The 230,686-nt window shown below is 48.7% G+C and carries 177 protein-coding genes, 1 pseudogene and 2 riboswitches (2 of these 180 running past the window's edge); of the genes and pseudogenes, 86 read left to right on the top strand and 92 right to left on the bottom strand.

Annotated features, from left to right (window positions below; all coding sequences use genetic code 11):
- On the top strand, window positions 1-1,621 hold the 3' portion of the coding sequence (locus K0H60_RS17325; protein ID WP_258405761.1) for a hybrid sensor histidine kinase/response regulator. The gene continues 1,898 nt to the left of window position 1, outside the view; 1,621 of the gene's 3,519 nt are visible here — the last part of the coding sequence; the start codon falls outside the window, past its left edge; the stop codon is at window positions 1,619-1,621.
- A gap of 98 nt (window positions 1,622-1,719) precedes the next feature.
- On the opposite strand, the gene K0H60_RS17320 is transcribed toward K0H60_RS17325, so the two are convergent.
- From K0H60_RS17320 to K0H60_RS17310, 3 genes are all read right to left on the bottom strand, one after another.
- Entirely contained in the window at window positions 1,720-2,391 is a 672-nt protein-coding gene (locus tag K0H60_RS17320) for a response regulator transcription factor (protein WP_088210185.1), read from the bottom strand.
- A 132-nt stretch (window positions 2,392-2,523) separates the two neighbouring features.
- Window positions 2,524-4,800, bottom strand: coding sequence for a TonB-dependent receptor (locus tag K0H60_RS17315; RefSeq protein WP_220056498.1), 2,277 nt, complete (start codon window positions 4,798-4,800; stop codon window positions 2,524-2,526).
- A gap of 193 nt (window positions 4,801-4,993) precedes the next feature.
- Window positions 4,994-5,920, bottom strand: coding sequence for an extracellular catalytic domain type 1 short-chain-length polyhydroxyalkanoate depolymerase (locus K0H60_RS17310; protein WP_220056497.1), 927 nt, complete (start codon window positions 5,918-5,920; stop codon window positions 4,994-4,996).
- Between the two features lie 351 nt (window positions 5,921-6,271).
- Between K0H60_RS17310 and K0H60_RS17305 the strand changes: the two genes are divergently transcribed.
- From K0H60_RS17305 to K0H60_RS17295, 3 genes are read left to right on the top strand one after another with little or no spacing between them, the layout of a single operon-like run.
- The gene (locus K0H60_RS17305; protein ID WP_220056496.1) at window positions 6,272-7,483 is read left to right on the top strand and encodes an efflux RND transporter periplasmic adaptor subunit; all 1,212 of its coding nucleotides are present in this window, start codon (window positions 6,272-6,274) and stop codon (window positions 7,481-7,483) included.
- Between the two features lie 2 nt (window positions 7,484-7,485).
- On the top strand, window positions 7,486-9,456 hold the full coding sequence (locus tag K0H60_RS17300; RefSeq protein ID WP_220056495.1) for a MacB family efflux pump subunit: 1,971 nt from the start codon (window positions 7,486-7,488) through the stop codon (window positions 9,454-9,456).
- Between the two features lie 4 nt (window positions 9,457-9,460).
- Window positions 9,461-10,894: an efflux transporter outer membrane subunit gene (locus tag K0H60_RS17295; protein WP_258405760.1), complete on the top strand. Its 1,434-nt coding sequence runs from the start codon at window positions 9,461-9,463 to the stop codon at window positions 10,892-10,894.
- An 85-nt stretch (window positions 10,895-10,979) separates the two neighbouring features.
- On the opposite strand, the gene K0H60_RS17290 is transcribed toward K0H60_RS17295, so the two are convergent.
- The 14 genes from K0H60_RS17290 to K0H60_RS17225 form a co-directional block, all read right to left on the bottom strand.
- The gene (locus K0H60_RS17290; RefSeq protein ID WP_088210194.1) at window positions 10,980-12,104 is read right to left on the bottom strand and encodes a site-2 protease family protein; all 1,125 of its coding nucleotides are present in this window, start codon (window positions 12,102-12,104) and stop codon (window positions 10,980-10,982) included.
- Between the two features lie 189 nt (window positions 12,105-12,293).
- Window positions 12,294-12,671 (bottom strand): DUF4144 domain-containing protein, encoded by a 378-nt coding sequence (locus tag K0H60_RS17285; protein ID WP_011624010.1) that lies wholly within the window; start codon window positions 12,669-12,671, stop codon window positions 12,294-12,296.
- A 227-nt stretch (window positions 12,672-12,898) separates the two neighbouring features.
- Window positions 12,899-14,590 carry a flagellar assembly protein A gene (locus K0H60_RS17280; protein ID WP_220056494.1) on the bottom strand — a complete coding sequence of 564 codons (1,692 nt, stop codon included), beginning with the start codon at window positions 14,588-14,590 and terminating at the stop codon, window positions 12,899-12,901.
- A gap of 581 nt (window positions 14,591-15,171) precedes the next feature.
- On the bottom strand, window positions 15,172-15,570 hold the full coding sequence (locus K0H60_RS17275; RefSeq protein ID WP_220056493.1) for a hypothetical protein: 399 nt from the start codon (window positions 15,568-15,570) through the stop codon (window positions 15,172-15,174).
- A 135-nt stretch (window positions 15,571-15,705) separates the two neighbouring features.
- The gene (locus K0H60_RS17270; protein ID WP_220056492.1) at window positions 15,706-16,380 is read right to left on the bottom strand and encodes a hypothetical protein; all 675 of its coding nucleotides are present in this window, start codon (window positions 16,378-16,380) and stop codon (window positions 15,706-15,708) included.
- 444 nt (window positions 16,381-16,824) lie between these two features.
- The gene (locus tag K0H60_RS17265; RefSeq protein ID WP_220056491.1) at window positions 16,825-17,280 is read right to left on the bottom strand and encodes a hypothetical protein; all 456 of its coding nucleotides are present in this window, start codon (window positions 17,278-17,280) and stop codon (window positions 16,825-16,827) included.
- Between the two features lie 290 nt (window positions 17,281-17,570).
- The gene (locus tag K0H60_RS17260) at window positions 17,571-19,238 is read right to left on the bottom strand and encodes a sensor domain-containing diguanylate cyclase (RefSeq protein ID WP_220056490.1); all 1,668 of its coding nucleotides are present in this window, start codon (window positions 19,236-19,238) and stop codon (window positions 17,571-17,573) included.
- 186 nt (window positions 19,239-19,424) lie between these two features.
- Window positions 19,425-20,453 (bottom strand): methyltransferase, encoded by a 1,029-nt coding sequence (locus K0H60_RS17255; protein WP_041408961.1) that lies wholly within the window; start codon window positions 20,451-20,453, stop codon window positions 19,425-19,427.
- A gap of 230 nt (window positions 20,454-20,683) precedes the next feature.
- Window positions 20,684-22,072, bottom strand: coding sequence for an alkaline phosphatase (locus K0H60_RS17250; protein WP_220056489.1), 1,389 nt, complete (start codon window positions 22,070-22,072; stop codon window positions 20,684-20,686).
- Window positions 22,073-22,145: 73 nt separating this feature from the next.
- Complete coding sequence (gene gshB, locus K0H60_RS17245; protein WP_023266854.1) at window positions 22,146-23,093, bottom strand: glutathione synthase; 948 nt, start codon at window positions 23,091-23,093, stop codon at window positions 22,146-22,148.
- Window positions 23,094-23,178: 85 nt separating this feature from the next.
- Window positions 23,179-23,910: a 16S rRNA (uracil(1498)-N(3))-methyltransferase gene (rsmE, locus tag K0H60_RS17240; protein ID WP_220053835.1), complete on the bottom strand. Its 732-nt coding sequence runs from the start codon at window positions 23,908-23,910 to the stop codon at window positions 23,179-23,181.
- An 8-nt stretch (window positions 23,911-23,918) separates the two neighbouring features.
- Complete coding sequence (gene endA / locus K0H60_RS17235) at window positions 23,919-24,695, bottom strand: endonuclease EndA (protein ID WP_220058195.1); 777 nt, start codon at window positions 24,693-24,695, stop codon at window positions 23,919-23,921.
- Window positions 24,696-24,821: 126 nt separating this feature from the next.
- A complete protein-coding gene (locus tag K0H60_RS17230) occupies window positions 24,822-25,436 on the bottom strand; it encodes a SprT family zinc-dependent metalloprotease (protein WP_220056488.1) in 615 nt (204 codons plus the stop codon).
- Between the two features lie 178 nt (window positions 25,437-25,614).
- Window positions 25,615-26,772, bottom strand: a complete 1,158-nt coding sequence (locus K0H60_RS17225) for a PA0049 C-terminal domain-containing protein (RefSeq protein WP_220056487.1) — start codon at window positions 26,770-26,772, stop codon at window positions 25,615-25,617.
- A 370-nt stretch (window positions 26,773-27,142) separates the two neighbouring features.
- Here K0H60_RS17225 and blaOXA point away from each other — a divergent pair, with 370 nt between their 5' ends.
- On the top strand, window positions 27,143-27,940 hold the full coding sequence (blaOXA, locus tag K0H60_RS17220) for an OXA-48 family class D beta-lactamase (RefSeq protein ID WP_220056486.1): 798 nt from the start codon (window positions 27,143-27,145) through the stop codon (window positions 27,938-27,940).
- A 301-nt stretch (window positions 27,941-28,241) separates the two neighbouring features.
- Here the strand turns inward: blaOXA and K0H60_RS17215 are convergent, their stop codons facing one another.
- Window positions 28,242-29,153, bottom strand: a complete 912-nt coding sequence (locus K0H60_RS17215) for a LysR family transcriptional regulator (protein WP_011621492.1) — start codon at window positions 29,151-29,153, stop codon at window positions 28,242-28,244.
- Window positions 29,154-29,275: 122 nt separating this feature from the next.
- Between K0H60_RS17215 and K0H60_RS17210 the strand changes: the two genes are divergently transcribed.
- The 3 genes from K0H60_RS17210 to fusA all read left to right on the top strand — a co-directional run bounded on the left by K0H60_RS17210 (window position 29,276) and on the right by fusA (window position 38,014).
- Window positions 29,276-33,829, top strand: coding sequence for an ATP-binding protein (locus K0H60_RS17210; protein WP_126511888.1), 4,554 nt, complete (start codon window positions 29,276-29,278; stop codon window positions 33,827-33,829).
- 190 nt (window positions 33,830-34,019) lie between these two features.
- Window positions 34,020-35,471, top strand: coding sequence for a diguanylate cyclase (locus K0H60_RS17205; RefSeq protein ID WP_220056485.1), 1,452 nt, complete (start codon window positions 34,020-34,022; stop codon window positions 35,469-35,471).
- Window positions 35,472-35,920: 449 nt separating this feature from the next.
- Entirely contained in the window at window positions 35,921-38,014 is a 2,094-nt protein-coding gene (gene fusA / locus K0H60_RS17200; RefSeq protein WP_088210209.1) for an elongation factor G, read from the top strand.
- Between the two features lie 136 nt (window positions 38,015-38,150).
- On the opposite strand, the gene K0H60_RS17195 is transcribed toward fusA, so the two are convergent.
- Window positions 38,151-39,038, bottom strand: coding sequence for a LysR family transcriptional regulator (locus K0H60_RS17195; protein ID WP_088210210.1), 888 nt, complete (start codon window positions 39,036-39,038; stop codon window positions 38,151-38,153).
- 94 nt (window positions 39,039-39,132) lie between these two features.
- Between K0H60_RS17195 and K0H60_RS17190 the strand changes: the two genes are divergently transcribed.
- Window positions 39,133-39,285 (top strand): hypothetical protein, encoded by a 153-nt coding sequence (locus K0H60_RS17190; RefSeq protein WP_086902826.1) that lies wholly within the window; start codon window positions 39,133-39,135, stop codon window positions 39,283-39,285.
- A 246-nt stretch (window positions 39,286-39,531) separates the two neighbouring features.
- On the opposite strand, the gene napB is transcribed toward K0H60_RS17190, so the two are convergent.
- The 13 genes and pseudogenes from napB to K0H60_RS17125 all read right to left on the bottom strand — a co-directional run.
- The gene (gene napB, locus K0H60_RS17185) at window positions 39,532-39,963 is read right to left on the bottom strand and encodes a nitrate reductase cytochrome c-type subunit NapB (protein WP_011627177.1); all 432 of its coding nucleotides are present in this window, start codon (window positions 39,961-39,963) and stop codon (window positions 39,532-39,534) included.
- Complete coding sequence (napH, locus tag K0H60_RS17180) at window positions 39,960-40,949, bottom strand: quinol dehydrogenase ferredoxin subunit NapH (protein WP_220056484.1); 990 nt, start codon at window positions 40,947-40,949, stop codon at window positions 39,960-39,962. Before napH ends, napB begins: the two co-directional genes overlap by 4 nt.
- Window positions 40,946-41,680 carry a ferredoxin-type protein NapG gene (napG, locus tag K0H60_RS17175; RefSeq protein WP_011718225.1) on the bottom strand — a complete coding sequence of 245 codons (735 nt, stop codon included), beginning with the start codon at window positions 41,678-41,680 and terminating at the stop codon, window positions 40,946-40,948. Before napG ends, napH begins: the two co-directional genes overlap by 4 nt.
- Before the next feature lie 52 nt (window positions 41,681-41,732).
- Complete coding sequence (napA, locus tag K0H60_RS17170) at window positions 41,733-44,213, bottom strand: nitrate reductase catalytic subunit NapA (protein WP_220056483.1); 2,481 nt, start codon at window positions 44,211-44,213, stop codon at window positions 41,733-41,735.
- Window positions 44,210-44,479, bottom strand: a complete 270-nt coding sequence (locus tag K0H60_RS17165; protein WP_086902831.1) for a chaperone NapD — start codon at window positions 44,477-44,479, stop codon at window positions 44,210-44,212. Before K0H60_RS17165 ends, napA begins: the two co-directional genes overlap by 4 nt.
- A 240-nt stretch (window positions 44,480-44,719) precedes the next feature.
- On the bottom strand, window positions 44,720-46,345 hold the full coding sequence (locus K0H60_RS17160; RefSeq protein WP_220056482.1) for a DUF7305 domain-containing protein: 1,626 nt from the start codon (window positions 46,343-46,345) through the stop codon (window positions 44,720-44,722).
- Between the two features lie 15 nt (window positions 46,346-46,360).
- Window positions 46,361-46,903: a PilW family protein gene (locus K0H60_RS17155; protein ID WP_220056481.1), complete on the bottom strand. Its 543-nt coding sequence runs from the start codon at window positions 46,901-46,903 to the stop codon at window positions 46,361-46,363.
- Between the two features lie 2 nt (window positions 46,904-46,905).
- On the bottom strand, window positions 46,906-47,313 hold the full coding sequence (locus tag K0H60_RS17150; RefSeq protein WP_220056480.1) for a type IV pilus modification PilV family protein: 408 nt from the start codon (window positions 47,311-47,313) through the stop codon (window positions 46,906-46,908).
- Window positions 47,304-47,738, bottom strand: a complete 435-nt coding sequence (locus tag K0H60_RS17145) for a GspH/FimT family pseudopilin (RefSeq protein ID WP_220056479.1) — start codon at window positions 47,736-47,738, stop codon at window positions 47,304-47,306. Before K0H60_RS17145 ends, K0H60_RS17150 begins: the two co-directional genes overlap by 10 nt.
- 1 nt (window position 47,739) lies before the next feature.
- Window positions 47,740-48,111, bottom strand: a complete 372-nt coding sequence (locus tag K0H60_RS17140) for a type IV pilin protein (RefSeq protein ID WP_220056478.1) — start codon at window positions 48,109-48,111, stop codon at window positions 47,740-47,742.
- A 221-nt stretch (window positions 48,112-48,332) separates the two neighbouring features.
- Window positions 48,333-49,583: a lipocalin-like domain-containing protein gene (locus K0H60_RS17135; protein ID WP_220056477.1), complete on the bottom strand. Its 1,251-nt coding sequence runs from the start codon at window positions 49,581-49,583 to the stop codon at window positions 48,333-48,335.
- On the bottom strand, window positions 49,580-52,249 hold the full coding sequence (locus tag K0H60_RS17130; RefSeq protein ID WP_220056476.1) for an ABC transporter permease: 2,670 nt from the start codon (window positions 52,247-52,249) through the stop codon (window positions 49,580-49,582). Before K0H60_RS17130 ends, K0H60_RS17135 begins: the two co-directional genes overlap by 4 nt.
- Before the next feature lie 154 nt (window positions 52,250-52,403).
- Window positions 52,404-52,925: pseudogene (locus tag K0H60_RS17125) on the bottom strand (ABC transporter ATP-binding protein); the annotation flags it as partial.
- Window positions 52,926-53,293: 368 nt separating this feature from the next.
- Window positions 53,294-53,419: riboswitch (glycine riboswitch) on the top strand.
- Between the two features lie 151 nt (window positions 53,420-53,570).
- Between K0H60_RS17125 and K0H60_RS17120 the strand changes: the two are divergent.
- From K0H60_RS17120 to K0H60_RS17110, 3 genes are all read left to right on the top strand, one after another.
- The gene (locus K0H60_RS17120; protein ID WP_220056474.1) at window positions 53,571-54,929 is read left to right on the top strand and encodes an alanine/glycine:cation symporter family protein; all 1,359 of its coding nucleotides are present in this window, start codon (window positions 53,571-53,573) and stop codon (window positions 54,927-54,929) included.
- A 128-nt stretch (window positions 54,930-55,057) separates the two neighbouring features.
- The gene (locus tag K0H60_RS17115) at window positions 55,058-60,361 is read left to right on the top strand and encodes a PAS domain S-box protein (protein WP_220056473.1); all 5,304 of its coding nucleotides are present in this window, start codon (window positions 55,058-55,060) and stop codon (window positions 60,359-60,361) included.
- Between the two features lie 62 nt (window positions 60,362-60,423).
- Entirely contained in the window at window positions 60,424-61,440 is a 1,017-nt protein-coding gene (locus K0H60_RS17110) for a response regulator (RefSeq protein ID WP_220058194.1), read from the top strand.
- A 47-nt stretch (window positions 61,441-61,487) separates the two neighbouring features.
- On the opposite strand, the gene ygfZ is transcribed toward K0H60_RS17110, so the two are convergent.
- Both ygfZ and serA read right to left on the bottom strand, forming a co-directional pair.
- Window positions 61,488-62,444, bottom strand: a complete 957-nt coding sequence (gene ygfZ / locus K0H60_RS17105; RefSeq protein ID WP_220056472.1) for a tRNA-modifying protein YgfZ — start codon at window positions 62,442-62,444, stop codon at window positions 61,488-61,490.
- Between the two features lie 137 nt (window positions 62,445-62,581).
- On the bottom strand, window positions 62,582-63,811 hold the full coding sequence (serA, locus tag K0H60_RS17100) for a phosphoglycerate dehydrogenase (protein ID WP_011718210.1): 1,230 nt from the start codon (window positions 63,809-63,811) through the stop codon (window positions 62,582-62,584).
- Between the two features lie 155 nt (window positions 63,812-63,966).
- Between serA and K0H60_RS17095 the strand changes: the two genes are divergently transcribed.
- Together K0H60_RS17095 and K0H60_RS17090 are read left to right on the top strand one after the other, a co-directional pair.
- On the top strand, window positions 63,967-64,575 hold the full coding sequence (locus K0H60_RS17095; RefSeq protein WP_011718209.1) for a DUF2238 domain-containing protein: 609 nt from the start codon (window positions 63,967-63,969) through the stop codon (window positions 64,573-64,575).
- Window positions 64,576-64,942: 367 nt separating this feature from the next.
- The gene (locus tag K0H60_RS17090) at window positions 64,943-65,608 is read left to right on the top strand and encodes a helix-turn-helix transcriptional regulator (protein ID WP_011718208.1); all 666 of its coding nucleotides are present in this window, start codon (window positions 64,943-64,945) and stop codon (window positions 65,606-65,608) included.
- 170 nt (window positions 65,609-65,778) lie between these two features.
- Here the strand turns inward: K0H60_RS17090 and K0H60_RS17085 are convergent, their stop codons facing one another.
- Window positions 65,779-67,287 carry a curlin gene (locus tag K0H60_RS17085; protein WP_220056471.1) on the bottom strand — a complete coding sequence of 503 codons (1,509 nt, stop codon included), beginning with the start codon at window positions 67,285-67,287 and terminating at the stop codon, window positions 65,779-65,781.
- A gap of 15 nt (window positions 67,288-67,302) precedes the next feature.
- The gene (locus K0H60_RS17080; protein WP_086903783.1) at window positions 67,303-67,722 is read right to left on the bottom strand and encodes a curlin; all 420 of its coding nucleotides are present in this window, start codon (window positions 67,720-67,722) and stop codon (window positions 67,303-67,305) included.
- A 400-nt stretch (window positions 67,723-68,122) separates the two neighbouring features.
- On the opposite strand from K0H60_RS17080, the gene K0H60_RS17075 reads away from it, so the two are divergent.
- Window positions 68,123-70,630: a S8 family serine peptidase gene (locus K0H60_RS17075; RefSeq protein ID WP_220056470.1), complete on the top strand. Its 2,508-nt coding sequence runs from the start codon at window positions 68,123-68,125 to the stop codon at window positions 70,628-70,630.
- A 70-nt stretch (window positions 70,631-70,700) separates the two neighbouring features.
- On the opposite strand, the gene K0H60_RS17070 is transcribed toward K0H60_RS17075, so the two are convergent.
- The 8 genes from K0H60_RS17070 to sfsA all read right to left on the bottom strand — a co-directional run bounded on the left by K0H60_RS17070 (window position 70,701) and on the right by sfsA (window position 77,701).
- The gene (locus K0H60_RS17070; RefSeq protein WP_086903781.1) at window positions 70,701-71,213 is read right to left on the bottom strand and encodes a DUF4124 domain-containing protein; all 513 of its coding nucleotides are present in this window, start codon (window positions 71,211-71,213) and stop codon (window positions 70,701-70,703) included.
- A 291-nt stretch (window positions 71,214-71,504) separates the two neighbouring features.
- A complete protein-coding gene (gene panC / locus K0H60_RS17065) occupies window positions 71,505-72,350 on the bottom strand; it encodes a pantoate--beta-alanine ligase (protein ID WP_220056469.1) in 846 nt (281 codons plus the stop codon).
- Between the two features lie 76 nt (window positions 72,351-72,426).
- The gene (gene panB / locus K0H60_RS17060; RefSeq protein WP_086903779.1) at window positions 72,427-73,221 is read right to left on the bottom strand and encodes a 3-methyl-2-oxobutanoate hydroxymethyltransferase; all 795 of its coding nucleotides are present in this window, start codon (window positions 73,219-73,221) and stop codon (window positions 72,427-72,429) included.
- A gap of 56 nt (window positions 73,222-73,277) precedes the next feature.
- Window positions 73,278-73,766 carry a 2-amino-4-hydroxy-6-hydroxymethyldihydropteridine diphosphokinase gene (gene folK / locus K0H60_RS17055; protein ID WP_011718201.1) on the bottom strand — a complete coding sequence of 163 codons (489 nt, stop codon included), beginning with the start codon at window positions 73,764-73,766 and terminating at the stop codon, window positions 73,278-73,280.
- Window positions 73,766-75,073, bottom strand: a complete 1,308-nt coding sequence (locus tag K0H60_RS17050; protein ID WP_258405830.1) for a polynucleotide adenylyltransferase PcnB — start codon at window positions 75,071-75,073, stop codon at window positions 73,766-73,768. Before K0H60_RS17050 ends, folK begins: the two co-directional genes overlap by 1 nt.
- 282 nt (window positions 75,074-75,355) lie before the next feature.
- Entirely contained in the window at window positions 75,356-76,252 is an 897-nt protein-coding gene (gene gluQRS, locus K0H60_RS17045; RefSeq protein WP_220058192.1) for a tRNA glutamyl-Q(34) synthetase GluQRS, read from the bottom strand.
- Between the two features lie 138 nt (window positions 76,253-76,390).
- The gene (gene dksA / locus K0H60_RS17040; RefSeq protein ID WP_011718198.1) at window positions 76,391-76,834 is read right to left on the bottom strand and encodes an RNA polymerase-binding protein DksA; all 444 of its coding nucleotides are present in this window, start codon (window positions 76,832-76,834) and stop codon (window positions 76,391-76,393) included.
- A 162-nt stretch (window positions 76,835-76,996) separates the two neighbouring features.
- The gene (gene sfsA / locus K0H60_RS17035; RefSeq protein WP_220056468.1) at window positions 76,997-77,701 is read right to left on the bottom strand and encodes a DNA/RNA nuclease SfsA; all 705 of its coding nucleotides are present in this window, start codon (window positions 77,699-77,701) and stop codon (window positions 76,997-76,999) included.
- 231 nt (window positions 77,702-77,932) lie between these two features.
- Between sfsA and pepB the strand changes: the two genes are divergently transcribed.
- The 3 genes from pepB (at window position 77,933) to K0H60_RS17020 (ending at window position 80,276) form a co-directional block, all read left to right on the top strand.
- Entirely contained in the window at window positions 77,933-79,225 is a 1,293-nt protein-coding gene (pepB, locus tag K0H60_RS17030; protein WP_220056467.1) for an aminopeptidase PepB, read from the top strand.
- 217 nt (window positions 79,226-79,442) lie between these two features.
- On the top strand, window positions 79,443-79,955 hold the full coding sequence (locus K0H60_RS17025; protein WP_220056466.1) for a GNAT family N-acetyltransferase: 513 nt from the start codon (window positions 79,443-79,445) through the stop codon (window positions 79,953-79,955).
- A 72-nt stretch (window positions 79,956-80,027) separates the two neighbouring features.
- Window positions 80,028-80,276 carry a hypothetical protein gene (locus tag K0H60_RS17020; RefSeq protein ID WP_220056465.1) on the top strand — a complete coding sequence of 83 codons (249 nt, stop codon included), beginning with the start codon at window positions 80,028-80,030 and terminating at the stop codon, window positions 80,274-80,276.
- Window positions 80,277-80,380: 104 nt separating this feature from the next.
- Here the strand turns inward: K0H60_RS17020 and K0H60_RS17015 are convergent, their stop codons facing one another.
- The 3 genes from K0H60_RS17015 to K0H60_RS17005 all read right to left on the bottom strand — a co-directional run bounded on the left by K0H60_RS17015 (window position 80,381) and on the right by K0H60_RS17005 (window position 82,595).
- Window positions 80,381-81,268, bottom strand: a complete 888-nt coding sequence (locus tag K0H60_RS17015) for a phosphoribulokinase (RefSeq protein ID WP_011621530.1) — start codon at window positions 81,266-81,268, stop codon at window positions 80,381-80,383.
- Between the two features lie 88 nt (window positions 81,269-81,356).
- A complete protein-coding gene (locus K0H60_RS17010; RefSeq protein WP_220056464.1) occupies window positions 81,357-81,602 on the bottom strand; it encodes a YheU family protein in 246 nt (81 codons plus the stop codon).
- A gap of 9 nt (window positions 81,603-81,611) precedes the next feature.
- Window positions 81,612-82,595, bottom strand: coding sequence for a hydrolase (locus tag K0H60_RS17005; RefSeq protein WP_220056463.1), 984 nt, complete (start codon window positions 82,593-82,595; stop codon window positions 81,612-81,614).
- A gap of 111 nt (window positions 82,596-82,706) precedes the next feature.
- On the opposite strand from K0H60_RS17005, the gene K0H60_RS17000 reads away from it, so the two are divergent.
- Genes K0H60_RS17000 through K0H60_RS16990 form a run of 3 tightly spaced genes read left to right on the top strand, consistent with a single transcriptional unit; the run spans window position 82,707 to window position 85,284 of the window.
- Window positions 82,707-83,213, top strand: a complete 507-nt coding sequence (locus tag K0H60_RS17000) for a TAT leader-containing periplasmic protein (protein WP_220056462.1) — start codon at window positions 82,707-82,709, stop codon at window positions 83,211-83,213.
- Window positions 83,214-83,259: 46 nt separating this feature from the next.
- On the top strand, window positions 83,260-84,861 hold the full coding sequence (locus tag K0H60_RS16995; RefSeq protein ID WP_220056461.1) for a GMC family oxidoreductase: 1,602 nt from the start codon (window positions 83,260-83,262) through the stop codon (window positions 84,859-84,861).
- Window positions 84,862-84,873: 12 nt separating this feature from the next.
- Window positions 84,874-85,284 (top strand): GFA family protein, encoded by a 411-nt coding sequence (locus K0H60_RS16990; protein WP_220056460.1) that lies wholly within the window; start codon window positions 84,874-84,876, stop codon window positions 85,282-85,284.
- Between the two features lie 11 nt (window positions 85,285-85,295).
- Here the strand turns inward: K0H60_RS16990 and K0H60_RS16985 are convergent, their stop codons facing one another.
- Entirely contained in the window at window positions 85,296-85,757 is a 462-nt protein-coding gene (locus tag K0H60_RS16985; RefSeq protein ID WP_220053808.1) for a TIGR02444 family protein, read from the bottom strand.
- A 35-nt stretch (window positions 85,758-85,792) separates the two neighbouring features.
- Window positions 85,793-87,706 carry an ABC transporter ATP-binding protein gene (locus tag K0H60_RS16980; RefSeq protein WP_220056459.1) on the bottom strand — a complete coding sequence of 638 codons (1,914 nt, stop codon included), beginning with the start codon at window positions 87,704-87,706 and terminating at the stop codon, window positions 85,793-85,795.
- A 390-nt stretch (window positions 87,707-88,096) separates the two neighbouring features.
- On the opposite strand from K0H60_RS16980, the gene K0H60_RS16975 reads away from it, so the two are divergent.
- From K0H60_RS16975 to dbpA, 5 genes are all read left to right on the top strand, one after another.
- Complete coding sequence (locus tag K0H60_RS16975) at window positions 88,097-88,297, top strand: YheV family putative zinc ribbon protein (protein WP_011621538.1); 201 nt, start codon at window positions 88,097-88,099, stop codon at window positions 88,295-88,297.
- A gap of 622 nt (window positions 88,298-88,919) precedes the next feature.
- A complete protein-coding gene (locus K0H60_RS16970) occupies window positions 88,920-89,564 on the top strand; it encodes a hypothetical protein (protein ID WP_220056458.1) in 645 nt (214 codons plus the stop codon).
- A 146-nt stretch (window positions 89,565-89,710) separates the two neighbouring features.
- On the top strand, window positions 89,711-90,664 hold the full coding sequence (locus tag K0H60_RS16960; protein WP_220056457.1) for a DUF2971 domain-containing protein: 954 nt from the start codon (window positions 89,711-89,713) through the stop codon (window positions 90,662-90,664).
- Window positions 90,665-91,053: 389 nt separating this feature from the next.
- Complete coding sequence (locus tag K0H60_RS16955) at window positions 91,054-91,911, top strand: pirin family protein (RefSeq protein ID WP_220056456.1); 858 nt, start codon at window positions 91,054-91,056, stop codon at window positions 91,909-91,911.
- A gap of 491 nt (window positions 91,912-92,402) precedes the next feature.
- Window positions 92,403-93,779 (top strand): ATP-dependent RNA helicase DbpA, encoded by a 1,377-nt coding sequence (gene dbpA, locus K0H60_RS16950; protein WP_023266948.1) that lies wholly within the window; start codon window positions 92,403-92,405, stop codon window positions 93,777-93,779.
- Window positions 93,780-93,842: 63 nt separating this feature from the next.
- On the opposite strand, the gene K0H60_RS16945 is transcribed toward dbpA, so the two are convergent.
- The 5 genes from K0H60_RS16945 to K0H60_RS16925 form a co-directional block, all read right to left on the bottom strand.
- Complete coding sequence (locus tag K0H60_RS16945) at window positions 93,843-96,119, bottom strand: TonB-dependent receptor (RefSeq protein ID WP_220056455.1); 2,277 nt, start codon at window positions 96,117-96,119, stop codon at window positions 93,843-93,845.
- Between the two features lie 57 nt (window positions 96,120-96,176).
- The gene (locus K0H60_RS16940; RefSeq protein WP_258405759.1) at window positions 96,177-96,425 is read right to left on the bottom strand and encodes a hypothetical protein; all 249 of its coding nucleotides are present in this window, start codon (window positions 96,423-96,425) and stop codon (window positions 96,177-96,179) included.
- Window positions 96,426-96,667: 242 nt separating this feature from the next.
- The gene (locus tag K0H60_RS16935) at window positions 96,668-97,195 is read right to left on the bottom strand and encodes a CbrC family protein (RefSeq protein WP_220056453.1); all 528 of its coding nucleotides are present in this window, start codon (window positions 97,193-97,195) and stop codon (window positions 96,668-96,670) included.
- 174 nt (window positions 97,196-97,369) lie between these two features.
- Complete coding sequence (locus K0H60_RS16930; RefSeq protein WP_220056452.1) at window positions 97,370-97,792, bottom strand: VOC family protein; 423 nt, start codon at window positions 97,790-97,792, stop codon at window positions 97,370-97,372.
- A 180-nt stretch (window positions 97,793-97,972) separates the two neighbouring features.
- Entirely contained in the window at window positions 97,973-99,013 is a 1,041-nt protein-coding gene (locus K0H60_RS16925; RefSeq protein WP_220056451.1) for an NADP(H)-dependent aldo-keto reductase, read from the bottom strand.
- A 465-nt stretch (window positions 99,014-99,478) separates the two neighbouring features.
- Between K0H60_RS16925 and K0H60_RS16920 the strand changes: the two genes are divergently transcribed.
- From K0H60_RS16920 to nqrF, 6 genes are read left to right on the top strand one after another with little or no spacing between them, the layout of a single operon-like run.
- Complete coding sequence (locus K0H60_RS16920) at window positions 99,479-100,849, top strand: Na(+)-translocating NADH-quinone reductase subunit A (protein WP_220056450.1); 1,371 nt, start codon at window positions 99,479-99,481, stop codon at window positions 100,847-100,849.
- Entirely contained in the window at window positions 100,849-102,063 is a 1,215-nt protein-coding gene (locus tag K0H60_RS16915; protein WP_220056449.1) for an NADH:ubiquinone reductase (Na(+)-transporting) subunit B, read from the top strand. The genes K0H60_RS16920 and K0H60_RS16915 overlap by 1 nt, the downstream gene beginning before the upstream one ends.
- On the top strand, window positions 102,053-102,847 hold the full coding sequence (locus K0H60_RS16910) for a Na(+)-translocating NADH-quinone reductase subunit C (RefSeq protein WP_088210250.1): 795 nt from the start codon (window positions 102,053-102,055) through the stop codon (window positions 102,845-102,847). Before K0H60_RS16915 ends, K0H60_RS16910 begins: the two co-directional genes overlap by 11 nt.
- Window positions 102,844-103,464: an NADH:ubiquinone reductase (Na(+)-transporting) subunit D gene (locus K0H60_RS16905; protein WP_011071186.1), complete on the top strand. Its 621-nt coding sequence runs from the start codon at window positions 102,844-102,846 to the stop codon at window positions 103,462-103,464. Before K0H60_RS16910 ends, K0H60_RS16905 begins: the two co-directional genes overlap by 4 nt.
- Before the next feature lie 9 nt (window positions 103,465-103,473).
- On the top strand, window positions 103,474-104,082 hold the full coding sequence (gene nqrE, locus K0H60_RS16900; RefSeq protein WP_011621548.1) for an NADH:ubiquinone reductase (Na(+)-transporting) subunit E: 609 nt from the start codon (window positions 103,474-103,476) through the stop codon (window positions 104,080-104,082).
- Window positions 104,083-104,133: 51 nt separating this feature from the next.
- A complete protein-coding gene (gene nqrF / locus K0H60_RS16895; RefSeq protein ID WP_220056448.1) occupies window positions 104,134-105,351 on the top strand; it encodes an NADH:ubiquinone reductase (Na(+)-transporting) subunit F in 1,218 nt (405 codons plus the stop codon).
- A 65-nt stretch (window positions 105,352-105,416) separates the two neighbouring features.
- On the opposite strand, the gene K0H60_RS16890 is transcribed toward nqrF, so the two are convergent.
- The gene (locus K0H60_RS16890) at window positions 105,417-105,812 is read right to left on the bottom strand and encodes a hypothetical protein (protein WP_086903758.1); all 396 of its coding nucleotides are present in this window, start codon (window positions 105,810-105,812) and stop codon (window positions 105,417-105,419) included.
- Between the two features lie 523 nt (window positions 105,813-106,335).
- On the opposite strand from K0H60_RS16890, the gene K0H60_RS16885 reads away from it, so the two are divergent.
- Window positions 106,336-107,529, top strand: a complete 1,194-nt coding sequence (locus K0H60_RS16885; protein ID WP_220056447.1) for a serine hydrolase domain-containing protein — start codon at window positions 106,336-106,338, stop codon at window positions 107,527-107,529.
- 220 nt (window positions 107,530-107,749) lie between these two features.
- Here K0H60_RS16885 and K0H60_RS16880 read toward each other — a convergent pair whose 3' ends face one another.
- A complete protein-coding gene (locus K0H60_RS16880; RefSeq protein WP_258405758.1) occupies window positions 107,750-108,730 on the bottom strand; it encodes a bifunctional helix-turn-helix transcriptional regulator/GNAT family N-acetyltransferase in 981 nt (326 codons plus the stop codon).
- A gap of 107 nt (window positions 108,731-108,837) precedes the next feature.
- The gene (yjjX, locus tag K0H60_RS16875) at window positions 108,838-109,377 is read right to left on the bottom strand and encodes an inosine/xanthosine triphosphatase (protein ID WP_220056445.1); all 540 of its coding nucleotides are present in this window, start codon (window positions 109,375-109,377) and stop codon (window positions 108,838-108,840) included.
- 256 nt (window positions 109,378-109,633) lie between these two features.
- Here yjjX and K0H60_RS16870 point away from each other — a divergent pair, with 256 nt between their 5' ends.
- Window positions 109,634-112,201 (top strand): acylase, encoded by a 2,568-nt coding sequence (locus K0H60_RS16870; protein WP_220056444.1) that lies wholly within the window; start codon window positions 109,634-109,636, stop codon window positions 112,199-112,201.
- Between the two features lie 432 nt (window positions 112,202-112,633).
- Window positions 112,634-113,926: a serine/threonine transporter gene (locus tag K0H60_RS16865; protein WP_011718165.1), complete on the top strand. Its 1,293-nt coding sequence runs from the start codon at window positions 112,634-112,636 to the stop codon at window positions 113,924-113,926.
- A gap of 58 nt (window positions 113,927-113,984) precedes the next feature.
- On the opposite strand, the gene K0H60_RS16860 is transcribed toward K0H60_RS16865, so the two are convergent.
- A complete protein-coding gene (locus K0H60_RS16860; RefSeq protein ID WP_220056443.1) occupies window positions 113,985-114,428 on the bottom strand; it encodes a GNAT family N-acetyltransferase in 444 nt (147 codons plus the stop codon).
- A gap of 220 nt (window positions 114,429-114,648) precedes the next feature.
- On the opposite strand from K0H60_RS16860, the gene K0H60_RS16855 reads away from it, so the two are divergent.
- Both K0H60_RS16855 and K0H60_RS16850 read left to right on the top strand, forming a co-directional pair.
- Entirely contained in the window at window positions 114,649-114,945 is a 297-nt protein-coding gene (locus tag K0H60_RS16855; protein WP_220056442.1) for a DUF4234 domain-containing protein, read from the top strand.
- Window positions 114,946-115,106: 161 nt separating this feature from the next.
- Window positions 115,107-116,429 carry a dicarboxylate/amino acid:cation symporter gene (locus K0H60_RS16850; RefSeq protein ID WP_220056441.1) on the top strand — a complete coding sequence of 441 codons (1,323 nt, stop codon included), beginning with the start codon at window positions 115,107-115,109 and terminating at the stop codon, window positions 116,427-116,429.
- Window positions 116,430-116,484: 55 nt separating this feature from the next.
- Here K0H60_RS16850 and K0H60_RS16845 read toward each other — a convergent pair whose 3' ends face one another.
- Complete coding sequence (locus K0H60_RS16845; RefSeq protein WP_011621560.1) at window positions 116,485-116,901, bottom strand: META domain-containing protein; 417 nt, start codon at window positions 116,899-116,901, stop codon at window positions 116,485-116,487.
- A 70-nt stretch (window positions 116,902-116,971) separates the two neighbouring features.
- Here K0H60_RS16845 and K0H60_RS16840 point away from each other — a divergent pair, with 70 nt between their 5' ends.
- Window positions 116,972-117,205: a hypothetical protein gene (locus K0H60_RS16840; protein WP_086903750.1), complete on the top strand. Its 234-nt coding sequence runs from the start codon at window positions 116,972-116,974 to the stop codon at window positions 117,203-117,205.
- 13 nt (window positions 117,206-117,218) lie between these two features.
- Here K0H60_RS16840 and K0H60_RS16835 read toward each other — a convergent pair whose 3' ends face one another.
- Window positions 117,219-118,232, bottom strand: coding sequence for a GGDEF domain-containing protein (locus K0H60_RS16835; RefSeq protein ID WP_220056440.1), 1,014 nt, complete (start codon window positions 118,230-118,232; stop codon window positions 117,219-117,221).
- A 173-nt stretch (window positions 118,233-118,405) separates the two neighbouring features.
- Here K0H60_RS16835 and K0H60_RS16830 point away from each other — a divergent pair, with 173 nt between their 5' ends.
- From K0H60_RS16830 to K0H60_RS16820, 3 genes are all read left to right on the top strand, one after another.
- Window positions 118,406-118,954 carry a GNAT family N-acetyltransferase gene (locus K0H60_RS16830; RefSeq protein WP_220056439.1) on the top strand — a complete coding sequence of 183 codons (549 nt, stop codon included), beginning with the start codon at window positions 118,406-118,408 and terminating at the stop codon, window positions 118,952-118,954.
- 117 nt (window positions 118,955-119,071) lie between these two features.
- Window positions 119,072-121,087, top strand: a complete 2,016-nt coding sequence (locus K0H60_RS16825; RefSeq protein WP_220056438.1) for an EAL domain-containing protein — start codon at window positions 119,072-119,074, stop codon at window positions 121,085-121,087.
- Complete coding sequence (locus K0H60_RS16820) at window positions 121,080-121,421, top strand: hypothetical protein (RefSeq protein WP_220056437.1); 342 nt, start codon at window positions 121,080-121,082, stop codon at window positions 121,419-121,421. The genes K0H60_RS16825 and K0H60_RS16820 overlap by 8 nt, the downstream gene beginning before the upstream one ends.
- 6 nt (window positions 121,422-121,427) lie before the next feature.
- On the opposite strand, the gene K0H60_RS16815 is transcribed toward K0H60_RS16820, so the two are convergent.
- Window positions 121,428-121,877 (bottom strand): hypothetical protein, encoded by a 450-nt coding sequence (locus K0H60_RS16815; RefSeq protein WP_220056436.1) that lies wholly within the window; start codon window positions 121,875-121,877, stop codon window positions 121,428-121,430.
- A 131-nt stretch (window positions 121,878-122,008) separates the two neighbouring features.
- Window positions 122,009-123,160, bottom strand: a complete 1,152-nt coding sequence (metK, locus tag K0H60_RS16810; RefSeq protein ID WP_011621567.1) for a methionine adenosyltransferase — start codon at window positions 123,158-123,160, stop codon at window positions 122,009-122,011.
- 479 nt (window positions 123,161-123,639) lie between these two features.
- On the opposite strand from metK, the gene tkt reads away from it, so the two are divergent.
- The 8 genes from tkt to K0H60_RS16770 all read left to right on the top strand — a co-directional run bounded on the left by tkt (window position 123,640) and on the right by K0H60_RS16770 (window position 133,397).
- Window positions 123,640-125,634, top strand: coding sequence for a transketolase (gene tkt / locus K0H60_RS16805; RefSeq protein WP_220056435.1), 1,995 nt, complete (start codon window positions 123,640-123,642; stop codon window positions 125,632-125,634).
- Window positions 125,635-125,762: 128 nt separating this feature from the next.
- Window positions 125,763-126,779, top strand: a complete 1,017-nt coding sequence (gene epd / locus K0H60_RS16800; protein ID WP_086902639.1) for an erythrose-4-phosphate dehydrogenase — start codon at window positions 125,763-125,765, stop codon at window positions 126,777-126,779.
- A 133-nt stretch (window positions 126,780-126,912) separates the two neighbouring features.
- The gene (locus K0H60_RS16795; RefSeq protein WP_011718153.1) at window positions 126,913-128,088 is read left to right on the top strand and encodes a phosphoglycerate kinase; all 1,176 of its coding nucleotides are present in this window, start codon (window positions 126,913-126,915) and stop codon (window positions 128,086-128,088) included.
- A 199-nt stretch (window positions 128,089-128,287) separates the two neighbouring features.
- On the top strand, window positions 128,288-129,355 hold the full coding sequence (fba, locus tag K0H60_RS16790) for a class II fructose-bisphosphate aldolase (RefSeq protein WP_011621571.1): 1,068 nt from the start codon (window positions 128,288-128,290) through the stop codon (window positions 129,353-129,355).
- A 137-nt stretch (window positions 129,356-129,492) separates the two neighbouring features.
- Window positions 129,493-130,230 (top strand): DUF481 domain-containing protein, encoded by a 738-nt coding sequence (locus K0H60_RS16785; protein WP_011718152.1) that lies wholly within the window; start codon window positions 129,493-129,495, stop codon window positions 130,228-130,230.
- Between the two features lie 240 nt (window positions 130,231-130,470).
- On the top strand, window positions 130,471-131,940 hold the full coding sequence (nhaD, locus tag K0H60_RS16780) for a sodium:proton antiporter NhaD (RefSeq protein ID WP_011718151.1): 1,470 nt from the start codon (window positions 130,471-130,473) through the stop codon (window positions 131,938-131,940).
- Between the two features lie 166 nt (window positions 131,941-132,106).
- Complete coding sequence (locus K0H60_RS16775) at window positions 132,107-132,856, top strand: winged helix-turn-helix domain-containing protein (protein WP_220056434.1); 750 nt, start codon at window positions 132,107-132,109, stop codon at window positions 132,854-132,856.
- Window positions 132,849-133,397, top strand: a complete 549-nt coding sequence (locus K0H60_RS16770; protein WP_088210267.1) for a hypothetical protein — start codon at window positions 132,849-132,851, stop codon at window positions 133,395-133,397. The genes K0H60_RS16775 and K0H60_RS16770 overlap by 8 nt, the downstream gene beginning before the upstream one ends.
- Before the next feature lie 67 nt (window positions 133,398-133,464).
- Here the strand turns inward: K0H60_RS16770 and K0H60_RS16765 are convergent, their stop codons facing one another.
- Window positions 133,465-133,989, bottom strand: a complete 525-nt coding sequence (locus K0H60_RS16765; RefSeq protein ID WP_220056433.1) for a hypothetical protein — start codon at window positions 133,987-133,989, stop codon at window positions 133,465-133,467.
- A 10-nt stretch (window positions 133,990-133,999) separates the two neighbouring features.
- Window positions 134,000-134,821, bottom strand: a complete 822-nt coding sequence (locus tag K0H60_RS16760; RefSeq protein WP_164717971.1) for a cytochrome c3 family protein — start codon at window positions 134,819-134,821, stop codon at window positions 134,000-134,002.
- Window positions 134,822-135,266: 445 nt separating this feature from the next.
- Between K0H60_RS16760 and K0H60_RS16755 the strand changes: the two genes are divergently transcribed.
- From K0H60_RS16755 to K0H60_RS16745, 3 genes are all read left to right on the top strand, one after another.
- Complete coding sequence (locus tag K0H60_RS16755; protein WP_220056432.1) at window positions 135,267-136,010, top strand: winged helix-turn-helix domain-containing protein; 744 nt, start codon at window positions 135,267-135,269, stop codon at window positions 136,008-136,010.
- A complete protein-coding gene (locus K0H60_RS16750) occupies window positions 136,003-136,533 on the top strand; it encodes a hypothetical protein (RefSeq protein ID WP_011718145.1) in 531 nt (176 codons plus the stop codon). Before K0H60_RS16755 ends, K0H60_RS16750 begins: the two co-directional genes overlap by 8 nt.
- Window positions 136,534-136,617: 84 nt before the next feature.
- On the top strand, window positions 136,618-138,015 hold the full coding sequence (locus K0H60_RS16745) for a hypothetical protein (protein WP_011718144.1): 1,398 nt from the start codon (window positions 136,618-136,620) through the stop codon (window positions 138,013-138,015).
- On the opposite strand, the gene K0H60_RS16740 is transcribed toward K0H60_RS16745, so the two are convergent.
- The 5 genes from K0H60_RS16740 to srmB all read right to left on the bottom strand — a co-directional run bounded on the left by K0H60_RS16740 (window position 137,999) and on the right by srmB (window position 147,208).
- On the bottom strand, window positions 137,999-140,233 hold the full coding sequence (locus tag K0H60_RS16740; RefSeq protein ID WP_220056431.1) for a PAS domain-containing protein: 2,235 nt from the start codon (window positions 140,231-140,233) through the stop codon (window positions 137,999-138,001). The two genes, K0H60_RS16745 and K0H60_RS16740, sit on opposite strands and share 17 nt — an antisense overlap.
- A 133-nt stretch (window positions 140,234-140,366) precedes the next feature.
- Entirely contained in the window at window positions 140,367-141,071 is a 705-nt protein-coding gene (locus K0H60_RS16735) for a TatD family nuclease-associated radical SAM protein (protein ID WP_220058190.1), read from the bottom strand.
- A 189-nt stretch (window positions 141,072-141,260) separates the two neighbouring features.
- Window positions 141,261-144,464 (bottom strand): efflux RND transporter permease subunit, encoded by a 3,204-nt coding sequence (locus K0H60_RS16730; RefSeq protein WP_055647411.1) that lies wholly within the window; start codon window positions 144,462-144,464, stop codon window positions 141,261-141,263.
- A complete protein-coding gene (locus K0H60_RS16725) occupies window positions 144,464-145,681 on the bottom strand; it encodes an efflux RND transporter periplasmic adaptor subunit (protein ID WP_055647412.1) in 1,218 nt (405 codons plus the stop codon). The genes K0H60_RS16730 and K0H60_RS16725 overlap by 1 nt, the downstream gene beginning before the upstream one ends.
- Before the next feature lie 267 nt (window positions 145,682-145,948).
- Window positions 145,949-147,208: an ATP-dependent RNA helicase SrmB gene (gene srmB / locus K0H60_RS16720; protein WP_011718139.1), complete on the bottom strand. Its 1,260-nt coding sequence runs from the start codon at window positions 147,206-147,208 to the stop codon at window positions 145,949-145,951.
- A 421-nt stretch (window positions 147,209-147,629) separates the two neighbouring features.
- On the opposite strand from srmB, the gene K0H60_RS16715 reads away from it, so the two are divergent.
- The gene (locus K0H60_RS16715; protein WP_220056430.1) at window positions 147,630-150,998 is read left to right on the top strand and encodes an MHYT domain-containing protein; all 3,369 of its coding nucleotides are present in this window, start codon (window positions 147,630-147,632) and stop codon (window positions 150,996-150,998) included.
- A gap of 2 nt (window positions 150,999-151,000) precedes the next feature.
- Window positions 151,001-151,996 (top strand): response regulator, encoded by a 996-nt coding sequence (locus tag K0H60_RS16710; protein ID WP_220056429.1) that lies wholly within the window; start codon window positions 151,001-151,003, stop codon window positions 151,994-151,996.
- A gap of 56 nt (window positions 151,997-152,052) precedes the next feature.
- Here the strand turns inward: K0H60_RS16710 and K0H60_RS16705 are convergent, their stop codons facing one another.
- Window positions 152,053-152,778 (bottom strand): tRNA1(Val) (adenine(37)-N6)-methyltransferase, encoded by a 726-nt coding sequence (locus tag K0H60_RS16705; RefSeq protein WP_220056428.1) that lies wholly within the window; start codon window positions 152,776-152,778, stop codon window positions 152,053-152,055.
- Between the two features lie 523 nt (window positions 152,779-153,301).
- Between K0H60_RS16705 and brnQ the strand changes: the two genes are divergently transcribed.
- From brnQ to K0H60_RS16675, 6 genes are all read left to right on the top strand, one after another.
- Window positions 153,302-154,717, top strand: a complete 1,416-nt coding sequence (gene brnQ, locus K0H60_RS16700) for a branched-chain amino acid transport system II carrier protein (RefSeq protein WP_176399838.1) — start codon at window positions 153,302-153,304, stop codon at window positions 154,715-154,717.
- Window positions 154,718-154,799: 82 nt separating this feature from the next.
- Entirely contained in the window at window positions 154,800-155,702 is a 903-nt protein-coding gene (xerD, locus tag K0H60_RS16695) for a site-specific tyrosine recombinase XerD (protein ID WP_220053777.1), read from the top strand.
- Window positions 155,703-155,852: 150 nt separating this feature from the next.
- The gene (dsbC, locus tag K0H60_RS16690; RefSeq protein ID WP_220056427.1) at window positions 155,853-156,578 is read left to right on the top strand and encodes a bifunctional protein-disulfide isomerase/oxidoreductase DsbC; all 726 of its coding nucleotides are present in this window, start codon (window positions 155,853-155,855) and stop codon (window positions 156,576-156,578) included.
- A 92-nt stretch (window positions 156,579-156,670) separates the two neighbouring features.
- Window positions 156,671-158,395, top strand: coding sequence for a single-stranded-DNA-specific exonuclease RecJ (recJ, locus tag K0H60_RS16685; RefSeq protein ID WP_220056426.1), 1,725 nt, complete (start codon window positions 156,671-156,673; stop codon window positions 158,393-158,395).
- A gap of 38 nt (window positions 158,396-158,433) precedes the next feature.
- Window positions 158,434-158,763 (top strand): hypothetical protein, encoded by a 330-nt coding sequence (locus tag K0H60_RS16680; protein WP_220056425.1) that lies wholly within the window; start codon window positions 158,434-158,436, stop codon window positions 158,761-158,763.
- Window positions 158,764-158,776: 13 nt separating this feature from the next.
- A complete protein-coding gene (locus K0H60_RS16675; RefSeq protein WP_220056424.1) occupies window positions 158,777-159,211 on the top strand; it encodes a GNAT family N-acetyltransferase in 435 nt (144 codons plus the stop codon).
- 464 nt (window positions 159,212-159,675) lie between these two features.
- Here the strand turns inward: K0H60_RS16675 and ahpF are convergent, their stop codons facing one another.
- From ahpF to K0H60_RS16655, 4 genes are all read right to left on the bottom strand, one after another.
- Entirely contained in the window at window positions 159,676-161,253 is a 1,578-nt protein-coding gene (gene ahpF / locus K0H60_RS16670) for an alkyl hydroperoxide reductase subunit F (RefSeq protein WP_220056423.1), read from the bottom strand.
- Window positions 161,254-161,486: 233 nt separating this feature from the next.
- Complete coding sequence (gene ahpC, locus K0H60_RS16665; RefSeq protein ID WP_220056422.1) at window positions 161,487-162,056, bottom strand: alkyl hydroperoxide reductase subunit C; 570 nt, start codon at window positions 162,054-162,056, stop codon at window positions 161,487-161,489.
- A 341-nt stretch (window positions 162,057-162,397) separates the two neighbouring features.
- Window positions 162,398-163,933 (bottom strand): leucyl aminopeptidase, encoded by a 1,536-nt coding sequence (locus K0H60_RS16660; protein ID WP_220056421.1) that lies wholly within the window; start codon window positions 163,931-163,933, stop codon window positions 162,398-162,400.
- Window positions 163,934-164,022: 89 nt separating this feature from the next.
- Complete coding sequence (locus K0H60_RS16655) at window positions 164,023-164,766, bottom strand: spermidine synthase (protein WP_220053770.1); 744 nt, start codon at window positions 164,764-164,766, stop codon at window positions 164,023-164,025.
- A gap of 100 nt (window positions 164,767-164,866) precedes the next feature.
- Here K0H60_RS16655 and K0H60_RS16650 point away from each other — a divergent pair, with 100 nt between their 5' ends.
- The gene (locus tag K0H60_RS16650) at window positions 164,867-165,412 is read left to right on the top strand and encodes a mechanosensitive ion channel family protein (protein WP_011718125.1); all 546 of its coding nucleotides are present in this window, start codon (window positions 164,867-164,869) and stop codon (window positions 165,410-165,412) included.
- A gap of 246 nt (window positions 165,413-165,658) precedes the next feature.
- A complete protein-coding gene (locus K0H60_RS16645) occupies window positions 165,659-166,186 on the top strand; it encodes a DUF3332 domain-containing protein (protein ID WP_220056420.1) in 528 nt (175 codons plus the stop codon).
- 109 nt (window positions 166,187-166,295) lie between these two features.
- Here the strand turns inward: K0H60_RS16645 and K0H60_RS16640 are convergent, their stop codons facing one another.
- The 3 genes from K0H60_RS16640 to fccA form a co-directional block, all read right to left on the bottom strand.
- Entirely contained in the window at window positions 166,296-167,033 is a 738-nt protein-coding gene (locus K0H60_RS16640; RefSeq protein WP_011621601.1) for a dienelactone hydrolase family protein, read from the bottom strand.
- 67 nt (window positions 167,034-167,100) lie between these two features.
- Complete coding sequence (gene ldhA, locus K0H60_RS16635) at window positions 167,101-168,090, bottom strand: lactate dehydrogenase LdhA (protein WP_011621602.1); 990 nt, start codon at window positions 168,088-168,090, stop codon at window positions 167,101-167,103.
- 245 nt (window positions 168,091-168,335) lie between these two features.
- Window positions 168,336-170,126: a fumarate reductase flavoprotein subunit FccA gene (gene fccA / locus K0H60_RS16630; protein ID WP_220056419.1), complete on the bottom strand. Its 1,791-nt coding sequence runs from the start codon at window positions 170,124-170,126 to the stop codon at window positions 168,336-168,338.
- A gap of 503 nt (window positions 170,127-170,629) precedes the next feature.
- On the opposite strand from fccA, the gene K0H60_RS16625 reads away from it, so the two are divergent.
- From K0H60_RS16625 to K0H60_RS16615, 3 genes are all read left to right on the top strand, one after another.
- Complete coding sequence (locus K0H60_RS16625) at window positions 170,630-171,040, top strand: hypothetical protein (RefSeq protein WP_011718121.1); 411 nt, start codon at window positions 170,630-170,632, stop codon at window positions 171,038-171,040.
- Window positions 171,037-171,561, top strand: coding sequence for a class I SAM-dependent methyltransferase (locus tag K0H60_RS16620; protein WP_220056418.1), 525 nt, complete (start codon window positions 171,037-171,039; stop codon window positions 171,559-171,561). Before K0H60_RS16625 ends, K0H60_RS16620 begins: the two co-directional genes overlap by 4 nt.
- 61 nt (window positions 171,562-171,622) lie before the next feature.
- Window positions 171,623-171,913: a hypothetical protein gene (locus tag K0H60_RS16615; RefSeq protein ID WP_011621606.1), complete on the top strand. Its 291-nt coding sequence runs from the start codon at window positions 171,623-171,625 to the stop codon at window positions 171,911-171,913.
- Between the two features lie 132 nt (window positions 171,914-172,045).
- On the opposite strand, the gene K0H60_RS16610 is transcribed toward K0H60_RS16615, so the two are convergent.
- From K0H60_RS16610 to ohr, 3 genes are all read right to left on the bottom strand, one after another.
- Window positions 172,046-172,231, bottom strand: a complete 186-nt coding sequence (locus K0H60_RS16610; RefSeq protein WP_011718119.1) for a hypothetical protein — start codon at window positions 172,229-172,231, stop codon at window positions 172,046-172,048.
- 98 nt (window positions 172,232-172,329) lie between these two features.
- Window positions 172,330-173,754: a cytochrome C biosynthesis protein gene (locus K0H60_RS16605; RefSeq protein WP_220056417.1), complete on the bottom strand. Its 1,425-nt coding sequence runs from the start codon at window positions 173,752-173,754 to the stop codon at window positions 172,330-172,332.
- Between the two features lie 226 nt (window positions 173,755-173,980).
- Window positions 173,981-174,406, bottom strand: a complete 426-nt coding sequence (gene ohr, locus K0H60_RS16600) for an organic hydroperoxide reductase Ohr (RefSeq protein ID WP_011627089.1) — start codon at window positions 174,404-174,406, stop codon at window positions 173,981-173,983.
- A gap of 129 nt (window positions 174,407-174,535) precedes the next feature.
- Here ohr and ohrR point away from each other — a divergent pair, with 129 nt between their 5' ends.
- From ohrR to rlmC, 3 genes are all read left to right on the top strand, one after another.
- Window positions 174,536-175,033 (top strand): transcriptional regulator OhrR, encoded by a 498-nt coding sequence (gene ohrR / locus K0H60_RS16595; RefSeq protein ID WP_220056416.1) that lies wholly within the window; start codon window positions 174,536-174,538, stop codon window positions 175,031-175,033.
- Between the two features lie 80 nt (window positions 175,034-175,113).
- Entirely contained in the window at window positions 175,114-176,289 is a 1,176-nt protein-coding gene (locus K0H60_RS16590; protein ID WP_220058189.1) for a glycerol-3-phosphate dehydrogenase/oxidase, read from the top strand.
- Window positions 176,290-176,467: 178 nt separating this feature from the next.
- A complete protein-coding gene (rlmC, locus tag K0H60_RS16585) occupies window positions 176,468-177,622 on the top strand; it encodes a 23S rRNA (uracil(747)-C(5))-methyltransferase RlmC (protein WP_220056415.1) in 1,155 nt (384 codons plus the stop codon).
- 14 nt (window positions 177,623-177,636) lie between these two features.
- Here rlmC and K0H60_RS16580 read toward each other — a convergent pair whose 3' ends face one another.
- From K0H60_RS16580 to K0H60_RS16565, 4 genes are read right to left on the bottom strand one after another with little or no spacing between them, the layout of a single operon-like run.
- Entirely contained in the window at window positions 177,637-178,866 is a 1,230-nt protein-coding gene (locus tag K0H60_RS16580) for an ATP-binding protein (RefSeq protein WP_088210289.1), read from the bottom strand.
- 5 nt (window positions 178,867-178,871) lie between these two features.
- On the bottom strand, window positions 178,872-179,594 hold the full coding sequence (locus K0H60_RS16575) for a response regulator transcription factor (protein ID WP_011718112.1): 723 nt from the start codon (window positions 179,592-179,594) through the stop codon (window positions 178,872-178,874).
- On the bottom strand, window positions 179,591-180,010 hold the full coding sequence (locus K0H60_RS16570; protein ID WP_220056414.1) for a DUF3019 domain-containing protein: 420 nt from the start codon (window positions 180,008-180,010) through the stop codon (window positions 179,591-179,593). Before K0H60_RS16570 ends, K0H60_RS16575 begins: the two co-directional genes overlap by 4 nt.
- A complete protein-coding gene (locus K0H60_RS16565; RefSeq protein WP_258405757.1) occupies window positions 180,000-180,815 on the bottom strand; it encodes a MipA/OmpV family protein in 816 nt (271 codons plus the stop codon). The genes K0H60_RS16570 and K0H60_RS16565 overlap by 11 nt, the downstream gene beginning before the upstream one ends.
- 320 nt (window positions 180,816-181,135) lie before the next feature.
- On the opposite strand from K0H60_RS16565, the gene K0H60_RS16560 reads away from it, so the two are divergent.
- The 4 genes from K0H60_RS16560 to K0H60_RS16545 all read left to right on the top strand — a co-directional run bounded on the left by K0H60_RS16560 (window position 181,136) and on the right by K0H60_RS16545 (window position 194,984).
- Window positions 181,136-186,253, top strand: a complete 5,118-nt coding sequence (locus K0H60_RS16560; RefSeq protein WP_220056413.1) for a S8 family serine peptidase — start codon at window positions 181,136-181,138, stop codon at window positions 186,251-186,253.
- A gap of 483 nt (window positions 186,254-186,736) precedes the next feature.
- Window positions 186,737-191,848 carry a S8 family serine peptidase gene (locus tag K0H60_RS16555; protein ID WP_220056412.1) on the top strand — a complete coding sequence of 1,704 codons (5,112 nt, stop codon included), beginning with the start codon at window positions 186,737-186,739 and terminating at the stop codon, window positions 191,846-191,848.
- Window positions 191,849-192,032: 184 nt separating this feature from the next.
- Window positions 192,033-193,184 carry a chromate efflux transporter gene (chrA, locus tag K0H60_RS16550; RefSeq protein ID WP_220056411.1) on the top strand — a complete coding sequence of 384 codons (1,152 nt, stop codon included), beginning with the start codon at window positions 192,033-192,035 and terminating at the stop codon, window positions 193,182-193,184.
- A 135-nt stretch (window positions 193,185-193,319) separates the two neighbouring features.
- The gene (locus K0H60_RS16545) at window positions 193,320-194,984 is read left to right on the top strand and encodes a methyl-accepting chemotaxis protein (RefSeq protein ID WP_011718105.1); all 1,665 of its coding nucleotides are present in this window, start codon (window positions 193,320-193,322) and stop codon (window positions 194,982-194,984) included.
- A 114-nt stretch (window positions 194,985-195,098) separates the two neighbouring features.
- Here the strand turns inward: K0H60_RS16545 and fdhF are convergent, their stop codons facing one another.
- Window positions 195,099-199,397 carry a formate dehydrogenase subunit alpha gene (fdhF, locus tag K0H60_RS16540; RefSeq protein WP_220056410.1) on the bottom strand — a complete coding sequence of 1,433 codons (4,299 nt, stop codon included), beginning with the start codon at window positions 199,395-199,397 and terminating at the stop codon, window positions 195,099-195,101.
- A 527-nt stretch (window positions 199,398-199,924) separates the two neighbouring features.
- Here fdhF and prfB point away from each other — a divergent pair.
- Together prfB and lysS are read left to right on the top strand one after the other, a co-directional pair.
- Window positions 199,925-201,023, top strand: a protein-coding gene (gene prfB, locus K0H60_RS16535; protein ID WP_161629216.1) for a peptide chain release factor 2 whose coding sequence is annotated in 2 segments (ribosomal slippage) — window positions 199,925-199,999 and window positions 200,001-201,023 — 1,098 coding nt in all. Because the reading frame shifts where the segments join, the coding sequence is not laid out codon by codon here.
- A gap of 29 nt (window positions 201,024-201,052) precedes the next feature.
- Complete coding sequence (lysS, locus tag K0H60_RS16530; protein WP_011621622.1) at window positions 201,053-202,555, top strand: lysine--tRNA ligase; 1,503 nt, start codon at window positions 201,053-201,055, stop codon at window positions 202,553-202,555.
- 102 nt (window positions 202,556-202,657) lie between these two features.
- On the opposite strand, the gene K0H60_RS16525 is transcribed toward lysS, so the two are convergent.
- On the bottom strand, window positions 202,658-203,098 hold the full coding sequence (locus tag K0H60_RS16525; RefSeq protein WP_041412771.1) for a DUF2846 domain-containing protein: 441 nt from the start codon (window positions 203,096-203,098) through the stop codon (window positions 202,658-202,660).
- 392 nt (window positions 203,099-203,490) lie between these two features.
- On the bottom strand, window positions 203,491-203,994 hold the full coding sequence (locus K0H60_RS16520) for a lactoylglutathione lyase family protein (RefSeq protein ID WP_099456919.1): 504 nt from the start codon (window positions 203,992-203,994) through the stop codon (window positions 203,491-203,493).
- Between the two features lie 168 nt (window positions 203,995-204,162).
- On the opposite strand from K0H60_RS16520, the gene K0H60_RS16515 reads away from it, so the two are divergent.
- The 3 genes from K0H60_RS16515 (at window position 204,163) to K0H60_RS16505 (ending at window position 208,368) form a co-directional block, all read left to right on the top strand.
- Entirely contained in the window at window positions 204,163-205,110 is a 948-nt protein-coding gene (locus tag K0H60_RS16515; RefSeq protein WP_220056409.1) for a LysR family transcriptional regulator, read from the top strand.
- Between the two features lie 269 nt (window positions 205,111-205,379).
- A complete protein-coding gene (gene pbpG, locus K0H60_RS16510; protein ID WP_220056408.1) occupies window positions 205,380-206,336 on the top strand; it encodes a D-alanyl-D-alanine endopeptidase in 957 nt (318 codons plus the stop codon).
- 454 nt (window positions 206,337-206,790) lie between these two features.
- Window positions 206,791-208,368 carry a rhomboid family intramembrane serine protease gene (locus K0H60_RS16505; protein ID WP_220056407.1) on the top strand — a complete coding sequence of 526 codons (1,578 nt, stop codon included), beginning with the start codon at window positions 206,791-206,793 and terminating at the stop codon, window positions 208,366-208,368.
- Between the two features lie 41 nt (window positions 208,369-208,409).
- On the opposite strand, the gene K0H60_RS16500 is transcribed toward K0H60_RS16505, so the two are convergent.
- The 4 genes from K0H60_RS16500 to K0H60_RS16485 all read right to left on the bottom strand — a co-directional run bounded on the left by K0H60_RS16500 (window position 208,410) and on the right by K0H60_RS16485 (window position 216,221).
- Window positions 208,410-209,507 (bottom strand): calcium:cation antiporter, encoded by a 1,098-nt coding sequence (locus K0H60_RS16500; RefSeq protein ID WP_220056406.1) that lies wholly within the window; start codon window positions 209,505-209,507, stop codon window positions 208,410-208,412.
- 210 nt (window positions 209,508-209,717) lie between these two features.
- Entirely contained in the window at window positions 209,718-212,030 is a 2,313-nt protein-coding gene (locus K0H60_RS16495; RefSeq protein ID WP_220056405.1) for a toxin-antitoxin system YwqK family antitoxin, read from the bottom strand.
- Between the two features lie 159 nt (window positions 212,031-212,189).
- The gene (locus K0H60_RS16490) at window positions 212,190-213,923 is read right to left on the bottom strand and encodes a toxin-antitoxin system YwqK family antitoxin (protein ID WP_220056404.1); all 1,734 of its coding nucleotides are present in this window, start codon (window positions 213,921-213,923) and stop codon (window positions 212,190-212,192) included.
- A gap of 9 nt (window positions 213,924-213,932) precedes the next feature.
- Complete coding sequence (locus K0H60_RS16485) at window positions 213,933-216,221, bottom strand: hypothetical protein (RefSeq protein ID WP_220056403.1); 2,289 nt, start codon at window positions 216,219-216,221, stop codon at window positions 213,933-213,935.
- 271 nt (window positions 216,222-216,492) lie between these two features.
- Between K0H60_RS16485 and K0H60_RS16480 the strand changes: the two genes are divergently transcribed.
- Window positions 216,493-217,455: a dienelactone hydrolase family protein gene (locus K0H60_RS16480; protein WP_220056402.1), complete on the top strand. Its 963-nt coding sequence runs from the start codon at window positions 216,493-216,495 to the stop codon at window positions 217,453-217,455.
- Between the two features lie 580 nt (window positions 217,456-218,035).
- Window positions 218,036-219,871: a putative Ig domain-containing protein gene (locus tag K0H60_RS16475; protein WP_220056401.1), complete on the top strand. Its 1,836-nt coding sequence runs from the start codon at window positions 218,036-218,038 to the stop codon at window positions 219,869-219,871.
- A 578-nt stretch (window positions 219,872-220,449) separates the two neighbouring features.
- Here the strand turns inward: K0H60_RS16475 and metH are convergent.
- Complete coding sequence (gene metH / locus K0H60_RS16470; protein ID WP_220056400.1) at window positions 220,450-224,184, bottom strand: methionine synthase; 3,735 nt, start codon at window positions 224,182-224,184, stop codon at window positions 220,450-220,452.
- Between the two features lie 209 nt (window positions 224,185-224,393).
- On the opposite strand from metH, the gene K0H60_RS16465 reads away from it, so the two are divergent.
- The 7 genes from K0H60_RS16465 to K0H60_RS16435 form a co-directional block, all read left to right on the top strand.
- The gene (locus K0H60_RS16465; RefSeq protein WP_220056399.1) at window positions 224,394-225,116 is read left to right on the top strand and encodes a histidine phosphatase family protein; all 723 of its coding nucleotides are present in this window, start codon (window positions 224,394-224,396) and stop codon (window positions 225,114-225,116) included.
- A 172-nt stretch (window positions 225,117-225,288) separates the two neighbouring features.
- Window positions 225,289-225,456: riboswitch (cobalamin riboswitch) on the top strand.
- A gap of 133 nt (window positions 225,457-225,589) precedes the next feature.
- Window positions 225,590-226,570: an ABC transporter ATP-binding protein gene (locus K0H60_RS16460; protein WP_220058188.1), complete on the top strand. Its 981-nt coding sequence runs from the start codon at window positions 225,590-225,592 to the stop codon at window positions 226,568-226,570.
- Window positions 226,567-227,715, top strand: coding sequence for a FecCD family ABC transporter permease (locus K0H60_RS16455; protein ID WP_220056398.1), 1,149 nt, complete (start codon window positions 226,567-226,569; stop codon window positions 227,713-227,715). The genes K0H60_RS16460 and K0H60_RS16455 overlap by 4 nt, the downstream gene beginning before the upstream one ends.
- A gap of 162 nt (window positions 227,716-227,877) precedes the next feature.
- Window positions 227,878-228,930 carry a nicotinate-nucleotide--dimethylbenzimidazole phosphoribosyltransferase gene (cobT, locus tag K0H60_RS16450; RefSeq protein WP_220056397.1) on the top strand — a complete coding sequence of 351 codons (1,053 nt, stop codon included), beginning with the start codon at window positions 227,878-227,880 and terminating at the stop codon, window positions 228,928-228,930.
- Between the two features lie 96 nt (window positions 228,931-229,026).
- A complete protein-coding gene (locus K0H60_RS16445) occupies window positions 229,027-229,815 on the top strand; it encodes an adenosylcobinamide-GDP ribazoletransferase (protein WP_011621638.1) in 789 nt (262 codons plus the stop codon).
- On the top strand, window positions 229,812-230,414 hold the full coding sequence (cobU, locus tag K0H60_RS16440) for a bifunctional adenosylcobinamide kinase/adenosylcobinamide-phosphate guanylyltransferase (RefSeq protein WP_220056396.1): 603 nt from the start codon (window positions 229,812-229,814) through the stop codon (window positions 230,412-230,414). Before K0H60_RS16445 ends, cobU begins: the two co-directional genes overlap by 4 nt.
- A gap of 87 nt (window positions 230,415-230,501) precedes the next feature.
- Window positions 230,502-230,686: the 5' portion of a cobyric acid synthase gene (locus K0H60_RS16435; RefSeq protein WP_220056395.1), read on the top strand. 1,441 nt of this gene lie beyond the right edge of the window; 185 of the gene's 1,626 nt are visible here — the first part of the coding sequence; it begins with the start codon at window positions 230,502-230,504; its stop codon lies beyond the right edge, outside the window.

The raw sequence follows: 230,686 nt of genomic DNA, 5'->3' as shown, positions 1-230,686 counted from the left end.
GCAATCTGGGGTCGAAAATATCGAACAGGGCATTAGCGTGGTCGATGCCGATATGCGCCTAGTTGCATGGAACAAACGTTATATTGAGTTGCTTGATTATCCTAAAGATTTGGTAAAAGCTGGCATACCGATAGAGAAGCTGCTGAGGTTTAATATCGAGCGCGGCATCATTGTAGGCGATGAGGCCCATGAGCTGCTGGAAAAGCGCCTCGCCCATATGCGTAGCGGTAGTCCACATCATTTTCTGCGCACTATGCTCGATGGCAAAGTGCTGGAAATCCGTGGTCAAGCCATGCCTGGTGGTGGCTTTGTCAGTACCTTTACCGATATTACCGACCATATTCAGGCCGAAAAAGCCCTGCAACTGGCTAACGAAACCCTCGAAAAGCGGGTCGAAAGCCGCACAAGGGAGCTCGCTAAAGCCAAGGCCGAAGCCGAGGCGGCCAATAGCAGTAAGACGCGTTTTTTAGCGGCGGCGAGCCACGACTTAATGCAGCCCTTTAACGCGCTCACCCTGTTTACCGAGATGCTCAAACAGCGGGTGACGTCGACCGAACTCAAGGATCTCGCCACTCATATTGAAGCCTCCTTAAATGTGGTGGAGAGCCTGTTATCCGATCTGGTGGAAATTTCCCGCCTCGATAGCAGCAGCCTTAAAACCGAGCAGAGCCAGTTTGCGCTCAATGATTTACTCTCGACCTTAGTAAATGAATTTAAAGTACTTTCTGCCGAGCAGGGCATAGATTTTTCCTATCAGTTTTCCTCCTGCCTAGTGCAGAGCGATCAACGTTTACTGCGACGGATTATTCAAAACTTCCTCTCCAATGCGTTCCATTATTCCCCGGCTGGCGCGGTGAATCGGCAAACGCCGCTGCCGCTCAATGCCAGCGCGGCTCTGCCTAAGCTATCACAAGCCGATTTTGTGCCTAAGGTGCTGCTGGGGGTGAGGCGACTCGAACATAGCCTGCTTATCCAAGTGTGGGACAATGGCCCGGGCATACCTCAAGATAAACAGCAGGCGATTTTCGGTGAGTTTGAGCGCCTCGAACAAACGCGGGAGATCCCGGGGCTTGGGCTGGGGCTGGCGATTTGCGATCGCATCGCTAAGTTACTCGGGCTTAAGATTAGCTTGCACTCCGAGGTGGGTAAGGGCACCTGTTTTAGTGTTGAAGTACCGCGCGTATTCGCTCAGGCCAAACCCAGTAATGTGGTTAAGCTACGCAGCGAAGAGGAAGGTGTAAATGATAGCTTTAATATCAGCGTGTTAGTCATAGATAACGATGAGTTAATGCTAAAGGCCATTTCCTCATTGCTGTTAGGCTGGGGCTGCAATGTACTCACTGCTCGAGATAAAGCCAGCGCCGAGCAGCAACTGACGCAGCAGGTGTTGCCGAAGCTTATTATTGCCGATTACCACTTGGATGATGACCAAAACGGTGTCGATCTGGTGCAAAGCTTGCTCACTCATCCTGTGTTTAGCGGCCAGCGTCCGACCTGCATTATCTGCTCGGCGGATCCGTCTGAATCCGTGCGGCAACATACCAGCAGTGCACAGTTCAGTTTTGTGCGTAAACCCGTTAAGGCCACCGCCTTAAAACGATTGATTAAGCAATTGTCTTAACTCTGCACTATCGTGCTTCTGGCTTAATAAATACGGATAAAAACAGTGGTTTAGTGCCACTGTTTTCCTTTAGGTTTGGATTCTGGAGCCTAGGTTGGTTAGGCGCTGATCGGCGGTTTATCGTTGCTGGTTATCATCAACTGTTGGAAGACTAAGCCCGCCTGAGTGCGGTTGTAAACTTCGAGTTTGACCAGTATTGCCGACACGTGTTTTTTAACCGTGGTCTCTTTAATATCAAGGTCATAGGCGATCTGTTTGTTTAAGCGTCCATTGGCAATGCTGGCCAGCACTGTGTATTGTTGCGGGGTTAATTGCGCCAGTTGCTTCGCTAAACGTTGATGCTCGGCAGCGGTTTGCTGATCGATATTGATATCCGTGTGTTCCGGTAGCCAGACTTCCCCTTCGAGCACTGTGGCAATCGCTGTAGAGATCTGGGTTAAGCTGGCAGATTTGGGGATAAACGCACTGGCGCCAAAGTTAATGGCCTTACGGATAATCTCGGGCTGATCATCGGAGGACACCATGATCACTGCGATATCGGGAAAATGATTCTGTAGTAGGGTTAAGCCAGTAAAGCCCTCATTGCCGGGCATATGTAAATCGAGAAAGATCAGTTCAATATCAGGATTATTCTCAACGAGCGTAATTAATTCTTGAAAGTTTTCCGCTTCCAATACTTCCGCTGTATTCACATTTTTGAGAACAGCTTGCGTTAAGGCTGTACGAAATAATGGATGATCATCAGCAATGGCGACTTTTATCTGAGACATAATCCGTTCCCTTTATTTTTTTTAACCCAGTTTAATCCTATTGGAAATTAATGCTAGATAATATTTAAAGCCGTTAAACTAATAACCGACTCATGGGAGTCGGTTATTATTATGCGTCAATAACATTATATTCTAGAAATTATAGCCAACAGTGAGAGAGATAGTCTCTGGATCGCCATAATAACCAATTAATGTATTGTCACCGCCTAAACCTGGAATATATCCGCCATTACCATCTGGGGTGACGAAGGCATAGTTACCGACCAGATATTCTTCGTTAGTGACGTTTTTCCAATGCAGACCCGCGTGCCAATGGCCGTCGTTGCTGTACCAGTTTAAGCCGAGGTTGAGCAGGCCATAACCGTCCTGGCTCAACAGGTTGTTTACTACGGCTAAGTCATAGTCGCTGCGATAGTAATAGTTTCCGTTGGCCACAAAGCTGCCGATATCCGTGTCGATATTGTAGCTAAATCCAACGTTTGCCGTGGTATCTGGGGTGTTGGTGATAGTGTAAGTATCGCTGATGTCGATGCGGTTTCCATCGCTATCGTAGGAGATGACTTCCTCGAAGCTGGCATCGATTAAGCCCAGAGTCGCAAACAGATTCAATGACTCAGTCGCAGCGTATTCCACTTCGAGTTCTAGACCCGTGGCGGTCGATTTACCAATATTGCCTAGGCGTTGATTAAGATCGGACGCGTTTTCACCGGGTAATACGGTCACGAACTGCCTGTCTTTATGGTCTAAGTAGAAGGCTGTTGCGTTAACTCGCAGTCTGTCAAACCATTCACTCTTCATACCCAGTTCATAGGAATCAACGACTTCTGGGTCTACTGCGGGTTCTGGACCCGTTGCCCTTGGGTTAAAGGTGCCCGATTTGAAGCCCTGTGAATAGCTGGTAAAGAGCATCATATCGTCGCTGAGTTGGTACTCTAAACCTAAGCGTGGATTGAGTTTCGACCAGGTTTCTTCATCATCTAATACCTTAGGAATACTGGCGTTGATGGCATCTTCATCGCGAACATATCCTGGGATCCAGCCTGTTTCGGGGTAAAGCGTCGTAAACATGATGCCGTTATAGACAGTGGCATCCTTCGTTTCGCGGGTATAACGCAAACCGGCGGTCATCGACAATTTATCTGTGATGTCGTAAGTGCCTTGAGCGTAGGCGGCATAGCTTTCACTGTTGTTGCAACCACGAACTTCACGCGTTAGACCACCGTAAGCTTTGTAATATTCATACAGGATGGAATCGAACATCCCGCAGGAATCGCCTTTAAAGTAATAAAGGCCTGATACGAGTTTCAAGTTATCGCCGTCGTAGTTAGCTTGGAATTCCTGACTAAATTGCTCGTCATCATAGATAGCGGGAACGTCCAAAATACGCAGACTCGTGTTGTCAAAGTCGATGTTGGTGGGCGAATAGCTCTCGCGGGATGAGGTGACGGATTTTAGTGTCCAGTCATCGTTCAAGCCGTATTCAATGGTCAGCCCCCAACCTTCGGTTTCCACCTTGTTCCAGGTTGGCATACTGGTGTAAGAGTCGTATTTGCTGTCTGGCACTGGGGCATCTGTCAGGACACTGGGGAGCATACGGTAGCCGCCCTTTGAATTCGACTCATCTTTGGTCTTGTCGTAGTTGAGGCGCATAAACAGGTTGTCGGTTGGCGTGTATTCTAAGCTCACACGCCCCGCCATAACATCTTTGTTATAGTTTTCAGTATCTTGACCTGGTATCGCTGAGGTAATGAAGTCACCATAACCATCGCGATTTAAGCTGGCGAAGGCGCCGCCAATATACAGCTTGTCATCAATTAAAGGTAATTGACCCGCTATCTTGTAGTCTTGCTGGTTGTAGCTGCCGACGGTGGCATTGAGGTTTAACTCAGCGTCACCGCTCATCTTCTTAGTCACGTATTTGACCGCGCCGCCGATGGTATTTTTACCATAGAGGGTGCCCTGTGGGCCGCGCAGTACTTCGATACGTTGTACATCGAGGATATCGAGCACCGCGCCCTGTGGGCGGGCGATATACACATCATCGATATAGATACCGACGCCGGGCTCATAGCCCCAGAGCGGATCTTCCTGGCCGACACCGCGAATAAAGGCCGTGAGGGTAGAGTTAGTGCCGCGACTGGATTGCAGCGTGGTGTTGGGTGAAAATTGCTGGATTTCAGTCATCACGCTGATGCCATTTTCCGCTAAATCGTCAGCACTGACCGAAGTCACTGCAACTGGTACGTTTTGCAGGCTCTCAATGGACTTACGGGCGGTGACTTCAATGCGTTCTAAGGTGGCTTGCTTCTCCCCGGTGCTATTTTCATCCTCAGCAACAGCATATTGTGCTGCCAATGCAGATGAGATAGCTAAAGCAATGCAACTCATTTTGATAGTATTCTGTTTCATACAGATTTCCCGTTGTAGTATTTATTTTTTAAAGGTTGGTACTTACTACTATTTTTTTTGATTCACATTGACTCTATAGTAATTATTTAAAATTTAAATCGGTACTATAGTAGTATGTGTTTTTAACTCATTGTTTTTATTTTTATACCGATACGTTGAATATCGATACTCAGGGTTTATTTATAATTAAACCCTATATTCCCCAAAGATTGATTATTTCTGGCATGCTGCTGATAGGTGCTTTTAGTAAGAAGTCTCCCGTGTTACCGCCATTTTTAATATCCGGATTAACGGCAATGCCATGGCCCATATTATTTATTTCGACTAACGAAATAAGGTTATTGCCACTCGTATCGGACCAAGTGCTAACACTATAGTCGGCGTATTGTTCGACTCTTGGTGTTTTATTCGCTTGGGTCAGTTCGACCCACTGGGCCGAGAGTTGTTTGGCATTTTCAGGATTCACCACCACATCGTTTTGCCCAGTCCACACGGTTAAGGCGGGCCAGTGTTGTTGGTTTGGATGCACCTTTTTGGCAAAACTAACCAGTTCTTCAACAGACTCGGCGGGGCCCTTTTTCATGCAGGAAATGGCTTTGGTGAGGTTGTCGGCACAGGGGTAAGGCAGGCCTGCGATCACTGCGCCTGCGGTGAATACATCGGGATAATTCACCAGTGCGGCGCTGGCCATGGCGCCACCGGCGGACAGGCCAATCACATAGACGCGTTTCGCACCGGATTGGGATTGGGCTTTGGCTATCATGTTTTTCAGCGATAGCATCTCGCCGCTATCTATCTGAGTATCCTGTGCTGAAAACCAGTTATAACAACGCTTTACATTGTTTTCAAAACTCTGTTGTGGCACCAGTAGGCTAAACTTTTTCTCTTGGGCTAGGGCAGTTAAACCACTATTGTTGGCCAGTTCCACGCCATCCTGCACACAGCCATGCAGCAGCACTACAAGCGCATCTTGGCCTGGGCCTTCGGGCGATAAATAGGAGGCGGTTAACTCACCGGGATTGGCGCCAAATTCGCTAAGTGCCTGATACTGACTTTGGGCAAAGGCGGGGGTGAATAACAGTGCGCTGAGGCAAGTGGCGATGAGTGTCAATTTGCGCATAGGAGTGCTTCCAAGTTCATGATAGTGAGAACTTGCTGAATTTTGCGGCGCCTGACAATGGCACTTTAGTTCCAGAGCCTGATGATGCCCTGCGCTCGTTGGTGCTTTTTGATAGATGCCAATAAAGCTGGGGGCAATAACCCATCACAAATGACTTAAGTTCGTTTGCGGGAATTGTTACGGCCGTGTTCTCTGTTTCAAACTTCTACACAGATATTTGCAAATCTTTACCTGATATCGACATTTCCTTCGTCTACTGCGCTGAGCTAACTCTATATACTGATTGCACTATTTTTCCTCCCGCAAGATGCACGCTTGCGCCCATTGGCATTGATGGACACCTAGATTCAGATGAAAAAATCCTCAAAGCGTAAACTGATATTGATCTTAAGCGGTTTAGTCCTCCTTGGGGGCGGTGCTTATTTTCTGCTGCATAAACCCGAGGCGACCCCAAGCTATGTGACTGAACCCGTTAGGCGCGGCGACATTGAAAACTCGGTGCTCGCCAATGGCATGTTGCAGGCCTCCAAGTTGGTGAGTGTGGGCGCGCAGGTCTCGGGGCAAATTCAGAGTTTGCCTGTGGATCTTGGCCAAGAGGTGAAGAAGGGCGACCTTATCGCGCAAATCGACAGCCTTGCCCAGCAAAACAACCTGCAAAATGCGCTGGCTTCCCTTAAAAGCATTAATGCCCAGTACCGCGCTAAGCAGGCACAAATACGTCAGGCAAAACTCGAATACACCCGTCAGCAGGAAATGCTCGCCGATAAGGCTAGCTCACGCGCAGACTTTGAAGCCGCCGAAGCCACTTTGACGGTTTATCAAGCCGAGCTTGAGCAGTTACAGGCGCAAAAACAACAGGCTGAGATCAATGTCGATAGCGCCAGAATCGATTTAGGTTATACCAAAATCACCGCGCCTATGGATGGCACAGTCGTTTACTCTGCAGTTGAAGTAGGCCAAACCGTTAACGCCAATCAAACTACGCCAACCATAGTCGAGATGGCGCAGCTCGATACCATGACGGTTAAGGCGCAGATCTCCGAGGCCGATATAGTCAATGTGCATCCGGGGCAGGCGGTGTACTTTACGATTCTCGGTCGTCCCAACCATCCGTACCGCGGCACCCTAAGGGCAATTGAACCCGGTCCCACCTCCATGGATGGTGACGATAGCAATATGAGTTCCAGCGATTCGGACGCTATCTATTACCACGGCTTATTTGATGTCGAAAACCCCGACCGTACCCTACGCATTGGCATGACGGCGCAGATCTCGATTGTGCTCGCCAAAGCTGATGATGCGCTGTTAGTGCCATCGCAGGTGCTGCGAGCCAAGCCGCGGGATAAAGCGGCATCGGCAAGCGATCGCAAATCCCGTGGGCCACAGTATCAAGTGCCAGTACTGGTGAATAACCAAGTGCAATATGTGGATGTGACCGTCGGGATTAATAACAAAATCAATGCCGAAATCCTGTCTGGCCTGAACGAAGGCGACCAAGTGGTGCTCGGAATGCCCGCCGACGGTTCGACCATGAAGTTCCGTGGCCCACCAATGAGGTTTTAAGCGTGAGTAAGCCATTACTGGAAGTCTCAGCTTGCTACCGCAGTTTTCAGGCTGGTGAGCAACAACTGACTGTACTCAAAGATATTAATCTTTCCATCGCCCGTGGTGAGATGGTCGCGATTGTCGGCGCCTCGGGGTCGGGTAAGTCGACCCTGATGAATATCTTGGGCTGTTTAGATAAACCCTCAAAGGGCTCGTACTTTATCGATGGCCAAGATACCTCGCAGATGGATGTGGATGAACTGGCAAAGCTGAGGCGCGAGCATTTTGGCTTTATTTTCCAGCGATATCATTTGCTTGGCGATCTTAATGCCGTGGGTAACGTCGAAGTACCCGCCGTGTATGCGGGTAAAGATCGCTTAGAGCGTCGGGAGCGTGCGGAAAGCTTGTTATCACGTTTGGGTTTAGGTGAGCGCCTAGACCACAAGCCGAATCAGCTCAGTGGCGGCCAGCAGCAAAGGGTGAGTGTGGCGCGGGCGCTGATGAATGGCGGCGATGTGATCCTCGCCGACGAACCGACTGGCGCCTTAGATAGTCACAGCGGCGAAGAAATGATGCGTCTGTTGCAGGAACTGCACCGCGAGGGCCAGACCATCATTATCGTGACCCACGATATGCATGTGGCCCAGCATGCCGACCGTATTATCGAGATTAAGGACGGGGTGATTATCAGCGATGAGCCTAATCCCGCCTCAAATATTGCGCCTGCGCCTAAGACCGAAGTGATCCCCGCCAAGACTAAGGCGCGCGCCCGTGTGGCGGCATGGGACAGATATGCCGAAGCCCTGAAAATGGCGCTGCTGGCGATGTCGACCCATAGATTGCGCACCTTTTTAACTATGCTGGGGATTATTATCGGTATCGCCTCCGTGGTCTCTGTGGTGGCGCTGGGGGAAGGCTCGCAGCGGGAGATCTTAAAGAGCATTAGTTCGATGGGCACCAATACCATAGACATTCGCCCTGGCTCAGGCTTTGGTGATAGGCGCTCGGCAAGGGTGCGAACTCTGACCGCAAGCGATGCCAACGCACTGAAAAACTTACCCTATGTCGATAGTGTCACCCCGAGCATTGGCTCGAGTGCGACTGTGCGTTATGGCAATAAAGCGGTGACGGCAACAGTGAATGGCGTGGGGCCCGAGTTCTTCCGGGTTCGAGGCTATGAGCTTGCCCAAGGACAGTTTTGGGACGATGACAGTGTTAATGCGTTAGCCCAAGATGCGGTAATCGACGATAACACCCGCAAACAGCTGTTCCCTAACAGTAGCGGCGCTATCAACTCTGCCATTGGGGAAGTGATCTTCCTCGGGGATTTACCGGTGCGGATTATTGGTGTTACCCAGCCTAAGGAAAGCGCCTTTGGTAATAGTGATGCCCTCAATGTGTGGGTGCCATACACTACGGTTTCTGGCCGTATGGTGGGCAAAAAATACTTAGATGGCATTACCGTGCGGCTCGATGAGTCAGTGCCGAGCAATGCGGCGGAGCAGGGCATTATTAGCCTGCTGAAGATGCGCCACGGCACGCAGGATTTCTTCACCATTAACACGGATACCATTCGCCAGAATATCGAGAAAACCACCGCGACCATGACGCTATTAATCTCGGCGATTGCGGTGATTTCCCTCGTGGTGGGCGGCATTGGGGTGATGAATATCATGCTGGTGTCGGTGACTGAGCGTACCCGCGAGATTGGCGTTCGCATGGCAGTCGGGGCGCGCCAGAGCGATATTCTGCGGCAGTTTTTAATTGAGGCCGTGTTAGTTTGTCTGTGCGGCGGCGCGCTTGGGGTGGCCTTGGCTTATTTGATTGGCGTGGTGTTTGCCCAAGCGGGAGGCAGTTTCCAGATGATTTATTCGACGACTTCTATTGTTGCCGCCTTCGCCTGCTCTACCTTAATCGGGGTGCTGTTTGGCTTCTTGCCCGCTCGCAACGCGGCGCGTTTAGACCCTGTTGATGCCCTAGCGAGAGAGTAACTGAATGAATAATCAAGTTTTAACGCATCAAAATGAATTAGGCCGCCGTGTCTGTTCAACGCTCAAGCTCAGCGTGATTGCCATCAGCATCGCTTTGCTCTCGGGTTGTGGTGCACTGATGCGCTCCGACTTTGAGCCGCCTGCTTTACAGGTGCCAGAGCAGTGGCAGCACACCCAAGTAAATGGTCAAGTCAGCCTAGACCCTTGGTGGCAGAAGTTTAATCAACCCGAATTGAATCAGCTGATTAGTCAAGTGCTCAGCAGCAATAATGATCTGACGCTCGCCACCTTAACCTTGCAAAAGGCGCGTTTACAGGCGGGGTTAGCGCGGGATGATCTGTATCCACAGCTCAGCTCCAATAATACGGCCTCAGTGAATAAACCGCTGGAGGGCGGCAGTTCGAGCAAGGCATTTCAGGCGAACCTGTCGGTAAGCTATGAGGTGGATCTCTGGGGCAAAGTGTCGGCCAATATCGATCAAGCCCAGTGGACTGCACTGGCAAGTCTTGAAGATCGGGAGAGCACGGCGCAGAGTCTCGTCGCGACGACGGCGTCACTCTATTGGCAGATTGGTTATCTGCATCAACGGATTGAACTAAGCAATAAGAGTATTGAACACAGTCGGCAAACGCTGGCGTTAACCCAGCGCCAATATGCCTCGGGCGCCGTGACTGAGCTGAATGTGCTCGAATCCCAACGCAGTTTAGCGGGACAAGAGGCCTCTCACAGTCAATTGTTGCAACAGTTGGTTGAAGCCGAAAATGCTCTGGCGATCTTACTCAATCACGCTCCGGGGCAAGTGGCGGTTGAGATCAAGCAATTGCCGGATAGCGCTGTGCCAGAGATTGGTGTTGGCATTCCCGCCGACTTGGTCGGCCGTCGTCCCGATGTGAAGGCGGCCCTATATCAATTGCGCTCGTCGCTGGCCAGTAAGGATGCGACCTATGCCAGTTACTTCCCAAGCTTGAGTTTGACTGGCAGCGTAGGGGAGTCGACCTCAGAGCTAAAAGAGTTATTGCGTAATCCTGTGGGGAGTTTAGGCGCGGGCTTAGTGCTGCCCTTTTTGCAATGGAATCAAATGCAAATCAACAATGATATTGCCGATATCGACTACCAGTCGGCCATAGTGAGCTACCGTAAAACCCTCTACAGCGCCTTCGAGGATGTGGATAACGCCATCTCGGCCAAGCAGCAATACGCTTACCAAGGTGAGAAGCTTGAGCAGCAATTTAGCGCCGCCGCCCAGGCCGAAGCCATTTATGAGAGCCAATATCGCCATGGTGCTATCGGCATTCAAAATTGGATCGATGCGCAGGAGAATCGCCGCAGCGCCGAAGCCGCATTGCTGGAGAATCGCTATAACCAATTAACGGCTCAAGCGACGCTCTACCAAGCCCTAGGTGGGAGTGATATTGCGCCGCCGTTAGCGGATAACTGATTGAATCATTGGTAAATAAAAAACCGCGATGCCCTAGGCTATCGCGGTTTTTTATTATCTCGCTTTTATCTTAATGCGAGTCAAATTAGCTGCGCAGAATATGCAGTGGCAGGCTTAACATATCATCGCCCGTGCCCGCTAAGTGCCAGATGATACCGACTAGGGCGGCAACGGTCACCAGATACCAAATGGTTGAGAAAATCTGCCCATATCTGTCTAGCGGCAACAGGTGGCTTTGATGGCGGGTACGCCACTCGAACACTATCTCTAAGCTACCGATAAGCAATAGGAAGCCGAGTAGGGCGAGGCCCAAGGTATAGCTGATATACACCCCAAAGGCGGCACCAATCACGCAGGCGATTAAGCCCATGATGCTGTTCATCGAGAAGCTAATGCTCTTTAAAATATGGCCGCCATCGAGGGGTAAAATCGGCAATAAATTAAACAGGTTAAGTAGCGCGTTAAAGGCCGCGAGCCCCGCAAAGAAGACATTGTCCGTCAGGTGGTAAGCAATAAGCGAGCCCACAGACATCAACAGGCCGAAGGTTGGGCCCATAATCGAGATGACCACATCCTGCCAGCGGGTATTAATCTTTTCATCACTCAGCGCGAGTCCGCCCATAAAGGGGATGAGATATATCCCTTTGGTTTTCATCCCAAAATACTTCATCGCGCGGATATGGCCGTATTCGTGGAAGACCAAACAGGCGATAAGCGCCAGGGCAAATTGGAAGGAGAACAGCCAAGAATAGGCCGCCACACTCGCGCCCGCGAGCACAACTTTAATCACTTTGGCACTCTTGAGCAGCTTAAAGCCGAGGGAGGCTAGGCCGACAAAACTGATTTTTTGAGGGTTAGTCACAGGGACTTCAGGGGTTTGGCGCTCGATATCTTTCTCGGTGCGAGTGCCTTGGGCCATCACTTCCTCATCGACCAGCAGGCGGTAATCGAATCTAAAGGGCTGCCACACCACGTCGGTCTCGAGGCGTACTTGAATTTTGTGTTCTAAAACCTGTGTTTCGCCGGTATCGCTGGCCAATTGGCTCTGATGCTGGGTGAGTTCAAACTCATGAACTTTGAGGCCGCCATTTTCGACCGATGCGGCTTTTTGTGAGACTAAGGTATTGTCCCAAAAGAGTTGTTGCCAACCTGCGAGTGAGCCTTCCAAACGCAGCGATTTGCCTAAGCAGTCAATCTTAAGTAGTTCCAATTTAGGGTCCGTTTGTATGTGTATCCGAATGATGCCCAGCGATAATTTGGCATATAAATATCAATCGCTTTGGGCAAAACGGCCTGAGCCGTGTGTGACAAATTATGCCTGTGAAATGTGACTGAGGATATTAGCTTTTAGGATCATCTGGGTTTTTATTGTTATCCCAGACGATTTATTCGAGCCGTGTTAGTCATCTAAGCTGCGAACAATTTCCATCCCTTGGGCCAATGTGGTGAAGGCTAACTTGGCGACGCAGCACTGACCTATGGCATTGGCGTGCTTTTGTACCCATTTGATAAAGTCGGTAAGCGGCAATTTTTGCTCTTGTTTGAGCAGCTTAGGCAGTTCGCCTATGGGATCTTCGTGAATCGTGCTTGGGGTGGCGCGGATCAGATATTGGTTACCGAGACTGTCGAGTAACAGATCCGTGTCGATAAATTGATGCTGATACAGGCAGGCAAGCTCTAACCAATCCCGTTGATGGGCAAGGTAAAGTAGTTCGTCATTTTGAGTGAGTTTGACTACCGCAGGCCATTCAATGTCTGCCATTTTCACTTGAGTCATGCGCAATCCCGTAGGCGTTTTTATGTGCTTAGCTTTTAGCCGACAGAGTGCGTGCTAAAGAGCCATATTGAGGTCAGTATGCCACCGACCGAGGCGAAGATGAAAGGCGTTAGGGGATTTTCTCTGGCAAGTCTACCTAATGGGTGGAGCACGGCGAGTGGTGAAGCATTAAGACTAAGAGTTCACTCAATGGAATGAACCCTTAGCGGGTGTTGATGATTGCCCTGTTAATGGCTTGGCGTTTGTGGCTTAGGTTTAGCGTTGTAGTCGAAGTTAATCTCTTGATTAAGATTGGTTATCGAGCAAGTGCCGTGTTCGCGTGTGGTTCGGTGATTGGCTTGACCAATATGGAACTCGGCATTGAGGAACACATGCTTAATCACATCGATACGGTACTTGTCATAGTAGCTTTCGACCTCCAGCTTTAGGCTGTCGAACTCTAATTCTTCGCGGGAACGTTCACCTAAGATGCGATTCTTCTCGTCGAGCATCATCTTGATCTGTTCGATCATGATAGGGTCGTTCTGCCATTCTGATTTCGGCGGCAGTTTTTTCAGGCGAGCCTCGATATCCAGAGTGGCAACCACCATGGCATGAACGCTCTCCTCTAGCTGCTTAAGGTTTTGTTTGAGTTCGCCCTGCTCCATGGCGCAGTACACTTCGGTTTTGGTGCCAGCGGTAGCACCTATCACCACGGCGGTAAGGCCCTTTTCGGCATGCGCGACACCACCGACTAAGTCACCACGGCGGCCGCTTTGATCGCTGACAGTGAGCGTGCCTGCGGTTTTGGTATTGCTGTGCAATAACTGCTTAGTGATCAGAATATTACCCTTGGCAGTCAATTGGGAATATTGCACGAACTGGGCGCTAATTTGCCCCTGAGCCGTGATATTGGTGGAGAACTCATTGACTCTGACTTGGCGACCGATCACGCCCTTGCTTACCGTAATATCACCATCTGCCTCGAGGGTCGCCGAATCGACAAAACCCATCACGGTAATATCGCCAGAGCTTTTAACCATCATGCCTTCGTGCACATCACCTGTAATTAAAATACTGCCTTTAAAGTTGATATGGCCAGTACTGATATCCACATCTTTCAGTTGAAGCACATCGTCGACATTCATGCCTGTGCGGGTTTCAACCGGTTGGCCAGCCACTGTGGCGATCAGTTTATTGGGATCTTTCGGATGGAAGTCAGTACCAGTACCGGGTTGTAATACCAGATCTTTTCCCGGTTTTTGTTTAAGGACTTCGCCCCTAATGTTGTAGCCGGGAGAGCCTTCGGTCGCAGGATGCTTAATCATCAATAGATCGTTGGGTTTGACCATAATCATGGCGCCAAGGTTGCGCATATCCACAGTGCCGTCTTCCCGCTCCTGCGGCTGTAATAGTCGTTCACGGGCGAGGGATACCTTGCGTTCCAATACTGCATTTTCGCCATTTATCGCAGGTTTACCTTGGGCGATTTCACTCTGGCAGCTTTCGCCTGGCTTTAACTTGGTCATTTTTTGCAACAAAGCTTGGATCTTAAGCTTGCTTAACCCCATGCATACATTGTCTTTTTTGAGCTGTGTAAGGATTTCGGGCAAGTCGACGGCTTTGCCACCCCAAGGGGCGGTTAAGACCATAGTGGCTTGCATCTTATCTTGGCTGAGCTCGATTTTTACGCTGCCATCACGGCGTTCTGCCAATACGGCAAATAGCTCGTATTTACCATCCTCTTGATGACACAGGGAATTGGTTTGCGCGATCACTTTGTCTATCGCTGGCTCGAGTGGGAATAGGGGGGCAAACTCAGGCACGGACAATAAACGCATCACATCATCACGGGTAATAGGACCGTGTTCGTTCGGAATCAAACGTAATTCCGCCTTGGTTTTATCGCTGCTTAGCTCAAGAAGTTCAGGGGCCAACATAGAGCACTTCCTATCCATTTGTTTTATTTTTGTTTTAGTAGCCACCTGAGTATAACAGTAGAAACTTTGCTCAAAGAAGCCTTTTCGGCGCGAAAAAACGTAAATGTTGGTGTTTTGTGGTGTGCAGTCTATTTGTTGATTTTTAAATAGATTTTTATTTGAGATATTACCGATAACTTAGTGTTATCTTTGGTTTTTTGCGGAGGATTTAGCACGGGGATAAAATTAGCCGACTTTTAGATTTAACAAAAAATCAAACTTTACAACCGTGCTCACTATGCTAGGGAAGAGTGCAAAAAGCTAAAGCACTCGGTAATTCAGCGCTTACTGCATTTGATACCGTTCACAAAACCATGAAAATCTTATCTAGCCAGCGGAATGTGATTGGCTGCGAATCACTACTCTTTGAGGCCTTCTTAAGGGGATAAGGTTTCTATCCAGACGGGGGCTCATTAAAAGCTTCGAGTCATCTAAGTTTGGGCAAAGGTAAGCTAGGTGCTTTGCTTTAATTTGTGGGGGGGGAGGATTAAATCGAGGGGTTAGGATTAAATGTCTATGGCTTAACATTTGATTCCCCTTTTTTACTCACAGATTACACCCCCATGAGTCAGCTCAAATAGAGGTTCCTTATTGCTTGGCCATGTCGGCTTTTCTATGGGAGATTCAAAAGTCGTCAGCCAAATTTCAAGCTCACCTGAGCCTGCCAAACACCCCATATAAGAGAAACACATGCCGTCATTTATCATGTGACGGGCAAATTGAATTGCCTCTTCAAGAGAGCCTTCTTCCTTGTTATGGCCGAAGGTTTCATCGTCCCACACCCAGTTAATAGGCACCCCATCTTCATCACAAGCAAGGTATCTTACGTTCTTATAACCTTCGCTAGCAGCTGTTAATGAATCCAAAAAGGATTCTCTGATTTCTGAGAATCTCTTTTTAAATTCTTCAATGCCTAAATCTTTACTAATAATGTGCTTCATACTTGCTCTAGAGGTTAACGCCCCAATCACTGGGCCGGCGGAGTGGAGCAATTTTTGTGGTATAAAAGAGCGCAGCGACACCACAAATAATTGCGCAACGTAGCTGGCTCCGAGTGCATTGGCTTGTTATGCGCCCTAAGTGCCTATGGCTGTGAACTTCTCAACTTTAGCTTTTGCTAGTTTTTTTTCAATATCCGCTTTTTCAATTTGGAGTTTTTGGTGCTCAAGTCTTTTTTTCCACCTGAAATACAATCCCCATATTGCTTTACAGTCATCCTGTTCCGCATTGGTAAAAGGAAGTATCTTCGAAATTTTTTCTGCCTCTTCAACAAAGACCTTTCCTAGCGTGTGAAATGCCATACTATCGTCAGCAACGCCTGAAACGATATATAGAGCGAAACCTTCTATACCATTCATAAGCTTTCCAATTATTTCTTCTTTCTCTGACAGTTTTTTAAGATCGTCTTTATTGATATTGCTATAGTTTACTTTGAAACCATTTTCAGATTCCTCAATATAAGCGTCATCGAAGAACGTAATTTTTTGTTCTTTAACGTACTTTGAAAGCTCAGTCGATAAGGGAAAATATTTTTCAGAAAATCTGTTGCACTCGTTTACTGCTGCCTCAAAAGAGGCTCTAACTGACTGTGTTCTGGATATTTTCTTGGCGCTCTCTATCTGGTCTTTTGCTAGTTTCAATTGATAGAGGCCTACACTCGCGACTCCTAGAAGACCCAATCCGCTAAAGAAATATAGTACCTCAGCCCAATCTCTAATGATTTGAAATGTTGTCGGCTCAGTTGGATTCATTCGATACTTCTCCCTTTCAAAAAATCAATTCTCATAGCAATAGCCTAAATGAACGTGATCAGCGCATAACATTTTATTCATGCGCATGCGCGTTTACCTCGTTGGACCAGTGAAAACGCGCACAGTTAACTATCTGTATGCAAAGAACTTATCAGCTTTCTGCCAAATACACTATCTGGAAAAACGCGCATGCGTGTTTCCAGACCTATTATCAACTTGGTGAAAGATATAAGTAACTAAATCTAATGCCATTTATTTAAACAAAAATGAGGAAATGCGCGCGATTTAAGGATAAAAATTTTCGAAATCCTTATGGTCTGAGTACGACTTTATACTTATTAGCTTTTTGATGGGGCATTTTCGTGATAGATGTAGTGGCGGAATTTAGCTGTCTCTACGTCCTGAATCCTATATCAAAAATTTATAATGTTAGGAAATTATTCACTAAAACACCTTTCTTTGGATTCGTCTGAAGTCTATGGAGGAGTCCACTGCGGTATACTCAAGCTTAGTTTTTTTTAAAATATCCTCAGCCTTGCTTATGACCAATTTAGAAAACACTTTATCCTCGATGCTTTCAGCATAAGCATAAAGTGCATTTATAAAGCTCTCACCCAGTAGTTGAACCTTTAACGTTGCCATTAAAGATACATTGGTCTCTAGATCTAGGTAAATCTCAGGCTTTTCTTGTGGGATCCTACCTTGTTTTTTTAGCTGTTCTAGAACTTCAAGGTCAGTACCTTTAAAAAATCCTTTTTTAGTACATAAATCGCTGTCGAAGCGCTCTTTATAATCGCCAACATAATGAATAAAATACTCTCCGCTTGAACAGGACATGAGTAAGCAGTCATCATCCAAAATATCAAAACATATACTAGAATATTCACAAAATAAACGCATCACATCTCCTTGTACCATATAACAAATAAGGCAAGCATAACTTTTGGACTATGCAAATAACTTTCACATTAGCTTTTCTATAGCCAAAGCTATACTTGCACTATTTACCATTTTGATATCGCTAAAATGATATTTTGGCAATATCTTTTTAGCTGAACGAACAGCTAGAGGGATAGTTAGGATTAGCATTATTGCCGCCGCGACCATTGGGAACATGGCCGCTTTTTAATATCTATATAAATGCCGTATTCGAATCTATTGGACTCCCCTTTCGGCTTTAGCTGCATCAACTAAGTACAAACCTTATTTCTGCCGGTGGTTTTGGCTAAATAGAGGGCGGTGTCGGCTCGTCTAACGACATCATAGGCAGTTTCATCCGCTTGCTCGACGGTCGATAAGCCAATGCTGGCGGTGACATTTTTTACGACAGTGAATTCGGTCGTATTAATGGATGCTCTTATTTTTTCGGCAAGGGTTAATGCATCACTACTATCAGTGCCAGTCAGTATAATTAAAAACTCTTCGCCGCCGTAACGCGCGACTAAGTCGGCTTTACGTACCGATTGCGCTAATAACTTAGCGACTTCGACTAACACAATATCGCCCGTCTCATGCCCATAGGTATCGTTAATCTTTTTGAAATGATCGATATCCACCATCAGGATTGAATAAGCCAATCCAAAGCGTTTGAGTCTCGTAAATTCGCTGTCGATATGTTCGGCGGCCGAACGACGATTGTGGAGATCCGTCAAGGGATCTCGTCTGCTTAATCGTTCAAGCTCTTGATTGGCCGATTCGAGTTCTTTGGTGCGCTCTAAGACTTTATTTTCTAAGGTCTGATTCATTTCCACTAGGCTCTTCTCATGGCTCAATAGCGAGAAGGTCATCTTTTGAATGGCATCAATCAAGAATGAAATTTCAATCAAACCATTTGATTTGGGGAATTTAACTTGCTCTTTGCCTGCTTGGATCTCTCTGGTGACGGTAATTAATCGCTCGAGCGGTAAGCTCATTGAAATCGACATGCGGTAGACAAACCACAGGCACAGCAAGACCGCAATGACGCTCACCCAGAGAAGTTGGCGTTGTAGTTCGGTGATCTCTTGCAGGGCAATATTTTTCGGGATGCGAACGACAATGCGCCAGCCCAATTGATCTATCAAGGTTGATTTTAGTGTGGTCACACCCGTTAAATATTCATGACCATCAGGCCATTGAATAAGCTGACTGCTGTTGTCTTTGGGGAGTAAATCCTGAGGAAGGTGCTGATCCGCCGAGGCTTGCGGGTACAAAATCCCATCGTCACGGCTTACGATTTGTACATCTATCCCTGTTTGTTGCTGGCTTCTTGCCAGCGCCGATTCAATCACAGTGTTAACCCATTTCCAGTTTGAATGGGTGGCAACGACGCCAAGCAAGTTGTTATTGGTATCAAACACAGGGGCCGCAAAATCGATTAGGCGCAGAGGATCATTTTTATCGATATTTAACACCTTGGCGAGCAATACTGCATCGTGTACATCACCAATGAATACGCCCGTCTTGCCATTAATAAACCATGGGCGTTTGGATACGTCATGGCCTTCAAGCGTGCCATCGGCCGCGTATTTGACGACGCCATTGATATCGGCAAACCCAAGCCATGAGTAGTATTCGTAGGAGGTTTTTATATTATCGAGGTTTTGGCGGATCTGTGGATAGTTAGCGCTAACGCCTGAAAAGAGCGCGCGTTTACTCAATAGCGATATTTCTCGGGCACGTTCGTCAATGTTGTTCGAGATAGTTGTTTCAATCGAACGGCCAATCATGGTTAATTGATTGGCATAGGCATTGAGCAGTTTGTCTGAGGTAATGGAAGATAAATAGCTGGTAAAACCAAGACAGAAAATAAGACTGATCCCACCGAAGAAAAAGGTTAATCGGTATCTGAGTGAGTTGAACCAGTTAAATTTGCTCAAAATGCTTAGCCTCATACTCATATTGGGAGTCGAGACTTATCATATCGAGGCTGCCCCAAAAATTCCAAATAATTGATTGTATTGGCAGCAATTTTCCATAGCTAAGTTGAGGCTTAACCATAAAGGATATTGGAAGGTATCGATGCGAAGGGTGTTGCCCCACTCACAATCGAGCGGGGCTTAAGATTAGGCCTGTTGGAAGGAATAGAGTTTGTACTTGTTGTTCTCCGCCGGCACGGTTAATTGGCCGAACTCGGCGGCGATGGTGTCAGAGTAGGGCAAGTGACGGTTAGCGACGATTTGCCAAATCCCTTTAGATTGCAATTGCTTGGCGCTATCGGCAACAAAACTTTGGGCAATGCTAGTGGTGCTGGCAAGGCCATCGTGGAACGGTGGGTTGGAGATAATACCGTCGAATTTTCCACTGGTTTGCGCCAGTCCATCGGAGGGATAAACCTTGGCCGTCATGCCGTTTGCCGCCAGCGTGAGTTCGCAGGAGGCCAGCGCCATGGCATTGATATCAATACATTCTAACGACAGTGTCGGTTGTGCCTTTAACAGTGCTGCGGCAATCACGCCTGCGCCGCAGCCAAAATCCAGTACTCGGCCAGAAAGCGTTGGTAGATGCGATAGCAATAGCTCTGTGCCTTGGTCTAAATGCTTTTCACTGAACACACCGACTAAGTTGCAGATGGTGATATTGCCCTGCGGGGTGGCGAGTTGATACTGGCTGGTCCAATCGCTGAGTTTAATCTCGGGCGCGGTATCGATTAGGCTGCTGCCAAAGAGTAGGCAATGGCGCGCGTTATCGAGTTTAACGCCGGTGGCAAAGTATTTCGGCAGCAGTTTGACTAAGGATTTAACCCCGCCTTTATTCTCTCCCACGACTAAGAGTTGACCATCGGCCACTAAATGCTGAGCCGCCAGATTAAACAAATAGGGCGCTAATGGCTTCGCCTTAGGGAAGTACACAATCACAGTGTCGTACTTATCCTGGTGGGGCAGTTGATGGCCAAAATAGCAGCGCAGTTTGGCATTGGCCTGTGGCGCTAAATGTAGGTAATGGTGGTAATCCAAGGCGAGGGCATCGACGGACTGGGCGACATCGAGCAGTGCTTTGGGCAATGAGTCTGCCTCATGGTTTAGCACTAAGACTTTATGTTGGCTCAGGGTTTCCTGATTGCGGATAATGACTTGCGATGGATTCGTTAACACTGCATGGCTACCGTAAAAAATAAGTGCGGGCATTATACCCCTTATTCTGCTTCGAGCCAGCCTGCAAGCCGCCGACTTAAGGGATGCTGCAACACTGTGCTCACTCGAACGGTGCGGAAAGAAAGCCAATAAAAAGGCAACTGTGTAAACACGGTTGCCTTTCTCTGTTAGCCAGCGCGATATTCGCGTGGGCTAACTCTTATCCCTTATCCCTAGCCAATAGCAGCAAATTAGCCTTGAGGCTGCGCAGGTGTAGGTGCTGGAGCTGGAGTCGATGCCTGTGCAGGGGCTTTTGGCTTTTTAGGCTTAGGTAACAGGCTAAAAATCTTATTGGCGATATCTGTGTTGTCTTGATGACCGTTAAATAACTCAGAGGCTGGGCCTGCGGCAAAGACTTGCACGTCGGTCCCCGTATGGCCGCCGGTCGTCCAACCCGTATCGGTGCGTTTATCAATCACATGGCGAATCGCAACGGCCATGGTCTCTAAACCCTGCATTCTGGCAACATTTAACTTAGCCACTTCTTCTTCGGTCAATTCAAAGCCTAACCCGCGGGATAGGTCGGCTTGCCAAGTATCACCGCCAAGGGCGGCTTGGGCTAAGGTATCTGAGCTTGCCGAGATATTACGTAGGATCTCTGGATTCCAGTTGTAGTTGCCATCGGCGCCAATCGATAACCCGCCGGTGTTATGGTCGGCGGTGATCACCATTAAGGTATCGGGATTTTGGCGTACGAATTGCTCGACGACTTCAATCGTATTAGCAAATTCATCCATTTCGCCCATGGCGGCGGCGATATCATTGTTGTGTCCCGCCCAGTCGATAAGGCTACCCTCGACCAGCAGCACAAAGCCTTGCTCATTTTGCGACAGTAAACTGAGGGCTTTTTGAGTCAAGGTGCTGAGTTTTTTAGCATCTTTTTCATCTATGGCCCAAGGCAGTTGCACTTCGGCAAACAAACCTAAGACCTTAGGCTGGGTAATGCTGGCCAGATCGTCAAAGCGGGTAATGTGTTGATAGCCCTTGGCGGTGAACTGGGCTAACAGCTCAGGGGGAAAGTATTTTTGCCCGCCACCTAAAAACACATCGGCGTTGGTTTCAAGATAACTTAATGCCAGTGCATCGTAGTTTTTACGGCTCTCGTTGTGGGATAAAAAGGCCGCTGGTGTGGCATGGTTGATTTGCGACGTAACCGCTACGCCCGTGCTCAAGCCTAAGGTTTTGGCCTTTTCGAGTATGGTGGGCAATGGTTGTTTTTGCGTATCGACCGAGATGGCGCCGTTATAGGATTTGACTCCAGTCGCGAGCGCGGTCGCGGCGGCGGCCGAGTCGGTCACATAACCGCTGACGTTAGCGGGATAAGTGCTCGCCATACCAACCAATAAACGGTCGAACACGGTTTGTTCGACTTCTTCGGTATCTGGATTGTCCTTGTAATAACGATAGGCACTGGTGTAGGAAGGCCCCATGCCGTCGCCAATCATGATCACAATATTTTTCGGGCGTGAGGGGGCTTTTACTGGGCCAGTCTCATTCGCTCCTGCTTCGACTGCCAGTGCGGAGGTGGAGAGCCATAAACTCATACCAAGCAATAACAGTGGCGCTTTGGTGAAACTCATATCAGATCCCTAGAAGTCGTAGGCGCTCTGTGGGCGCCTTCAATGAATAATATTATCTTGTAGGTGTACAAGCTTACTGGGCAAGACGGGCTTCGATGGCATCGAACAGCATGCCAGTAATGTCCACATCGAATGCCGCTTGGATTTCACGGATACAGGTTGGGCTAGTGACGTTAATCTCGGTCAGCTTGTCACCAATCACATCCAGACCCACAAAAATCAGGCCGCGTTTTTTCAGCTCTGGGCCAATGGCGCGGGCGATTTTCCAATCTGAGTCCGATAAAGGCTGGGCAACACCGCTGCCGCCTGCGGCCAAGTTACCGCGGGTTTCGCCTTTTTTCGGAATACGCGCTAAGGCGTAGGGCACTGGCTCACCGTCCACCACCAGAATGCGCTTGTCGCCCTTGGTAATTTCAGGAATAAAGGCCTGCGCCATGGCGTATTGGTTGCCATATTGGGTCAAGGTTTCGATGATCACCCCAAGGTTAGGGTCGTCCTGCTTCACGCGGAAAATCGAGGTGCCACCCATGCCGTCTAATGGCTTGAGGATAATGTCGCCCTTGGCTTGGTGGAACGCGCGGATGCGGTTGGCATCGCGGGTCACTATGGTTTCTGGCGTAAATTCGCTAAACCATGCGGTGAATAGTTTCTCGTTGGCATCGCGCAGGCTTTGCGGCTTATTCACAATCAGTACGCCTTGCTCTTCGGCGCGTTCTAGCATGTAAGTGGCGTAGATAAATTCGGTATCGAACGGCGGGTCTTTACGCATTAACACTACGTTAAGCTCGCTCAGCGGCGTATCTTGGGCGTCGCCCAATTCGAACCATTTATTGGCATCATTGATGACCTTTAATGGACGCATATTGCCCATGGCAACGCCGTTGACCATGGCGAGGTCGGCCATTTCCATATAAAACAGTTGGTAACCCCTTTCCTGCGCCGCCATTAGCATGGCAAAACTGGAGTCTTTCTTAATGTTGATCTCACTGATGGGGTCCATCACTATGCCGAGTTTTATCATTAATCTGTTCCTTATTGATTGCCGTTGCAGGCAAAAAGCATTTATGGATTAGCCAGTAATCGATTCGCTAGTTAGCGGTTAACCTTTACCCTAAGTCACCAAATCTAAGTTGCAGCGCGGTAATCGCCGTGAGTGAGGCGGTTTCGGTGCGTAGCACTCGGGGGCCGAGTAACACATCGGTAAACTGGTAGGTTTCCGTCATGGCGATTTCTTCCGCCGATAATCCCCCTTCGGGGCCGATCAGCAGGCGTACACGGGTATGGGATAAATCTAAGCCATTGATACCGTGTGCCGCCCTTGGGTGCAAGTTGAGTTTGAGCGCGCTGGTCGGTTCGCTACACCATTCCTGTAATTCCATGGCGGGGCGAACGATAGGCACTTGGCTACGGCCAGATTGCTCACAGGCGCTGATCACAATCTTTTGCCATTGCTGAATTTTCTTTTCGAGACGCTCACCATTGAGCTTGACCCCGCAGCGGTCAGAAAATAGCGGTGTAATGGTATTCACCCCTAGCTCAACGGATTTTTGAATGGTGAACTCCATCCGATCGCCGCGGGAAATTACTTGGCCTAAATGCAAGTTGAGGGGCGACTCCGAGGGATTAGCCTCACAGGACAGTACTTTTACCGTGACCGACTTTTTACCCGCATCGACAATTTCGGCAAGATAATCATTACCATCGCCATTAAACAGGCTAATGTGTTCGCCACTGCCCATACGCAATACTTTGCCAATATGGGCTGCGCCATCCTCATCTAAATTCAGCTGTTGATTTACGGCTAATGGTTGAGGTTGATAAATTCTTGGAACTCTCATTGTCGACCTTATTCGGCTAATTGTTGGCGCAGTGGCGGCGCATTGCAGGCATTCTGCACAAAGGGATTATGATTACCTTGGATCTGCGCTATGGCGTTATCGCGTTTGCATTCAATAGTATCAACTGGATAGCTTTTATCCCATGCTTTGAACAATTTTAATTGCTGCGAGGCGATTTTAAGGCCGTAGGTTTGCTGCATATACAGGTAAGTGCGGGCTATTTTGCCTCGGGCATTAGCGGGCGGCTGGGCTTGGCGATTCTTAAAGTCGATGACCATAGTGCATTGACCATATTGGTCGGCCTTACCGTTCCATTGGCTAAAACGGAAGTTGCTGCGATCGCCGTTCACTTCACCAATCGCGGGCACCAGATTGTGCATGTCCGCTTCCATTTTATTGAATTCTTTGCTGTTATCAGCGCAGTTTTTACGGCCGCCCTTTTGCCAGCATTGTAATTGATGACCAAATTCCCACGCCGGGACGATATGTTCCCACTCGATGCGGTTGGCGCGGGTTTCTTGTTTACGCACTTGATAGCCGCAGCTGTTGAGATCGGGCTTCCAGGATTTGCCCTTTATTTGGATATCACAGCCACAATAAAAACTGACCGCGGGCAGGGTGCCCTGACGGCTGCCTTGATATAAGGATTGGGACAAGACCTTGGCTTGGCTGAAACTATTGGGGTGTGAAGGAGAGGCATTGACTGAGGCCGAAACCGCCAGCCAACTGAATAGGCACAGCAAGGCTTGCCGAGACCTTAAGGCTATCTTGGAGTTGTTCAATATTTATCCCAAAAAGTAATCTGTACTACGCGAGCCTGTGGCTCGTCTCTTATGCCTGAATGGTAAGGGAAATACTGCGCCTTATGCAAATCGCTCGTACTTTTGGCCGAGGATTTAGTGTATGGCGGATTATTCGGCGGCTTGGGTAAAGGTGAGGTGGGTATGACAGCGTTTACACAGATAACGGGTTTCACCACGCAGCACTTTATTGTGGCGACGGATGCTCAGCCTAACTGGGCCGCAGGCGCAGCGGTACTCAAAGTCTTTCCCTTTAACCGACTGAGTATCGAAACTGTGGGTGGTATTGGGGCTCACTTTAAACAGTTTGAGCATGATGGATTGCCACTCGCGGCCATGGGGCTTGGTTTTGCCAAAGAGTTGAAAGCAGAGTAAATGACTGATTTCGTGGGGCACCACTTCGGCTAAGAAGGCTTCGCTATTTTCCTTGAGTAATACGGGATTAAAGCGCAGGCGATTCTGTTGCAAATGCGCCGTGCCCGCACTCCTGCCCCGCAGGGTAAATTGGGTCAGCGGCCGCGCAAATGGACGCTTAAAGTAGATTTCCGCCTGCTGATAACAGTCTTCAATGCGTACTAGGATTTGTTGCTGCAGTGGTGTCAGTGGCTTTGGCTGGCGTTGGGACGTGTTGGCTTTCGCCGTATTGGCCGCAGTCGATGTGGTGATACTCGCGGGTGAGATGGCTTTACGGCGCAGGCTATTGAGTAGGGATCTCGGGTTAAACATAGACTTAGGCGTTAACTCTTATTCTGCAAAGCATCAAGTAAACAATATCTCTCGCTATCGCAAGGCATCGATTAGGATTTTACGAGCCCAAAAACCTTATTCAAGGTGGCTCGACAAGCGTTTGGGCAAGCGTTTGCATCATAACCAACGCTTGCCGACAATACCAGTATTGTGCCTGTTACAGGCTCGCTGCGGCCTGCATCACCATAGTGCGTACTTGCTCGACAATCGCTTGTTCGGTGGCGTTGTCGTAGCCCTTCACCCTTGGGGTGTGGATATGGCCAACCTTGGCAGGGCTATTGAACTTTTGCTGTAACACAATGGCGCGATAAGAAATCTCGTTTGAGAGATAGCCACCGCCAGAACCTTCGACCGAGGTTTCATTTTGCAGCTCGCTTAGGGAGCTGGCATTAAATTCGCCGCGGGCTAGGGTCGTCACTGTATGGTTGTCGTTGACTTTCCATTGGCCGTCTTTGACCTGCATGGCGGCTACGGGCAGTGAAAACTCAACAAACTCAGGGCCGATAAAGTCTTTACCGTTGAGTTTGGGGGCGACAGGCGCAGTTTTGCTCCCGCCTGTGTACAGATTTTGGTTATCCGGCGCGGCGGCGCTACGGTTACGGCCCGGGAAGCGTTCAATATCAAAGTCATTTCGACCCATGCTGACGGTAAAAACAAACTGGGTTTTAGGATCGCGATAAATTGGGCTGAGTAGCGACTCGATAATGCCTTGGTCAAAATCCTCGAAGCGCACTGGGATCATCGCGGTTTCGATTTGGGCTTTTTTGCCGTTGATATCAAACCTAAAACCATCGAGGGCGAGGGCAACCAAACCCGAAGGATTACTCTGGCTGATGTCTTTATCGAGGAAGAAAGGGTCGAATCCCGTCAGGAAGATTTTCACCTGCACATCGTCATCGTATTGGATATCGCTGAAACCGCGAGATGCCTTTTCGACGGCGCTGGCTAAAATCTGCTGTTGCCAATCGGCCATTTTGAAATTAGCGCTATTACTCTTGATGCTATTTAACATTGAGAGCCGAGCCCAATAGAGGGATCTGTCGTCAAAGTGCCCTGACTGCACATCACGCACCGCCTGTTGCCACAGTCTGTGTCCTTGGCGCGCGGCAAGTTGGGTTGCATCGCGCTCATTCTTTTGTGCAGATAATTGATTAGCCAAGCCTTCATCCAAGGCTTGATAGCGATTGACCACCTCAGCCATGACTTTTTCAGCGGTGGGAATGCGGGAAACTTCCACATCTCCTAGGAGTTGTACTGCAGCTGCGGTTTGCACCACTGTGCTGGCGAGGATAAAAGCGAGACTGGGCTTTAACATTGGCGTTTCCTTTTTATTTTAATCACTTATTTTGCTGGAAAAGGGCGATGTTCCTAAGGCGTTCTGGTTTGCTTCATCCTAGAGCGGATGTAACTTATGCCAAAAAGTCACAATGATTGCTTTGAGTATAAGAGTTTACCTAAAGTGATTCGAGGATCTTATTCCTGTTTTGTATATAGATGTTATCTAAGTGGCGTTTTTAGGTTGTGAGTTCGTTTCGTTGACTGCGAGCATTGACACTATCCCGCTTTAGCCGTGTGCCTTTTTTCTGCCACAATTGGTCAGCAGTTTGCTAGGGAAAGCGCGCCGAGACAGTGATAACCTTAACGCCTTATTTTTATGGATTTATTGCCTTGAGCAAGGGGACGTTATGCGTGCATTAGCCTTATCGGCTGTGTTGTTAGTGGCATCGATTATCGGAATGCCTGCGGAAGCAAAAGAGTGGCAAGAAACTCAGAGTTGGAATACTCACTTTACGGAACATAAAACCCAAGGCGTGGTTGTACTCTGGAACGAGAATAAACAGCAGGGATATACCAACGATCTTAAACGGGCGAACCAAGCATTTTTACCCGCATCGACCTTTAAAATTCCCAATAGCTTGATTGCACTCGATTTAAGTGTGGTTAAGGATGAGCACCAAGTCTTTAAATGGGATGGACAGACGCGCGATATCGCCGCCTGGAACCGCGACCATGACTTAATTACTGCGATGAAATATTCGGTTGTGCCTGTGTATCAAGAATTTGCTCGCAAAATCGGCCAAGCACGTATGAATAAGATGCTGCATGCCTTCGATTATGGCAATGAGGATATTTCGGGCAATTTAGACAGCTTTTGGCTCGATGGTGGCATTCGGATTTCGGCCATCCAGCAAATCGAATTTTTACGCAAGCTGTACCACAACAAGTTGCATGTCTCGGAGCGTAGTCAGCGCATCGTTAAACAAGCCATGCTGTCCGAGGCGAATGCCGATTATATTATTCGGGCTAAAACTGGTTATTCGGTCAGAATTGAGCCGAAAATCGGTTGGTGGGTGGGTTGGGTTGAACTCGATGATAATGTGTGGTTCTTCGCGACCAATATGGATATGCCAACCTCGGATGGTTTAGGGCTGCGTCAAACCATCACTAAAGAAGTGCTGAAACAGGAAAAAATTATTCCCTAGAAGTGGTTAGCGGCGCATTTTAGTGAAATAGCCGTCATATAAGCTGTAAAGTTATATGGACAAAATACTCATACTCGATGCGCTTATACCTAATGGCTCATATTTAATTCAGTCAGGCTCCATCGACTTAAGCTTCGCGCGTTAACCGTCAGCCTGAGCATTAGCGCCTCATTCCTAAACGTAAAAAGCCTACCAATTTGCTAGGCTTTTTTGTTATCCCTGAAATATCGATGTTCACAATGGTGGTGTGAGTACAGGGGTGGCGACGTAAGGAAAGGAGAAGACAGCTGCGATAAAGCGTTTAGCCCATCAAGGATTGCAGGCTTTCTTGGCTACTAAAGCGTTTGACGAAAAAGTCCAAGAAGGCACTGATATTAGTGGCTAATTGGCGGCGGCTGGAATACACCCCGTAGACTTTAAAGGGCTCAATCGGCCATTCTTGCAGTATGGGCACCAGTTGACCATTCGCCAATTCCGTCTTACAGGCGGAGTTAGACAGCATGGCAATGCCAAAGTCATCGAGGGCTAACTGCTTGACCATTATCGGGCTATTAACCCTAACCTTACGTTGAAAATTGACCATGGTCTTACGCGCGCCTTTACCTAAGGGCCAAATGGGCGCGGAGCGTGATGTCCCGAGTAAGATACCGCTGTGCTCACTTAATTCCTTTGGCGTTGCAGGTGTGCCTCGGGCTTTTAAATAGGCAGGGCTTGCCACGAGAATCGGTTGGCGCTCGAACAGTAATCTTGCAACAAGATCAGAGGATTGCAGTGGCCCATATTTGATAGCTATGTCATATCCTTCACCCACTAAACCGATATCGTTGTCGGTAAACTGGACATCCAATTCCACATTGGGATATAAACGCATGAATCCGCTACAGAGGTTAGCGATTAATTCTTGGCTAAAAGAGACTGGAATAGCTATCCGTAATGATCCTGACACATCATCATGGGTACTCTCGATAACCGCCTTGGCCGCTTCCACCTCATTGCGAATGGAATCACAGTGTTGATAAAAGAGGGCCCCGACTTGAGTCAGGCTTAAGTTGCGGGTGTCGCGTTGTAATAATCGCACGCCAAGTTCTTCTTCGAGCTGCGCGATTTTGCGACTTATGGTGGATTTTGGGTGGCCGGTTTCACGTGCAGCTTGGGAGAATCCCTTCGCTCTAACTACGGCTGCAAATAGCATCATACCGTTTAAATCTGGCATGTTTTTCCCACTGTCTCATATTTGGAACATAGCGTCTTATGCAGTTTAATGGCATTTGGCGGGATAACAAAGTTATATTTATTGGCTAAAAATTTTCAGAGGCTAAAGCAGAGGATCTTTTGATGACCAGCAATAATCAGCCCACACACATGACTCAAGCCCAAACGCCCGATCCGCTTTTTTTACAAGCCGAGCATTTGGCAAAAGATTTTTCTCTGTTTCCTAAACACAGTAAACAGAGTTTATCAGAAGAAATTAAAGGTCTTTTAAACGATGATGCCATTCAGGCAAATTTAAAAGACTTGGCATCGTTAGATGTCGATGGTTACGTCGCAAAAGTGATCCAGCCGACCCAAGATAAAGGTCGTCCTGGTGCGAAACGTATCATTGCTGACCTGAAAGGTCGCTTGGTTACCGAAACTCACTTGGGCTCTTTCTACAGCGCTGAGGTCGAGCTGAATTTCGGTTCACGTACTCGTCGTATCGGTTTTATTGCCCAAGAGCGTACCACGGCTAACGGCGCCTGGATGCCTGAGCATCACTACGCGGCCTGTAAAGCAATTCGTCACTTTGCCGAATTGTCTATGCCTATCGTTTACCTCATCGACACCCCAGGGGCCGATGCGGGCGAAGTGGCCAACAGCCAAAACCAAGCACATTCTATTTCTAAGGCGATCGCTGAGAGTGCCAACGTTGACGTGCCAACAGTCGGTATCGTTATCGGTGCGGGTTACTCGGGCGGTGCGATTCCATTAGCGGCGGCTAACATCCTGTTATCGCTGCGCGATGGTATTTTCAACACCATTCAGCCACAAGGTCTGCAGAGTATTGCACGTAAGTACAACCTGTCATGGCAGGAATGTGCTAAGTCTGTGGGCGTGTCTCCAGAAGAGCTTTACACCGCGGGTTGTATCGATGGCATCATCGATTTCTCTCCAGGTGACCGTGACGAGCGTCAGCACAATTTACGCCGCGCTATCATCAGCAGTATCGAAGCTGTTGAACGTGCAGCCATCAACTTTGTGCGTGAATCTAAAGATTTACGTGAGCACTATGACCGCAGTTTAGCGCGTTTCCTTAACCCATCTAAAAACCTGATGGCGTTAGAGTTAAACGCAGAGTTGGCTGTGGCAACAAGCCCAACTAACCATCACAACCTGTTTGGTAGTGCTTACCGTTACCTGCGTTATTTAACGCTGCGTAGCCGCATTCATTCAATCTCTCAGGAGCAATACGGACGTTTGTCACGTGTTAGCGTGCCTGAAGGTGACTTGTTAGCACGTATCCAGCAAGAGCAAGACCGTGTATTCCAAGCTTGGTTATCAAGCCCTGATAAGCTGGTTTACGATGAAGATCTAAACAAACTGTGGGCGAACTTTATTGCTAAGCGCGATGAAGTGTCTACCGAGCGTAACATGCTGACGCGTTTGATTTTGGGTGAGCCAAAAGAGAACTACAAAAAAGCACGTAAGGCGCTGTTATTTAACATCGGTTGGTCTCTATATCACCGCTGGAAGAGCAACGCGGCAAACAACTTCAAGGGCTTAATCCAGCACCTTGAAAATCTGCCAAAGTCAGTGACTCAAGCCAAGTGGCCTGAACTGAATCAACTGACTGTGCTCGATGTGGTTGTGAACGACGAACTGCGTGAAGACTTCATTTGGCAATGTCATAACATCCTGATCTTTAACTCACTGTACGACAACGTTGTGGGCAGCTTAGCGTCCATCGCGAAAGAAGCCATGATGGCGAAGAGCTTGTCGCGCAACTCAGTGAACAACCTGCTGCACAAGTCAATTGACCATGCGCTGTCGACTCAGGATACCGCTAACGACAAGGCGAAATTCTACAAGTGGCTTAAGTATTTTATGGGCCAGTCTAACCGTGCTGACTTATTGGTGCGTGTTGAGCAGTGGAAGAGTGTGGGCTTCCCACAACTTAACGACAGTTTATTCGTTATCCTGACTTACTTCTTCGAGCGTTTACTGCCTGAATACTTCGACAGTGAAAGCGATAACAGCAAGTACACTGGCGCGATTAACCCTGTGCGTATCGGTCGTCGTAAGGACTTCTGGAACCGCTTGACCATGGGTTATCAGGACTTACTGATCCAAAAAGTATTACGTGACGAAAAACGTACCGGCAAGATGACCTGGGAAAATGTGATTAAGCAATTCTTCACTCACTTTGAAGAAATCAATGGCGACAAAATGTCGGCCAACTTGCTTAACTTCCCTGGTTTCCGCCTCTCAATCGAAGATGCGTTAGACAAAGGCATTCGTCCTTGCGGTCTGATCACAGGTATTGCTGACTTTAAAGAAAAAGGTCAAAAAGTCCGTGTGGGTGTGGCTGTGTCTAACACCGCATTCCAAGCGGGAGCCTTCGATATGGCGAGTGCTGAGAAATTCTCTGCGCTGCTGATCGAGTGTGCTAAGCGTAAGCTACCTGTTGTTTGCTTTATCAGCTCAGGCGGTATGCAGACTAAAGAAGGTGCTGCGGCACTGTTCTCAATGGCTGTTGTGAACGACCGTATCACTCGTTTCATCCGTGATAACGAATTGCCAGTACTGATGTTCGGTTTTGGTGACTGTACCGGTGGTGCGCAGGCGAGTTTCGTGACTCACCCATTAGTGCAAACCTATTACCTGTCTGGTACTAACATGCCATTCGCGGGTCAGATGGTGGTGCCAGCTTACTTGCCTTCGACTTCGACACTGTCTAACTACCTGTCGAAAGTACCAGGTGCAATGGCGGGCTTAGTCCACAACCCATTCAGCGAAACCTTAGATAATCAATTGGCGAGCATCGATCCTCTGATGCCAATGCCAACGGCGAAGATCAATGACGTGATCATCAACGCCCTGTCAACACTGGTTGTTGAAGCGCCTGTTGAGGAAGAAGTGATTGTTCAAAACGATCCTCGTAAGTTAATGAAACCAATTAACAAAGTATTGGTTCATGCCCGTGGTTGTACCGCTGTTAAGCTGATCCGTAAGGCTCACGATAACGATATCAACGTGGTATTAGTGGCGTCAGATCCTGACATGACCGCCGTACCTGCGGATATGCTGAAAGACTCAGACAAGTTAGTCTGCTTAGGGGGTAACACCTCTGACGAAAGTTACCTGAACGCTTACTCAGTACTGAAAGTTGCCGAATACGAGCAAGTTGACGCACTGCACCCAGGTATCGGCTTCCTGTCTGAAAGTCCACAATTTGCGGCATTGTGTGTGAACAACGGGGTAAACTTCGTTGGTCCTAGCGTGCATTCAATGACGACTATGGGTAACAAGTCGAACGCGATTAAGACTTCACAAAGCCAAAACGTACCAGTAGTACCAGGTTCACACGGTATTCTGACGAACGCAGAGCAAGCGGTGAACGTGGCCAATGAAATTGGTTACCCAGTACTGCTCAAAGCGGTACAAGGCGGTGGCGGTAAAGGTATCCAGGTCGTTAAACGTCCTGAGGATATGATTGGTTTATTCCAAAAAACCTCTACCGAAGCGGCTGCGGCCTTTGGTAACGGCGACCTGTACTTAGAGAAATATGTAACCTCACTGCGTCATATCGAAGTGCAGTTACTGCGTGACAAGTTCGGCAACGCTAAGGTGCTGGGTTTACGTGACTGTTCTGTACAACGTAACAACCAGAAAGTGGTCGAAGAGTCTGGCTCAACTATGCTGCCAGAAGAACTGAAGAAACAAGTGCTGGATTACACCCGTGCCTTAGGTGATGCGACCGATTACATGGGCGCAGGTACAGTTGAGTTCATCTATAACTTAGATGCGAACGAAGTGTACTTCATGGAAATGAACACCCGTCTGCAGGTAGAGCATCCAGTAACGGAAGCGACTTCTGGTATCGATATCGTGAGCGCGCAGTTTGATATCGCTGCGGGCCGTTCAATCGAGAACCTAGAGCCGAAAGAAATCGGTTATGCGATGGAAGTGCGTGTGACTGCAGAAAAAGCAGCACTGGACAGCCATGGTGTACTCCAACTGATCCCAAATCCTGGCAAAATCACCGAATGTGTATTCCCAGATCATCCAGATGTGGAAATCATCTCGATTGCCGCAGCGGGTAAAGAAGTATCGCCATACTACGACAGCTTAATCGCTCAGGTGATTATGCGCGGTGAAAACCGTGAAGACGTTATCGCGAAACTGCACGCTTACTTAGATAGCGTAGTACTCAAAGGTATCGCGACTAACATTCCATTGCTGAAACTGATCCTAAGCGATGGTACCTTCAAAGAAGGCGTATACGACACTAACTACCTGCCACGCTTTATGGCTGAGCTCGACATTCCAGCGCTGATCGCTGAAATGGAAGCCGCTGCCGAAACCGTGGGTGTAGACACAGAGTCACTGCGTGTCGGTGAAAGTAACGAGCTGAAAGTATTAGCCCAAGGCGCAGGTATCTTCTATACCTCTCCAGCGCCAGGCGAACCTGATTTCGTGAAAGAAGGTGATATTGTGACTGCAGATCAGACGCTTGCGTTAACTGAAGCGATGAAGATGTTCTCACAAGTGAACTTAGCCGGCTTCAACCGTCAAGGCGCTGTGCTGTACCCAGAAGATAAGAAGTATCGCATCGAGCGTATTCTGAACAGCAATGGTCAGCAAGTATCGCAAGGTGACTTACTCTTCGTGGTATCACCCGTAGAAGACTAATCAGTAAAGCAGACCGCTTAAACGAAATACCCGCCAATTGGCGGGTATTTTTTTATCCTAATGAATGTTGCATAGACAAACCCTTAGGCTATTTCCATACTCAAATTAGGGCTTATTGGTATTATCTTAATATCGCGTATACACTTTTTTGACTTTGTCTGATTGCTAGCGGGTCGAATCGAGAGGTGCCATGGGTTGCAGATACTGGGTTTTACTCCTCTGTTTATGTTCTCCATTATCTGGAAATGCCGAGCGTTTGGCCTCAACTTACCTCTATGCTGCTGAAGACGCTAACCATGCGACTCAGTTGGTGCGTTATTGCGTCGACCCCGATTGGTTGCCCTACGAAGCGATTCGTGATGGCCAGCACGTGGGGATTTCGTCGGATTATATTCGTTATATCGAAGCCCACTCGGCGTTAAAGTTCAGCTTGGTTCCCACGACATCTTGGACACAAACCTTGCATTTTCTGCAAACGGGGCGCTGCGATTTAACCCCGTTACTCAATAAGACGGCGACTCGAGAGCAGTTTTTACATTTCAGCCATGTGTATTTTCGTTCCCCCAATGTTTTAGTGTCGCTAAAGGAGCAACCCTTTTTACAGGGCTTTGAAAATATAGGGTCGCGCACCTTGGCTGTGCCCGATGGCTATCGTCTCGCCGAGTATATTCAGCATTACTATCCCAATGTTCACACCATTAAAGTGGCGAGCGAGCCTGCGGGGCTTGAGGCCGTGCTTGAGAAAAAAGTTGACCTCTTTGTCGGCTCGATGTTTTCGGTCAATGCCTATATCCAGCAGACAGGATTCAATCATCTTAAAATTGCCGGCTGGGGCGGCCCTGAGGATGAACTGCGGGTGGGAGTGAGCTTGGGGCATGAGGCGTTGCTGCCGTTAATCAATCAGGTATTGGATAATGTGGACGAACTGGAGCGGATCCGGATTTATCAGAAGTGGAACAATATCACCATTATCGATGAAACTAACTATCTGCTTATCTATCAGGTCATTGCTGGCACTCTGTTAGTGATATTTTTACTCGCGACTCGCACTTATGTTATCAGCCGTTACAATCGCCGTTTAACCGATAAAAACCAGCAACTTGAGGTTTTACGTTTGCAATTAGAGCAAAGTAATGCCGAGCTTGAATTTTTATCCACCCATGATCCACTCACTAAACTCTACAATCGGCATTACTTTAACCGCCAGTTTGTTCCTGAACATCGCGTCGCTATCTCCATGGAAGGCGCTATTTGTCTGGTGATGTTAGATATCGATTTTTTTAAAGAGATCAATGACACCTTTGGTCATGCGATTGGGGATAAAATTTTGATGGAGTTGTCCTCGGTGTTGCAGCACTGCGTGCGCGAAAGCGATGTGGTGGCGCGCTGGGGCGGGGAAGAGTTTGTGATCCTCTGCCATCAAACATCGCTCGATGCCGTTAAATCATTGTGTCAGCGGATAGCTCACGCCATCAAAGATTATCATTTCAGTGGTGATGTGCGGCTTACCTGTAGCTTTGGGATTGCCAAACTTGCGGTCAATGAGCCCATGCAGTCATGTTTTGAACGGGCAGATAAGGCGTTATATCAGGCAAAAGCGTTGGGACGGGACCAAATGTGTGTGGATGAGACGCACCTCTAGTGCGTGCCGAGCGTGATGAATAGACTGTATTCCTCAGTACATAGCGGATTTCATTCAGAAATCGGCTATTTATCCCAGAAAACCTGCGTCATCGAACCGATTTTAACGGGAGTATTGCCCATAGGCGCATCGTCTGAGGGCTGGATTTTTGCGTTTAATGAACCGTTAAAGCATGGAAAAACATCAATATCAGCAAAAACACGCTTATTTTTAAGGTTTTTAGTAATTGATTGATAAATGAGCTAAAAATTTTTATTTAATTGTTTTCACATATTTTTCTTATTTTTTTTTAATTTTTTCCGCGACTTTATCGTGAAAAATTGCAAGAGCCATTTGCGAAGAGCGGGGTTCCAATTTACAATATGCGCCTAAAATAATCTGATGTGCGGTGTGTCGGTGGTTTGTCGCATACTCCGTCTACTTCTTAAACTAATCATTAAAGTTGAATCATGACCGAATTATCCAAATACAGAAACATTGGTATCTTCGCTCACGTTGACGCGGGTAAAACCACGACCACCGAGCGTATTCTTAAGCTAACCGGTAAAATCCATAAGTTAGGTGAAGTTCACGACGGTGAATCAACAACAGACTTCATGGTTCAGGAAGCTGAGCGCGGTATTACTATTCAATCAGCTGCTGTTAGCTGTTTCTGGAAAGATCACCGTTTCAACGTTATTGACACCCCTGGACACGTTGACTTCACAGTTGAAGTTTACCGTTCTCTGAAGGTTCTTGACGGCGGTATCGCTGTATTCTGTGGTTCAGGTGGTGTTGAGCCGCAATCAGAAACTAACTGGCGCTATGCTAACGAATCTGAAGTTGCTCGTATCATCTTCGTAAACAAGTTAGACCGTATGGGTGCTGACTTCTTACGTGTTGTTAAGCAAACTAAAGACGTTTTAGCTGCTAACCCACTTGTTATGGTTCTGCCAATCGGTATCGAAGACGAGTTCAAAGGTGTTGTTGACCTGTTAACTCGCAAAGCTTACGTGTGGGACGATTCTGGTATTCCAGAAAACTTCACTGTAACTGACGTTCCAGCAGACATGGTTGACCTAGTTGAAGAATACCGTGAAATGCTGATCGAATCTGCTGTTGAGCAAGATGACGATCTGCTGGAAGCTTACATGGAAGGCGAAGAGCCATCTATTGAAGACCTGAAGCGTTGTATCCGTAAGGGTACTCGTACTATGGCATTCTTCCCAACATTCTGTGGTTCTGCGTTCAAGAACAAAGGTATGCAACTGGTTCTAGACGCGGTTGTTGACTACCTGCCAGCTCCAGACGAAGTTGATCCACAACCTTTAACTGACGAAGAAGGTAACGAAACTGGCGAATACGCTATCGTTTCTGCTGACGAGTCATTAAAAGCATTAGCGTTCAAGATCATGGACGACCGTTTCGGCGCCCTGACTTTCGTACGTATCTATGCTGGCCGCCTGAAGAAAGGTGACACCATTCTTAACAGTGCAACTGGTAAGACTGAGCGTATCGGCCGTATGTGCGAAATGTATGCAAACGATCGTATCGAAATTGAATCAGCTGAAGCTGGTGACATTATCGCTATCGTGGGCATGAAGAACGTACAAACTGGTCACACTCTGTGTGATGTTAAGCACCCATGTACTCTGGAAGCCATGGTGTTCCCAGAGCCAGTTATCTCTATCGCAGTAGCGCCAAAAGATAAAGGCGGCAGCGAGAAGATGGCTATCGCTATCGGTAAGATGATCGCAGAAGATCCATCATTCCGCGTAGAAACTGATGAAGATTCAGGTGAAACCATCCTTAAAGGTATGGGTGAACTGCACTTAGACATTAAAGTGGACATCCTGAAGCGTACTTACGGTGTTGAGCTGATCGTGGGTGAACCACAAGTAGCATACCGTGAAACCATTACTCAAATGGTTGAAGACCAATACACCCACAAGAAACAATCTGGTGGTTCTGGTCAATTCGGTAAGATCGAATACATCATCCGCCCAGGTGAGCCAAACTCTGGCTTCGTGTTCAAGTCTTCAGTTGTTGGTGGTAACGTTCCTAAGGAATACTGGCCAGCAGTTGAGAAAGGCTTCGCGAGCATGATGAACACTGGTACTATCGCTGGCTTCCCAGTGTTAGACGTTGAGTTCGAACTGACTGACGGTGCTTACCACGCAGTTGACTCTTCAGCAATCGCGTTCGAAATCGCAGCTAAAGCGGCATTCCGTCAGTCTATTGCTAAAGCTAAACCACAACTGCTTGAGCCAATCATGAAAGTTGACGTGTTTAGCCCAGAAGACAACGTCGGTGACGTAATCGGTGACTTAAACCGTCGTCGCGGTATGATCAAAGACCAAGTTGCTGGTGTAACTGGTGTTCGCGTTAAGGCTGACGTTCCGTTATCAGAAATGTTCGGTTACATCGGTTCTCTACGTACAATGACTTCAGGTCGTGGTCAGTTCTCTATGGAGTTCTCACACTACAGCCCATGTCCAAACAGCGTTTCGGACAAAGTTGTTGAGCAAGTTAAAGAGCGTAAAGCTGCTGAAGCTAAGAAGTAATTCTTAACTTCCTCTAAATAGAAACCGCTGCTAAGCCTAGGCTAGCAGCGGTTTTTTTATGGGTGAAATTTAAGAATAAATGCAGCGTTAGTGGGACAGACTAAGACTTAACCCTAGTTCAAACTTAGGGGCAGATTTAGCGCAGTGCTTTCTGTTTACTCAATTCCAATAACGCATTGGCCGCAGGGGTTAAAGGCAGATTTTGTCGCCAGATAAGGGCTAAATCCCAGGTCATCGCCGGTTGCATGGGTCTAAACACTAACTTGCTGGTACTGAGTTTTTGGCAAATAGGTTCGGGTAAAATGGCCAGTCCCATATCGGCCTCGACCATGGCCGCGAGGAAGTCCCATTGGCCGCTTCGAAACGCGATATTGAGTTGCACTCCCGCCTTACGACTTAGGCGATTGATTAGCTTAGCCAAGGAAAAATCTTCATTGTAGAGAATAAAGGGGTAGGGCTCAAAATCCTGCCAGCTGAGGTGTGATTTAGCGGTAAGTGGATGCCCGTCGGGCAAACAAGCGAGCAGGGGATATTTGGTCAGAGGTTGGTTAACCAACTCTGTCTCATGGGTGGTTGGCAGCGCAGTAAAGGCGATGTCTAAGCTGTTATTCAGCAGCGCCTGTTCACAACCAAACCCGCCGTATTCATACATTTGTAGTTCAACGCCGGGATAGCGTTTCCGGTAACTGGTAAGCAGCCCGATAATTAAACTGCTCATCATAGGGCAGACGCCTAATCTTAATCGCCCCGTCTTTAGCCCACTTAAGTTGCTCATGTCCTCCTGCAATCTATGCCATTGCCCGAGAATTTCCCGTGCGCTGTGCTCAAACAGTTGTCCCGCTTGGGTCAGCTCGACCTTTTGATTGTTACGTATTAGCAGCGTCTCTCCTAAGCTCTCTTCGAGCCTTTGGATGATCTTGCTGAGCGTCGGCTGGGTGATAAAGCATTTTTCCGCGGCTCGAGTGAAGTTTTCCGTTTCGACGAGGATCAGAAAACATTGCAAGGTCTTGATTGGAATATTCATGCTTAAATGGAATTCATTGTATGGCGTTAATTCATTTTACTGATGATGGCCTAAGTATTACTTTGAGCTCGTTAACAGAAAAGGGGAATAACCAATGAAATCCACATCGAGTTTATGGGTAGGTGCTTTGTGGCAGGCGGCGATGCCTGAAACAAAGAATGTGCAAACAGCTAAAGCGGCGCAAACTAGATTAACGGCTCCAGCGGGTGATTTGCATAAAGCAAAACAACAAGTAAACCCAGCCTAGGCTGGGTTTTTACTTTTCAATAGTTCGCGCTCTCTTCCCACTCATTTTCTTTCCCTCATCTCCTATCTTATTGCACTGTTGTTTAGTCCTTGCATTTCACTTTCTGCGTCTAACTCTTCAGTTTTAGCTGCGCTCTTAACACAATGCTTTAAATACTTAGCGGGCAAAGCTTAGTGCTGAGATGTTATTGCTGAAAATAAGAAGCCACTGGCTTAGCAGTGGCTTTGTGGGCAGGGAAGTGCTGTTTTATTGATTTGAGAACTTGTTTTCGACTAAAGGCGCCTTGTTTTCTGCCTGTGCCACGTGGCACTGGGTGCAGAAATAGTTATGGCCATTGAGTGTGCCCTTATCGTCGATAACGTGGGATTTCGCCACTGGCGTGGCCTTCATCCGCGGGGCTTTATCCCAGCTGTGGCAGGTTAAACAGCCATTCTTATCCAGAGTGATTTTGTAATCATCCTTATGGGGAATGAGTGGTGGCTGGTCGGTAAAGCTGCGCTCTAACGCTTTGCCACGACTTGGGTAGACTGGCATGGCATCGGCGGGGCGAATATCGGTTACCGCGCTATCGCCGGCGAGGGATTTAATGTTTACGGGTGTGGCTTGCGTGTCTGCTTGTTGGCCTGAGCAGCCGCCGATGGCTAATACAATCGCAGCTAAGGTGAGTATTTTTTTCATTGGTCATTCTCCGCCTTGGGGGCAATGTGTTGACGAATTGGTGAAGTGGTTGATGGCGACTGACAATCGGTCGAATCGCCTGTACTAAGTTGAGCCTGAGTGGCCGTAAAGCGTGTTTGATAGCGAAATACGCGTTGTGCGCAGACATCGATACAGCGGCCGCATTGGGTGCAGTCTGGGCTAGTGATCACCGGAGTTTGCCCTTTTAACGCCGGCTTTAATACCTGGCGCTCTGGGCAAACGGCAAAGCAGTCCATGCAGTTATCACAGGCACTGGCTTTGCTGGCGACGATTTTGATGGGACTCCATTTGCCGATTAAGCCAAACAGGGCGCCTGTTGGACACAGGTGACCACACCAAGCGCGCTCGGCGATAAACAGATCCAGCAGAAATATCGCCGCTAAGATCCATACTCCACTGAGACTGCCAAATAACACGGCGCGATAGACTAAGGGGACTGGGTTAACCCATTCCCATATCAAGTTGCCCGTGAGCAGTGGCAATAACAGCACGAGTGCCAGCAGGTAATAACGTAAATTACTCGGCAACTCGTTGGTGCGAGGAAGGTTCAATTTACGTCTGAGCCAGCTTGCGGCATCGGTAACCAGATTGACTGGACACACCCAACTGCAAAACACCCGGCCACCGGCGAGGGCATAAAACAGTATGATCAAAACTGCGCCTATCAGTAGGCTAAGCTCGGGAATATGCCCGCTAATGAGCATTTGTAAGCTCACCAGTGGATCGGCAAAGGGAATGGTATCTAGTAGTAAACTGGCCGATAAATTTCCCTTAAATAGCCAAATTCCCAAAAGTGGCCCGAGTGCAAATAGGCCTAATAAGCCAAATTGCACTGCGCGACGTAGCAGCAAATATTTATGTGCGCCAAACCAACCGAGTTCTGCAATGGCTGCGGCATGTTCGCCTTGCATGTGAGCCTTAGCTTTTGAGTTCACCGTCTGGTTATTCATAGACTTGTTACTCATAACGTCAGCCCCTTATTCAACATCTCTAAGGTGGTTTCCTCAGTGTTGATATAAGTGTCATGCGCCGCCGCTTTACCGAGTGCCAGAGTTGTCGGTAACACCTTAATCGCGGCCGTGTCGAGCACGCAGGCATGCTCGCATTTACCGCAACCCGTGCAGGTATCGCTGTTGACTGTGGGTAAAAACATGGCGTGGTGATCGCTATGTTGATTGCGTTGGCGTTCTAAGGTGATGGCATTGTCGATTAACGGACAAACCCGATAACAGACGTCACACCGTAATCCCTTAAAGTTTAGGCAGTTTTTCTCATCTATCAGTACCGCAACCCCCATCTTAGCATCGCTAATTTGTTCAAGTTGAGGATCAAGCGCGCCCGATGGGCAGGCTTTGATGCAGGGAATGTCCTCACACATTTCGCAGGGAATGCGTCTTGCGGTAAAGAATGGCGTGCCAGTGGCGGCGCCATCAAACCAGCGTGCCAGTGATAGGGTGTCGTAGGGGCAAGCCTCGACACACAAACCGCAACGCACACAGGCGGAGAGAAAATCACTTTCTTCAAGGGCTCCCGGCGGTCTGCAAGCTTGGGGGGCGAGTTGGCCTTGGCTTTTTGCCGTGGCCGTCAAGCCTAATCCCACGAGCCCCATCACGCAGCCAGCCTTAGCCGTCGTGGCCAAAAACTGGCGACGGTTGACTTGCTTGACTGTGAATGGACTCTTCACTTGCTGACTCACCTTAGCACTCCTTAATCGCTTTCAAATACGCTTATCGCTATCAAATGAGGGCTTAGGCCTTCATCACTTTTACGGGACACTTCTTAAAGTCAGTTTCTTTTGACAGTGGATCGGTCGCATCCAGAATCAACTTGTTAACTAACTGACGCGCATCGAAGAAGGGCATAAACACCACGCCGCGTGGCGGTTTGTTACGGCCTTTGGTTTCGACACGGGTTTTGACCTCACCACGGGGAGAAGCAACTAGCACTTCATCACCACGTTGCAGACCTCGGGCCTTAGCGTCTTCAGGATGCATAAAGATTTGTGCATCGGGGTAAGCGCGGTACAGCTCAGGTACACGGGCGGTCATCGAACCTGTATGCCAGTGTTCGAGTACACGGCCGGTAGACATCCACAGATCGTATTCTTCATTTGGCTCTTCTGCCGCAGGCTCGTAGGGCAGGGCGAAAATCACCGCTTTGCCATCGGGTTTACCGTAGAACTTGTAGCCTTCACCTGCCTTCACATAAGGATCGCTACCTTCAACGAAGCGGCGCAGGGTTTCTTTACCTTCGACCACTGGCCAGCGTAGGCCGCGGGTTTCGTGATAACGGTCAAAATCGGCTAAGTCATGGCCATGGCCGCGACCGAAGGCAGCGTATTCTTCGAAAATGCCTTTTTGCAGATAGAAGCCAAAGTGCGCGCTTTCATCGTTTAAGTCGCCCTTACAATCTGTGGTTGGGAACTTGTTGATGACGCCGTTGGCAAACAGCACTTCATAAAGCGTTTTGTCAGCGTATTCAGGCTGTTTAGCGATAAGCTCAGCAGGCCATACTTCAGACACTTTAAAGCGTTTTGAGAACTCGACTAATTGCCACAGATCCGACTTAGCCCCCTCAGGCGCTTTAACCTGTTGATGCCACATATGGGTGCGGCGCTCGGCGTTACCGTAGGCACCTTCTTTCTCAACCCACATGGCCGTGGGCAGAATAAGGTCGGCAGCCATGGCGGTGACGGTTGGGTATGGATCGGATACCACGATAAAGTTTTCTGGGTTACGGAAACCGGGGTAAATTTCATCGTTGATATTCGGGCCCGCCTGCATATTGTTGGTACACATGGTCCAATAGCAGTTGAGCTTGCCGTCTTTGAGCATACGGCTTTGCAGCACGGCATGGAAGCCAGGTTTTGGCGGAATAGTGCCTTCTGGTACCTGCCACACTTTTTCTGTAATGGCGCGGTGTTTATCGTTAGCCACTTCCATATCCGCAGGTAAGCGGTGGGCGAAGGTGCCGACTTCACGGGCGGTACCACAGGCCGAAGGTTGACCCGTTAATGAGAATGGGCTGTTGCCTGGGGTGGCGATTTTACCTGTGAGTAAGTGGATGTTGTAGAGCATGTTGTTTGCCCACACGCCACGTACGTGTTGGTTGATGCCCATGGTCCACAGACTCATGACTTTGACCTTAGGATCGGCATAGGCCTTAGCTAAGGTTTCTAATTTCTCAGGCTCTACACCACTCATTTTCGCCGCATATTCCAGCGTGTAAGTGCTGACGAACTTAGCGTATTCTTCGAAGCTGATAGGGCTGGATTTACCATTACCTGGGTTTTTGGCTTTCTTCTCTAACGGATGATCTGGGCGCAGACCATAACCGATATCATCCACACCGAGGGCAAACTTAGTATGTTTAGTCACAAAGTCGGTATTCACGGCTTTGTGTTGAATGATGTAGTTAGCGATAAAGTTGAGGATCACAAGATCTGACTGTGGGCGGAACACCATGGGGTTGTCCGCTAAGTCGAAGCTGCGGTTCTCGAAGGTCGATAGCACATGTACGCGGCAGTCTTTGTGGCTTAAACGACGGTCGGATAAGCGCGCCCACAGTATCGGGTGCATCTCGGCCATGTTAGCGCCCCAGAGCACAAATTGGTCGGCGGCTTCTAAGTCATCGTAACAGCCCATCGGCTCGTCGATACCGAAGGTACGCATAAAGCCACCCACGGCCGATGCCATACAGTGGCGGGCGTTAGGGTCGATATTGTTGGTTAAGAATCCGGCCTTATGTAATTTAGAGGCGGCATAACCTTCCCAGATGGTCCATTGACCCGAGCCGAACATACCGACAGAGGTAGGGCCCTTAGTGGCGATGCTGTGTTTCCACTTAGCGGCCATAGTATCGAAGGCGACATCCCAGCTTACTGGGGTAAACTCACCTTCTTTATGGTATTTGCCGTCTTTCATCCGCAGCAGCGGCGTGGTTAATCTGTCCTTGCCGTACATGATTTTCGACAGGAAGTAACCCTTAATACAGTTCAAACCACGGTTAACAGGGCTTTCGGGATCGCCCTTAGTGGCGACGACTTTACCGGCTTTAGTTCCGACTAATACGCTACAACCCACACCGCAAAAACGGCAGGGGGCTTTATCCCACTTAATGCTATCTGACTCGGCGGCTTCGACCATTTTCACGGGAAGCGTGACGCCAACGGCCGTTGCAGCGGCAACCGCTGCGTTAGCCTTGAGAAACTCGCGGCGGCTAATGCTCATAGTGTTTCCTCACTCTCTTGTTCTAAGGGTTCTACTTGGTGGTAAATCAAACTGGCGGATAACACGCCGGACAGGGCATTGATGGCTTCAACATTGTCGAGAATGGCTTTTTGGCTATTCCCTTCGAGGGTAATAACGAACTTGCCCTCGGGTGAAATGGCGTGGATATCGCAGCCCTTTAACGCTGCAATATCGGCCTCAACCTGTTGTAAGGCATTAGGGGCGGCATGTACCACAAGGCTGGTGACATGGTATTCCTGACTCATAGCGGTACCTTTATCTTGAGATTCACTCAGTTGCTGCGATAACAATCGCTACAACTCAATGTGGATAACTGTGAGTCTAGACCTGATAAAAAATGTGGGTATACCTCACAAGAGGTATTGGCGGGGATAGTCGATCGGGATCAAAGTTTTGCGCGTGATCTAACTCTCAGTTTGAAATTTACACAATCCCTATCCCTTTGGAGAGGGAGTCTGCAAGTGAGTTAGGAGGGGGGATTAGGCCTATAAGTATTGCCATTGTTTGAGCAGAATGATCGCGGGTTTAGCATTGCCTTCGCCTAAGTCGGCAGCGCCTAAGGCATTGTCATAGTGGATTTTTCCATTGCCTGTCGCTGTGATGGATTTGCCCCTCACCGAACCGAAAATCTCAGGGCCGCCGGGGAGATTGACCTTAGATTTGGGGGCGTAGAGCGCGGCATAAATCGGCACATTACCGCTAACGGTGACATCCTTATCCGAGCCAGAAAAAATAGACAGTGGCGGCTTGTTGCTGTCGGTCAGGGTTTGTCCCTTAATGTTGTTACCGTTGTTTGTCCCCGCCGTAAAGGCGACTTCACCGCCCACAAACAGCGTAAGGCTTGAGCCCGGGGCAATATTTAGCTGATTCGAGCCACTCATTTTAAAGTCACCATTGACTATCAGGGTGACATCGCCGCCACTGATATTAAGCACCCCATCGCTGCTCATGACTAAGCTGTCGAGGTTAAATACCGGCGTGTCACTGCCGAAGATGTTCTCCGACGTGGGGGTAAGGCTGGGGAAATAATCACCTTTCCAGCCGAGTTCGGTTTTACTCGACCCTGTGGGCGTGATAGTGACATTGGCGTTGGCATCAATAGTGCGGGCGCCGTTATTGGGCATCTTAAAGCCGCCCATCACAGCGCCAATATCCAATGGGTCACAGGATTTTGCTGGCACAGGCGGTACATTGGGGCGCGCGTTGACTAAGTTGCCAATCTGGCTGTCCCGATGAAAGTTGCCGTCGCCGCCATATTGTAGTGTGCCATTCACTTGGGCCTTGGGCGCCGTGGCGGCATTGTTATTGGCTTTGACCGAACCTTCCACCGTGCCGCTATTGGCCAAGTTAAAGTTATTACCCGCCGCGACATTGCCGCTAATGGTACCTGTGCCAAGGGTGACATCATTATTAGCTTGAATGCTGCCGTGGATATCCGACGAGCCCGTGAGGGTGACGCTGCCAGTGGCGCTGACATCGCCGTAAATTGGCGCGTTGCCCGTGAGCGTAATATTGGCATTGGGCTCAATGGTGGTGACATTGCCTTTGCCATGTTGATTAAGCTCACTGCCACCTTGGCCATTACTGATGCTATCGCCATAGGCGCCTTTGCGGGAATCGTAGCCATCGATGCTACTGCTGCCGGTAAGGTTTAAGCTTTCGCAGGACACAATCGCATCATTGAAAATCGTGTTTCCGTGACTGCCCTGCAGTGTGAACTGGGCGTTGAGTTTGGCCTCGCCTTCTAAATGATTGCCACGACTGTCAAGGCTAAGATCGGCTCCGGTGATTTGACCATTTTCGAGGGCATAACTGCTGCCTTCAAGGCTGCCATCGGCTTCGGCGGGGAGTTGCTCATAAAGTGTTTGCAGACCTTGATTAGGCGCGCGCTGCAGCTGAGCCTTAAGTTGGTTGTAGCTCTCGTGCATTCCCTGTTCGGCGAGTAGCTGCGCATTGACCTGCTTTTGAAAGTTGCCACTCAGTCGCTCTTGCACGAGATTATCCCTGAGCGATGTGACCACCAGTAAACTCGCTAACAGACTGAAGACCAAGACGATAAGTAATACCGCGCCATGTTCCTTATTGCCTAGAGCAGGTCTTAGATTGTCCATTATGGCTTCCTTGCTTTATGGGTTCTGTTGGCTGTTGAGGGCTTGCCGCCATAGGGGTTTACGCAGGGCGATATCGAGCTGGATCCCTTGGCCATATTGCGCTGGGAGTTTTTCAGGCTTGAGTACTACTGTCACCAGTTCGCCATTGAGAGCAAAACTGGTCGCTTCTAACCCCGTGAGTAATACCTGAGCGCCATCGCCGTCGTCGCAGCTCAGATTGGGAGCGTCAAAACGGTAGGTTTCGTTGTAATCGCTGGTTTTGCTGGTTCCTAGGCAAGTTAAACTCGGCTGGGCTGGGGATGCTGCAACTGCGAGCACTAATTCGTTAGCGCTGAGGGATACGATACTTGATGCACGTTTGACGCTCTTGCTGAGGCTGAGGGTGGCGTACCTCAGTGCATCGGCTGCGTTTTCGAGGCGTTTGCTTTCTTCAACCGTGGCCTTGAGCGGGGCGAAAAAGTTGACCACGGCCAGCATAATAATCAGCCCAAGCACCATAGCGATCATCAGTTCTGATAAGCTAAAGCCCGCTTGCTGTTTCTTCGCGCTTAAGGACATAGCTACACCTGACATAAGTGCGGAAAGCTGGCGTTGAGGCTCACACTGTTATTGTCCTCAATGCGACCGTCTCGCCAAGTGACTGTGATGGGCATAGTGTCTTGATAAGTGTTGGGTAGCACTAAGGTGTAACCGCTGGGCATATCTTGGCTGAGGCTGGCCCTAAAATTGACATCCTCAAAGCGTGCGGGTTGGCGCTGAATATCGCAGATCCTCGGCCAGATCCTTTCAATGGCATTCTGCGCTTGAATGGTGGCGACCGTATATTGGAAGCTATTGGTCGCATGCTGCAATGAAGATAACTGCGCTTTGCCGAGCGCCAGTAGCGAAGTGACCGACACCACTAACGAAATCAGCACTTCGGTCATGGTAAAGCCTTGTTGTTTATGACTCAGTGCCACTATGCGCATGCTGCCTCCTGTAGATAACTTTGCCCGCTTGGCAAGATGCACAGATTGAGCGTTTCACCTTGGGTGTTTTCGAGGCTCATCTGGGTTTTAGTGGTGTTGCCTGTCGCATTGATATTGAGGGTGTTAAAGCCATCGATACTGACGCCGCGGTTAGATGGACTAAAGACCTTAAGTTGTTCCTGATTGCTGATGACCAGCCAGCGCCCATCTTCTGTCGCTTCCAGTGTCACCGCCTGATTGCGCTTGATGGCTTCGCCGCGGGCGAATTTATAACTGGAGAGCAATTCATTTGCCGTGCTGGTGAGGCTTTCTCTGGCAATAAGATCCCGATAGGAGGGCAGGGCGATGCTCGCCAAGATGCCGATGATGGCGATAGCGACCAACAATTCGACTAAGGTGAACCCCGCTTTAGTGCGCTTTGTCATCTTAGTGGGTCCAGCAATGGGTTGCGGGTGCACGTACGCCTTTATGGTCGAGACTTAAGGTGCCGCAGGTATCTGACTGACGGCTTGTGGGCACGGCCTTGAGGCTAAAACCTAATTTATTTATCGTGGGGGTGTAGCTGAAACTGTAATAGGCACTGTTGGTTAAACTCTGCGAAGCGGGATACAAACCGTTGCGGGAATAATGGCGCTCTAGCGCTTGGGCACTACTGACGAGATATTGCTGAGCATCGAAGCGTCGACCTTGTTTCAGGTACTCATTAAATGAAGGAATCGCAATGGCGGCAAGAATGCCAATAATGGCGACGGCGATCATCAGTTCAATCAGGGTAAACCCTTTACGTAAAGCGCTCATCCACCCCTCCCTGTGTTATTGAACTGAATAGAATCGTCCGTGATTACGATGGCTATCTTGTTGTTTTAATTATTTTGACAACGTTGTCATGTTAATTTATTGGGATTTTCATCGAAATGCAATCACTGAGTGAAAATTCAGCAGCATTTGCAATCGATAGTATGAGAACGAAGAGTATTAAGTCGCTGTAGTTGATATGGAGATCACATTTGAGCTGGAGATTAATACCCCGTCAGCTCCATATAACCTGTGCCACTATGGCTACCTTTAAGCTCAATTGGGCCTTCCCAATACTGGGTGGATAACGCCATGGCACTATTGGGATTTAAAGGGGAAATGCGGATGTCGATTTGCTCGCTTGGGATTTGCACTTGCCAGCGAATTGGGTATTTACCCGTGCTGGTGGTTTGCCACTCGAGTGGCGTCATTTTTATCCCATCTGGGGTATCGCGGGAATTGATATTGCGGCCGGTGCCATCGGCAAACATTCGTCTGGCGCTGTAAAAGGCCGATTGTGCTTTATCTGAGGATTGTTCCCTGAGCTGGAATAACATCAGCGCCGAACCATCATCTAACCTAAGGGCAAACCAATCCCAGCCCTGCTGGCTCTTGGTTAAAAACTGCGAGCTCCATTCTCTATCTAGCCAGCCTTGGCCTGTGACTTTTTCGACGCGGTTTTCCACTTGGGCATTGATCTTGATATGGCGGGTGATTACGCCGTGAATCGTGATAAAGGGTTGGCTGTAGTAGTAAGAGGCGACTTTGCCGTCGCGACTCTTAATGCTGTAACCCTTATCCCCTTGATATTGCAGTGGCGCTTGGCTGCTAAGCTCGAGTTGATAACTAAAGTCGTCGGTTGCAACGCTTAAGGTTGCTGGGAATAAGTCCTTTGACTGACTACGCCATTGCCAATTATCGAGGTGAATTTGGTAGGGATCTGCGCTTACCCCTGCCAGTGATGGATGCGTCCGCGACCATTTCTCATGGGCGAGGTGAGAAGTGCTTGAGGTGAGTGCGCTATGGGCAAAATAAAGCTGTTCAGTCGCCCAAGTGGACTTAGGATTAAGTTCCACGTTTTGCGGTTCAGAGTGCTTAGGTTTTAGCGCCACCCTAAATTGCGTCCATTGGGCACCAAGTTGTTCACCATTCTCAGTGGTCAAATTGGCGGTGAGATACCACCATTCCTGACGAAAATCCTGATGGGCGAGGTGATCTTGAGGAAATTGAAAGCGGTTTCCCGGCGTTACCTTAGCAAAGCTTTGGCTATCTGCGCTTGCTTGCCCCAGTAAAGCCCCCATGGATTGAGGCTCGGTCGTTGAAGGCGCATTATCGCAGCCGCTTATTGTCGCAAGCAGTAAGCCACCTATGGCACTCTTCAAGATAAAGCCTGCGCTTGTGCTGATCTTAGATCGCGTTGCAGACGCTGATTGATTAACGTGCCAAGCCTTGGTTTGAGGTACGCGTGCGCTCATAGGGTTTCCTGCTGCAAACTGGCGATTAAGGGCCTGCGGGTTTGCCAGTAAAGCGGTAAGAGTACGGCTAAGGTGCAGGTCACTAAGGCAATGAGGATGGCTTTTCCATAGGCAAACCAATCCCAGATCATCTTGATTGTCCAGCCGAAGGCCTGCAGGGTGATTTTATCAATCAATAAATATCCGAGCAGTGCGCCCGTGGGCATGGCCATCAGGCAAGTGATGACCACGACCAGCAGCATTTGGCTGAACACCATAGTCCGCAGCTTACTGCGACTCACCCCGAGGGAATACAGCCTCGCCAATGGCGCTTGCCGGGATTGAGTTAACATCAAGCAGGCGCTAAATAGCCCTATGGCCGCCACCAGCAAAGTTAAGCTATTGAGCACTAAGGTGATTGAGAAGGTGCGTTTAAACATGGCAATGGCCTGAGCCTTGATCTTGGCTTGGCTGTAAATTTGCGCCTGTGCTAAGCCCAATGTAACGGCCAATTGCCCTTGCAGCTCATCTAGCTCTGCCTCGCTGAGTTTGCGCTGAGTCGCTGTGGTTTGAACTCCCGGCTCGACAGAGTGGAAACTGGCCGCAAGGCTAATGGGTAACACGGGTAGCTGCGCCTGTCGCCACAGCTTATGGCTGATGATGAGCTCATTGCGGGTATTGCCGTGGTCGTAATAAATCCCCGCAATTACCACGGGATTGTTGGCGGTTTTGTCCAGCACGTTTAACGCCACAGTATCCCCGAGTTGCAGCTGATACTTAATGGCCATGGGTTCGCTGACTAACACGTAATGTCCGTCAAAGTAGGTTTGCCAGAGATCCGGCAAGCTTTCTTTGATCGTGCTGGTGTGTTGAATCGATGCATCATCGCGGCTAATCAGGTTGACGGGTATGGTTTGCGCCGCCCCTTGGTTAGAGACTTCCGCCTCCACTTGCCATTGCTGATACAGGCCACTCAGGCGAGGATCTTGGCGCAACTTATCACGCACTTCGGCCATATGGTTAGCGCTGGGGCGCAGGTATAAATCGGCATGCAGGCGGGTTTCTAACCAGCTTCTTAAGGTTTGCTCGAAGCTGCCTACCAAGGTGTTCATCGACACATTGGCACTCAGTGCCAGCAGTATCGCCATCATAGCAAGGGACAATGGCGCGATAAGTTCGCGGGTTTCGGCGAGGAGATAGTGCTTAAGTCCGGGGCGAGTCAATGGCAAAAGTAAGCTAACGCCCCAATGCAATACTTGTGGTAATAACAATGGAATCGCGACGGCGACCATGCCCAACAATACCAAACTGGTGTTATAGCTTTGGCTGAAGGGCATGAGTATTGTGGCGAGCGTGAGCAGGCCGCAGGCTAAGATAAATTGCCTGCCATGGGTTTTGTTGTGGGCCTGCGTTTGTTGATAACGATTAGCACCTTGGGCGAGGGATTGGCGGGTTAAGTCAAAATACAAGGGTAAACAGGCGGCTAAGGCGGCAACTAAGGTGAGGGCTATCGCCTCGGCCAACCAACGCCATTGCCAAATTCCCGGCAATAAGTGGGCACCGTAGAGCTGCTCTAAGGTCATAGCGACCATAGGTTGCAACCAGTGACTGAGCTGTAATCCTAAGATAAATCCCATTAGCGAGCCTAACACTACCAACAGCAGCAACTCGCCAAGTAGGGCCAGCATGACTTCGCGCCGTGCTAGGCCCTGTTGCAGCAATTGGATTAATAGACGTTGGCGTTTCATCAGGCTGTAACGCACGCCGTTATAGGCAATAAACAGCCCGACCACAAAGGCTAACATGCTCATCGCATTGAGGTTTAAATGAAAACTGCGGGTAAGCGCCATCAAGGCTTGGCCTTGATCCTGTTGACTGTAACTGGCGCGAAGCGGCGTAATCCCTTGGGTATCGAGCTGCTGCTTTAAGGCAGGGAGCTTATCCCTGTCACTGAATAGGGCTATATAGCTGAGTTTGCCTTGCATTCCGAGTAAGCTTTGGGCGAGGGAAATATCGGTCAGAATTGCACTGCCCAGTCCCCAGCTATCGTCGATACTAATGACCTTAAGCTTGTCGGGCGCAAAAGAAGCGGGCGCGAGGGCGAGTTGGCCATTGGGTGCGATTTTATTGGCAAGGCTCTGGCTCATGACCACTATCGGCTCGCCGCTCATTAAATCGGCGAGCGGTAGCGCTCCCATCGACATCCTTGGATTGGCTTCTTGCTTTGTGCTTGTGTCGTGTTTTTGCCCCTCTTTTGTGCTTAGGCTCGCCGTCAACGCGGCGACGATATCGCTGCCTTCAATTTGCCAAAACTGACCGTTCAGGCCCGCCACTCTGCCACTGACAACCGCAAGGCTTTGGCTTATGCCCGCTTGGCGTAGGCTGAAATACACGGATTCGTCGAGGGTTTCTTGGCCAATGGGCGCGCTGAGGAGCACATCGGCCCGCTGGCTCAAGAGCTCAGTGGCCTCACTGTAGCTACGAATTGCATTATCATTGGTGGCTTTAACCCCGATAAGTAAAGTCACGGCGAGGGCAAGCCCAAGCAAAATGGCGCCCGCTTGCAGCGGCGCGTGGCGATAGTGGGCGAGAAAGACCCTTAATACCCAATAGATCCGCAGCCATGGGCGATTTCTGCTTGGGGTTTGGCTGTGATTGGCTTTAGGGGTTAATGCTGGACTCATCATCGAGTTAACCGGAGATAGACACAGCGGCGTGGGAAAGATGCCAGCGTTTGTGCATAAAGGCGGCGCATTCTTCACTGTGGGTGACCATGAGTATGCTGGTTTGGCTTTCTTTGGCCAGTTCGCACAGCAGTGACATCACCTGTTTACCCGATTCATCATCGAGATTGCCTGTGGGTTCGTCGGCCAGCAGTAAACTCGGATTGTGGGCTAAGGCTCTGGCGATAGCGACCCTTTGCTGTTGCCCGCCTGAAAGTGCCTCGACCTGCCGATTGAGTAGCGAAGCCAGCCCCAATTTGTCGACGAGATAATCGCACCAAGGATTCCAACTGGCGCCATTGAGATTGAGTGAAAAACCTATGTTGTTTCTTACATTGAGTGGCGTCAGTAGATTAAATTGTTGAAACACGACGCCTAAGTGGCTGCGTCGGAACTCGCTCCAGTGTTTGTCTTGCCATTCTTGGGTGGGTTGATGATTCAGCACTATCTGGCCGCTGTCTGGTGTTTCAAAGCCTGCGATCAAATTTAACAGTGTGCTTTTGCCGCTGCCGCTGGGGCCCGTGAGTGCGATGGTCTCGCCGCGATGTAAGGTTAAATCGACGGCTTGCAGTACGGTATGGCGCTGCTCGCCATCGCGAAAACTTTTACTCACTTGGATAAGTTTGGCTACTTCTGACATTTATCCTTCCACTCTGGCAACATTTAGCCCGACTAAAGATAAAACATTTTATCTTCTGATAGATACTGCTATTTGGTCCTTAAGGTTCACTTTGCATGGATTCAGACTTAGGTTTTATGCTGTTTAAATTTTCTGCAATTGTGGTTTTAGAACCCAATTCTGTGAGCGAATGGGCTTGAGCTATTTTTGTGTTTGTTGCATGCTGTGCGCCCTGTTAAATCGATAGCGGACTATCGATTTAACAATCCGTTCGGATGAAGGTAGCAGGAGAGTGGGGAATTAACCCCACACCGACGAGGCAACTTTGTTTTGGGATGTGTCCCGAACCAAAGCACTCTTTCAGGTGCCGCAAGGCATGGACTGTTACTGGACGAGCCTCTGGAGAGACTACCGATTGCGTTAAGTCGCGATAATAGGTGGCGCCGAAGGCGAAAGTAGGTGCGTCGATGGGTGCATTCTGCGAAACGCTCAGGCAAAAGGACAGAGGAGAGGATGACTGCACGGTCCCTGTCGTTTGTCTTTTGGACGCTTTCCCTGCCTTTATTGGCTGGGTGATAGTCTTTCTTTAGGCTGGCAGCGGTGTGTCACAGCCATTTCTTTTCCTCCTCCTTTATTAATTTAGTTGTTTAATAATTGAGGAATATCATGAGTTTTCAAGCTTTACTCAGCAGCCTGAACGGTATCGTTTGGGGACCCGTTACCCTGTGTTTACTCGTGGGGACGGGCATCTATCTCACCTTACGTTTGCGGCTTATCCAAGTGTTTCGTTTGCCAATGGCCCTCGGCTTATTATTTAAACCCGCCAAAGGACATGGGGATCTCTCTTCCTTCGCCGCCTTGTGTACGGCGCTGTCGGCCACCATAGGGACAGGCAATATTGTTGGGGTGGCAACCGCGATTAAGATGGGCGGCCCTGGAGCATTATTTTGGATGTGGCTGGCGGCCTTCTTCGGCATGGCGACCAAGTATGCCGAATGTATGTTGGCGGTAAAATATCGCACCACCGATGCGCGCGGGCAAATTGCAGGCGGCCCCATGTACTACATCGAGCGGGGGCTGGGCCTACATTGGATGGCGAAGTTGTTTGCCCTGTTTGGCGTGGGGGTGGCGTTCTTTGGGATTGGTACTTTTGCCCAAGTGAATGCAATTAGCGATGCCCTGACCATTGCCTTTGAGGTACCCACTTGGGCGACGGCACTGGTGCTCACCCTGTTAGTTGCGGCGGTGACCTTAGGTGGGGTGAAGCGTATTTCCAACGTGGCGCAAAAGTTAGTGCCAGCGATGTCGATTGGGTATGTGCTGGCTTGTGTGTGGATTCTAGTGAGTTTTGCCGAATCGATTTTACCCGCCTTGCAGTTAGTGGTGGAGTCGGCCTTTACGCCTGTTTCGGCGGCGGGCGGCTTCTTAGGGGCAACTGTGGCGCAGGCGATTCAAATGGGGATTGCCCGCGGGGTGTTTTCGAACGAGTCTGGCCTCGGTAGCGCGCCAATTGCCGCCGCGGCGGCGAAAACCAATGAGCCAGTCGAGCAGGGTTTAGTCAGCATGACGGGCACATTTTTCGATACCATCATCATCTGCACTATGACGGGACTGGTATTGATTATCACCGGAGTCTGGAGCGGTGATACCGCCGGCGCAGCCATGACCAGCGCGGCCTTCAGCCTAGGCGGCTCGGCGGCTATAGGTCAGTATTTAGTGACTATCGCCTTAGTCTGCTTTGCATTCACCACCATTTTAGGCTGGCACTACTATGGCGAACGCTGCTGGTACTATTTAGTCGGCGAACGTGGACTGCGTGCCTATCAAATGCTGTTTTTAGGTCTGATTGCGGTCGGCGCCTTTATCAAGCTGGATGTGATCTGGCTATTGGCCGATACGGTAAACGGTTTAATGGCGATACCGAACCTGATTGCGATTATTGGATTAAGGCACGTCATTATTGCCGAAACCCAAAGCTATTTTGTTCGGACACTCTCAAACCGTACATTAGACCCAATTTATTAATGTTGTGAAAACAATATATTAGTTCACATTATTTTAACTTTAAGATTGTCGCCACAAGGTTCTTCGTTTACTTTATAAGGGCTACCCAAAAATGGGTGGATTAGAAACGGGGGCTTTGAGGCGACGCCATGGATAAAAGTAAACTTCGTACCTTCCGCAGCAAAATTCTATCCCATATTGCGCTGCCTTTAATTCTTATCATGACGGCCGTTTACGGCATTAATGCTTGGTTTAATTATCTTTCTGCCGAGCGAAAGCTATACGATTCCTTAGCCCAGGAGTCGAATCATTCCGCCTATCGCCTACAGTTGCTACTCGAACATGCACAGGCGAATACGCAAGGTGTTGCCGATTTTATTGGGTTTATCTCCAATAAGGAGGGCATTAATGATAGTGAGAAAATCAAACGGGTACTCACTAATCGCATCGAACGCAATCCCGATTTTTATGGCTCAGCCGTTGCGTTTAAACCTTATACCTTCCCCGATAAAAAACTCTTTTTCCCCTATGTTTACCGCGATGGCAACAACTTCCATTATCTAGATATTGGCGCCGAGGGTTATGACTATACCGATGGCTCTTGGGATTGGTGGTCAAAGGCCATTAATCAACCCGGAGGCTATTGGTCTAAGGCTTATTTTGATGAGGGCGCAGGAAACACTTTGATGGTGACTTATTCGGTGCCTTTTGGCCCTGAAAATGATTACTTTGGGGTGGCGACCGTCGATTTGGCGCTCGATAAATTGCCTGAACAACTGGGTGTGCAGCCAAGCCAATTAGTGGTACTCGATGATCAAGGGCGGCTGATCTTCCACAGCGATAAAGAGAAAGTGCTCGCCGTGACCTCCGCCGAATGGCTCGATAGAAATACCCGTCGAAACAGTGACTTTTGGGCATTATTGGATAAGGGGCTAAATGGACAAGCGCGCTTTATCGATGATAAGAGCACTGTGTATCTCGCCAGTGTTGCTTCGGTCGCTAAGCTCAAATGGCGCGTCATTGTCATGGTGCCCGAACATCAGCTGTTTGCAACGCTGCTGGATGATGTGGCATCCGTGGTGCTCAACCTCAGTTTATTAACCCTATTGTTATTACTCACTTGCTACATCGCCGCTAAACGTTTGACTCGGCCGCTTGAGGCGCTGGAGTCGGGCATTTTGGCTTTCGGTCAGGGTAAAGCCCAGCAATTGGCGATCCCCAAAGGCGCGGTGAGTGAGATAGTTACCTTAAGCAGCACCTTTAACCAGATGGCGGAACTCCTCGCCGAGCGTGAGCAGGCGATTTTAGACTCCCGCGGTAACCGTTTCGCGCGGCTGATCGATGGCATGAGTGATAAGTCCTTCTATTGTTCGCTCGACCCTTCAGGCCAGTTGGCGCAGGTGAGTGAGGGCGTCACTAAGGTCTTGGGCATGTCACCTGAGCTACTCAAGCGTAAGTATCAAAGACTGTTTACTGCCAATCCGTTAAATGAAAAAAATTGGGAATACACGGATTTAGCCCTGAAGGGGGAGAACGTTCCTTCCCATCAGGTCGAGCTGCTCGATGCGAGTGGCCACCCACGTATGCTCGACCTCTTTATGCAGCCTTTGGTTTCGGATACGGGCGAGCTGATGTCGGTGGAGATGTTATTCACCGATGTGACCGAACAGTTCTCAGCTGCTACTTGGTCTAATGCCGTACTCGAAGCGGCGCCAGAGGCGATGCTGATCGTCGATCAGATGGGCTCAATTGTATTTACTAATACCCGCTGCCAAATTCTCTTTGGTTACGATGCCAACAGCATGTTGGGGCTACAGGTGGAGTCACTCTTGCCTGAAGCCATGCGTAGCAACCATGCCCGCGACCGCCTGCAATTTTTGCGTGAAGGCCGCGATCGCCCCATGGCCAATGCACGCCATGTGCGGGCGCTTAAAGCCGATGGTGGGGAGTTTGTCGCCGAAATCGCCTTGAGTATTTTACCTGCCGATCATGAAGGTCGCAGACAAGTGGCGGCATCGATTCGGGATATGACCCAGAAGTTAGCCGTAGAGCAAAAAATCCGTGACAGTGAACTAAGGTTCCGTGGCCTTGTGACCAATATTCCTGGCGCCGTCTATCGTACGCGCATCGGCGATGTCTGGGTGATGGAATATGTCAGCGACAACATTGCCGATATTACGGGTTTTGCGGCGAGCCAGTTTATTGAAAACCGCCAACGCACCTTTGCCTCGCTGATCGTGGAAGAAGATCGTGAGCTATGCCATCAACATATCGATAGGGCGCTGGCGCAGCAGGAAACCTTTGAGGTGGAATACCGCATCCGACATCGTGACGGCAGCATTCGCTGGGTGCATGAAAAGGGCAAGGCGAGTTATACCGAAGAAGGATTCCCACTGTGGTTTGACGGCAGTATTGACGATATCACCGAGAGCAAACTGGCCATGGTTGAGCTTGAGGCGTCGCGCTTGCAACTCACCAATATTACCGAATCTATCCCTTGTACCGTGTATCAGTTGCGCTGGGTTTCTCCTGCGGATCGCACCTTTACTTTCCTCTCCGGCGCGGCATTTCATATGCTGGGCTTACACCGCGAAGATTTACTGAAAGACTTTAATATCATTGCCGAGCGGATATTTGATGAGGAACGCCCCGAGGTTGTGCGTGCCTTAGCGGGTAAGAGTGAGGACAAGTTGCAATGGGTGCGTGAGTTCCGTTATCGCCATCCTAACGGCAGTATTCGTTGGATGGAGGCGGGAGCGAGCGGTCACTACAACGACGATGGCGCCATTATTTGGAATGGCTACGTGATGGATATTACCGAGCGTAAAGCCATTGAAGAAGAGTTGGCGGTCAGCGAGGCGCACTTTAAGGCGCTATTTGATGGCTCGACCATTGGCATTGTGAACGTCGATGCCAAAGGCGTGATCCTCGACTGTAACGACCAATATTGCGAAGACATGGGCCAGACCCGAGAGTCACTCTGCGGTGTGCCTATTTTCGATGTCTTAAGCCTGCAGGATAAAGAAACCGCTAAGGCTCAGTTTAGAGAATTGGCCGAAGGTAAAGTCGACCACTATCGCGGTGAACGTAGCTTTATTCGCCCCAATGGTGAGCCACTGTGGATGACGGTCAATGTGTCGGCACTGTTCGATAGCCAGAAGCAGTTCGAATCGGCCGTGGTCAGTATGGTAGATATGACAGAGCTGAAACTGCTATCTGACGAACTGTTAGTGGCAAAAGAAGAGGCGGATGCGGCGAGTAAGGCTAAGGGCGATTTCCTCGCGAATATGTCCCATGAAATCCGCACGCCGATGAATGCCATTATCGGTATGTCGCAACTTTGTTTGCAGACGGCGCTGGATAAGAAGCAGAAGAACTATGTGGAGAAAATTGAGCGCGCCTCAAAATCCTTACTCTCCATCATTAATGACATCCTCGACTTCTCTAAAATTGAAGCCGGCAAGTTAGACATCGAATCTGTGCCCTTCCAGCTCGATACTATGCTGGAAGATCTCAGCGATATGTTCTCCGAGAAGGCGGCCCATAAACAACTTGAACTGCTGTTTGCGGTGGCGCCCAATGTGCCTAGGCACTTGTTCGGTGATTCGCTGCGCCTAGGGCAAGTGCTGATCAACTTGATGAACAACGCGATTAAGTTTACCGAGCGTGGTGAAGTCTTGTTATCGCTCAACTTAGTTGAGCAGCAAAATGACGATGTGGTGCTGCGCTTTAGTGTGCGCGACAGCGGTATTGGTTTAACCGCAGATCAGCAGGCCAAACTGTTTAAATCCTTCAGTCAGGCCGACACCTCTACAACACGCAAGTACGGCGGTACGGGCTTAGGGCTGGCGATTTGTAAACAGCTCGTCGAACTGATGGGCGGCACCATAGGGGTTGAAAGTCAGTTCGGCCACGGCAGTACCTTCTATTTTACTGTTAAGTTGCAGATTTCCAGTGGTCAAAAGCTAACGGTTGCCCAAGAGCTCGAAGGCATGCCGATTCTGGTTGCCGATGACAATGCCACCGCCCGCGACATTATGCGCACCACCTTAGAAAGCATGGGCTTTAGGGGGGATACGGTGCGCTCCGGCGAAGAGGCTGTGACCCGTTGTATCCAGCAGGAATATGCCGTTGCCCTGATCGACTGGAAGATGCCAAACCTCGATGGCATTGAAACGGCTAAACAAATCAAGCAGCAGGCGAAGAAAGCGCCGCGGATCTTGATGGTGTCGGCCCACGCCAACCAAGACTTCTTAAGCCAAATTGAAGAACTTGGCTTGGCCGGATATATCAGTAAACCCATTAGTGCATCTAGGTTGCTCGACGGCATTATGAATTCCCTCGGCCGGGCGGGGGTTCTCCCCGTGAGACGCCAGAGCGAGAGCATCGATCCTAAACTGTTATTGCCGCTTAAGGGTAAGCGTATTCTCTTGGTGGAAGACAATGAGATGAACCTTGAGGTGGCCACCGAGTTTTTAGAGCAAGTGGGGATTATCTTATCCATCGCCACTAACGGCCAGATTGCGCTCGATAAGCTGGAGCAGCAGAGCTTCGATCTGGTGTTGATGGACTGCCAAATGCCGGTGATGGACGGTTATCAGGCCACGCAGGCACTCAGAAAGCGGCCCGAACTCACCGAGCTGCCCGTGGTCGCGATGACAGCAAATGCGATGGCTGGTGATAAGGAAATGTGTTTAAGAGCGGGAATGAACGACCATATCGCTAAGCCGATTGAGGTCAATCTACTGTATCAAACCCTGTTGAAATATTTAGGTGGCAGCGCGTCGCTGGTCGATAACACAGAGCCGAGTCAACTGGTTGATATTCCGGTTAAACCTATCAACTTAGATTCTGGATCTGTGGTGAAATGGCCCGAGCATCCTGAGTTGGATATCGATAGGGGCTTACAATTAGTTCAAAACTCTACTCGTTTGTATCAAAGGATCTTCGATCGTTTCGTTACCAGTCAGCGTAATGTGGTGGATCTCATCAATAAAGCGCTCGCCAATGACAAACGTGACGATGCTGTGCGCATGGCGCATACCTTGAAGGGGCTCGCGGGCAACTTAAGCTCTAGCAAGCTGGTGGAATTAGCCCGCCAACTAGAGTTGCACTTAAGTGAGAAGAGCGAATACCAAACTGAGTTAGACCAAATCCAAGCGCTAGTGGCGTCGATTTGTGATGCCATTGAGCGGGTCAAGCCGCAGTTTGAGGAGTCGACCACATCGACGAGCGAACAACTCTCGCCAGAGGCGCTAGTCACCGCCTTAAAACAGCTGCGACAAAGCCTAGAGGATGCTGACTCAGATGCGGTGGCGCAAATCGATGCGTTAAAACCTCAGGTGAGTAGCAAGTTATGGCTGCAGCTCAGCCCAGCCCTGACTATGATTAATCAGTATCAGTTTGATGAAGCAGTGGATTTGATTGATGAAGTGCTTGCGGAATTAACCTAAAAACCGGTCAAGAGAGTGCGGTATTGGCCATTGATAAGCCACAGGATAAGGTGAAAGTGTTGATGGATAAGGCAACAATATTGGTCGTCGATGATACACCGGAAAATATCGATATTTTAGTGGGCATACTCGGTGAGGATTATAAGGTCAAGGTGGCGATTGATGGACCAAGAGCACTCGCCCTTGTCGCCAAAACCCTGCCGGATTTGATTTTACTCGACGTAATGATGCCCGGTATGAATGGCTATGAAGTCTGTAAGCTGCTTAAGCAAGAACCCTTAACTTGCCATATTCCGGTGATTTTTGTGACCGCCTTGTCTGAGGTGGCCGACGAGACCCAAGGGTTTGAACTCGGCGCCGTCGATTACATCACTAAGCCTGTGAGTGCTCCCGTGGTAAAAGCTCGGGTACGAACTCATCTGGCGCTATACGATCAAAAACGCCTGCTAGAGCAACAAGTCAGAGAACGCACCCAAGAGCTAGAAGAAACTCGCTTCGAAATTATCCGCCGTTTAGGTCGCGCCGCCGAATACAAAGACAACGAGACAGGCCTGCACGTTGTGCGTATGAGCCACTATGCACGGATGCTGGCCGTTAAACTAGGCTTGCCTAGCACCTTCTGCGAGCTGTTGTATAACGCGGCGCCCATGCATGACATCGGGAAAATCGGCACGCCCGATGCGGTGCTGAAAAAGCCCGGTAAGCTTGATGCCGATGAATGGGAAATCATGCAACAACATGCTGCCATTGGTGCCGAGATCATTGGCGAACATGGCGATCCACTGCTGCAAATGGCGCGGCGCATCGCCTTAACCCACCATGAGAAGTGGGACGGTTCGGGTTATCCTAATGGTTTGTCTGGGGAAAATATTCCGATAGAAGGCAGGATTGTGGCAATTGCGGACGTTTTCGATGCCCTGACTTCGCGCCGTCCTTATAAGGAGCCTTGGACAATCGAAGCCACGGTCGAATTACTCGAAAGCCAAGCGGGTAAACACTTTGACCCTAAGCTGGTGGAGGAATTTAAGCAAATTCTGCCCGAGGTGGTGGCAATTCGAGATACTTATATCGAGCATTAAACAAAAAAGGCGCCTAGGGCGCCTTTTCAATACGACTCGCTTAGAAGCTAGGCTTCTTCGAGCGAGTAGGGTAATGCTTGAATGCGTAAGCTGGATTGCTCATCGTCGGCAAAGCGCAGCTTGGCACCGTTCTCGGTATCGTTTGCCAGCACAGCGGTGAGTAGTACTTGATTGCCACGCTGTACGAACTCAATAATTTGCCCGCCCTTGCGATAGCCATCTTCCAATTCGATCTCGAGAGCACTTTCCAACTTGATGTCTGAGGAAGTCGTGCCGTGGAGAATATAGAGCGCGCGCTTGTTACCACCACGGTATTTCATCCGAGCCACAGTTTCTTGGCCCATGTAGCAGCCTTTGTTAAAGCTGATGCCGTTGATAGCCTGTAGGTTGCACATCTGCGGCACATATTGGTTAGCATGGCTTGGCGCTAGATTAGGGTAACCAGCAGCAATTTCTAAGGCTTGCCAAGCGCTGGCATCAAACACTGTGTGCTCGCCCACTAAGGCTGTTGCCGCATCTGGCTGCAGTACCAGAATAAAACGATCCGCATCCTTTAAAATGGCGCCATGTTCGACCAGCGTCAGTTCTTCAGTGATTTCATCAAAGTGTTGGGTCATAAATTGTGTTGCCTGTTCGCCTGCTACGCCGAGTAATGTCCACTCCGCCGTCGCATTGGTCAGGGTTGCTTTGCTAAACACGGCATATTTTTGCAGTTGCGGCAGATCGACCTCGATAGTCTCCCTTGGCAGCAGCATCAACAGCGCCTCTTGGATAGCAAAGGTGCGGAAGCTGGCGATCATCTTACCCTTAGGATCGCAATGTGCGCCCCAGCGCCATTGGTTGGCTTCGAGTGAGCTAATGTCCGTAGTCACTTGGCCATGGATAAAACTGCGCCCCTGTTCACCGACTACTTTGATGAGGCCGAGGTGGGATAGGTTGGCGAGCATAAGTGGAGGCATGGAGGCGTCCAGATCCCAAGTGGGTGTCGAAACTGCAATAGTCATAGCGGAGATCCTGAAAATGAAGACGATGCAAGAGGCTAGATTGTAGCGGAATTAAGCGGCGCTCAAAAGCATAAGGCGCACATATCTTGAATGAAATGTGCGCCTTATAAATTCACTCAAGCTGAGTGCTTAAAGCATTAGAACAATACGCGGGTGCGCAGTGTGCCTTCAATGGCCTTAAGTTCAACCAAGGCTTCTTCGGCTTGGTGAGTATCGACTTCCATCACCACATAACCGATTTCTGCAGTGGTTTGCAGGTACTGAGCGGCAATGTTGATGCCTTTTTCAGAGAAGGCTTTGTTGATTTTGATTAGCACGCCAGGACGGTTTTGGTGAATGTGCAGTAAGCGCGAAATGCCTTTGTGCATTGGCAGCGACACTTCAGGGAAGTTAACCGCAGATACGGTCGAACCGTTGTCAGAGTATTTAGCTAACTTACCGGCAACTTCGATACCGATGTTTTCCTGGGCTTCGGCAGTACTGCCACCCACGTGCGGAGTCAGCAGCACGTTATCTAAACCACGTAATGGGCTGATAAATTCATCATCATTCGATTGTGGCTCGACGGGGAATACGTCGATGGCCGCACCCGCAAGGTGACGCTCTTTAAGGGCGACCGTTAGGGCATCGATATCGACCACAGTACCGCGTGAGGCGTTGATAAAGATGCTGCCTTTACGCATGGCCGCAAATTCGGCGGTGCTGATCATATCTTTGGTTTGCGCCGTTTCAGGAACGTGCAAACTGATCACATCGGACTGTGCCAGTAATTGTTCCATCGAATGGATTTGCTGGGCATTGCCTAATGGTAGTTTGTCTTCGATATCGAAAAACACCACGCGCATGCCTAAGGTTTCAGCCAAGATCCCGAGCTGTGTACCGATATGGCCATAACCTATCACACCTAAGGTTTTGCCACGGACTTCGTAACTGCCGGCTGCCGTCTTCATCCAGCCACCACGGTGGGCGATAGCATTACGTTCAGGAATGCCGCGCATCAGCATGATGATTTCGCCTAATACCAGTTCAGCCACGCTGCGGGTATTAGAGAATGGTGCGTTAAATACTGGGATACCGAGTAATTCGGCGGTCGCCAGATCCACTTGGTTAGTACCGATACAGAAACAACCAATCGCAATCAGTTTTTCGGCACGCTTCAATACCTCAGCCGTTAATTGGGTACGGGAACGAATACCAACAAAGTGAGCATCTTTGATGGACTCGAGCAGGGCTTCATCACCTAAGGAGGCTTTGTGATACTCGATATTGGTGTATCCAGCACGTTCAAATACATCGACCGCAGATTGGTGGACGCCTTCCAACAACAGGATCTTGATCTTATCCTTGTCCAGCGAATGTTTCGCCATGATATGGGTACCCTCTAATTAATTGAAATAGTTCTGTGTGATATGCTGACAACCTTGGCCTTCCAAAGTAGCACTTTTTTTGCTCACTGTGGAGGGCTAGATGGCTAAAGTTAATATTCTAGAATTAGAACAATATCGCATAAGAGGAAGGAACATTGAATAACAAAATCATTTGGTGCGGTATTTACCTCTCAGTTTTAATATGGTCGGCGATAAAACCCGCAGATCCATTCACTTGGTGGCTTGAAGCCTTGCCCGCATTAGTGGCCGTGCCCTTGCTCTTTTTTACCCGCAAGCGTTTTCCGCTGACGCCCTTAGTGTATTTTTTGGTGCTAGTGCATTGCTGTGTGTTGTTTGTTGGCGCGCACTATACCTATGCCGAAGTGCCACTGTTCGACACGATTGCCCAGTGGATGGGGACAGAGCGCAACAACTACGACAAGGTAGGACATTTTGCTCAAGGTTTTATTCCGGCCATGTTAGCCCGTGAGATTATGTTACGTAATCAAGCCGTTAAACCTGGAGCCTGGTGTGCCTTTCTCGTCACCTGCTTTGTGCTGGCCTTCAGCGCCTTCTACGAACTGATTGAATGGTGGGTGGCCGCCGCGACGGGCGAAGGCGCCGAGGCCTTTTTAGGTACTCAGGGTTATGTGTGGGATACCCAATCGGATATGTTTTTAGCCTTGATTGGGGCCATTGTCGCACTAATCAGTTTGTCCCGTGTGCAGGATAAGCAAATCGCAAAACTAATCGGTCAGGCTTAGGCTCAAACACTTACCGAAAAATCCCCTCTAAGTCTCACTTAGAGGGGATTTTTTATGCCTCAAACCGTCATTGTTTTCTGTTAAATTTTTGTGTCAACTTTCGATTGAGAGCTTTATAGACTAAGGTGTAACCTGATTGTTCCGTCGATAAGCTTCAGGATTAATCACTGTTTAGTGATAAAGCCTTGGTCTGTTAGTCGAACTTACTATAAAAAAAGAGTGATTATTTAGTACATTCGGGTGATGGCATTCATGCGGTAACTAGTCAAAATGGGCTATGTTAATTAATTGTATTTTTGTGCATTTGCACGCTTAAGTTCAATATTAGACTAATAAAGACGAAATACTTTTCAGGGAGAAGAGTAAATTGAGTACTATCAATGAGTTAGTTTTTCTGCATCAAGTGGCAGCGCCTTGCCATTTGGCGATACTAGCAGAATCTATCGGGTTAAAAACACGGATTGTTAAACAGGCTTCTGAGTTAAATTTAGATAAAGGACAGCGCAGTTTCTGTTTAATCGCCCAAAAGGGCGCGGCCTTAGACAATAAAGGGATCCCACTCTTAGCGTCACGTCTTGTGCCACATGTTCCCGTCGCTTTGTATCAAGTCGAGCGTAATTCTTTAGATCAAGAGTCAGCCATGCTGCTGGGGATCCGCGGTCTGTTATTTGCAGATCAGCGGATGGATTTGATGCTAACGGGGCTGCGTAAAATGGTGGCCGACGAACTTTGGTACGATAGAACCTTGCTCAGTAAGATGTTTCGCCGTGTGGTGCAAAAGTTGGATGGGCAAAATGAGATGCCCGCCGATACCGTAGCCATGTTGCAAGCGCTTACCTCCAGAGAGAGGACCATTATTCAGTTCGTCTCCAGTGGGGCGCGCAATAAGGAGATTGCCCATAGACTCTGCATCAGTGAGCATACGGTGAAGGCGCATATTTCCTCTATTTTCCGTAAGACCCAGTCTCGCAATCGCGTTGAACTATTACGTTGGGCGCAAACTTATCAAACCCATTTTGAGTTTTGCAGTTAAGCCTTAAGCTCGCTAAGGTGAGGTGTGAGTGAGCGGGGATGGTGATTTACATCGGCAAGATTCGACAAGCGCTAACTCACTTTAGCACTTTATACGCAAATAAAAACGGGAACATAATTCATGTTCCCGTTTTTATTGAGCCGTCTACTGCAGACGGCTATCGATAAAAATTAGTACTGAACAACAGTTGCAACGTTCATATCACCGCTTTGATTAACGCTGATGCTGTTGCTATTGCCAGCTTGTGAACCGACAACTAAGTTGTCATTGCCTGTTTGTGTAATCATTAGGCTGTTGTTGTCACCACGCACGCCAAATGAGCTTGAAGCGAATGAAGTGCCGCTATCGCCACCTACCCAGTTACCGTTACCCGCTTGAGTGATTTGAGCTGAGTTTTCATCACCTTCGATGATTAAATCGATAAGGTTCAGATCACCACGGTGTTGCAGTGCAGTCACATCGGCGTTGTTGTTACCTGTTACGCTAATGATGGTTTCGTTTTGTCCGCCATCTTGCTCAACATCCACTTCGTTGTCGTTACCAACGGCATCCACATAGGCGAAGTTCACATCACCTTCTTGGCTGATTTCGATGCTGTTGTCTTCACCTGTTGCGAAGGCAACCAGCTCGTTGTTATCACCCTTAGAAGATAAGTCGAAGTCGTTGTCAGTACCGTAAGCGCCAAAGGTTGCGAAGTTAGCGTCACCACGTTGTTTTAAGTCAACGTCGTTGCTATCGCCCCATACTTGGAACTCTGCACCGTTGCTGTTGCCACGTTGCTTGATAGTGATATCGTTGTCATTACCTTGAATGTCAGCCACTAAAGTATCGCCTACAGTGTTGCGGTCGCCGTCTTGAGCGATATCAATGCTGTTGTCATCACCCGTGGTCATTGAAAGGTAAGCAGTGTTGTTGCTGCCTTCTTGTTTCATGGTGATATCGTTCTCACTACCCGCTAAGGCGTAAACGAAGCCAGTGTGGCTATCACCCTTTTGATAGATATCGATGCTGTTGTCGTTACCCGCGATGCCTTTAGCCGCACCAAAGTTGTTGTTACCAATCTGTTCAACCGATACGTCGTTGTTATTACCCACGTTTGCGGTCAGGTCGAGTGCGATTAAACCCGCTTGGTTGTTGTTACCGTATTGCTTGATGTCGCCATCGTTATTATCGCCTTGTACGCGGAATACGGCGAAGTTGGCATCACCTTCTTGTTCTACGAAGGCACTGTTTTCGTTGCCAGTGATTTCAACTTGGCTTTCGTTCACTTCACCTAATTGGTTAACAGAAACCAGGTTGTCGCTACCAGTGATGTCGTTGCTGCTTTGGTTGAAGAAACCATCCTGTGCCACTTCAGCGACGTTGTTATTGCCAGTGACGTTAACTGACGCAACATGCCAATCAGTTTGTTGAGTCACTGTGACTTCGTTGGCATCACCCGTTGAGTTAACTTGCGCTTCATGCCACACACCATCTTGTAATACGGTGGCAACTTGGTCGTTACCCGTTTGGGTCACTGCTGCAGCGTTAATCAATCCTGTTTGCGCGACTAAGGTGTCTTGACCTTGGCCAGTTTGCTCGACGTTGATGTCGTTAACGAGACTGGCCGCAAACGCTTGGCCACTTAAGCCAGTTGCAATAGCTAGCGCAATGAGTGATTTTTTCGCTTGTGATTTCATGTGGACTCTCCCTGTTTAATATTGAGTTATTGAGATTGCAGCACCGTCTGCAATCTGCTGGATCGAAAAATTGCCGCTTCCTAGTTGGTTCAACTGCACCAGATTGTCATTGCCAATCTGGGTGATTGAAGCAGTGTTTTGAGTGCCGACTTGCAGTAGTTGGACTTCATTGTTGGAACCAATCTGTGTCACAAGCGAAACGTTATCGTTACCCGCTTGTGTCACATAGGCGCTGTTATCGCTGCCCGACTGGATCACTATTGCTTGGTTTGCCGTACCTTGCTGCACTAGGTCGATAAGGTTATCGCGCCCAGAGCGCTCAATGAGCGCCTGCAGGGTGATAGGCAGTTCACTGACATCCGCCGCTTGGCTGGGCGTCAGACAACTACATAACAAGATGAGCAGTACCAAAAAGCGTGTGTATAGACTTGGCACAAGTGACTCCTTGTATGTATAGGTGTTTTGGCCGAGGTGAAAACACTCCAACCAATTCAGGCATCAAGGTACGAGTCATAGGGCCGAGAGACAATTGGCCGAAAGGGTATTTATTTGTTGGGTGTAATAGCCTGCTTGGTAGGATTAACTTTTGTTAATCCTATGATAAATCAGTTTATTGTCTATTTATGCGCCGTATGCCTTCCCTTTTAACCTACCAAGTCGGTCTAGTAGTTAAGTCGTATTTCGCTGTGGGCGGCTTTTTTAAGTTGAAACATTATGGCAACAATTTACCGGCAAACATGCTGGATGTTCGTTGCTATTATCCAATCAATTTTGAGCGGAGGCTGCGTAATTGCGGTTCCAGAATTTCAACGTAAAGGACTATAGGAAGCTCAATATGTCGATAAAACTCTCACCACTGGCGTTAGCAATTGCAGGAGCGATGACATTGTCAGCCGTGCCTGCTATGGCAAAAGATGCCCCTGCTTATGAAAAAGATGCCATTCTCGTGGTGTATAAAGACAATGCGACGAAAGCGGAGCGCTCGGCGGCTCAGCGTTTAATTCGTGGCACCTTAACCGATGCCAATGCGGACGGTGTCGATGATAAGTTCCAGCATTTACTCAATGGCAAACTGGCACGTTTAGCCCTGCGCAAAGGCGCCAATATTGAGGATGCGATTAAGGTGATTAGCCGTCATCCGGCGGTGAAATATGCCGAACCTAACTACATTCTCAAGGCGATAGGCACACCAGATGATCCAAGCTTTGCTAGCCTGTGGGGCATGCATAACACGGGACAAAACGGTGGCACCGCCGATGCGGATATCGATGCGCCAGAGGCCTGGGAAATCACCACTGGCAGCTCGGATGTGGTGATTGGGGTAATTGACACTGGGGTGGATTACAATCATCCCGATCTACAGGCCAACATGTGGGTGAATGGTGGCGAGATCCCTGGTAACGGTATCGACGATGACGGCAACGGCGTGATCGACGATGTTCACGGTTACAGCGCGGTCAATAATAACGGTAACCCAATGGACGGCAACGGCCATGGTACCCATGTTTCCGGCACGATTGGCGCTAAAGGCAATAACGGTGTGGGCGTCGTCGGTGTGAACTGGGACGTTAAAATTGCCGCCTGTCAGTTCCTCGATGCCGATGGTTATGGTTCTACCGCAGGCGCGATTGCCTGTTTGGACTACTTTACCGATCTTAAGGTTAATCATGGCGTTGATATCAAAGCCACTAACAACTCTTGGGGCGGTGGCAGCTTTAGCCAAGCCTTAAAAGATGCGATTGAAGCGGGTGGTGAAGCGGGAATTCTGTTTGTGGCCGCCGCGGGTAACGATGCGGTGGACAATGATGCCAGCCCACATTATCCCTCAAGCTACGACTCGGATGTGGTGTTGTCTATTGCCAGTACCGACCGTAATGACCGTATGTCAGATTTCTCCCAGTGGGGCTTAACCAGTGTCGATATGGGCGCGCCAGGTACTGCAATTCTCTCGACAGTACCAGGTGGTGGTTATGCCAGTTATTCTGGTACCTCAATGGCGACACCCCATGTGACAGGTGCGGCGGCACTCGTGTGGTCGTTAAATCCCGATCTCTCACCAGTAGAAATGAAAACCTTACTGATGGCATCGGGTGATGCGAATGCGGACCTCACCGGTAAAACCGTAGCAGGGACTCGCCTCAATGTGGCAAATGCCTTAGAGCAGGCAAACCCATCCCCTAGCTATAAGTTTACCGTATCGCCAGCATCGCAATCGGTCGAAGCGGGTAACACGGCTAGTTATAACTTTACTGTCGGTAGTGTGGCAGGGTGGGAAGGTGATGTGGCGCTTAGCGTAGCCGTGTCTCCAGCGCTTGAAGGCGTATCCTTATCAGCCTCAACAGTTGCAGCTGGTGGTTCATTTACCTTAGATGTAGCGACAACGGCGCAAACAGCTTGGGGTGATTACAGCATTACAGTAACAGGTACCGATGGCACCATTGAAAAGTCTAAAGTCGTTGCACTGAATGTGTTCCCACAGGGATTAAATGACTTTAGCTATGGCAATGAAAACGCTGTTGCTATCCCTGATAACAACACAAATGGCGTGGTAAGCACTATCGACGTTGCCGATGATGTGCAGATTTTTGGTGTGACCGCCGATGTGAATATCAGCCACACTTGGATTGGTGATTTACGTGTTGTGTTAACCTCTCCAGCGGGCACCGAAGTGGTTCTGCATAACCGTGAGGGCGGCAGCGCCGACAACATCGTTAAGAGCTGGGATTTAAGCGCGTTTGACGGTGAAAATGCCCGTGGTACTTGGTCATTATCTGTTGACGACAATGCGGGCGCGGACACGGGCACCCTGAATAACTGGGGCTTAGTGATCAGCGGCTTAGGTGAAGCCTCTCCTGCGGCACCTGTAGCAGGTTTCGAGTATGCGGTTGAAGGCTTAAGCGTTGCCTTTACTAACACCAGTACCGATGCAAACGATGATATCGTGAGCTATAGCTGGGACTTTGGTGATGACACTAACTCTAGCGAAATGAACCCAAGCCATGTGTTTGCTGCCGCTGGCACCTACAGAGTGTCGCTTACCGTGACTGACGCCATGGAGCATAGCAACACTGTGACCATGGAAGTGCAAGTGTATGAGCATAGCATCAGTGCCGCTGTGACTCGTGCGTTAGTCTCTCGCCGTGGCAGTGCTATGGTCGATCTCACATGGAATAGCGCCTTAGGTGAAAGCGTGGCCCTGTACCGCGATGGCGAGTTAGTGGCCACGACTGAAAACGATGGTAACTACCGCGATCGCTTTACAACGACGGCATCGAGTGTGACGTACCAAGTGTGTGAAACCTCGGGCTCACTCTGTTCTGCGGCGGTTGTCGCGCAGTTCTAATGAAGTCATAAAATAATAAGGCGACCCTAGGGTCGCCTTTTTTGTTCTCTAAATTCGAAAGCTAAGGTTTTTATTTCACTTCCTCTGGCTCAGTTTCGGCGGAAATTTGTGTTTTCCGGTCGGATAACTGCTGTATCGCCTGAGTGTTATTCGAGGTTAAGCCATTAAAATGATCGTTAATTTTATTGAGTTGGCTGATGTATTCAGGATCATCTTTTTCTTTATGTTGCCAGTAACGTTGGCGTTCTAATTTTTGCAACTCGCTGGTTCTTAGGATTTCGAAATAGCTGTTTTCCTGCTTCAGGCGGTACAGCTCGGCATCGAGCAATTGCAGCAGTTTTTCCTTAGAAATTGTTTGGCTATTGAGCAAGGCTTGCAGCGGGTCGACAGGCGTCTCTCGCTTGTCTGAATCGGTTTCAGTGGTGATGCCAAGCTGATACTCAATCTTATGTTGGCTATAATCCTGTGGGCAGGCAGTTTGGCTAAAGACGACCTTATCGTCTTTGCGACATTTATAGACGGTATTTGCAAGCGCAGTCGTAGGGAGTAGCACGCAAATAAGAGTCACTATGAGTCTTGCCATTCGACGACAGATCCTTTGTGTACGCAATAATGAATAACGTTACTGTATTGGTGCAATGCCAGATTGTGATTGGCGCTTGCGTCCTTGTTAAACTCTAGCAGTTATCAGATTAAGAGGCTGGAATACTTGTTACTCATAGTTAACAACCGTGAATACTATGGCGTAACTTGAAGAATAAAACCAGTTTTTTGACGATGGAATTTTTTTGACGCTCAATAGATTGAGGCGAGTTTACACAGAGCTGCACAAACAAAAAAGGAGCCTAAGCTCCTTTTTCTTGCGCTAAAACGCTTAGCGGTCGAAGCGCAGGTTATCGATAAGACGCGCCTTACCTAAGTAAGCGGCGGCCAAAATCACCAGTGCTTGGTCCGTAGTTTCCGCATTGGCCAGGGTAGTGGCATGGCGAACTTCTAAATAATCTGGGGTAAAGCCTGCGGCGATAAGGCTCGCTTTGGCTTCCGCGGTGACTTGTTCGATGCTCACGCCTTGCTTAATGCCTTGTGCCATGGCATCGATAGCTTTTTTCAGCGCCGGCGCCGCGGCTTTTTCTTCCGCCGTCAGGTAGCCATTGCGTGAACTCATGGCTAAGCCTGAGGCTTCACGAATGGTATCCACACCGATAATTTCAATCGGCAGTGACAAGTCTTCAACCATAGTGCGGATCACTAAGAGTTGTTGATAATCCTTGTTGCCAAAGAACGCCACATCGGGCTGCACTATGTTGAACAGTTTGCAGACGACAGTCGCGACACCACGGAAATGACCGGGACGACTGGCGCCGCAGAGTACATCGGAAATTCCTGGTACTTCAACATAGGTTTGCTGCGCCAAGCCTTTTGGATAAATAACCGCAGGCGTTGGGGTAAATAGCAGCCCGGCGCCCGCGGCTGTCAGCGCTTGGCTGTCGGCCTCTAAGGTGCGCGGGTAGGCGTCGAGATCTTCGTTCTGCCCAAACTGCATGGGATTCACGAAGATTGAGACGACCACATGGTCGCATTTCTTCGCCGCTTCTTTCACTAAGGTGATGTGTCCCTGATGGAGATTGCCCATGGTAGGCACAAAGGCGACGGTCTCGCCTTTGGCACGCCATGCTCGCACTTGAGTACGAATATCATCGATATGGGCGCTAGTGATCATTAACTCTTACCTTGCTAAAACTTGAAATAGTCGTCTGTGTGCTTAGCACTATTTAGCTCAATGAGTGCTAGCACGCTTAGTTAAACGTGTGGTCAGCACTTGGGAAGGTGCCATTAGCCACTTCTTCAATATAAGCGCGTACCGCCGAGCGGATTTCACCCGTTTGCTTAAGGTAGTTCTTTGAAAAACGTGGGATATAACCACTCGAAATACCGAGTACGTCGTGCATTACTAGGATCTGGCCATCTGTCGTGGCACCAGCGCCAATGCCAATCACTGGGATAGTTAATGCTTGAGTGATGGCGGTGGCAAGTGATGCCGGAATACATTCAACCACTAACAGCTGCGCACCAGCGGCTTCTAAGGCCTTGGCTTCATCGAGAATGCGCTGGGCATTTTCAGCATCGCGGCCTTGTACTTTAAAGCCACCAAAAACGTGTACCGATTGCGGGGTGAGGCCCAAGTGGGCGCAGACAGGAATACCGCGCTCGGTCAGTTTAGTCACGGTTTCGAGTAACCAGTGACCGCCTTCCAGCTTGACCATATTGGCACCCGCCTGCATCAGTGCAGTGGCGTTTTCCATGGCTTGTTCTGGCGTGGCATAACTCATAAATGGCATGTCGGCGATCAGCAGTGAGCGCTCGATACCGCGACGCACACAACGAGTGTGATAGGCGATTTCGGCTGTCGTGACGGGCAGGGTATCATCGTGGCCTTGCAGAACCATTCCCAAAGAATCGCCGACCAGTAGCACATCGATGCCTTCGCCGTCGAACGCACTGGCAAAGCTGGCATCATAGGCTGTCAGAGCGGTGAATTTTCTACCTTCCTGTTTGTATTTCAACAGGGTTGAGCTAGTAACTTTAGACATATGGGTGATCTTCAAACCAAATAGAAGTGGTGTTATAAGCTAACTGGGGGCTGACTTCAATGATCATTGCCCAGTAGTTGTAACTCGGCCAAGAATTTTTCACTGATAAGGCTGCGTAGCGGCGTTTTACAAGGTAACACCAGATCCGGTGCTATGGCCGCCAAGGGCACTAGCACAAAACTACGCTCCTTCATGCCGTAGTGTGGCACTTTGAGTCTGGGCTCATCGATAATGGCATCGCCATATAAGAGTAAGTCGAGATCTAAGGTTCTTGGGCCCCAACGTTCTTTACGAACACGGCCCTGAGTGTTTTCAATCTCTTGCAGTGCATCTAACAGGGCGATGGGTGCCAGAGAGGTCTCAAAGCTGGCAACGGCATTGATATAGTCGGGTTGCACTACGTCCCCCATGGGGGTGGAACCGTAATAGGGCGATACCTTAAGACTCTGATGTTCAGCCAAGGCGGACAAGGCCGCAACGGCATTGTCCAGCTGAGCTTTAGGATCTTCAAGATTAGCCCCGAGGGCGACAAAAACCTGAGTCATTATTCGGCGGCTTTGGCTTTCGCGGCACTCGGGCGACGGCGACGGCGCTGTGGTGAATTGCGGTTACGGTTACCCGCCGCTTTGTTACCAGTGCGGGCGATGTTCAAACGCTCGGTTTCATCCGCTTCAACAAACTGTTGCCACCAGGCGGCACTCTTGGCGACATTGCCACCTTCGACTTCGCCGCGCAGTAACAGCAAGTCGTAGGCCGCTCTAAATTTAGGGTGCTCTAGCAGTTTAAAGGCGCGTGTGCCTTGGCTGCGATCGAAGCGTAATTGCAATTGCCAGATGTCTTTGGCGGGCGTACTAAAACGGCGCGGAATGCTGATGGTTTGGCATTGCTGCTCAATCACATCACCCATGGCGGCAAAAAACGCATCGTATAAAGTCAGACCGCTCTCGACCGCGATATCTTCGGCGCGTTGACGTAGTGGATACCAGAGGATCGCCGCATAGAAGAATGACGGAGTAACAGGCTTATCTTCGTTCACGCGCGCATCCGTGCTCTTCATAATGGCTTGCACCATCTTCATCGCAGGGCCTTTTGGCGCATCTTTTAATTGGGCGTCGACTTGCGGGAAGAGCGGCGCGAACAGCTTATATTCCTGCATCATCTCAAAGTTGGCCATGGCTTTGCCAGCGAAGAAGAGTTTGAGCACTTCTTCATACATGCGGGCGGCCGGAATGTCCTTGAGCAGTGGCGCTAACTGTTTGATAGGTTTAGCGGTCACTTCTTCAATCGCCATGCTGAGCTTAGTGGCAAAACGCACAGCCCTGAGCATACGCACTGGATCTTCACGGTAACGGGTTTCGGGATCGCCAATCAGCCTTAAGGTGCCGGCTTTAAGATCTTCCATACCGCCGCCATAGCTGCGGATAGAATAGTCGCTGATATCGTAATAAAGGGCGTTGACGGTAAAATCGCGGCGCTCTGCGTCTTCATCGATTTCGCCATACACGTTATCCCTGAGCAAACGCCCTTCGGCATTGGCTTTGGAAATCTTTTCATTGCTGTCGCCGTGGTGACCACGGAAGGTGGCAACTTCAATCACATCGCGGCCAAATACAATATGGGCGAGGCGGAAGCGGCGTCCGACTACGCGGCAATTGCGAAACAGCTTTTTAATTTCTTCCGGCGTTGCATTGGTAACCACGTCAAAGTCTTTCGGTTCGAGTCCGAGGAGTAAATCCCGTACGCCCCCACCGACTAAATAGGCCTGAAAACCTGATTTATTCAATCGGTATAATACTTTAAGTGCGTTTTCGCTGATCTGCTTACGGGAAATCGAATGCGCATCCCGAGGCACGAGCGACAAGCTTAAGCCGCCTGAAGTGAGTTCTGGCGTTTGGGGTTCAATCTGAGCTGGAGTCGGAGCGGTCGTTTTAGGCGCGTCTTCAAATAGCTGCTTGCAGAATTGGCTGATACGGCGAAAAATGGGACACCTCGGAATGTATCTGTTATGTGATTAAAAATCTGGCGGCTATGATATACCAATTGCGCACCGATGGGTATATCGCGATTTTTGAGCTATGCCACGACTTAGCACAGCTAAAACGATGCTTTTTGGCCGCAACTCGCCCTAAGGGGATTAAGGCGCTATCAAGATTTCCCGCTGCTTCGGAATGGCCGACAGTTGAAACTGCGCCACCGCTTGGGCCAGCATTTGCGGCGCCGTTGTCGGCTCCACTGGCGCTTGGCCTAAAAAGCTGAGTGCGGCATTAAGGCTCGCCTGCGGATGCTGTTTATCGATAGCCTGCGCATGGTTTTGTTTTGACAGCTTAAATCCTGGCATCAAACAGGCGAGGGGTAAGTGCAGCCACTGCGGCGCGCTTAGGCCAAAGGTTTGATACAGGCTTAATTGGCGACAACTTGCTTCGATTAAATCGTAACCGCGCACCACTTCGGTAATGCCTTGATAGGCATCATCCAGCACCACAGCCAGTTGATAGGCGTACAGGCCATCGCTGCGTTTGATAATAAAATCTTCGGCGGCAAAGGCATGGTCCACTACGACTTTTCCCATCAGGTTATCGCTAAATTCGGCTACTTGTTGTCGATTAACAATGCGAATCGCGCCCGATTGATGCGGCGTGGCTAACTGATGGCAGCGACCATCGTAAATCCCACCTATGGTTTGGATCTGTTTACGGCTACACAGGCAAAAGTAGGCGTTATCTTCGGCAAGTAAATCGTCGAGCTTGGCTTGATAGGCCTGAGTGCGGGCACTCTGGTACAGCACAGTGTCATCCCATTCGAAACCGTAGGCCTCTAAGGTACGTAAAATATCATCGGCTGCGCCTGCGACTTCCCTCGGTGGATCAATATCTTCAACCCGAATTAACCACTTTCCCCCCAATGAGCGTGCCCGCAGATAACTGCCAAGGGCGGCGATCAGTGAGCCAAAATGCAGCGCGCCGGAGGGCGAAGGGGCAAAACGGCCAACATAGGGATGTAAAGCGGAAGTGTTGGAAGAGTGAGTCGCCATCATAGAAATGTGCAGGAATAACCAGTCAAAGTGGCTGTATTTTAGGGGGATACGAACAAAAAAGCGAAGTGAAACGAAAGATGTTCATGCGAGACGCACAAACAAGTAGGCGGGGAAATCCCCGCCCGAGATGGCCGATTAACCCGCCATTTGCTTCTCTTTGATCTCTGCAAGCGTTTTACAGTCGATACATTGATCGGCCGTTGGACGCGCTTCGAGACGGCGAATACCGATTTCGATACCGCAGGTTTCACAGAAGCCAAAATCGTCTTCTTCGATTTTTTGCAGGGTTTTCTCGATCTTCTTGATCAGTTTACGTTCTCTGTCACGGGCACGCAGTTCGAGACTGAACTCTTCTTCTTGCGCTGCACGGTCTACAGGATCAGGAAAGTTTGCTGCTTCGTCCTGCATGTGACTCAGAGTACGGTCGACTTCCTCACGCAACTGATTGCGCCAAGCTTCAAGAATGATCTTGAAGTGACCCAGTTGCTTAGCGTTCATATACTCCTCACCCGGCTTTTCCTGGTAGGGACTTACACCTGCGATAGCGAGTACGCCAAGTTTTTTGGTGCCTTCAGGCATAACGCATCTCCTGTCATCATTTGCGTTGTAGGGCGTCCTTAAGAACGGCCGCTATCTATATCAGAATCTTCACATTGAGGCAAATTTTTCATTTCACCTTGGCAGAATTTTTTGATTGCCTTCGCTAATTGAAATGAAAATGCATTTTACTGAATCTTAACATCATACTCGGACTGGACAAGCGTGGGCTAGATGTATCTCACTCGCAGAAATCTCACAGCGATAAGCTAAGACTTCTACTCCTGATAAAATAGCCTTTTTCAAGAGGTTAGCATATTCAGGGTCGATATGTGCCGCGGGGGCCACGCTGTGGATGTCTGTGTGTTGCACCACAAATAGCAAGACGGCTCTGTGACCAAGGCTGGCCATGTGCATTAATTCCCGCAGATGTTTTTGGCCGCGAAGACTCACAGCATCGGGGAAATAACCTTGGCCATCCTCAAGCAAAGTACAACTTTTGACTTCAATATAACAGGCGGGTTTTTGAGCAGCCTCAAGCAAGATATCGATGCGGCTATTTTCATCGCCGTACTTCACTTCGCGATTTAAGCTGTCGTAGCCTGCGAGTTCGGTGATGACACCTTTATTAAGCGCTTCCTCGACCAGGGCGTTGGCATTGCCCGAATGAATGCCGATAAGGCCACCCGTTGGCGTGGTCATTAACTCCCAAGTATGGGCATATTTACGTTTAGGATTATTAGACGTCGAAAACCACACGGTTTCACCGGGGAACAGGCAGTTACGCATTGAACCTGTATTGGGGCAATGCAGGGTGATTTCAGTGCCGTCTTCGAGTTGAGCATCGGCGAGAAAACGTTTGTAGCGCTGGAGCAATTTTCCCGATTTCAGTGCTGGACTAAAGTGCATGCTATAACCTGTAGCGAGGTGATTTGGGCGCCCAAGACTAACAAATTTCGCAAATGTTTACAGATTTTACCTCGGTAACTTAGGTCGATGGCTTTCAGTCCTTGCCTGCTAGCAGTAAACTGCCGCCAACCCCGTTGTACTTTGTATACCCCAAAAGCCTGAGGATGCAGGATCTCTCACCTCAACTTGCATGGGTATAAGCGCAAGAACAAATTAAAATAAGGACCCCTCATGAGTGAACTTAAAGTGACTGAAGTGATGAGAGTTGAGTTAACCAAAGATACCCCAGCTGCCCATTGGGGCAAAGCCGATGTGACCTTCAATGCCGAAGGTGCATTAGTTCACTTAGGTGGCGGTGATGAGCTGCGTCAAATTCAAATGGCGGCGCGTAAATTACGTAATCAGGGAATCAGTACGGTTGCCTTAGCGGGTGCACTTTGGGATCTGAATAGCCAATGGGTCTTCGCCCAAGGTTTTGCTACCGCTAAACCCGGCTATAAGATCCAATGGTGCGGCGATGACGCAGTACAAGCCGAATTACAACATCGCTTAGAAGTGGCGACATTTGCCCGTCAACTGATCAACGACACCCCTGAAAATCTGTCGCCAGTGAAATTGGCGCAGCAAGCAGCTAAATGGTTAGCCGATATCGGTGGCGCTAAGGTGAGCTACCGTATTATTGAAGGTGAAGCATTATTAGAAGAGCAGTGGATTGGGATCCATGCCGTAGGCCGTGGCAGTGAGCGTCCTCCGGCGATGTTAGAGCTAGACTTTAACCCGCTGTCAGCCGATGCCCCAGTATCTGTTGCCTTAGTCGGTAAAGGGATTACCTTCGACTCAGGTGGTTACAGCATTAAAGCCTCTGAAGGCATGCTGGGCATGAAGTGCGATATGGGCGGCGCCGCCACAGTGACCGCCGCTTTAGGTTTAGCAATTAAATCGGGTCTGAACAAACGCGTTAAGTTATTCCTCTGCTGCGCTGAAAACCTGATCAGCGGCCGTGCCTATAAGTTGGGCGATATCCTCACCTACAAAAATGGTGTGACAGTTGAAGTGGTTAACACCGATGCTGAAGGGCGCTTAGTGCTGGCCGATGGTCTACAAGCGGCTTCTGCGACGGGGGCTCCTTTTATTATCGATGCGGCAACCTTAACTGGCGCAGCTGTGATGGCGGTAGGCTCTAACTACAACGCGATTTTCTCGCCACAGACTGAAGTGTTACAACTGGCGCAGCAAAAAGCCTCGACTGTAGCCGAGCGAGTATGGCCATTGCCACTGGATCCTTGGCACAAAGACATGTGTCCATCGGCCTATGCTGATACGGCAAACAGCCGTCCAGTGAAAGGCGGTGGTGCAGGCGGTGCTTCGAATGCGGCGGGCTTCCTGTGGCGTTTCGTTTCACCAGAAGCCAAATGGTTACACGTGGATTTAGCGGCGGCCTTCGAAGATTCGGCTTCTGCACTATGGGGCGCTGGCGCGACTACTCATGGCGTGCTGACCATCAGTGAGCTGATTAAAGGCTAAGTTTGCCTTTGCGACTGCAGCTTGCCTTTGCGGCTTAGCTTACGAGTAACGCTTCTTATTGTATTAAAACCGCCTACGGGCGGTTTTTTATTGCATAAAATTAACGCGTAGACAGTATGAGTCTTTATATGTTTATTTTATGATTCAGCCTATTAGCGGTTGGCTATGACTATGCTCATGGATATGGCTAGGGCTAGGGCAATTTATCGGGAAGACTATGCTAAGGATACGTAAAGCGACGCAATTAGATGCCAAGGCCTGCTGGGATATTCGCAATGCGGCGATTAATAAAGGCTGCGCCGGATTTTATGCTCAAGAAGACTTAGAGATTTGGACTCAGGGTGAATTGACTGAATCTTTTCGTCGTATGGTGGGCGCGCATTTTTATGTGGCTGAAATCCTCAATGAGACAACCCAAGAATCGACGGTTGTGGGCACCATCATGCTGGATGAACCCTATGCTCAGGTTGAGGCGCTGTTTGTCTCTCCCGAGGCGATGGGCTTAGGTGTTGGCAGATCCTTACTGCAATTTATTGAAACAAAAGCGTTTAATTTAGGCCTTGCCCAGTTGCGATTAGAGTCGACCTTAAATGCGGTCGAATTTTATCGCCACTGCGGTTTTGGTGGTGAAGGCTTAGAGGAAGACGCCGTCTATTGCTCACCCCGTGGCATCGCCTTGGATTGTCGGGTGATGTACAAAAACTTAGGGCGCTTAACTTCACGCCGTTAGCCGAGCACAAAGAAAATCTGGGCTGATAAAGCTTCGAAGGATTATAGATATGGAATTAACAGCTAGGACTTAATGCAAGATGGGGTTGCTGACATACTCAAGGGAATCAACAGATCAAGCATAGATGTGGAATTAACTGCTACGACTAAAAGCTTTGGTGGGGTTGCTGACATATTTAAGGGAGTCAACAGATCAAGCATTGAAGTGGAATTGACTTCTAATACTTGTTTTGAAGGGTTGTTGGCACACCCAAGGGAATCAACAGATCAAGATGGGGGAATTAACTCCCAAGAGTATGCCAACTATCGTTCTTTCGCCTGAAATCCCGATACCAATAAGATTAACTTCAATGGCTTAAATCAAGCTTAATCTATTGCTCAAAAAGGCTTTATTTCATTAGCCTTTAGTCAAACGTTAACTCTATCTCAGTTTGCCTGTGGGCTATTAAGCTGCTGACGTTTTTCCATTAAATCTTTAATCAAGGGTGTGAGGATCAGCTCCATTGCGAGGGACATTTTGCCGCCCGGCACCACTAAGGTGTTGACCCGTGACATAAAGGAGCCTTGGATCATGCTCAAATAATAGGGGAAGTCGACGTTGTTGATACCGCGAAAACGGATCACCACAAAGCTTTCATCTAGGCTTGGAATATCTTTGGCGCTAAAGGGGTTAGAGGTATCTACCGTCGGCACCCGTTGGAAGTTGATATGGGTACGGGAAAACTGCGGCGTCATATGCTTAATATAATCGTCCATGCTGCGCACGATTGAGCCCATGACTTTTTCGCGGCTATGGCCTCGCTCCGAGGTGTCTCGAATGATCTTTTGGATCCACTCTAAGTTGACGATAGGCACCATGCCGATCAGCAAATCCACATGCTGGGCCACGTTGGCATCGCCCGTGACTACGCCACCATGTAAGCCTTCGTAATACAACATATCGGTGTTTTCGGGCAGTGGACGCCATTGGGTGAAGGTGCCCGGCATTTGGTTAAAGGGCACAGCCTCATCGAAGGTATGTAAATAGCTGCGGGTTTCACCTTGGCCTGTGGCGCCGTAATCGCGAAAGCATTGTTCTAGGCGGGCAAAGTTATTGGCCTCGGGGCCAAAGTAACTCAGATTGCGATTCTCGGCCTGGGATTTGCGGATCATCACTTCCATCTCTGCACGGGTAAAGTGATGAAAACTATCGCCTTCTACAAAGGCAGCGTTGATCCCGAGTTGGCGAAAGATATGACTAAAGGCGGTAGTAGTAGTGGTGGTTCCTGCGCCGGATGAGCCTGTAACTGCAATAATCGGATGTTTTGCTGACATTTTTTCTACCTAGCTAGGAACCTAAAGAGCCGCCCATTTGGAGCGATAAACCGTATAAGCTATTTATACGGCACAGGGATACTGGTGGTCAATCTTGCCGTTTGGCCACTTGGTCGGCGTGGCGAATGGCAAAGGATTCATCGTCCTCGCTGTATTCCAAGACGAGTTTGCCTTGTTTAAGTGCTTGTTGGCATTGCACTATTGCCGATGATAGTTCTTGCTCATCTAGGCTAGTAAAACTACCATCCTCCACTTGGCCTAATAGATATTCGCGGATTAAATTAGCTAACGTCTCTTTGGGGAGCTGGAGTAAAGCATCGTAGGGGATAAGCATTCGGGGTCCTTAAGGTGCCGATAAAGCATCATTGGCGAGTAAAAAGTCTAAAATGCGCCGCTCTAGATAATAGCGTGGCTTCCAAGGCGTACCACCCTCAATAAAACCGACATGGCCGCCATGGGCATGTAATTCATATTCCACATGTTCAGAAAGCTGGCTGGAATGCGGGATAACGGCGTCCGTCATAAAGGGATCGTCCTTGGCATGCAAAATCAGCGTAGGCTTAGTGATGCACTTGATAAAAGGTAGGCCGCTGGCACGGGTGTAGTAATCTTCAACACCCAAAAATCCATGGAGCGGCGCGGTGACTTTATCGTCAAAGTCATAAAAAGTATTGAGATGAGCAACTTGCATTGGACTCAATGCCATCGCGCCCGCCAGATCGGGGTCAGCGAGTTTTTGATTGACCTTATGTTGTAACTGTTTGATTAAATGGCTTTGATATACTTTTGAAAAACCATTTTCTAAGCGTTTGGCACAGGCCGATAATTGCAGCGGCGCCGACACGACCACGGCGCGACTCAACAGGCTATGCTCTTGATATTCGCCTTGATATTTGGTTAGTACATTGCCGCCTAAGCTGTAACCCACGGCTAATAAAGGTGATTGCGGATACGTTTGTTGCAGCAGGCTTAGGCTAAACTGCAAATCGTCGGTATCGCCACTGTGGTAACTGCGGGCAAGGCGATTGGTTTCCCCTGAGCAGCTTCTGTGGTGGTGAACCACAGCGGCTAACCCTTGCTCTTTACAGGCTTGCAGAATGCGTCTGGCATAATGGGACTGGGCACTGCCCTCTAACCCATGAATGATAACCACAATGGGTTTGCCGATTTCTGGCTTTGCTTGCCAATCTAAATCGATAAAATCGCCGTCGGGAAGCTCGAGTCGCTGCCGCTCAAGCACAGGTTTGGCCACTTTAGTAAATACGGGCAGGATAGTTTGTACATGGGGACTTTTGGCCCACCAAGGCGGATTAAAAACGTTTGGCATGGGATCTTATCTTGATATCAACTATTGCTGAAAATTAAAACGTGTGTTTAATTTAGATTCGCGGTCATTGTAGCACAATAATTTAACACTAAGCGTCTTGGGGAGACATTGATGAATAGACGTACCTTTTTACTGGGCGCGTTTGCCGGTACGGCGGCGATTGCCTTGGGGGTGAATCTCTACTCTCCCGAATTCCGCCTCCCCGATGAAGGCGAAGGAAAAGACTACCGTTTGTTATTCGGCGTGTTGTTACCTGTGATGCTCGATGGGGCCTTGCCCGATGTGGCAACCCATAAGTTGGCGGCGCAAAATCGCACCTTAGATGCTATCAAGCACTCGATTGATGTCTTGCCCGATGAGCAGCAGACTGAACTATTCGAACTGCTGGATATGCTGGAAAATCGTCTCGGTTTACTGCTGCTGACCTCGAGTATGACGCCACTCTTGATGCGTTCACCCAGCGAATTAACCCAAATGTTGGAAACCTGGCGCCACAGTTACTTTGCGTTATTGCAAACGGCTTATTTAGGCCTGCGGGAATTAGTGATGGCCAGTTATTACGCCTGTCCTGAGCATTGGAGCCGACTCCACTACGCCAAGCCTGAATTGTTCAAATAGGCTGAATTTATAATAATAACAATAATGTAAGAATGGAGTATTCCAAGTGGCAATCATAGATCCCATAGTGACAGGCTTAAATTCCGGTTGGTTACATACCGACGCCAGTCAACTGCAAGAGAACCAGCAATTTGAAGCCGATGTGGTGATTGTAGGCACGGGCGCAGGCGGTGGTGTGGCGGCGGAAATCCTTACCCAAGCTGGACTCAGTGTGATCATGATTGAAGCGGGACCGCTTAAATCCTCCAGCGACTTTAATATGGAGGAGCGGGTCGCTTACCCTAATTTGTATCAACAGGCGGCCGCGATGAAAACCGCCGATAAGGCGATTGGTATTTTTCAAGGTCGCGCCGTAGGCGGCTCGACCACCATCAATTGGACCACCTCCATTCGTACCCCGAAGGAAGCCTTAGCCTTTTGGGCGCAGCATAAATCCGTTGCCGGACTCGATCCCGAAGCCCTTGCCCCTTGGTTCGAGCAGATGGAGCAGCGGCTCAATATTCATGAATGGAATTATGAACCTAACCGCAATAATGGCGCCCTCAAGCAAGGTTGTATCAATCTAGGTTGGGATTACACCGTCATTAAGCGTAACGTGGCGGGCTGTTGGAATACTGGCTATTGCGGCATGGGCTGCCCAGTTAATGCTAAGCAGTCGATGTTAGTCACGACGATCCCGACCGCATTAGAGAAGGGCGCGCAGCTTGTTAGCCGTGCCAAAGTCGTTAAGATTGAACACCATAATGGCCAAGTGTTTGCCCTCAAGGCGCAGGCGCTCGATGTTAATTTACGGCCGACGTCGGTCGAGCTGTTATTTAAAGCCAAACACTATATTTTAAGCGCTGGCGCTATCCACACGCCGACCTTAATGATGCGCTCCGAGGTGCCCGATCCCTATCAATTATTAGGTAAACGTACCTTTTTACATCCCACAGTGCTGTCGGGCGGCGTATTTGCCGATGCGATTAATGCCCACAGCGGTGCGCCGCAATCTATCTATTCCGATGAGTTTGTTTGGAAAAACGGCGCCGATGGTGAGTTAGGCTACAAGCTTGAGGTGCCGCCGGTGCATCCTATTTTGATTGCCTCTAAGACCATAGGTTACGGCGTGAGCCATGCTGAATTGATGGCGCAGTTTAATCAGCTACAGGTCACTATCGCCTTGATCCGCGATGGTTATCATCCCGATAGCCAAGGTGGGCAAGTGCATCTGACCTCGACAGGGTTTGCCTTGGATTATCCGCTTACCGAGGCCTTTTGGCGGGCAGCGCGGCGGGCATACGCCAGCATGGCCGAATTGCAATTCTCAGCGGGGGCATTAAAAGTGCTGCCCATCAGTGATGGTATGCCGTATCTGTCATCATGGAAGGAGGCGAAAGAGAGCATTTCGCAAATGGATTTAGCACCGCTGCGCACAGTCGTTGCCTCGGCGCACGTGATGGGCGGTTGCCCCTTTGGTGAGGATGAAAAGCTCTCTATGGTCAATAGCTATGGTCAGTCACATTATCTGGATAATCTGTCGGTGATGGACGGCTCAATCTTCCCGACCAGTCTCGGGGCCAATCCGCAGCTGTCGATTTATGGCATTACCGCGCGCAATGCTACGGCGCTGGCACAAAAGCTCACCGATGGCCGCGAGCCGCAATAGCGTGGAGTCTTTATGGGAACTGTAGAACCCTTGGAGGGTGGCTGTTTATGTGGGGCGATTCGTTATCGGATTGAGGGCAAGCCCTTCGACGCCGATTATTGCCATTGCCGCATGTGCCAAAAAAGCATTGGGGCCGTATTTGGCGCCTGGATGGATTTTAAGCTGCAACAGGTGACTTGGGTTAAGGGGCAAGTGACTGAGTTTGCCTCATCAGAATATGTAAGACGTGGTTTTTGTGCCCACTGCGGCTGCTCGCTGACCTACAGGCACACTGAGTATCCCGACTATCTCACCCTGACGATCGCAAGCTTAGACGATCCGAATTTAGTGCAGCCTAATTACCATATTTATACCGAGCAGCAGCCAAGTTGGCTCAAGATTGAGGATAACTGTCAGCGTTATCCTCAGGCTCGTACTAAGTAATGTTCGGTCTATTAAGGCGCGATAAAATCCAGCGAATTTACATCGGCTGCGGATAGGCCAAATAGGGCGAGGTAATTGACGAGATTGGTTTGTTGGCCGGTTGGCGATAAGCCATTGACGGCATTTAGAATCGTGCGCTGCGCCTTACGTTCCATCATCAGCTCAACATCGAGCATCTGCTGGTATTCTTCCTCATTCAGGCTTGCCTTAGCGAGACGGCGCAGACGACGATAGGGCGTGAGAAACTTTTCATCCCAATCCCAAACCGCATTGACCAGCTGCTGCCACTGCTCGGTCGAATACTCTCTCGGGCCCGCCACATCGCTGGTGAGATCTAAATACTGCGCCAGCAGTAAGAGATTCACATTTACTTGGCAGTTATCCTGTAGCTCAAGGCAAAGCTGCTTATTTTGCCCGTAACTCATATCACACCAATGCCAAATTTGACTGTCTAGCGGGGTTGCATCCGACATACTGTTTCCTTGTACGTTAGGCGATAAAGAGCCAATTACTGGCCCATCAGCTCAAGTTCCATTGCATCAATTTCTTCTTGCAGCTCAAGCCATTGCATTTCACTTTCTTCCAGCGTCTGTGTCAAGCTGGTGCGTTCACTGAGTACTGACGTGAGTTTGGCTTTATTGTCCTGATCATAGAGCTCGCTATCGGCCAGTAGATGCTCCAACTCGGCGAGCCGTTCACTGAGCTTTTGCTGATCAGTTTCAAGCTTCGCCTGCTTGCGTTTAAGTGGCGACACCTTTTGGCGCAGCTCTGCCTCTAACCGCTTTTGCTGTTTCTTATCGACGGCGGGCTTGGCATCGTCACCATTCGCGGTGGAATTTGCACTGGCGGCCTTAGCGGCATCGAGTAACCATTGATGGTAATCCTCTAAATCGCCATCGAAGGCTTGCACTTGGCCTTGATCAACCAGATAGTAGTCACTACAGGTTAAGCGCAGTAAGTGACGGTCGTGCGATACGATAACCATTGCGCCTTCAAAGGTTTGCAATGCCATAGTAAGTGCATGGCGCATTTCTAAATCTAAGTGGTTGGTTGGTTCGTCGAGCAGTAATAGGTTAGGGCGCTGCCACACTAATAAGGCCAACACTAAACGCGCTTTCTCGCCCCCCGAGAAGGGACGAACTGGCGAGAGCGCCATATCGCCATGGAAGCCAAAACCACCGAGGAAGTTACGTAATTCCTGCTCACGAGCATTTGGCGCGAGGCGCACCAGATGTTGCAGCGGCGTATCGTCTAGGCGTAAAAATTCGATTTGGTGCTGGGCAAAGTAACCGATATTCAGGCCGGGATTCGGCTCATACAATCCAGTCATCGGTGACAGTTGTCCCGATAACAGTTTGATTAATGTCGATTTACCCGCGCCGTTACGCCCTAAGAGGCCAATACGGGCGCCGGGGACTAAGTTCAAATGCACACGGCTGAGGATTTGCTTGTCGCCATAACCCACAGCCACTTGTTCCATTTTAATCAGCGGATTGGGCAGGGCTTCAGGCGGGCGAAATTCCATATAAAACGGGCTATCGGCCTGGGATGGCAACAGCTCAGTCATCCTTTCCAGCGCTTTTAAGCGGCTCTGCGCTTGCTTGGCTTTACTGGCCTTGTAGCGGAAGCGGTCGACGAAGGACTGCATATGCGCCCGTTCTTTTTGTTGGCGCTCATAGGCGACCTGTTGCTGCGCCATACGTTCGGCACGGATGCGCTCAAAGGCACTGTAGTTACCTTTGTAATAATTGAGTTTTTGATTCTCGATATGGACGATTTCATCGACAATCTCATCGATAAAATCCCTATCGTGGCTGATTAAAATCAGCGTGCCTTGATAGGACTTAATCCAACCTTCGAGCCAGTACATGGTATCTAAGTCTAAGTGGTTGGTCGGTTCGTCGAGCAACAGTAAGTCTGAGCGGCACAGCAGCGCTTGGGCAAGGTTGAGGCGCATCCGCCAACCACCCGAAAAGCTTTTCACTGGGTTGTTTTGCTCGGCTTCGCTAAAGCCTAAGCCTGCCAGCAAGGCACCTGCGCGGGCACGAATAGCGTAGCCGCCAATGGCATCGATTTTTCCGTGCAAGGTGGCAATGGCATGGCCATCATTGTGTTCCTGCGCGATATGTAAATCGGCCTCAAGTTGGCGATATTCTTTATCACCATCAAGTACATACTCAAGTGCAGAGACTTCCAGCGCGGGCGTTTCTTGAGCTACGGTGGCGATTTGCCAACCCGAAGGCATACTAAACTCGCCTTTGTCTAAGCTCAGGTGACCCATAATTAATGCCAACAGTGAGGACTTACCCGTGCCATTGGCGCCGACTAGGCCGACCTTATGGCCGGGATAGATGGTCAAAGAGGCTTCGTCGAGCAGGGTTTTGCTGCCTCGGATTAATTGCGCTTGGTTGATGCTGATCATTAACTACAACTTGGTCATATCATGAATGAGTAAGGGCTGTGATAATAGCGTACAAGCCGATGGCAAACCACAACTTAGGCCGAGTTGCTGAGGATTTCTTACACTTTTTACAGCATCTTTTGGGCGAATCTTGTGGCGGCTTTTATGGCGCTCTTTGGATGAGTGGCAAAGCGAGTATGCGGCCAATTTGGCAAATCGTTTTTGAGATAACCCAGTAAGGCGCCAACGTCTGTTTATTTTTTATGGCATCACAACTTGGTTTAAAGGCTGGCAATAGCTGGGCACTGTGGCAAAATAGCCGCCAATTTCAGGCTCACGCTTTCGGTTTTGCAAGCGAAGCGTGGTCATCTTCTGATTCAACTGAGCTGGTCTGTGCATAAAGGTATTAGCATGACAACCAAAATCAAAAAGCGCTTTGTTGCTGGCGCAAAATGCCCTAAATGTGGTGCCAAGGACAGCATTCTGCTGTTTAAAGAAAACGGTATCGAAACCGTAGAATGCACCGACTGTGATTACCGCGAACAACAAACCGATGTGAAAGTCACCGAAAAAGCCACAGGTGCCGTGATTGGGGTGTTTAAGCCTGACTAGGCTTGGTGTTGCTTTGCTTGTTCGTTTTAAAGCGAGAGTCTAAAAAATTCACCAGTGTGCAGTGTCGATTGGCAATATTACTCCAGTGACACGCCATAAACTCATCCCTGAGGGCTCGACGGTGGCCTCCATGCCACCAACGGTCACTTCCGTAAAAATTGCCAATGCTAACTAGCCTTCTCGCAGCTCGTTCTACTAAAAGCTATTTGCTCATTCCGTGTTTCGGCTCGTTAGCTCAATCGACCATTCCTACTCCTGTTGCCATATAAATTCTTATCTATTTTCTATGTTTGGCCTTACCAGAAATCGGCTAATAATGTATGGGTATACAGTCGTATTTAAACGTAGGTGTTTTAGTATGATTTTTAGACAGGATTAGTGCGTACTAATTCCATTCTCAATAAATAAAAATCTATAAAATCAAGTGAATATAGTAACTGAATTTTAGTTATTAGGTTTGGAAAACTCGCATGCGCGTTTTTCCAGATAGTGTATTTGGCAGAAAGCTGATAAGTTCTTTGCATACAGATAGTTAACCGTGCGCGTTTTCACAGGTCCAACGAGGTAAACGCGCATGCGCACTAATAAAATGTTAGCTTTCAATGTTAATTAGGTGTTTTTTGTGCAAATAATTGAATATTTAAAATCTTTTAATAGAAAAGAACGTTTTCATCTTGTCGGTCAATTACTGGGCAATACCGAATTTAATCTTGATCCAAGTATATTACAGAAAATCCTCGACTTATTAGAGTTGGACACACCTCCATCCTATTTTTCTGCGATGGATTATCACTTAGATTGGATATACGCAAGTTTAGAACTCGCGTATGTTCATGGAAATGAACCTAGAACAAGAGATTCTCTACGCATCACAGCTACCCAGGAAGATGTCGACTTTTTATTGGCTTTTGAGGATGAATCTGGCAACACCCACATTATTATGATCGAAGCCAAAGGAGATACACCTTTTACTAACAATCAGCTCCAGAGTAAAGCTAATAGGTTACGTGCTATTTTTGGTGAAAATAATGAAAATTGGAGTAATGTTATTCCACATTTTTTAATATGCAGCCCAATTGAACCAAATCGAATTGAAATAGAGAATATTCCTTCTTTTATGCTTAACAAAGATAACAGTAAACTTAATTGGTTTATACTCGATATGCCGTTAAATCAGAGAAAAGTCACTCGTTGTCATTTGGACGGAAAGGCATCGAAATATGGTAAATACTGGAAAGTGGATATACTAAGAAACTCAAAAAGCTAATAAACAGTTCAAGAGGGATTCAGCACGCGTGGCATTATTGGTATGCGGTGGTTTTAGTGTTGAAGTGCTATGCAGTGGCTTGGTCATTGCGTGCTTCACCCCTTAACTGGGCGTTATATTTTTCAGCCACCAAGAAGAGACATCGCTTGAAGCAACTCTTTAAATATATGAGCGAACCTCGGGACTTTTTCGAAGAGGGATTCATTCGCCTTTCACAACCAAGCGTATTGAATGACCCTTTTGAGGCGGCATTTTGCCGTAAAAGCTTAGATGAACTAGCTAGTCACTTTGACAATCCAACTTCTTGGGACCCTGAGTTTGGAGAGTTGAGTTTTTCTCAATATGTTGACTTGAGAATGCACCATATAGGCGTCATAAGCTTTACCGAGAACAAAGAAAATCTACTTATGTGGGCTCACTACGCAAATGAGCATAAAGGCATTGTTGCTGGAATAGTACATTTTCCTCGAAACGGATGCATTTTTGAAAATTTGTTTAGAGCGGACTCTCTCATAAACTCAGCTTGGGGCGAGGAGTGTTCGCAATTCGATGGAACTCCTAAACCTGTTTCTTACAGGAAGGGATTAAGATACCGCAACGATAAGTTCGATTATGATTACTCAAATATATCAGTAGAGGGTGCGGATAGAATTCTCTATGAGGTGTTTTTACAGAAAAGTGATGAGTGGATTTATGAGCAAGAGCATCGAGTGATTCTTAGACTAGAACAATCTGACCGAGTCATAATTCCCAACCTTGATTCTATCGGCAATCTAAGCATAAAAAACCGAGTAAAAAACGCTTCTTATTCGATCTTTAACCCTGACAATGACTCATGCGTTATTAACTTATTTAAAATTACTGACGACGCAGAGAGAGCAGCCGTGGCAATGGAACTAGCCAAGCTAAGTCAAAACCCCAAGACTATATATCTAATGAAATTGTCATCCAGCTCAATAAACAGTTGCTTGATTGGCTTAAAATCAAAGATAACTAAAGCTGAGGTTCAAGGACGTCACGCGTGCTCTACTGGATACCTCGACATCTGGAAAGCTACCAAAAACATGGATTATTACAGCATTGAGTTTGAAGAAATATAACAACTGGTTCAAATCGCTCGCTTCGCTCACTGGGACGGGCTAAAGCCCGTCCCTTAACCAAACGTTAAATTTACAGTTTCCGCTAATGTCAAAAGGTGAAGCATGGTGATTCGCGAGACGACCGTCCGCCCCATGGACGGGGCGGTCGAGCATCCACGGACGGACTCGCTGCGTGTCGGTGAGTGAACATCATGGCAAGCCTGTATGAGTGGGTATTAGCAACCTACCGTTCCATTTTTTCGAATGTTTAGACCGTGATTTCGCGTTATTCTTTTGCAAATTTCCTTGTTATTCTGCCTCCATTAGCATTGCCACTGTTTCACGCAGTCACTTCTAACCCAAGTGATCGTGAGTACACAGGTTAATGCCTTACGAGTTAGGAGCATAAAATGAAAGTCTTAAGTCAGTTTTCTGCTAAGCCTGCGATGGATGGCGACGGGGTGAATATTCGCCGTGTGGCGGACTTTGTTACTACCCATTTTGATCCGTTTTTGATGATGGATGAGATTAAATACGATGATAAACAGGATTTTATCGGTGGCTTTCCGCCGCATCCGCACCGTGGAATGGAGACCTTTACTTACATCCGTAAGGGCGGGTTTGAGCATCGCGATCAGATGGGTAACGTCAAAGCGATTCGTGCAGGCGATGTGCAGTGGATGAGCACGGGTTACGGCGTGGTGCATTCCGAAATGCCGTTGGCCGATGCGCTTAATGGTCTGCATGGCTTCCAAATTTGGGTCAATATGCCTGCCAAGGACAAACTGCGCCCCGCGACTTATCAAGATACGGCTTCAACCCCTAGCGTTGAAACATCGAACGACACAGGCGCCACCCTTAAAGCCTTGGCGGGGGATTGGGCATTTGCGGGTAAGGGTGCGATCAGTGCCACCATCCAAGGATTAGCGGGCGAAGCGGCGATTGCCGACTTGATGATTAACGCCAATGGTGAGGCGCAGCTCGATTTATCCAAGCATGAGTTTGCCGCCCTCTATCTTTACCAAGGTGGCTTGAGTAAGGGCGAAGGCTCACAGTTTTCATTCAATCAGGGCGAGTTTTTAGTGCTCGATAGCCAAACGTCATTGCAGCTTAAGGCCGATGAACGCGGTGCGGGCATGTTACTGTTTGTGGGTAAACCGATCCGCGAAAAAATCGTTCAAATGGGGCCGTTTGTGATGAACACCCAAGCGGAAATTCAGCAGGCGATTCGCGATTATCAAGAGGGCCGCTTTGGCAGCATCGTTTAAGGCTTCCTTGCTTTAAATCTTGACTCCTCGCTTGAAAAACACCGCTAGTACAAAGCTTGTTTTTCCGTAAGTCACACTCACTAAGCCCTGCCAATGCAGGGCTTTTTGTTCGCGCGCTTCTTATTAATGACTCTCTTTAAAGCAGGCAATAAAGCCTGCTTTGGTGGTTAAGCGAAAGACTTCAGGAAAAGGGCACGCTTTATTGCTACAATAGCCGAGCTTTGGGATGGTGCGGATAAGACTAAGCGCAGCTAGTTGCCGACTTAGCCTGATTGCACGACTGGCATGGCTCAGTTAGAGGTTAGTTTAAAGGCTTTAGTTAAGGTTAACCGCCAGAAATAAAGGCCTAAACAAATGGCTAAACGCCCCGAAGCGATAAGCGTATTTAATTAGTAACACTATGCAATTTCAGTGACTTGCCTGAGTTTATGCCAGCGCGGGTTACCCACCACAGGATATTCGCCTTGAGCAATTCAGACACTCAGCCTTCAATGGCTTTCTCGACTCTTAAGCTAAAACCCGAACTGCTTGAGAACCTTACCACTATGGGCTATCACGAAATGACGCCAATTCAGGCGCAGAGTCTGCCAGCCATTTTAGCGGGCGAGGATGTGATTGGTCAGGGCAAGACGGGTTCGGGTAAAACGGCGGCCTTCGGTTTAGGTCTGCTGAACAAGTTAGATGTGAAGCGTTTTCGCATTCAAACCTTAGTGCTGTGTCCAACCCGCGAACTGGCCGACCAAGTGGCGCAGGAGATCCGCACACTGGCGCGTGGTATTCACAACGTAAAAGTGCTCACCCTCTGCGGCGGCGTGCCTATGGGGCCGCAAATTGGTTCGCTCGAGCATGGCGCCCACATTATCGTCGGAACGCCAGGGCGGATTGTCGATCACTTAGAGCGTAACCGTTTAGACCTAAGCAACCTGAATATGCTCGTACTGGACGAAGCCGACCGTATGCTGGAAATGGGCTTTCAGCCACAGCTCGATGCGATTATCGAGCAGTCGCCACGCGAGCGCCAAACCCTGCTGTTTAGTGCGACCTTCCCCGAGCAAATTCAGTCGATTGCTAAGCAAATTATGTACGACCCAGTGATGGTGAAAGTGGCCGTGACCCACGAAAAGAGCACCATCGAGCAGCATTTCTACCACTTGGATGACGACAAGGCGCGCATGCAGGCGCTGCAATTATTGCTGCTGGATCGTAAGCCCGAGAGCGCCGTGGTGTTTTGTAATACCAAGCGCGAAACCCAAAAAGTGGCCGATGAACTAAGTGATGCTGGCTTTAGCGTTATCGCCCTACATGGGGATTTAGAACAGCGCGACCGGGATGAAACCCTGCTGCAATTTGCCAACAAGAGTGCCTGTGTGTTGGTGGCGACCGACGTGGCTGCCCGTGGTTTAGATATCGATGCACTGGACGCGGTATTTAACTACCACGTGGCCTATGATACCGAAGTGCATATTCACCGTATTGGCCGTACCGGCCGTGCGGGCAGTAAGGGTGCGGCTTTTACCTTCTTTGACGATCAAGATGGCTACAAGATTGCCCTGTTAGAAGAGTATTTAGAGCGAGATATTCAGAGCGAAGCCTTGCCATCATTAAGTTTGCTGGGCACAGCGCCCAATGCGCCAACCATGATCACCCTTCAAATCGATGGTGGTAAAAAAGAGAAGCTTCGCCCCGGCGATATCCTCGGGGCCCTCACTGGGGAGAATGGTATCGAAGGCTCGCAGGTCGGCAAAATCCTTGTAACCGACTACCGCGCCTATGTGGCGGTAAATCGCAAAGTCGCTAAAAAGGCGCTGAGCAAAATCACCAGCGGCCGCATTAAGGGTAAGTCTTACCGCGCGTGGTTAATGAAATAACCCGCAGTTCAGTGATTAAAAAGCGAAGCCAAATGGCTTCGCTTTTTGGTTTATGGTCTGGGGTTAAAAGTTATAGGTGACTCCTAGCATCAGGTTGCGCCCCATTAACGGCGCATAATCCTTGAGTAAGGAAGTATGGGGGCGGGCCTCCTGATTAAGCAGGTTAGTGCCTTTGAGATAAACCAAAATATCGCCGCTTGAGGTGTACCAGTGATAAGTGGCGGCCGCATTCACTAGGGCATAGCCTGCGGTTTCGGTCTCATTGTCGGCGGTGTCGGTTTGGCGGGCATAGCCTATGGCGCCTAACTCTGCGTGCCACTGCTGCAGATCGAAGTTTAATGTCGAGCCGACACGCATCGGCGATATTTGCGGTAAGTTACCGCCATCGACGAGTTTGCCGCGGGTGTAGTCGCTAAAGAGCCCGAGTGACCAGAGATCATTAAATGGAATCGTTGCCTGCGCCTCGATGGAATAAAGATCCGCATCGCCTTGAGTATATTGATAAACCGGCATATCGCCTTCTTCATCGCTGTTGACCAGATCCGAGGCAACCAGTCCAGTATTGCGCTCATAGTAGAAGTTATTAACTCGGTTATAGGCGAGGCTGAGTGAACCTGTCCATGCACCGTCCAGCTTACGCAGTGTGAGGTCGATATTGTTGGCGATTTCCCTATCGTTACTGCCGCTGTTGGCAACGATTTGGCCATTCTCTAGGCTAAATTGCGATCCAAGCTCAAAGCTTTGAGTCGCATCGTGTGGCCCGTAGCTGTAAAGCTCTTCGGCAGTGGCCGAGCGTTCGGCGCGGGTGAGTGACAGCCCTAGGTTGTATGATGGACTAAAGTCCCACACCACGCCCGCAGACAACGTCACATTATTATCTGTTAAATCATTAGGTTGATACTCTTGCTCACCATTAAGCGTGTCGAGCTGCATGCTATCGGGCGCGAGGCGGTAATGCTCGAGGCGACCGCCGAGTTCAAAGCGAAAATCACCCAGCTTACGTTCTTGCACGATAAAGGCGGCGAGAGTGTCCGTTTTACTGTCGGGGGTCAGGGCTTCGTCGCCTTCCACCGCAAAGTCACGGTGCACCGCATGTAGCCCCAGAGTGCCTTGCCATTCGCCCCAAGGATGATTGTTTAGGCTTAAACGTGCTTCGCTCTGCTTGTTGAAAAAGGTGGTGCCAGCAACGCCATCTTCTTCCTCGGCGTGTTGATAATCGCTATAGGCAGCGTCGAATTTTAACTTACTAAAACCAGCAAAGGGGTCGAGTAGCCCGCTATGTAATTGCCAAGCGGTTTTCTGTAAGTCGATGGTGATATTGGGTGCATCGGCCTCACCACGGCTGGGGATGCCGTAGTTGGATTCGGTGCGCGCGCCGGAGACGCTAACAAAACCCGAATCCCCCGTATAACCAACGCCTGCGGCGTAATCATCGAGTTTGAGTTGGCTATTGGCTAAGGTGCCGTGGGTGGTTGGCATATCGGCAATGGCATTTCCGGGAATGTCCACATCCTCGGTTTTTCTGTGGGTGCCATCCAGATGCCAGTTGAACTGGCCATTACCGCCGTTGAGTTCGCCATTGTAGGTTTGGCCATGATTGGCGCTGTCATAGCGAGCGCCAAAGTGCCCTGTCACTTCATCGATTGGGGTTTCGCTGTAGCGGGTATCGACCACATTGACGACACCGCCGATGGCGCCATTGCCATAGAGTAGGGTGCCTGGACCGCGAAGAATTTCAATCTGCTGCGCCGAGGCTGCCTCGGAGGTCACGGCATGGTCTGCCGATACGGTAGAGGCATCGCCAACCGACAGGCCATTTTCAAGCACTTGTACTCTGGGGCCGCCCATGCCGCGGATAATCGGCCGACTGGCGCCCGCACCAAAGTGAGAGGCCTGTACGCCGGGGAGTTTTTCTAAGGTGTCGCCCAAGGTGGGTTCGGTGTTGAGTTTGAGTTGATCCTCGGTCAATACGCTGATGGGCGTAGTGCTTTCGAGGGCCGAGCGGGCGAGGGGCGATGCGGTTACCACAATATTTTCCATCGGGGTTTGGCTCAGCGTCACATCTTGAATGAGCAAACCTGTCTTTGAGCTAATCTCTTGATCGCTATGTTTAAAATTCGCATGACTCACGTGTAGGTGCAGGTGACTATTATCGGCAATCTTGAGTTGATACTGGCCTTGGGCATCTGTGGTTGTGCTGTTACCGCCGTCAACACTGACGCGGGCATTGGCGAGCGCGTTACCTTGTTGATCAGTGACTTGGCCTTGAAGCTCTGCGGCCATAGCCGATGAACACACGCTCGCGACCGCAAGCGCTATTGAAGATAGTGCAAGTTTCATTGTGCCTTTCCTTGTAGATAAGCAAAAAATTAATTTTTAAGTTTTTGAATTTGCTTTCTAAAAGGGAGGGGCGCGCGCATCAACATGGCGGATGTGGGCTAAGCTGGGGGCTTGATAGGCGGCGGTGGCACGATGATCGGCATGTTGCAAATCCAGTGGTAGCACGGGCATAGATGCCGGACTTGCACTGGTATCATGGCCAAAATCGCAGACAATACAATGGGTGTGTTCATGTTCCAGACTGTGTTCGGTGTAATGGGTCAGCGCAAAGCACTGGGTAACCAGTAGCCATACACTGAGCAGCAACCAAGGCCACTTTTTATGAGTCCGAAATTGATGATAAGCCATTATTGTTATTGGTTAAGGTTTAGCCGTTAGTCTTATCGGGAAGCACATATCCCTGTTGAAATAAGCTAAAGCATGCGCCTGCGTCAGGCAACCTGGGTCGCTGATGCAGGCCAATTTGCTTTAGCCTTATCTAATCCACAAACTGACCTTAATTGATTTACATTGACCGAGTCTAGTTAACTTTTAGTTATAAAACTGGTTCAGTGGCAATCTAAGGTAAAAATCGCTTGCTGGCAGTGGCGGCACTTAAACTTGTAAATGGCCGGGTTGCCACCCTTTTGGTAGCTAGATAAGAGTTTTTGCCATAGGGCATGGTTGGGTAAGTATTCGGCTAAAAAGTCTTCCAATGCTTCGCCCTGCAAGGCTTGTAAATCGGCGAGTTCGGCATCGCCATGAAACTCGCAGGCATCATTACAGTGGGATTGCCAGACTTCCTGTTGCCAGGAGACATATCCCGGTGTTCTTTCCGCCACATCCTTCACTATGGCGATATCCAGCCCCGCTTCGAGCAGCGGGTAATCGTCGACAAAATGGCCATTAAATTTGTCTGCGGCGCTACCATCGGCAACGCACCAAGGGCAGATAGCTTCAACATTGTCCCTGCAATACATTCCTGAGCTGCAGATAAATCCCCGTGCTTGGCCGCAACATTCGCAGGTCGCATCGCTTGCGATCACGGCGCCAGTATCGAGGGGATGAGGGTGATAGGTAAACTGAGGGAAATCCATTTCAACTCCTAAGTGAAGAATAACGCGATTAAATAGCCAAGCGATTATCATCAAGCTGCGTGGTTAATTCAATTGGTTATTCAATTAGATAAGCACTTAGCTGCTACTCGCAGCGTCACTTAGTTAACGCTTCTTCTGTTTTTTACTTGGCTATCGGCTCAGTCTTTTGCACTGTTATTGGCATCTTTTGGCCATGGGATGATTAGGGCTTAATTGCAGTAAATCCCAACGGTTGCCATAGAGGTCCTCGAACACGGCAACGGTGCCGTAATCCTGCTGCTGCGGCTCACGAATAAAGCGGATCCCAATGGATTGCATATGGTGATAATCGCGCCAAAAATCATCGGTATTTAAGAACAGAAACACACGGCCGCCGGCTTGATTACCGATAAAGGGTTCTTGCTCCGGCTTAGAAGCCTTGGCTAACAATAAGGCGGTACCACTGGAATTTGGCGGAGCGACCACGACCCAGCGTTTATCTTGCTCGGGTTGATAGCTGTCTTCAATCAACTCGAATTTGAGTTTATTGACATAAAAATCAATCGCCTCATCGTAATCTCTTACGACGAGTGCAATATGGACAATGGCCTGTTTCATCTGGATTTCTCGACTTTTGCTGTCTTATAGACCGCTATTGTAATGGCTATCGCTGCGATTAGGGTACCGCTGTGATGGACAATCAATCTGTGACTCAAGTGAGTGGCACTTTGGCCACTCACTTTAGAGGCTTGTTTAAAAACGCAATTTAACAGCTCATTGTTAGCGCTCTTTTAAGAGCTAAGGGCAGGGCAATCTAAATTGATCTGAGAGTGCATTTAGACGGCTGAGTAACTCGGGGGAGAGGCTGACCTTTAAGCTGTCGATATTCTCTTTCAGCTGGTATAAGTCCGTGGCGCCAATGATGTTTGAACCAACAAATTTACGCGAGTTAACAAAGGCTAACGCCATTTGCGCGGGGGAGAGATTAAACTCGCGGGCTAAGTCTACGTAGGCAGCCGTGGCATCGAGTGCCATTTGCGTACCCGTGTAACGGGCGAAGCGTTTAAACAGGGTTAAGCGCGCGCCTTCTGGCCATTGGTTATTGCAATATTTACCGCTTAAGGCACCAAAGGCCAAGGGCGAGTAAGCCAGCAGTGGCAACTCTTCGCGATGGCTGATTTCACTCATGCCCACTTCAAAGCTGCGGTTGAGCAGGTTATAGGGGTTTTGCACGGTAACAATGCGCGGCAGGCCGTGTTTTTCCGCCAGTTGCAGATACTTCATCAGTCCCCAAGGGGTTTCGTTCGATACGCCGATATAGCGCACTTTACCTTGGCGAATGACTTCGGCGAGGGCTTCGAGGGTCTCGAGGATTGGCGTTTGCTGCTCAATCTCTTGCTCGTCGTAAAATAATTCCCCGAAGAAGTTGGTATTGCGGTCTGGCCAATGCACTTGGTAGAGATCGATAGTATCGATTTGCAGACGTTCGAGTGAGGCATCGACCGCTTGATGGATATTGTTCCAGTCCAGCGCCATGTTCTTGCGAATATAGTCACTCTTGCCGCCGGGTGCGGCAATTTTAGTGGCGATCACTAGGTCATCACGGTTGCCTCGGGCCTTAATGTATTGGCCCAAAATGCGCTCGGTTTCCCCTTGGGTTTCCGGCTTGGGCGGCACAGGGTACATTTCCGCAGTGTCAATAAAGTTGATGCCACTGCCGATGGCGTAGTCTAGCTGTGCGAAGGCTTCGGCTTGGGTATTTTGTTCACCCCAAGTCATAGTGCCTAAACAGATTTTGCTCACCTCGAGATTAGAATGCGGTATGCGTCTGTATTCCATCTATTTCTCCTACGGAAACTATCTTAGTCCGAGGCTATCAAGCTTTTGCTGTAAAGCAAAGGTTAATAGGGCGTCAAACATTTTACTGCAGTAAAAATAACCAATGCTTTAAAGCCGGGCGTTGCAGCAGGATTGCGGAGCGCGCAGATTGGATTGCACATGAATTCATCACTGACTCAAGGTTTTGAACCTTTGTGTTAATTCTGGGCTGAAAGGGGAGATTTTTGTCAGTTTTTATCTAGTTAAGTCAAAACTAAATCAGAAATGCAGAAATTATGAATTATTTGTTATAAAACTACATTTGCAACTTTAGGCTGTAATCGATGTGAATCTATGTCACAAAATGGCGCGAATTTACGTATATTACTTACGAAATTGCGGCGGAATGTGACGCCAATATCGGATTATCTGTTAACAAACATCTACCCTAAATTTATCTAAAAATTTTCATGGTTGATATTTGTGATGGCAGATTTTTCAAACCAAGTTATAACGATCAAAAAAGGTCTCGACTTGCCGATTTCGGGTGAGCCTAGGCAGATCATCGAACCCGGTAACAGGCCATCCCAAGTGGCTTTGTTGGGTGAGGAGTATGTTGGCTTAAAACCGACTATGTTGGTGGAAGTCGGCGATAAGGTCAAAAAAGGCCAACCTTTGTTTGAAGATAAAAAAACAAAGGGCTTGCTGTTTACCGCTCCCGCCAGTGGTGAGATTGTTGCAATCCACCGTGGTGAACGTCGGGTGTTGCAATCCGTGGTGATCCGCTGCAATGGCTTAGACGCCGATGAGCAGATCCGTTTCGATATCCACTCTGATATTCAGGCACTCTCAGCTGCAGTTGTTCAAGCTCAGTTGGTTCAGAGCGGTCTGTGGACGGCGCTGCGTACCCGTCCTTTCTCACGCGTTCCCGCACTCGATGCCAATCCTGCGGGTATTTTCGTGACGGCTATGGATACCAATCCACTCGCCGCCGATCCTAGGTTGATTATTGCCGAACAGAGCGATGCCTTTAAGGCGGGCTTAGCGGTACTGAGTCATTTAACCGAAGGTAAGGTTTACCTCTGCCAAGATAAGGGCGAAGCCTTAGTCGGCGCCGATTTACCTAAAGTACAAGTACGTCGTTTTGCTGGGGTACATCCTGCCGGATTAGCCGGGACTCACATTCATTTTACCTTGCCAGCGAGCTTAGAGCGCCAAGTGTGGCATATCGGCTATCAAGACGTTATCGCCTACGGCAAGCTATTCCAAACCGGTGAACTCTATACCGACCGCGTAGTAGCGCTGGGTGGCCCGAGTGTGCTTAACCCACGTTTACTGCGCACTCAGTTAGGTGCAGAGCTGAGTGCCTTAGTGGCCGATGAGATTAAACCTGGCCATAACCGTGTGGTGTCAGGCTCTGTGTTATCGGGCCATACCGCGAGGGGCGTGCATGACTTTTTAGGTCGCTTCCACAATCAGGTATCGGTTCTCGCCGAAGATGCCGAGCACCAAATTTTGCCTTGGGTGCGTGGCGGTTCGGACAAGTTCTCTATCACCCGCGCGGTGACCTCCCGTTTATTTGGCTTGACTAAGTCCTTCGAATTTACCACCCATCAGGGCGGCTCTCACCGCGCCATGATGGCCTTTGGTCAGCTCGATCGCGTTATGCCATTAGATATTTTACCCACTCTGCTGGTGCGTGATTTAGTCGTGCGAGATACCGATGAGGCGCAGGCCCTAGGCGCACTGGAATTAGATGAAGAAGATTTAGCCCTATGTACCTTTGTGTGCCCCGGCAAGTATGACTTCGGTAAAGAGTTACGTGCCTGTCTAGATGTTATCGAGAGGGAAGGTTAATGACGACACAACCTAAAAAACCTGATTTACAGGACGACTACTACGCCACGGGGAAATCGATGAAGGGCTTTGTGCGCTCATTGGTGATCGCCAGTGGTCGCAGCACTAAGGGACAAGTACACGTACGTGACGCCATTGACGTAAAACGTACCATGACCTTAGTGGGCCTTTGTTTATTACCCGCCATTTTATTTGGCTTATATAACGTAGGGTTACAGGCACAGCTCGCACTAGCAAGCGGCTTAACCACGCCAGAAACCTGGAAACTCGCGCTGTTTAATGCCTTAAGCGGTGGCTTAAGTGCCGAGACAGGTGTGATTGGCCTGTTCCTCTACGGCTTAAGTTTTTATCTGCCGATTTACTTAACGGCCTTGCTGACCAGCCTGTTCTGGGAAGTGGTGTTTGCCAAGGTGCGTCGCCAAGAATTGCACGAAGGCTTCTTCGTCACTGCCTTGTTATTTACGCTGATTTTACCCGTTTCGATTCCACTCTGGCTGGTGGTGATGGGGATTAGTTTTGGGGTAGTGATTGCCAAAGAGCTGTTTGGTGGCATGGGATACAACTTCCTTAACCCCGCATTAGCAGGTTTAGCGTTTATCTATTTTGCCTACCCTTCTGAAGTGTCAACCGTTAAGCAACTGGTTGCCGTAGATGGCTTTTCAGGCGCGACTGCCTTAGCACAAGCCGCTGCCGGTAAGTTGCAATTTGCCGATTACGCTTGGTACAGCGCCTTTAGCGATCCTAACTGGTGGAATAATTTCTTCGGCTTTACCGTAGGCGCGATTGGTGAAACCAGCACGCTTGCTGTTTTGCTCGGTGGGTTATTACTGCTTATCACCCGTTTAGCCGACTGGCGCATCGTGGTGGGTGTGATGCTGGGCATGATTGCCACTGCAACCTTGTTCAATGTTATTGGTTCAAGCACTAACCAGATGATGGCAATGCCTTGGACATGGCACTTAGTCACGGGCGGCTTTGCTATCGCGATGATGTTTATGGCGACCGATCCGGTAACGACCTCTTACACCCGCCAAGGCAAGTTTGCCTACGGCGCGCTGATTGGTTTTATGACCATCCTTATCCGTGTGGCTAACCCCAAAATGCCAGAAGGCGTGATGTTAGCCATCCTGTTCGCCAACCTGTGGGCACCACTGTTCGATTATCTGGTGGCCCGTGCCAACATCAAACGGAGAGTAAAACGTCATGGTATTTAAGAAAGATACTGTGGTGGGGACCATGATCTTCACCATCACGCTCTGCCTTTTGTGCTCCTTTATGATCACCGGCACCGCAGGCGTGTTGAAAGAGCGCAAGCTCGCGAAAAAACGCGATGAGTTACAACGTTATGTGTTGATGGCGGCCGATGTAAATATTGGCCAAGGCAATGAGTTTAGAGAGATTTTTGCTAAATCTGTTAAGCCATTATTGATTAATCTTGACACAGGCAAAGTGGACTCCGATGCCAATGTACTCGACTTTGACGAGCGCATGGCGGCGATTAACCCAGAAACCTCAAGCGCCCCTAAAAAGGATATCGCCAAAATCAAGACCCGCGCCAACGATGCCCGCGTGTTTAAGGTGTTCGATGACAGCGGCAAATTATCCAGCGTAGTAGTGCCTTTCTACGGTAAAGGGCTGTGGTCGATGATCTACGGTTACGTGGCCGTCGAGCCTGACTTTAATACTATTAAAGGCATGGTGGTTTACGAGCACGGTGAAACCCCTGGTATCGGTGACTTTGTGACTGACCCACATTGGTTATCCCTGTGGAAGGGTAAACAACTCTTTGATGAAAAAGGTAAGTTTGCGATGCGCCTCGTGAAAGGCGGTGCCAAAGAGGGCGATGTGCACGGTGTTGATGCTGTGAGTGGCGCGACTATGACTGGCCGTGGCGTGCAGCGCGCAATGGAGTTTTGGTTTGGCGTTGAGGGGTTCCAAACCTTCTTCAACCAATTAAAAGCATCGGCTGAACAAGGTGAGTTGGGAGGTGCAAAATGAGCAACAGTTTATCCATGCGGGACATGCTAGCAGGCCCTGTATTTGCCAATAACCCAGTGGCGATGCAAGTGCTGGGCGTATGTTCGGCGCTGGCGGTGAGTAACTCCATGCAGACGGCCGTGGTAATGACACTGGCGGTGACCTTCGTACTGGTGTTCTCTAACCTTATCATCTCTGCCATTCGCAACTTTATCCCTAACAGTGTGCGGATTATTGCCCAGATGACGGTGATTGCCTCCTTGGTGATTATCGTCGATATGGTGTTGCAGGATGTGGCTTACGAGCTATCTAAACAACTCTCTGTATTTGTTGGGTTAATCATCACTAACTGTATCATCATGGGCCGCGCAGAAGCCTTTGCGATGAAGTATCCACCTCACTTAGCCGTGGTCGATGCCGTGGGTAATGCGGCGGGTTATGGCCTAGTGCTGATCAGTGTGGCCTTTGTGCGTGAGCTGTTAGGTACGGGCAATCTATTTGGTCATAGCGTGTTGACTACGGTTGAAAACGGCGGCTGGTACTTACCCAATGAGATGTTTAAGTTGCCCCCAAGCGCCTTCTTCCTGATTGGCCTGCTGATCTGGAGCATTAACGTGATCCAGCGTAAACGCGGTTAAGGAGCGGATATGGAACACTATATTAATCTGTTTTTACAGGCCACATTCTTAGACAACATGGCGCTGTCGTTCTTCCTCGGTATGTGTACCTTTTTAGCCGTGTCTAAAAAGGTGTCGACCGCCTTCGGCTTAGGCGTTGCGGTTATCGTGGTGATGACCTTAGCCGTGCCCTTAAACCAACTGATCTATGTGAAGGTGTTAGCACCGGGCGCATTGGCTTGGGCGGGCATGCCTGGCATCGACTTAAGTTACCTGCAACTGATCACCTTTATCGGTGTGATTGCGGCCTTAGTGCAAATCCTTGAAATGTTTTTAGATAAATACATTCCAAGCCTGTATGACTCCCTTGGAATCTTCCTGCCACTGCTCACCGTAAACTGTGCGATTTTTGCTGGGGTGATCTTTATGGCTAACCGTGATTACAACTTTGCCGAATCTGCGGTGTTTGCCATGGGTTCGGGCACGGGTTGGGCGCTGGCGATTGTGATGCTGGCAGGGCTGCGTGAACGGATGAAGTTTCATGCGATTCCCGAAGGCTTACAGGGGATTGGTATCACCTTTATTACCACAGGGTTGATGGCACTTGGCTTTATGTCTTTCTCGGGGATCTCGCTGTAACGCGTGGCTGAGAAAGTGAAACCGCATTCTGTTTAGAAAAAGGGTTATCGAATGGAAATGGCAATAGGCATAGGCATGTTCACCTTAGTGGTGTGCCTACTGGTGATAGTAATCCTTATCGCCAAAAAGAAATTAGTGACTACTGGTGAGATCACTATTGGGATTAACGACGATGCCGAGAAAAGCATTAAAGTTGCCGCGGGCGACAAGCTGCTTGGCGCCTTAGCGAGCAAGAATATTTTTATTCCCTCGGCCTGTGGTGGCGGCGGTACCTGCGGCCAGTGTCGGGTGAAAGTCAAATCGGGCGGTGGTGATATTCTGCCAACAGAACAAGGGCATATCACTAAAAAAGAAGCCAAAGAAGGTTGTCGTCTCGCCTGCCAAGTGGCGGTGAAAACCGATATGGAACTTGAGCTAGAGGAAGAAATCTTCGGCGTGAAGAAGTGGCAATGTGAGGTGATCTCAAACGATAACAAGGCCACTTTTATCAAAGAGTTACTGCTAAAACTGCCCGAAGGTGAAGACGTACACTTTAAGGCGGGTGGCTATATTCAAATTGAAGCGCCAGCCCATGTGGTGAAGTACGCCGATTTTGATATTCCGGCTAAGTACCGCGACGATTGGGAAAAATACGGCTTGTTCGACCTAGTCTCCACCGTCAATGAAGACGTGCTGCGCGCCTATTCGATGGCGAACTATCCCGATGAAAAGGGCCGCATCATGCTTAACGTGCGGATTGCGACGCCACCTTCAGCCAATGTGCCACCGGGTAAGATGTCTTCTTACATCTTTAACCTCAAGGCGGGGGATAAGGTGACCATCTCTGGTCCATTCGGCGAGTTCTTTGTGAAAGAAACCGATGCGGAAATGGTCTTTATCGGCGGTGGTGCGGGCATGGCACCGATGCGCTCACATATTTTCGATCAGCTAAAGAGTAAAAAGACCAAGCGTAAGATGAGCTTCTGGTACGGTGCCCGCTCAACCCGTGAGGTATTTTACCAACAAGATTTCGATGCATTAGCGGCTGAAAATGACAACTTTGTCTGGCATGTGGCACTGTCGGAGCCGCTACCAGAGGATAACTGGACGGGTTACACAGGCTTTATCCATAATGTGATTTACGAAAATTACCTTAAACATCATAAGGCACCAGAGGATTGCGAGTATTACATGTGTGGCCCACCGATCATGAACTCCTCGGTGATCCGTATGCTCGAAAGCCTAGGGGTTGAGCCTGAAAATATCCTGCTCGATGACTTTGGTGATTAAGCAGTAAGTGGAATAGAAAATCGCGTTAGGCACAGCTAGTAAGCTGAGCCTAAAGCGATTTTTGTTTATTGCTTATTAGCGTTTTTATGTTCAAAGCCTCTAACAATGACATATGCGATAAGGGCAAATATAAATACGATAAGGTACATCCATGCAATACTTTGCAACGTTTCAATAATCGTCCGATAAATCTCAATAGTCCAACGTTCTAGTGTTAGCTGAAGAATCTCTACATCTTTATGTCGAGCGGTAATATAACGCTCTAAATCATAAATCCTAACGCCACCAGAGATGCCCACAACATATGTGGCAAAAATGATGTATTTTTGCCAAGCGGCACTGATTGAATCTTGAATAATTCGAGAAAATATTTCGCCCAATGGTTTTTTGAAAATTGAAACAACCAGAAATGAAACGGTTATAGATAGTGCAAAGGTAATAAACAGTAATGTAAAAAACATGCTCTCTCCTTAGAACAGATATTTAAACCGAAAACTTTGCCAGCCATTTAAAATCAACAACATAATCTGCTTTAGGTTTGCGTTCAAGCAAATAGCTAAAAAGACAGGACAAGCATGGATCTTTGGGGATTAATAGTTTGTACTGTTGCTACTGGAGTTCACCTCCCCTGCGAAGTCGCCGCGGGACGTTGGAATAAATTGCGTGAGTCCGGTCATGGATGACCGGCTAGCTTTCGGGGTACAGGATGTACCATCGGAAGCGATAGCAATTTATCCATAAGACCAAGGCTAGTAATCAATGCATGTAACTTCGCTAGGGGCGTCTTGGAGCATCCAAGGAGGATAGGACGAGCAGTCCTCCTTGGTCGGGGGGGGGGTGAAGCCCCACGACTTTGACTTTGCTTTTAAAAACTCAGCCTAGGATGTCATTGCTAATTCCAAACACAGCACTACTAAAAAAACTTGTGATAAGCTGGCCGCTTTCTAATCTGGCAGTATTTGCTAATTAAGTTAAGGATAACCCATGCGTTTGAGTGTTATCGGCTCCCTGCTATCGGGGTTGTTATTACTCCCAAGTGCCAATAGTGTTGGCGAGCCGTTTGAAACTGCGATTGTGTCGGAAAGCGCGCATGGCGGTCAGTCAGTTAAGCTTGAAAGCCAAACTGCATCTTCGGACTCTAAGCTCGGGGAGATTAAGAGTTTAATCCAAGCGGCGATAATGGATTCGCCGCAGCCATTTAGTGGCAGCGTTATTCTGCTTGAAGAGGGAAAACCACTGCTTGAATTACAAAAGGGCGAAGGAATTAATCAAGACTCGCGCTTTGTGATGGCATCACTCTCGAAACAAATTACCGCAACGCTAGTGTTGCAGGCATTCGATGCAGGGAAACTCGATTTAAATCAAACGCTAAACCATTACCTTTTTGGCGTTCTTGACGCGGAATCTAAGGCGCTAAAAGCCATTGATGCGAATGCCAATGCGGGGGCTTTGAATCCCAACCGATATGACGAACGCATTACTTTGCACCAACTGCTGAACCATACATCGGGTGTCGATAAACTGGGTAAGCCCAATCGGTTCGTTCCTAGCAGCCAGTTTGAATACTCCAATTTGGGTTATTCACTGCTTGGGCAAGTGCTGGAGAAGGTCAATCATCAATCTTTTACCAAGCAGGTGGCACAATTTGCTGCGCGATACCAACTCAATGGCTTAAGTGCCGAGCAGGGCAGCCTTGAGGCGATTCAAGCCAAAGTGCCTAGTCTGGCGGTGGGATTGCAGGAAAGCGAAGTGATTGCACCTTCTGAGCTGGTGATTGATGAAGCGTTATTGCCCGCAGGGGGATTGATTGCCTCGCCAGCCACTTATGCCGCCTTTCAGCAGCAATTACATGCTGGTAAGTTGTTAAGCCCTGAAAGTTATCAGATGATGACCACTGCCTATATCGAGCTGCCATTTTTATGGCCGAATATGCGCTACGGTTATGGGATAAGGATCAATAAGGACAATGACTTAGTCGAATATAGTCATACGGGTTATGTCTCGGGTTATATGTCGATGACGCTGCATTATCCCGAATATAATCTGGACTTAGTCATGCTGGAAAATCTCTCCTTAAACCTTAATGACCGTAACCGGGTATTTGAACTGCATAATCAGATACGTCAAATCATTCGCAGTCAGTTACTACTGACTACACCATCTCTGCATAAGGTTTAAGTTTGTCACTGTGTCGACTCAATAGACGTTACGTTTGCGGGAGTAACGCCAACGCAATGCTGGGTCTGATATAACCGCTAACACTATGACTTCGAAGGAATAAGGCTCCACGATTTGTTAATTGGAGCCTTATTCTGGTTTCTTTCGTTGGAAAGGCCGCTTTGAATTATCAAAAGGGGTTCTTAGCCGCGCCTTAACTGCTGCAAATATTGGCACAAGGCTATTCATTCAGTTCGGCGTGCAGTGGCAATAGCATTGGGATCTCGCAGGCGTCGTGGCCAGTATTGCCAAGTGGTGTGCTCAAGTAGTTAAACCCTAAGTGTTCGTAGAGTTTTAGGGCCTCTTTGAGTAATGCGGTGGTTTCGAGATAGCAGCTCTGATAACCCGATTCACGGGCGAACTCGAGGGCCTGCAGCGCTAAGCGCTTGGCTAAGCCTTTACCGCGGATCTCGGGCATAAAGTACATCTTTTGCAGTTCACAAATGCCTGCATTATTAGCCAGTGGCGCAATCCCTGCGCCGCCAACGACTTGGCCTTCATGTTCTATCACCCAGTATTTGGCGCCCGGCTGCGAATAGATTTGGCTTAAACAATCTAAGGTTGGGTCAGCCACGCTATAGCCTTTATCTGCAGTTAAACCATATTCGGCGGAAACCGCGCGGATCACTTGGGCAATGGCGGCATCATCGGTGGCGGTCGCTTCACGGATAAGGCAACCCGATTGTTGTTTGGCTTTGTGTATGGCTTGGTTGTATTGCATAAGAGCTTGCTCGATTTGTTGAATTTGCTCAGGGGTCAGCTGGGCCAAGATTTCTTGAAAGAGTTGATTTTGCTGGCTATCTAATTTTGCGAGCAGCTTTTTACCTGCGCTCGTGAGTTGTACGACGAGGCAGCGATTATCCCGCGGATGCATTTGGCTCTGGGCGAGGTTTTTATCGACTAAGTGTTTGATCGCGCGGCTAGCATTGGATTTATCTATGCTCAGTTTGCAGGCGAGTTCCTTAATGGTTTGCGGTTGATTGCCTATCTCAAACAAGGCGTGTGCCTGTACAGGAGACAGAGGTAAATCGCCAAAGGCCGCATTGAGCATGCCTAAGTGTCTGACCATATAGCGGGAAAGGTGTCTCAGTTGGCTAGATGAGCCGGGATCATTTGCCATAGTCGGATTGAATGCCATCAGGGTTAACCAAAGTTGAGCCATGCAAGCACTTGTGCGGGCAGGCTGTGGCTCAGTTCGAATCATTTAGTTGCAAGTTACAACGAAATTAGCGGGCTTTGCTCGGCTTTGCAATATTTCATTAACAAAATTTAAGGGTACAGCTCAGGATTTAAAAAGGGCACCATGGCGAGGATGATCGCTTGGGTGTAATTGCTCTCACGGGTGGCGTGGCCGTGGGTGAGCAGGCCGATTGCGCCGCCTTTTTGTTTGATGTTAACCGTATTAAACAGTCTATCCATCACATGCCCCAACTCTTCACCCGCCTCGAGTGCCTGATAGACCTGCATAGGTAGCGGCAACAAGGCGCCTCGACCAATGCTCAAACGGGTTTGGTGGGCAATCGCAATATAGGCGAAGGTCGCAGGACCAAACTCGAAACAATCGACGCCACCTTCCATCGCAAAGTAATAATCCGCTTCAGCATGTTGTTGGCAGTAGTTAACGCGATTGACTGCACCTTGGCGGGTGTCGCTATCTGTCATGGGTTGCGCGGGGACGCCCGAAGGCGCATCCATGCCTTGAGTTTGGATCTCATAGTCGGGGAAGAGCAGCGCCATGGCATTGGCCGCCGCGTTTATTTTGACGGGGTTTTTCGAACCGATGATCACTTTGATGATGTTTTGTTGCATATAAGTTATTTATTTTGGTTTTTAATGTGGACGCTCGTTTGAATCATTGCTTAAATGGTCGGAGGTGTCTTGCCTCTGGGTTTTCTATTTTGCCATATTCATCGCCTTGGCTCAGTAAAAAAGCGAATGCATGGGGAGCAAATAGCTAGAGTCGAGCATCAGGAAGCGACATACGACTATTGCTCCTTCAGTCAATTAGCTGATTTAAGCAGTAAAGCTATGTCATTGAAGGAACTAAAATTAAGAGATAATAATAATGAAATTCAACAAACTCATGATCGCGATGGGGATGGCCTGCGGCGTTATGCTCACAGGCTGTAACGACAGCGAAGATAGCACTCCACCTACCGAACCTGAAACCCTGCTGCAAACCTTTGCCCCCAACGGCTTACTCAAAGCCAATATTCGTCGAACCACCTACGGTGTGCCTCATATCCAAGCCGATAACCTAGAAAGCTTAGGTTTTGGTAGCGGTTACGCGCAGGCGCAGGACAACCTCTGCGTGCTCGCCGATGGTTTTATTAAGGCCAACTCCCAACGCTCTATGTACTTTGGCCCCCATGCGTCGATTGATTTCACCACAGGGCTGCCCACCGCCGAAGACAATGGTAACTTAATCTCCGACTTTGCCTATAAAGCCTTAAAAATTCGTGAGCAAGCCGAGGCCAAATGGCCGCAGTTTAGCGAGCGTTCACGTGCATTAATCCAAGGTTTTACCGCTGGTTATAACCAGTACCTTGCCGATGTTGAGGCGGGTAAACAAACTGCCGAGCCATTCTGTGGTGGCCAGCCGTGGGTGAAGCCCATAGTGCCAGAGGATGTGGTCACTTATCTGTTTTCCATCGCCCTATTACCCGGCGCGGCTAACTTCCTCGATTTGATTTTCTACGCTAACCCTGGGGATGGGCAGGAGTACATGCCGCGCATCGTAGGACCTGCACCAAGCCAAGAACAAACCGCGTTTGTCAGCGATATGCAGTCTAAATTGCTTGCCCGTGCGGCGCGCATTACCACCCCCGAGACTAATCCGCGGGATTTGGGCTCTAACGGTTGGGGTTTAGGTAAAGATAAGACCGAAAATGGTCGCGGCATGGTGCTGGGTAATCCGCATTTCCCACATACGGGCAACCTGCGCTTCTGGCAATCGCACATTACCATCCCTGGCCAATTGGATATGATGGGCGGCTCACTAGTGGGCATGCCAGGCCCTATCAACATAGGGTTTAACAAAGACTTAGCTTGGACTCATACCTTCTCTACCGCTGAACATTTCGTGATGTATAACCTCGAGCTGGTCTCGGGCGACAGATTGCAGTATCTGTTCGATGGTCAGCCGATGCCGATCAATAAAGAGACTGTGTCTATCCTAGTGAACGCCGGCCCTGCTGGCATGTTAGTGGCTGAAAAGGATATTTACACCACGGCAAAAGGACCTATGGTCGAGGCACCGCCTTCGCTAGCGCCTTTTGGTTGGGACGATGGCAGTGCCTTTATGATCCAAGATGCCAATATGGCGACTATGGATCCGGTCGATCATTGGCTCGCCATGAACTTAGCGACCAATAAAGACGAATTCCAACAAGCCTTTAAAGACTACGACGGGGTGATTTTCAACAACACTATGTATGCCGATAAAGAGGGTAACGCCTTCTATATCGACGACTCGACCGTGCCCGGTTTATCCGAGGCGGCGGTGGTGGTGTTAAAGACTTCGCCCGATATTAAGGCGGCAAAAGAGCAAGCTGGTTTTACCATTCTGCCGGGGAATACTTCGTTATTTAGCTTTAGTGGCCCCACGCCCTATGAGCGTGCGCCTAAGCTTGAGCGTAGCGACTTTGTGCAAAACTCCAATGACTCCTTCTGGTCTACCAACTTAAATGAGCCACTGACGTACTTCTCGCCCATGTATGGCCCTGAAGCAGGGCAGTTATCGCTGCGTACCCGTATGGGCTTAACCCTAATGCAAGATGCGGCGGGCAGCGATGGTAAGTTTAATCTGGAAGAGCTCGAAACCGCGGTATTGTCGAATCGCAGTTATTTAGCTGAGTTGGTATTGCCGGATTTGATTGCCCAATGTGAGGCGCAGGGCAGTACGCCTGTAGTGGTATCTGCGAGTTTATCTAAGGATCTCACCTCTGCCTGTGCAGCGCTCAAAGCCTGGAACGGTAAGCAAGATAACGACAGTAAAGGCGGCGCCTTACTGCGTGAGTTTGCCCATCAGTTCAGCCAAAAAACCATGTTGACCAAGGGATTTGACCCCGCGAATGCGGCGACCACGCCTAATACGCTTACTAGTGACGGTAGTGCATTAGTGGCGCTTGCCCATGCGGCCTTGAATCTTGAAGCCGCAGGTTTTGCCTTAGATGCACCGTTAGGTGATGTGCAGTTTGTCGAGAAGTCACTCCCCGATGGCACAGCCAGCGGCGCGCGTTTACCTTGGCCGGGCAGCCATAACGCGGAAGGGGGATTCAACGTATTCTCTACGAGCTTGTCGGGAGATGACACTCTGATCCCGCAGCATAAGTACGCGCCGCTAATGGATGTTGTTACGGGTAAGGCTATGGCCTCAGGCATGACGGCTAAGGGTTACCAAGTGCGTTACGGTTCAAGTTGGATGATGGCGGTCAGCTTTACCGATGAGGGCCCTGTCGCGCGCGGCATACTTACCTATTCGGAGTCGAGCAATATACTGTCGCCTTCCTTTACCGACCAGAGCAATCTGTATTCCAGCAGTAAGACTTTCCGTCCTTTACTGTTTAAGGAAGCCGATATCGCCCCTGCGGTGATTTCGACCACTGAGCTGACACTGCAAAAAGCCCAGTAATTGCTGAGTTGTAGTGAATGGATGGGCCCACTTAGGTGGGCCTTTTTTATTGCTCAGAGCTCGCTGTTTCAAAATGTAAAAATTTAACAATTTGCACAGTGATCTCGATCAAGCTTTTATAGGGCTTAATTGAAGCTGGTCGCATTTAATGCATTTTTGCGACTTGATGCGGTTTTGTGGTTTTTATCGACAAACTGGCCGTGTCAACGCTTAGGTGCAGGGGTGAATTAACTGTACGTTATTGGTGTTTTTGTGTGATCTTTTTGCTGCGATATTGAAAATTTATTACGTAAATTCATGGATCTAGATCGCAAACTCAGTTTTATTTGAAATTTCATTACTTAAAATGGTGTTAGATCAACTTTTGCTTAAGCTTTTTCGCTATCCTTACGCCGAATTTTTTATGCGGTATCACCGTAAGGTAATTTTAATATGCAAAAAGATGCGATAAGTGTTCTCGAAACACCTCAAAGCACGCAAGAAAGCACAACAAGACACTTACCATGGACGCGCCAAGACACCACTTGGATGCTAAGTTTATTCGGCACCGCTGTGGGGGCGGGCATTCTATTTCTTCCTATCAATGCGGGCATGGGCGGTTTTTGGCCCTTAGTCTTGATGGCCATCATCATCGGCCCTATGACCTATCTCGCCCACCGCGGCCTGTCACGCTTCGTATGTTCATCGAGTATTCCCGGCAGTGACATTACCCAAGTAGTTGAAGAACACTTTGGGATTGGCGCGGGCAAGGCGATTACGCTGCTGTATTTCTTAGCGATTTATCCCATTGTGCTGATCTACGGTGTGGGGATCACTAACACAGTTGACAGCTTTATCGTCAACCAGTTGGGCATGGCCTCACCACCACGTTTCCTGCTGTCAGGCGTGTTGATTTTCGGCATGATGGCCGTGATGGTTGCTGGTGAGCAATTTATGCTGAAGGTGACTCAGCTGCTGGTCTATCCGTTGGTGGGGATTTTGGCCTTTATGTCCATCTATCTGATCCCAGAGTGGAAAATGGATGCACTGCAAGTCGTGCCAGACACCGGCGCCTTTTTAGGTACTGTATGGTTAACCATTCCTGTATTGGTGTTTGCCTTTAACCATTCTCCAGCGATTTCGCAATTTTCGGTTTCTCTTAAGCGTGACCACGGCGTCAACGCGGCCCGTAAGGCCGATGTGATTCTACGTAATACCTCAATGATGTTAGTCGGCTTTGTGATGTTATTCGTGTTCTCCTGCGTGTTGTCACTATCGCCAGAACAGTTGGCCGAAGCGAAGGCGAAGAACCTGCCGATTTTATCTTACCTTGCGAACGTGCATGACAGTGGTTTTGTCAGCTATTTCGGGCCTTTTATCGCATTTGTGGCGATTGTGTCTTCTTTCTTTGGCCACTATATGGGTGCGACTGAGGGCATGAAGGGCATTATCGTTAAGCAGCTGCGCTCAAGTAACAAACAAATCAGTGAGAACAAGCTGAACAAGTTTATCTTAGTGTTTATGTTTGCCACGATTTGGGCTGTTGCGATTAAAAACCCAAGTATTTTGGGGATGATTGAGGCGCTGGGCGGGCCGATTATTGCGGCAATTTTGTACTTAATGCCAATGTATGCTGTGTACAAAGTGCCAGCTTTGAAGGCTTACCGTAACCGCATCAGCAACGTGTTTGTGATTATTGCGGGCCTGCTGGCGATGACGGCTATTCTGTTTGGCTTGTTAAGCTAAGCTTGGAATTAAAAGCGGTTTGAAACGAAAGGATCGGGTGATGCCCGATCCTTTTTTATTACTTCTCTTCGTACATCAGATAGTAACTCTGCTTCATCCCTAGTGCTTGGTAGGTTTGCTGAGCGGCGGTATTTTCCTGCTCCACATAGAGACGGAAACTCGCGGCGCCACCATTGGCTTCGGCCAGTTGTTTCACCTCAGCATAGAGCTTGCCATAAATCCCCTGACGGCGATTCTGTGGACGAATATAAACGCTTTGGATCCAGTAGTAATCTTTGGCGCGCCAGTCGCTCCACTCGAAGGTAACCATCAGCGAACCGACAATGTCGCCATCGATTTCGGCTACCAGATAAAAGCCTTTTTCAGGGTGATTCAGTAGGGTGTTGACGCCTTTAATCAGGGTCGTTTCGTCTAGGGCGAGGCTTTCGGTCTCCTGCGCCATTGCCTGATTAAATTGAACTAGGGCGGTGAGATCTTGCACTTTGGCTTTACGGATCAACATATAACAACTCCTCGGCGGTTAGTACCTCTACCGCTCTTGTGTATGGGGATGACGCTTATGCATCGGCTTTTATTCGGCGGCACACTTTAGCACGGAACCGTTTAGAAGAACGAGAGAACAGCGTTTCAAATCCTGCTTTAATCGCGGCTGATTTTTGTACGACTAAAGTCTAATCTGCTAGGCTTGAATAAGGTTTTCACCTTAAGGGAGTGGTGCGATTATGGCATTCGTAAAATCAACTCGTCGCTTTAAGCCCAAATTTTTACAAGCCTATGATGTGCAAAAAGATCTTCAGATTAATCATGGGATGCACTTTGTACTTACCTTAATCACTTTTGGGTTATGGGGGCTGGTTTGGTGGTATTTGATCCTCAAATCGCAGGGGGATAATCAGTCACTCTTCAGCGGTTTTGACGATGACTATTGGAGCTACCTTATCGAGTGCGAGCAGCCGCCCGCATCCCTTTATCGCCAACGTTTTGCCGCCTCAGTCAATTCGGTGCAATTTGAGGCCTAAGCTTTGCCTTAGCTGGATTTTGCAGCGGTTGGCATCAACGTGATATAGATCATCCTTAGAATTTTATCCCTTATGTTAGACTCGGCGGCTGGCTAAGTTAAGTTAGTCCCGCCAAGGATAAGGCTCAGCCCTATCATCATTTAAAACTCAAGGTTATAAACATGTCAAAACAAAGGTCATCAGCCCTAGGCCGGATCTGGTCTTCCTGGATGTCAGTGCCCCTGTGGCTGCAAATTTTCGTTGGTATGGTGTTGGGGATTGCGGTGGGCATCAGTTTAGGTGAGCAGGCTTCTTACCTGAAACCTATTGGCACCCTGTTTGTGAATACCATCAAGATGCTGATCGTGCCTTTAGTGTTTTGTTCCTTGATTGTCGGTGTGACCTCAATGGAAGACACCGCCAAAATGGGCCGAATTGGGTTTAAATCCTTTGCGTTTTACCTGTGCACCACCGCGATTGCGATCAGCCTAGGTTTAGCCGTGGGCTATGTGGTGCAACCCGGTGCGGGCGTGCCTTTACTGCAACACGAAGCGGTACAAACGGCAAAAGAAGTGCCTTCGGTGATGCAAACCCTGATTGATATAGTCCCTACCAACCCCGTTGCCGCCTTGGCGAGTGGTCAAATTCTGCAAGTCATTGTGTTTGCAGTGGCGCTAGGGATTGCTTTGGTCTTGATTGGCGACCATGGTAAGCCTGCGATCAAGGTATTTGAAAGCCTTGCCGAGGCCATGTACAAACTCACCGACATGGTGATGAAGCTTGCGCCTTATGGGGTGTTTGGTCTGATGGCATGGGTCGCGGGCGAGTATGGCATCGACATGCTGTGGCCGCTGATTAAAGTGATTATTGCCGTTTATATTGGCTGTATTATCCACGTGTTAGGCTTCTACAGCATAGTGCTGCGCCTATTTGCCAAGCTAAATCCACTGCATTTCTTCAAGGGGATCAGCAATGCGATGGCGGTGGCATTTACCACCTCAAGTTCGGCGGGTACTTTACCTGCAAGCATGAAATGTGCGAGCGAATACCTTGGGGTAAATAAGAAGATCTCTAGCTTTGTGCTGCCCTTAGGGACCACCATCAATATGGATGGTACGGCTTTATACCAAGGCGTGACCGCGCTGTTTGTGGCGCAGGCCTTTGGTATCGATTTAACTTGGGTCGACTATCTGACGATTATTTTAACCGCGACCTTAGCCTCAATCGGCACCGCGGGTGTGCCGGGTGCAGGCCTAGTGATGTTGACCTTAGTGCTCTCGACCGTGGGCTTGCCCTTAGAAGGCGTGGCCTTGATTGCGGGGATTGACCGTATTCTCGATATGGCGCGCACCGTGGTAAACGTTTCTGGCGACTTAGTGGCGACGACTGTGATTGCTAAGTCGGAAGATGAGCTCGATGTTGAGCATTACAATGCCGACATGGTGCAGAGCGCTATGATTGCCGAGCAAAATGCCGCGAGTGAAAACGCCGTGACGAAAAGCTAATTCATCGAATAATAAAAAACCGCCAACTAGGCGGTTTTTTATTATCGAAGCGAGCTTATTTAAGCTGGCTTAGGACGAGGACGGGCTTATCGTCGCTGCTAAGCAGAGTTAAACGACCTTGCACTAACTTGGCCTTAGCGACTAACGGCAGGGCTTGCATCACTTTATGCTCCTGCTGCATCAGCGCATCGACACAGGCCTTCATCGTGCTGCCGCCAGGAATGATTTTTAGCTCCTGTCCCTGTTGGCTATATTGGCCAAAGAAGTTGTTGCAGCTGTTATTGCCAGAGAGTTTACCTTCATCAGCGAAGGTAATTTGCGCAGGGCTGTAATCCACAGTGGGTTGCCCTTGAACGGCTTCAATATGCCAACTTCCCTGTAATGGCACTGTGTCCTGATTGGCAACGTCAGTGCTCTGACATGCGGTTAAACCAAAAAGTAATGCGCTTAATAGAAATGTTTGTTTTAACATTGTCTCAGTTCCTTTTTCCGTATTCATGGCCATAGTGTACAAGTTTAGCGGGAGATAAAAAGAGGTTTATATGACAGATACCATTAAAAGCACTATGAATTTATTGAAGTTTTTACATTGGTTAGGTGTTTTGATGTTAGTTTGTGGACTTGGGATCTATATGTTGACCCAATGGAGTCTAGAAATCAGCGGTATGTTACTGATCTCAAGCCTCATTGGTTTAGGACTCGTATTGATGTCACCCTATCCCGTGGTGCTGTTTATCCAATGGGCGAAGCGTCAGGACGAGCTTCCTAAAGACTAATCGCCCGTAAAAGCTAGAGTTCGGCCGAGTCGGCGGCGGGATTATCATACTGCTCGGCATCGAACTTGGGCGCTTGATTTGCTTGGTTTGGTTCAGGCTCTGGCTGCATAGATTTGAGTTTGCAGCGCGCATCTTCCATCATGGGCGCTAACTTGGCCGTCGATTCTGGGGTAAAGAAGCTGTAACTGGCATCGAGTTTTAGATGGGGGTTTTGTTGTTCTAATTGTTTTTCGACCCGCTTCATTATGTGCAATATATCGCGCTCGCTATCGACGAAGGCTAACACCACAAATTGAGTCGTACTGTAATGGGCGGCGACATCGGCGGTGCGAATAGTATCTTGGACCAAATTGCCCAGCAGTCTATGGTGTTTCTCTTCTAAAGTATTTTCCGACGAATTTGCTTCTGTTAATTCGAAGAAGACGATCCCCGCATGGGCGCCAAAACGTCGTCCTAGATTGAGTTGCCTGGGCGCCATCATCATAAAACCGTAATGGTTGAGCATGCCGGTCTCTTGATCGCGCATCGATAGCGATTCAATGCGATGGTTTTGGCATAACAGGGATAATTCCTGCTGCAGCAAAATTTGGAACGGTTCGAGCATGGCGCTGTTGCTCGCGGGCTCGACCATATGGGGATTTAATACGCACAGCGAACCAAATTGGCTGCCGTCGGGCCAAGCGATAGGGCGGGAGAGAATATGTTGAATACCATCAAAATCCCGTGGCAATTCATCGAGCATAAAACGACCGAGATTAAGATAGTCTCCTTCCGCTGGACTATGTTTAAGTTGTTCAAACAGGGGGAAGTCGCTCGCAAACAAAGTACCCGAGGTAAAGAGTGGCGTTTCGCTCACTGAGCTGACTATCACTTCAAAACCAGATTGAGTCATTTGCAGCACAAACACACTGGTGGCGCTGTAATAGCTTTTAATCAACTCGCATTGATGCATCCAGCGACCAAGATTCACTTGCTGGTGGTCACTATCGAGCAGGCTGACATTGGGGTTGATGGTTTCGGGCAACATGGTGGCGCCTAAAGGGCAAAAAATATGCCTTAAGTTTGGGAAACAACAGGATAATTTGCAAATCAATGGGCTAAAAAAACATCAGTTTTTATGCATCTATTATTGGGATGATTTATGACTCCTGTATACTGGCGCGCCGCCAGCCATATTGCTCGCCAAATTGAGTTTAGAGAATGACAGTAAATATACGCCCAGCTACGACACAAGATATTGATTCTTTAGTTTTATTGGAAAAAACCTTCCTCAATGATGAACTGGCGTCTTCGGCGATGGGCTTGGAGGGGCAAGCCTTTGGCCGTAGTGAGCTGACCGAATTAGTCACTCGACATTGGGTGGTGGTGGCCGAGGATAAAGAGCGGATTATTGGTTATGTGATTGCCGGGCGTTGGGCCTTTTTCGAAACTTGGCCAGTTTATCGCACGCTCCTCAATCGCTTAGTTAAGGCCGAGTGGGACGGCCCTAAGTTAACGAAGCTGAATACTTGTCAGTATGGCCCCATTTGGATAGATAAACACTATCGAGGTCAGGGGGTTTTTGAAGCATTGGTGAAGGGGATTTATCAGCAACTTGCCCCTCATTTTGCCTATGCTGTGACCTTTATTGCCGAGGAAAACGAGCGTTCCTTTGCCGCTCATACCCAAAAGGCAACAATGCAAGTGGTCGATTTCTTTACCGTTTCGGCAAGAGATTACTATTTAATGGTGGCGCGCACTCAAGCTTAGTGAACATCGAGATTGACACTTGTTCTTGCTTGGAAACTCAGTATTTAGTGCATATCGTTATGAGGAATACTCTGTATCGACTATGGTTAGAGAATACTAATCAATATAAATGCTGCTATGAAGTTTGAGCTACGCCAATTTCTTGATAGAAGTTTTCTCATTTCGATACGTGAATCCTTTATCGCGTTACTGCCTTTTATTTTGATTAATTCGTTTCTATCCCTGATTATTGCCTTACTCGATATCAGTATCCCGACTTGGCAAGGCTCTGCATTTCATCAGGGAATTAGTTTTTTTTCGGTGCAACTTTCAAAGATTTTTCCATTACTTGCACTGATTTCTTTGTCCTTTCACTTTGCTAAATATCTACAACTGTCGGCAATTGTGGTGTGTTCTTTGTCGCTCAGTATTTTACTCGCCATTAATGCTCAAGATACGGGTAATGTATTTAATCTCGATTATGTGCGCGCCATTTTGGCAGACCCACGCATTGCGGTTTTGCCAATTATCTCTGCCTATTTATTACGTTTTTTGAGTGCATGGAAGGGGCTGCAACTGATTAAAGCGAAGGCGCTGAGTCGTTACTTAAAGCAACATTTAAATTTATTCTTCCCTATAGTGATTGGTTTTATCGGTCTGTTTGCCATCGTTGCCGAAGCTTCTATCTTTTTAGAATGGTTATTTGCGCCATTTATAGAAGGGTTGCAGCAAGCGAGCCTCGGCGTGCAACTGTTTATGCGGATCCTGCTCACCCATGTGCTCTGGTGTTTTGGAGTGCATGGCGATAACGCCTATCTACTGCTGATTGGCGTCGATAATGGTTTAATGCAACTGGTGCCGCATTTAACGGCGAGCCAGTTTATGGACTTGTTTATTCTCTACGGCGGTAGCGGTGCCACTCTATCGCTGATCATTGCCATTTTTATTGGCGCTAAAGACAGTGCCACTCGGCATATTGCCAAAATTGCCACACCCTTTGCGATTTTTAACATCAATGAAATTCTGATTTACGGCCTACCGATTATCTTTAATCCGCGCTTATTAGTGCCGTTTATCCTATCCCCACTGGTTAATTTTATCTTAGCTTACAGTGCTATCCATGTTGGGATCTTAAGCTTCGAGGGGCACAGTTTTCCTTGGATCACACCGCCATTGCTCAACGCTTACATTGCCAGCGGCCATATCAGTGCGGTGTTTTTCCAAGTGTTATTGATAGGACTTGGGGTATTGATTTATCTGCCCTTTGTACGGCGTTTCTCCTTGATGTCTGAGCATTATGAGTTTGATAGCGAGTTAATCAAACGCGTGCAGTTTCAAGCAGATATCGACCGCATGACGGAGCAGCATTATTCACAGCAGCAGTCCGAATCACTTAAGGCCGAATTAAACCTCGAGAAGACCATCAAAGAAGTCTTGGCGGGTGAGTTGCAACTACACTATCAGCCTAAAATTGCCTTAAGCACTAATCATGTTGTTGGATATGAAGCGCTTATTCGCCTGAAGGATGAACATGGTAGGTTAAAGGGGCCATATTTTATTGATGCCTTTCAGCGTGCAGGCTATTCCCATATCATCGACCGCTTTGTGATTAATACGGTTGCAGAGGATCTCGCTCGCTGGGAATTAGAAGGCTTTTACCCAAAAGTGAGCATCAATATCGACCCAAACAATATTACCGATCCCCAATTGTTGGCGACCATGAATGAAAGGTTAGGCAGCGTCGCCAACCGAGTCGAAATTGAGATGTTAGAATCGGCCTTTATGTTGGATTTAAATCGTATCGATAACAGCATGAAGCAGCTTAAACAACATGGGTTTAGCTTTTTCTTAGATGACTTCGGGACAGGGTTTTCTAGCTTAAGTTTACTGAGTCGGATCAATGTGGATGGCATTAAGCTCGACCGCAGTATTCTGGCCAACACCAGTGAGCCCAAAGGGCGTACCTTGTATCTGCAAATCTGTAAGCTTTGTAATAGTTTAGGCTTCAGTTTGATTGCCGAAGGAGTTGAAACCCCTGAAGAAGCCGAGTTTGTTAACGCGGCGGGGGTGAGTTATGTGCAGGGCTGGTTATACGCTAAGGCGATGCCAGGACCCGAGGCTAAAGCCTTTTGGTTGGAGAGAAATAGTGAGTGATACCTTGGTCAGCAATCTGCTGACGACATACGCCAATGCCAATTTGTCGGCTTGGGATAATTTGCGAGTCTTATTATCCGAGTGCGCGTTGCAGCAATGTACAGCCCGTGGATTTGAAGTCGATTGCGACGATAGTCGCCCCCACTATTGGCTGCAGATTGAGGATTGTTGGCTCGATTGCGGCAGAACCAATGCCTACAGTGCGGCTATAGAACGTTTAACACTTGAGGCCGTTCAAGGTGCAAGGATTATCGGCGTGCAAGAATGTGCACTGTTATCCGCCGCGCAGATAAACCTGCTGTGTATGCAAAACGCCCATTTTGACCACTGTTAATCCGAATCAAAGGATTAACCATTCTCCCGTCGGATAATTCCCTTGATAGCCAAAAGGAAGCCGTCCTTGTAAGTACCAGGCTAAACGTTCTTGGGTAAATTCTGAGAGCGTTGCATCGGCTAGCAGTAAAGTGGCTAAGGTATCGGCATCATCTGACACCAGTGCGCAAATCTCAGCAACGGGCATTATTTTCCACGTTTCCAGATAGGCGGTTTTCGCGATTTGAGCGACGATTTCGCTAGAGACTTGGGGCTTTAATCTGTCGGCCTGCTGATGGTCGCTAACGCATAAGCTTTCATAGGGTTCGGAGTAGGGCGGTTCGAAAAAACGGTCGGGATCCTTTTCAAGATAAGTGGTGATTTCTTCAAGGCTGCCTAAGGTTTTGGTCATGGGCTCGTTATGGCCCACCTTGGTCGCCCAAGAACAGGATTGGAGTTGTGCGATTAACGACTTCATTGAGTCCCTGTCTTTTGCCCGCAAATAAAGCCATCTTGCTGATTATGATGGGGTTAGGCAATGCATCCTAAGCATAAAAAAACCGCCCTTAGGCGGTTTTTTTACAAGCGAAAGCGTGATCTTAATGCAGATTATAGACCTGCATCGGCCCGCAGTGCGTCAGCTTTATCCGTCGCTTCCCAAGGGAACTCGTTACGGCCAAAGTGACCATAAGCGGCGGTTGCTTGATAAATTGGGCGAGCCAGGTTCAACATTTCAGTCAGGCCGTATGGACGCAGGTCGAAGTGTTGACGGACTAACTTGATTAAGACTTCTTCAGACACTTTACCAGTACCGAAGGTCTCAACGCTGATAGACGTAGGTTCAGCCACACCGATAGCGTAAGACACTTGGATCTCACAACGGTCCGCTAAGCCTGCTGCAACGATGTTTTTCGCTACATAACGGGCAGCATAGGCCGCACTACGGTCAACTTTTGATGGGTCTTTACCAGAGAAAGCACCACCACCGTGACGTGCCATACCGCCGTAGGTATCTACGATGATCTTACGACCGGTTAAACCACAGTCACCCATTGGGCCACCGATAACGAAACGGCCAGTTGGGTTGATGAAGTATTTAGTGTCCTTGTTCAGCCATTGTGCTGGCAGAACTGGCTTGATGATGGTTTCCATCACGCCTTCGATCAGATCCGCTTGGGCGATGTCTGGGCTGTGTTGGGTAGACAGTACGATCGCATCGATACCAACAATTTTGTTGTCTTCGTAAGCGAAGGTGACTTGGCTTTTCGCATCTGGGCGTAACCATGGCAGAGTGCCATCTTTACGTACTTCTGATTGGCGCTTCACTAATGCGTGGGCATAGGTGATTGGCGCTGGCATCAGAATGTCAGTTTCGTTGCTGGCATAACCAAACATTAAACCTTGGTCGCCGGCACCTTGTTCTTTTGGATCGGCACGGTCGACACCTTGGTTGATGTCTGGAGACTGTTTACCAATCGCATTTAATACTGCGCAAGAATCGGCATCGAAGCCCATATCGGAATGGACATAACCAATTTCACGAACCGTTTTACGGGTCAGCTCTTCAATATCAACCCAGGCAGAGGTGGTCACTTCGCCACCTACTAATACCATGCCAGTTTTGACATATGTTTCGCACGCAACACGTGCTTTAGGATCTTGGGCCAGAATCGCGTCTAGCACAGCATCAGAAATCTGATCTGCAATCTTATCGGGATGACCTTCTGAGACCGACTCAGAAGTAAACAAGTGCTTTGCCATAGTAGGAAAATCTCGTCGTTAGCAATCAAACGTGTAGAAGCATCTACATCTAGACGGCTATTTTAGTGGAATTTCCCTTGGTTGACACCCCCTAAACTAAATATTTGTGTGTAAAGTGAGGTAAGCCCCAAATCGGGGAGAGTTTGCGGCGCTGGAGTTTCTGCTCTAACTCAATGAATTGATAGTGGTATGTGGTTTTTGTTCCAGATGAGGTGGGTAAGTTGTCGCTGAGCTAAGCTCAAACCAAGGTTGTAGCCTGATTGCTATGGGACTAAATGTGACAAAGGATATAACATATTTGAATTATTGTATTACAAATATGTTTAATGTGTTTTAAGATGAATTCGCCTAAACCTTCAAAGGTGTAATCCACCAGACTGGACAGTGGAATGCAATTTTCGTTTGCGTCGCTTCGCTATGTAGGGGAAAATATGCGTCCAAATTGCCCGCTAGACCCCACAAATTAAGCAGGAGAGAGCATGTCTTCCCGTAAAGTACTCGCCAACGCAATCCGTGCGTTAAGTATGGATGCAGTTCAAAAAGCAAACTCAGGCCACCCTGGCGCCCCAATGGGCATGGCAGATATTGCTGAAGTGCTGTGGAATGATTTCCTTAAGCACAATCCGAACAATCCGAAATGGGTAGATAGAGATCGTTTTATCCTCTCTAACGGTCACGGATCTATGCTGATCTACTCTTTATTACACCTGACTGGCTACGACCTGCCTATCGATGAACTGAAGCAATTCCGTCAGTTACATTCAAAAACCCCGGGTCACCCAGAATACGGTTACACCCCAGGTGTTGAAACCACCACTGGCCCATTAGGGGCGGGGATCAGCAACGCTGTGGGTATGGCGATTGCAGAAAAAACCTTAGCGGCACAGTTCAACCGTGAAGGTCACGATATTGTTGACCACTACACTTACTGCTTCCTCGGCGATGGCTGCTTGATGGAAGGTATTTCCCACGAAGCTTGTTCTCTGGCAGGTACCTTAGGCCTAGGCAAACTGATCGCATTTTGGGATGACAACGGCATCTCTATCGACGGTCATGTTGAAGGCTGGTTTACCGATGACACGCCAAAACGTTTCGAATCATACGGCTGGCACGTGATTGCTAACGTTGATGGTCACGATAGCGATGCGATTCGCGCAGCTATCGAAGCGGCAAAAGCGGTGACCGACAAGCCAACCATGATCTGCTGCAAAACCATTATCGGTTTTGGTTCACCAAACAAATCTGGCAGCCACGATTGCCACGGCGCACCATTAGGTGATGCTGAAATCGCAGCGGCCCGTGAATTCTTAGGCTGGCCACATGCGCCATTCGAAATCCCTGCCGACGTATACGCAGGTTGGGATGCTAAAGAAGCCGGTAACGCCCGTGAAGCGGCTTGGAACGACAAGTTTGCCGCTTACGCTGCTGCTTACCCAGAACTGGCTGCCGAATACGAGCGCCGTGTGCTGAAAGGTGAATTACCAGCCGATTTCGAAGCTAAAGCGCAAGCATTTATCCAAGAATGCCAAGCGAAAGGCGAAGGCATCGCGAGCCGTAAAGCGTCACAAAACGCGATTGCCGCTTTCGGTGCGGTTCTGCCTGAACTGTTAGGCGGCAGTGCTGACTTAGCGGGTTCTAATCTGACCTTGTGGGCAGGTTCTAAAGGTATTCAAGAAGATCCAGCAGGTAACTACGTGTACTACGGTGTACGTGAGTTCGGTATGAGTGGCATCATGAACGGTGTGTCACTCCATGGTGGTTTCATCAACTACGGCGCGACGTTCATGATGTTCATGGAATACGCACGTAACGCAGTACGTATGTCTGCACTGATGGGCATTCAAAACATCTTCGTTTACACCCATGACTCTATCGGTCAAGGTGAAGATGGTCCAACTCACCAACCAGTTGAGCAATTAGCTAACCTGCGTATGACGCCAAACATGGCGGTATGGCGCCCATGTGACGCGGCTGAAACCGCAGTGGCATGGAAAGCGGCTATCGAACGTCGTCATGCACCAACATCGCTAGTATTCAGCCGTCAAAACCTGAAGGCTCAAGCACGTACTGCTGAGCAATTAGCGAATGTGGCAAAAGGCGCTTACGTACTGCAAGACTGTGCTGGTGCACCTGAGTACATCCTGATTGCGACTGGTAGTGAAGTGCAATTAGCGGTAGAAGCGGCTGCAGCGCTGACCGAACAAGGCAAACAAGTTCGCGTGGTTTCTATGCCATCAAACACTGAGTTTGATAAGCAAGATGCCGCTTACAAAGAGTCTGTACTGCCAAAAGCTGTGACTAAGCGTATCGCTATCGAAGCGGCCCATACTGACTTCTGGTACAAGTATGTTGGTTTCGAAGGCACTGTTGTTGGCATGACCACTTTTGGTGAGTCTGCGCCAGGCAACGTGCTGCTGAAGCACTTCGGTTTCACCGTTGAAAATGTGCTGAATGCTGCAAAATCACTAGGCTAATCGCTTAGGTGATGAGATTACCGACAAAAGGTTAAACTTTTGAAAGGTTAATCTGTATAATGCGGCCTGCAATCGTTTGCAGGCCGTTTTTGTATATGCAGTATTGTTAAGAGGAAATAAAGACCTCAATGATCCGAGTCGCAATCAATGGTTATGGTCGTATTGGCCGCTCAATCCTTCGCGCTTTATATGAGTCCGGAAAACGTCAGCAAATACAAATTGTCGCAATCAACGAGTTGGCTAAGCCCGAAGCCATCATTCATCTGACCCAGTACGACACTACCCACGGTCGGTTTCAGCCCAGAGTCAAATTAGTCGATGATCAGATGCTGATCGGCGATGACGTCATCAAAATTCTCCACGAACCGGATCCAGCCAAGCTGCCTTGGCGCGAGATGGACATCGACATCGTCTATGAAGCGACTGGCGCCATCTTAGATCGCAACAGTTGCGAGGCCCATATCCACGCAGGCGCCAAACAGGTCTTAATCAGTCACCCTTCTTCTGCCGATGTTGACGGCACTATCGTTTACGGTGTGAACCAAGACTTACTGCGCGCCGAGCATACTGTGGTCTCCAACGCCTCTTGTACGACCAACTGTATCGTGCCCGTTATCGACGTGCTGGATAAACACTTTGGCGTGAAAAGCGGCGCGATTACCACTATCCATTCGGCGATGAACGATCAGCAAGTGATTGATGCCTATCATGATGACTTACGCCGCACCCGAGCTGCGGGTCAGTCAATCATCCCCGTCGACACTAAACTTGCCCGCGGTATCGAGCGGATTTTGCCGCACATGAAAGACAAGTTTGAGGCGATTTCGGTGCGCGTTCCCACGATCAACGTTACAGCTATCGATCTTTCGGTAACATTAGATAAAACAGTGGATATTGCCACCGTCAATCAAGTGTTAGAATTGGCCGCCAATGGACGATTTAACGGTATCTTAGGCTATACTGATGAGCCGCTCGTATCCTGTGATTTTAACCATGATCCGCGCTCAAGTATTGTCGATGGCACCCAGACTCGGGTGAGCGCAGGGCAGTTGGTTAAACTGTTGCTGTGGTGCGATAACGAGTGGGGCTTTGCAAATCGTATGCTGGATACCAGTTTGGCGATGATTGCAGCTAAACAAAGCTGAAGATAAGAATTTATACCAATGGGTTAAGCCTAGTGGCCAATTCGACGGGATGTCGAGTGCCGAGTAGCTATCTAAGCTAACCGATTGATGCAAAAACCAGTTTGTTTTTTTGATTATAAAAGGAAGCGTTACCATGGCAATTATCAATATGTCAGATTTAGATCTCCAAGGTAAGCGAGTGCTTATTCGTGAAGATCTCAATGTGCCAGTCAGCAACGGCGTCGTCACCAGTGATGCACGTCTGCGCGCCTCTCTTCCCACTATCGAATTAGCCCTTGCCAAAGGCGCTGCGGTAATGGTGATGTCTCACTTAGGTCGTCCAACCGAAGGTGAATACAACAGCGAATTCTCCATGCAACCTGTGGTCGATTACTTGGCCAAAGCCCTGTCTTGCCCTGTGCGCTTAGCGACCGACTATTTAGACGGCGTTGAAGTTGCGGTAGGCGAAGTGGTTGTGTTTGAAAACGTTCGCTTCAACAAAGGCGAGAAGAAAAACGACGAAGCCCTGTCAAAGAAAATGGCGGCCTTATGTGATGTGTATGTGATGGATGCCTTCGGTACCGCTCACCGGGCGGAAGCGTCAACCAATGGTGTTGGCTTACACGCTCCTATCGCCTGTGCAGGCCCATTATTAGCACAAGAGTTAGAAGCGTTAGGCAAAGCCTTAGACAACCCAGCGCGCCCATTAGTGGCCATCGTTGGCGGTTCTAAAGTGTCGACTAAGCTGACCGTATTAGAAAGCTTATCTGGCATCGTTGACCAATTAGTTGTGGGTGGCGGTATTGCCAACACCTTTATTGCTGCGGCGGGTCACAATGTTGGTAAGTCACTGTATGAAGCTGATTTAATCGATGAAGCTAAGCGCTTAGTGGCGAACGCCCAAAGCCGCGGTGGCGACATTCCTGTACCTACCGATGTGGTTGTTGCGGGTGAGTTTAGCCCAACGGCCGCCGCGACCTTAAAAGCGGTCAATGAAGTGGGCGATAGCGACATGATTTTCGACATCGGCCCCGACAGTGCCGAAGCGTTAGCGAAAATCATCGAGTCTGCTGGCACTATCGTATGGAACGGCCCTGTGGGCGTGTTCGAGTTCGACCAATTCGGTGAAGGTACTAAGCGTATCGCGCAAGCTATCGCTGATTCTAAAGCCTTCTCTATCGCTGGCGGTGGTGACACCTTAGCGGCGGTCGACAAGTATGATATCGCCGATAAAGTCTCTTACATTTCTACTGGCGGTGGCGCTTTCCTTGAGTTTTTAGAAGGCAAAGAGTTACCGGCTGTAGCTATGCTAAAACAACGCGGTGCCTAACATTGAGTTAGGTATTGCGCCATCGCGGCAGGGCGCTGCGATGGCACTAAAACTTGATAAAAAAATTATAAAAAACCGCTCATTCTCTTAAGACGGCTAAGTTGTTCTTGAGTGATTGAGCATAAAAATCCATCCAAACGATAGCGACCTCGGTGACCTAACGTTGATGTGACAGTCACCCTATTATTGGAGTTAAAAAATGGCGTTAATTTCCCTACGACAACTACTCGATCACGCGGCAGAGCATGGATACGGTGTGCCAGCGTTCAACGTAAACAACCTTGAGCAAATGCGCGCCATCATGCAGGCCGCAGAAGCCACAGACAGCCCTGTTATCGTGCAAGCCTCTGCGGGTGCACGTAAATATGCGCGTCCACAATTCTTAAAATACCTGATGACGGCTGCACTTGAGCAGTATCCAGATATCCCAGTCTGTATTCACCAGGACCACGGTACCGATCCTGACATCTGTCAGCGTTCTATCCAATTAGGTATGTCATCAGTCATGATGGACGGTTCATTAATGGCCGACGGTAAAACCCCTGCTTCTTACGAGTACAACGTTGATGTTACTCGCAGAACCGTAGCATTCGCCCACGCTTGTGGTGTGTCTGTAGAGGGTGAAATCGGTTGTTTAGGCAGCTTAGAAACCGGTACTGCTGGTGAAGAAGACGGTGTCGGCGCAGAAGGCGTATTAAGCCACGACCAACTGCTGACCAGCCCAGAAGAAGCGGCACGCTTCGTTGCTGATACCCATGTTGACGCGCTGGCGATTGCGATTGGTACTAGCCACGGTGCATACAAGTTCAGCCGTAAACCAACGGGTGATGTTCTGCGTATCGACCGCATCAAAGAAATCCATGCCCGCATTCCTAACACTCACTTAGTGATGCACGGTTCATCTTCAGTACCTCAAGAATGGTTACAGATCATCAACCAATACGGTGGTCAAATTCCTGAAACTTACGGCGTGCCATTAGAAGAAATCGTTGAAGGTATCAAACACGGTGTGCGTAAAGTGAACATCGATACCGATTTACGCTTAGCGTCTACCGGTGCGGTACGTAAATACTTGGCCGAACACCCAAGCGAGTTCGACCCACGTAAGTTCCTGAAAGCCTCTATGGAAGCGATGGCAGACATCTGTACTGTTCGCTACGAAGCCTTCGGTTGTGCGGGTCAAGCTTCTAAGATTAAGCCATTGTCTTTACAAGCAATGTACAAAGCTTATCAGTCAGGTGCTTTAGATCCTAAGATCAACCTGTAAGGCTTAAAGCACGTTTAAAAGCCCGCTGATTAGCGGGCTTTTTTATGCAAAAAACCGTTGAATTTTCATTTTTTAATCGTAAATGTTAGTATTGCGCAGATTTTTTAGGGGATAAAACGCAACAGGAACGGATAAACATGAAGAAAGTACTGACCGCAGCGCTATTAATGACTGCGCCATTTATGGCTAATGCGGGAGCCGATTTTGTAAAAGGCGACAAGACATTCGCAGGTGAAGCCGAGTTAGGTGCAACCTTAACCACAGGTAACACCGATACCTCATCCTATAAGGGCCGCTTAAGCCTAAAACACGAATTGGGTGACTGGGAAAACCAATATCTTTTAGAAGGTTTGTACAAAGAAGATACGGGTGAAGTGACAGCTAAACGTTATTTAGCGGGTGCTCAAGGCAACTATAAGATGACAGATCGCAGCTATCTGTTTGCCAACGCTAACTACGAAGTCGACCCTTTTACTGGTTATGACTACACAGTTTCAGGCGCGGCGGGTTATGGTCACAGACTCTATGACACCAGCAAGACCTTCTTGGATGTGGAAATCGGTCCCGGTTACATCTATCAACGCCTCGATTCAGAGCAAGCCCTGCTAGAAGGTACAGATTCGAATGACAGCGTGGTTGCCCACGGCGTGATCAACTTCGAAACTGAAATCACTGAAACCTCAAAATTCCAGCAACGTTTTGTGGCCGACTACGGCGATAAATTAGATGCGCGTTCAGAAACCTCGCTGACGGCCAATATTATTGGCGCCTTGGCGATGAAGTTTGCGATTATCGTGCGTTACAACAGCGAGCCGCTGGATGATAAAAAGAGCACTGATACCGAAACAAATATGACCTTGCTCTATTCGTTCTAATCAATGTGATTGATATCAATAAAAAAGCACCGAGAGGTGCTTTTTTATTGGCTGTTTTTGGACTAACTTGAAACAAAGTTAGTTAATTCTTTATTAGTTATGTCTGTAGTTATACAAAAATTAATGTTGTAGATACCCTTGGTTATCGGGAAATGCATAGAAAGTTGCGTTTTGTCAAAATTTACAGAGCCCGAGCTATGGTAATTTTCGAACTAATTTCCCTTGCAGAGATCAACTTTGATGAAATTACAGCGGTGGTTTAAAAACAGTGGAGTGGTGCTCGCTAGCCTATTCTGCGTTGCAATATTGAGCGGATTCTCACCAGCAGTTTGGGCAATGACCGAAGGAACAGAACGGCTCGATTTAACCGCTGCATCAGTGGGATATATTGCCGTATGCGTCTTCGTACTCGCCTATATTTTGGTGATGGCCGAAGAGGCGCTGCACCTGCGTAAATCCAAACCCGTATTGGTCGCAGCCGGCATTATTTGGGGCATGATAGGTTTTGTGTATGTGCAAAATGGCATGTCGGAGGTTTCCGAGGCCGCCTTTAAGCACAATCTACTGGAATACGCCGAGTTATTACTCTTCCTATTAGTGGCGATGACTTATATCAACGCCATGGAGGAACGTAACTTATTCGATGCGATCCGCGGTTGGCTAGTCGGACGGGGATTTAGCCTGCGAACTGTGTTCTGGCTGACGGGGTTTATGGCATTCTTCATTTCACCGGTGGCCGATAACTTAACTACAGCATTATTGATGTGTGCCGTGGTGATGAAGGTCGGCGCGGGGCAGCGCAAATTTATTACGCTGGCGTGTATTAACATTGTGGTTGCGGCGAATGCGGGCGGTGCCTTTAGTCCCTTTGGCGATATCACCACCCTGATGGTGTGGCAAAAGGGCTTAGTGCACTTTGCTGACTTCTTCCATCTGTTTATTCCCGCCTTGGTCAACTTTGCCTTGCCTGCGGCCATAATGAGCGTGTTTATTCCACGTTATGTGCCAGAGCCTGAAAAAGAGCAGGTGTACACTAAACCCGGTGCTAAACGTATCGTGGCTTTATTCCTGTTGACGATTGCGACGGCTGTGTGTGCTCATTCCTTCTTCGGCATGCCACCAGTGCTTGGGATGATGACGGGTCTGGGCTTCCTACAGTTCTTTGGTTATTACCTGCGTAAGACCTTCGACAAATCCGTTGCCCGTGAGCGTGCTAAGGCGGAATTACGTCAGGATAAACAACGACTACAACAACTTGGCAGCGTGGTGCCCTTCGATGTGTTTAGCCGGATCTCCCGCGCCGAATGGGATACCTTACTGTTCTTCTACGGTGTGGTGTTATGTGTGGGCGGCCTTGGCTTTATGGGGTATTTGAGCTTAGTGTCTGAGGCACTGTATTCCCATTGGGATGCAACCTATGCCAACGTGGCTATTGGTCTGTTGTCTTCCATTGTCGATAATATTCCAGTGATGTTCGCCGTGTTGACCATGAACCCAGAGATGGCCCTCGGTCAATGGTTACTGGTGACCTTAACCGCGGGCGTTGGGGGCAGTTTGTTATCCATCGGCAGTGCGGCAGGGGTTGCCTTGATGGGACAGGCGAGGGGGATTTACACCTTCGGCGCCCATTTACGTTGGACGCCTGTGATCGCGCTCGGCTATATTGCTAGCATTTTGGTACATATGTGGCTCAATGCGGCAATGTTCTAAAAACAAATGAAACACAATGTATCGTTGTTTATTTTTAGCATTAAATGTTTTATTGATGTGTTTCACAGATTATTCATCTGACCATGTTAGGTGGCATTAAGATCACTGCGTTGTTTTAGCTCGAATTGTATACTCGGCCTCAAGTAAGATGATGAAAGAGGCCGAGATGCAAATAGGCGCTTGTTGGTTTAATGCACAGGAACAAGTGCTGGTTGATTCGGCTTCAGGACGCAGCTGGTTATTGAGTGCGGATGAATTTCAAATACTTTCTCTGCTGAGTGCACAGCGCGGCAAAGTCGTTTCTCGCATGGAGTTGCAGCAGGCGATTCGGCCGCAACTCAAATTGTCTATGCGTGCCGATGACTTGCTCAATAGCACCATTCGTCGCTTAAGGTTATTTCTCGGTGACGATGCGGCGCATCTATTAGTTAATGTTGCTAATCAAGGTTTTATCCTTTACGCCACCCCTAGAAAACAATCTCGTACCGAGCTTAATTCGCCGCTTTTTAAACTAGGTATGCCGCAGTTTATGTTGCTGATGCTCTTGACCTTGGCAACCCTGTTTTGGGTTGGCTCTCGGATCTCCCACCCTACAAGCATCGCGCCCAATTATGCGACGCAATTACCTATGCATAATGGTGATTTGTCAGAGATCCAATTCTATACGGGGCAGCCGACTGACCATTCGATGAAGCCATTAGTCGAGCACTTTCTGGCGCAGGTTTCGGCTTGTGCCGTTTTCCCTTGGCAATCCATCGCCGCCACTATCTCAACGGACCAAAAGTTTGTGAGTCTAGTGCTAAAAAATGAAGATGCCGATGGGCTGAGATTCGAGACCATCAAGATGATGTCCGAGGATTTTAATGCCGATGTGATTGATGAGTTATGGCTAAAAATGGTGGGGATCTGTGCTTAAATTTTCTGATTTAACGGCGAAAACCCATAGGTTTCGTTTATGGCATGTAGTTGGAATAATTGTCGTTTTATCCAGTATAGTGCTGGGCACTTACGCCATGAGCTTTAACAGTAAGCAACTGAATTTGAGTTGCCAGGCTAAACTGTACCAATCGCCTTTTATGGCCGAATCTCTGCCTGCCTTTAGCCAAAGCTTAGCCCTCGATGTGGCAATAGAGGCTAATCACGCTAAGTTAAGTTATCGCTATGCACAGGATGGGCAAGACTTGGCAGCGCTGATTTACCGCGGCAAAGTCAGTGCCTTAGAGCCTGGCACTATGACTTATAAGCTGAATTTAGACCAAGCCAATTTAAAAATGGACCTACTGCAAACCGAAGTGCCCGACTTAATGCGTGCCGAGGTGCGAAAATCCCGCCAAGCTTTGTTCGAGCAGGGCAGAATGAGTTTCGATATGCAGATTGTGGATATGGATACCTTAAATGATTTCGTGTTGATTAAGTTTTATCCCAGCGGGCATTTGTGGGCTTGTAGGAGTCATTAATGTCGGCAATAAAAAGGCATCCCATTGGATGCCTTTTTTGGCGCGATGAAGGGGTTTTACTGTGTCGCTACTGAGGTGTCACTTGAACTAATGTCAGTTCATTATTGGCCTTAGCACCATAGATCTGAATCGCGACCTTGATTTGGGACACGGCGCCGCTGGGGTCCTGTTGTTGCCAATCGAGACCCGCGATTTCGAACTGATATTGGCCATTCTTGACTTCGGTCAGTTGACCCGTACATTCTCCTTGGCTCTGGCAGCGATAACTTTGGGTTACATGCCAGCGTTTCCAAGCCTTAGGATTGGACGAGGCTTTATCCTTATGAGGGAAACCAAAGTAATAAATGTCATAGCTCTTGGCGGCGGTAATGGCCGCTTGGTTAGCATCGGTTAATGAGAACACTAAGCTGCCGGTGTTGGAGTCAAACTGCTCTACCGCCAGATTAATCTGAGTGGCCTCATCGATACTTACCGTGGTTTCGACCGGCGGCGGTGGCGGCGGAGGCGTGACCTCCTCGGATTTATCATCGTCACTACCACAGCCGACAAGGGTGAGTGTACCTAGGGTTAATGCGAGTAATGGGTATTTCATCACTGCCTCCTTAATTGAAGTGGCCAGTGTGGCACGTGGTGCATTCCATATCGGTTTTAACACTTGCCGCCGAACCTAAGGTGCTGGTGCTGCCGTGGCAGACTTGGCAATCCTGCGCTTCCAGTGAGGGTTTGCTGCCGGGGAGGGCGCCAATATTCTCGCCCTGATAGGCACGGTTTAGCAGTTCCACCAAGTAATAGGCCATAGAGGCCGATAGGCGATAGCAGCGCTCACCCTTCTTGGCGAAGGGCAGGCCAGAAGCCCGTGACCAGTTACTGATGGAGGAGTGGCACAGCACACTCATGGCTTTCGATGAGCTACCTACAAGGGCGGTTTTTTCCGCTGTCGAGCCGATACCTGCAACGAACTCAGGGGTCGATAGTGGCAAGGTGGTGTTTTCATAGTAACGGAAGGTATTGGCGATAACCGCGCTATTCTGGCCGTTAATATCATCTAAGATGTTGACTAACATACCAATAGCGTTGAGGTTACCACAGAGTGTGCCTTGGCCTGTGACCCCAGCAAAACCATACCCCGCAAGGGCGGTGGGAATGGTTTTAAATTTGTCGGCATCGGCACTATTTGATTGCGCTAGCATAGTGATAACCGAATGAAACACTTGGTGCATACAGCCGCCACCCGTCTCGTAGGCAAGTTTTGCGGTTGCCATGGCATCGAGTGGCACATATTTGAGTTTTTCCCCGAGGGCTAATTGATATTGACCGTCGGCATTGGTCGCCGCAAATGCTGACGTACCCATTAAAGTTGCGCCCGCAGCCGCCGTGCTGATACCGATAATGCGAGTTAATGCTTGGCGTCGATTAATGCTCATCATGAATATCCTCTTTTATTAATTGCTTTTATTTATCAATCAGTAACCATTGGTTGATGGCATCATTCTAGAAACTACATCAATAAATAGTGTGATTTGCGGCCGGGGATATTTCGCTTTCTCAAATGGTTGGCGGTGGGCAAAGAACAATCGTTTTAGTCGATGCTTGCTAGGTGGTTTTGTGGTTCTGCTCGATTTCAATTTGCGGTAACGCACATTATTTGTGGCATTTATGTAAATTTACGCGGATTTATCACTAAGCTAGGGTGCTGCAAATGGTATTTATCGCTGTGAGCTGAAGCAGATTTTTGTTCTATGCTCATTTGCCTGCGGGGGAAGCTCACGAAAATTAATTATTTAGCCCCTTGGGTTAACGGGATCACAGTAATCATTAGCAGGCTTGCATAGACTTAATTCGATGATTTTATAGGTTGGAGTTTGAATTATGCAGGTGGGGGGCTGTTGGTTTGACCGTGAGCGTGGCTTACTCGTCGAACAGGCTCGTGATGAATCTTGGCACCTTCCCCGTGCCGAGTTGCAAGTGTTGAGCCTGTTGGTTGAACATCAAGGCAAACTGGTCTCCAAGCATGAGCTGAAGACTGGCGATGGGGCGCATCCTCCTCTGACTGACACTTCGTTAGCGCGGGCGGTCTTTATGATCCGCTCCTTCCTCGGGCCCCAATATGAGGGGCTGATTGAAACCGTCAAAGGTCAGGGCTATCTGCTGCACAGCACCCAAGGACAAAGGTTTAAAAGCTTACGTTATCCTAGGCTGCAATCCTTACCTTGGTGGAGTGTGTTGCTAGTTTTTGGATTTATGCTCGCGATTTCAGGATTTTACCTTAGCAGAATCGACCACAGCGTACCGACTCAACCTTTGCTCTCTACCGATTTGCCCTTAGCCTCGGGGCAACATATTCGGCTGCATTTGTATGCCAATTCGAAAACCAACAATACCTTATTGTTTGAGTTAGGCGACCGCTTGGGCCAAGGGCTGAGTCGCTGCGGCCACAGTGATTGGTCCGAAGTGTACTCCTCGCTCTCCCACGATAAACAGGTGCTCAACATCACTATGCGGGGTTATAAACTCGGGCAATCGGTGATCCGCAACTTGAAGATCAGTGACTTCAGACGACCGAAGGAATTTATCGATGTGAGCTGGCTACAGGAGGTCGGGATCTGTGGCTAAGTGGCTCAAGTGGACGATAAATCTCACCATACTCTCGGCGCTGATTGTGGCCTGCGGAGTGATTTACCTGCAATCTGTCTCCAATAAGGCTGTGATCTTAAATTGCAGTTCCGAACTCTTCGACCGCCATACGCAACAAGTGGATGAGGGTAAATTCTACTTATTGGTCGATGTCTTAATCTCGGCGGGCAATGCGCAGATTAATTACCGTTATTTTAACCTCGATGGTTCAAGCGCGGGTGCGATTCTGATGCAGGGTGAGGTCAAGAGCATGGAGCTGAACCGCATGACGTACAATGTTTCAGTTAAAACCAAGACGGAATCCGAAGACATCGATAAAAAGTCTTGGCCTGAACATATGAAATACCTTTCCTACATCAGCAGCCTGCACTTTAGTGAATCTGGTAGACACAATCTCAGCATAGAGGTGCTCGATAGCGACACGAATCAAGACTATGCCGTTGTCTTATTCCAACCGAGTAACACTGTTTGTGGCTGTCGAATCGTCAATAGCCGAATTTAATCAGTGAATTTGCCGCGCTTTCGGTTTAGATTATATTTTCCATGGTGTTAATGCCGACTCTTCCATCTCAATCATAAGGTTGTTGTGTTTAAGATACGTGTCAAACAAGAAGAATCCCTGTCGATTAAGTTCAGCCATCAGATGGAAAAGGGCGATAATCGTCAGCTCGATCTCTATTTCTTTTTACCAAAGGAAATGGGCATAGGCGCGCACACTTTAAACGAAGAAGAGTATTATCACAGCGCGATTGTCGGACGTCGCTCCTACTACTCCGAAGGGCTGCACTTGCCACTGGTGCAAGGGCGTTTCGCCAGTATGAACCGCCGCACTGTAGAAGAATTCCGGCTGTACTTAAACCTGTTTGCCTACCAGTTTGCCGTCGCAGTTGAAAACGATGTTAAAGAACTCAATCGCATCGCCGATGTGGAGCACTTCTATCTGGCGCTCGATGAGCTGTGCGAGCAGGTGACGCAGCTGCTGAAAAAGTTTCGCCGTAATGAGCCGGGCGATCCTAAATGGAAATCCTATTTCGAGAACGCCGATAACTATCTCTCCTGGTTCTGCGAGCAGCAACTGCTAAAAGTGCTCGCCCATGCTACCCGCACCAGTGATTTTGCCGACATTCAAGAACGAGTCTTGACCCTGTGCCGCACCGAATGCGCTTATCGCGACGCCAACAACTATAACTCGGCACAGACCAAGCAAGACCCCAACCGAATTTCGAATAAGATGCTGTTATTGCGGCGCTTAATTCAGCAAGGTGTGGTACTCAAAGAAGAGTTAAAACCCTTAGGTATTGGCCTTAAGAAGTTTACGACAGGACTTGCGACCGCATTGGTGATGTTGGTGGTATCGGCGCTGATCATCGAAGCGCAGGGCGTCTTTAGCGGCTTTACCATCGCGCTAGTGCTGACGTTGGCGGTGATTTACGGTTTTCGTGAGATCTTTAAGGACGATGTGCGTAATGCTCTCTGGCGCTTTATTCAACGGGGGCGGCCGCGTTGGAGCCGTATCTTAAGGGATACCACTAGTCAGTCGGTGATCGCTAAGCAATTAGTTTGGCTCGAATTTATGCGGCAGCAGGATTTGCCTGAGAAGGTTAACGAGATCCTAAAACAACGGCACAGCCAGAATAAGGTCGATGCCGAAGTCCTGCATTACAAGATTGCCACTCGGGTAAATCATGGCGAGTTTCAGGCGGGTTACTCGACCATACAAGAGCAAGTGAACTTCAGTTTTGTGCCCTTTGCCCGCTATTTAGAGCGGGGCAAGGCCAAGATTTATAAGGAACTTGAGGGCAAGATCAGCCACGAGTCGGTCGAGCGTCGCTACCAAGTGAATCTGATTTTAGTGCTGCGGGACGGCCGGGAAGAGCCTGAATACGCGCGCTACAAAATCACCATGAACCGCTCGGCTATTATCGAGATCACCCAAAGTAAGTTACCCGATTCTTTTAATCCGCCCGCTAAGGCTGACGAGTAAAGGCTTGGCCGATATTCTGATCGTTATTCTGCTTCGCCCGTTTGAGCGCCACCTCGGCATTGCTGAGGTATTGCTCTAGGCTTTGTCCTTCCTGATAGCTGGCAATCCCAATGCTAATCCCTTCACCTAAGCCATTGCTGTTGAGCTTTTCTATGGTATTGAGGGCGAAGTGATGCGCCGCAGTGGCATCGGTATCTGGCAGTAACAACAACAGTTTACCGAGTTGCCAGTGAAGGATTTGGTAATGGGTAGGGATCTCGAGCAAGAGCTGCACTTCCACTTCCTGCTGACGCGTCTCGAGTTGGTCGATATCACTCATATGGCTGAGTAAACCCTCGGGGTTGATATCCATCACTAGCAGGCTTGAGTGGTTGCGGCTTTGGGGGGAAAGCGATGCAAAATAGCGTTCTAGATCGGCGAGATGCTGCAAGATGGTGCTGCGGTGCGGCACAAAGCTGCGCGGCTCTGCGCCCCTTAGGCTATCGGCGGCTTGCTCTAAGGTACAGATGATGTAATCAATCTCACCGTCGGCGGCCACATGACCCTTTAAGGTGGCCTGTAAACAATTTGAATGGCGCAGATTGGGTGAGCAGAGGATCTGCCCTTGCCATTGACCTTGCATGCTGATCTGAGCGGTGATCCGCTGCCACTGGTTACCCAGATCGTTGGCGAGCAGTGAGGCTAAATCATGGTTCAAATCGCCATTAAGCTGCATCAGCTGATCGAATACTGGATTGATTTTTATCAGCTTACCATTGGCATCCGTCAGCGCTGTGGCCACAGTCGTATCGCAGAGTAAGTCACTTAAGAAGGCTTGATTTTGGCAATCGATCATGGCGCTAATATCTTCAAGGGAGACTAACAGATGCGGTAAGCCGCGCCCTAATCTCGGCGCTTGGCGTACACACACGCTAAGTCTTGAGCCCTTATCATTGTCTAGCGACAGCTTGCCTTGCCATTCACCCTGTCTATGCACTTGGTCGAGCATTTGTGCGTGGGTCAGGTCGTCGAGATTCAGCGCACGTTGCAGGCTGCGGTCTGTGAGTTCATCCTGCGGGACTTGAGTCGCCTCGGCCGCCTTGGGGTTGGCACTGATGATCCGTGCCTGCTCATTGGCGAGAATAAAGCCGATATCATTGTTAAATAATGCATTGGCCACATCGATACTGTATTGGCGCGAGCGGTACTGTAGGCGATACATGTGGCTGAGTAAGATCACCCAGGCGGCGAGTAAGGTTAGGATTAACGCGGCGACGATAACGATGTTTTGCCATTGGGAAAACTTGGAGGCGATATCGGCATTACGAATATAAGAGAGTAAAAAGTACTCGCGGCGCAGTTCGGGCTGATTGGTTAACTCGACTTTGAGGTACACGAAGGTGGCATCTTCACCATGGAATTGGCCAAAGTTGCTCATCGACATTTCCCGCCATAGCGCCGGATAACTCTGGCGCAAACTGGCACCTAAGGTATCGGGAATATGGGTTAAGGGCGCCAGTTCACTCACACCCGCATAGAGCAAGCCTTGGGTATCAAGCACTAGCATCGGCGATTTATTGCTTGAAAATGCAGGCTTTATCGCCTCTAGCATCTGCACAATCGAGTTGTAGGTAATCAAGTAACCTAGCGAGCTTTGATCGGGTTTCTCAAGCCAAGTCATTTGATACATATAGGGTTCGAGCATGCCATTGAGGGGCACAAACTCTAAGGGCGAGGTAAAGACTTCTTTGCCACCTAAGTTGCGGCTCGAACCTAACAGAGCGGCGGGCAGCGCGTCCTGACTAAAGTTTGAAGGTGTCGCAAACTTATAATTACCTTGGGGATCGAACAGGGCAATTCCGAGGAGTTCGGGAATATGTTGCACTAGCTCCTGCCAACTTTCCTGCAATTTCTGCTGAGACGAGGCCGTTGGATTTTTGAGGTACTGCTTGAGTAATTCGTCTTTGGCAAATAGCTGAGTGCGAAACTGCTGGAAGGCGACCTTATCCGTGATCAGCGTGCCTATGGTTTGTAATTCGCTGTATCTTTGGGTTGCCCATTCTTCCTGTAACCGGCGTTCACCTAAGGTAATGATTAAGTTGGTTAAAATAATCATACCTATCACCAGCATCGATAACTGGCTCGCGACAGCCAACAGGCGTTGGTGAGACCAATGCAGCCCTTGGGTCAATGAAAGTAATGGCGCGAGTGGATGTAGGCTAGGGTTCTTTTTCAGCATGGGCCGATTTGGGGTTGATTAACTGTTAATTAGGCTATGTTAACACGAATGAAATGTTACGACAGTGGCAAGTTGCTCGGCGACTCTGTTATCCCGAGCAATGCATCAACCCAACGGCTATTCTGCGGTTCTATTAACCGAGCGCGCCCAGCACTCTGTGCTTAAACTCGCAGCCCGAGGCGAGTATTTGTTCGCGGCAAAGATCGATGTCGACCCCTTCTAGTCCCTCAATCGCCGAGACTTGAACGCGCTCAATATAGTGGGGGGCGAGGGCGATAAAGGCATTCACTGCGGCGTAGGATCCCGCCAGTTTTGGGCGGCAATGTTGGTTATAGGCGGCCTCATTGTCGGCGTTGAGGGAAATGGATAATCCATCCACGCACTCCGCTAACTCGGGCAGAATGTTGCGCCTGTGAACTAGGTTGCCTAACCCATCGGTATTGACCCGCACACGGCCGCCAAGGCGTTTGATTTCCTTGGCAACGGCCAGCAGGGTCGGCAGATTCATCGTCGGTTCGCCGTAACCGCAGAACACATATTCCTCAAAGTCTTCCACCTTGCCTAACAGCGGGATGATTTCCTCTGGCTTAGGCTGGTGGGTCAATGCCAATTGATACTCGTGAATTTGTTTACTGCCATTATGTTTCGGGCAGAAGGCGCAGCGTAGGGTGCAACGGCCGGTGATATTCAGGTAACGACTCCTGCGAATATCATAGACTAAGGTTTCGTTGGCGCAGGTTTCATTGGTGCACACTTCCGCCGTTGTGTTGCCATTGGCTAAGGTTTCAGTGGCTTTGAGTGGTGCAGGGTGGATTGAGGCAGAATGTGAGTTTGGCATCCGATCTGTTTTCATACTATCGACTTTATTGGCATCTTGGCGGTCACTTAGGTTGAGTGTAACGAATGCGATCCTTGATAACTGCCACCTAGATCGCACAACGCGCTTTAACTCGTCAGGACAGGCTAGAGATAAAAAGAGAGCCTAGGCTCTCTTTTTTATGGGGTTAGGATGATGACTGTACGACCATTAATCCTGTTTATAGTCAGGTGCATTAAAGGCATCTAAGGATACCTTGTGACTCTCATTGGCAGGTAAATGCCTCTCCTGCGATGTTTTTGGGCGCCACCACCAGTGGTAAAAACGGCTAGAGGTACGTTTAACATCATCGAGAATGATGTACAGCAAAGGCACCAAAATTAGGGTTACCACAGTCGAGAACAGGATACCGAAGGCGAGGGAGGTCGCCATAGGGATCACAATCTGCGCCTGTAAGCTGCGTTCAAGAATAATAGGCACAAGACCGACGAAGGTGGTCAATGAGGTCAAGATAATTGCCCTGAAACGATAGCAGCCAGAATCTACCGCCGCTTGTCTGACCGATTGCCCTTGCTCCCGCGCCCGGTTAACAAAGTCCACCAGAATCAAGGAGTCGTTTACCACCACCCCAGCGAGCGCGACGATACCACACAGACTCAAGACGCTCATGGCAAGGCCTTGGATCAAATGCCCAAACAGGGCGCCGATAATCCCGAAGGGGATGACTGACATAATGATCAGCGGCTGGCTGTAAGACTTGAGCGGTACCGCCATTAAGGCATAAATGGTAAACAGCGCAAAGAAGAAGCCCTGCATTAGACCGACCATAGCATTCTGCTCATCCAAACTGCCGCCATCGAGGGTGGTTTGGATTTTCGGATACTTGGCCTGTAACTGCGGCAGGAAATCCTGTTGGATCTCATTCACAACCTTGGAAGGCTCAACCTTGTGTTTGTTGGCATTGGCAATAATGGTAATTGCCCGCTTGCCATCGACACGGGTGATTGAGGCGTAGGATTCGCCTTTTTCGACCTCAGCAACGGTTGAGAAAGGCACCGACTTGCCCTGCGGCGTGCGGATTAACATATTCTCGAGGTAGCCAACGGTACGTCGCTGCTCTAAGGGGTAGCGCACCATGACTTTGATTTCTTCTTTATTACGCAAAATACGTTGTGCTTCATAACCATAGAAACCATAACGGACTTGGCGTGCTAAATCTGACAAGGTTAAACCCAGCGCTTCGGCCTCGGGGCGGATCTTTAAACGGATCTCATGGCTACCCGAGGAGAAGTTATCGGCAATGTCGTACACACCTTCGTAGGTGGCGAGCTTTTGCTTAAGCTCACGGGCGGCTGCGGATAATTCTTCGAGATCACTCGAGGTCAATCTAAAGGAGATGTCACCACCGCCTCCGCCGTTACCGCTGGCGTTGAAATCGAGTTTCTTCACCGACAGTAACTCGGGCAATTGTTCGCGCCATGCGGCGGCAATCGTCTCGCCATCCACATCCCGGTCTTCGCCCTTGGTGAGTTCGGCAAAGATAAAGGCGGAGGTGCGCGAGCTCATGTTGATAAAGCTGTGCTTCACCACTTCGCTGCCGTTGTCCTTCTCCATTTTGGCGTTCATCTTGTACAGGGCTTCTTCAATATCCTGTACCACCTTGAGGGTGTTTTGCTCTGAGCTGCCTTCATCCATCTCTAGCTGTACTTGGATAAAGTCCGATGGAATATCGGGGAAGAACACCCAGCGTACTTTGCCGCTGGCGACTAAGGCTATGGATAAAATCAACACACCGATAAAGGCCGCGACTACGTTGTAGCGATGTTGGATACAACGCTCGAGGAAGTTGCGGTAGCTGTGGTGAATAAAGTGCTGAACGCGATTGTTAAATCTGTCCTTGAAGCGACCAAAGAAACCCGTGGGTTCCCCAGGCTTTCTAAACTTCATATGAGCTAAGTGCGCTGGCAGGATAAATTTAGATTCCACCAGTGAAAATGCCAGACACATGATGACCACCATGCCAATGGATTTCCAAATAATCCCCATGGGGCCAGAAACCATCAACATAGGGATAAAGGCGGCGATAGTCGTTAACACTCCGAAGGTGGCGGGCATGGCCACCTTTTGCGCACCACGGATGACGTTATCAATCGAGTGTCCGTGCCGTTCGACCTCGCTGTAGGCACTTTCACCTATCACAATTGCATCGTCGACCACTATCCCCAAGACGAGAATAAAGGCGAACAATGTCAGCATGTTAATGGTCATGGAGAAAGGTTCCAGCGGCATGATCAGCATAGTGCCGAGGAAACACACGGGTAACCCCATCATCACCCAGAAGGCGAGTTTGAGGTCGAGGAACAGGGCTAAGATCACAAACACTAATAGGGCGCCGTAAAACATGTTCGACATCATCATGTTTAAGCGGCCCTTGAGGTAGTGGGTTAAGTCTCCCCAAGTGTCTAATTGTGCATTGGCTGGCAGGGTGGCGCGGCGTTTCTCGACGTAGTCTTTGACCTGCTGAGCAATGTCGAGGGCGTTTTGATCGTTAACGCTGGTCACTTCGATAATGGCCGCTGGTTTGCCGTTGAAGCGGGTGTACTCTAAACGTTCTTCAAAATCGTCCTTAATGGTTGCCACTTGGGGCAACATCACTCGGCTACCATCGGTGCGCGTGGTGACGACGATATTGGCAAAATCATCGCCAGTATAGGCTTGGCCTTTAGTGCGCAGCAGAATGTCGCCATCTTCGGCGCGGATCGAACCGCCCGGCAAGTCGATAGAGGAGTTTTGCACCGCCAAGGCGACTTGCGAGAAGGTTAAGCCGTATTCCCGCAGCTTATCTTCCGAGACTTCGATACCGATTTCATAGTCGCGTACCCCTGTGACTTTCGCACGGGTCACAGAAGGGAGTTGGGTCAAATCATCACGTACCGATTTGGCCAGCTCCTTCATATCGTGCAGCGACATATCACCGTAGACCGACACCCAAATCACGTTGTTTTCGGGTTCGATCTTAAAGATTTGCGGTTTTTCGATGTTCACCGGAAAGGTGGAAATCGCGTCCAATCGCAACTTGGCTTCGTCGAGTACGGTTTGCACATCGTAGTCATCTTCGACTTCGACCGTAATGGCGCCGACGCCTTCACTGGCAACCGAAGTGACTTTTTTAATACCGTTGATATCTTGGATGGCTTCCTCAATCTTAATGTTGATGCCTTCTTCGATTTCCTGCGGCGCTGCGCCGGGATAAGCGACGGTAATGCTCAATAAGTTGAGGTTAAAAGAGGGGAATACCTCTTTATTAATTAACACTGTGCTAAATAGACCGCCAATCAGCAGCGCCCACATTAACAGATTGGCCGCCACGCTATTGCGGGCAAACCAGGCTAAGATCCCTTTTTGTGTATCCATTAGTTCACTCCAGCGGCCGCAAGACTCGACTCAGGAGCATCTTCCTTAGGTGTGGGGGTCTGCACTGGCTTGGCATCTTCACCTATGATTTTGACCAACTGGCCATTCGCCATATTGCTAAAGTGAGTGATGGCAACGCGCTCACCGGTTTTTAAACTGTCCTTGATAAACACATTTTCAAGATCGCTACGCACCACATTCACATGGCGCATCTCGACAATATTTTGCTCGTTAACCAAGGCAACATGCTCATTACGCACCACGTGGCGAGGCAATTTGACTATGCCATCGACGGTGCGCCCCTTAATTACGGCGTTGACAAAGCTGCCGTATTTCAGCGGTAAACTGCCTTGGGTTTTGTGCTCACGCAGGTAAGGGTCTTTAATCTCTGCCACGAGGTAAACCATGCGGTTATCGGCATCAATCACGCCTTCGCTACGAATAATATTACCCATCCAAGTGTTTTCCTTACCCGCCAAAGAGGCGCTTAAGGTGACTTGGGTATCGGGGTGATCGACGGATTCTAGATAGGCTAAATCATCGTTAGAGATAGGCAGACGAATTTCGGCAATGCTAGTGTCGTATAGCTCGCCTAGGTTAGTGCCTAATGTAACGTACTGACCTAAATCGACATTTCTTGCTTTGATAATGCCATCGAAGGGGGCGCGAATGACTGTGCGCTCTAAATTACGCTGCGCGCGCGCGAGGGCGGCTTGCGCATATTTCACGTTGGCTTGTTCTTTTTTCAGCTGTGGAATACGTAACCCCAGCTCTGGCGGTAAGCCTTTGTCGTAGCCTTTAAATTCGATTTTAGCGACTTCGCCACGGGCGATTTCTTCATTCAGTGCCGCGGTTGCCTGAGCCAAGGTGGCTTCGGCTTGCATTAAATCGGCTTCGTAATCCGAAGGTTCGATTTGGGCTAATTGGTCGCCTTTCTTCACTATGCCACCGGCCACAAATTGCGGGGAAATGCTCAGCATCCGCCCTTGGACTTCGGTGACCAGTTGCGTCTTATATTTAGGGGTAACCACGCCGTAGGAAGGAAGATTAAGCGATACTGTTTGCTGCTCAACCTGAGTCACATCCACGATAGGCACGGGCATTTCTTCGGGCTTTTGTTCGGGGGCTTCCTTGGTTGACATCAGTGCTATCGCGCCAACAACAAATAACAGCAGTATAAACAGAGGAGATAATCTCCTGAGTAAAGTTTTCATCATATGATTGTTACATCCGTGCTAAATCGCTTAATGCGCCTAAAATATCAGAGTCAGGCAGCGCAATAAATTTATTTTTGTAAATAAAATGTGTCTAAAGGTGATATCGAATGGCGTAGGGCTTATCGAGCTTGGTGACGTCCCGAGTTTCCACCTTAATTTGTTGTGATTAGAGAGGTTTGGCGGTTGTGAGTTCCATCGTAGTCACAAGAGCGTTGTGCCATCCGCCCATAAAAAAAGCCGCATTATGCGGCTTTTCTCGTAGCTGTGTTATTGCTTCTTACGTGCAATTTTACTGGCCTTTTTAGCTGCTTCTTTTTTGCTGGTTCGCTTCGCGGCTTCCTTGGCTTTTACTTTGGCCTTTTTCTTGGTCGGCACGCGCGCCTCTTTATGTTTAGGACGCAGTTCCTCGATGATGCGGCGTTTAAGCGGCTGCTCGATATAACGCTCAATCTTACCGACAATCCGCATATCGTGGGCTTCGGCCAATGAAATTGCCGTTCCTTTTGCCCCCGCGCGGCCAGTACGACCAATACGGTGGATGTAACTATCGGCAGAACGTGGCATGTCGAAGTTAATCACATGGCTGATATCGTCGATATCGATACCACGGGCGGCCACATCGGTCGCGAGTAACACATTCACTTCGCCTTTGGTAAAGCGGCTTAAGGCTTGGAAGCGTTTCTTCTGTTCCATGTCGCCACGCATAAAGGCACAGGGAATACCGGCTTTAAGCAGTTGGCCTTCGAGGCTAGAAACCACATCGCGAGTCTTCACGAATACGATGGCGCGTTTAACATCTTCTTGCTTGAGCAGATAGCACAGCAGAGCAATCTTATGTTCTTTATCGTCGGCAAGGTGGATCCATTGGTGGATCTTGGCCTTCTCTTTACGCGGTGCGTCGACATCTATTTCGATAGGATCGTTAAGTACTTCGCGGGCAAAACGGATAACGCCGCTGCCTTCGAGGGTGGCCGAAAATAGCATGTTTTGCTTACGACCTTGGGCTTCGAGGGCAATGGCTTTCACCACGGCGGAGAAACCCATATCGAGCATGCGGTCGGCTTCGTCGATGATCAATATGTCGACCGATTCCGCGCTGAATTTGCCTTTATCTAAATATTCCATCAGACGGCCAGGGGTCGCGACCAGAATATCGATATTGTCTTTTAGGGCTTCTTCCTGCGGACCATAGGGCACACCGCCGGTGATAATGGCGATATTCAGCCCTTGGCCTGTGGCTAAGTGACAGGCATAACGGTGAATTTGACTGGCTAACTCACGGGTTGGCGTCAGGATCAAAATTCGCGCATGGCCAGAATAGCGACGGGGAAAGTCGATTAAGTGTTGCAGTGCTGGCAATAAGAAACTGGCAGTTTTACCTGTACCCGTCGGGGCGCGCGCCAAAATATCCCGCTGCTCGAGGGCATGAGGCAGGGTTTCTTGCTGGATGGTGGTGGGCGACAGGTGCCCCATGGCTTTAAGTGACTCTAATAAGCTAGGGTCAAGCTGAAAATCTTCAAATTGCATGCGCGGCGTCTCGACGAATAATAGCCAAGCATTATAAAGGTTATAGCCGTTAACTTAAATAATTTAATCGGAAGTGGCTTTTAATTTAATCGGAAGTGGCTTTACTTTTACGTGGTTTGGCCGATGCAGTACGGGTCTGTCTACTTCAAGGCCGTTAATAGTTGCCGTTGGGAGTGGATTTACCGTACTCGATTGCATTTGAAGGCAGACATTTTGCAAAAGATGTATAAGATAAAGAGAATATTGTAAAAATATTGGCTTTTGTTGAGAGAGTTCGAAGGATTGATGGGATGTTAGCTGGAGTCTTAACAATAAATTGTGCTGATGGTTGATGAGCGTCATCCCATAGTACCCAAGTGTTAGCCCTGCTTGGATTAGCGTACAAAATGTTGGTTACGATTAGGTTTTACGTTTCTAAAACATGGGCTTGGAACATATGGCTTTTGATTGGTTATCGCAGTTTTTTATTTTTTCCCACGACAGCCTATTGCTGAATGTCTACTACAATCCCCTGTTAGTCACTATCTCCATCCTGATTGCGATTTTTGCAGCCTTTATGGCCTTTCAGGTCACGACTCAAGCGGTGCAGAGCCAATCGAGAGCACGCCAGCAGATCATGCTACTGACAGGAAGTTTAGTCCTTGGCGGCGGTGTCTGGTCGATGCATTTTATCGGTATGTTGGCCTTCGATTTATGTTCGCCCGTGAGCTATGACTTTGGCCTCACAGTGCTATCCCTATTGCCCAGCATAGGTGCCTCATGGGTGGCGCTTAACCTGCTGTCTAAACCGAGTTTTCAGTTTTCTCAAGTCTTGCTTAGCGGCTCCTTAGTGGGCGCCGGAATTGGCACTATGCACTATGTGGGCATGGCAGCCATGGAGATGGCGCCATTGCTGCGTTACGACCCATGGATTTTTGCCCTGTCGATTGTGGTCGCTGTGCTATTAGCCATTATTGCGCTGTGGGTTCGTACTGGGTTGAATAAGCTTATCTCCTCCCACATGAGCACAATTACGAGTAATTTTATCGCCAGCATAGTCATGGGATTAGCGATTTCGGGCATGCATTACACTGGCATGGCGGCGGCGCGTTTTGTTAGACCCGAAGGTTTGGAACTGAGCCAGCAGACCTCGGAAATCTCATTCTATCTCGCGCTCGGCGTCTCGGTGATCACCACTGCAATTATCTGCTTAGTGCTGATTGTGAATGTGATCTTTAAGTATAAAGACCTGTCTTTACTCGCAAAATCCAATGAAGACCGCATGCGCGCCATGATGAATACCGCCGTCGATGGCATTATCACAATCGATGGCCAAGGTATCATAGTGAATGTGAACAAGGCGGTGACCACGATTTTAGGCTGGTCGCCTGCCGAACTGCTTGGGGCGAATGTGAAAAAAATCGTCCCTGAGGCGATTCGGCCGCACCACGATGGCTATTTAGCTAGGTATGCACAGACTCGCGAAGCGCAGATTATAGGCACGGGGCGAGAGGTCGAAGCGCAACATAAGGCGGGTCATTTAGTGCCAGTGCGCCTCAGTATCGGCCATGTGATGCAGGGCAAAGCCCATTATTTTGTCGGTTTTATCTCAGATCTCAGCCAACGCAATGAGATGGAACAAGAGCTTAAAAACAATGAGGCCAAGTTTCGCTCGCTGATCACCAATATTCCGGGCATTGCCTATCGTTGTAAAAGCACCGAGGGCTGGCCCATGGTATTTATCAGCGACGCGGTGCAGAACATCACTGGCTATCCCGCCGAAGACTTCGAACTCCCCCATCCTAAGCGTTTCTTCTCGGATCTCTATCATCCGGACGATATTGAAACCGTTTACGCCCAAGCGCAGCCACCGACCTTTTCGATGGAATACCGCATTATCCGCGCAGATGGCGGGGTACGTTGGCTGTTCGAGCACGGCAATTACATCCTCGATGAAACCAGCAAAGAGGTGTGGATTGACGGCTTTCTGATGGATATCACCGAGCGTAAGGAGATGGAGCAGGACTTAGTGACGGCAAAGAATAATGCCGAGCAGGCGGCAGCGGCGCGTGCGGCCTTCTTAGCCAATATGAGCCACGAGATCCGCACGCCAATGAATGCCATCATCGGCTTTAGCGATATTCTGTTGGAGTCGGTATTAGACCTTGAGCAGCAAAAACAGCTTTCTACCATCAACCGCTCAGCTAAATCTTTGCTGCATCTACTCAACGATGTGCTCGACAGCGCCAAGCTCGACAAGGGCAAACTCGAGTTAGAAAACCGAGTATTTTGCTTAACCGATGAAATCGATACTGTGATTTCAACCCTGTGGTTGCAGGCGAAAAAGCAGCGTTTATCCCTCGAGGTCGATGTTGCGCCAACGATGGCGGCAAACTTTATCGGCTCTCCGGAGCGTATCCGCCAAGTGCTGATCAATTTGATTGGCAATGCGGTTAAATTTACCTGCGAGGGGACGGTGACGGTCAGAGTCTTTCCACAAGACACTACCCAAGATACGACCAAAGTCACCTTCGAGATTATCGATACTGGAATTGGCATGTCGCCCGAGCAGCTTAATCGGGTATTTGAAGCGTTTGCCCAAGCCGATGCCTCCATGAGCCGCAAATACGGTGGCACAGGGCTGGGGACGACCATAAGTAAGCAGTTGGTCGAACTGATGGGCGGAGAGCTCACCGCCGAAAGTACCTTAGGCCAAGGCAGTACATTCCGCTTTACTATTCCCTTACAACCTAGTTCTGAGCCGCTCTCCACCCAGCGCGCCGACAATGGGTCATTACCGCCACTGACGCTACTCGTGGTCGATGATATTCAACAGAATATCGATCTCTTGTCCGTATGGTTAACCCGCCAAGGACATAAAGTGATCGCCGCCCGCGATGGCGAACAGGCGCTGCTGCGGATGCAAAAAGCCGACATCGATATCACCTTGATGGATCTGCAGATGCCGGTAATGGATGGATTAACGGCGGCGAAGATGCGTCGTGAGCAAGAGGCTGAATCTCAATTACCCCATATGCCAATCATTGCGTTAACCGCGAGTGTGCTCGAGCAAGACAAGAGCGCCGCAGAGCAGGCTGGTATGGATGGTTTTGCCAATAAACCCATCGATTTTGCGCTGCTGACGCGGGAAATTGCCAGAGTGTTGCAGCTTAATCCGCCTCAAGCCGAGTTTGAATCTTTGCCGTTTGTGAGCACGCTATTAGTCGATGAAGCCAAGGGCGTGAAATTGTGGGGTTCTAAACCCCTCTTTATCAAAGAGTTGATGAAGTTTATTGCCCAATGGCCAGAGAAAAGCCAAGCGTTGCAACAGGCAATGAGTGAGCAAGATACGGCAACAATTAAACTCTTAAGCCATAGTTTGAAAGGGGTTAGCGGTAATCTGGGTCTGCTGCAATGGATGGCGCACTTTGGCCAGTTAGAGCAGTTGGCGCAAGCTGAGTCGCCCTCACGTGAAGCCATGGAGGCCATAGTTGCTCAGATTAGCGACTCCCTCGTCGAGATTGGGGATTATATCGAGGGCACAACAGTGCCAGCGGCAGCAGTATCCGTTGCCGTCCATGCGAAGACTGGCGATCCCGCACAATTATTAGCGCATATTGATGCCTTGCTGGCATCGATTGCGCACCATAGTTTTGAAGAGTCTGATCTTGAGGCGCTCACCGCTCGTATTGATGAGCCTCTACGTCTGAGAGTCGCCATTATTGCTGAGGCGCTAGACAACTTTGATTTTGATATTGCCCATAATGAATTGACCGAGTTACGGCGTTTTATCACCGCGATTAAGGAGTAGCAATGCAGTCTACATCTGAACATAAGAAAACCTTATTGTTGGTGGATGATGAGCCCGTTAACTTACGGGTGCTCAAGCAAGTTTTACATCAGGATTACCATCTTATCTTTGCCAAAAGTGGCGAGGAGGCCCTACGCCTCGCGCAAACTGAGCTGCCATCGCTGATCCTACTCGACATTATGATGCCCAATATGACGGGGTTAGAAGTCTGTCAGTTACTGAAAAATATCCCTGTGACTCAGTCGATCCCGGTGATTTTTGTCACCGCCTTGAATGATGAACACGATGAAGCGGCAGGCTTTGCCGTGGGCGGAGTGGATTACATTGTGAAGCCGATTTCGGCCACCATAGTCAAAGCGCGGGTGAAAACCCATTTATCCTTAGTACAGGCCGATGAATTGCGCCGCACTCGCTTGCAAGTTATCCAACGTTTAGGTCGCGCCGCCGAATATAAAGATAATGAAACCGGCACCCATGTGCTGCGTATGAGCCATTATTCTAAAATTTTGGCCTTGGCCTACGGCCTGAGTGAGGCGCAGGCGGATGATTTATTGCACGCGGCGCCCATGCACGACATAGGTAAAATCGGTATTCCCGACAGCATTATGCTCAAACCGGGTAAATTGACCGATGAAGAGTTCGCCATTATGAAAACTCACCCCCATATCGGTGCCGAAATTATCGGTGAGGCGGATTCTGAGCTGCTGCGACTAGCCAAATCCGTCGCGCTGACTCACCACGAGAAATGGAACGGTACTGGTTATCCTAATGGATTGAAAGGCGAAGCCATTCCACTAGAGGGACGCATAGTCGCCCTCGCCGATGTGTTTGACGCGCTCACCAGCAAACGTCCCTATAAAGAGGCTTGGTCAGTTGAGAAGACTATGGACTATATCCATGAGCAGAGCGGAGTGCATTTCGATCCTGAGTTAGTGCGTTTATTTACTGATAACTTAGACAAAGTGCTTGAGATCAAAAATAAATGGATAGATAGCTGATATTAGATCCGCTACAAAAGATAAGGTTCTTGATACGAGCCTTATTGCTACTCGAATTAAAGCTTTAGGTAAAAATCTTTGGTCAGGGCAATCATTTGCTCGGTATAGCGGCCATCTTCCCCACGTAGGGTGAGCTCTGTGTGCTGACAGGGTTCATCCTGACTTTGAGTTAAAAGAGTCTTAGCCAACAGCAGCAAGACGCGATTGGCCTCCTTATTCTCCACGCTTTTTACCCTCACTTCTTTTACAAGATAAAGTTGAGTCTGATGCAGGCAAGCTTTAAAGCGCGTCAGGCTTTGGATGGGGAGGATCAGGCTGGCGTGGCCCTCATGCGACAGACACTGACTTATCGCCTCGAGTAAGGGCGTAAAGCCTAAGGTATCAGTGTGGCGCGCCATCGCCCTGTGTTGCTCATTTGCCTTGGGGCCATGTTCAAAGTAGGGCGGGTTGCAGATGATATGGTCGAAATATCCTTGATACTCAGCTTGTTGGCAAACGTGCTGAATATCGCCATGGATGAGCTTACATCTATCTGCCCACGGACTTTGCGTCATATTGTATTGGCACGCGGCGGCGGCTTTTTCTTCCAATTCGACAGCGGTGATTTGCCCTTGGCTACGCTGCGCCGCCATTAAACTCAATAATCCACTTCCCGCACCAATATCGAGAATGTGCTTGGCCCGCGACAGCGGAGCCCATGCACCTAATATCACGCCGTCGGTGCTGACGGGCATGCCGCAATTAAGATCGTCAATGTGGAATTGTTTAAAGGTAAATGCCATTGGATATCAGACTATCGAGTGAATTAATGGGGGCGATTTAAGATTGCCGCTATTTTAAAGGGCCGTTCGCGCTTTAGCTAAGATTTTTATGGTTAAGTGAAATAAGTCTATTCTTCCATTTAGATCTAGTTTTTGTGTTTTTTATGCTGTTTTGAGGCGAAGTTCACTTAATTAACGGTTTAATTTATTACCTCGGTAACGCATTGTTAGCAGTTAATTAGCATTGAGGTGGTTTTTTTCTTAAAAACAACCTTGATTGTTGTATTGGTTTTTGAATTCTGTTATTAGTTTCGCCCCCATTTTTAATCAATTTTATGATTAACGGATAGGTGAACGGGTTTTAAGGTGAAGAAATCGGCAGTGAAGCCAATTTTTAGTTCATTTTTGTTTATAAACTCAGCAGATATCGCACATATTTACCACGGAATTGTGTAAACATAGATTTGCACTCCGAATGGGCTTTGTTTTAGCTATGGCTAATCGACACATAATCACTTAAGTTTATTAAAAACAATAAGACAAGATGGGGCTTTCCGTGCAAGACAATCAGATGAGTATCGGGGATACATTAGGCTTAGGTTTTATGACCTTCGCGTTTTTTTTGGGGGCGGGTAACTTAATTTTTCCACCCTTTGCGGGTATGTTGGCCGGGGAGAATATGCCCCTTGCCATGTTAGGCTTTCTCATCACTGCCGTAGGTTTACCTTTAGTCGGGCTCATTGCTGTTGCTAAGGCTCAAGGTAAGGTTATGGCAATGCTGCCAGTGTTTGCGGCAACCGCTTTGGCCATCGCGATTTATATCATTATTGGGCCAGCGTTTGCGGCGCCGCGTACCGGTCTTGTGGCCTATGAAATCGGTGCTAAGCCCTTTATCGACAACACTACTGCGACCATTATGCTTGGCAGTTTGTCGCTGAATCTGTCGCAACTTATCTACACCCTGTGCTTCTTCACTGTGACTATGCTGCTGGCATTGTTCCCCGGTAAATTACTCGACAGCGTCGGTAAAGTATTAACTCCTATCCTGTTGTTATTACTGGTCGGTTTAGCCCTGTCTGTGGTGTTTTTACCCGCAGGCGATGTAGGCGTGGCCGTGGGTGACTACCAAAACCATCCGCTGACCAAAGGTATCCTCGAAGGCTATAACACCATGGATACCCTAGCGTCTTTGATGTTCGGCATGTTGATCATCGATCTGCTGCGTAAAAAGGGGATTGACCAGCCTAGCGCGCAGACTAAATACTTGATCCGCGCAGCCTTTATCGCGGCGGCAGGGCTTGCTTTTGTGTATGTGTCACTGTTCTTTTTAGGTGCGACGGCGGGTGATATTGCCGTGGGCGCGAAAAACGGTGGCGAGATTTTAACTAACTATGTGACTCGTGAGTTTGGCAGTTTAGGTACTGTATTGCTGTCTACCGTTGTGACTCTAGCCTGTTTAACCACGGCGGTCGGTTTAGTGAGTGCCTGCTCAGAATTTTTCAATGAGCTGATGCCAAAGCTGTCTTACCGTTTCTTAGTGGTTCTACTGAGCGCCATCTGTGCCTTAATCGCAAACGTTGGTCTGTCGCAGTTAATTACTATCAGTATTCCGGTGTTGATGGCGGTTTACCCTGTAGCGATTGCCTTAGTGGCTGTGACCTTCTTGACCGAATACTTCCCGCGTCCACAGTTTGCCCATCGCGCAGCACTGTCGGTAGCCTTGCTGTTTGGTATTTTCGATGGGATGAAAGTCGCTGCGAAAAGCCTCACTGGTGAAGACGGTAAAGGCGTGACGGAAGCGGCGCAAAGCTTTATCGATCTCGTCAGCGGTATGTCTCCTACGCTGTCTATCCTGCCACTGTATGAAGAGGGCATGGCGTGGTTATTACCAACACTAGTGGTGATTGTGCTCTGTTTAATCATTCGTGGTAGCGGCGCGAAAACAGTTAGCGCGGCATAAACAAGGCGCTGCCAGAAGCTGAACAATTGAGTTAATATCAACGGCGTATCTTTAGAGTGCGCCGTTTTTTTATGGAGTTTTTGTGGCTAAAACCTATCAGTGCGATCCGCTTATCGATGCCTTTCTCGATGATCTTTGGTCCAGCAAGGGCTTAAGTGATAACACCTTGAGTGCCTATCGCACCGATTTACGCCATTTTGACCGCTATCAACAGGGCCAAGGCCTGCGGTTAATCGAGGTGGGGCAAGCCGATGTGCGTGCCTATTTAGCCTACCGCGTCGAGCAACAATTTGCCCGCACCAGTAGTGCACGTCTACTGAGCAGTTTACGGCGTTTTTACACCTATTTACTGCAAACCAAACAGATTGCTGGCGATCCTATGGCGTTAATTGAATCGCCTAAATTGAGTCGGCAGTTGCCCGATTCCTTAAGTGAGTCTCAGGTCGATAGATTGCTGGCCGAGCCCAATGTGGACGACCCCGTCGAATGCCGTGATAAAGCCATGCTTGAACTCTTATACGCCACTGGATTACGGGTGAGCGAGCTGGTGGGACTCACCATGGAGCAGATGAGTTTGCGCCAAGGTTTAGTGCGGATTGTGGGTAAGGGCGGTAAAGAGCGCTTAGTGCCTATGGGCGAGCTGGCCATTACCGAGGTCGAGCGTTACTTAAGCTTTGCGCGCCATGAACTTTTGGGCAATATCCAGTCCGATGTGGTATTTCCTTCGAAGCGGGCACAGATGATGACAAGGCAAACCTTTTGGCATCGTATCAAGCTCTATGCGAGCCGTGCTGGCATCGAAACCGAGCTTTCGCCCCATACCCTGCGACATGCCTTTGCCACCCACTTACTTAACCATGGCGCCGACCTAAGAGTAGTACAATTACTCTTAGGCCACAGTGACTTATCGACCACTCAAATTTATACCCATGTGGCTCGAGCGAGATTACAAGAGTTGCATCAACAACATCATCCTCGAGGTTAAGTTAGATCCTTCACAAAACCGAGGATGGTCGAATTTAGTTACAGTATAAATTTGCATTCTATCTGGCTTGTCTGTAACTTTTTGCCCCCATACAAGGTCTAATAAGCAGACCCATATTTCGCAGTAGCGATTTACTTAATAGGAAGTCCCATGAAGTTGACCCGAGCATTATCTTTAGTTATCGCGCTTGTTGTTGCGCCTCTGGCCAGCGCCGCTACGGCGACCACTCCCGACACCGCTGCGATTAAGCAAAAACTCAGCGAGATGTTAGACGTTGAAGTGATTTCAATGCAGGACTCGCCGATTGAAGGTTTATACCAAGCCATGACCAATCGTGGTGTGCTCTATATCAGCCGTGATGGCACAAAACTGTTCCACGGTAACTTGTACGATCTCGATAAGGGGATGAAAAACCTGACTGAAGCCGCACTTGCTGGCCCGCGTCTGGAGATGATGAAGCCGCTTGAAGACCATATGTTGGTATACAAGGCCAAGGATGAAAAACACGTAGTGACGGTATTTACCGATGTAAGCTGTGGCTATTGCCGCAAATTGCATAGCCAAATGGCCGACTACAACAAGATGGGCATTACCGTGCGTTACTTAGCTTTCCCACGTGCTGGCGTACCATCTGCCAATGCCGATGAAATGCAAGCCATCTGGTGTGCTAAGGATCCATTAAAGGCCATGACAGAAGCCAAGGCGGGCAAAAAAGTGTCTGCCGCGACCTGTGATGCCAAAATTGCCGAGCAGTATGAGTTAGGTACCAGTTTTGGTGTTAACGGCACGCCTGCAATCGTATTGGAAGATGGCAGCATGATCCCTGGATATCAACCACCTGCGGATTTACTGCGTACCTTAGAAGCGCGTAAATAATCCCGTTTCGGATAAATTTATCCCATTAAAGGTGAGCTTAAGGCTCACCTTTTTGTTATCTTAGCCCCATGATTGCTTAAGAGTTTGCTCCCTTGATCCATAAGATAGTCCGTCGTCCAACCGTTGATGATAGCCATTTACCCGCTCACCTTCCGCCGTTATTAAGACAGCTTTACGCCCGCCGTGGTGTTATGCCCAACGAGTGCGAGCTAGTGCTTAAAGGCCTGTTAAGACCCGATACTATGAAGGGCTTGGAGCAGGCCGCTAAGTTGATTGCCGATGCGATGCAGCAGGAGAAGTCGATACTGATCGTCGGTGATTTTGATGCCGACGGCGCCACTTCAACCAGTGTGTGTTTGTTAGCACTGCGAATGATGGGGGCGAGCAAGGTCGATTATTTGATCCCCAATCGTTTCGACTACGGTTATGGCCTAAGTCCTGAGATTGTCGCCGTGGCGGCATCCAAACAGGCAGAATTACTTATCACAGTAGATAACGGCATTTCCTCGATTGAGGGCGTAGCCGCCGCCAAGGCCTTTGGCATGCAGGTAGTGATCACCGACCATCACTTACCCGGCCATGAGTTACCAGATGCCGACGCCATAGTGAATCCCAACCAGCCCGGTTGCCAGTTTGCCAGCAAATCGATTGCCGGCGTCGGGGTTGCCTTTTATCTGATGACGGCGCTTCGGGCTGAGCTGCGCGCTCGTCATTGGTATCAAGCCCGCGGCATTGCCGAGCCAAACCTTGGCACTCTGCTGGATATTGTTGCCCTTGGCACTGTGGCTGACGTGGTATCGCTCGATGCCAACAATCGTATTTTGGTCGAGGCGGGATTGGCGCGGGTGCGCAGCGGCCGTTGCCGCGTGGGTATTACCGCTCTACTCGAAGTGGCGAAACGTAATCCCGCTAGGATTGTCGCCTCGGACTTTGGTTTTGCGGTAGGCCCAAGGCTTAATGCCGCCGGCAGGCTGGATGAAATGGCGCTTGGGGTTGAAACCCTGCTGTGCGAAGACATCATGTATGCAAGGCGGATGGCGGCAGAACTCGATAGCCTCAACCAAGAGCGACGTGAACTTGAGGTGGGGATGCAGCAAGAGGCGCTTAAAAGTCTTGAATATCTAAAGCTTAATGAAGAGCAACTTCCGTGGGGCATAGCCCTTTTTCAAGAGGATTGGCACCAAGGGGTTATCGGTATTCTTGCCTCGCGGATTAAAGATAAATACCACAGACCCGTTATCGCCTTTGCCGATGCGGGTAATGGCGAAATTAAAGGCTCGGCACGCTCCATCAAAGGTTTGCATATGCGGGATCTGCTGGAGTTGGTGAACTCTCGCCATCCTGGGCTTATCAGCAAATTTGGCGGCCATGCAATGGCAGCAGGCTTAACCTTAAAGTCAGGCGGCTTTGCAACCTTTGCCAAAGCCTATGATGATGCGGTGCGTGAACTATTAAAGCCTGAGCAGCTCACAGGTGAGCTTTGGTCCGATGGCGAATTAACGCCTACTGAACTTACCCTCGAAATCGCCCAGTTACTCCGTAATGCGGGGCCTTGGGGTCAGTCCTTCGAGGAGCCATTATTCGATGGCTATTTTAAGATTATCCAGCAGCGGATTGTGGGGGAGCGCCACCTTAAATTAGTGCTTGAAACCCCATGTAGCACAGTGATGTTGGACGCGATTGCCTTTAACGTGGATTTATACACCTGGCCTGATGCGACAATTCAGCATGCGCGTATCGTCTATAAGCTGGATGTGAACGAATATCGCGGTAATTTCACCCTGCAGTTGATGGTCGAGCAAATCGAGCCAATGTAGTCAGTGATTGCATGGACGTAAGGTGAAAAGGAGTTCAGTTGAAGCCGTTATCGGATAAAAAAATTCGTCAGTTACTCAAGCGCTTTGCGTGGATATACGTGGCATGTTTGAGTATTCCTTTTCTGTCAGCGCTTTTGACGACCAAGGAACAGGGCCAAATGCTGATTATTGGCATTTGGCCTGCCGCTTCACTGCTTTACTTCTTGGCTTATCGTCATCTCGCCCATTTATTTAAATATGAAATCAATCGTCACTTGGCATTTACTAACCATGGCGGTGGCACTCTGGCGGGCGCCTTGTATTCATTAGCTAAATTAGTGTTATTTGCCATGGCTTTCATGTTATTGGTAAGCGTCAATAACAGCTAAATCGAGGCAAGTGATGGAATATCGGGTCAGCACAGCGCAAACGGAAATGGATTTTGAGCTTATCCATGGTTTTATTGCCAACAGTTATTGGGCGCAGGGTATGCCGCCTGAACTCTTGCGAAAGGCGCTTAGCAACAGTTTATGTTTTGGGGTATTTGATAGGGATAATCAACAGCTTGCCTTTGCGCGCATGATTACTGATAAAGCCACCTTTGCCTACCTTGCTGATGTGTTTGTCCTAGAATCTCACCGAGGCTTAGGTCTAAGTAAGATGATGATGGCAGCAATTATGGAACATCCTGATCTGCAAGGATTAAGACGCATAATGCTCGCTACCCGCGATGCCCACGGACTCTACGCCCAGTTTGGTTTCAAAGCGGTTGATACACCAGAAACCTTAATGCAAATTCGGCTTGAGAGTCCCTACCTAGATTTATCCAGTAAATAGGCATGGTACTCAATCGATGATTTCCTAAGGGGATGTGAGGAAGTGGAATGTCCATTTGATAAGTATGGGTGAATCAAGGTGAAAGGATTAAGAGCTTTTATAAGGGTTGCTTATTTATCATTCTTGTATGTCATTTACCTGACTTTAGGGGGCATGCTGTTTGCGCTTCTTCGTACTGTGATGAGTGAGTTTGGAAATTTCATTGAGTTCATTCATATTTTTCTCACTATGAGTATCGTAATAGTGATTCCTTTTTGCTTATTCGGTTTGGTTTTAGACTTCTTTAGAATCAGAGCGTATTGTGTTTTGGTTCGGAGGTTAAAGATGAAATATAGTTATTTCTTATCTCTGGATACTAAAGAGCAAGAAGCATTAGCGCGTTCTTTGTGAAGAGTGCCATTTCTCGAAGGCAACAAAAAGCCAGCATCAGCTGGCTTTTAAGTCATAGGAATAATCGTTAACGATTAGGCCGCTTTAGTTTCTTTTGTCTCGGTACTGTCATCGCTATGGCGAATGAGGTAATCAAACGCACCCAGTGAAGCATTGGCACCGCTACCCATGGCGATGATGATTTGCTTGTAAGGTGAGTTAGTCACGTCACCTGCGGCAAATACACCTGGTACTGAGGTTTGGCCGCGCTCATCGACGATGATTTCGCCACGTGGGGTTAATTCCACAGTGCCTTTTAACCATTCGGTATTGGGCACTAAACCGATTTGTACGAAGATACCAGCCAGCGCGATATGGTGGTTTTCACCGGTCGCACGGTCGGTGTAGTTCAGGCCGTTTACACGGGTACCGTCACCAGTCACTTCAGTGGTCATCGCTTGAGTAATGATATGGATATTACCCATAGAGGCCGCTTTACGTTGCAGCACGTCATCGGCGCGCAGTTTGCTATCAAACTCGAGTACTGTGACATGCTCAACGATGTTCGCTAAATCGATAGCCGCTTCGATACCTGAGTTACCGCCACCGATCACTGCAACACGTTTGCCTTTAAATAATGGACCGTCACAGTGTGGGCAGTAAGCTACACCCTTACCACGGTATTCTTTCTCACCGGGGACATTCATTTCGCGCCAGCGGGCACCCGTTGCCAGTAGTATGGTACGGCTGCGCAGTGTAGCACCGCTTGCCAGTTCGAGTTCGAATAAACCATCGCTCGCCAGTTTAACGGCTTTCTGGTTATCCATGATGTCGACTTCGTAGTCACGAACGTGGGCTTCAAGGTTAGCCACCAGTTTTGGACCTTCAGTCGCTTTTACCGAAATAAAGTTTTCGATACCTATAGTTTCGGCGACTTGGCCACCGAATTTATCGGCAACCACACCAGTGCGAAGACCTTTACGGGCAGCGTAAATCGCAGCTGCAGCGCCAGCAGGGCCACCACCGACGACTAAGACTTCGTATGGGGCTTTTAGGCTGAGTTCTTCAGCTTTACGGCTGGCAGCGCCAGTATCGAGTTTATTTAAGATCTCACCAATGCTGATTCGACCCGCGGCAAATACTTCACCGTTTAAGTACACAGACGGTACGGCCATGATGTTGCGGCTGGCCACTTCATCCTGGAACAGGGCGCCGTCGATCATCACGTTGGTGATGTTCGGGTTGATCGCGGCCATCATATTCAGCGCCTGAATCACATCAGGGCAGTTTTGGCAGGTGAGTGACACATAGGTTTCAAACTCATATTTACCAGGCAGATTACGGATCTGCTCAATGACGTCGTCGCTGAGTTTGATTGGGTGTCCACCCGTGTGCAACAAGGCTAACACGAGTGAAGTAAATTCGTGACCCATAGGCAGACCAGCAAAGCTAATCTGAGTATTGAGATCGGTGTTAACCACTGTCATCGCTGGCGTACGAGAGCCTTGAGCTTCTTTGAGGCTCACTAAAGAGGAAAGGCTAACGATGTCATTGGCTAAGCTTTTTAATTCTTGAGACTTCTTGCTTTCATCTGCTGACACGACAAGTTCAACTGGTCTCTTGAGGTTTTGCAGATAGGTTTGCAGTTGATTTTTTAAATTCGCATCTAACATGATGACTCCAAAATCCTTGAAAATGAAATAATTGAAAACGCGAGGGGGCCAACCTAGAACCTTGCAGGGGGCGGTTCTCTCTTCCTATTTGGCACCGCAGTAGCGTTGGCTGCATTTACTCACCCCAATCACTTAGCTACTAAGCTCACGGGGATTCGTGCAATTGCCGTCTTACTGCGCTGCCAACTAGCTTGAGATACTAGGTTGGCGGGGTTGACTCTTGTTAGGCTAGATTAGATTTTGCCTACTAGGTCTAAAGATGGTGCTAAGGTTTCGTCACCTGGTTGCCATTTAGCAGGGCAAACTTCGCCATCGTGAGTTGCAACGTACTGAGCTGCTTGGATCTTACGAACCAGTTCAGACGCGCTACGGCCGATACCTAGGTCATGGATTTCAGCAACTTTCACTTGGCCTTCTGGGTTGATAACGAAAGTACCACGCAGTGCTAAACCTTCTTCTTCGATCATCACACCGAAGTTACGGCTGATCACGCCAGTAGGGTCAGCCAGCATTGGGAAGTTGATCTTCTTGATGGTGTCAGAAGTATCGTGCCATGCTTTGTGAGTGAAGTGAGTGTCAGTAGAAACTGAGTAAACTTCAACGCCCATAGATTGTAACTTAGCGTAGTGATCCGCCATGTCGCCTAATTCAGTTGGGCAAACAAAGGTGAAGTCTGCTGGATAGAAGAATACAACTGACCATTTACCTAACAGATCTTGTTCTGTTACTGGAACGAACTCACCATTGTGGTAAGCAGTGCTTTTGAATGGTTTGATAGTGCTGTTGATAATTGACTGAGTCATTTTATGCTTCCATTTAGTTGATTATGGTGAATTAAGTACGAGTCACTTAACTTGTGTCCCGTTGATGTGAAGCATATTACCCAGCCCAGAATGATAAATATAACGCATAAAAACTATCATCCTAATCGATTTTGTCGAATTAAGCGGGTTTGAGAGGCAGGATTAATCGATTTTGTAGTACTGGCGCGCGTTAGCGGCTAATTGATTGTTTACTTTAATGAAGTGGTAAAAGATCATGGCAATAAAAAAGGGATATCGACGATATCCCTTAATCTAGCTTCTCAAACCAGCCATAGGCTCGGCTTGAGTGGGTTTGGATGTAGTTAACTCACAATATAGCGTTAGTTTTGTGCCTTAGGCTGAGTTAACCAAGTGCTGAGCAGGCGCACGCCATAACCCGTGGCGCCGGCTGGCACGACGGCGGTATCGGTGGCGGTTAAGGCGTTGCCAGCGATATCGAGGTGAGCCCAAGGTTGTTCACCCGCAAAGCGTTTGAGGAACATGGCGGCAGACGATGCCCCCGCGCTGCCTTCTTTACCGGTATTCTTTAAATCGGCGATGGTGGATTTCAGCTCATCGTCGTAGGCTTGATCTAATGGCAAGCGCCAGACTTTTTCACCCACCTGTTTACCCGCAAAGGTGAGCTGCTGCACCAGCGGCTCAGAATCGGTAAACAATCCCGCATAAACGCTACCCAGCGCGCCCACTTTCGAGCCTGTGAGGGTCGCCACATCGACGATAATTGAAGGGCGGTAATTCTCACGGGCATACCAGAGACCGTCGGCTAACACTAAACGGCCTTCGGCGTCGGTGTTGAGCACTTCAACCGTGAGGCCTTGGGCGGTTTTAATCACATCGCCTGGGATCATTGCATGTCCCGATACCATGTTTTCCGCCATCGGCATAATCGCAACTAGGTTTACTGGTGCCTTTTGAATGGCCATGGCCTTGACAGTGCCGAGCACGGTCGCCGCGCCCGCCATATCGGACTTCATCCGCGCGATAGAGGTGCCTGTGGCCTTGATATTGTAGCCGCCAGAGTCGAAGGTAATGCCTTTACCCACCAGAGCAATAGGTGCTTCTTTGCTACCGGGCCAGTGGGCGACGACCAACTTAGGTGGGCGCTCGCTGCCTTTACCCACCGCGGCTAAGGCGCCGAGGTTTAAGCGTTCAATATCTTTGGCTTCGAGCACTGTGACTTTTACACCGAGGGACTTAAGCTTACGCGCCTCGTTAGCAAAGCTTTCGGGATACATGATCCCCGCTGGCGCATTGGTGAGATCCCGCGCTAAAAACACACCCGCTTCGATAGCTTGCAGATTCTTATGGTGTTTTTGGTTTTGGCTTAAGTCATCAACCCCGATTTGATAATTCTTCTCGGCGCGATTGCTGGCTTTAAATTGAGTGTAGCGGTAACTGCGTAGCTCAATGCCGTGGGCCAGTTCTGAGCCGAACAGCGGCGCGTTACTTAAGCCTTGGGTCAGCACACGCACTGTGGCTTGGGGTACGGTTTCAAGCTTGGCGGCAATATTGCCACCTAAAGTGTTGATTTCACCCGGTGTTAAGGTCTTAGCATCGCCAATTCCAACCAATAACACCCGCTTAGCATCGATTTCGCTTGGGACAAGGATTTCTAAGATTTCACCGCGTTTACCCGCAAAACTGTTGTCGGCGACCGCAAGGTTGAGTTGGTCTTGAGTCGATTGGGGTAAAAAATCGAGACTATAGGTTGTCGAATCAGCGCTTTGGAACAGCACTAATGTGTCGGAATTGAGTGAGTTACGAGTGTCAAAACTAAAGGTTTCGGCGTTAGCATTGAGAGAGTTAAGGCACGCCAGCGCCATAACGCTTAACAAAAATTTATTCTTATTTTTCATGGTGACAGCTCATATCAATAGGGAGTGAGAAGCATAGCAAAGCTGAGTCTTAGGGTTAACTAATTTAAGCCATTTGACTGAGATTAATCTTAAATCCAAGGGCCAAAGCGAGTCAGTGAACGTTCAAGGGCAAAATCCAGTTGTTGTGACAGGGATTGCGCCTGACTTTTCAGCGCCGACGCGCCCAAAGATTGTGGTGTTTGGCTGGCAAAAATCACCCAGTTGCCCCCGCTGGTGAGGCAGGCATGCACGTGGGCAAAATGGTGCTGCAAATCGGCGAGTAACTCGCGATTTTGGCTGTGTTCCTTCCAGCAATTCAGCACTAAATAACCATTAGGTTTAATCAGTTGTGTGCACTGCTGAAGAAAAGTGGGCGAGAGTTGCCCAGTGTCTACCCCTTTAGCGCTGTAGATATCGGCAAAAATCACATCGACCTTTTTATGCTCGGCAGATGCCATAAAGGCGACGGCATCTTCGTTGATGAGATTAAGCTTTTTGCCAATCGGTAATTGAAAGTAACGCTTGGCAAGTTCAATCACGGCCGGGCGAAGCTCAACTGCGGTAAGTTTAATTGCGGCATCGAAGCGGCGCAGGGCATGAATGAGGGCGCCGCCACCAAGACCGAGAACGATGGCGCTTTTCGGTTGGCAAAATAACAACACCAGTAGCATGCCTTGTACATAGGTATGTTGTGGGATGTGCGGGGCGGTTTTAAGAATTTTGCTCTGCTCATCATTGTCGCCAAAGGACAGCACGCGGGTATCACCATAGTCGAGCACGCGGATCGGCCCTAGGGCATCTTGGGTTTCGTGTAGCAAAGTGGCGTCGGCCATAGTACTTATTACTCTATTTGCGTTGGGCTGATTTGGGACTCTATAACTGCTGGTGCAAAAAAGTTAGAATTCAGCTGGTTTCGTTTTTTAAGTGGCTATTATGACAAATCAAATCCTGCTTGCCTGTATTTATCTTGCGGTGTTTCTCTTTTTGCAGCGTGCCTTAACTCAATGGGTGAAAAAACTCTCACTAATGAAGCAGGTGAGTGCCGCCCGTACCAGTCTTGTCACTCGGTTTATTTCCTATGTGATGTTTTTTATCACTCTGTCTTTGATGGCGGTGTCCCTCGGCTTGGGTTATCAGGACGTGTCGCTATTTGTCTCCTCCGCATTTGCGGTGATGGGCGTTGCCTTAGTCGCTCAGTGGTCGATACTGAGTAATTTAACTGCCGGTGTGCTGATTTTCTTTGTGTTCCCGTATCGGATTGGTGAACGTATTCGGGTGGTGGATAAGGATGAAGATATCAGTGGCGTGATTATTGAGATCGCGCTGTTTCATGTGCTTATCCTTAGGGACAATGGCGATACCATCACTTATCCCAACAATTTGATGCTACAAAAAGCCGTGTTGAAGCTGGCCGATCAGGCGCCGCTTGCCGAGCGCCAAGCATTGCTGGATGGCAAAAAGAAACTCGACCTCGAGTAACTATTCTCCTTTATGTGCGCCGCAGCAGTACATTTATTAGCAAACTGTTGTCGGCGCGTCATGAACTGATGAGATTTATTATCTTCCCGTGAGCTTTACTTGCTTGAAGTGTTTTTCATAACAAAATCAGCGTACTTGCTTACATTCACTCCCTTTTGTTTACCTAGGTTTGTGCCCCGTCGCACGGTTTAGCTCTGTCTAATCCTTAGAATTCGTGTTTTTGTTTTTACCAAGGGAACGAATCGAATGAAATCTAAACTCTTAGCCGTGACGATTGGCGCACTGTTAACCACACAATTAACCGGTTGTATGGGACAAATGGGTCTGAGCCAAATGGTGACTAAGGGCAACTTAAGCGCGGTGGATAACCGTTATGGCCGTGCTGGCTTATTTATTCTGTTAAGCCCAGTGTATGGTCTGGCGGCGACAGGCGATTTGTTTATTGTTAACACTATTGAGTTTTGGACGGGCAAGAACCCGATCACCGATAAATCCCCTGCGGTCGTTGATATGCCTGTGGATGCGATTTTTAAGGTGAATCCCCATATGAGCGATGAGCTGAAATCGGCGCCCGTTAAACTGACTCAGGCGCAAATTGCCTATCCCGATGAGCACACAGTCACTATGACCTTAGCCTACGAAGATGGCAGCTCTCAGTTATTGTCGGGCCGTAAATCGGGGGATGATGTGGACTTCTTCCTCGACGAGACTTTTATTGCCCGCGTGAGCAACCAAGAGCTGGTGGCCTATAGCCAAAGTCGTTTACAAGGGTAAGCACTGAGGTGTGAAGATTTAGAGGCTTAGGCTCAGAGTTAAGCATTTGGCTAAGCCAACCCATTAATTACGATTGATTAATGAGTTGGCTTTTTTCTTTCGTTTTATCTCATCTCAATACACGGTGAAAAAACGCCACGGATTGTTGATACATTTGCAGCGCCAGCGCGGGATCGTAGCGCTCACCCTCATCACGCATAAAGGCATGCTGAGCATTAACCTCTAACCAACTGAAATTGCGGTTTTTAGCCATCAATTGTTGGTGGATCAATACCCGACCTTCGGGTGATACATGGGGATCTTGCTTGCCAAACACTAACACTAATTCCCCTTGAATATCGCCGCTGCGACTCAGCGAGTCATTGCCATAGGCACAGGGCAGGGTATTGGAGTGAATGTCGGTCGGATAGAGGCAAAACGCCCCCAAAATCTCGGGATTAAGTGCGGCGCGGTAGGCTAAGTGGCCACCAATACACACGCCCATACTGCCGACTTTACCGGTGCAATAACTTTGCTGACGGGCAAAATCGATAAGGGCTTGGGTGTCGCTATCGTGCTGCTCTAAGGGTTTGGCAAATTTATCGGCATTGCCTTTATCTTTACCCACATCGTCGTAGGCCAGCACTGTGCCGATCGGATTTAGCTCGTGGAAGACTTCTGGCACTAACACCACAAAACCATGGCCTGCGAGAATAGTCGCGGTGCGGGCGATGGGCGCGGTTTGCTGAAAAATCTCAGAATAGAAGAGGATACAGGGGAATTGCCCTGGGGCATCTGGGCGATAGACATAAGTGCGCATCGGCCCTGTGGGCGTGTTGATATCCTGAGTTTGCTGAGTCACTAACATATTTAGTTTCCTCTGTGAGGCTTCAATGTTGAAGCCTCACTTTAGCAGTCAGGTATGGTTCTGTCAGTTAAAACAGTTCGTTACCAGAGCGCTCGCCCGCGAGTAGGGCTTTGACGTTGCTCAGGGTTGTGTGGGCAATCGCGCCTAATGCTTCTTCGGTGAGGAAGGCTTGGTGACCGGTAAAAATCACGTTATGGCAGGCGGATAGGCGACGGAACACATCGTCCTGAATGATCTGGTTCGACTTGTCCTCGAAAAACAGTTCTTTTTCATTTTCATACACATCAAGCCCTAATGAGCCTATCTGGCCGAGCTTTAAGGCTTCCATCGCATCGAAGGCATTGAGCAGGCCGCCGCGGCTGGTGTTGATCACCATGACGCCGGGTTTCATCTTGGCAAAGCTTTCTTTATTCAGCAAATGGTGGTTATCGGCGGTTAATGGGCAGTGCAGGCTGATAATATCGCTGTTAGCGTAAATGGTGTCCAGATCCTGATATTCCACATTGAGCGCTTCTACCGCAGGATTTGGGTAGGGGTCAAAGGCTATGACTTTACAGCCAAAACCGAGCAAGACCTTAATCGTGGCGACCCCGATTTTACCTGTGCCTATTACGCCAACGGTTTTGCCAAACATGTTAAAACCGACTAAGCCTTCGAGGGAGAAGTTCGCATCACGGGTGCGTTGGTAGGCCTTATGGATTTTGCGGTTTAGGGTCAGCATCAAGGCGACTGTGTGCTCGGCCACGGATTCGGGCGAATAGGCGGGCACGTTGACCACTTGCATGCCTAGGCGTTTGGCGGCGACTAAGTCGACATTGTTAAAACCCGCGCAGCGCATGGCAATGATTTTAGTGCCACCTTTGGCAAGCTCGACTAACACTTCTTCACAGAGGGAATCGTTAACAAAGGCGCACACCACCTCAAAACCTTCGGCAAGCTTAACGGTTTGCATGCAGAGGCGATAATCGAAATACTCAATTTGCGCACCAAATGCGGCATTTGTACGGTTAAAATGCTGCATGTCGTAGTGTTTTGCGCTAAAAAATCCAATTCTCATTTCAATCACCTAAAGGTTACATTGTTACTGGCACTGAGTGTATGTGACTCGGCGACATTTGTCCTCTGGTGATGAATTTACCCCGTAAAAAGAGTGAGCTTTGTCATCAATTGCGCAAAAAATCATAAAAAAAGCGAGCCCCTGACGGCTCGCTTGTACTGATAAGCTTGAAGATTCAAGCTGGGCTCCCATGGGTCGTGCTATGTGAGCCTTAGGTTAGTCCCTTAACCTAGAAACGTTTGATATTAGTGATCTTTCGAGTATTTCGCGGCAGATGCACCCGCGATGCGGCCGTAGGTCACGATATCAGAGATAGCATTACCACCTAAACGGTTAGCACCGTGAACACCACCAGTCACTTCGCCAGCAGCGTATAAACCTTCGATAGGTTTACCGGTTTTATCACTCTTCACTTCGGCTTTAGTATCAATAACGATACCACCCATAGTGTGGTGAACCGCTGGCGCGATTTCTAAGGCATAGAAAGGCGCAGTGGCGATTTCACGTGGCAGGTTTGGACGTTCGAATTGAGTGTCTTTGCCTGATTTCACAAAACCGTTGTAAGAAGTAACGGTTTTCGCCAGTTCAGCGGCAGGCACATCGAGTTGTTTGGCTAAATCTTCGATGGTTTTACCTTCTTTAACGATGTTCAAGTGAACATAGCCTTCGATGGCTTTTAAGCTCTTACGGATAGAGTCATCGAATACGAGGTAAGCGCTTTCGCCTTTTTGTTGCAGAATCGCAGCAGATGCTTTATCACGGGTAGTGATTTCGTTCATAAAGCGGTTACCGTCACGGTTAACCACGATGGCACCGTTACCACGTACCGCTTCGGTGATCATCACACCACCGGCTGGTGAGTAAGTTGGGTGAGCTTGGATGTATTCTAAGTCACGAGTTGCTGCGCCCGCTTGCAGCGCAACGTCTAAGCCGTCACCAGTTGCACCTGGGTGGTTAGTCGCTTTAAAGCCTTTTAACTTAGGATCGTACTTAGCGACGCGATCATTGTTTTTCGCAAAACCACCAGCAGCAATCACGACCGCATCGGCTTTGATCACATAGTAGCCAGTGTATTCACCTTTCACTAAAACACCGGTCACTTTACCGCTTGCATCTTCAAGGATGCGTACAACACGGCTGTTTAAACGAATGTCTGTACCACGTTTAACGGCGTTGTCCCACAGCACTTGTGCAACGTGTGCGCCCACACCCGCACCACCAGTTGGACGGTGACTACGGTTAACGCTTGCGCCACCCATACGGCCCACGTCAGTCATGTCGGCACCCATAGAGGTTAACCAATCGATAGAGTCTGAAGAGTTGTTGGCTAGAACTTTCACTAATTCAGGATCGTTGATGTTACGGCCACCTTTCATGGTGTCGTCGATCATGATTTGTTTCTTATCTTCGATACCTAACTTAGCCTGTGGCTTAGTTTCTGCAGCGTTCATACCGCCGGCAGCCAGTTTAGTGTTACCACCTGGAATAGGTTCTTTTTCTAACAAAATTACTTTTGCGCCAGCATCACGGGCTGAAACGGCGGCAGCAAGACCTGCACCACCCGAACCGATAACCACGACGTCAGTGGTTTCTTTCACGCCAGCGGCAATGGCTTTATCTTGAGCCGCTTTGTCTGCATCAACAGGTACAAACTTACGTTCCCACTTGCCGCCAAATGGCATGTCGAAGCCGAAGCTGTGGCAAGCATCACAGTAAGTGACTGATTTTTCGTGGCCTTTGTGGCAGCTAGTACAAGCGATTTCACCGATTAAGTGAGATTTGTGCGGAGAAACTTTATCTTTTGGCGCTGCTGCAGCCAGTTCTTTTAAATCACCGTGGCAGCTAACGCATTGGGCATTTTCATGGGTCAGGTTGTCGTTGGTCACGCCACCTTTGTCTGATACGTGGCAGCTATCGCAGCCGCCCATTTCACCGTGAAAATCGGCTAGTACTTCTGGCGCGGCATAGGCTGTGCCTGCCATTGCACCAGAGATCAGCATGGCTAGTGCTGTTTTTTGAATCTTTCTTGTGAACATAATCGTTCCTCCGCCGTACATTTCATCTACTTAATAAGGGTTATTCATCATGGCGTGATATTTATATTTTACGTAGCTCACGCGCTTTTAGAGTATTCTCCATGAACAAAGTTACCACTATCTAAAGAGGTATATGCGTGCTTAGGTCACATAACGATTGTTACAGTGAAAATTACATAATTGAAATGTGCAATATGGCTGAAAATATTAACGAAATTGAAGTTAATCACTCAGTGAATACGGTATAACTTGCGTGAGTTAACATATTTTGATGGGCTAAATTATCATTGCTGAATTATTGTGGGAAAATAATGCGTTGTACGGGTGATTTATTTTAACGTGCTAATTTATATGTTTATTTTCGGTTTGATTATTTAGTGTAAATATTCGAATATTTATCCTGTGAGTATTCAGTAAATAATCAAATCTCACCAGTGTTTTTTGAGAAAATATAAAATATTTTTTCCAAAATGTTACTTGAGTGGTGCTAAGGGGTTAAATCTATGGCAAGGCAGCAGATGTCTGAAAAACGTTTTTGGGTACAGCGGCTGAGTAAAACAACCCTAAGAGCTTTACATATATTGGGGATTGCTGGAGCGGGCGGCGGAATATTACTATCCGTTGAGAAATCCCTATGGCTCAATTATTGGTATCTGGCGATGATTACTGGCAGCATATTGATGTTGTGGGAAATTATTCGAGATTGGCGTTGGTTAATTCAGCTCAAGGGGGTGTTAACCCTCGGGAAATTAGGGCTGCTTTGCCTGTTTGTGCCGCTTGCCAACTACAAGCCAGAACTGTTTATCTTAGTGTTATTTTTATCTGTGATAGTATCCCATGGCCCATCGGGGCTGAGGCACTATTCGATAGTGCATCGCAAACAGATAGACACTAAAAAAGAGATAAAGGGATGACACACGCCACACTCAGCACGGCCTCGAGCTTAATTACCCAGTTTTCATGGCCTGAGCTTACAGGGCTTAAGGTATTGGATTTAGCCTGCGGTTCGGGCCGAAATGGTCTGTGGTTTCTCTCCCAAGGTTGTGAAGTGACCTTTATCGACCAGGATTTGAGTGCCTTAGCCGAGCTGACACACGACAAAGCACATCAATGGCAATGGAATTTAGAAAACGGCAGCGCGCCTCCGTTACCCCAAGAGTCATTTGATATTGTATTAGTCTTTAATTACTTACATCGACCACTGTTTCCGCAAATCGCTGCGAGCCTAAAATCCGGTGGACTGATTGTGTATGAGACCTTTACTTGGCAACAGGCGCAAATTGGTCGACCTCGTAACCCTGATTTTTTACTCACAGAGAACGAACTGCAATCCGTATTTGCTAACTGGCAACCTTTGCATTACTTTGAAGGTCGGTTAAGCGATGCTGCGGGTACTGAAAGTGCCAAGGCGCAGCTAATCGCACGAAAACCCTAGACGTCACCCCATCGCGGGGCGACTGACCGTATCAGTATTGAAGAAGTGTAAGAGGCCAAGGATGTTCCCGTATCCAGAGCAGTATCGTGTTGCCACGCCACCTTTAACCACGGCGCTGATGGTGGCTTGGGCGCTGTTGAGTCACAGCCTATTAGCCGATGCCAGCCCTTTTGCCTTGTATCCGTTATTTATGTTGTTTCCCGTGGTGATTGGCCTGCATCTGTATTTAATTTGGCTGGCAAAGGGAATGAGTCGGCTGGATCAATGTTTCTATGCCTTAGTGCATATTCCACTCGCGTTTGTGGTGTGGACATTCACCATTATGCATGTCAATGGTAATGCCTTTTCTTAGGGCTGAGTCGGGTAGAGCCTCAGGTTAGCCCGCTTAAATGGCAAAACTTCATTCAAATGCCTTAAACAAAAAAGCGCCCCGAACTTCGGGGCGCTTTTTTATCAATCTCTTGCAGGTGCTATTGCAGGTGGATTAGGCCGTCGTGTTGATATTGTGGCCGGTATTTCCCACGGGTTGAGGTGCGGCTGCGTTAATTAAATCAACGGCAATTTGACCTTCCGCCTTTTGCTGCTCTTTGGCTAACTGCGCCACTTTAACGCCAACGGCACCATTTTCTAAGTTAGGCGTGATAGCTTGGGTGTTCAGTGAAATAGACATAACTAACCTCAATTGAAAGCTGAGTCTTTGTATCGGCAAGCTCAGGTTTTACTTTAGTCCTTTATCCCGAGTTTGCCAATCCAAAACCCAGCTAATGCTTATGCCGTTTTATTGGCTTTTGCCGTGAGCAATTTGCGACTGAGTACTATGATGGCGGTTAAACCTAATGAGCCTAGAATTAATCCCAGTGCCAGCCCAACACTCTGCAGCGCCGTGGGATCTAACACTAGCGCGACACCCATACCAAACATCATCACACCGGACATCAGCTTGAGTGCTTGACCTTCTTTTTCGGTCAGCTTGCGTTTACCTAAGGTCGCACTAAACACAATCACAATAATCGCGAGAGGGATTACATAAACAATATTGTATAAAACCAAATACATATAGCGCTCAATGTCCGGCAGGTTATGCATGGATAGCACGCTGGTATAAATCATCGGGAAGCCCGCAGTACAGAGTAGCTCGTAGGCATTGGCTAAAATGGCCAGCACGGTTGAGCCGACAATCAGCGCGCCTAAGCTGCTGGAGTTCGACAACTTGCCCATACGTTTGATAAGGCTAGTGCGGTTTTCAGCCGACATTGACAGGGTGACGTCACCCTTAGTGAAGAAGTAATCCTTCACGTTTATCGTGCCAGCGATCAAGGCTAAGATCCCAGCGGCTAAAATGATCATCCCGCCATCGCTGCCAGCGCCTAACAGTTGGAAGATGTTTAGCCAAGCCGTCATAAACAGGAAGTAAATAAAGCCGGAGAAGAACACGAAGATGCCGCCGACTAACAGCATACGACTGCGGCTCTTAGCGTTAACCATAATCGACAATAAAAACAGCAGCACGAAGAAGGCGCAGGGGTTAAAGGCATCGACACCCGCCAGCACTAAGGTGAGCAAGGGAAGTGACATGGTCTCAGGCGTCACTACACCCACAAGTGGTAATTCAACGGGTTGCACTTCGGCTTGATCGTTACTTGTAAGGCTGGTGGCATCACAGGTGCCTTCGCCAGAGTCGGTTCCACAGGTGCCAAACAGGGGCTCACTATTGGTCGGCGCTGCAGCCGTTGTTCCTGTGGTTGGCATATCTGCTTCACTCAGCTGGCCGCCAAGGGATAAGTAACAATTCTTCAAGCGATTCACTAAAAACTCACCAGTCACCGCCTCGCTGGAATAACCGACAATGGCTTTCTCGCAGCTGGCCATATAAGGCACAGAGCGAGCCTCTGTCGTGGTTTTGGAGGCGATATTTTGCCAAATATCCTGCACGCCAGGGGCTGAAACCATATGGGATTCGAGTTCTATCCAAGGATATTTCTGCGGCAGTGAGTCGATAAAGGGATGGGCCTCGGCGCAGTGCGGGCAGGTTTTCGACCAAAAGAAGTAGAGCTTGATCTTCAGCTCACCTTGGGCGTTCACATAATGCCAAGTTTGGTCCGGGTTATGAGTTTCTTCGGCCCAGCTCGGTGCGCTTAGCATGGCCAGGGCAAGGGTGCATAGCAAAGCGAATTTGGTTAAGTATTTAGTCATAGCGCCTCCACAATCGTGGGGTTATAGGTATTTAAACGGTTCTCTGACTACTACTCTACTGAATTCAATCCCCTTGATTAAATTGAGCATTAAGAAATGTTAGTTAACTCGCGATTAGCTGTTTTTTGGGAAGTTAGGCAGGTTTATGTGAAGGGCGATTCGCGGCAGATAACTAAAAAGCACCCTGAGGTGCTTTTTAGGCGATAGTGACTGTTGTCTTATGGGCTTAGTTTAACGCCGCGCCATTAACACTCAGTTTTACATCGATATTATTGCGAGTGGCGTTGGAGTATGGACACACTTGATGGGCATGACGTACTAAGGCTTCGGCCTCGGCTTGGGGAAGGTCAAGATTCACCTCTAGGGCGACGGTTAAGGCAAAGCCTCCCGCATCATTGGCGCCAATGCCAACTACTGCGCTGACCGGTGCTTCAGTAATAGCTACTTTGCCGATTTTGGCTACGTGTAAAACCGCATTAGAGAAACAGGCCGCATAACCCGCTGCAAACAGTTGCTCAGGGTTGGTTGCTAATCCACTTCCGCCCATCGCCTTTGGATAGGCGAGTGCAACATCGAGTAAACCATCATCGGTACTGACTTGGCCTTGGCGACCCGCTCTGGCGGTAGCTCGAGTTTCATATAATGTTTTCATATTTCGTTCCTCATAGTGATAAATAATAATTTAAATTGCGCGCAATTCAATTGTGGTAAACTATAATTCGATTTTTACCCTGAATGCAAGTATATTGTGCGCAATATATTTAAGTTTTTTGATAAGACTATGCCTAATTCAGAGTTAACATCCTTAGATAAAACGTCGGATACGGCGGAAAATACCCAAGCAGACAATGCCTTATGTTTAGAGAATCAGGTGTGTTTCTCTCTTTACAGCGCAGCCAATGCCATGGTGCGCGCCTATCGTCCTATGCTCGATAAGTTGGATTTAACCTATCCCCAATACTTGGTCATGCTAGTGTTGTGGCAGGAGCAGGGGATCAGCGTGAAGACCTTAGGGGATAAATTGTTCCTCGATTCGGGTACGTTGACGCCTCTGTTAAAACGTTTAGAGTCGAAGGGATTGGTGAGCCGTGGACGCAGCGAGCAAGATGAAAGGGTTCGAGTGCTCTGTTTGACGCCTGCCGGGCAGGCGCTAAAGCTTGAAGCGAGTGAGATCCCGCATCTGATGCGCTGTAAAATTGGTGCTGAGATAGAAGATCTTAAGGCGCTAAAATCCATGTGTGACAAAGCCTTAAAGCAATTGCACGCCAGTATCGAATAGTGTGAAAGCCAATCTGTGATAGCAAGGGAGTGGAACATGGATAAACGCACCATCAAGGCGTCGGGATGGATAAAGCCGATATGAGTTCATACGATATTGCAATTATCGGTGGTGGGATCAGTGGTGTCGGTATCGCCCAATACGCAGCGGCGGCGGGGTATTCGACCCTGCTTATCGAAAAAGGCGAGATAGGCGGCCAAACCTCGGCCAATTCCAGCAAGTTGATCCACGGTGGGTTGCGATATCTTGAAAGCGGGCAAGTGAACCTTGTGCGCAAATCCTTGCAGGAGCGGCGCCATCTGCTCGACTTCGCGCCCAGCTTAGTCAAAGCCGTACCTTTTTATATTCCCGTCTATCAAGACAGTCAGCGTAACCCTTGGACAATTCGGGCGGGCTTGAGCCTATACGCGCTACTCAGCGAATTTGATCCACTTGGCCGCTTTGTATCTATTCCCGCCGTGCATTGGCATCGTTTTAACGGGCTTAAACTCCAAGGTTTGAAGGCAGTGTTCCAGTATTGGGACGCGCAAACCGACGATAAATTGCTGACCCAAGCGGTTGCCCGTAGTGCCGAGGCATTGGGCGCCCATGTGTATGCCGAGGCGGAGTTTTTACAGCTTAATCACCTGGGTGAGCAGATTGACCTAAGCTTTCGACATCGCGGCGAAGTGCAGCAGATTGAGGCTAAGCTGGTGATTAATGCCGCTGGTCCTTGGGTGAATGAGGTGATAGCAAAGGTGTCACCGCCACTGGCAGGAGTCGAACTTGATTGGGTGCAGGGCGCGCATTTACTGCTGGATTTACCGGCCCCCGACGGCATCTTATATTTAGAATCTTGCTTCGATAAGCGGGTGATTTTTGTGATGCCTTGGTATGGTCAAATGCTAATTGGCACCACGGAAACCGAGTTAACATCCTTAGACTCGCCGCCCCAAGTAACTGAGTCTGAAATAAATTATCTATTAGGGATTTATCGGCACTACTTTCCTCTGTCGCCATCCATTGATGAACTCAAAACCAAGATAGTGCAGACCTTTTGCGGTGTGAGGGTATTACCTAAGCAAGCGAGCTCTGCCTTTGAGCGCCCAAGGGATACCCTAATGCAAACCTCAGTTTCTCATCCGAGATTACTGAGTCTCTACGGCGGAAAGCTCACAACTTTTAGGAGCACCTCGGCCGAAGTGCTTGAGTGGGTTGAACAAAAACTCGGAAAACGCACTCCCATCGCCGATATAGATAGCCTGAGATTAAGTTAATCTGAGCCGGACTATCGGCCAATGCTGCACTTCAAGGTGATTTTTCGGCGTAAAAACGCTAAAGTGTGGCGCTTTTTGACTGGGGCCTTAATGTGTTTGTTATGCTTCAGTTGTCATCCAAATTTCACTCGCCATCTCAATAGATAAGATAGACGGGCACTGCTGTGGGTACGATGCTGTGAGTACATTAGTACAATGTGGGTATTTTGAACGAGGCCAATGCCAATCCTGTCGCCATATTAAGCTCCCTATGGCGCAGCAACTGGCGGCCAAAACCCAAGAATTGCAGCAATTGTTAGCGCCTTTTGTCGATAAGACCGAACCGCAATTTTTACCACCGGTTGTGGGTGACAGCAGCGGTTTTCGTAACAAGGCGAAAATGGTCGCCTTGGGCGCAGCCCATACGCCTGTGTTGGGGATTGTTAGTCCCAGCGGCGAAGCGGTGAGCCTGTGTGACTGCCTGTTGTATCCTACTGATATGCAAGCTTTACTCCATCGTTTAGAGCGCTTTGTGCAGCAGGCGGGCATTCCGCCTTACCGTGTCGATAAGGCCAAGGGCGAGCTTAAATTTATCCTACTGACGCGCAGCCAAGTGCGCGGCGAGTATATGTTGCGGTTTGTGCTGCGCTCGCGGGATGCCATCGCCCGTATCGAGCGAGAATTGCCTACGCTGATGGCGGAATATCCGCAGATCAAAGTCATCTCAGTCAATTTGCAACCTATTCATATGGCTATCTTGGAAGGTGAAGAGGAGATTTTCCTCACCGAAAACACTCGCCTCGAAGAGCGCTTTAACGATGTGCCTTTGTTTATTCGTCCCAAGAGCTTTTTTCAAACCAATCCGCAGGTGGCGGCAAAGCTGTATCAAACCGCCCGTGAGTGGGTGGCCGACTTCGCGCCAGCTTCCCTTTGGGACTTATTCTGTGGGGTAGGTGGCTTTGGTTTGCATTGTGCTAGCAAGGAAATCCCACTGACAGGGATTGAAATTGAAGCCGAAGCTATTGCCTGTGCTAAAATGTCGGCGCAGTTGATGGGATTGGATAAAGTAGAGTTTATGGCGCTCGATTCCACCGACTTTGCCAAGGGCGAGGCGGCGCAAACGAAGCCTGAGCTGATTATTGTCAATCCACCGCGCCGCGGGATTGGTGAGTCCCTGTGCGATTCCTTAAGTGAGTTTGCGCCTAAGGCGATTTTGTATTCCAGCTGCAATCCTAAAACCTTAGCCAAAGATCTCGGCCATATCCGTGGCTATCGGTTAACTAAGGTGCAGTTATTCGATCTTTTTCCTCACTCTGATCATTTCGAAGTGTTAGCCTTATTAGTCAAAGACTAAACCTCAGCACTCAATTACTCGGCGTCAGTTTCGGCTTTAGGCGTTAAGGCATCGTCCCAGCTAATGCTGATTTCGGCGCCGCCTAAGGCCTGTGAGCGGCTTAACTCCAGCGTGCCATAATGCCAAGTGGCAATTTTCTTAACGATATATAGCCCTAAACCATAGCCACTGGTATCACTCTGCTGGCTATCCCGCTCGAAGGCCGCCACCAGTTTTTTGCCTTTGCCTTCAAACCCCGGACCATCATCCTCAACACTGATCCGATTTATGCCACCTTGCTGATGGAAGTGGACATGGATGTCATGTTGGGCGAAACGCATGGCATTTTGGACTAGGTTTTGAATCGCAATCGTCATCGCAATCGGGTCGAAGTGGGCCTGCTGCGCCTCATAGTGAAACACAATATTAAACTTAGGTTGGTAGATAGCATATTTGTGGGCCAATTTTTCCATAAATAATTCAATGGATTGTGATTCTTGGCTGAGGGTTTCTTCCTTATGCTCTAGGCGAGCAAAAGACAGATAATTCGCTGCAAGTTGTTCAATATCATCGATATCTTCATTTAAGCGGTTAGCGTAATTAGCATCGATTTGTGGCCGAATAATTTCCAGTGCAAAGCGCATTCGCGCAAGAGGCGTGCGTACCTCGTGGGAGATGGTGCGGGACAGCTCCTTATGCATCTGGATAAAGTCGACGATTTGGTGGCTAACACTGTTAAAAGCCTTAGCAAGCGGGAAAATTGCCGAGTGTTTATGGATATCCTGAGGTCGTTTACGCGGGGCTTGGCCAAATTCGATAGCTGCCTGCTGCAAATGGTTAAGATCCCGAAATACCGGCCAGATCCACCAGAGGGCAACCAAGCAGAGTGATGAATATAATCCCAATAAAATCAAACTTGTATTGCGCTCCTTCGGCACAGGTGTTTGCACTGGGCCTAGCACTAAGATATGGCTGCTATCCTTATCGAGGCGATAATAATAGAGCTCATTACTGCTATGGCGCAGGGCGATTGTCGCCCCCTGTTGCAGTGAGGATTGCAAATTTTCTGGCAGCGAGAGAGAGGCAACGGGAATGCGTTTTATCTTAGGTAGTTGCTCATCATAATTTTGCAGTAGGTCGTCGACATCGATTTGGTAGTTGTATTCGTCGTGGGCGAAATGCTCGGCGAGCTGACCAAAGCTCCAGATCACGATTCCGCAGGACAGCAGTAAAAAGATAAACAAGCGGTAGAACTGAAATTTCATTTGGATTAGGTCCGACCTTGGGTTGGCAAGTAATTGAATAAATAACCTTTCCCATGAATAGTCGTTATGGCCAGTCCCGGTACATTCAGCTCATCTAAACGTTTACGTAGGCGGCTGATTTTTAAGTCGATAGCCCTGTCTAAACCATCATATTCGCGGCCCACGAGTTGTTCGAATAAAAACTCCCGCGACAGCACTTTGCCGGCGTGCAGGGCGAAGATCCACAGCAGTGAAAACTCCTTAGTGGTAAAAGATAAGGCTTCATCCCCCAGATTTACTTGCTGTAGGTTGGGGTCTAAAAATAGGTCGTGTAACTTAAGTTTACTGCGGCTACTGCTGGATTGCTGTTTGCGCAGATTGGCCTTAATCCGCGCCAGCAGTAAAGGCGGCACTACGGGTTTGAGCAAATAATCGCAGGCGCCAAGATTTAATCCTCGAATTTGGTCGGCATGATTATCGAGCGCCGTCAGGAAGATAATCGGGCAGGGATAACTCGCGGCTAACTGCGGGTAAATACTAAAACCATCTTGCCCTGGCAGCATGACATCGCAAATGATCAGGTCAAACTCATCGGTATCCCGGCGGATCAGCGCGTCTTCGGCATTATCTAAATGGATAAGCTTGTAACCTTCTTGGGTTAAATAAGTGCAGACCAGTTCGGCAAGGGGTTGGTCGTCTTCAATTAACAGGATTTGCGATAAGGGTTCAGGCATTGGCGCGCTTGTCATAATAAGTTCCAGTTCAGTCCACGACGTCTTCTGGGGTTGGCGGGTTCAAACTTAGCGACTTTGACTAATGCAGTGGTTACTAAGCTATTGTTTTTGGGATCCCTGAGTTCGAACAAGGTATCTTTCGCTAAGGTCAGTTGTATTTGGTATTTAAAATCGAGCCTATCTTGAAAGCAGGCGATAGCAACGGTTTCTGTCGTGAGCCATACACAGAGTGATTGCGGAATATCCGATTGATATTCAATCAGTAAGTCTAAGTGACAGTCGGGCTTTTCTAGTGTCACTGCACAGGTATTTGGCGTGATCCTCAGTTCGTCGGCAAGGCAAGATAGGCTGACGAAACAGGCGATAATTAAGCTGCAATAGGTGCAGTAGGTGAGCCACAGCGAATTGGAATGGTATGCCTTAGAAGTCATAGCTAATTCCAACAAATCCAGAAACATAGCCAGCTTTATCTATCAATACGCTGTCAGTGATTTCTTGTCCTAACCAAGTATATTCGAGTATAGCCACAAAATTAACGCTGTCGAAAATGGGCACATTGACCACGCTGCGGGCATGGTAATTGATGGCGGCTGAGGGTTGATATTTGGTTCGCAGCGGGCCTTCTTCCTCTTTAGTGAGCTGATAGTAGTAGCCGACGAGGTTTTCACTCTTGCGAATTGCCCCAATCTCAAAGCCGAGCGCCCCCCATGAAAACGCCTGACTGCGTTTGAGCCTAAGCTGGATCTCGTTACCTTGGTGAACGCCGGTAATATCGTGGAAGTAACCTAGGCTGATATCGAGATAGGGCGTCACCCAAGTGGCATTGAGTCCACCTAGGTAGGAAAGATTGCGTTCAATTTCCTCGAATTTGACGACTTTAGGATTGATGGGCTGCTTCACTGGGGTATAACCTAAAATATCACTCAGTAATAGTTTATTCAGTCCATCGAATTCGTAGAAAAATCCGTCCTCATTAAAACGCGTCTGTAGGTCGACAATAAAGCTCTCTGACTCGTACAGGCTATAACCTAAGGTGAAGTTTTCGACATAAAAGTTCTCACCGTAGTAATACCAAGTGGGCAGTATCCAAGTGTTGATATTTTCAACTTTTGCCCTTGGGTTTTCGAGTGCGCCATAACCTGCTGCAAGGGAAATCTGCCAGTCTCCGGCGGAAACTGTTTCAATTTCTTTAGCTTGCAGTGTGGTGCACCAACTCAGTAGTAGTACGAGCGGCAAACATTGTTTTCTGACGTTAACTGTCACTTCTTAGATAATCCCCAATGTTGTTTAAATGCATTGCTAAACCGCATTAAGACGAGCCTCAGCCTATCATTTTGTTCACAGAATTTAAGCATAATTATTCATAGTGCTACAAAATGCTACATCTTTGTCGGTAAGCTTTTGTGTAATCAATGTGTTCTTGGCGTGTTAATAAGTTGTACAAAATGCTACGTAAAAGTGTTGCTGTTTTCTCCAGCTTGAGTGCTTAGATGGTTGGCCGCTAGGCAGCTTGTCCGTGATAAACGGCTTGCGATAACAATAATGGAGAAAGCAAAGTGAAGCTTAAAATACTAACTTGTACTATTGCTGCCGCCCTTTATGGTGCTGGTGCTATGCAGGCTGCTGCTAGCATAGGCGATGTACATCAACTTAAAGGTTTGCAGTTAACACCAGAACAAATTGCAAAGTTAAATGCTCCCCAAGCCGAGATCGATGATTCGGCACAAGGGGTTGGACTCAACCTTCAAATTACCCCTCAAGCTAACAAATTCGAATATGAGGAAGGTTTGACCGGTGAGCAGATCTACATCGTTCGCTTAAACCAAAAACCACTGGCACAAGTGAGTACGGAACTGTTTGCTAGCAGCAACGCCAGCAAAACCGTTGCGAAATCGTCAAGCCAAAAATTATTCGTTGCCGGACAACCTGCAAGTAGTGCAGTAAAGAACTACCGTAGCCGCTTACTCGATAGCCAAAGACAAGTGATCGCTGACATTCAATCGACCGTCGGTGCGCGCCAAGTTCGCCAACAATTTACTAATGCGGTGAACGGTTTCTCGATGGCGATGACACAGGAAGAGGCGCAGCGCGTGTCTCAATTAGCCAATGTGTCATCGGTGCGTCGCTCGAAAAACTATGAGCTATTCTCGGATGCGGGCCCTGAGCTTATCCAAGCCGATAAGATTTGGTCGGGTGAAGCGACAGAGGCCGTGCCTTACAAAGGTGAGGGGATTATTGTTGGTATCGTCGATACCGGGATTAACTCAGATCACCGCTCATTTGCCGCTGTCGGTGACGATGGTTATAAGCACAGCAACCCTTGGGGCGCCGGTAACTACGTAGGTGACTGTACCAAGAGCGGTTTTGAGACCATGTGTAACGACAAGTTAATTGGCGTTCGCTCATACCCAGTTATTACCGATAACTTTACCAGCGGTGCCTATGGGGCAACTCGCCCTGCCGTAGGTGAAGACTATCAAGGCCACGGTTCACACGTTGCCTCAACCGCAGCGGGTAACGTGCTGCTGGATGTGGATTATGTTAGCCCAGAAGGTGGCAAAGCCGTTTCCGATGGCGCTGTGATTAAACCGAATCTGTTCCCGCGCATGAGTGGTGTCGCGCCCCATGCGAACATCGTCGCTTACCAAGTGTGTCATCCGGATAACCAGCTGAATGCAGGTTGTCCAGGTGAGGCGCTGATTGCCGGTATTGAAGATGCGATTAACGATGGCGTTGATGTCATCAACTTCTCCATCGGTGGCCAAGATTCAAACCCTTGGGTAGATGATGTGGAATTAGCCTTCTTATCTGCTCGCGAAGCCGGTATTTCTGTCGCAGTGGCGGCGGGTAACTCAGGCCAACCAGCGGGTTATAAAGAATATTTTGGTCTGATTGACCACGCATCACCTTGGTTAATGAACGTAGCGGCCAGCACCCACGCTCGTGAAGTTGAAATCACGACTAAGCTGATTGACCCTATGGGCGGCAGCGAAACACCAAAATGGAGCGAAATTGTCGGCGGCACGATCAACGCGGCACCAGTCACGGGTATGGTGGTTAACGCTAAAACCTTTGGTGATGAATACTGTGCTAAACCTTTCCCTGCCGGTACCTTTGACCTGAAAGATGGCGACGGTAATCCAACCGACGTGATTGTGGTTTGTAAGCGTAACAGCTTATCAGACACTGCCGGTATTGCGCGTTCCGTGAAGGCGGACAACATCAAAGCGGGCGGCGCCGATGGCATGATCATGTATAACTATGCGAACGGCGATGCGCTGGTGCCTACGGCTTCTTACTCTATCCCAAGTATCCATATTACTAAGGAAGAATGGGACGGTCGTTATGATAACGGCATGGCAGGTTATGGCTTAAGTGATTGGCTGGCAAAAGGTAACTACCACATGCTGACCATTTCTGGCACGACCATCGAACGCACTATCGACCCAGAGCGTGCAGATTGGTTAGCGGCATTCTCCTCTCGTGGCCCAAGCCCATCGACGCCAGAAGCGTTGATCCCTGCGGTTGCGGCGCCTGGTGTGAACATCTATGCGGCCTTTGCCGATGAGCATCCATTTAGTGGTTCACCTGCATCGGGTGACTTTGCCTTCTTAAGCGGGACTTCAATGGCATCGCCACACGTGGCGGGTTCGATGGCCTTGTTACGCCAAGCTCAGCCAAGTTGGAGTGCAACTGAAATCCAATCGGCATTGGCGATGACTGCTGAAAACAAAGTGCAATACTATCGCTTGGATGACAAGAATGGTGATGTGGCTTTAGCCTCAACTTACCGTGCGGGTACTGGCCGCATCAACGTGGCCAATGCGGTGAATGCGGGCTTTGTGATGGATGAAACCGTAGAGCGCTTTAAAGCGGCGGATCCACACAATGGTGGCGCTGTTCATAAGCTGAACATCCCACAATTAGTGAACTTCGAATGTAAGCCTAAGTGTCAATGGATCCGTACCATTAAGGCGACTAAAGACGGTACTTGGAGTGTCACTAACGGTGATGTGATCAACTGGAGCGTGGATTCACGTTCACAGTTAGTCCAAAACGGTGTGTCTATTAAGGTGTCACCAAGCGAGTTTACCTTAGCGGCGGGCGAGACCATGGATATCGTGGTTGAAGCATCAATCATGGATACTCAAGATTGGTTCAGTAACGCCGAAGTTGAACTGCATTCAAACCTGATCTTCACCGAAGCGAGCGGCAAAGCCTCAGAGGCGCACTGGCCTGTGGTCTTTAAATACGACAAAAACGGCATGCCAGGACGCTTAAGCGCAGTGGCTCACCGTAATGATGCCAATACTGTGATCAAAGGTATCGATTTACCTGAAGGTGACAACATCCATGGTCGTATTTTCAGCCCAGTGAAAGCGGATGTGAAAACCGTGGTGCTGCCAAAGGATGACGATGGTAACTTCCCTTGGGCAAGCAATACCGATTTAACGATCCCGATGGATCAGCGTATTGACGAAGCCACCCATGTGGAAATGATTGATGTACCAGCTAATGCGCGCCGTTTAATCGTTGAGTCCTTCGGTACGACTCAGTCAGATCTCAGCGCGACATTAGATAAAGGTAACCTAATCGTTTACGTCGGTAAGGACTATAACGGTAACGGTAAGGCCGATCCTTTCGAAGAACTGCTCTGTGTGTCTAACCACATCCAATACAACAACTTCTGTAACATTAACCAACCAGAAGAAGGTCAATATTGGGCGTTGTTCTACAACCCAAGAAAAGGCTCAGCGGCGAACAACTATCACAATGCGCTGGAAGAAACCTTCCAATATGCAACGACAGTTGTAATGGACCAAGTTGCCAGCGATATGAGTGTTGAAGTACCTGCGAGCAATGGTCGCGATCCTGTTGATATTAAAGTCAATTGGGATATGCCAGAGATGAAAGAAGGTGACGTGTATTACTCGTTACTGGACTTCGGAACCTCAGAGGTGAACGCGGGGAACATTGGTAAAGTCGCCTTTAAACTCGAGCGCGGCATCGATGATGTGCACTTAGACGCCACCCAAACGGCGGCGGTAGCGGGTGACCAGATTCCATTTACCTTCGAGGTACAACCTAACGATACCGGTGTTGACCGTGCATTTAGCATAGTTGCGAACATTCCGGCTGGATTAAGCCTGCGCCCTGAAGATGTACTGACTTCTTCGAGTGCCATCGTTAAGGATGTGAAACTGGAAAATGGCAAGCTGACTATCAGTGGTATTCAACCCGATACCCGCGATCTTGAGCCACGTTACAACGTCACCACTAACATTGATGACGCTATGTGCCGCACGCCAAACTTTGGTAACAAGAAGCCGGGCGGTTATGTGAACTTAGAAGAGTTTGCTATCTACCCAATCTTCAGTGGTTTTGCGCCTGTTGAGTATGGTTCTAATGGTAAAGCGTTGAGCGGTAAGGATAATAACATCCTATATCGCAACGGTATTACCTTACCGATTAGCACTGTGTTTGGTGGTACTTATGATCGTTTCCACCTGTATAACAACCAAGACCAAATCAACATCTATAAACAAAACTCACTGGATATTCGTGGCCACGGTATTGTGTCCCTATTCCAAGGGCAGCCATTCTTCTATCCGTACCATGACATCTTCCCGTACAACAGCTTCCCATACGCTGCTATCGGTATGTTGTGGCGTGGATTTGGCCTAGGTGCCGGTGCGACTCAAGATATTCTGAGTGCGCCATTGGTTAATACATTAGCTGAACGTGCGGGTATCTCTATCGCGAGTACTCAAACGGGGTGGGGTATCTTGGAATACGATAATGCTCGTTCTTACAAGCCATTAGGATACGATGCAAACCGTGTTTACCAATGGGAAGAGAAGGACGATAGATTCGACTTCGAGCTTATCTTCAACGTGAACACCCGCTTCGGTGACGGTGAGTACGAGATGATGATGGCCTACGACAATATCAACTTCGGTTCACAAGATGGTCGTGGCTCTATCGGTCTGCAAGGCTTCCAAGGCGGTCTATATGCCTATGGCCCACTGCAGAAATATCTCGGTGAGCAATACGCCTTCGATAACCTGAAGGACAAAATCAGCAATGGTCTTGTGATTTGTTACGACTACGTTGGCCCAGAGTCATCACAATTTGAAGTGACGGCTTGGACGACAGTTAAAAACACTGCTGCCGGCCAAGTGCTGACGGTTGATGCGGTTAGCCAAGTCGATGGTATGGCTGATATCAATATGAGCCACAGCGTGACTGTGCCCTCTAACATCAGTATTGGTGCGATTGCCGACCAAACGATTGCGGAAAACACGAGCTTAGAAGGTCTGAAGGTTGTGTTTGCCGACGAGCAAAACAGCGTGAATAAGATCACCGTAACGGGTGAGCACATCAGCGCTGTGGTAAATGGCAACACTTCAGGTTCAAGCATCACTATTACACCAGAAGCTAACTTCCACGGCGACGTAGAAGTCACAGTGACTGTGAGTGATGTGGAAAACCCAGCCGATGCAGCGAGCACCAGCTTTATGCTGACCGTCGAATCCGATGGTGTTGAACCGACAGCGCCTGTAACACCGACTACACCAGAAACACCGTCTGAAGAAAGCAGTGGTGGTGCTTTAGGTGGTTTATCTATGCTACTGGCTCTCGGGGCATTGAACAGAAGAAGAAAAACTCACTAATCATGGGTTTGACTTCCTAGTCAATTGATATTTATCCTGAATTTAGGATGCCGGCAAATGGATTTTGCCGGCTTTTTTGTTTTGTGATTCTATTCGAAACGACAGTGTGATGGTTCAATCCATACCTACTCTGGTTTATTGTATTTCGGTTTATTCTCTCTGCCAGCCTGATATATCTCATTACTTAATTGCTTTTGATACAAAAATAACAATTAAAACAATGTCTAAGATTTTGGCTTAGTGTGATTCTCTGATTCTTCGTTTGTAATCGATATGTTTTGTTTTTATTTGATGTTTTTCAAAGAAAAATACTGAGTCGCTATTGTTTGTTTGCCAAAAGTTTCCTATTTAGCTTTGTTTTTGTGTACAAAATGTTACGTCAAAGTGCTGAGTGTTTTAATTCGTTGGTGTTTAGATTAGGGCGCCACCAGGCAGTTAGGTCGTGTGATAAATGACCAACTACAACAATAATGGAGAAGCAAAGTGAAGCTGAAGTTAATAACTTACACTGTTGCTGCCGCCCTTTATGGTGCTGGTGCTATGCAGGCTGCTGCAAGCATTGGCGATGTACATAAGAACCAAGTACAAAAAATTAAAGGTTTGCAGTTAACACCTCAACAGATCAATGAATTAAACGCTGAGCAAATCAAAGCCTCTGAAAATGCTCAAGGCGTGGGTCTCAACATTCAAATCAATCCTCAAAGTCAGAAGTTTCAATACGAGGAAGGCTTGACTGGCGAGCAAGTTTATATTGTCCGCTTGAATCAAAAGCCATTGGCGCAGGTGAGTGCAGAGCTGTTAGGCACGGCTAACGCTTCCGCGAGAAGGGTACAATCTTCTAAATTGTTTGTGGCTGGTCAACCTGCAAACCGTGCAATACAAAACTACCGCACTCAACTGCTAAACAGCCAAAAGCAAGTTTTGGCTGATATTCGGTCTAATGTAGGTGCGCGTCATGTTCGCCAACAGTTTACTAACGCGGTAAACGGTTTCTCTATCGCCATGACGCAGGAAGAAGCGCTGCGTGTTGCAGAGCTGCCTAATGTTGCTTCAGTTCGTTTATCAAAGATCTACTCATTACAGTCAGATGCGGGTCCTCAGCTGATCCAAGCTGATAAAATTTGGACTGGTGAATCGACTCCTGATGGTCTGCCTTATCAAGGTGAAGGCGTTATCATGGGTATCATAGATACCGGTGTAAACACGGATCACCGTTCATTCGCCGTACAAGGCGATGATGGTTATAAACACATCAACCCTTGGGGAACAGGTACCTTCGTCGGTGACTGTACTAAGGCTGGTTTTGAAACCCTATGTAACGATAAGTTAATCGGTGTGCGTTCTTACCCAATCATTACCGATAACTTCATCAACGGTAATTATGGTGTTACTCGTCCGGCTGTAGGTGAGGATTACCAAGGTCACGGCTCACACACTGCTTCAACTGCGGCGGGTAACGTACTGTTAAACGTTGATTACCTTGCTGGTGTGAGTGACACCGAAGCTTCCGATGGTCGAGTGATTAAAGCTGGCTTATTCCCACGTATCAGCGGTGTTGCACCCCACGCCAACATCATTTCCTACCAAGTGTGTTATCCCGACAATCATATTGGTGCTGGTTGTCCTGGTGAAGCCTTAGTCGCCGGTATTGAAGACGCGATTAAAGATGGTGTTGATGTGATCAACTTCTCTATCGGTGGTCAGGAGTCAAATCCTTGGGCAAGCGATGTTGAATTAGCATTCCTTGCTGCCCGCGAAGCCGGTATCTCCGTTGCGGTAGCAGCGGGTAACTCAGGCCAATACAATGGTGCAGCAGAATATTTTGGTAAAATTGACCATTCTTCTCCATGGTTATTAAGTGCTGCGGCCACGACCCACGATCGCGTTGTTGATATTACCACTAAACTGGTGAATCCAATTGGTGGTTCAACAGTTCCAACTTGGACTGAAATCACCGGTGGTGTGATTAACAACGAATCTGTGACTGGTCATGTAGTGATGGCTTCAAGTTATGGTGATGAATACTGCGCCAATGAATTCGCTGCCGATACCTTCGTTTGGAAGGATGCCGATGGCAATCCTACCGATGAGAACGTGATTGTTGCCTGTCGTCGTAACAGTACTTCTAGCACCACAGGCATTGCCCGTAGCGTGAAAGCTGATAACGTCAAGGCTGGCGGCGCCGATGGTATGATCCTGTATAACTATGCGGCGGGTGAAGCAATTGTCCCTGCGGTATCTTATTCAGTGCCGTCTATTCATATCACCCAAGAGAATTGGGGTACTTCTAACAGCGGTGGTCTATTCACTTGGTTAAGAAAAGGTACTGGCCATGAGTTAACCATTACAGCGACTGACATCGAACGCCGTATCGATTCATCTAAAGCTGATTGGTTAGCACCATTCTCATCACGTGGTCCAAGTACTTCTACTCCAGAAGCGCTAATTCCTGCGGTTGCGGCCCCTGGCGTGGATATCTTCGCAGCTTATGCCGACGAACATCCGTTTGATACGACTTCTCCGTCAAGCGATTTTGCGATGATCAGCGGTACTTCAATGGCATCGCCACACGTTGCGGGTTCTTTGGCATTGATTCGTCAAGCACATCCAACATGGACTGCGACTGAAGTTCAGTCTGCTCTGGCGATGACGACAGAGAACAAAGTTCAATATCGTCGTTTGAACGCTGCTACAGGTGATGTTGAACTCGCGTCAACCTACCGTGCGGGTACTGGCCGTATTAACGTGAAAAACGCAGTTAACGCAGGTTTTGTGATGGATGAAACCATCGATAACTTCAAAGCGGCCGACCCAAATAACGGTGGTGTGGTACACAAGCTGAACATCCCACAGTTAGTTAACTTTGAATGTAAGCCTAAGTGCCAATGGATCCGTACTATTCGTGCGACTAAAGACGGTTCTTGGAGTGTGACTAACGGTGATGTGGTCAACTGGAACGTGGATTCTCAGAATCAGGCTGTTCAAAACGGTGTGACCATTAAAGCTTCTCCAAGCGAGTTTACCCTCAAAGCGGGTGAATCTATGGATATCGTGATTGAAGCGTCAATCATGGATACCCAAGATCCATTCAGTAACGCCGAAGTTGAGTTGCATTCGAACTTGATTTTCAGTGAAACCAGCAATAATGCCCCTGAAGCCCATTGGCCAATCGTGTTTAAGTACGACAACAACGATATGCCATCAAACCTACAAACTACGGCACACCGTAATAACGCCAGTGCTGTGATTAAAGGTATTAATTTACCTGAAGGTGATAGCATTCATGGTCGTATTTTTGAACCTGTGAAAGCAGAAGTGAAAACGGCAACTTTGCCAAAGGATGATGAAAGTATCTTCCCTTGGAGTAGTAATGCGGATGCAAGCACTGATATTACTAAACGTGTCGACGAAGCGACCAAGGTTGAGATGATTGACGTGCCGGCTGGCAGCCGTCGTCTGATTGTTGAAACATTAGGGAAAGTGTCGTCCCCATTTGATGGCGAATGGGATAAAGGCAATATTCTTATCTATGTTGGTAAGGACTACAACGGTAACGGCCAAGCCGACCCGCTAGAAGAAATCCTATGTGTGTCTAACGACGGTGTGTATAACAACTTCTGTAATATTAACGAACCGGATGAAGGCACTTATTGGGCTATTTTCTATAACCCAAGAAAAGGTTCTTCTTCAGATAATTATAATGCTGGCGTGATGGAAACATTCCAATATGCCACGACCGTTGTTAGCGACCAAGTTGCCAGCAACATGGGCATTGAAGTCCCTGTAAGCAATGGTACTGATGCTGTTGCTATCAACGTAAACTGGGATATGCCAGAAATGAGCGAGGGTGATATTTACTACTCGTTAGTCGATTTTGGAACCTCTGCAGTGAACGCGGGTAACATCGGTAAAGTATCCTTTAAGCTTATTCGTGGTGTGGATGACGTTAATCTAGACGTCACTCAAACTAAGGCATTAGTAGGTCAACAATTACCATTTACCTTCCAAGTACAGCCTAACGAATCGGGTGCAGACCGTGCATTTACTATCGAAGCGAATATCCCTGAAGGCTTAACTTTGAAAGCTGAAGATGTGTATAGCTCATCAAGCGCTATTGTTAAGGATATTAAAGTTGAAGGTAAAAAGCTGACGATTAGCGGTGTGCAACCGAATACTCTAGGTGATTATGCCCACTACAACATCACCACAAGCGATGATGACCCACTGTGTCGTACACCAAACTTTGGTAACAGTAACCCTGGTGGTTATGTTGATTTAGAAGAGTTCGGTATCTACCCAAGCTACAGCGGTTTCCAGCCAACGATCATTAATGAAGCAACCGGTAGAGCACCTACGGGGAGCAACAATATGATCAACTACCAAACTGGCGTGCAGATACCAATCAGCACACTGTTTGGCGGTGACTATACCGGTTACCACCTGTATAACAACGCGGAAGAGATGAACATTTGGAATAACAACTCTCTGCAGCTTTTGGGTACAGGTATTATCAACTTATACAATGAGAAGATCTTCTTCCCATACCATGACATCTTCCCGTACAACAATGCTCCATGGGCAAGTATTGGAGTGTTGTGGCGTGCATATGACTACAAATTTACCGTTCAAGATATGCTGAGTGTGCCGTTAGTGGTGACCAGCGATGAAATTGCCGGTATCTCTGTGGGCAGTACATCAAGTGGTTGGGGGATTATCGAGTACGATAATGCGCGTTCTTACAAGCAATTAGATAGAAATGCTCAAGGTGTTTATCAGTGGGAAGAACGTGATGACCGTTTCGATTTCGAATTGCTATTCAACGTAAACACCCGCTTTGGCGATGGTGAATACGAGCTGATCATGGCCTACGATAATATCGACTTTGGTAGTCAAGATGACCGTGGTTCTATCGGTCTACAGGGCTTCAAAGGTGCATTATCAAGATTAGGCCCTGCAGGTGGCTATAAAGGTGAGCAATACGCTTGGAACGGCCTGAAGGATAAGATCCGCAACGGTTTAGTTGTTTGTTATGACTACGTTGGCCCAGAGTCATCTCAATTTGAAGTGACAGCTTGGACTAAAGTCGCGACAAATGCATCAGGTAAAGCCTTAACTGTGGATGCGGTAAGTCAGGTGGATGGTATGGCGAACATCAGCATGTCACGCACAGTCACAGTACCAAGTAACATCACTGTGGCTCGCATTGCTAACCAAACGATTGCTGAAAACACTCGCTTAGAAGGCTTGAAAGTCATTTATGCCGACGAGCAAAACAGCGTGAATAAGATCACCGTAACGGGTGAGCACATCAGCGCTGTAGTGAATGGCAATACTTCAGGTTCAAGCATCACTATTACACCAGAAGCTAACTTCCACGGCGACGTAGAAGTCACAGTGACTGTGAGTGATGTGGAAAACCCCGCTGATGCAGCGAGCACTAGCTTTATGCTGACCGTTGAGTCCGATGGTGTTGAGCCGACTACGCCACCTGTAACACCTGACCCTGACATCAATAAAGATAGCGGTGGTGCATTAGGTGGTTTATCTATGCTACTGGCTCTCGGGGCATTGATCAGAAGAAGAAAAACTCACTAATCATGGGTTTAACTTCCTAGTCAATTGATATTTATCCTGAATTTAGGATGCCGGCAAATGGATTTTGCCGGCTTTTTTGTTTCTATGGCTTAACGCTCTTTCGCTGTAACAGTATTTCCTTTTCATCAAATTGTCTTTTTAATGGCATAATCTCGCTTACTTTATGTATCGAAAGGCAAAGCATATGCTGCAGATATTCTTACGTTTTTTAACCCTTGGGCTGATGAGTTTTGGTGGGCCTGCGGCGCATATCGGCTATTTTCGACAAACCTTTGTCAACGAACTCGGTTGGCTCGATGATAAACGTTATGCCAGCTTAGTGGCTTTAAGCCAATTTATGCCGGGACCCGGTTCGAGTCAGGTCGGTTTTGCCATTGGTTACCATAGGGGGGGACTGCTCGGCGCCATAGCCGCCTTTGCCGGATTTACTTTGCCTTCTTTTGTATTAATGTATCTGCTGGCCGTAACCACCGCCGCTTGGTTAGGTAACAATTATATGCAGGGCATAGTCCATGGCTTAAAACTGTTGGCTGTGGTCGTGGTTGCGGATGCTGTGCTGGCGATGTTCAGCCAGTTTTGTCAGCGCAAAACCGCGCGCTTATTGATGCTTGGCAGCGCCGCGAGCATACTGATTTTCCCGTTCTTGTGGATCCAAATTGCGTTGTTAATCCTTGCCGCGCTTTTAGGCTTATCATTCTTGAGTGCAACCGAGAGCGAGCCTCAAAAAACTGAACCCATTCGCTTGAATTACTTGAGCTTAGGCATATTTATCGCCTTGTTTGTGGGGAGTTTTTTTGCCTTAAGTCTTGGCGCTGAAGCTGGGATCTTCGGTGAGTTTTATCGCGCTGGCAGCTTGGTTTTCGGTGGCGGTCATGTGGTGCTGCCATTGCTTGAGACGGCGGTCGGCGATTCTCTGAGTAGCGATCGCTTCCTCACTGGCTACGCCTTTGCCCAAGCCGTACCTGGGCCTATGTTCACCTTTGCGACCTTCCTTGGCGCCGAAATGATGCTAGATAATCCCTTTGTCGGCGCGATTATCGCAACTCTAGCTATCTTCTTGCCGGGATTTTTATTGATGCTGGTGGGCTTAAAGAGTTGGCATGCAATTGCCGCCAGACCCAAGATTGCCGGTATGCTTGCCGGTGTCAACGCCTGTGTGGTGGGATTACTCGCGGCGGCGCTATACCAACCCGTGTTTACCCAAGGGGTGTTATCTGGTGTAGATATGGCCATAGTCTTGCTCGGTTTTGGTGCGTTAAAGCTCTTCAAACCGCAGATGCTGCTATTGGTTTTAGGCTTTAGCCTGTGTGGTATCGGATTGATATTACTTGGTTAAGCGAATGACTTCCTAAAGCTGGTGCCTGAAATTAATACGATATTTGTTAAGTTAAACGCAAAGATGTTGCACTGTTTTGGCTATACTTCATAAATATAAAAAGATATAAGCTCGATCACCCTGGAGTAAGCAAGCATGTCGAATTTAAGCCTGCGTAATAAACTACTGCTGTTGTCTTTGTTCCCCCTAATCTTGACCTTATTAGTGCTGATGACCGTTTCCTACTACGTCGAGCAGGAATCTCTCGCGGAAGAAGTGGTGACCTTTAGAACGAAATTGGTGGGCGAACGTAAACAACAAATCAAAGAAGCGACCGAAATTGCTGCAGGGATTGTGCAATATCAACTGTCATTGAAAGACCAAGGCAATGTGAACCAAGCCCTGCGTGATATTCGTTTTGGCAGCGCGGGTTATTTCTTTATTTATGATTCCCAAGGCAAAAACATTTTCCACGCCTTGATGCCTAATCTTGAAGGGCAAAACAAAATCGATATGACCGACCCTCGCGGTACTAAGATCATCGTTGGTTTGCTGGATGCGGCCAAACGTGGCGACGGTAACTTTTCCTATTACTATCAAAAGCCCAATACTAACGAGCAAATCGAGAAGATTAGCTATGTGATGATGGTTCCAGGTACTGACTGGATGCTAGGTACAGGGGCTTATATCGACGATATCGAAGCCGTAGTCGAGGATTACCGCCAAACCGTGACCGAACAAATGGCCGATAAGTCCTTCATGATCCTATTAATCGCCTTAGTGCTGACGGGGATCACGGCCTTTATCATCATGGTCGCCGCCCATCGTATGGTGGTGCCGATTAAGAATATGGCGGACAGTCTGAATGATATCGCTAAGGGTGAAGGTGACTTAACCAAACGCTTAAGCGTGAAGGGCGAGGATGAAATTGCTCAGTTAGGTCAAGCCTTTAACTTGTTCGTCGATAAGCTGCAAACCATTATCGGCGATGTGGCAAACGCCACGGCTAAGGTGAAATCCGCCGCCAATGCGATTCACGACCAAACCAAAGTGATGTCGAGCCAGCTGCTGAGCCACAATAACGAGACAGACCAAGTGGTGACGGCTATTACCGAGATGTCGTCCACCGCGAGTGAAGTGGCACAAAATACCACCCAAGTGGCCGAGGCGACTCAAGCCGCTACAGGGGATGTGGCCAATGCCCAGCGCTGCGTCGATGCCTCGCTCGAAGAGATTGCCGGACTCATGTCGCAAATCAACAATGCTGCGGGCAGTATTAAATCCTTAAGCGAGCAATCGCAAAAGATTAACAGTGTGTTGTCTGTGATTGGCGGCATCGCTGAGCAAACTAACCTGCTGGCCCTTAACGCGGCGATTGAAGCGGCCCGCGCTGGTGAACAGGGTCGTGGTTTTGCCGTGGTGGCCGATGAAGTGCGTAATCTTGCCAGCCGTACTCAGGCAAGTACCTTAGAAATCAACGAAATGCTCTCTGAGCTACATAAGTTAGTCTCTGTCGCAGTTAAAACCATGGACGAGAGCCAGCAGAGCTGCGTGCGTTCGGTGGATTCTTCCCGCGCTATTTCCGAGAGCTTAGGCTCTGTGACATCGGCGGTGACCGCGATTAATGATATGAGTACTCAAATTGCGACGGCGGCGACCGAGCAAAGCTCTGTGACCGAAGAAATTAACCGTAACGTTTATGCCATCCAAGAGATCGTTAACGAGCTACTGCATTCCAGTGAAGATGCGGCCAAGGTGAGTCAAACCGTGTCTCAGGAAGGGATTAACCTCGGTAAGTTGGTGGGGCAGTTTAAGATTTAACTCATCTAATTAAACAAGTTAATTAAGTTAGCTAATAAAAACGGGAGACAATGTCTCCCGTTTTTTATATCCAGCGATGGATCTATCCCTTGCACGGCGCTCTATGTGTAAGCCTTAAGCTGTTTCACTCACCTTTGCTATCACCTTTTCAGCTCTGACCGCACAGACCTTGTATTCGGGAATATAAGCCACAGGATCTAAGGCATTGATAGTGAGCTTATTCGCCGCCGCTTCCACAAAATGGAACGGCAGGAACAGCACGCCCGCCCGGGCGCGTTTAGTCACAAAGGCATCGATTTCAATCTCTCCGCGACGGGTGGTGAGGCGAAGTTTATCGCCATTGTTTATCCCCAGTTGCTCCGCATCATAAACCGAAATCATTACCTTAGGCGCGCCGAGTAAATCCAACCCTGGTGTTTTACGGGTGAGTGTGCCCGTGTGGAATTGCTCCAATAGCCGCCCCGTTGAGAGCGTTAGCGGATACTCGTTGCAGGGCATCTCGGCGGGAAGGCGATAACTGACAGGCGTAAATAAGCCTAAGCCTCGAGTGAATTGGCTCTGATGCATAATCGGCGTTCCGGGATGGGTTTCATCTGGACAAGGCCATTGAATCCCTTGAGAAATCTTACCTTCGGCATTGGCACTTAATCTGTCCCAACGAATGCCGCGATACTGCGGAGTAAGTTCGTTGATTTCGCGCCAGATGGCCTCTTCGTTGGCATAGTCCCAGCATGCGCCCATGGCGTTAGCGACGGCTTGCACTATCTGCCAATCGGGTAAGGCCTCACCCGGTGAGGCGAGTGCCTGCTCGAGCCGCTGCACCCGACGTTCGGTATTGGTAAAGTGACCGCGTTTTTCCACAAATGCGGCGGCGGGTAAGACCACATGGGCAAGCTCGGCCGTCTCGGTTAAAAAGATATCCTGCACCACCAGAAACTCGATTTGGCTCAATGCATTAAGCACATGGGCTTGGTCGGGATCGCTGAGCACTGGATTCTCACCCATCACATACAAGGCTTTAATTTTGCCCTTGGCAATATCGTGCATCATATGGGTGGCAGTGACGCCAATTTCCCCCGATAACGGGGTTTGCCAATGGTTTTCGAAGCGCATTCTGGCATGAAGATCAGTGACCTTTTGGTAACCGGTAAAATAGTTGGGTAGGGCGCCCATGTCGCAGGCACCTTGGACGTTACTCTGGCCGCGAAGTGGATTAATACCCGCGCCTGACACACCTATATTGCCGCAAAGTAGCTGCAAATTAGAGATGGCGGTGACGTTATCGTGCCCCGTCGTATGTTGAGTGATGCCCATGGCGTAGTAAACCGCGGTCTTTTCGGCCGTGCCTATGGTACGCGCGAGGCGGGCAATGTCTTCGGCCCTTACGCCCGTGATAAGCGCTGCGTTTTCGAGGGAGTAATCCTCCTTGGCTAACTCTGCATAGAGGGCCTCAATGCCTTCGGTGCGCTCGGCAATATAGGCTTTATCCTGCCAATCGTGGCGAATAATTTCCGCCATAATGGCGTTGAGCAGCATCACATCCGTCCCCGGTCTGTGAGCGACATACAGCTCGGCCTTTTCGGCAATGCCAACCCGCTTCGGATCGGCAACCAGTAAACGCGCGCCGTGCTGCATCACCGCCTGCTGGATTTTTGAGGCGATAATCGGATGGGCGCAGGTGGTATCCGAACCTAAGATAAAGATGACGTCCGAGTCCTTAATGCTCGGTATATCATTGGTCATGGCGCCGCTACCAATACTCTGCTGCAAGCCTGTTACCGTCGATGAGTGGCAGAGGCGGGCGCAGTGATCGATATTGTTGGTGCCAAGAACACTGCGAACAAACTTTTGCAGCATAAAGTTATCTTCGTTGGTGGCTTTTGCTGAGGCGAGACTGGCGAGGGCATTGCTGCCATCTTTTTGTTTTATCTCGGTTAAGCGTTTTGCCACATAGGCGATGGCTTCGGGCCAGCTAGTCGGTTGTAACTTGCCGTTTTTACGTATTAATGGTGTGGTGAGGCGTTTGTCGCTATGAATAAAATCGAAGCCAAAACGTCCCTTAACGCACAGCATGCCTTGGTTAACGACCGAGTCCTTATTGCCTTCGATATGACGAATGCGATTGGCGTTGTGGTCGATTTTAAGGTCTAGACGACAGCCCACGCCGCAGTAAGTACAAATCGTCGAGGCGGTTTTTAACTCTGTGCTATCGCCTTGGCGTTTATCTCGGGCATCGACCAGTGCCCCCGTCGGACAAACCTGTACACAGTTACCGCATTGCACGCAGTGGCTATCGGCCATGCTCGCACTAAAGCCGACTCTGGGGGCTCTTCGTTCTTCAGTAGGACTGATGCTCTGTGGCAGTGCTTGGTAGGAGTCATTCGCAAATTGGATCGCGCAGTGGCCACTCTGCTGCTGACACACATCGACGCATTTGCCGCAGCTAATACAGCGGTTGGCATCGAATTGAATAAAGGGCGCGCTCTTATCCACACTGAAATGTCGCGCATTTTCAGTGGTTAAGCTTTTGGCTTCGACACCGTAATCCGTGGCGTAGTCCCTCAGCTTACAGTCGGTATTGGCCTGACAGGCGCACTCGAGACAACGTGCCGCCTCTTGCATAGCGGCATCGGCGGGAAAACCTAGCTCAACTTCACTGTAATTCAGCAGCCGTTGCAGCGCCGTGAGTTCGGGCATTTTCAAGCGGGGTTGAAGCGGCGTATGGGGATAAAACGTTGACCCTGCTTTTGAGCTTGTTTCGGTTTGCTTAAGGGCACTTGGAACGAGGGCGCTGGGAATGGTTTTGACCGAGTTAAACTCATGGGCATGTAAATCGCAGCTAAGGCCAATTTTTAGCATCTTATCAATAGCGATTGCCGCTTTACGGCCATCGCCAATCGCGGCTACGGCGGTGGCAGGTCCTCTGCGGGCATCGCCCATCACAAACAGTTTTTCGACTCCCGATGACATGGTTTGCTCACAACCAATTAGCGTGTTCCAGCGGCTCAGCGCCAGTTCGCCCTGGCTGAGTTGCCCCATAGGATCCTGCATAAAACTCAGATCCGGCGCTTGGGAGACGGCGGCGATAACGGTATCGAAGGCCTCGGTAAAGGTTTCTCCCGTGTCCACGGGCGCGCGTCTGCCCGAGGCATCGGCTTCGCCGAGCGCCATTTTGCTGAAGGTGACAGCTTCTACCTGTCCATTGGCATCGCCATGATTTTCAATGGGATTGGTTAAAAAGTGAAATTTTACGCCTTCGACTTCGGCCTCGTGTACTTCGTAGGCTTCGGCGGGCATTTCGGCGCGGGTACGGCGGTAGATTAAGGTGACATCGCAGCCTTCGCGTACGGCGGTGCGTGCGCAGTCGATGGCGGTGTTGCCGCCACCAATCACGGCGACTTTTTTGCCTAACTTCAATTGCTTATCGAGGCAATGATCCTTAAGAAAATCCACCCCAAGGTAACAGCCCGCAAGCGCTGAGCCTTTGTAGTTCATCGGTACCGCTTTTTGGGCGCCGATGGCGAGGCACACAGCGTCGAAATCGGTGACCAGCTGGGCTAAGTGAATTTCATGGCCGAGGCGAGTATCCGTATGAATGGTTAACCCATTACGGCACAGCAGCTCGATTTCTTTATCGAGAATCGCCTTAGGTAAACGGTATTCGGGGATCCCGTAGCGCAGCCAGCCGCCCGCCTTGGGCATGGTTTCAAAAATCTCAACATTATGACCTTGGTTTGACAGGTAATAACCCGCGCTTAAGCCAGCGGGGCCCGCGCCAATAATGGCAATCTTTTTACCCGTGTCTGCGAGGCGTGCTGGTTGATAGCTATTGCCTTGCTCATCATCGGCCAAGTCTAAATCGGCGGCGTGGCGCTTAAGTTGACGAATGGCAATGGGATCATCGACGAGGCCGCGGCGACATTCGCTCTCGCAAAACGCGGGGCAGACTCGGCCAATCGACAGCGGTAGCGGCAGAGTGTCTTTAATGACTTTAATGGCTTGGGTATGGTCGCCTTGGGCAATGTGGTACAGGTAAGTTTGCACATCGACGCCCGCTGGGCAGGCCTGTTGGCAGGGCGCCTCACAATCGGCAAAGTGGTCACTTAAAATTGTGCTCAGTGCAGCTTGGCGCTGTTTGGTTAAATATGCCGATTGGGTGATGACTTTCATGCCCGCTTCGGCGGGTGTTTCACAGGCTTTAACGCAGCGCAGGCTGGCATCGGTATTTTCGATTTGCACTAGGCAGAGGTTGCAGTCCTGTTTATTGGCGTTAGGAGCTGCGCCCAATTGCCGTGTGGCGTCCGTTGGATCGCACAAACTCGGAATGGCTATGCCTGCCTTACGGGCCGCTTGCAATAGGTTATCGTTCGGCTCGGCCGTGACGCTGTGATTGTCGATGTTAAGTTCTATCATCCCAAGGCCTTTTATATTTGTAGGGTGCTTGCTGCATTGGCGTAAAGCGGCAGGCTTAAGGTGGGTTTGAGTATAACTAGAGCGCTTTAGAAGACGCTTATGGGCGGGGGAAGTTTGACGCTAAATTGCCGTTGTCATCACAAACCTGTAGCAGACTGTGCGCTGATGAAGGTTTGCTGGTGGAAAGTTGTGATTTGCTTGGTGTTTTATATTTGATTTATCTGTATCTAGCTTAATCCTTTGAGGTTTTTAGTGATTATCACTGTTTTGCTTGCTCAAATTTATGTTTGATCGAGGCGTTAAACGGGTTATTTCATGTAGGATCACAGTCTTAACTTGGCTTTGTCTGTTAATCTGCTGGCGCCAGCGGTGCTTTTTAGGCTGATAAAATCTCCCTGAAGTGTCAACACGCCCTAGGTTTACAGCCGTTGTTAGGTTAAAATGCGCGGTTGCAAATACTGTTAATCGCCGCCTCCTTTGATGGGAAATCCATTGAAACGGCAAAAATAAAGCGAAGTTGAAAATCCATGTTTGAAGTTAATCCAGTAAAATTCAAAATTAAGGAGCTTGCCGAGCGTACGCAGCTTCTTAGGGGGTATCTTTGACTACGATGCTAAGCATGAGCGTCTAGAAGAAGTCAGCCGTGAACTTGAAAGTTCTGAGGTGTGGAACGAGCCAGAACGTGCTCAAGCCCTAGGTAAAGAGCGCGCCAGCCTCGAAGCCGTTGTCAAAACTATCGATGATATGGACGCAGGTCTAGAAGACGTTGAAGGTCTGCTAGAACTTGCCATCGAAGAAGAAGACGAAGACACCTTCAATGAAACCACCAAAGAGCTGGATTATTTAGAGAGCCGTTTGGCCGAACTCGAATTCCGCCGTATGTTCTCTGGTCAACATGATGCCTCCGATTGTTACTTAGACATTCAATCGGGCAGTGGCGGTACTGAGGCACAAGACTGGGCCAACATGGTGCTGCGTATGTACCTGCGTTGGGGTGAAGCCCACGGATTCAGCCCTGAGCTGATGGAAGTCACCGACGGTGACGTCGCCGGCATTAAGGGCGCGACCATTAAATTCACCGGTGAGTATGCTTTCGGTTGGTTACGTACCGAGACGGGCGTGCACCGTTTAGTGCGTAAATCGCCATTCGACTCATCGGGCCGTCGCCATACCTCTTTCTGCTCGGTATTCGTTTACCCAGAGATTGATGACGATATCACCATCGACATCAATCCTGCTGACTTACGTATCGACGTATACCGCGCCTCGGGTGCGGGTGGTCAGCACGTTAACCGAACCGAATCTGCGGTACGTATTACCCACTTACCGACTAACACGGTAGTGCAGTGCCAGAACGACCGTTCACAGCACAAGAACAAAGATTCGGCGATGAAGCAGTTAAAAGCCAAACTCTTCGAATTAGAAATGCATAAGCAAAATGCGGAAAAGCAAGCCGCCGAAGATGCCAAATCTGACATCGGTTGGGGCAGCCAGATCCGTTCTTATGTATTGGATGATTCCCGTATTAAAGACTTACGCACTAGCGTGGAGACGCGCAATACCCAAGCGGTACTCGATGGCGATCTGGACAAGTTTATCGAAGCCAGTTTGAAATCAGGGCTGTAATTAATTCAAAGGTATAGACGAGAAATAAGATGACTGAACAAGTACAAGATGAAAACAAACTGATTGCCGAGCGTCGTGCCAAGCTAGAAAGCATTCGCCCGAACTGCAGCGCTAATGCTCACCCTAATACTTTCCGTCGCACCCACAAAGCGGCTGAGTTGCAGGAAAAATACGGTCAAAACACTAAGGAAGAACTCGAAGCCTTAGGTTTTAAAACCAGCATCGCTGGCCGTATCATGGCAAAACGTGGCCCATTCCTGGTGATCCAAGACGTGTCTGGTCGTATCCAAGCTTACGCTGAAAAGGGCGTTCAAGCGGATCTGAAAGACCGTTACCAAGGTCTGGATATCGGTGACATCATCGGCGTAACCGGTCAGTTGCACTTGTCTGGTAAAGGCGATCTATACGTGAACATGGAAGAGTACCAACTGCTGACTAAAGCACTGCGTCCTCTGCCAGAAAAATTCCACGGCTTAACCGACCAAGAAACCCGTTACCGCCAACGTTATGTGGACTTAATCGTTAACGAAGAATCTCGTCAAGCCTTCGTCATGCGTTCAAAAGTGGTTGCAGCTATCCGTAACTTCATGATCAAAAAAGAGTTCATGGAAGTTGAAACCCCAATGATGCACGTGATCCCAGGCGGCGCTTCAGCCCGTCCATTTATCACTCACCACAATGCGCTGGACATGCCAATGTACCTGCGTATCGCGCCAGAGTTATACCTCAAGCGTTTAGTGGTAGGTGGTTTTGAGCGTGTGTTCGAAATCAACCGTAACTTTCGTAACGAAGGTCTGTCGCCACGCCATAACCCAGAATTCACTATGATGGAATTCTATATGGCCTATGCTGACTACAAAGATCTGATGGACTTAACCGAAGAACTGTTAAGCTCTATCGCGATTGAACTGTTAGGCAGCGCGCAAATGCCATACGGCGAGCACACTGTTGATTTCGGTGGCCCATACGCTCGTCTGAGCATGTTAGAAGCGATTCAGAAGTACAATCCTGACAACGCGACTATCCAAGCTATGACCTACGAGCAAGTGAAAGATCTTGAATTCATGCGTGAACTGGCGATCAGCCTAGGCATCAAGATTGAGAAGTTCTGGACCTGTGGTCAGCTATTAGAAGAAATCTTCGGTGAAACTGCTGAATGGCAGTTAATGCAACCGACTTTCATCACTGGCTACCCAGCGGACATTTCGCCACTGGCACGTCGTAACGATGACAATCACTTCATCACCGACCGTTTTGAATTCTTCATCGGTGGCCGTGAAGTGGCTAACGGTTTCAGCGAGTTAAACGATGCTGAAGACCAAGACAGCCGCTTCAAAGCGCAGGTTGACGCGAAAGACGCGGGTGACGACGAAGCCATGTTCTACGATGCAGACTACATCACCGCACTGGAACACGGTTTACCACCAACAGCGGGTCAAGGTATCGGTATCGACCGTTTAGTGATGTTATTCACTAACACTCACACTATCCGTGACGTGATCCTGTTCCCAGCGATGCGCCCACAGGCCTAAGCCTGATTGGAGTTGTTGATTTAACACCAACTCCAGCATTTAGCGAACAATAAAAAACCAGCCTAATGGCTGGTTTTTTATTGGCCAAAGAATAAATAATGACTATTTCGCCAGTTTACATTCTTGAACGTTTTTCATGCCTTCGGTATCTGAAACCGCTTTTAATCCAGCTCCACCAACAAAGACACCCATCTTGATATATTGCTCGAAGAAGTAATTTTTACCTCCTTCGGTTTTTACGGTTAAATTGTTTTCGCTGAATTCAGATTCAGTCGACAACATTTGTTCACCCGGCTCAACTTCCTTAAAGAAATAAACTTTGTTAGCCGACTCTCCAATGAGATCACCGTTAATATAGATATTTTTCTTTAGTGCCTGCCCAACAAAGCTATTACGGTAAACATAAATACCACTTTTATTGTCTGCTGGTTTTTGGAATGTTTTTAATTTTGCATCTTCTTCTTTTGAGGCCATTGGTACTGTTGCGCAGCCAGAAAGGAATAGGCAAGCAGCCAATATTGGCGTAAGCAGTTTTTTTAACATCATCAATCCCTAATTTTGAAATAATAAAAACCAGTGGTGTCCACTGTAGACATCAACTCGTTATCAGGAATAGTGTTGCGAGGGGAGAAAAAAACATCATCCTGACACGAGTAAAGGTGCCGCATACGGTTAATTGCCAGCCTGAAAATGTTTTTAAGTCAGTAAGCTAAACGTACTATTCCTGATGTGGCGAAATATAACTTAAGTTGTGTCAATGAGCCATTGGTTTGTAACTTAAATTGATGGAATGTGTATTTTTGTGAGCTTGGAGAGGGGCTTTAGTTGAAGGAATCTTCTACTGGTTTCTATTCGAGCTATCGAGTCGTCCATATCAATATCACATCTTGGTCAACTTAATATGAAATGGTATGGACAACTTCTTTCGTTATGACTTATTGATAGGCGCCGCTGGCATAATGTAGCTCATAGCTATGGCTATATATTTCGAGGATATTGCCAAAGGGATCTTCCATATAAATCATGCGATAGGGTTTCTCGCCAGGATAGTAATATCTCGGTTCCTTCATACGTTTCTTACCGCCAGCGGCGACAATTTTTTCGGCAAGTTCTTCAAGGTTGGGATCTTGCACGCAGAAATGGAATACGCCGGTTTTCCAATATTCAAAGTTGTTCTCAGGGTTCACTTGATTCGCGAATTGGAATAGTTCGACGCCAATTCGGTCGCCCGTCGATAAATGAGCAATTTTAAAAGAACCCCAATTAGGACCAAATACATCGGTGCACATCTCACCGATTGCCGAGTTGTCTTCAATAATTTCTGTTGGTGGCATGATCAGATACCAGCCGAGTACCTCAGTGTAAAACTTAACCGCTGCCTCGAGATCGGGGACCGAAATACCAATATGCGAAAAGGTGCGTGGATAAGGTGTATTCATATTAACTCCTAGTGCGAATGTAATGTGCCCAAAAGCCGAATCATCACAGCTTCAGTGGCGATGGAGTCAGTTTATGGTGTTCGATTAACAATTAAAAATTATCAAATTTTCTTATTTTGATAATTTTTGTTTATTATAGATTGGCGAAATGATCGATAGAGAGTGCATATGCTGAATCAACAATGGCTGCAGACCTTCGTGACCCTGATCGAGGTCGGGCACTTTACCCTGACGGCTAAAAAGCTGTTTATGACTCAACCTGGCGTTAGCCAACATATTAAAAAGTTGGAAGAACAGGTGGGTGTGTCCCTGATACTGCGACAGGGCAAGCGCTTTGAGTTAACAGAAGCTGGCAGCATTCTCTATCAACATGCCCGTGAGTATCGACAAACCGAAACAGAGCTGTTAGCACGATTGCAAACAGACGAACCCTATATTGGTGAGTGCCGTTTTGGCTGCTCGGGGGCGATAGCAAGTTTGCTCTATCCGCATTTTCTAGAGAGACAAATTCAGTATCCCAGTTTGAATGTGATGCTAGAGGCGGCGCCGAACCAACGCATAGTGTCGGGCATTTTAAATAACCAGCTCGATGTGGGCATAGTCACTAAGCGCACAGATGACGCTGAACTCAGTTATCAAGCCATAGGCTATGCGGAGTTAGCCTTAGTGCTGCCAAGCCAGTATCAAAGTATGCCGTTAGACAAAGAACGCCTTGAACATATTGGTTTTATTGATCATCCCGATGGACAATATTATCTGCAGCAAGTCCTCAGGGCCAATTTTGGCGACGCTGAAGCGACACGCACTGCCCGCGGGAGTCAGCGACACGTGAGTGGCATCGCCCAGCAGATCCCACGCAGGGGTTATGTTAATCAGCTCAATCAAATCTTACTGCCAGTCGCTAAAGGCATTGGTTTTACTGTGCTTCCTTTAACTACGGTTAACGCCTTTATACCTAGGGAGAGTCTATGGGTGGTAGAACTTGAGCAAAAAGTGCAGGAGTCGCTGTATTTAGTGCATAAAAACACTCGGCCTTTGCCTTCTCGATTTGAGGCATTTATTGACTTAGCGATTCGTCTGATCGCTAACGAGTCACAACTAAAAAGTCTCTCCTAATCGCAGTTATTTGGATGGTCATACTGAAAATGACATTGTTTTTAGTATTGATAATTACTGATTGAATTTTTATTGGTATTAAGTACTTAATTAACGAAATTTTTAGTGAATGAAAATTCAGAAAATTTCCGCAAATTTAGGCTAAAAAGTGCTGATATTACTGATAAAAGTCGATGGGGATTCTATTCCTTTTTCCACAGACCTCTTATACTTAGCTTCAACCTTGTGCGTAGCACATTCGACTTATTTAACGACTCAGTGAAATCTACATGAAGATCCCTTCTCTGCTTGGTAGTTTTATCTTGGTATGCAGCAGTTTAACTGTTGCCGCGACAGCGCATTCTGCCGATTCGGCCTCTGTCACTACAAAAAGCACCGCCACGGCGAAAAAAGCCCCTGTAAAACAGCAGGAAGTGGCCGCCAATAGTGCGCTGGTGGTGGATCTAAAAACCAATGAAATTCTCTATTCCAGTAATCCCGATGCCATAAGGCCGATTGCCTCTGTGACTAAGCTGATGACCGCCATGGTGACCTTAGACGCTAAGTTGCCTATGGATGAAAAGCTTGCCATCAATATCAACGACACTAAGGAAATGCGTGGTGTGTACTCTCGAGTGCGTATCGGCAGTGAAATCAGCCGTAAAGATATGTTATTGCTGACATTAATGTCATCAGAAAACCGTGCTGCGGCGAGTCTTGCCCACCATTATCCCGGTGGTCATAAGGCTTTTATTAAGGCGATGAATGCTAAGGCAAAAGCTCTAGGCATGAAGAATACTCGCTATGTGGAGCCTACTGGGTTGTCCGAGAAAAACGTTTCGAGTGCCCGCGATCTAGTGGTGTTACTCAAGGCCAGCGAAGGTTATCCCATGTTAGGTCAGTTAAGCTCGACCGAAAAGAAAACCGTCACCTTTGGCAAACCTAAGTACAGCCTCGACTTTAGAAACACTAACCGTTTGGTTTACAAAGATAACTGGAATATTCACCTCACTAAAACTGGCTTTACCAATGAGGCTGGCCATTGTTTAGTGATGCGTACCGAAATGGCGAAACGCCAAGTGGCCTTTGTGGTGCTCGATGCCTATGGTAAATACACCCATATGGCGGATGCCAACCGTTTACGTAACTGGTTAGAAACCGGCAAAGTGACTCCGATCCCTGCCGAAGCTAAGCAGTATAAAAAGCAGCGCAGCCAGCAGCAGTTTGCCAAAGTCAGCGAGACCTAAGCAGACATTAATTGCTTATCCATCGAATAAAAAGGCCAGAATCGTTCTGGCCTTTTTATTGGTATTTGCCTAGGGCGTGTTGACGTTTCAGGGTTATTTTTGCAGCAATGTGGCTGGCTTTTATGCAAGGCAAAGTCCGTGCAGTGTAGTTATTCTACATAAACGGACGATAACGCGGCAGAAAAGCCTGCCAAATGCTGCCCGAAGGGTTCGCCTGGCAAGCCCTTGCTCTTTGTCACTCGTCATTTGAGTAGAATAACTACACATCATTCCTCGTTTCGCGAGCACGTGCTTGCCAGAACGAACAAAATTTAATCTCGAAACGTCAACACGCCCTAGTCCTTTGTTGTAGAGGATTGATTGGCTTAACTAAAAACCAAGCAATCATCCCGCTTAGGGTGCGTTGTGTGGTGATACGCCGTATCATGGGCGGGATTTTTCTCTCAAGGATGATATGCGTGTGGCGTTAATCTTAAAAAAACTCCAGTTGATCTATGTGCCCTTTATACTGCTCTGCCTACTTTTTGTTTCAGGCTACAGCTTGCTCCATTGGTTGTTGATTATCGAGTTCCAACTGCTGAGCATTGACGAATCGATGATTAATTTCTGGCTGCCGCTGATATTGCCTTGGCCCTTGCTGTTTTTCTATTTAAGACCTCGGCTTAAGTTATTCCGCTTTACCAAGAGTAATAGCCGTTTTATCTATTTTGTGATTGCCGTGCTGTTGCTGGCGGTGCCCACTATCGTGGCGCAGGAATACCTTAATAGCGCAACGGGCAAGTTGACTCAACTCGAGTCCATCAATGCACTATTGCACCAGCCGCAGACCAAGTATTACCAATTAAATCAGTTTTATATCGATAAAAAACACATAGGCGTGCAGCGTAATATTGAGCCCATAGGTAAGGGCAACAGTGAGCTGCGCATGAGCCTGTATATTGCGATGCCGATTTTCGCTAAACGCAATGAGAGTTGGCGGGTCGGTGCTAAGGCCTTGGCATGGTATGGCAAAGTTTATGAGAAAACGATCAGTAATCGACTCGAACAGCAGGAGAAAGAATCTCTATTTCAGGAGTTTATTCATCAGAGTGAGCAGGAGTTTAATGCCTTAAACCCGGATGACTTTGTCTATCTTGACCGTATTGGCCCTTCAAACCGTTACAGTCAGTTTTTATTGGCAGCCCAAAAAAGCCCAGTCTATTTCGAGGGTTACCAAACTGTCTTGATGCCTGTGAATCAACCCTTCGAGGCGCGTAATGGCCATAAACTGGCGTGGATTATTGCTTGGTTAAGCTTTGGGGCCATTCTGTGGTTGTTGATGAGTCTGATGCTAAAACTGGATGAGACGCAGGCGTCTAAGCCTTTGGCTGCGCAGCTGAGTATGGAAAAACCTAAGGCAGAGCTCTATGGCTTTTTGGCCGAATTTAAACCTCGGCAGGGCTTTGTTATCACGCCTATCTTGCTCTATATCAACGCCTTGATATTTGTATTGATGGCCTTTGCCAGCCAGCACTTTATCGCCTTACCAAACAGTGTGTTACTCGATTGGGGGGCAAATCTTCGTCAGTTGGTGCTTGAGCAACAAGTCTGGCGTTTAATCAGTAATGTGTTTTTGCACGGCGGCCTGATGCATTTGGTCTTTAACTTATACGGGCTGTTTTTTGCGGGGATGTTTTTGGAGCCACTGCTGGGCAAATGGCGTTTACTCGGGGTCTATCTGTGCTGTGGTTTAGTGGCGAGTATGGCCAGCATAGGCTGGTATGAGGCGACGATCAGCATAGGTGCCTCGGGCGCCATCATGGGGCTATTTGGGGTGTTGATCATCTGGATATGGTTGGGTTTATTGCCCTTGGCGGACAATATGTCGCTCGCCCTGAATCTGACCCTATTCGTTACTGCCAGTCTTGTGATGGGACTCTTTGGCGGGGTGGACAATACCGCGCACCTGGGTGGTTTAGGTTGTGGGCTGCTGCTTGGGAGTTTGCTACGGCCAAACAAGGTGCAACCGCGGGCCAATAAAAAGCCGAGGTAAATCCTCGGCTAATGGGTTTTACTATTGAATGTAAGCAGTATTTAGGCGTGCTCAAACATCAGGAAGAGGTACACGATAAACAGCACTATATGCGTCGCCCCATGGAGTGCATTGGTTCGACCGCTGCTAAAACTGACTTTGCAGACCATTAAACTGGTGGCCAATAGCACCATATCCGCTGCAGATAGACCTAGGTGGACTTCTTGGTTGATAAGAGATCCAATAATCAACACCGCGGGCACGGTAAGCGCTATGGTGGCGAGTACAGAACCAAAATAGAGGTTCATCGCCCGCTGCAGTTGATTGTTGAGTGCAGCCTTAAAGCCACCTACGGCCTCTGGCGATAAGATCAAACAGGCGACAATAAAGCCACCGAGTGCTGGCGGCGCCCCGAGAGAGGCCACGCTGTAATTAATGGGCATCGCTAGGGTTTTGGCGAGCAGAATCACCACCAGCAAATAACCAATCAACAGCACTGTGTGGTAGATATTGCTGCGCAGTATGCCGTGATGCTCTTCGTGGTCCTCATGGTCGGCATCGACAAAGAAGTGGCTATGGCTCTTGGTCTGGATCACTAGAAAGATGCCATAGAGCAAAATCGAGATGATGATCAGCATCCAAGACATAGGTTTAGACATGCTGCCAATGGTGCCGCCTTCGGTAAAGTTAGGTAGCACTAAACAGAGTAGGGCGAGGGGAATAATCGCCACTAAATAGGATTTCACCCCATCCAAATTAAAGTGCTGGGTATGATAGCGCCAACCGCCAAGTAAGAGGGTCAAACCGACTAAGCCGTTGATAATTAACATTACCACGGCAAACATGGTATCCCTTGCCATCACGGGATTTGGCTCGCCCGTTAACATCACCGAAGAAATCATCACGACTTCGAGCGAAATCACCGACAGGGTTAAAATCAAGGTGCCATAGGGGTCACCGAGCTTGATGGCAAGCGCGTCTGAGTGACGTACCACGGAGAAAATCGCCCAAGTCACTACTCCGAGCAGGGCGAGTGAAACGGGAATATAAGTTGAGAGTGCTGTGCCATCGGCCAGCAAGCTATCGCCACCCGTTTTAAAGAATACTAACGTGAGTATTCCGAGCAGCAGGGCAAATTCGTCTTTGATAAATGTCTTCATAGGCAGTTGATCCAAAGCGGAAAAAGGCCGTTAGTATAGACATTGGTTATGGCACACTTTGCATGAATAATCCTTTAGATTTGGGGTTAGGCATAAATTTTTGAGCGAGATCGCTTTTTTATTCCAAACCCCAGTTCTCGATTAATACCTTTGACTTAGCCGATGTTGCGAGCAGATTTAGGCAAGCCGCATGCTGGCTAAGTCAATGTCTTAGCCATGGTGCTCGGTATTGATCAACTTGCCGAGCTGATCGTAATTATTCCAATCCCCCGCTTGGCGATCGGCAATATAGCTACCCTCACTGCGTTTTTCGCCATTGGGCCAAAATTGTTGCCACAAACCTTCCTTGCGATCCCGTAAAAAGCTCCCTTGTTCGGCGAGTTTGCCATTGGTGTGGTAATAGCTGGCATCGCCTTCCTTCTGGCCTTTTAACCAAGTTTCAGTCAGTTTAGGTTTACCATTTTGGTGGTATTCCCGGCGCTCGCCGTCGAGCTCGCCTTTAGTGTATTGGGCTTCGAGCTTGAGCTGGCCATTGCTGTAATACTCTTTGCTGCTGCCCTGTTGTTGGTTATCTAAAAACTCGCTACTGGCGGCTAAAATGCCATCCTCATACCAGCTTTCCCACAGACCTGTTTGTTTGCCTTTATCCATAGTACCACTGAGTTTGAGCTGACCATTGTTAGGATAATATTCGGCATAGGTGCCAGTTTTATCATTGTTATCATAGGTTTCTAAGCGATAAACCACTTGCTTAAAGCTGTAGTACTCGCTGGTGCCATGGCGCTTATTGTCTTTCCAATGGGTTTTCTGGCTGATATTGCCCTCAGGGATCGCGCCGTAGGTTGGATCTTTGGCTTCGTAGCGGTAATCAATCCAGAGACCGGTTTTTTGATTATCCTCATATTGGCCAGTGACGCGGCGGCGACCTTGATAATATTCGGCATAGTCGCCATTGAGTTTGCCGTTAACAAAGCTCTGTTCTTTCTGTTTTTGCCCTTGCTGATATTGGATCCACAGTCCTTCTTTTAAGCCTGCTTTATATTCACCTTCCTCATTAAGATCGCCATTGTAGTACCAGCGACTAAAGTGGCCATCGAGGGGATAGCTACTGCTGTTATCAGGTTTTGTGCGGGCGTAGTGGGCGAGTTCTCTGGGCTTGCCATTGTCGTAAAAGGATTCGTACTTACCAACCCAAGCGCCTTCGATGCGCTCACCGCGCTCATTCACCGAGCCATCTTCATAGTAGGATTCGGAGCGGCCAGTGAGTTTGCCATCAACATACACATCTAAGCTGCGGAGCTGGCCATTGGTGTGGTAACGGCGGAATTCTCCGTCTCTTTGACCTAGCTTCCACACCTCTGTGGTTTGCAGTTTACCGCCGTTATAACGTTCAAATAATCCATCCTTTAAGCCCATGTTGTAGCTGCTTTTTTCAATAAGATTACCGTCCGTATCATAACGCTCAGAGGGGCCATGCAACGGATATTGACCATTATCGGCCAGTTGCGAGTCTTGATAGGTTCGCAGCTCTTTAAGTTGGCCGTTGGAATGGAAATACTTTTGCGTGCCAGCGAGCATATCCTGCTTGTAGTTCAAATCGCTGGTCAGTACGCCCTCGAGGTTAAAATACTGCTGACGCCCCTCTAACACATCGTTGAGGTATTGCTCCTCCACTTGGAGTTTGCCCAGCTCATTGAATTGCTGACATTTACCATGGCGCAGTCCCGCCTGATAGTGGCACAGGCTTGCTAGTTCGCCACTGGGATAAAAGGTGCGTTCTTCACCCTCGAGTTTATCGAGATTAAATTGGCTGGCACTGGCCTTAGTGCCATCGTCGAAAAAGGTTTCCCATAAACCTTGGCGGCGGCCATCGGCATCGAAGCGGCCATTAACGACCACTTGGCCCTCGGCATTTTGCTCGAGATAGGGGCCAGAGAGTTGGTTATTAGCGTAGGTTTGGTTTTGGGAGAGGGTGCCATTCTCATAAAAGCTTTCCCATTTACCGTGGCGAAGGTTATCGAGGTAGCTTTCCTGCGCCTGTAATTTGCCACTCGGGAAGAATCGTTTTACCTGGGACTTTTGGCCATTTTGATAGAGGGTGCTTTGGCTTACATGGCCCGTGGCGCTAAATTCCTTCCATTCGCCAACCGGAACTCCTTTGGCAAATTGCTGCTCCTCGGTTAGGGCGCCATCTAAGTCGAACAGTCGCCAGGTGCCATCTTGGTAACCCAGTTGATAGTTACCTTCGACGATTCGGCTGTTATTACTATGAAAAACCTGCCATTTCCCATTCGGTATCCCCTGCGAAAATTGCCCTAAGGTATAACCTTGGTTATCGCGGACAATGGCAATGTCGCCATTTAAGGGCATGCCAGTGGCAAGATTGTAATAGCTGGGAATGCCGTCCTGCTGGCGAATTTCGACCATCATGGAGGAGAGGTTTTGCGCCGCCTGTGCATGGACGCCGACTAGGCTAGTTGCGGCAATGGCGAGGCTAATAAGGCGAAATGGCGTGTTGTACATGCTGATCCTTTGCTCTGGGTCTTAAGGCCGCACAATGGCGGCCAGTATAAGAATCCTAACGTTTATAGTACGTTAATGCTGTGCAATTTGGCTGAGTGCACAGCGAGTTAGTTTACGCGAATGGCGTTAAGCTAAACAGCTTACAGCCACAGGCTTGAGTTAATAAAAGGGAAACACGCTATCTTCAACGGGTAAGACGGGCGGCGGTGTTTCCTGATTTAAAAACTGGCCGTGATTGTAATGATTAATCACCTGTATCGAGCCATTACTCTCAAACTGGTATTGCTTACCATGCAAGTTACCTTGGTCGTCATAGTTAGCAATTTCAAGCACATAATCTTCGACTGTACGCAATTCCCAGTGGCCGACTTGCTTACCCTGCTCAAAACGGCCATGCCAAGAGCGTCTTTCAGGATTCGGTCTTGGGCGATATTGGAATTCGTTATCGGTAAATACCCAATCGCCTTGGCGCAGGTCATTACGATATTCGCCTTTTTCATACACTTGGCCATTACTGGCGTAACGCTGGACTAAACCATCGGGTTTGCCATGTTTATAGTGCATGGATTCAAGCAACTGGCCTGAGTTGGCCTTGTTGAGGTATTCACCGTGGAGCTCGCCATTATCATCGTGGCTATAGGTGAGGGTGGCGTCGTCTTGATATTTCTTCCAAGTGCCTGCTTGTTTATCCTTGGCATACTGACCTTGCTCTACCAGCTGACTTTTGCCTGTGGCAGGCTCAATTTTCACCGTTTCATAGGCGCCTTCACGCTTACCCGCCTGATAATATTCACGGGTGAGGGTGATGACATCGTTGTAGTCGAAGGATTTGATTTGTAAGCCATTCAATTGCTTATTGAGTCGCTCCTGGCGCTCGATTAGTAAGCCTTTTTTAAAGGTTTCAGAGAGCGACCAGTTTTTGAGTTTGTCCTCTTCGTGAGTCTCAATCAATTGGCCGTCGCGATAGCGCTGCTGTTTGCGATAAACCCAGCGATTACCTTGGTATTTGCTGTCGGTAGTGCGTTTAATCTCACCCTTGTCATCGTATTCGATAGCCTGGATGACATCGCCCTTATCGTTGGTGGCTTCTTTTAATTTGAGCTGGCCATTTTCAAAATAAGTGAGCTGCTCACCGACCTTATAATTCTGTTGATATTGAAAGTGCTGCTCTACCTTGCCATTGTCAAAATAGCTAAAGTAGTCGCCGTGTTTTTTATCCTTAAACCACTCTTGGGTAGAGATAACTTGCCCATTCAGCCCCCAAGTGGTCTCTGTGCCTTGCAGAAGGCCATCAACCTTATGCTCCTCACGGTTGAGTTTGCCTAGATTAAAATATTGGCTGACGCAGGTGGGGTCATGGCAGATTTTGGCGGTGACTTCACCTTCGGGGCTAAAATTTTCGCTGATACCGACGGCTTGGCCATCTTTATAGGTGGTTTTGTTGCGGATATTGCCGCCATTCCAATAACCCGTTTCTTGGCCTTGTTTTACACCATTTTCATAGTTCGACTCAGTATATAACTGACCCGTGGCAATGTACTTTTTGATTAAGCCATCGAGCTGGCCTTGCCCGTTGCGAAAGCCCTGTTCGTAGGGGGTTCCATCGTCGAAGTAACATTGATAAGGCCCGCGAAATTGCTCGCTAGTGAGTGCCTTACCGATATTTTTATCGGCGATGGCCGTTGAGCAGAAAAGTCTATTCTTTTCTTTGTAGTAAACCTCGACCTTATAGTAGCCATCAGTCAGATCAACGGGTTGCTCAAAATAGTACAGAGCTTTTTTCTCATCTTTGATGACATTCCAATGGGCATCGAGTAATACCTTCTCTGCATTGGCGTGCGTACTGATGAGGGCGAGCGCTCCTAGGAGCAGTTTTACAGTAAATGGACGCATAACCGCTCCTTAAGGCAAAGGTTTAAAGGTGAATTCATAGGGAATATCGACGGAATCTTGGGAGATAGTCATATAACTCACCTTAGCGGCGGCGCCTGTCACACTTAAATAGCGGCCATCTAACAGCACCTCATCAATCCTATATTCAGTCTCTTCGGGCAAACGAATCGTTAGTTGCTTGCCTTGGGCATTCTCGACTCTGATGTAATTGGGTAAATCTTTGCTTGGCTCCTTGCCATAACCTGTATCGGTCAGCCAAGCTTGCAAATCGATTAACCAAGGGCGCTCGGTGACTGATTGCGCTAAGGTTTGCCAGTGGATATCGCCTTTGCAATGGATAGTGCCTTGAATGCGCTTATCGTAGAAGTACTGGCGCACGCGGTCGGGTGTCATCAAATGGTAAGCCGCGCCTTCGGGCCCATTGGGCACAAACTGCCAAGTTACCGTCTGTGTTCCTTCATTAAAACCTTGTGCTATCTCGGGCTTACAGGCTGTCGCTAACGCAGCAGACATGGGGATATATAAGTTGTGACCATTTTCAGTCGCCGTTTTTATATCCTTCACCGCACTGATTTCTGGCTTGGACAACGCTAGCTTATCCGAGAAGGAGTCGCCCATACTGACGCTGCCAAACTCGCTCAGGGGATTGGCAAGATTTTGGTTGTACTCAGCTTCGGGAACAAAGCGGATCTGCTTGCTTTGGCTGAGTTCTGGCTGGGGTTGACTCGCCACTAACACTAGAGTTTTTGGGATTTCGTCTAACTTAAGGAGCAGTGCGCTGGTCGTCTGTTGATGGCTCTCATCGGCACCAGTCAACTCCGCTAGCAGTTCTTTATCGGTCAGGGTGAGCCACTCGGGATATTCCGACTCGGCGCGGGCATGGGCCATTTTGCCTGTTAACTGCTGAAGACCTAGGTGGATCTTGTGGCTGTCGCTCTGCTTGATGACCACTTTAAAGAGCTTAGCGTTGGCATCTAGGGGCTGAATCGTGAGGCTGGCATCGCCAAAGGTATAGGGCGAAGCGAGCAGTTCATCCCAGGATTTTTCGATGATGTTATTCGTCTCAGGGACTAAGGTGAGCTTAGCGCTGATATAGCTCATCCGCTTGAGTTTATCGGCGGTGTTATCCCAACCCGTGGCGATAATATTGGTCGACGATTCAATGTTGCGGCTGAAATTGACCGCCGCCCCCGTGCTGTGTTGCCAGAAGTTGAGATCTAACGCTTTTCCGCTCTCATCAAAGGCGGTGATATCCTCATAGCGCATATTGCCGACGATATATTGCGGACTCATGGCATGCACAAAGCGCAGTTGGATCTCCTCGGGAGTATCGCTGCCCCAGTCGCCGATATTATCAATAATCCCTTGGTGATCAGCTAATAAGGATTGGATAAATGCCTTGTCGGTAGGCTTATATTCCCGCGGCACATCGCTGATGGGATAAAGCTCCTTTTGCTTATCATCGATATCCCGCTCGGCATCGTAGTTGTCATCGGCATACCAAAGTAGGCTCATCACATCGGGGCGATCCTTAGGCGCCATAACGATGCGCTGGACAAAGGTTCTACCCCGTTGCTCATCCTGTTTAAATAGCGCCATGCTCTCTAACCAACCGGTTTTACGGTTAAGCTCGAACTTGCCGTAGACCTTAAGGTTACTGTTTTCGCCCTGTTGCTGTTTATTCTGTAACACCGCCAGTAATCTATCGTCGCTGACTTGCTCAACAGTCCAGATTAACCGCTCATCCATGGGGGCGCTAGTGCTATAACCCACACGTGGCTCAAGCTGCACGGGCAGGGTAGGCGATTGCTCAAATAGGGACTTAAGGCTCGTCCAGCGGTTAAATAGTTCGGCGATATCCTTCTGATTTATCTGGGTAACGGGCGTGAGCCGATTGTTGTCACCATTTTTCAGCTCGAGATTAAAGCCCGCTTGAATGATGGAGGTGAGCTCTTTGCCACTGTTTTTTGGATCGATATTGCTGATGGGGATTGGCAGGGCGTGATCGCTTAATTGCATCAGGCTCGGCTGAACGAAGAAGTGGGCATCATTGGTCAATGGGGTGGTTAAGCTGGTCGCTTTACCCTGAGCATCCTGCAACTGGTAATTCAGTAGCACGCGCCCCTGCATGTTCTTTTGGGTTTCAATACCGTCATTGATGCTGAGGGTCGAAATCACCTGATATTCGCGTGCGCTGGGGATGCCCCCCGATTTATTGGAGCCCGCACTATCGCACGCCGTTAACCCAACCGTGAGCGTAAGAGTGGTACAAATTACTCTGCATATCCCTATAGCCATCTGAACTCCATTGGCAACTTATGTTATTGAAATGTAAATCTATTAATCCGAAAATTGGCGACATTATACACAAAAAAGCCCCTAGGGAATAAAAAGCTCATGCCAATCAGGGGGCAAGATCAGTCGTAAGTTTGCATGATGAATATCGGCCTAAGGTGAGAAAGCCGATTGCCCTAATCAGGCTTCATCCTTTACTCTTGTTAACGCCGCTAGATAACTCACAAGCTAGGGAAGACAAACCTGTGGTAGCTTGTTCAATGGAGAAAGAACGATGAGCCCACAACCCAAGTCCGACAATAACGCGCCTGCTGCTCAGCCTATCCCGCAGGAGGCCTTCGATTGGTACGATGAATATGCCCACGGCATCATCGACCGCCGCGAGTTTATGGCTCGCCTCGCAGGTCTTGTGGCACTGGGGTTTACCATGACAACGCTCACTGGCGCACTCATGCCCAACTACGCCTTAGCCGAACAAGTCTCCTTTAACGATCCCAGCATTCAAGCCAGTTATGTGAAGTTTCCCTCCCCCGAGGGCTATGGTGAAGGTCGCGGTTATTTAGTGATGCCGACATCTATGCTGATTCCCGGCAAAGAGGCGGGCGATCCTAAGACCTTGGATCCCACCAAAAAAGCCGCCGTGGTATTAGTGGTGCATGAAAACCGTGGCCTGAATCCTTATATCGAAGATGTTGCCCGCCGCTTAGCGGCCAAGGGCTATATCGCCTTTGCCCCTGATGCCCTTTATAGCCTCGGTGGTTATCCCGGTAATGACGATGCGGGCCGCGCCATGCAGGCCAGCCTCGACAGAGCCAAAATCGAGCAGGACTTTATCGCCGCCGCGCGCTTTTTAAAGGCCCACCCCCAGAGTAATGGCAAACTCGGCGCCGTCGGTTTCTGCTTTGGCGGCTATATAGTCAATATGCTCGCCGCCAGCATTCCTGATGAGCTAACGGCTGGCGTGCCTTTTTATGGCACTCCAGCGGCAACAGAGTTACGCAGCCGGGTCAAAGGCCCGTTGATGTTGCAATTTGCCGCTTTAGATCAACGGATTAACGACACTTGGGCCGAGTACGAAACCCAATTAAAGGCTAACAAGGCCGAGTATATTGCCTACCTCTATCCCAATGTGAACCATGGTTTTCATAACGATTCCACCGCCCGCTATGATGAGCCAACCGCCGAGCTCGCATGGGCAAGAACCTTGGATTTCTTTGGGAAATACCTACAAGGTTAGGGATTGCCGAATTGCAAAAGGGAATTTTGTGATGCGGGGACACATTTGCTGCGGCCTATCGGCCGAGGTGAATCAAAGTCGTGGGGCTTCACCCCACACTCGATGATATTGCTGGTTCGCTTAGTGGTGCGAATTAGCAATGTTATTACTGTAAAGTGACGGTGCGACTCATTGCCTGCCGCAGGCTTTTGCACTGTTACTCCAGTGACACGCCGTGAATACGTCCTTGTAGGCTCTACTAAAACATCCATGTTTTAGAAGGTCACTGGTGCAACAGTGCCACTTCTGGCGTTCCCATTGGCAGTGGAGTTGTATGCTTATTTTTAAAAGCAAAGAGCCAAAATTAGTCATGACTTAACTACTTAATTTGTAATGTGAAAGTGGTAGACAGATATTAAACAGAACGTTATCTTAGGTTTTTAACAAGGATGAAACTTAATCGTGATCACGGTTAAGTTCACTTGCATCAGGAAGATGTATCTTGTTCTTAACTTAGATACTTAAAATTCTCCTGCGACCTGTTACTTTTGATTTATGTTGTTCAACTAATAATTATACTGATGTTAGGAGAGGTATCTGTATGTATAGAAGTGTATTAGTTATTTTATCTATTATTTCAGTATCAGCTATAGCGGTTGAAAGTCCTTATTCAATTGATAAGACGTATGATAATAACCTGCCTAAATCATCCTTAAAGGTGGCTTTCTCTGAAGCTAACAACGAAATATTAATATCTGGTACTGCTGCTGATGAATTTTCTGCTGATAAAAGAATTTATTTATGGAAGTATAATGTTGATAATAATGGGGTGGATTATATTAGCTCTGCCAGTTTTGGTATAGCATCAGATCTCGTTGGTTATATTAATGTGGAACCTATAGGTGAATATGATAAAAACTATTACGCTTTATCTGAGTCAAATTATGATGGAGCTAGAAAATTAGTTAGATTTACTCTTGAAGGCAATGAGTTATCATTGTCTCAAGAAGTAGAATTTTCATCTAGTTCAGGTCAGTACGGTTCATATGTAGAACAGATTGAATTTGTAAATAATAATACCATTGTTGCTTTGCATCCAAATCATGATGATACTCTGAGTGGAAAAGTCAGTTACGATTACAGTGTTTGTAATTTAAGTGGAAATGGTGAGATAGATTCTTGCGAGCGAAAAAAAATCTTAGCTGATAAATCACTCATATCAAATAGTACCTACAAGTTATATCGATTAGAGGGTCGTGATGAAATTATCTTCTATCCAGAAAGGGTCGGGATTAATGAAACGAAGGTAGAGCCTAAGTTGTATGTCCTTAAATGGCAATCTGATATTAATGATTTTGTGGTTTTTCAAGAAATAGTTATCCCTGAAAGAGTGGACTCGACTAAATTTAGTGGTGTTAAAGCCATATATACAATTAATGATGGGAAAGAGCTTATAGTAGGTAGTGATATGCTTCTGCATTATCAATACTCACCAGATGATAATAAATTTGTTCTGTCAAAAATGAAAAATAGTGTTAGTTATCCCAAAGAAGCTATTTATTTAAAGAGTGAAAATTATTTTATTGAACGCTCTGGAAGAAATTCTTATGTGTTTGATGATGAAGAAAAATATTTTTATAAGTCTTCCCAGGTGTATGCTATTGCAGATGGTTGGTTTCAGCTCACTGATGACAAGAAAGGTTTTTTCGTTAACTTAATGTCACCTAATATTACAACGTTTACCCTTTCTAACCCTAACCCTCTTATATATAAAGGTGGTTTACCTAAAGGCTCTATTCCAGCTGTTCAAGATGTTCCTTTGGCGATAAATATTAAGAAGCATTTTCTAAATGGAAACAACCTTGTGGTTACCGGTTTTCAAACTGAATATATACATGAAAGATTGATTTGGGATGGTGAATATATTAGTGGGACTTTTACTAATGAAGATATGTTTGCCTCAAAAAATTTAATTGATCCAACACCAGCCAGTCCCATTCAAGTGAGAGTGAATATTCCTCCATTATCTACAGAGATCTTTTATATTACACCGACTAACGTTAACGATGCTCCTATGTTAACTGCGGAGATTGGTATTCAGTATCTTGAAAAGGATCAACAGTATTACGGTGTGCTTTCAGGAATTGTTGTCGATCCTGATAGAGAGGCTGTGACTTATACATATAAGAATGTACCTAATGGATTAATAGCTAGTGAGGATGGAATATTCCACGGTGCAGTTAAGACTAAAGGTCAATACTTGATGACGGTCACCGCAACAGACCCTTCAGGTGCAGAGTTGACGTTTGATGTGACATTTATCGTTAATGATACTGGTGAACCTGAAAAGTCATCCGAAGGCGGTGGTGGGACGATGGATTTCACATTGTTGATGCTATTGATTACGTTGTTTTTTAGGCGTTTAAAGCATAATTAAATACTTAACAATCGGAATGGGGCATTTTTGACTTAAGGCGATGTTGTTGGATTAATCTCGCCTTGTCGAACTAGTTTAGGCAAGGGAGGCTTCCCTCAGATTTCATGAGCCATCCATAGTTAAATTTCTAAAATTGGTAGTAAAGATTACTCGATTTGCTTTGCATGGCTAGAGGCAACACTAAAGCAGCAGAAGTTCATCTATCCCCTGCGAAGTTGCCGTGGGGCGTTGGAATAAATTGCGTGAGTCTCGGCATGGATGCCGAGCTAGCTTTCGGGGTACAGGATGTACCATCGGAAGCGATAGCAATTTATCCATAAGACCAAGGTCAGTCTCTAATGCATGTAACTTCGCTAGGGGCGTCTTGGAGCATCCAAGGAGGATAGGACGAGCAGTCCTCCTTGGTCGGGTGTGGGGGGGAAGCCCCACGACTTTAAGCTTTTATCTCAAACTCAAACTTCAAAATTAAACCAAAAATAAGGGGCTAGGATTTAGCCCCTTATTTTATCTATTTACTAAGTTGCCGAAGTTCACCTAAGACAACTCACAGAGTAAACATGATTACTCTGGATCACTCCCTATTCAGGGTCATAGTCGAGCACTGGCGCCAGCCACTTCTCCGTTTCACTTACTGTCATCCCCTTACGCTTCGCGTAATCCTCCACCTGATCGCGGCCGATATTGGTCACGCCGAAGTAGCGGGATTTAGGATGGGCAAAGTACCAGCCCGATACCGCAGCGGTGGGGAACATGGCGTAGCTTTCGGTAATGTCTAAGTCGATGGTTTCATTCGGCTTTAACAGTTCCCACAACAGGCCTTTTTCGGTGTGATCCGGGCAAGCGGGGTAACCCGGTGCGGGACGAATACCTTTGTATTTCTCACGAATTAAGGCTTCATTATCGAGCTGCTCATCGGCGGCATAACCCCAGAATTCCTTACGCACGCGCTCGTGCATCCGCTCGGCAAAGGCTTCGGCTAAACGGTCGGCTAAACACTTGAGCATAATGGCGTTGTAGTCATCGTGATTGGCCTCAAAGCGGGCGATATGCTCGTCGATACCATGGCCTGCGGTCACGGCAAAACCGCCCATATAGTCGGCAACGCCGCTGTCTTTTGGCGCCACAAAGTCGGCCAGACAGAAGTTATCGTTACCCACCCGCTCAAGCTGCATCCGCAGGTGATGGGTGGTCATTTCGACTTCGGTGCGAGTCTCGTCGGTATAGAGCTCAATATCATCGAAGCCGACGGTATTGGCGGGGAACAGCCCAATCACGCCCTTGGCGGTGAGCCATTTTTCATCGATGATTTTTTTAAGCATGGCCTGACCATCGGCGAATAGTTTCTGCGCCTCAACGCCTACTACCTTGTCGGTTAAGATCTCGGGGTAATGGCCGTGCAGCTCCCAGGCGCGGAAGAAGGGCGTCCAGTCGATTCGATCGACTAAATCGGTTAATGGATAGTCTTCAAATACTTGGCGACCCAGCACATTGGGCTTGAACGGGGTGTAGTTTGCCCAGTCGTGCTGACAGCGGTTTTCGCGGGCGGCCTCCAGCGAGACGATTTCCTTACGCTTGGTTTGCGATAAACGCTTAATGCGCATCTCTTCGTATTCGGCGTAGGTCTCATCGATCGTCGCTTGGCGAGTTTCGTTGCTCACTAGCTTGCTGACCATAGGCACTGCGCGGGAGGCATCGGCAATGTAAATCGCGCCATGGGGATAATGGGGGGCAATCTTCACTGCGGTATGAATTTTCGAGCAGGTGGCGCCGCCGATAATCGCCGGAATGGTGAGGCCTTCGCGATGGAAGGTTTTCACATTGTGCACCATCTCATCGAGGCTTGGGGTGATAAGCCCAGACATGCCGATAATGTCGATATTGTGCTCTTTCACGGCCTCAAGAATGCGCTCCACCGACACCATCACGCCTAAATCGAATACCTCAAAGCCGTTACAGGCGAGCACAACGCCGACAATATTCTTGCCGATATCGTGCACATCGCCCTTCACCGTGACCATCAAAATTCTGCCGTTAGATTGGCCTTCGACCTTCTCTTGCTCAATAAAGGGGTTGAGGTAGGCCACGGCCTTTTTCATCACCCGCGCCGACTTCACCACCTGTGGCAGGAACATTTTGCCCGAGCCAAATAGATCGCCGACGATATTCATACCGTCCATCAGCGGGCCTTCGATAACATCAAGTGGTCGTGAGGCAAGTTGGCGAGCCGCTTCGGTATCTTCGTCGATAAATTCGGTGATGCCTTTGACCAGCGCATGGGCGAGACGTTGATTCACCGGCCATGAGCGCCATTCTAAATCTTCTTTTTTCGCGCTACTTGAGCCATCGCCCCGGAATTTTTCAGCAATCTCAAGCAATTGTTCGGTATTGTTTGAGTCTTCAACTGGGCAAGGCAGGTTGAGTACGACGTTCTCGACCTTATCCTTAAGCTCGGGGTCAATATCATCGTAAATCGCTAATTGGCCCGCGTTGACGATACCCATGTCCATGCCGACTTTAATCGCGTGGTACAGGAATACCGCATGAATCGCCTCACGCACTGGGTTGTTACCGCGGAAGGAGAACGACACGTTCGACACCCCACCCGAAATCATCGCGTAGGGCAGGGTGGCCTTAATCTCTTTAATGGCTTCAATAAAATCGACGGCATAGTTATCGTGCTCATCGATACCCGTGGCAATGGCAAAGATATTCGGGTCGAAGATAATGTCTTCGGGCGGAAAGCCGACCTTATCGACTAGCACGCGGTAGGCGCGGGTACAGATCTCGACTTTACGCGCCTTAGTGTCGGCCTGACCTTGCTCGTCGAACGCCATAATAATGGCCGCAGCGCCGTAGCGTTTCACTAGGGTTGCCTGCTCGATAAACTTCTCTTCGCCTTCCTTCAAGGAGATAGAGTTGACGATTCCCTTGCCTTGAATACATTTGAGGCCCGCTTCAATCACCTCCCACTTAGAGGAGTCGATCATAATCGGCACACGGCTGATATCCGGCTCAGAGGCGATAAGGTTTAAGAACTTATGCATCACCTCCACGCCATCGAGCATGCCTTCGTCCATATTGATGTCGATGATCTGCGCGCCGCTTTCTACCTGTTCACGGGCGACATCGAGCGCCTGCTCGAACTTACCTTCTTTGATCAGTTTTAAAAACTTGGCCGAACCGGTGACGTTGGTACGTTCACCCACGTTCACAAATAGGGTTTGGGCGTCGATAGTGAGCGGTTCCAAACCCGATAGACGGCAGGCGACGGGGATTTCGGGTAATACCCGTGGTGCAAATGGCTCTACGGCTTCGCGAATAACCTTAATATGCTCGGGCGTGCTACCACAGCAGCCGCCGATAATGTTGAGCATGCCTTCGCGGGCCCACTCTTGGATAACGCTCGCCATATCCTCTGGGGTTTCATCGTAACCGCCAAACTCGTTTGGCAGACCCGCGTTAGGGTGCGCCGAGACATAGCACTCGGCGATGCGCGACAGTTCTTCAACGTAGGGGCGAAGCTCCTTAGGGCCGAGGGCGCAGTTAAGGCCGATGGATAAGGGCTTGATATGGCGAAGGGAGTTATAAAAGGCTTCGGTGGTTTGTCCGGTCAGGGTTCGGCCCGAGGCATCAGTAATGGTGCCTGAGATCATCACAGGCAAACGCGCTGGCGAATTTGGCCCAAAGAGTTCATCGAACACGGTTTCTATGGCAAATAAGGCGGCCTTAGCGTTTAAGGTATCGAAAATAGTCTCGACCATAATGATATCGGCGCCGCCCTCAATTAAGGCGCGGGTCGATTCGCAGTAAGCGGTCACTAACTCATCAAAGTGGATATTACGAAAGCCTGGGTCGTTAACATCGGGGCTGATAGAGCAGGTACGGTTAGTAGGCCCTAACACACCGGCGACATAACGTGGCTTACCCGTGGCTTGCTCGATTTCATCACAGGCCTCACGGGCGAGGCGCGCGCCTTCGCGGTTAATCTCGGCGGACAGCGACTGCATATCGTAGTCGGCCATGGCGATAGTAGTGGCGTTGAAGGTGTTGGTTTCAATAATATCCGCACCGGCTTTTAGGTAGTCGATGTGAATTTGTTTGATGATGTGTGGCTGAGTCAGCACTAAAAGATCGTTATTGCCCTTAACGTCGGTATGCCAATCCTTGAAACGCTCGCCACGGTAATCCTCTTCCTCAAGCTTGTAGCCTTGGATCATAGTGCCCATGGCGCCGTCTAAAATCAGAATGCGCTTTGACAACTGGTTGCGAATGTCTGCCAGTGCTTGGCTGGCTCGATGGAGAGATATCGCCATAAATGATTACCTTTACTACAGCTAAGTTGAGTCCAAAGTACGCAATCGGGTGACAAATTGCATTTTATTATTGAATGTCGTTCGTTATGTTTTGGACATTTATACGTATAGACGTCCATAATACGCGACATCGGATTGTCAGGGCAAGGTTAAAGTTGGTATAGCATAGGCGAGATAAGGCAGATAAAAACGCTAAAAGGAAAGATCAGATGAAGCAGCTCAGGTTATTACTGTTACGCCATGGAGAATGCGAGGGCGGGGCGATTTTGCGAGGCCGAGTCGATGTGCCACTGAGCGAAAAGGGCTGGCGGCAGATGTCGGCGGCGGTTGAGGCGCAGGCGACTGTGTGCCACGGCATTTATAGCTCGACCTCGAGGCGCTGCGCCGAGTTTGCCAAGGCCTTTGCGGCCGAGCTGCATTCGAGTGCGTCTGTAGGCATAAGTTTAGATGCACCCGCGCCGTCGATGCTCAAGGTCAACCTGCTGGAGGAGTTACAGGAAATAGCCTTCGGCGATTGGGATGGCTGCCTACTCGATGACTTATATCAACACGACGGCGAACGGATGGCGGCCTATTGGCAGAATCCCTGGGAGGTGACGCCGCCCAATGGCGAAGCCATGGCAAGTTTCGAGGCCCGTATCGATGGTGCGATAGAACAGATCCTCGATAAAGAGTTTGGCCTGCTGGCGATGGATGATGAACAGGCCCATGGGGAGTTTAATGCCAACGCCCCCGCGGCCAATATCTGGGTGGTGACCCACGGTGGGGTTATTCGCCACTTGATGTCAAAGGCGCTGGGAGCGGTGAAAACCTTAGGTTTTTACAGTCAGCTCGCCTTACCCGTGGCGGCGGTGGTGACGATTAATGTCCTCGAGGATGAGCAAGGTAAAAGATACTGGCGCTTAGACTGGCCATCGGGCCACTGTGAGTAGCTTGCAAGCATCAGTCATCGACATGATGAAAATTTTCTGATTTAAACAGCATTGCCTAATGGGCAAGATATAGGATAATGCTTTTCCCTGACATTTGAGCCAGATAACACACCCAGTACGTTAAGCTCAAAGGTCGCAGAAATAGGTGTTGGGAATTTTGCGCGATTTAGTGCTATTGCTTAAGGGCAAGAGTGTTCAAGCGCGCCGGATAACCCAAACATAATAGGGAATCGGGGAGCTGCCCGTCAGTAGCCCGAACTGTACCCGCAACTGTGAGTAGTCGAAGCGCTTTGTGTCTTCCCATACGAGTCAGGATACCTGCCTATTTCTGTTTTCGCTGCGTGCAGCCTTAGTTCTCGAGCGGGTAACTCGAGGGAGCAGAAGATGACATTAATGAGTTTCGCCCTGTTAGCCCAAGTGGCAGCAGGCACAGATAACACCAATCAATATCCATGTGGGAGCAATCGTTAGTGATGCATTCCACATCGAGCCTTGCGCCCTTAGCGCCCGCTGCGACCTCCGCCAATATGGCACTTAAGGTCAGCCAATTGAGTTGGGCGATTGAGGGAAAAACCATCCTCTCGGAGATAAGCTTTGCCCTGCCGCAGGGGGAAATGCTCGGGCTGATAGGCCCCAACGGCGCGGGTAAATCCAGTTTGCTGCGCTGTTTATACCGCTTTATTCGCCCTGCTAAAGGTCATATCAGTCTGTTTTCGCAGGATATTAGCGAGCTGTCGCCCAAGGCGTTTGCCTGTAAAGTGGCGGTGGTGCAGCAGGATACGCCGCAATACTTCGATATGACCACAGAGCAATTGGTTGCCATGGGACTCACGCCACACAAGGGGATGTTTGATACCAACTCCAGCGGTGACGGTGAAAAAATTGCTAAGGCGCTGGAAAAGGTAGGCCTCAGTCATAAAGTACATCAACAATACGATCGTTTATCTGGCGGTGAGAAGCAACGCGCCCTGATCGCCCGTGCCATAGTGCAGCAGCCGCAATTGTTGATTTTAGATGAGCCGACAAACCACCTCGATATCCGCTATCAAATTCAAATCTTAGAGCTAGTGCGAAGCCTTGGGATCAGCGTAATCGCCTCGATTCACGACTTGAATTTAGCCAGCGCCCTGTGTGACCACTTATTGCTGCTGGACAAGGGGCAGGTGAGTGCCATGGGCACGCCGGCTCAGGTTCTAACCGAGGAACGTATCGCCGAAGTCTTTGGGGTATGCGCCCAAGTGACGCCCCATCCACAGCATGGTAACCCCTTGATTAATTACTTTTATGGTTATCAAAAGCCCAAGAGCGATGCAGCGGGCGCGGCGAGTGACTCCCATTCAGTTTCGGCTCAAGAGCTACCTCCTGTGGCCTGCGCCTGCCATAACCCTAGCGCGCCAAACGAGGTCTTACAAAGAGCTGCATTGCAAAATGAGAGCGTCGAGAACACGCCATGATAGACACACTTAAACTGGTGACCATGAATTTTTTTAGCCACATTTTTACGCCGCTCACGCGCCAGCAATGGCTCATCTTAGGCTTGGCGGGTTTTGCCCTGCTTACCCCCATCGCCGCCGCGAGTTTTGGTGCGGCCAATATTAGCTTCTTAGATGTGCTGCAGGTGTTTATCAATAAACTCAGTCACTTGTTTATGGCCGATGAGGCCGTGAGCACCAGCAGCATGACAGAGCGGATTGTGATGGAGCTGCGACTGCCACGGATTATACTCGCCTTTGTGGCGGGGGCGGGGCTGTCCTTGGCGGGCAGCGTGCTGCAAACCGTGACCCGCAACCCCCTTGCCGATCCTTATCTATTCGGCATTAGCTCTGGCGCATCCTTTGGCGCCGTGGTCATGCTGACGCTATTCACAGGTTCAGGCCTGTTTGGCAATGCGGGCACGATAGCCAATTCGGGGATTTTTAGTGGTACGGGGACTTTTGCTGGCTTGTTATGGTTTAGCTTACCCTTCGGCGCCTTTATTGGTGCCAGTCTGTCGGTGCTAATCGTGCTGGCGTTAGCTGGGTTAGGCCTTAAGAGCCAGGTAGAACGCATGTTGCTCTCTGGGGTGGCGACCTCCTTTATGTTTAGCGCCTTAACCAGTTTATTGCTGTACTTTGCCAGCCCGCAGGCTACCGCATCGGTATTGTTTTGGAGCCTTGGCAGTTTTGCTAAGGCCAGTTGGTCGCTGCTGGTGCTGCCGTCTTTAGTGGTGCTACTGAGCTTTTTTATTATTCTAGGTTGGAAACGCCAAATTATGGCCCTGCAGGCGGGGGATGAAACGGCCCACACCTTAGGGGTGAATGTGCCTAAGCTGCGCCTCAATATGTTGCTGCTCTGTTCGCTTATCACCGCGATTTTAGTGGCGACCTGTGGCGGCATTGGCTTTGTCGGCTTGATGATCCCGCACACAGTTCGTTTGTTATTCCCCGGTCGTCAGCCCATCTTACTGACGGCGCTGGTGGGCGGGCTGTTTATGGTGTGGATTGATGTACTCGCCCGATGTTTGCTTGGCAATCAGGAATTACCCGTGGGGATTATTACCGCTGCGATTGGTAGCTTCTTCTTTTTGCTGATTTTGCGTCGGCGCAAGCTATCGAATTAGCATGGGTCTTATGGATTGCCGAAATTTAGTACTAAGTGCGTATGGCAAATTGCAGCAGGATGCTTCGTAGTTGTTGTTCTAGAATGTGTTAGCGAATGTACTAGTAAATGAGTTATTAGCAGCGGATCTATCATTGGATCCGACATTGCCACTGGAGTGTGAATGCCTCAATCTGTCCCGTTATTTCAAATCGAGCCTGTGAGTAAAGCGCAGGATCAACTCATCCAGCAAAAGATCGATCTTAAGACTAAGCCGCCCGGCGCTCTGGGGCAGTTAGAGTCCTTGGCGTTGCAAATTGCCCGCATTCAAGGGCCGCAGCAATTACAGATAGTTAACCCGACTATGTTGGTGTTTGCCGGAGATCATGGGATTGCTGCCGAAGGGGTGTCGATTGCCCCGAGTGAAGTCACGCGGCAGATGGTGCAAAACTTTGCCCATGGCGGCGCGGCCATCAATGTGTTTTGTCGCCAGTTAGGCTTCAATCTGGAAGTGATTGATTGCGGTATTTTAACCCCAGTTGAAGATGCCGAAGGCATTATCGACCAACGCCTTGGCGCGGGAACGGCCGCGATTCACTTAGAGCCTGCAATGACGTTCGCCTGCGTGGATAAGGGCTTTGCTATGGCGCAGGCGTTAATCGAGCGTCACCATCAGGCGGGCTGTAATTTGGTTGCCTTTGGTGAGATGGGCATAGGCAATACTTCGTCAGCGGCGGCGATTATGGCGGCCATTATGCAACTCGATGTGGCCGACTGTGTTGGCCGTGGTACGGGCATCAATAGCGAGACTCTAGAGCGTAAACAGATGCTTATCGAACTCGCGCTGCTGTTACACCAGAGTGCGATGACAGGGCCTCGGCAAGTGCTGGCCTGTTTGGGCGGCTTTGAAATTGTGCAAATGACGGGGGCCATGCTCGCCGCTGCCGAGCGCAAGATGCTGGTCGTGGTGGATGGTTTTATTGCGACCGCAGCGGCTTTGGTTGCCGTGAGTATCAACGCGAATGTGCGGGATTATTTGATTTTTGCCCACCGCTCCGAGGAGCAAGGTCATCAGCGTATGTTGGAACATTTAAAGGCTAAGCCCTTGTTATCTTTAGGGCTGAGATTAGGCGAAGGCACGGGCGCTGCCTTGGTATTGCCGTTAATTCAAGCCGCTGTAAATTTTTACAATCAAATGGCGAGTTTTAGTGATGCGGGGATTGAGGCTGTTGTATGATGTGCGCTGCTAAGTGGCTTATTTAAAATAATAACTTTTAGCAGACCTTTTTAATCTTAAACCTTGCAGCAAGTGTTAATTCACTAAGGATGCTTTATGTCAGAACGCGAAAGCTGGCACAAAGAGATAGATTTGTTTTTAGTGGCCATGGGCTATTTTACCCGCATTCCTATGCCCAAATGGGTTGAGGTCGATGCCGACAAACTCAATAAAGCCAGCCGTTACTTTGGCTTAGTGGGCCTGCTGGTGGGGCTACTCAGTGCCATCGTATTTTGGCTTACCCAAAACTGGTTGCCCGCCGGCGTGTCTGTGCTGCTGTCTATGGTCACGGGCGTGCTGTTAACGGGCGGTTTTCACGAGGACGGTTTAGCCGATACCTTCGATGGTTTCGGTGGTGGTTGGACGGCGGAAGACAAGCTGCGGATCATGAAAGACTCTCGCCTAGGGAGCTACGGCGCCTTGGCTTTGATGCTCGTCCTGATGCTCAAGTGGCAATTGTTAGTGGAACTCGCACTTTATGACCCTGTAGTTGCAGGCTCGGCGATGATCGTCGCCCACACTGTGAGCCGCGTAGTTGCCGCCAGCCTTATCTTTACCGAGAAATATGTGCGCGACGATGAGTCCAGTAAATCCAAGCCGTTAGCGCAGCATCAAGGCATTAATGAACTGTTTATTTTGATCGCCAGCGGCGTGTTAGTGCTGCTAGTGCTCAAGGGCATTGCCGCGCTGTCACTGTTACTGGTGATGATAGGTCTGCGTCGTTTGATTGTGGTGATTTTTAGACGCCAAATCGGCGGCTACACGGGTGATACCTTAGGCGCGGCGCAGCAGATCTGCGAAATCGTCTGTTATTTCGTGCTGCTCGTTGTGGGTAGCATACTGTGATCCATTTAGTGCTAGGCGGCGCGCGTAGCGGCAAGAGCCGCTACGGTGAAGCCTTAGTGCGCCAGTATATCGCCCTCGGATTCGATGCCTGCTATCTGGCGACCGCACAGGCGCTCGATGCCGAAATGAGCAGTCGAATTCGTTTACATCAGGATGGACGTGCCAAGGATGATATCGACTGGCAACTCGTCGAAGAACCCTTGGCATTAACCGCTAAGCTCAAACATTTAGCCAAACCCGGCCGAGTGATTCTGGTGGATTGTTTAACGCTTTGGCTCACCAATCAATTACTTGCACAAAGCCCCGAGGCCGAGCCCGCTTCAACGGAATCGGACTTTGCCTTGGATTTTGCCCGCTCTCGCCATGAGCCTTTAGAACACTGGCGGCAGCAGCGTGCCGATTTTATCCAGACCTTAAGCACCCTTGAGGGCGTAGTGATTTTAATCAGCAATGAGGTCGGCTCTGGCATTGTGCCCTTGGGCGAATTGAGTCGTCAGTTTGTCGATGAGGCGGGTTGGTTAAATCAGGCCGTTGCCGAGGAGGCGGATAATGTGACCTTAGTGGTGGCGGGTCTACCACTGGTGCTTAAATCGAGTTAAGACAAAGTATTGTCGACGCATTCTTAGTCAGGGAGCGAACCGATTCCCCTTTAGTTTATTTTCCTCTGTTGAGTGATGTTCTTGCCCATGAATTCAAATAACGCCTCTAATCCTACTTCGGCCTTGTCGCAAAACCAGTTTCAAGATGTTGTAAGCCAAAGTGAAGCTCAGCATTCAGGCGCTAAAGTGCTTATGGTGCAGGGAACAACCTCGGATGCGGGCAAAAGTACGCTGGTGGCGGGGATTTGCCGATTGCTCGCTAGGCAGGGTGT

The sequence above is a fragment of the Shewanella mangrovisoli genome (assembly GCF_019457635.1).
In the GTDB taxonomy this organism is placed as follows: Bacteria; Pseudomonadota; Gammaproteobacteria; order Enterobacterales; family Shewanellaceae; genus Shewanella; species Shewanella mangrovisoli.
This window is presented reverse-complemented; position numbering and strand designations above follow the sequence as displayed.

Bases quoted from the DNA above. Each gene is read 5' to 3' on its own strand.
- K0H60_RS16650 (WP_011718125.1), top strand. From the start codon at position 164,867: ATGACAAATCAAATCCTGCTTGCCTGTATTTATCTTGCGGTGTTTCTC.
- K0H60_RS16885 (WP_220056447.1), top strand. From the start codon at position 106,336: ATGCGTTTGAGTGTTATCGGCTCCCTGCTATCGGGGTTGTTATTACTC.
- K0H60_RS17215 (WP_011621492.1), bottom strand. From the start codon at position 29,153: ATGCCAGATTTAAACGGTATGATGCTATTTGCAGCCGTAGTTAGAGCG.
- K0H60_RS16825 (WP_220056438.1), top strand. From the start codon at position 119,072: ATGAAGTTTGAGCTACGCCAATTTCTTGATAGAAGTTTTCTCATTTCG.
- K0H60_RS17075 (WP_220056470.1), top strand. From the start codon at position 68,123: ATGTCGATAAAACTCTCACCACTGGCGTTAGCAATTGCAGGAGCGATG.
- fdhF (WP_220056410.1), bottom strand. From the start codon at position 199,397: ATGATAGAACTTAACATCGACAATCACAGCGTCACGGCCGAGCCGAAC.
- ldhA (WP_011621602.1), bottom strand. From the start codon at position 168,090: ATGAGAATTGGATTTTTTAGCGCAAAACACTACGACATGCAGCATTTT.
- K0H60_RS16935 (WP_220056453.1), bottom strand. From the start codon at position 97,195: ATGGATTTCCCTCAGTTTACCTATCACCCTCATCCCCTCGATACTGGC.
- K0H60_RS16850 (WP_220056441.1), top strand. From the start codon at position 115,107: ATGTCAAAACAAAGGTCATCAGCCCTAGGCCGGATCTGGTCTTCCTGG.
- K0H60_RS16725 (WP_055647412.1), bottom strand. From the start codon at position 145,681: ATGATGAAAACTTTACTCAGGAGATTATCTCCTCTGTTTATACTGCTG.
- K0H60_RS16985 (WP_220053808.1), bottom strand. From the start codon at position 85,757: ATGTCGGATGCAACCCCGCTAGACAGTCAAATTTGGCATTGGTGTGAT.
- ahpC (WP_220056422.1), bottom strand. From the start codon at position 162,056: ATGACTCAGTCAATTATCAACAGCACTATCAAACCATTCAAAAGCACT.
- K0H60_RS16905 (WP_011071186.1), top strand. From the start codon at position 102,844: ATGAGCAACAGTTTATCCATGCGGGACATGCTAGCAGGCCCTGTATTT.
- K0H60_RS17115 (WP_220056473.1), top strand. From the start codon at position 55,058: ATGGATAAAAGTAAACTTCGTACCTTCCGCAGCAAAATTCTATCCCAT.
- K0H60_RS17305 (WP_220056496.1), top strand. From the start codon at position 6,272: ATGAAAAAATCCTCAAAGCGTAAACTGATATTGATCTTAAGCGGTTTA.
- K0H60_RS16715 (WP_220056430.1), top strand. From the start codon at position 147,630: ATGGGCTTGGAACATATGGCTTTTGATTGGTTATCGCAGTTTTTTATT.
- K0H60_RS16515 (WP_220056409.1), top strand. From the start codon at position 204,163: ATGCTGAATCAACAATGGCTGCAGACCTTCGTGACCCTGATCGAGGTC.
- brnQ (WP_176399838.1), top strand. From the start codon at position 153,302: ATGGGGCTTTCCGTGCAAGACAATCAGATGAGTATCGGGGATACATTA.
- K0H60_RS16735 (WP_220058190.1), bottom strand. From the start codon at position 141,071: ATGCCAAACTCACATTCTGCCTCAATCCACCCTGCACCACTCAAAGCC.
- K0H60_RS16920 (WP_220056450.1), top strand. From the start codon at position 99,479: ATGGCAGATTTTTCAAACCAAGTTATAACGATCAAAAAAGGTCTCGAC.
- fccA (WP_220056419.1), bottom strand. From the start codon at position 170,126: ATGTTCACAAGAAAGATTCAAAAAACAGCACTAGCCATGCTGATCTCT.
- K0H60_RS16785 (WP_011718152.1), top strand. From the start codon at position 129,493: ATGAAGAAAGTACTGACCGCAGCGCTATTAATGACTGCGCCATTTATG.
- K0H60_RS16495 (WP_220056405.1), bottom strand. From the start codon at position 212,030: ATGTACAACACGCCATTTCGCCTTATTAGCCTCGCCATTGCCGCAACT.
- K0H60_RS16910 (WP_088210250.1), top strand. From the start codon at position 102,053: ATGGTATTTAAGAAAGATACTGTGGTGGGGACCATGATCTTCACCATC.
- pbpG (WP_220056408.1), top strand. From the start codon at position 205,380: ATGAAGATCCCTTCTCTGCTTGGTAGTTTTATCTTGGTATGCAGCAGT.
- ohrR (WP_220056416.1), top strand. From the start codon at position 174,536: ATGCCTAATTCAGAGTTAACATCCTTAGATAAAACGTCGGATACGGCG.
- K0H60_RS17195 (WP_088210210.1), bottom strand. From the start codon at position 39,038: ATGAATATTCCAATCAAGACCTTGCAATGTTTTCTGATCCTCGTCGAA.
- K0H60_RS16485 (WP_220056403.1), bottom strand. From the start codon at position 216,221: ATGGCTATAGGGATATGCAGAGTAATTTGTACCACTCTTACGCTCACG.
- K0H60_RS17155 (WP_220056481.1), bottom strand. From the start codon at position 46,903: ATGTCCTTAAGCGCGAAGAAACAGCAAGCGGGCTTTAGCTTATCAGAA.
- K0H60_RS16830 (WP_220056439.1), top strand. From the start codon at position 118,406: ATGACAGTAAATATACGCCCAGCTACGACACAAGATATTGATTCTTTA.
- napB (WP_011627177.1), bottom strand. From the start codon at position 39,963: ATGAAAAAAATACTCACCTTAGCTGCGATTGTATTAGCCATCGGCGGC.
- metK (WP_011621567.1), bottom strand. From the start codon at position 123,160: ATGGCAAAGCACTTGTTTACTTCTGAGTCGGTCTCAGAAGGTCATCCC.
- K0H60_RS17160 (WP_220056482.1), bottom strand. From the start codon at position 46,345: ATGGACAATCTAAGACCTGCTCTAGGCAATAAGGAACATGGCGCGGTA.
- K0H60_RS17015 (WP_011621530.1), bottom strand. From the start codon at position 81,268: ATGTCAGCAAAACATCCGATTATTGCAGTTACAGGCTCATCCGGCGCA.
- sfsA (WP_220056468.1), bottom strand. From the start codon at position 77,701: ATGCACTTTAGTCCAGCACTGAAATCGGGAAAATTGCTCCAGCGCTAC.
- K0H60_RS16840 (WP_086903750.1), top strand. From the start codon at position 116,972: ATGACAGATACCATTAAAAGCACTATGAATTTATTGAAGTTTTTACAT.
- K0H60_RS17005 (WP_220056463.1), bottom strand. From the start codon at position 82,595: ATGCCAAACGTTTTTAATCCGCCTTGGTGGGCCAAAAGTCCCCATGTA.
- dsbC (WP_220056427.1), top strand. From the start codon at position 155,853: ATGAAGTTGACCCGAGCATTATCTTTAGTTATCGCGCTTGTTGTTGCG.
- K0H60_RS16845 (WP_011621560.1), bottom strand. From the start codon at position 116,901: ATGTTAAAACAAACATTTCTATTAAGCGCATTACTTTTTGGTTTAACC.
- K0H60_RS16890 (WP_086903758.1), bottom strand. From the start codon at position 105,812: ATGTTTTTTACATTACTGTTTATTACCTTTGCACTATCTATAACCGTT.
- blaOXA (WP_220056486.1), top strand. From the start codon at position 27,143: ATGCGTGCATTAGCCTTATCGGCTGTGTTGTTAGTGGCATCGATTATC.
- fusA (WP_088210209.1), top strand. From the start codon at position 35,921: ATGACCGAATTATCCAAATACAGAAACATTGGTATCTTCGCTCACGTT.
- ohr (WP_011627089.1), bottom strand. From the start codon at position 174,406: ATGAAAACATTATATGAAACTCGAGCTACCGCCAGAGCGGGTCGCCAA.
- rsmE (WP_220053835.1), bottom strand. From the start codon at position 23,910: ATGAGAGTTCCAAGAATTTATCAACCTCAACCATTAGCCGTAAATCAA.
- K0H60_RS17190 (WP_086902826.1), top strand. From the start codon at position 39,133: ATGAAATCCACATCGAGTTTATGGGTAGGTGCTTTGTGGCAGGCGGCG.
- K0H60_RS17165 (WP_086902831.1), bottom strand. From the start codon at position 44,479: ATGAGTCAGGAATACCATGTCACCAGCCTTGTGGTACATGCCGCCCCT.
- K0H60_RS16490 (WP_220056404.1), bottom strand. From the start codon at position 213,923: ATGCGTCCATTTACTGTAAAACTGCTCCTAGGAGCGCTCGCCCTCATC.
- K0H60_RS16835 (WP_220056440.1), bottom strand. From the start codon at position 118,232: ATGTTGCCCGAAACCATCAACCCCAATGTCAGCCTGCTCGATAGTGAC.
- K0H60_RS16925 (WP_220056451.1), bottom strand. From the start codon at position 99,013: ATGGAATACAGACGCATACCGCATTCTAATCTCGAGGTGAGCAAAATC.
- metH (WP_220056400.1), bottom strand. From the start codon at position 224,184: ATGGCGATATCTCTCCATCGAGCCAGCCAAGCACTGGCAGACATTCGC.
- pepB (WP_220056467.1), top strand. From the start codon at position 77,933: ATGAGTGAACTTAAAGTGACTGAAGTGATGAGAGTTGAGTTAACCAAA.
- K0H60_RS16500 (WP_220056406.1), bottom strand. From the start codon at position 209,507: ATGAAGACATTTATCAAAGACGAATTTGCCCTGCTGCTCGGAATACTC.
- cobT (WP_220056397.1), top strand. From the start codon at position 227,878: ATGCCTCAATCTGTCCCGTTATTTCAAATCGAGCCTGTGAGTAAAGCG.
- tkt (WP_220056435.1), top strand. From the start codon at position 123,640: ATGTCTTCCCGTAAAGTACTCGCCAACGCAATCCGTGCGTTAAGTATG.
- K0H60_RS16675 (WP_220056424.1), top strand. From the start codon at position 158,777: ATGGAATATCGGGTCAGCACAGCGCAAACGGAAATGGATTTTGAGCTT.
- K0H60_RS16930 (WP_220056452.1), bottom strand. From the start codon at position 97,792: ATGAAACAGGCCATTGTCCATATTGCACTCGTCGTAAGAGATTACGAT.
- chrA (WP_220056411.1), top strand. From the start codon at position 192,033: ATGCTGCAGATATTCTTACGTTTTTTAACCCTTGGGCTGATGAGTTTT.
- K0H60_RS17280 (WP_220056494.1), bottom strand. From the start codon at position 14,590: ATGTTGGCCCCTGAACTTCTTGAGCTAAGCAGCGATAAAACCAAGGCG.
- napH (WP_220056484.1), bottom strand. From the start codon at position 40,949: ATGAGTAACAAGTCTATGAATAACCAGACGGTGAACTCAAAAGCTAAG.
- K0H60_RS17265 (WP_220056491.1), bottom strand. From the start codon at position 17,280: ATGCGTTTATTTTGTGAATATTCTAGTATATGTTTTGATATTTTGGAT.
- gshB (WP_023266854.1), bottom strand. From the start codon at position 23,093: ATGATAAAACTCGGCATAGTGATGGACCCCATCAGTGAGATCAACATT.
- K0H60_RS16640 (WP_011621601.1), bottom strand. From the start codon at position 167,033: ATGTTAGTGACTCAGCAAACTCAGGATATCAACACGCCCACAGGGCCG.
- K0H60_RS17085 (WP_220056471.1), bottom strand. From the start codon at position 67,287: ATGAAATCACAAGCGAAAAAATCACTCATTGCGCTAGCTATTGCAACT.
- K0H60_RS16860 (WP_220056443.1), bottom strand. From the start codon at position 114,428: ATGTTGATCCGTAAAGCCAAAGTGCAAGATCTCACCGCCCTAGTTCAA.
- K0H60_RS16955 (WP_220056456.1), top strand. From the start codon at position 91,054: ATGAAAGTCTTAAGTCAGTTTTCTGCTAAGCCTGCGATGGATGGCGAC.
- K0H60_RS17130 (WP_220056476.1), bottom strand. From the start codon at position 52,249: ATGATGAGTCCAGCATTAACCCCTAAAGCCAATCACAGCCAAACCCCA.
- K0H60_RS16505 (WP_220056407.1), top strand. From the start codon at position 206,791: ATGCGTGTGGCGTTAATCTTAAAAAAACTCCAGTTGATCTATGTGCCC.
- K0H60_RS16870 (WP_220056444.1), top strand. From the start codon at position 109,634: ATGAAATTCAACAAACTCATGATCGCGATGGGGATGGCCTGCGGCGTT.
- K0H60_RS16765 (WP_220056433.1), bottom strand. From the start codon at position 133,989: ATGAAATACCCATTACTCGCATTAACCCTAGGTACACTCACCCTTGTC.
- K0H60_RS16615 (WP_011621606.1), top strand. From the start codon at position 171,623: ATGTTCCCGTATCCAGAGCAGTATCGTGTTGCCACGCCACCTTTAACC.
- K0H60_RS16655 (WP_220053770.1), bottom strand. From the start codon at position 164,766: ATGGCCGACGCCACTTTGCTACACGAAACCCAAGATGCCCTAGGGCCG.
- K0H60_RS16945 (WP_220056455.1), bottom strand. From the start codon at position 96,119: ATGAAACTTGCACTATCTTCAATAGCGCTTGCGGTCGCGAGCGTGTGT.
- K0H60_RS17000 (WP_220056462.1), top strand. From the start codon at position 82,707: ATGAATAGACGTACCTTTTTACTGGGCGCGTTTGCCGGTACGGCGGCG.
- K0H60_RS17120 (WP_220056474.1), top strand. From the start codon at position 53,571: ATGAGTTTTCAAGCTTTACTCAGCAGCCTGAACGGTATCGTTTGGGGA.
- panB (WP_086903779.1), bottom strand. From the start codon at position 73,221: ATGTCTAAAGTTACTAGCTCAACCCTGTTGAAATACAAACAGGAAGGT.
- K0H60_RS16475 (WP_220056401.1), top strand. From the start codon at position 218,036: ATGTATAGAAGTGTATTAGTTATTTTATCTATTATTTCAGTATCAGCT.
- K0H60_RS16605 (WP_220056417.1), bottom strand. From the start codon at position 173,754: ATGACTAAATACTTAACCAAATTCGCTTTGCTATGCACCCTTGCCCTG.
- K0H60_RS16610 (WP_011718119.1), bottom strand. From the start codon at position 172,231: ATGTCTATTTCACTGAACACCCAAGCTATCACGCCTAACTTAGAAAAT.
- yjjX (WP_220056445.1), bottom strand. From the start codon at position 109,377: ATGCAACAAAACATCATCAAAGTGATCATCGGTTCGAAAAACCCCGTC.
- dksA (WP_011718198.1), bottom strand. From the start codon at position 76,834: ATGCCTGAAGGCACCAAAAAACTTGGCGTACTCGCTATCGCAGGTGTA.
- K0H60_RS17285 (WP_011624010.1), bottom strand. From the start codon at position 12,671: ATGACTCAAGTGAAAATGGCAGACATTGAATGGCCTGCGGTAGTCAAA.
- K0H60_RS16580 (WP_088210289.1), bottom strand. From the start codon at position 178,866: ATGAAATTTCAGTTCTACCGCTTGTTTATCTTTTTACTGCTGTCCTGC.
- K0H60_RS17150 (WP_220056480.1), bottom strand. From the start codon at position 47,313: ATGCGCATAGTGGCACTGAGTCATAAACAACAAGGCTTTACCATGACC.
- K0H60_RS16705 (WP_220056428.1), bottom strand. From the start codon at position 152,778: ATGGCATTTACCTTTAAACAATTCCACATTGACGATCTTAATTGCGGC.
- K0H60_RS16740 (WP_220056431.1), bottom strand. From the start codon at position 140,233: ATGCTGAAAAAGAACCCTAGCCTACATCCACTCGCGCCATTACTTTCA.
- K0H60_RS17145 (WP_220056479.1), bottom strand. From the start codon at position 47,738: ATGACAAAGCGCACTAAAGCGGGGTTCACCTTAGTCGAATTGTTGGTC.
- K0H60_RS16855 (WP_220056442.1), top strand. From the start codon at position 114,649: ATGGCATTCGTAAAATCAACTCGTCGCTTTAAGCCCAAATTTTTACAA.
- panC (WP_220056469.1), bottom strand. From the start codon at position 72,350: ATGATCACTAGCGCCCATATCGATGATATTCGTACTCAAGTGCGAGCA.
- K0H60_RS16520 (WP_099456919.1), bottom strand. From the start codon at position 203,994: ATGAATACACCTTATCCACGCACCTTTTCGCATATTGGTATTTCGGTC.
- lysS (WP_011621622.1), top strand. From the start codon at position 201,053: ATGACTGAACAAGTACAAGATGAAAACAAACTGATTGCCGAGCGTCGT.
- K0H60_RS16525 (WP_041412771.1), bottom strand. From the start codon at position 203,098: ATGTTAAAAAAACTGCTTACGCCAATATTGGCTGCTTGCCTATTCCTT.
- K0H60_RS17135 (WP_220056477.1), bottom strand. From the start codon at position 49,583: ATGAGCGCACGCGTACCTCAAACCAAGGCTTGGCACGTTAATCAATCA.
- K0H60_RS17140 (WP_220056478.1), bottom strand. From the start codon at position 48,111: ATGAGCGCTTTACGTAAAGGGTTTACCCTGATTGAACTGATGATCGCC.
- K0H60_RS16570 (WP_220056414.1), bottom strand. From the start codon at position 180,010: ATGACTTCTAAGGCATACCATTCCAATTCGCTGTGGCTCACCTACTGC.
- K0H60_RS17270 (WP_220056492.1), bottom strand. From the start codon at position 16,380: ATGAATCCAACTGAGCCGACAACATTTCAAATCATTAGAGATTGGGCT.
- K0H60_RS16645 (WP_220056420.1), top strand. From the start codon at position 165,659: ATGAAATCTAAACTCTTAGCCGTGACGATTGGCGCACTGTTAACCACA.
- K0H60_RS16710 (WP_220056429.1), top strand. From the start codon at position 151,001: ATGCAGTCTACATCTGAACATAAGAAAACCTTATTGTTGGTGGATGAT.
- K0H60_RS16660 (WP_220056421.1), bottom strand. From the start codon at position 163,933: ATGAAAAATAAGAATAAATTTTTGTTAAGCGTTATGGCGCTGGCGTGC.
- K0H60_RS17010 (WP_220056464.1), bottom strand. From the start codon at position 81,602: ATGCTTATCCCCTACGATGCTTTACTCCAGCTCCCCAAAGAGACGTTA.
- K0H60_RS16915 (WP_220056449.1), top strand. From the start codon at position 100,849: ATGACGACACAACCTAAAAAACCTGATTTACAGGACGACTACTACGCC.
- K0H60_RS17275 (WP_220056493.1), bottom strand. From the start codon at position 15,570: ATGAAGCACATTATTAGTAAAGATTTAGGCATTGAAGAATTTAAAAAG.
- ahpF (WP_220056423.1), bottom strand. From the start codon at position 161,253: ATGTTAGATGCGAATTTAAAAAATCAACTGCAAACCTATCTGCAAAAC.
- K0H60_RS17250 (WP_220056489.1), bottom strand. From the start codon at position 22,072: ATGAGTTTCACCAAAGCGCCACTGTTATTGCTTGGTATGAGTTTATGG.
- K0H60_RS17315 (WP_220056498.1), bottom strand. From the start codon at position 4,800: ATGAAACAGAATACTATCAAAATGAGTTGCATTGCTTTAGCTATCTCA.
- K0H60_RS16975 (WP_011621538.1), top strand. From the start codon at position 88,097: ATGACAACCAAAATCAAAAAGCGCTTTGTTGCTGGCGCAAAATGCCCT.
- dbpA (WP_023266948.1), top strand. From the start codon at position 92,403: ATGGCTTTCTCGACTCTTAAGCTAAAACCCGAACTGCTTGAGAACCTT.
- K0H60_RS17025 (WP_220056466.1), top strand. From the start codon at position 79,443: ATGCTAAGGATACGTAAAGCGACGCAATTAGATGCCAAGGCCTGCTGG.
- K0H60_RS16980 (WP_220056459.1), bottom strand. From the start codon at position 87,706: ATGATCAGCATCAACCAAGCGCAATTAATCCGAGGCAGCAAAACCCTG.
- K0H60_RS16465 (WP_220056399.1), top strand. From the start codon at position 224,394: ATGAAGCAGCTCAGGTTATTACTGTTACGCCATGGAGAATGCGAGGGC.
- K0H60_RS16445 (WP_011621638.1), top strand. From the start codon at position 229,027: ATGTCAGAACGCGAAAGCTGGCACAAAGAGATAGATTTGTTTTTAGTG.
- K0H60_RS17110 (WP_220058194.1), top strand. From the start codon at position 60,424: ATGGATAAGGCAACAATATTGGTCGTCGATGATACACCGGAAAATATC.
- K0H60_RS16865 (WP_011718165.1), top strand. From the start codon at position 112,634: ATGCAAAAAGATGCGATAAGTGTTCTCGAAACACCTCAAAGCACGCAA.
- ygfZ (WP_220056472.1), bottom strand. From the start codon at position 62,444: ATGACTATTGCAGTTTCGACACCCACTTGGGATCTGGACGCCTCCATG.
- K0H60_RS16730 (WP_055647411.1), bottom strand. From the start codon at position 144,464: ATGGATACACAAAAAGGGATCTTAGCCTGGTTTGCCCGCAATAGCGTG.
- epd (WP_086902639.1), top strand. From the start codon at position 125,763: ATGATCCGAGTCGCAATCAATGGTTATGGTCGTATTGGCCGCTCAATC.
- srmB (WP_011718139.1), bottom strand. From the start codon at position 147,208: ATGCAATTTGAAGATTTTCAGCTTGACCCTAGCTTATTAGAGTCACTT.
- K0H60_RS16620 (WP_220056418.1), top strand. From the start codon at position 171,037: ATGACACACGCCACACTCAGCACGGCCTCGAGCTTAATTACCCAGTTT.
- K0H60_RS16795 (WP_011718153.1), top strand. From the start codon at position 126,913: ATGGCAATTATCAATATGTCAGATTTAGATCTCCAAGGTAAGCGAGTG.
- K0H60_RS16460 (WP_220058188.1), top strand. From the start codon at position 225,590: ATGCATTCCACATCGAGCCTTGCGCCCTTAGCGCCCGCTGCGACCTCC.
- K0H60_RS16880 (WP_258405758.1), bottom strand. From the start codon at position 108,730: ATGGCTCAACTTTGGTTAACCCTGATGGCATTCAATCCGACTATGGCA.
- folK (WP_011718201.1), bottom strand. From the start codon at position 73,766: ATGACTCAGGTTTTTGTCGCCCTCGGGGCTAATCTTGAAGATCCTAAA.
- nqrF (WP_220056448.1), top strand. From the start codon at position 104,134: ATGGAAATGGCAATAGGCATAGGCATGTTCACCTTAGTGGTGTGCCTA.
- K0H60_RS16590 (WP_220058189.1), top strand. From the start codon at position 175,114: ATGAGTTCATACGATATTGCAATTATCGGTGGTGGGATCAGTGGTGTC.
- serA (WP_011718210.1), bottom strand. From the start codon at position 63,811: ATGGCGAAACATTCGCTGGACAAGGATAAGATCAAGATCCTGTTGTTG.
- K0H60_RS17310 (WP_220056497.1), bottom strand. From the start codon at position 5,920: ATGCGCAAATTGACACTCATCGCCACTTGCCTCAGCGCACTGTTATTC.
- K0H60_RS16990 (WP_220056460.1), top strand. From the start codon at position 84,874: ATGGGAACTGTAGAACCCTTGGAGGGTGGCTGTTTATGTGGGGCGATT.
- K0H60_RS17230 (WP_220056488.1), bottom strand. From the start codon at position 25,436: ATGTTTAACCCGAGATCCCTACTCAATAGCCTGCGCCGTAAAGCCATC.
- K0H60_RS17205 (WP_220056485.1), top strand. From the start codon at position 34,020: ATGGGTTGCAGATACTGGGTTTTACTCCTCTGTTTATGTTCTCCATTA.
- K0H60_RS16775 (WP_220056434.1), top strand. From the start codon at position 132,107: ATGCAAATAGGCGCTTGTTGGTTTAATGCACAGGAACAAGTGCTGGTT.
- K0H60_RS16575 (WP_011718112.1), bottom strand. From the start codon at position 179,594: ATGACAAGCGCGCCAATGCCTGAACCCTTATCGCAAATCCTGTTAATT.
- nqrE (WP_011621548.1), top strand. From the start codon at position 103,474: ATGGAACACTATATTAATCTGTTTTTACAGGCCACATTCTTAGACAAC.
- napA (WP_220056483.1), bottom strand. From the start codon at position 44,213: ATGAGCATTAGCCGCCGCGAGTTTCTCAAGGCTAACGCAGCGGTTGCC.
- K0H60_RS17225 (WP_220056487.1), bottom strand. From the start codon at position 26,772: ATGTTAAAGCCCAGTCTCGCTTTTATCCTCGCCAGCACAGTGGTGCAA.
- K0H60_RS17020 (WP_220056465.1), top strand. From the start codon at position 80,028: ATGCAAGATGGGGTTGCTGACATACTCAAGGGAATCAACAGATCAAGC.
- K0H60_RS16755 (WP_220056432.1), top strand. From the start codon at position 135,267: ATGCAGGTGGGGGGCTGTTGGTTTGACCGTGAGCGTGGCTTACTCGTC.
- fba (WP_011621571.1), top strand. From the start codon at position 128,288: ATGGCGTTAATTTCCCTACGACAACTACTCGATCACGCGGCAGAGCAT.
- K0H60_RS16480 (WP_220056402.1), top strand. From the start codon at position 216,493: ATGAGCCCACAACCCAAGTCCGACAATAACGCGCCTGCTGCTCAGCCT.
- K0H60_RS17320 (WP_088210185.1), bottom strand. From the start codon at position 2,391: ATGTCTCAGATAAAAGTCGCCATTGCTGATGATCATCCATTATTTCGT.
- K0H60_RS16455 (WP_220056398.1), top strand. From the start codon at position 226,567: ATGATAGACACACTTAAACTGGTGACCATGAATTTTTTTAGCCACATT.
- K0H60_RS17070 (WP_086903781.1), bottom strand. From the start codon at position 71,213: ATGGCAAGACTCATAGTGACTCTTATTTGCGTGCTACTCCCTACGACT.
- nhaD (WP_011718151.1), top strand. From the start codon at position 130,471: ATGAAATTACAGCGGTGGTTTAAAAACAGTGGAGTGGTGCTCGCTAGC.
- K0H60_RS17210 (WP_126511888.1), top strand. From the start codon at position 29,276: ATGACCAGCAATAATCAGCCCACACACATGACTCAAGCCCAAACGCCC.
- K0H60_RS16760 (WP_164717971.1), bottom strand. From the start codon at position 134,821: ATGAGCATTAATCGACGCCAAGCATTAACTCGCATTATCGGTATCAGC.
- K0H60_RS17295 (WP_258405760.1), top strand. From the start codon at position 9,461: ATGAATAATCAAGTTTTAACGCATCAAAATGAATTAGGCCGCCGTGTC.
- gluQRS (WP_220058192.1), bottom strand. From the start codon at position 76,252: ATGGCGACTCACTCTTCCAACACTTCCGCTTTACATCCCTATGTTGGC.
- K0H60_RS16545 (WP_011718105.1), top strand. From the start codon at position 193,320: ATGTCGAATTTAAGCCTGCGTAATAAACTACTGCTGTTGTCTTTGTTC.
- K0H60_RS16625 (WP_011718121.1), top strand. From the start codon at position 170,630: ATGGCAAGGCAGCAGATGTCTGAAAAACGTTTTTGGGTACAGCGGCTG.
- K0H60_RS16815 (WP_220056436.1), bottom strand. From the start codon at position 121,877: ATGAAGTCGTTAATCGCACAACTCCAATCCTGTTCTTGGGCGACCAAG.